This is a genomic window from Pseudomonas sp. PHC1 (genome assembly GCF_046487845.1).
Lineage (GTDB): Bacteria > Pseudomonadota > Gammaproteobacteria > Pseudomonadales > Pseudomonadaceae > Aquipseudomonas > Aquipseudomonas sputi.
This window is the reverse complement of record NZ_JBJXHJ010000001.1, coordinates 1-230,686: the sequence shown is the minus strand read 5'-3', so window position 1 is coordinate 230,686 and position 230,686 is coordinate 1. Positions and strand designations below refer to the sequence as shown.

The 230,686-nt window shown below is 60.0% G+C and carries 207 protein-coding genes, 1 tRNA gene, 1 other RNA gene and 1 pseudogene (1 of these 210 cut by a window edge); 88 read left to right on the top strand and 122 right to left on the bottom strand.

Translation table 11 applies throughout. From position 1 onward, the window contains the following. The 4 genes from ACKJSM_RS01050 to ACKJSM_RS01035 all read left to right on the top strand — a co-directional run. Positions 1-346, top strand: the 3' end of a protein-coding gene (locus ACKJSM_RS01050) for an imelysin family protein (protein WP_236182415.1). Its footprint begins 719 nt before the window's first position; 346 of the gene's 1,065 nt are visible here — the last part of the coding sequence; its start codon lies off the left edge, out of view; its stop codon occupies positions 344-346. A 14-nt stretch (positions 347-360) separates the two neighbouring features. After that, the gene (locus ACKJSM_RS01045) at positions 361-1,461 is read left to right on the top strand and encodes a DUF1513 domain-containing protein (RefSeq protein ID WP_410236432.1); all 1,101 of its coding nucleotides are present in this window, start codon (positions 361-363) and stop codon (positions 1,459-1,461) included. Positions 1,462-1,608: 147 nt separating this feature from the next. Then, positions 1,609-2,757 carry an efflux RND transporter periplasmic adaptor subunit gene (locus ACKJSM_RS01040; protein WP_410236431.1) on the top strand — a complete coding sequence of 383 codons (1,149 nt, stop codon included), beginning with the start codon at positions 1,609-1,611 and terminating at the stop codon, positions 2,755-2,757. Between the two features lie 13 nt (positions 2,758-2,770). Continuing rightward, positions 2,771-5,800, top strand: coding sequence for a multidrug efflux RND transporter permease subunit (locus tag ACKJSM_RS01035; RefSeq protein WP_236182412.1), 3,030 nt, complete (start codon positions 2,771-2,773; stop codon positions 5,798-5,800). A 64-nt stretch (positions 5,801-5,864) separates the two neighbouring features. Here the strand turns inward: ACKJSM_RS01035 and ACKJSM_RS01030 are convergent, their stop codons facing one another. The 5 genes from ACKJSM_RS01030 to colR form a co-directional block, all read right to left on the bottom strand. Further along, positions 5,865-6,092, bottom strand: coding sequence for a hypothetical protein (locus tag ACKJSM_RS01030; RefSeq protein ID WP_410236430.1), 228 nt, complete (start codon positions 6,090-6,092; stop codon positions 5,865-5,867). A gap of 2 nt (positions 6,093-6,094) precedes the next feature. Further along, positions 6,095-6,808 carry a lipopolysaccharide kinase InaA family protein gene (locus ACKJSM_RS01025; RefSeq protein ID WP_236181308.1) on the bottom strand — a complete coding sequence of 238 codons (714 nt, stop codon included), beginning with the start codon at positions 6,806-6,808 and terminating at the stop codon, positions 6,095-6,097. Positions 6,809-6,812: 4 nt separating this feature from the next. Then, entirely contained in the window at positions 6,813-7,481 is a 669-nt protein-coding gene (locus tag ACKJSM_RS01020; RefSeq protein WP_410236429.1) for a class I SAM-dependent methyltransferase, read from the bottom strand. Positions 7,482-7,642: 161 nt separating this feature from the next. After that, a complete protein-coding gene (locus ACKJSM_RS01015) occupies positions 7,643-8,917 on the bottom strand; it encodes a sensor histidine kinase (RefSeq protein WP_410236428.1) in 1,275 nt (424 codons plus the stop codon). Then, on the bottom strand, positions 8,907-9,590 hold the full coding sequence (gene colR, locus ACKJSM_RS01010; RefSeq protein WP_007953224.1) for a two-component system response regulator ColR: 684 nt from the start codon (positions 9,588-9,590) through the stop codon (positions 8,907-8,909). Before colR ends, ACKJSM_RS01015 begins: the two co-directional genes overlap by 11 nt. A 218-nt stretch (positions 9,591-9,808) precedes the next feature. Here colR and ACKJSM_RS01005 point away from each other — a divergent pair, with 218 nt between their 5' ends. Beyond that, positions 9,809-10,552 (top strand): phosphatase PAP2 family protein, encoded by a 744-nt coding sequence (locus tag ACKJSM_RS01005; protein ID WP_236181306.1) that lies wholly within the window; start codon positions 9,809-9,811, stop codon positions 10,550-10,552. Positions 10,553-10,628: 76 nt separating this feature from the next. Here ACKJSM_RS01005 and groL read toward each other — a convergent pair whose 3' ends face one another. The 4 genes from groL to ACKJSM_RS00985 form a co-directional block, all read right to left on the bottom strand. Further along, positions 10,629-12,272 (bottom strand): chaperonin GroEL, encoded by a 1,644-nt coding sequence (groL, locus tag ACKJSM_RS01000; RefSeq protein WP_236181305.1) that lies wholly within the window; start codon positions 12,270-12,272, stop codon positions 10,629-10,631. 49 nt (positions 12,273-12,321) lie between these two features. Beyond that, the gene (locus ACKJSM_RS00995) at positions 12,322-12,615 is read right to left on the bottom strand and encodes a co-chaperone GroES (RefSeq protein ID WP_236181304.1); all 294 of its coding nucleotides are present in this window, start codon (positions 12,613-12,615) and stop codon (positions 12,322-12,324) included. A 257-nt stretch (positions 12,616-12,872) separates the two neighbouring features. Beyond that, a complete protein-coding gene (locus ACKJSM_RS00990) occupies positions 12,873-13,349 on the bottom strand; it encodes an FxsA family protein (RefSeq protein WP_064599125.1) in 477 nt (158 codons plus the stop codon). A 65-nt stretch (positions 13,350-13,414) separates the two neighbouring features. Continuing rightward, the gene (locus tag ACKJSM_RS00985; protein WP_236181303.1) at positions 13,415-14,146 is read right to left on the bottom strand and encodes a HugZ family protein; all 732 of its coding nucleotides are present in this window, start codon (positions 14,144-14,146) and stop codon (positions 13,415-13,417) included. Between the two features lie 160 nt (positions 14,147-14,306). Here ACKJSM_RS00985 and ACKJSM_RS00980 point away from each other — a divergent pair, with 160 nt between their 5' ends. After that, on the top strand, positions 14,307-15,065 hold the full coding sequence (locus ACKJSM_RS00980; RefSeq protein WP_085654774.1) for an SDR family oxidoreductase: 759 nt from the start codon (positions 14,307-14,309) through the stop codon (positions 15,063-15,065). A 68-nt stretch (positions 15,066-15,133) separates the two neighbouring features. On the opposite strand, the gene apbC is transcribed toward ACKJSM_RS00980, so the two are convergent. Continuing rightward, entirely contained in the window at positions 15,134-16,228 is a 1,095-nt protein-coding gene (gene apbC, locus ACKJSM_RS00975) for an iron-sulfur cluster carrier protein ApbC (protein ID WP_236181301.1), read from the bottom strand. A gap of 155 nt (positions 16,229-16,383) precedes the next feature. Between apbC and metG the strand changes: the two genes are divergently transcribed. The 8 genes from metG to ACKJSM_RS00935 all read left to right on the top strand — a co-directional run bounded on the left by metG (position 16,384) and on the right by ACKJSM_RS00935 (position 23,418). Continuing rightward, a complete protein-coding gene (metG, locus tag ACKJSM_RS00970; RefSeq protein WP_085709538.1) occupies positions 16,384-18,435 on the top strand; it encodes a methionine--tRNA ligase in 2,052 nt (683 codons plus the stop codon). A 130-nt stretch (positions 18,436-18,565) separates the two neighbouring features. Then, complete coding sequence (locus tag ACKJSM_RS00965) at positions 18,566-19,135, top strand: electron transport complex protein RnfA (protein ID WP_410236427.1); 570 nt, start codon at positions 18,566-18,568, stop codon at positions 19,133-19,135. Further along, entirely contained in the window at positions 19,132-20,346 is a 1,215-nt protein-coding gene (gene rsxB, locus ACKJSM_RS00960) for an electron transport complex subunit RsxB (RefSeq protein WP_410236426.1), read from the top strand. The genes ACKJSM_RS00965 and rsxB overlap by 4 nt, the downstream gene beginning before the upstream one ends. Next, entirely contained in the window at positions 20,333-21,316 is a 984-nt protein-coding gene (locus tag ACKJSM_RS00955; RefSeq protein WP_410236425.1) for an RnfABCDGE type electron transport complex subunit D, read from the top strand. Before rsxB ends, ACKJSM_RS00955 begins: the two co-directional genes overlap by 14 nt. Beyond that, a complete protein-coding gene (locus tag ACKJSM_RS00950) occupies positions 21,313-21,918 on the top strand; it encodes an RnfABCDGE type electron transport complex subunit G (RefSeq protein ID WP_410236424.1) in 606 nt (201 codons plus the stop codon). The genes ACKJSM_RS00955 and ACKJSM_RS00950 overlap by 4 nt, the downstream gene beginning before the upstream one ends. Further along, positions 21,915-22,496 (top strand): Rnf-Nqr domain containing protein, encoded by a 582-nt coding sequence (locus ACKJSM_RS00945; protein ID WP_410236423.1) that lies wholly within the window; start codon positions 21,915-21,917, stop codon positions 22,494-22,496. The genes ACKJSM_RS00950 and ACKJSM_RS00945 overlap by 4 nt, the downstream gene beginning before the upstream one ends. Continuing rightward, the gene (gene nth, locus ACKJSM_RS00940) at positions 22,493-23,131 is read left to right on the top strand and encodes an endonuclease III (RefSeq protein WP_410236422.1); all 639 of its coding nucleotides are present in this window, start codon (positions 22,493-22,495) and stop codon (positions 23,129-23,131) included. The genes ACKJSM_RS00945 and nth overlap by 4 nt, the downstream gene beginning before the upstream one ends. Before the next feature lie 107 nt (positions 23,132-23,238). Beyond that, entirely contained in the window at positions 23,239-23,418 is a 180-nt protein-coding gene (locus ACKJSM_RS00935) for a PA3496 family putative envelope integrity protein (RefSeq protein WP_236181293.1), read from the top strand. Positions 23,419-23,495: 77 nt separating this feature from the next. On the opposite strand, the gene ACKJSM_RS00930 is transcribed toward ACKJSM_RS00935, so the two are convergent. Continuing rightward, positions 23,496-24,122, bottom strand: coding sequence for a response regulator transcription factor (locus ACKJSM_RS00930; RefSeq protein ID WP_007953203.1), 627 nt, complete (start codon positions 24,120-24,122; stop codon positions 23,496-23,498). 402 nt (positions 24,123-24,524) lie between these two features. Between ACKJSM_RS00930 and ACKJSM_RS00925 the strand changes: the two genes are divergently transcribed. Next, positions 24,525-25,106: a hypothetical protein gene (locus ACKJSM_RS00925; RefSeq protein WP_236181291.1), complete on the top strand. Its 582-nt coding sequence runs from the start codon at positions 24,525-24,527 to the stop codon at positions 25,104-25,106. Between the two features lie 133 nt (positions 25,107-25,239). Here the strand turns inward: ACKJSM_RS00925 and ACKJSM_RS00920 are convergent, their stop codons facing one another. Together ACKJSM_RS00920 and ACKJSM_RS00915 are read right to left on the bottom strand one after the other, a co-directional pair. Next, on the bottom strand, positions 25,240-26,457 hold the full coding sequence (locus ACKJSM_RS00920) for an argininosuccinate synthase (protein WP_011335737.1): 1,218 nt from the start codon (positions 26,455-26,457) through the stop codon (positions 25,240-25,242). 129 nt (positions 26,458-26,586) lie between these two features. After that, complete coding sequence (locus ACKJSM_RS00915) at positions 26,587-27,495, bottom strand: flagellar protein MotY (protein ID WP_236181290.1); 909 nt, start codon at positions 27,493-27,495, stop codon at positions 26,587-26,589. A gap of 160 nt (positions 27,496-27,655) precedes the next feature. On the opposite strand from ACKJSM_RS00915, the gene pyrC reads away from it, so the two are divergent. Beyond that, the gene (pyrC, locus tag ACKJSM_RS00910) at positions 27,656-28,702 is read left to right on the top strand and encodes a dihydroorotase (RefSeq protein WP_410236421.1); all 1,047 of its coding nucleotides are present in this window, start codon (positions 27,656-27,658) and stop codon (positions 28,700-28,702) included. Then, entirely contained in the window at positions 28,699-29,373 is a 675-nt protein-coding gene (gene rnt, locus ACKJSM_RS00905; RefSeq protein WP_007953196.1) for a ribonuclease T, read from the top strand. Before pyrC ends, rnt begins: the two co-directional genes overlap by 4 nt. A 74-nt stretch (positions 29,374-29,447) precedes the next feature. Here the strand turns inward: rnt and ACKJSM_RS00900 are convergent, their stop codons facing one another. Further along, on the bottom strand, positions 29,448-30,050 hold the full coding sequence (locus tag ACKJSM_RS00900) for a peroxiredoxin (protein ID WP_007953195.1): 603 nt from the start codon (positions 30,048-30,050) through the stop codon (positions 29,448-29,450). Between the two features lie 291 nt (positions 30,051-30,341). On the opposite strand from ACKJSM_RS00900, the gene ACKJSM_RS00895 reads away from it, so the two are divergent. Then, a complete protein-coding gene (locus tag ACKJSM_RS00895) occupies positions 30,342-30,560 on the top strand; it encodes a bacterioferritin-associated ferredoxin (protein ID WP_007953193.1) in 219 nt (72 codons plus the stop codon). Between the two features lie 200 nt (positions 30,561-30,760). Further along, positions 30,761-31,237, top strand: a complete 477-nt coding sequence (gene bfr, locus ACKJSM_RS00890; RefSeq protein WP_410236420.1) for a bacterioferritin — start codon at positions 30,761-30,763, stop codon at positions 31,235-31,237. A 106-nt stretch (positions 31,238-31,343) separates the two neighbouring features. Here bfr and grxD read toward each other — a convergent pair whose 3' ends face one another. The 3 genes from grxD to ACKJSM_RS00875 all read right to left on the bottom strand — a co-directional run bounded on the left by grxD (position 31,344) and on the right by ACKJSM_RS00875 (position 34,310). After that, positions 31,344-31,685, bottom strand: a complete 342-nt coding sequence (grxD, locus tag ACKJSM_RS00885; RefSeq protein ID WP_039765841.1) for a Grx4 family monothiol glutaredoxin — start codon at positions 31,683-31,685, stop codon at positions 31,344-31,346. Between the two features lie 97 nt (positions 31,686-31,782). Further along, positions 31,783-33,888 (bottom strand): molybdopterin oxidoreductase family protein, encoded by a 2,106-nt coding sequence (locus ACKJSM_RS00880; protein ID WP_410236419.1) that lies wholly within the window; start codon positions 33,886-33,888, stop codon positions 31,783-31,785. A gap of 131 nt (positions 33,889-34,019) precedes the next feature. After that, positions 34,020-34,310 carry a hypothetical protein gene (locus ACKJSM_RS00875; protein ID WP_236181287.1) on the bottom strand — a complete coding sequence of 97 codons (291 nt, stop codon included), beginning with the start codon at positions 34,308-34,310 and terminating at the stop codon, positions 34,020-34,022. Between the two features lie 406 nt (positions 34,311-34,716). Between ACKJSM_RS00875 and argF the strand changes: the two genes are divergently transcribed. Together argF and ACKJSM_RS00865 are read left to right on the top strand one after the other, a co-directional pair. Continuing rightward, entirely contained in the window at positions 34,717-35,637 is a 921-nt protein-coding gene (gene argF / locus ACKJSM_RS00870; protein ID WP_039765834.1) for an ornithine carbamoyltransferase, read from the top strand. Then, on the top strand, positions 35,634-36,743 hold the full coding sequence (locus ACKJSM_RS00865) for an ABC transporter ATP-binding protein (protein ID WP_236181286.1): 1,110 nt from the start codon (positions 35,634-35,636) through the stop codon (positions 36,741-36,743). Before argF ends, ACKJSM_RS00865 begins: the two co-directional genes overlap by 4 nt. 49 nt (positions 36,744-36,792) lie before the next feature. Here ACKJSM_RS00865 and ACKJSM_RS00860 read toward each other — a convergent pair whose 3' ends face one another. Both ACKJSM_RS00860 and ybaK read right to left on the bottom strand, forming a co-directional pair. Next, complete coding sequence (locus tag ACKJSM_RS00860) at positions 36,793-37,575, bottom strand: PhzF family phenazine biosynthesis protein (RefSeq protein ID WP_236181285.1); 783 nt, start codon at positions 37,573-37,575, stop codon at positions 36,793-36,795. Positions 37,576-37,664: 89 nt separating this feature from the next. Continuing rightward, on the bottom strand, positions 37,665-38,135 hold the full coding sequence (gene ybaK / locus ACKJSM_RS00855) for a Cys-tRNA(Pro) deacylase (protein ID WP_410236418.1): 471 nt from the start codon (positions 38,133-38,135) through the stop codon (positions 37,665-37,667). Positions 38,136-38,495: 360 nt separating this feature from the next. On the opposite strand from ybaK, the gene ACKJSM_RS00850 reads away from it, so the two are divergent. From ACKJSM_RS00850 to ACKJSM_RS00800, 11 genes are all read left to right on the top strand, one after another. After that, complete coding sequence (locus ACKJSM_RS00850; RefSeq protein ID WP_007953183.1) at positions 38,496-39,347, top strand: MIP/aquaporin family protein; 852 nt, start codon at positions 38,496-38,498, stop codon at positions 39,345-39,347. 77 nt (positions 39,348-39,424) lie between these two features. After that, positions 39,425-40,927: a glycerol kinase GlpK gene (gene glpK, locus ACKJSM_RS00845; protein ID WP_236181284.1), complete on the top strand. Its 1,503-nt coding sequence runs from the start codon at positions 39,425-39,427 to the stop codon at positions 40,925-40,927. A 95-nt stretch (positions 40,928-41,022) separates the two neighbouring features. After that, positions 41,023-41,778 carry a DeoR/GlpR family transcriptional regulator gene (locus ACKJSM_RS00840; RefSeq protein ID WP_007953179.1) on the top strand — a complete coding sequence of 252 codons (756 nt, stop codon included), beginning with the start codon at positions 41,023-41,025 and terminating at the stop codon, positions 41,776-41,778. Positions 41,779-42,106: 328 nt separating this feature from the next. After that, positions 42,107-43,645 carry a glycerol-3-phosphate dehydrogenase gene (gene glpD, locus ACKJSM_RS00835; protein WP_410236417.1) on the top strand — a complete coding sequence of 513 codons (1,539 nt, stop codon included), beginning with the start codon at positions 42,107-42,109 and terminating at the stop codon, positions 43,643-43,645. Positions 43,646-43,983: 338 nt separating this feature from the next. After that, the gene (locus ACKJSM_RS00830; RefSeq protein WP_236181282.1) at positions 43,984-44,898 is read left to right on the top strand and encodes a glutamate/aspartate ABC transporter substrate-binding protein; all 915 of its coding nucleotides are present in this window, start codon (positions 43,984-43,986) and stop codon (positions 44,896-44,898) included. 192 nt (positions 44,899-45,090) lie between these two features. Then, complete coding sequence (locus tag ACKJSM_RS00825; protein ID WP_007953174.1) at positions 45,091-45,837, top strand: amino acid ABC transporter permease; 747 nt, start codon at positions 45,091-45,093, stop codon at positions 45,835-45,837. Then, a complete protein-coding gene (locus tag ACKJSM_RS00820; RefSeq protein ID WP_236181281.1) occupies positions 45,837-46,508 on the top strand; it encodes an amino acid ABC transporter permease in 672 nt (223 codons plus the stop codon). Before ACKJSM_RS00825 ends, ACKJSM_RS00820 begins: the two co-directional genes overlap by 1 nt. After that, a complete protein-coding gene (locus tag ACKJSM_RS00815; RefSeq protein WP_236181280.1) occupies positions 46,505-47,239 on the top strand; it encodes an amino acid ABC transporter ATP-binding protein in 735 nt (244 codons plus the stop codon). The genes ACKJSM_RS00820 and ACKJSM_RS00815 overlap by 4 nt, the downstream gene beginning before the upstream one ends. Before the next feature lie 64 nt (positions 47,240-47,303). Further along, positions 47,304-49,217: an ATP-binding protein gene (locus ACKJSM_RS00810; protein WP_410236416.1), complete on the top strand. Its 1,914-nt coding sequence runs from the start codon at positions 47,304-47,306 to the stop codon at positions 49,215-49,217. Beyond that, positions 49,214-50,542 (top strand): sigma-54-dependent transcriptional regulator, encoded by a 1,329-nt coding sequence (locus ACKJSM_RS00805; protein ID WP_410236415.1) that lies wholly within the window; start codon positions 49,214-49,216, stop codon positions 50,540-50,542. The genes ACKJSM_RS00810 and ACKJSM_RS00805 overlap by 4 nt, the downstream gene beginning before the upstream one ends. A 20-nt stretch (positions 50,543-50,562) precedes the next feature. Then, positions 50,563-50,892 (top strand): GlpM family protein, encoded by a 330-nt coding sequence (locus ACKJSM_RS00800; protein WP_236181313.1) that lies wholly within the window; start codon positions 50,563-50,565, stop codon positions 50,890-50,892. 1 nt (position 50,893) lies between these two features. On the opposite strand, the gene ACKJSM_RS00795 is transcribed toward ACKJSM_RS00800, so the two are convergent. After that, a complete protein-coding gene (locus ACKJSM_RS00795) occupies positions 50,894-51,928 on the bottom strand; it encodes an alpha/beta fold hydrolase (protein ID WP_410236414.1) in 1,035 nt (344 codons plus the stop codon). A 246-nt stretch (positions 51,929-52,174) separates the two neighbouring features. Between ACKJSM_RS00795 and ACKJSM_RS00790 the strand changes: the two genes are divergently transcribed. Further along, complete coding sequence (locus ACKJSM_RS00790; RefSeq protein WP_236181277.1) at positions 52,175-52,675, top strand: hypothetical protein; 501 nt, start codon at positions 52,175-52,177, stop codon at positions 52,673-52,675. 63 nt (positions 52,676-52,738) lie between these two features. Here ACKJSM_RS00790 and metE read toward each other — a convergent pair whose 3' ends face one another. Continuing rightward, a complete protein-coding gene (metE, locus tag ACKJSM_RS00785; protein WP_410236413.1) occupies positions 52,739-55,051 on the bottom strand; it encodes a 5-methyltetrahydropteroyltriglutamate--homocysteine S-methyltransferase in 2,313 nt (770 codons plus the stop codon). A gap of 111 nt (positions 55,052-55,162) precedes the next feature. Here metE and metR point away from each other — a divergent pair, with 111 nt between their 5' ends. After that, the gene (gene metR / locus ACKJSM_RS00780) at positions 55,163-56,080 is read left to right on the top strand and encodes a transcriptional regulator MetR (protein ID WP_410236412.1); all 918 of its coding nucleotides are present in this window, start codon (positions 55,163-55,165) and stop codon (positions 56,078-56,080) included. Here metR and ACKJSM_RS00775 read toward each other — a convergent pair. The 4 genes from ACKJSM_RS00775 to ACKJSM_RS00760 are packed head-to-tail and all read right to left on the bottom strand — an operon-like array spanning position 56,064 to position 59,108. Then, positions 56,064-56,594: an N-acetyltransferase family protein gene (locus ACKJSM_RS00775; RefSeq protein WP_410236411.1), complete on the bottom strand. Its 531-nt coding sequence runs from the start codon at positions 56,592-56,594 to the stop codon at positions 56,064-56,066. The two genes, metR and ACKJSM_RS00775, sit on opposite strands and share 17 nt — an antisense overlap. A 1-nt stretch (position 56,595) precedes the next feature. Continuing rightward, the gene (locus ACKJSM_RS00770; protein ID WP_410236410.1) at positions 56,596-57,234 is read right to left on the bottom strand and encodes a LysE family translocator; all 639 of its coding nucleotides are present in this window, start codon (positions 57,232-57,234) and stop codon (positions 56,596-56,598) included. Positions 57,235-57,257: 23 nt separating this feature from the next. After that, positions 57,258-57,692, bottom strand: a complete 435-nt coding sequence (locus ACKJSM_RS00765) for an NUDIX hydrolase (protein WP_236181272.1) — start codon at positions 57,690-57,692, stop codon at positions 57,258-57,260. 60 nt (positions 57,693-57,752) lie between these two features. Continuing rightward, a complete protein-coding gene (locus ACKJSM_RS00760; protein ID WP_410236409.1) occupies positions 57,753-59,108 on the bottom strand; it encodes an HD domain-containing phosphohydrolase in 1,356 nt (451 codons plus the stop codon). A gap of 252 nt (positions 59,109-59,360) precedes the next feature. Here ACKJSM_RS00760 and ACKJSM_RS00755 point away from each other — a divergent pair, with 252 nt between their 5' ends. Genes ACKJSM_RS00755 through ACKJSM_RS00735 form a run of 5 tightly spaced genes read left to right on the top strand, consistent with a single transcriptional unit; the run spans position 59,361 to position 67,237 of the window. Further along, complete coding sequence (locus ACKJSM_RS00755) at positions 59,361-61,214, top strand: EAL domain-containing protein (protein ID WP_410236408.1); 1,854 nt, start codon at positions 59,361-59,363, stop codon at positions 61,212-61,214. Further along, positions 61,211-63,085, top strand: coding sequence for a putative bifunctional diguanylate cyclase/phosphodiesterase (locus ACKJSM_RS00750; protein ID WP_410236407.1), 1,875 nt, complete (start codon positions 61,211-61,213; stop codon positions 63,083-63,085). Before ACKJSM_RS00755 ends, ACKJSM_RS00750 begins: the two co-directional genes overlap by 4 nt. Next, a complete protein-coding gene (locus tag ACKJSM_RS00745; RefSeq protein WP_236181268.1) occupies positions 63,082-64,026 on the top strand; it encodes a cytochrome-c peroxidase in 945 nt (314 codons plus the stop codon). Before ACKJSM_RS00750 ends, ACKJSM_RS00745 begins: the two co-directional genes overlap by 4 nt. Next, positions 64,023-65,837, top strand: a complete 1,815-nt coding sequence (locus tag ACKJSM_RS00740) for a DAHL domain-containing protein (RefSeq protein WP_410236406.1) — start codon at positions 64,023-64,025, stop codon at positions 65,835-65,837. Before ACKJSM_RS00745 ends, ACKJSM_RS00740 begins: the two co-directional genes overlap by 4 nt. After that, positions 65,834-67,237 carry an ATP-binding protein gene (locus tag ACKJSM_RS00735; RefSeq protein ID WP_410236405.1) on the top strand — a complete coding sequence of 468 codons (1,404 nt, stop codon included), beginning with the start codon at positions 65,834-65,836 and terminating at the stop codon, positions 67,235-67,237. Before ACKJSM_RS00740 ends, ACKJSM_RS00735 begins: the two co-directional genes overlap by 4 nt. A 7-nt stretch (positions 67,238-67,244) precedes the next feature. Here ACKJSM_RS00735 and ACKJSM_RS00730 read toward each other — a convergent pair whose 3' ends face one another. Together ACKJSM_RS00730 and ACKJSM_RS00725 are read right to left on the bottom strand one after the other, a co-directional pair. Then, positions 67,245-68,570, bottom strand: a complete 1,326-nt coding sequence (locus tag ACKJSM_RS00730) for an APC family permease (protein ID WP_410236404.1) — start codon at positions 68,568-68,570, stop codon at positions 67,245-67,247. Between the two features lie 113 nt (positions 68,571-68,683). Then, on the bottom strand, positions 68,684-69,499 hold the full coding sequence (locus ACKJSM_RS00725; RefSeq protein WP_236181265.1) for a carbon-nitrogen hydrolase family protein: 816 nt from the start codon (positions 69,497-69,499) through the stop codon (positions 68,684-68,686). Positions 69,500-69,624: 125 nt separating this feature from the next. Between ACKJSM_RS00725 and ACKJSM_RS00720 the strand changes: the two genes are divergently transcribed. Both ACKJSM_RS00720 and ACKJSM_RS00715 read left to right on the top strand, forming a co-directional pair. After that, positions 69,625-70,425, top strand: coding sequence for a helix-turn-helix transcriptional regulator (locus tag ACKJSM_RS00720; RefSeq protein WP_339489678.1), 801 nt, complete (start codon positions 69,625-69,627; stop codon positions 70,423-70,425). 35 nt (positions 70,426-70,460) lie between these two features. Beyond that, on the top strand, positions 70,461-72,080 hold the full coding sequence (locus ACKJSM_RS00715) for an FMN-binding glutamate synthase family protein (RefSeq protein ID WP_236181263.1): 1,620 nt from the start codon (positions 70,461-70,463) through the stop codon (positions 72,078-72,080). Positions 72,081-72,124: 44 nt separating this feature from the next. Here the strand turns inward: ACKJSM_RS00715 and ACKJSM_RS00710 are convergent, their stop codons facing one another. The 9 genes from ACKJSM_RS00710 to ACKJSM_RS00670 form a co-directional block, all read right to left on the bottom strand. Further along, positions 72,125-73,537, bottom strand: coding sequence for a glycosyltransferase family 39 protein (locus tag ACKJSM_RS00710; protein ID WP_410236403.1), 1,413 nt, complete (start codon positions 73,535-73,537; stop codon positions 72,125-72,127). Between the two features lie 11 nt (positions 73,538-73,548). Continuing rightward, a complete protein-coding gene (locus tag ACKJSM_RS00705; protein ID WP_410236402.1) occupies positions 73,549-74,484 on the bottom strand; it encodes a YbhN family protein in 936 nt (311 codons plus the stop codon). Continuing rightward, positions 74,481-75,221: an SDR family oxidoreductase gene (locus ACKJSM_RS00700; RefSeq protein WP_410236401.1), complete on the bottom strand. Its 741-nt coding sequence runs from the start codon at positions 75,219-75,221 to the stop codon at positions 74,481-74,483. Before ACKJSM_RS00700 ends, ACKJSM_RS00705 begins: the two co-directional genes overlap by 4 nt. Next, positions 75,218-76,528 (bottom strand): FAD-dependent oxidoreductase, encoded by a 1,311-nt coding sequence (locus ACKJSM_RS00695; RefSeq protein ID WP_410236400.1) that lies wholly within the window; start codon positions 76,526-76,528, stop codon positions 75,218-75,220. The genes ACKJSM_RS00700 and ACKJSM_RS00695 overlap by 4 nt, the downstream gene beginning before the upstream one ends. 47 nt (positions 76,529-76,575) lie before the next feature. Then, entirely contained in the window at positions 76,576-78,084 is a 1,509-nt protein-coding gene (locus ACKJSM_RS00690) for a hypothetical protein (protein WP_410236399.1), read from the bottom strand. 66 nt (positions 78,085-78,150) lie between these two features. Next, on the bottom strand, positions 78,151-79,620 hold the full coding sequence (locus ACKJSM_RS00685) for a UbiA family prenyltransferase (protein ID WP_410236398.1): 1,470 nt from the start codon (positions 79,618-79,620) through the stop codon (positions 78,151-78,153). Continuing rightward, a complete protein-coding gene (locus ACKJSM_RS00680; protein WP_410236397.1) occupies positions 79,617-79,991 on the bottom strand; it encodes a GtrA family protein in 375 nt (124 codons plus the stop codon). Before ACKJSM_RS00680 ends, ACKJSM_RS00685 begins: the two co-directional genes overlap by 4 nt. 108 nt (positions 79,992-80,099) lie before the next feature. After that, positions 80,100-81,605 (bottom strand): glucosyltransferase domain-containing protein, encoded by a 1,506-nt coding sequence (locus ACKJSM_RS00675; protein WP_410236396.1) that lies wholly within the window; start codon positions 81,603-81,605, stop codon positions 80,100-80,102. 170 nt (positions 81,606-81,775) lie between these two features. Beyond that, positions 81,776-83,197 (bottom strand): amino acid permease, encoded by a 1,422-nt coding sequence (locus tag ACKJSM_RS00670; protein WP_410236395.1) that lies wholly within the window; start codon positions 83,195-83,197, stop codon positions 81,776-81,778. A 433-nt stretch (positions 83,198-83,630) separates the two neighbouring features. Between ACKJSM_RS00670 and ACKJSM_RS00665 the strand changes: the two genes are divergently transcribed. Together ACKJSM_RS00665 and ACKJSM_RS00660 are read left to right on the top strand one after the other, a co-directional pair. Continuing rightward, positions 83,631-86,774, top strand: coding sequence for a transglycosylase domain-containing protein (locus tag ACKJSM_RS00665; RefSeq protein ID WP_410236394.1), 3,144 nt, complete (start codon positions 83,631-83,633; stop codon positions 86,772-86,774). A 225-nt stretch (positions 86,775-86,999) separates the two neighbouring features. Further along, positions 87,000-91,973: an NEL-type E3 ubiquitin ligase domain-containing protein gene (locus ACKJSM_RS00660; RefSeq protein ID WP_410236393.1), complete on the top strand. Its 4,974-nt coding sequence runs from the start codon at positions 87,000-87,002 to the stop codon at positions 91,971-91,973. A gap of 48 nt (positions 91,974-92,021) precedes the next feature. Here the strand turns inward: ACKJSM_RS00660 and ACKJSM_RS00655 are convergent, their stop codons facing one another. From ACKJSM_RS00655 to ACKJSM_RS00630, 6 genes are all read right to left on the bottom strand, one after another. Further along, complete coding sequence (locus tag ACKJSM_RS00655; protein WP_410236392.1) at positions 92,022-93,215, bottom strand: hypothetical protein; 1,194 nt, start codon at positions 93,213-93,215, stop codon at positions 92,022-92,024. Between the two features lie 65 nt (positions 93,216-93,280). Then, the gene (locus ACKJSM_RS00650; RefSeq protein ID WP_236181311.1) at positions 93,281-93,781 is read right to left on the bottom strand and encodes a CS1 type fimbrial major subunit; all 501 of its coding nucleotides are present in this window, start codon (positions 93,779-93,781) and stop codon (positions 93,281-93,283) included. 35 nt (positions 93,782-93,816) lie between these two features. After that, positions 93,817-94,560 carry a molecular chaperone gene (locus ACKJSM_RS00645; protein ID WP_236181257.1) on the bottom strand — a complete coding sequence of 248 codons (744 nt, stop codon included), beginning with the start codon at positions 94,558-94,560 and terminating at the stop codon, positions 93,817-93,819. A gap of 45 nt (positions 94,561-94,605) precedes the next feature. Next, complete coding sequence (locus ACKJSM_RS00640; protein WP_410236391.1) at positions 94,606-95,787, bottom strand: hypothetical protein; 1,182 nt, start codon at positions 95,785-95,787, stop codon at positions 94,606-94,608. A gap of 37 nt (positions 95,788-95,824) precedes the next feature. Continuing rightward, positions 95,825-98,347: a CS1-pili formation C-terminal domain-containing protein gene (locus ACKJSM_RS00635; protein ID WP_236181255.1), complete on the bottom strand. Its 2,523-nt coding sequence runs from the start codon at positions 98,345-98,347 to the stop codon at positions 95,825-95,827. A gap of 81 nt (positions 98,348-98,428) precedes the next feature. Beyond that, positions 98,429-98,929, bottom strand: a complete 501-nt coding sequence (locus tag ACKJSM_RS00630) for a CS1 type fimbrial major subunit (RefSeq protein ID WP_236181254.1) — start codon at positions 98,927-98,929, stop codon at positions 98,429-98,431. Between the two features lie 502 nt (positions 98,930-99,431). Here ACKJSM_RS00630 and ACKJSM_RS00625 point away from each other — a divergent pair. Both ACKJSM_RS00625 and ACKJSM_RS00620 read left to right on the top strand, forming a co-directional pair. Next, on the top strand, positions 99,432-100,007 hold the full coding sequence (locus tag ACKJSM_RS00625) for a PadR family transcriptional regulator (RefSeq protein WP_339489692.1): 576 nt from the start codon (positions 99,432-99,434) through the stop codon (positions 100,005-100,007). Continuing rightward, positions 100,004-100,789, top strand: coding sequence for a siderophore-interacting protein (locus tag ACKJSM_RS00620; RefSeq protein WP_236181253.1), 786 nt, complete (start codon positions 100,004-100,006; stop codon positions 100,787-100,789). The genes ACKJSM_RS00625 and ACKJSM_RS00620 overlap by 4 nt, the downstream gene beginning before the upstream one ends. A gap of 14 nt (positions 100,790-100,803) precedes the next feature. On the opposite strand, the gene ACKJSM_RS00615 is transcribed toward ACKJSM_RS00620, so the two are convergent. Together ACKJSM_RS00615 and ACKJSM_RS00610 are read right to left on the bottom strand one after the other, a co-directional pair. Further along, positions 100,804-101,442 carry a Pr6Pr family membrane protein gene (locus tag ACKJSM_RS00615; RefSeq protein ID WP_236181252.1) on the bottom strand — a complete coding sequence of 213 codons (639 nt, stop codon included), beginning with the start codon at positions 101,440-101,442 and terminating at the stop codon, positions 100,804-100,806. Position 101,443: 1 nt separating this feature from the next. After that, positions 101,444-101,674 (bottom strand): VF530 family DNA-binding protein, encoded by a 231-nt coding sequence (locus ACKJSM_RS00610; protein ID WP_007956650.1) that lies wholly within the window; start codon positions 101,672-101,674, stop codon positions 101,444-101,446. A gap of 301 nt (positions 101,675-101,975) precedes the next feature. Between ACKJSM_RS00610 and ACKJSM_RS00605 the strand changes: the two genes are divergently transcribed. The 9 genes from ACKJSM_RS00605 to cmoB all read left to right on the top strand — a co-directional run bounded on the left by ACKJSM_RS00605 (position 101,976) and on the right by cmoB (position 113,866). Beyond that, complete coding sequence (locus ACKJSM_RS00605) at positions 101,976-103,337, top strand: carbohydrate porin (RefSeq protein WP_410236390.1); 1,362 nt, start codon at positions 101,976-101,978, stop codon at positions 103,335-103,337. A 124-nt stretch (positions 103,338-103,461) separates the two neighbouring features. Continuing rightward, a complete protein-coding gene (locus tag ACKJSM_RS00600) occupies positions 103,462-105,873 on the top strand; it encodes a glucose/quinate/shikimate family membrane-bound PQQ-dependent dehydrogenase (RefSeq protein ID WP_410236389.1) in 2,412 nt (803 codons plus the stop codon). Between the two features lie 957 nt (positions 105,874-106,830). Next, positions 106,831-109,254, top strand: coding sequence for an endopeptidase La (gene lon / locus ACKJSM_RS00595; RefSeq protein ID WP_410236388.1), 2,424 nt, complete (start codon positions 106,831-106,833; stop codon positions 109,252-109,254). A 302-nt stretch (positions 109,255-109,556) separates the two neighbouring features. Continuing rightward, positions 109,557-109,934, top strand: a complete 378-nt coding sequence (locus tag ACKJSM_RS00590) for a hypothetical protein (RefSeq protein WP_410236387.1) — start codon at positions 109,557-109,559, stop codon at positions 109,932-109,934. A gap of 378 nt (positions 109,935-110,312) precedes the next feature. Continuing rightward, positions 110,313-110,705 carry a protease inhibitor I42 family protein gene (locus ACKJSM_RS00585; RefSeq protein ID WP_410236386.1) on the top strand — a complete coding sequence of 131 codons (393 nt, stop codon included), beginning with the start codon at positions 110,313-110,315 and terminating at the stop codon, positions 110,703-110,705. Positions 110,706-110,707: 2 nt separating this feature from the next. Next, entirely contained in the window at positions 110,708-111,358 is a 651-nt protein-coding gene (locus ACKJSM_RS00580) for a lysoplasmalogenase (RefSeq protein ID WP_410236385.1), read from the top strand. A 130-nt stretch (positions 111,359-111,488) separates the two neighbouring features. Then, the gene (locus tag ACKJSM_RS00575; protein ID WP_410236384.1) at positions 111,489-111,974 is read left to right on the top strand and encodes a hypothetical protein; all 486 of its coding nucleotides are present in this window, start codon (positions 111,489-111,491) and stop codon (positions 111,972-111,974) included. Between the two features lie 231 nt (positions 111,975-112,205). Continuing rightward, positions 112,206-112,913 carry a carboxy-S-adenosyl-L-methionine synthase CmoA gene (gene cmoA, locus ACKJSM_RS00570; protein ID WP_219736936.1) on the top strand — a complete coding sequence of 236 codons (708 nt, stop codon included), beginning with the start codon at positions 112,206-112,208 and terminating at the stop codon, positions 112,911-112,913. Further along, entirely contained in the window at positions 112,910-113,866 is a 957-nt protein-coding gene (cmoB, locus tag ACKJSM_RS00565; RefSeq protein ID WP_236181245.1) for a tRNA 5-methoxyuridine(34)/uridine 5-oxyacetic acid(34) synthase CmoB, read from the top strand. Before cmoA ends, cmoB begins: the two co-directional genes overlap by 4 nt. 123 nt (positions 113,867-113,989) lie before the next feature. Here the strand turns inward: cmoB and tadA are convergent, their stop codons facing one another. Both tadA and ACKJSM_RS00555 read right to left on the bottom strand, forming a co-directional pair. Next, complete coding sequence (gene tadA, locus ACKJSM_RS00560; protein WP_103386706.1) at positions 113,990-114,487, bottom strand: tRNA adenosine(34) deaminase TadA; 498 nt, start codon at positions 114,485-114,487, stop codon at positions 113,990-113,992. Then, positions 114,487-115,863 (bottom strand): multicopper oxidase family protein, encoded by a 1,377-nt coding sequence (locus tag ACKJSM_RS00555; RefSeq protein ID WP_410236383.1) that lies wholly within the window; start codon positions 115,861-115,863, stop codon positions 114,487-114,489. Before ACKJSM_RS00555 ends, tadA begins: the two co-directional genes overlap by 1 nt. A gap of 195 nt (positions 115,864-116,058) precedes the next feature. Here ACKJSM_RS00555 and ACKJSM_RS00550 point away from each other — a divergent pair, with 195 nt between their 5' ends. The 3 genes from ACKJSM_RS00550 to ACKJSM_RS00540 all read left to right on the top strand — a co-directional run bounded on the left by ACKJSM_RS00550 (position 116,059) and on the right by ACKJSM_RS00540 (position 126,133). Continuing rightward, a complete protein-coding gene (locus tag ACKJSM_RS00550) occupies positions 116,059-119,169 on the top strand; it encodes a dermonecrotic toxin domain-containing protein (RefSeq protein ID WP_410236382.1) in 3,111 nt (1,036 codons plus the stop codon). A gap of 206 nt (positions 119,170-119,375) precedes the next feature. After that, positions 119,376-123,749, top strand: coding sequence for a membrane-targeted effector domain-containing toxin (locus tag ACKJSM_RS00545; protein ID WP_410236381.1), 4,374 nt, complete (start codon positions 119,376-119,378; stop codon positions 123,747-123,749). Between the two features lie 311 nt (positions 123,750-124,060). Further along, positions 124,061-126,133, top strand: a complete 2,073-nt coding sequence (locus tag ACKJSM_RS00540; RefSeq protein ID WP_410236380.1) for a TerD family protein — start codon at positions 124,061-124,063, stop codon at positions 126,131-126,133. 131 nt (positions 126,134-126,264) lie between these two features. On the opposite strand, the gene guaA is transcribed toward ACKJSM_RS00540, so the two are convergent. The 4 genes from guaA to ACKJSM_RS00520 form a co-directional block, all read right to left on the bottom strand. Then, complete coding sequence (guaA, locus tag ACKJSM_RS00535) at positions 126,265-127,842, bottom strand: glutamine-hydrolyzing GMP synthase (protein ID WP_011335797.1); 1,578 nt, start codon at positions 127,840-127,842, stop codon at positions 126,265-126,267. 99 nt (positions 127,843-127,941) lie between these two features. Continuing rightward, positions 127,942-129,411: an IMP dehydrogenase gene (gene guaB / locus ACKJSM_RS00530; RefSeq protein ID WP_011335798.1), complete on the bottom strand. Its 1,470-nt coding sequence runs from the start codon at positions 129,409-129,411 to the stop codon at positions 127,942-127,944. 115 nt (positions 129,412-129,526) lie between these two features. Then, positions 129,527-130,075: a sugar ABC transporter ATPase gene (locus ACKJSM_RS00525; protein ID WP_236181239.1), complete on the bottom strand. Its 549-nt coding sequence runs from the start codon at positions 130,073-130,075 to the stop codon at positions 129,527-129,529. A 73-nt stretch (positions 130,076-130,148) separates the two neighbouring features. Then, positions 130,149-130,916, bottom strand: a complete 768-nt coding sequence (locus tag ACKJSM_RS00520) for a sulfite exporter TauE/SafE family protein (RefSeq protein WP_410236379.1) — start codon at positions 130,914-130,916, stop codon at positions 130,149-130,151. A 100-nt stretch (positions 130,917-131,016) separates the two neighbouring features. Here ACKJSM_RS00520 and ACKJSM_RS00515 point away from each other — a divergent pair, with 100 nt between their 5' ends. The 4 genes from ACKJSM_RS00515 (at position 131,017) to leuA (ending at position 136,142) form a co-directional block, all read left to right on the top strand. Continuing rightward, on the top strand, positions 131,017-131,904 hold the full coding sequence (locus ACKJSM_RS00515; protein WP_410236378.1) for a LysR family transcriptional regulator: 888 nt from the start codon (positions 131,017-131,019) through the stop codon (positions 131,902-131,904). Between the two features lie 10 nt (positions 131,905-131,914). Beyond that, the gene (gene xseA, locus ACKJSM_RS00510; RefSeq protein WP_410236377.1) at positions 131,915-133,294 is read left to right on the top strand and encodes an exodeoxyribonuclease VII large subunit; all 1,380 of its coding nucleotides are present in this window, start codon (positions 131,915-131,917) and stop codon (positions 133,292-133,294) included. Positions 133,295-133,297: 3 nt separating this feature from the next. Further along, complete coding sequence (locus ACKJSM_RS00505; RefSeq protein WP_236181236.1) at positions 133,298-134,119, top strand: peptidoglycan DD-metalloendopeptidase family protein; 822 nt, start codon at positions 133,298-133,300, stop codon at positions 134,117-134,119. Between the two features lie 343 nt (positions 134,120-134,462). Further along, positions 134,463-136,142: a 2-isopropylmalate synthase gene (gene leuA, locus ACKJSM_RS00500; RefSeq protein WP_227233463.1), complete on the top strand. Its 1,680-nt coding sequence runs from the start codon at positions 134,463-134,465 to the stop codon at positions 136,140-136,142. A gap of 167 nt (positions 136,143-136,309) precedes the next feature. Here leuA and ACKJSM_RS00495 read toward each other — a convergent pair whose 3' ends face one another. The 21 genes from ACKJSM_RS00495 to trmJ form a co-directional block, all read right to left on the bottom strand. Further along, positions 136,310-137,101, bottom strand: a complete 792-nt coding sequence (locus tag ACKJSM_RS00495; protein ID WP_410236376.1) for an amidohydrolase — start codon at positions 137,099-137,101, stop codon at positions 136,310-136,312. Further along, the gene (locus ACKJSM_RS00490; protein WP_410236375.1) at positions 137,089-138,237 is read right to left on the bottom strand and encodes a pyridoxal phosphate-dependent aminotransferase; all 1,149 of its coding nucleotides are present in this window, start codon (positions 138,235-138,237) and stop codon (positions 137,089-137,091) included. Before ACKJSM_RS00490 ends, ACKJSM_RS00495 begins: the two co-directional genes overlap by 13 nt. Positions 138,238-138,390: 153 nt before the next feature. Beyond that, positions 138,391-139,863: a ribosome biogenesis GTPase Der gene (gene der / locus ACKJSM_RS00485; RefSeq protein WP_410236374.1), complete on the bottom strand. Its 1,473-nt coding sequence runs from the start codon at positions 139,861-139,863 to the stop codon at positions 138,391-138,393. Positions 139,864-139,999: 136 nt separating this feature from the next. Next, on the bottom strand, positions 140,000-141,151 hold the full coding sequence (gene bamB / locus ACKJSM_RS00480) for an outer membrane protein assembly factor BamB (RefSeq protein ID WP_410236373.1): 1,152 nt from the start codon (positions 141,149-141,151) through the stop codon (positions 140,000-140,002). Beyond that, positions 141,144-141,785, bottom strand: a complete 642-nt coding sequence (locus tag ACKJSM_RS00475; RefSeq protein ID WP_011335807.1) for a tetratricopeptide repeat protein — start codon at positions 141,783-141,785, stop codon at positions 141,144-141,146. Before ACKJSM_RS00475 ends, bamB begins: the two co-directional genes overlap by 8 nt. Positions 141,786-141,826: 41 nt before the next feature. Next, complete coding sequence (gene hisS, locus ACKJSM_RS00470) at positions 141,827-143,116, bottom strand: histidine--tRNA ligase (protein ID WP_236181231.1); 1,290 nt, start codon at positions 143,114-143,116, stop codon at positions 141,827-141,829. Positions 143,117-143,138: 22 nt separating this feature from the next. Further along, positions 143,139-144,248 (bottom strand): flavodoxin-dependent (E)-4-hydroxy-3-methylbut-2-enyl-diphosphate synthase, encoded by a 1,110-nt coding sequence (gene ispG / locus ACKJSM_RS00465; protein WP_007956680.1) that lies wholly within the window; start codon positions 144,246-144,248, stop codon positions 143,139-143,141. 3 nt (positions 144,249-144,251) lie between these two features. Beyond that, positions 144,252-145,325 carry a RodZ domain-containing protein gene (locus ACKJSM_RS00460; protein ID WP_410236372.1) on the bottom strand — a complete coding sequence of 358 codons (1,074 nt, stop codon included), beginning with the start codon at positions 145,323-145,325 and terminating at the stop codon, positions 144,252-144,254. After that, positions 145,325-146,083, bottom strand: coding sequence for a type IV pilus biogenesis/stability protein PilW (pilW, locus tag ACKJSM_RS00455; protein ID WP_236181229.1), 759 nt, complete (start codon positions 146,081-146,083; stop codon positions 145,325-145,327). Before pilW ends, ACKJSM_RS00460 begins: the two co-directional genes overlap by 1 nt. A 12-nt stretch (positions 146,084-146,095) precedes the next feature. After that, positions 146,096-147,244, bottom strand: a complete 1,149-nt coding sequence (gene rlmN / locus ACKJSM_RS00450; protein WP_064383910.1) for a 23S rRNA (adenine(2503)-C(2))-methyltransferase RlmN — start codon at positions 147,242-147,244, stop codon at positions 146,096-146,098. A gap of 28 nt (positions 147,245-147,272) precedes the next feature. Next, entirely contained in the window at positions 147,273-147,698 is a 426-nt protein-coding gene (ndk, locus tag ACKJSM_RS00445) for a nucleoside-diphosphate kinase (protein ID WP_039765715.1), read from the bottom strand. Between the two features lie 88 nt (positions 147,699-147,786). Further along, positions 147,787-147,987, bottom strand: coding sequence for a Fe-S cluster assembly protein IscX (gene iscX, locus ACKJSM_RS00440; RefSeq protein ID WP_027619659.1), 201 nt, complete (start codon positions 147,985-147,987; stop codon positions 147,787-147,789). 14 nt (positions 147,988-148,001) lie between these two features. Further along, on the bottom strand, positions 148,002-148,343 hold the full coding sequence (gene fdx / locus ACKJSM_RS00435) for an ISC system 2Fe-2S type ferredoxin (protein ID WP_007956685.1): 342 nt from the start codon (positions 148,341-148,343) through the stop codon (positions 148,002-148,004). Further along, positions 148,343-150,208: a Fe-S protein assembly chaperone HscA gene (hscA, locus tag ACKJSM_RS00430; RefSeq protein ID WP_410236371.1), complete on the bottom strand. Its 1,866-nt coding sequence runs from the start codon at positions 150,206-150,208 to the stop codon at positions 148,343-148,345. The genes fdx and hscA overlap by 1 nt, the downstream gene beginning before the upstream one ends. Before the next feature lie 51 nt (positions 150,209-150,259). Continuing rightward, positions 150,260-150,781, bottom strand: coding sequence for a co-chaperone HscB (hscB, locus tag ACKJSM_RS00425; protein ID WP_236181228.1), 522 nt, complete (start codon positions 150,779-150,781; stop codon positions 150,260-150,262). A gap of 8 nt (positions 150,782-150,789) precedes the next feature. Continuing rightward, positions 150,790-151,113, bottom strand: coding sequence for an iron-sulfur cluster assembly protein IscA (iscA, locus tag ACKJSM_RS00420; protein WP_003227904.1), 324 nt, complete (start codon positions 151,111-151,113; stop codon positions 150,790-150,792). 34 nt (positions 151,114-151,147) lie between these two features. Beyond that, the gene (gene iscU, locus ACKJSM_RS00415; RefSeq protein ID WP_003227907.1) at positions 151,148-151,534 is read right to left on the bottom strand and encodes a Fe-S cluster assembly scaffold IscU; all 387 of its coding nucleotides are present in this window, start codon (positions 151,532-151,534) and stop codon (positions 151,148-151,150) included. A gap of 101 nt (positions 151,535-151,635) precedes the next feature. Continuing rightward, entirely contained in the window at positions 151,636-152,850 is a 1,215-nt protein-coding gene (locus ACKJSM_RS00410; protein ID WP_064599246.1) for an IscS subfamily cysteine desulfurase, read from the bottom strand. A 50-nt stretch (positions 152,851-152,900) separates the two neighbouring features. After that, on the bottom strand, positions 152,901-153,392 hold the full coding sequence (iscR, locus tag ACKJSM_RS00405) for a Fe-S cluster assembly transcriptional regulator IscR (protein ID WP_007956690.1): 492 nt from the start codon (positions 153,390-153,392) through the stop codon (positions 152,901-152,903). Between the two features lie 168 nt (positions 153,393-153,560). Further along, positions 153,561-154,337: a serine O-acetyltransferase gene (gene cysE, locus ACKJSM_RS00400; RefSeq protein WP_085699842.1), complete on the bottom strand. Its 777-nt coding sequence runs from the start codon at positions 154,335-154,337 to the stop codon at positions 153,561-153,563. 2 nt (positions 154,338-154,339) lie between these two features. Next, positions 154,340-155,110, bottom strand: a complete 771-nt coding sequence (gene trmJ, locus ACKJSM_RS00395) for a tRNA (cytosine(32)/uridine(32)-2'-O)-methyltransferase TrmJ (protein ID WP_410236370.1) — start codon at positions 155,108-155,110, stop codon at positions 154,340-154,342. Positions 155,111-155,255: 145 nt separating this feature from the next. Here trmJ and suhB point away from each other — a divergent pair, with 145 nt between their 5' ends. Next, positions 155,256-156,074, top strand: coding sequence for an inositol-phosphate phosphatase (gene suhB, locus ACKJSM_RS00390; RefSeq protein WP_007941397.1), 819 nt, complete (start codon positions 155,256-155,258; stop codon positions 156,072-156,074). A 96-nt stretch (positions 156,075-156,170) separates the two neighbouring features. Here the strand turns inward: suhB and ACKJSM_RS00385 are convergent, their stop codons facing one another. From ACKJSM_RS00385 to queA, 6 genes are all read right to left on the bottom strand, one after another. Continuing rightward, positions 156,171-156,719 carry a glycine zipper 2TM domain-containing protein gene (locus ACKJSM_RS00385; protein WP_039765699.1) on the bottom strand — a complete coding sequence of 183 codons (549 nt, stop codon included), beginning with the start codon at positions 156,717-156,719 and terminating at the stop codon, positions 156,171-156,173. A gap of 116 nt (positions 156,720-156,835) precedes the next feature. Beyond that, positions 156,836-157,750, bottom strand: a complete 915-nt coding sequence (secF, locus tag ACKJSM_RS00380; protein WP_236181226.1) for a protein translocase subunit SecF — start codon at positions 157,748-157,750, stop codon at positions 156,836-156,838. Between the two features lie 9 nt (positions 157,751-157,759). Further along, positions 157,760-159,631, bottom strand: a complete 1,872-nt coding sequence (secD, locus tag ACKJSM_RS00375) for a protein translocase subunit SecD (protein WP_410236369.1) — start codon at positions 159,629-159,631, stop codon at positions 157,760-157,762. A 64-nt stretch (positions 159,632-159,695) separates the two neighbouring features. Beyond that, a complete protein-coding gene (gene yajC, locus ACKJSM_RS00370; protein ID WP_007956696.1) occupies positions 159,696-160,031 on the bottom strand; it encodes a preprotein translocase subunit YajC in 336 nt (111 codons plus the stop codon). Between the two features lie 43 nt (positions 160,032-160,074). Then, positions 160,075-161,190, bottom strand: coding sequence for a tRNA guanosine(34) transglycosylase Tgt (tgt, locus tag ACKJSM_RS00365; protein ID WP_161794909.1), 1,116 nt, complete (start codon positions 161,188-161,190; stop codon positions 160,075-160,077). A gap of 14 nt (positions 161,191-161,204) precedes the next feature. Further along, on the bottom strand, positions 161,205-162,254 hold the full coding sequence (gene queA / locus ACKJSM_RS00360) for a tRNA preQ1(34) S-adenosylmethionine ribosyltransferase-isomerase QueA (RefSeq protein ID WP_134020471.1): 1,050 nt from the start codon (positions 162,252-162,254) through the stop codon (positions 161,205-161,207). Positions 162,255-162,362: 108 nt separating this feature from the next. Here queA and ACKJSM_RS00355 point away from each other — a divergent pair. The 4 genes from ACKJSM_RS00355 to ACKJSM_RS00340 all read left to right on the top strand — a co-directional run bounded on the left by ACKJSM_RS00355 (position 162,363) and on the right by ACKJSM_RS00340 (position 164,619). Next, positions 162,363-162,447 (top strand) — tRNA-Leu (locus tag ACKJSM_RS00355). 94 nt (positions 162,448-162,541) lie between these two features. Then, on the top strand, positions 162,542-162,871 hold the full coding sequence (locus ACKJSM_RS00350) for a hypothetical protein (RefSeq protein ID WP_039765674.1): 330 nt from the start codon (positions 162,542-162,544) through the stop codon (positions 162,869-162,871). A gap of 109 nt (positions 162,872-162,980) precedes the next feature. Continuing rightward, on the top strand, positions 162,981-163,346 hold the full coding sequence (locus tag ACKJSM_RS00345) for a hypothetical protein (RefSeq protein ID WP_410236368.1): 366 nt from the start codon (positions 162,981-162,983) through the stop codon (positions 163,344-163,346). A 91-nt stretch (positions 163,347-163,437) separates the two neighbouring features. Then, on the top strand, positions 163,438-164,619 hold the full coding sequence (locus tag ACKJSM_RS00340) for a hypothetical protein (RefSeq protein ID WP_410236367.1): 1,182 nt from the start codon (positions 163,438-163,440) through the stop codon (positions 164,617-164,619). A gap of 206 nt (positions 164,620-164,825) precedes the next feature. Here ACKJSM_RS00340 and ACKJSM_RS00335 read toward each other — a convergent pair whose 3' ends face one another. Then, the gene (locus ACKJSM_RS00335) at positions 164,826-165,575 is read right to left on the bottom strand and encodes a hypothetical protein (RefSeq protein WP_410236366.1); all 750 of its coding nucleotides are present in this window, start codon (positions 165,573-165,575) and stop codon (positions 164,826-164,828) included. 366 nt (positions 165,576-165,941) lie between these two features. On the opposite strand from ACKJSM_RS00335, the gene ACKJSM_RS00330 reads away from it, so the two are divergent. Both ACKJSM_RS00330 and ACKJSM_RS00325 read left to right on the top strand, forming a co-directional pair. Then, complete coding sequence (locus tag ACKJSM_RS00330) at positions 165,942-166,688, top strand: hypothetical protein (protein WP_410236365.1); 747 nt, start codon at positions 165,942-165,944, stop codon at positions 166,686-166,688. Positions 166,689-166,759: 71 nt separating this feature from the next. Next, positions 166,760-168,679 carry an alkaline phosphatase D family protein gene (locus ACKJSM_RS00325; protein WP_410236364.1) on the top strand — a complete coding sequence of 640 codons (1,920 nt, stop codon included), beginning with the start codon at positions 166,760-166,762 and terminating at the stop codon, positions 168,677-168,679. 53 nt (positions 168,680-168,732) lie between these two features. On the opposite strand, the gene ACKJSM_RS00320 is transcribed toward ACKJSM_RS00325, so the two are convergent. Then, entirely contained in the window at positions 168,733-169,905 is a 1,173-nt protein-coding gene (locus tag ACKJSM_RS00320) for an aspartate aminotransferase family protein (protein WP_410236363.1), read from the bottom strand. 102 nt (positions 169,906-170,007) lie between these two features. Here ACKJSM_RS00320 and ACKJSM_RS00315 point away from each other — a divergent pair, with 102 nt between their 5' ends. The 4 genes from ACKJSM_RS00315 (at position 170,008) to ACKJSM_RS00300 (ending at position 172,830) form a co-directional block, all read left to right on the top strand. Beyond that, a complete protein-coding gene (locus ACKJSM_RS00315) occupies positions 170,008-170,913 on the top strand; it encodes a LysR family transcriptional regulator (RefSeq protein WP_410236362.1) in 906 nt (301 codons plus the stop codon). A gap of 45 nt (positions 170,914-170,958) precedes the next feature. Continuing rightward, positions 170,959-171,363, top strand: coding sequence for a GNAT family N-acetyltransferase (locus ACKJSM_RS00310; protein WP_410236361.1), 405 nt, complete (start codon positions 170,959-170,961; stop codon positions 171,361-171,363). A gap of 64 nt (positions 171,364-171,427) precedes the next feature. Next, on the top strand, positions 171,428-171,952 hold the full coding sequence (locus ACKJSM_RS00305) for a hypothetical protein (protein WP_410236360.1): 525 nt from the start codon (positions 171,428-171,430) through the stop codon (positions 171,950-171,952). A gap of 173 nt (positions 171,953-172,125) precedes the next feature. Then, positions 172,126-172,830 carry a hypothetical protein gene (locus ACKJSM_RS00300; RefSeq protein WP_236181213.1) on the top strand — a complete coding sequence of 235 codons (705 nt, stop codon included), beginning with the start codon at positions 172,126-172,128 and terminating at the stop codon, positions 172,828-172,830. A 69-nt stretch (positions 172,831-172,899) separates the two neighbouring features. Here the strand turns inward: ACKJSM_RS00300 and ACKJSM_RS00295 are convergent, their stop codons facing one another. The 9 genes from ACKJSM_RS00295 to hmpA all read right to left on the bottom strand — a co-directional run bounded on the left by ACKJSM_RS00295 (position 172,900) and on the right by hmpA (position 181,790). Further along, positions 172,900-173,391: a RidA family protein gene (locus ACKJSM_RS00295; RefSeq protein WP_007956714.1), complete on the bottom strand. Its 492-nt coding sequence runs from the start codon at positions 173,389-173,391 to the stop codon at positions 172,900-172,902. 230 nt (positions 173,392-173,621) lie between these two features. Next, positions 173,622-174,509 carry a heme o synthase gene (gene cyoE / locus ACKJSM_RS00290; RefSeq protein ID WP_039765651.1) on the bottom strand — a complete coding sequence of 296 codons (888 nt, stop codon included), beginning with the start codon at positions 174,507-174,509 and terminating at the stop codon, positions 173,622-173,624. 10 nt (positions 174,510-174,519) lie between these two features. Beyond that, positions 174,520-174,855 (bottom strand): cytochrome o ubiquinol oxidase subunit IV, encoded by a 336-nt coding sequence (gene cyoD, locus ACKJSM_RS00285; RefSeq protein ID WP_011335842.1) that lies wholly within the window; start codon positions 174,853-174,855, stop codon positions 174,520-174,522. Next, positions 174,855-175,481 (bottom strand): cytochrome o ubiquinol oxidase subunit III, encoded by a 627-nt coding sequence (locus tag ACKJSM_RS00280; RefSeq protein WP_007956720.1) that lies wholly within the window; start codon positions 175,479-175,481, stop codon positions 174,855-174,857. Before ACKJSM_RS00280 ends, cyoD begins: the two co-directional genes overlap by 1 nt. A gap of 3 nt (positions 175,482-175,484) precedes the next feature. Beyond that, complete coding sequence (cyoB, locus tag ACKJSM_RS00275) at positions 175,485-177,515, bottom strand: cytochrome o ubiquinol oxidase subunit I (RefSeq protein WP_236191082.1); 2,031 nt, start codon at positions 177,513-177,515, stop codon at positions 175,485-175,487. Positions 177,516-177,518: 3 nt separating this feature from the next. Further along, positions 177,519-178,460, bottom strand: coding sequence for a ubiquinol oxidase subunit II (gene cyoA, locus ACKJSM_RS00270; protein ID WP_011335843.1), 942 nt, complete (start codon positions 178,458-178,460; stop codon positions 177,519-177,521). Positions 178,461-179,295: 835 nt separating this feature from the next. Further along, entirely contained in the window at positions 179,296-179,805 is a 510-nt protein-coding gene (locus ACKJSM_RS00265) for a disulfide bond formation protein B (protein WP_236181212.1), read from the bottom strand. 25 nt (positions 179,806-179,830) lie between these two features. Then, positions 179,831-180,391, bottom strand: a complete 561-nt coding sequence (locus ACKJSM_RS00260; RefSeq protein WP_410236359.1) for an ester cyclase — start codon at positions 180,389-180,391, stop codon at positions 179,831-179,833. 217 nt (positions 180,392-180,608) lie between these two features. After that, positions 180,609-181,790, bottom strand: coding sequence for an NO-inducible flavohemoprotein (gene hmpA / locus ACKJSM_RS00255; protein WP_410236358.1), 1,182 nt, complete (start codon positions 181,788-181,790; stop codon positions 180,609-180,611). 163 nt (positions 181,791-181,953) lie between these two features. Here hmpA and norR point away from each other — a divergent pair, with 163 nt between their 5' ends. The 5 genes from norR to ACKJSM_RS00230 all read left to right on the top strand — a co-directional run bounded on the left by norR (position 181,954) and on the right by ACKJSM_RS00230 (position 186,237). Next, positions 181,954-183,507: a nitric oxide reductase transcriptional regulator NorR gene (norR, locus tag ACKJSM_RS00250; RefSeq protein WP_410236357.1), complete on the top strand. Its 1,554-nt coding sequence runs from the start codon at positions 181,954-181,956 to the stop codon at positions 183,505-183,507. A gap of 124 nt (positions 183,508-183,631) precedes the next feature. Next, positions 183,632-184,534 carry a chemotaxis protein CheV gene (locus ACKJSM_RS00245; protein WP_236181208.1) on the top strand — a complete coding sequence of 301 codons (903 nt, stop codon included), beginning with the start codon at positions 183,632-183,634 and terminating at the stop codon, positions 184,532-184,534. A gap of 27 nt (positions 184,535-184,561) precedes the next feature. Next, positions 184,562-185,020 carry a GNAT family N-acetyltransferase gene (locus ACKJSM_RS00240; protein ID WP_410236548.1) on the top strand — a complete coding sequence of 153 codons (459 nt, stop codon included), beginning with the start codon at positions 184,562-184,564 and terminating at the stop codon, positions 185,018-185,020. A gap of 62 nt (positions 185,021-185,082) precedes the next feature. Next, positions 185,083-185,400 (top strand): hypothetical protein, encoded by a 318-nt coding sequence (locus tag ACKJSM_RS00235; protein WP_410236356.1) that lies wholly within the window; start codon positions 185,083-185,085, stop codon positions 185,398-185,400. Between the two features lie 87 nt (positions 185,401-185,487). Beyond that, positions 185,488-186,237 (top strand): YkgJ family cysteine cluster protein, encoded by a 750-nt coding sequence (locus tag ACKJSM_RS00230; protein ID WP_236181206.1) that lies wholly within the window; start codon positions 185,488-185,490, stop codon positions 186,235-186,237. Here ACKJSM_RS00230 and ACKJSM_RS00225 read toward each other — a convergent pair. The 3 genes and pseudogenes from ACKJSM_RS00225 to ACKJSM_RS00215 all read right to left on the bottom strand — a co-directional run bounded on the left by ACKJSM_RS00225 (position 186,234) and on the right by ACKJSM_RS00215 (position 188,198). Beyond that, positions 186,234-187,298: a methyl-accepting chemotaxis protein gene (locus tag ACKJSM_RS00225; RefSeq protein ID WP_410236547.1), complete on the bottom strand. Its 1,065-nt coding sequence runs from the start codon at positions 187,296-187,298 to the stop codon at positions 186,234-186,236. The genes ACKJSM_RS00230 and ACKJSM_RS00225 overlap by 4 nt on opposite strands. 243 nt (positions 187,299-187,541) lie before the next feature. Beyond that, a pseudogene (locus ACKJSM_RS00220) lies at positions 187,542-187,823 on the bottom strand (PAS domain-containing protein); the annotation flags it as partial. A gap of 147 nt (positions 187,824-187,970) precedes the next feature. Continuing rightward, complete coding sequence (locus tag ACKJSM_RS00215; RefSeq protein WP_115079144.1) at positions 187,971-188,198, bottom strand: hypothetical protein; 228 nt, start codon at positions 188,196-188,198, stop codon at positions 187,971-187,973. Between the two features lie 409 nt (positions 188,199-188,607). Here ACKJSM_RS00215 and ACKJSM_RS00210 point away from each other — a divergent pair, with 409 nt between their 5' ends. The 3 genes from ACKJSM_RS00210 to ACKJSM_RS00200 all read left to right on the top strand — a co-directional run bounded on the left by ACKJSM_RS00210 (position 188,608) and on the right by ACKJSM_RS00200 (position 191,957). Beyond that, a complete protein-coding gene (locus ACKJSM_RS00210; RefSeq protein WP_236182772.1) occupies positions 188,608-188,832 on the top strand; it encodes a hypothetical protein in 225 nt (74 codons plus the stop codon). Between the two features lie 194 nt (positions 188,833-189,026). After that, positions 189,027-190,343: an OprD family porin gene (locus ACKJSM_RS00205; RefSeq protein ID WP_410236355.1), complete on the top strand. Its 1,317-nt coding sequence runs from the start codon at positions 189,027-189,029 to the stop codon at positions 190,341-190,343. 108 nt (positions 190,344-190,451) lie between these two features. Next, positions 190,452-191,957, top strand: coding sequence for a sensor domain-containing diguanylate cyclase (locus tag ACKJSM_RS00200; RefSeq protein ID WP_410236354.1), 1,506 nt, complete (start codon positions 190,452-190,454; stop codon positions 191,955-191,957). A 61-nt stretch (positions 191,958-192,018) separates the two neighbouring features. Here the strand turns inward: ACKJSM_RS00200 and lpxC are convergent, their stop codons facing one another. The 18 genes from lpxC to rsmI all read right to left on the bottom strand — a co-directional run bounded on the left by lpxC (position 192,019) and on the right by rsmI (position 211,572). Beyond that, positions 192,019-192,930 (bottom strand): UDP-3-O-acyl-N-acetylglucosamine deacetylase, encoded by a 912-nt coding sequence (lpxC, locus tag ACKJSM_RS00195; protein WP_007956752.1) that lies wholly within the window; start codon positions 192,928-192,930, stop codon positions 192,019-192,021. A 112-nt stretch (positions 192,931-193,042) separates the two neighbouring features. Further along, on the bottom strand, positions 193,043-194,239 hold the full coding sequence (gene ftsZ / locus ACKJSM_RS00190) for a cell division protein FtsZ (protein WP_410236353.1): 1,197 nt from the start codon (positions 194,237-194,239) through the stop codon (positions 193,043-193,045). Positions 194,240-194,306: 67 nt separating this feature from the next. Next, positions 194,307-195,566 (bottom strand): cell division protein FtsA, encoded by a 1,260-nt coding sequence (gene ftsA, locus ACKJSM_RS00185; protein WP_169431853.1) that lies wholly within the window; start codon positions 195,564-195,566, stop codon positions 194,307-194,309. Positions 195,567-195,581: 15 nt separating this feature from the next. After that, on the bottom strand, positions 195,582-196,448 hold the full coding sequence (locus ACKJSM_RS00180; RefSeq protein ID WP_236182776.1) for a cell division protein FtsQ/DivIB: 867 nt from the start codon (positions 196,446-196,448) through the stop codon (positions 195,582-195,584). Positions 196,449-196,452: 4 nt separating this feature from the next. Beyond that, complete coding sequence (locus ACKJSM_RS00175; RefSeq protein WP_007956758.1) at positions 196,453-197,427, bottom strand: D-alanine--D-alanine ligase; 975 nt, start codon at positions 197,425-197,427, stop codon at positions 196,453-196,455. Next, positions 197,424-198,884 (bottom strand): UDP-N-acetylmuramate--L-alanine ligase, encoded by a 1,461-nt coding sequence (gene murC, locus ACKJSM_RS00170; protein ID WP_192562353.1) that lies wholly within the window; start codon positions 198,882-198,884, stop codon positions 197,424-197,426. Before murC ends, ACKJSM_RS00175 begins: the two co-directional genes overlap by 4 nt. Continuing rightward, a complete protein-coding gene (gene murG / locus ACKJSM_RS00165; protein ID WP_410236352.1) occupies positions 198,877-199,947 on the bottom strand; it encodes an undecaprenyldiphospho-muramoylpentapeptide beta-N-acetylglucosaminyltransferase in 1,071 nt (356 codons plus the stop codon). The genes murC and murG overlap by 8 nt, the downstream gene beginning before the upstream one ends. Next, a complete protein-coding gene (gene ftsW, locus ACKJSM_RS00160; protein WP_373874356.1) occupies positions 199,937-201,154 on the bottom strand; it encodes a putative lipid II flippase FtsW in 1,218 nt (405 codons plus the stop codon). Before ftsW ends, murG begins: the two co-directional genes overlap by 11 nt. Next, a complete protein-coding gene (murD, locus tag ACKJSM_RS00155; RefSeq protein ID WP_410236351.1) occupies positions 201,151-202,497 on the bottom strand; it encodes a UDP-N-acetylmuramoyl-L-alanine--D-glutamate ligase in 1,347 nt (448 codons plus the stop codon). Before murD ends, ftsW begins: the two co-directional genes overlap by 4 nt. Before the next feature lie 5 nt (positions 202,498-202,502). Beyond that, on the bottom strand, positions 202,503-203,585 hold the full coding sequence (gene mraY / locus ACKJSM_RS00150; RefSeq protein WP_007972599.1) for a phospho-N-acetylmuramoyl-pentapeptide-transferase: 1,083 nt from the start codon (positions 203,583-203,585) through the stop codon (positions 202,503-202,505). Then, positions 203,585-204,952 carry a UDP-N-acetylmuramoyl-tripeptide--D-alanyl-D-alanine ligase gene (gene murF / locus ACKJSM_RS00145; RefSeq protein WP_410236350.1) on the bottom strand — a complete coding sequence of 456 codons (1,368 nt, stop codon included), beginning with the start codon at positions 204,950-204,952 and terminating at the stop codon, positions 203,585-203,587. The genes mraY and murF overlap by 1 nt, the downstream gene beginning before the upstream one ends. Further along, entirely contained in the window at positions 204,945-206,408 is a 1,464-nt protein-coding gene (locus ACKJSM_RS00140; protein ID WP_410236349.1) for a UDP-N-acetylmuramoyl-L-alanyl-D-glutamate--2,6-diaminopimelate ligase, read from the bottom strand. The genes murF and ACKJSM_RS00140 overlap by 8 nt, the downstream gene beginning before the upstream one ends. Beyond that, a complete protein-coding gene (locus ACKJSM_RS00135; protein ID WP_236182788.1) occupies positions 206,408-208,147 on the bottom strand; it encodes a peptidoglycan D,D-transpeptidase FtsI family protein in 1,740 nt (579 codons plus the stop codon). The genes ACKJSM_RS00140 and ACKJSM_RS00135 overlap by 1 nt, the downstream gene beginning before the upstream one ends. Continuing rightward, the gene (gene ftsL / locus ACKJSM_RS00130; RefSeq protein ID WP_236182780.1) at positions 208,147-208,440 is read right to left on the bottom strand and encodes a cell division protein FtsL; all 294 of its coding nucleotides are present in this window, start codon (positions 208,438-208,440) and stop codon (positions 208,147-208,149) included. Before ftsL ends, ACKJSM_RS00135 begins: the two co-directional genes overlap by 1 nt. Further along, complete coding sequence (rsmH, locus tag ACKJSM_RS00125; RefSeq protein WP_410236348.1) at positions 208,437-209,384, bottom strand: 16S rRNA (cytosine(1402)-N(4))-methyltransferase RsmH; 948 nt, start codon at positions 209,382-209,384, stop codon at positions 208,437-208,439. Before rsmH ends, ftsL begins: the two co-directional genes overlap by 4 nt. Next, on the bottom strand, positions 209,381-209,836 hold the full coding sequence (mraZ, locus tag ACKJSM_RS00120; RefSeq protein ID WP_007917012.1) for a division/cell wall cluster transcriptional repressor MraZ: 456 nt from the start codon (positions 209,834-209,836) through the stop codon (positions 209,381-209,383). The genes rsmH and mraZ overlap by 4 nt, the downstream gene beginning before the upstream one ends. Before the next feature lie 403 nt (positions 209,837-210,239). After that, positions 210,240-210,593, bottom strand: an RNA gene (gene rnpB, locus ACKJSM_RS00115) — RNase P RNA component class A. A 73-nt stretch (positions 210,594-210,666) separates the two neighbouring features. Further along, on the bottom strand, positions 210,667-211,572 hold the full coding sequence (gene rsmI, locus ACKJSM_RS00110; protein WP_410236347.1) for a 16S rRNA (cytidine(1402)-2'-O)-methyltransferase: 906 nt from the start codon (positions 211,570-211,572) through the stop codon (positions 210,667-210,669). Positions 211,573-211,749: 177 nt separating this feature from the next. On the opposite strand from rsmI, the gene ACKJSM_RS00105 reads away from it, so the two are divergent. The 4 genes from ACKJSM_RS00105 (at position 211,750) to ACKJSM_RS00090 (ending at position 215,194) form a co-directional block, all read left to right on the top strand. Beyond that, positions 211,750-213,561: a penicillin-binding protein activator gene (locus ACKJSM_RS00105; RefSeq protein WP_236182782.1), complete on the top strand. Its 1,812-nt coding sequence runs from the start codon at positions 211,750-211,752 to the stop codon at positions 213,559-213,561. Further along, positions 213,561-213,923: a YraN family protein gene (locus ACKJSM_RS00100; RefSeq protein ID WP_236182783.1), complete on the top strand. Its 363-nt coding sequence runs from the start codon at positions 213,561-213,563 to the stop codon at positions 213,921-213,923. Before ACKJSM_RS00105 ends, ACKJSM_RS00100 begins: the two co-directional genes overlap by 1 nt. Positions 213,924-214,025: 102 nt before the next feature. Beyond that, positions 214,026-214,619, top strand: a complete 594-nt coding sequence (locus ACKJSM_RS00095) for a phosphoheptose isomerase (RefSeq protein ID WP_007928463.1) — start codon at positions 214,026-214,028, stop codon at positions 214,617-214,619. Next, on the top strand, positions 214,616-215,194 hold the full coding sequence (locus tag ACKJSM_RS00090) for a BON domain-containing protein (protein ID WP_236182784.1): 579 nt from the start codon (positions 214,616-214,618) through the stop codon (positions 215,192-215,194). The genes ACKJSM_RS00095 and ACKJSM_RS00090 overlap by 4 nt, the downstream gene beginning before the upstream one ends. Positions 215,195-215,244: 50 nt before the next feature. Here ACKJSM_RS00090 and ACKJSM_RS00085 read toward each other — a convergent pair whose 3' ends face one another. From ACKJSM_RS00085 to rplM, 7 genes are all read right to left on the bottom strand, one after another. Next, the gene (locus tag ACKJSM_RS00085) at positions 215,245-215,658 is read right to left on the bottom strand and encodes a ClpXP protease specificity-enhancing factor (RefSeq protein WP_007956787.1); all 414 of its coding nucleotides are present in this window, start codon (positions 215,656-215,658) and stop codon (positions 215,245-215,247) included. Between the two features lie 16 nt (positions 215,659-215,674). Continuing rightward, complete coding sequence (locus ACKJSM_RS00080) at positions 215,675-216,292, bottom strand: glutathione S-transferase N-terminal domain-containing protein (RefSeq protein ID WP_011335872.1); 618 nt, start codon at positions 216,290-216,292, stop codon at positions 215,675-215,677. 147 nt (positions 216,293-216,439) lie between these two features. After that, complete coding sequence (locus ACKJSM_RS00075) at positions 216,440-217,222, bottom strand: cytochrome c1 (RefSeq protein ID WP_236182785.1); 783 nt, start codon at positions 217,220-217,222, stop codon at positions 216,440-216,442. Further along, positions 217,222-218,433 carry a cytochrome b gene (locus ACKJSM_RS00070; protein ID WP_085684715.1) on the bottom strand — a complete coding sequence of 404 codons (1,212 nt, stop codon included), beginning with the start codon at positions 218,431-218,433 and terminating at the stop codon, positions 217,222-217,224. Before ACKJSM_RS00070 ends, ACKJSM_RS00075 begins: the two co-directional genes overlap by 1 nt. Beyond that, positions 218,433-219,026, bottom strand: a complete 594-nt coding sequence (gene petA / locus ACKJSM_RS00065) for a ubiquinol-cytochrome c reductase iron-sulfur subunit (RefSeq protein WP_236182786.1) — start codon at positions 219,024-219,026, stop codon at positions 218,433-218,435. The genes ACKJSM_RS00070 and petA overlap by 1 nt, the downstream gene beginning before the upstream one ends. Positions 219,027-219,294: 268 nt before the next feature. Next, the gene (gene rpsI, locus ACKJSM_RS00060; RefSeq protein WP_007956794.1) at positions 219,295-219,687 is read right to left on the bottom strand and encodes a 30S ribosomal protein S9; all 393 of its coding nucleotides are present in this window, start codon (positions 219,685-219,687) and stop codon (positions 219,295-219,297) included. Between the two features lie 14 nt (positions 219,688-219,701). Further along, entirely contained in the window at positions 219,702-220,130 is a 429-nt protein-coding gene (gene rplM, locus ACKJSM_RS00055) for a 50S ribosomal protein L13 (protein WP_003228062.1), read from the bottom strand. 244 nt (positions 220,131-220,374) lie between these two features. Between rplM and ACKJSM_RS00050 the strand changes: the two genes are divergently transcribed. Next, complete coding sequence (locus ACKJSM_RS00050) at positions 220,375-221,415, top strand: NADP(H)-dependent aldo-keto reductase (RefSeq protein ID WP_410236346.1); 1,041 nt, start codon at positions 220,375-220,377, stop codon at positions 221,413-221,415. A 47-nt stretch (positions 221,416-221,462) separates the two neighbouring features. Here ACKJSM_RS00050 and ACKJSM_RS00045 read toward each other — a convergent pair whose 3' ends face one another. Continuing rightward, entirely contained in the window at positions 221,463-222,599 is a 1,137-nt protein-coding gene (locus ACKJSM_RS00045) for an acyl-CoA dehydrogenase family protein (protein WP_221398075.1), read from the bottom strand. A gap of 246 nt (positions 222,600-222,845) precedes the next feature. Here ACKJSM_RS00045 and ACKJSM_RS00040 point away from each other — a divergent pair, with 246 nt between their 5' ends. Next, entirely contained in the window at positions 222,846-223,742 is an 897-nt protein-coding gene (locus ACKJSM_RS00040; RefSeq protein ID WP_170844884.1) for a GlxA family transcriptional regulator, read from the top strand. A 62-nt stretch (positions 223,743-223,804) separates the two neighbouring features. On the opposite strand, the gene zapE is transcribed toward ACKJSM_RS00040, so the two are convergent. The 3 genes from zapE to ACKJSM_RS00025 form a co-directional block, all read right to left on the bottom strand. Continuing rightward, entirely contained in the window at positions 223,805-224,899 is a 1,095-nt protein-coding gene (zapE, locus tag ACKJSM_RS00035; protein ID WP_011335877.1) for a cell division protein ZapE, read from the bottom strand. A 90-nt stretch (positions 224,900-224,989) separates the two neighbouring features. Next, positions 224,990-226,345 (bottom strand): tryptophan--tRNA ligase, encoded by a 1,356-nt coding sequence (locus ACKJSM_RS00030; RefSeq protein WP_236182983.1) that lies wholly within the window; start codon positions 226,343-226,345, stop codon positions 224,990-224,992. Between the two features lie 24 nt (positions 226,346-226,369). Next, a complete protein-coding gene (locus tag ACKJSM_RS00025) occupies positions 226,370-226,999 on the bottom strand; it encodes an alpha/beta hydrolase (RefSeq protein ID WP_410236546.1) in 630 nt (209 codons plus the stop codon). Between the two features lie 144 nt (positions 227,000-227,143). On the opposite strand from ACKJSM_RS00025, the gene ACKJSM_RS00020 reads away from it, so the two are divergent. Further along, positions 227,144-227,578, top strand: coding sequence for a YhcB family protein (locus tag ACKJSM_RS00020; protein WP_039766275.1), 435 nt, complete (start codon positions 227,144-227,146; stop codon positions 227,576-227,578). 67 nt (positions 227,579-227,645) lie between these two features. Here ACKJSM_RS00020 and ACKJSM_RS00015 read toward each other — a convergent pair whose 3' ends face one another. Continuing rightward, the gene (locus ACKJSM_RS00015) at positions 227,646-228,377 is read right to left on the bottom strand and encodes an OmpA family lipoprotein (protein ID WP_007956806.1); all 732 of its coding nucleotides are present in this window, start codon (positions 228,375-228,377) and stop codon (positions 227,646-227,648) included. A gap of 114 nt (positions 228,378-228,491) precedes the next feature. Further along, on the bottom strand, positions 228,492-229,136 hold the full coding sequence (locus ACKJSM_RS00010) for an MBL fold metallo-hydrolase (protein ID WP_410236345.1): 645 nt from the start codon (positions 229,134-229,136) through the stop codon (positions 228,492-228,494). A gap of 200 nt (positions 229,137-229,336) precedes the next feature. Here ACKJSM_RS00010 and ACKJSM_RS00005 point away from each other — a divergent pair. Beyond that, positions 229,337-230,686 (top strand): M10 family metallopeptidase C-terminal domain-containing protein (locus ACKJSM_RS00005; RefSeq protein ID WP_410236344.1); only part of this gene is annotated, 1,350 nt, incomplete at its 3' end.

Sequence of the window (230,686 nt, the reverse complement as noted above, 5' to 3'; positions counted from 1 at the left end):
GTTCCAGGCTGACGCATGGCGCAGCCAGTCGTCCATGGAAGCGCTCGAAGCCAGCCTGGCGGCTGCCAAAACCGTCTGGGAAGGCGTCGACAACAAAGGCCTGCGCGGCCTGCTGCCGGCTGAGCAAAAGCCGCTGGCGGACAAGATCGACGCCGCGTACGCAGCCTCGCTCAAACTGTTCGACAGCACCCAGCGCTCGTTGACCGAAATGCTCAACGATGACGCCGGTCGTCAGCAGCTCAACGACATCTACGACAGCCTCAACGTCGTCCACCGCCTGCACGAAGGCGAATTGGCCAAGGCGCTGGGCATCCAACTGGGCTTCAACGCCAACGACGGTGACTGATGAGGGCACGTGCCATGCTGCGACGCCAGGCTCTGACTTTAGGTAGTTTGCTGCTGGGAGCAGTGACACTGGGCGGCTGGACGCTGTTCAAACGCAAGGACCAAAGCCCGCTGCTGCTGTCGGCGCGGGACGACACCGACGGCAAGCACTACGCCGTCGGTTATCGGCTGGACGGCACGAAGGTGTTTGCCACCGAAGTCGGCCAGCGCTGCCACGACATCATCAATCACCCGACGCTGCCGATCGCGCTGTTCGTCGCCCGCCGACCGGGCACCGAGAGCTACCTGATCGACTTGCGCAACGGCGCATTGCTGCAAACCGTGACGTCGCAGCCGAACCGGCATTTCTACGGCCACGCGGTAATCCACCACAGCGGCGACTACCTGTACGCCACCGAAAACGACACCACCGATCCGGGCCGTGGCCTGCTCGGCGTGTACAAATTCGAAGGCGAACGACTGGTGCACAGCGGCGAGATTTCCACCCACGGCCTCGGCCCGCATCAGGTGTCATGGATGCCCGACGGTGAAACCCTGGTGGTGGCCAACGGCGGGATCCGCACCGAGGCCGAAAGCCGGGTCGACATGAACCTCGACGCCATGGAACCGAGTCTGGTGCTGATGCAACGCGACGGCACCCTGCTGAGCAAGGAAACCCTCGCCCAACAGATGAACAGCGTGCGCCACCTGGGGATCGCCAGCGACGGCACCATCGTCGCCGGCCAGCAATTCATGGGGCCTTCCCACGAACGCTCGGAACTGCTGGCGATCAAACGTCCCGGCCAGCCATTCGTGGCGTTCCCGGTGCCGGAGCATCAGTTGCAGTCGATGGGGCATTACACCGCCAGCGTCGCCGTGCACAGCGACCTGCGTCTGGTGGCGCTGACCGCACCGCGCGGCAATCGCTTCTTCATCTGGGACCTGGACAGCGGCGAAGTGCGCCTCGACGCCCCGTTGCCCGACTGCGCCGGCGTCGGTGCGGTGAAGGACGGGTTTGTCGTGACCTCCGGTCAGGGACGCTGCCGCTACTACGATTGCCGCCAGGACGATCTGTTGGCTAAACCACTGGATTTGCCCGCAGGGCTCTGGGACAACCATCTTCATCTGATGGCCTGAAATTCGCCGCCGACCGTTCGGTCGGCGGCCCCGCTTTTCTTCACCTTCCTCCCTCGCACCCGATAAAAACTGGCAGTTGGAATCCCTGCCGGACTCGGGGTAATGTGCCCGCCTGTCTCGCCTGATTTTCTCCAAGGAACTGGAAATATGCTGCGTCGCCGCATGCTGATCATGTTGGGTGTTGTACTGCTGATCGTTTTGCTTCTCGCCGGTTACAAGGCCTTCTCGATCTATACGATGATCCAGGGCTTTTCAAAACCGAAGCCGCCGATCAGTGTCGCCGTGGCCACGGCCGTCGAGCGCCCGTGGCAGATGCGCCTGCCCACCGTCGGTACACTGAAGGCGCTGCAAGGCGTCGACCTGAGCCTGGAGAACGCCGGCACCGTCACCGAGCTGAAGTTCGAATCGGGGCAGAAGGTCAAGGCCGGCCAGCCGTTACTGCAACTGGACAGCGCCGTCGAAGCCGCCCTCCTCGAAACCGCCAAGGCCGATCTCGGTCTCGCGCAGCTCGATTACGGTCGCGGCAGCCAGCTCGTCGGCAGCAGCGCCATCTCCAAAGGCGAATTCGACCGGCTCTCGGCGCAGTTGCAAAAAAACAAGGCGACGGTCAATCAACTCAATGCGGCGCTGGCCAAAAAACGCATCGTCGCGCCCTTCAGCGGCATCATCGGCATCCGCCTCGTCGACATCGGCGACTACCTCGCCAGCGGCACCAAGATCGCCACCCTGCAGGATCTGAGCAGCCTCTACGCCGACTTCTACGTGCCCGAGCAGTCGGTGCCGAAACTGGCCATCGGTCAGCCGGTACAAATCACGGTCGCGGCGTATCCCGGCGAGAACTTCACCGGCGCCATCAGCGCCATCAACCCCATCGTCGAAAGCACCACCCGCAACATTCTGGTGCGCGCCACCCTCGCCAACCCGGACGGCAAGTTGCTGCCGGGCATGTTCACCAGTGTCGAGGTGCTGCTGCCGGATCCGCAGAAACACGTCGTGGTCCCGGAAAGCGCGATCACCTACACCCTGTACGGCAACTCGATATACGTGGTCACCCAGAAAAAAGCCGAAGACGGTACCGTCGAAAAAGACGACAAGGGCCAACCGGTGCTGATCGCCGAGCGTCGGTTCGTCGAGACCGGCGAACGCCGCGATGGCCAGGTGATGATCAACAAGGGCGTGCAGAACGGCGAACAGGTGGTGACGGCCGGCCAGATCAAACTGGATAACGGCGCCCACATTGCCATCAGCGATGACAAGACCCTCGGCGAGCAGAACAGTCCGCCCCGCGCCGACTGATCAAGGAAACCCCATGGCTTTTACCGATCCGTTCATCCGCCGCCCGGTGCTCGCCACCGTGGTCAGCCTGCTGATTGTGCTGCTGGGCTTCCAGGCCTGGAGCAAGCTGCCGCTGCGCCAGTATCCGCAAATGGAAAACGCCCTGATCACGGTGACCACCGCGTATCCCGGGGCCAACGCCGAAACCATCCAGGGCTATATCACCCAGCCGATGCAACAGAGCCTGGCCAGTGCCGAGGGTATCGACTACATGACCTCGGTCAGTCGCCAGAACTTCTCGGTGATTTCGATCTACGCGCGCATCGGCTCCAACAGCGACCGCTTGTTCACCGAACTGCTGGCCAAGGCCAACGAGGTAAAGAACAAACTGCCCCAGGACGCCGAAGATCCGGTGCTGAGCAAGGAAGCCGCCGACGCTTCGGCGCTGATGTACATCAGCTTCTTCAGCAAGGAGCTGAACAACCCGCAGATCACCGACTACCTGTCGCGGGTAATCCAGCCGAAACTGGCGACCCTGCCGGGCATGGCCGAGGCGGAGATTCTCGGCAACCAGGTGTTCGCCATGCGCCTGTGGATCGACCCGGTGAAACTCGCCGGTTTCGGCCTCAGCGCCAGCGACGTGACCAACGCGGTGCGCCAGTACAACTTCCTCTCCGCCGCCGGCGAAGTGAAAGGCGAGTACGTGGTCACCAGCATCAACGCCAACACCGAACTGAAGTCCGCCGAAGCCTTCGGCAAGATCCCGCTCAAGGTCAGCGGCGACAGCCGGGTGCTGCTCAGCGATGTGGCACGGGTCGAGATGGGCGCGGAGAACTACAACTCGATCAGTTCGTTCGGCGGTACGCCTTCGGTGTACATCGGGATCAAGGCCACGCCCGGGGCCAACCCGCTGGACGTGATCAAGGAAGTGCGCAAGATCATGCCGGAGCTGGAAGCCCAGCTGCCGCCCAACCTCAAGAGCGAGATTGCCTACGACGCCACGCTGTTCATCCAGGCCTCCATCGACGAAGTGGTGAAAACCCTGTTCGAGGCGGTGCTGATCGTGATCGTGGTGGTTTTCCTGTTCCTCGGTGCGCTGCGTTCAGTGGTGATTCCGGTGGTGACCATTCCGCTGTCGATGATCGGCGTAATGTTCTTCATGCAGATGATGGGCTACTCGATCAACCTGCTGACACTGCTGGCGATGGTGCTGGCCATCGGGCTGGTGGTGGACGACGCGATTGTGGTGGTGGAAAACATCCACCGGCACATCGAGGAAGGCAAGACACCGCTGGAGGCCGCGCTCGAAGGTGCCCGGGAAATCGCCATGCCGGTGGTGTCGATGACCATTACCCTGGCAGCGGTGTATGCACCGATCGGGTTCCTCACCGGGCTGACCGGGGCGCTGTTCAAAGAGTTTGCGTTGACCCTGGCCGGCGCGGTGGTGATCTCCGGCGTCGTTGCCCTGACCCTGTCGCCGATGATGTGCGCCATGCTGCTGCGCCATGACGAAAATCCCACGGGCCTGGCCCATCGCCTGGACCGGATTTTCGACAGCCTCAAGCGTCGCTATCAGAGCATGCTGCACGGTACGCTCAACACCCGGCCGGTGGTGCTGGTATTTGCGGTGATCGTGCTGTGCCTGATTCCGGTACTGCTCAAGTTCACCAAGTCGGAACTGGCACCGGACGAGGATCAGGGCATCATTTTCATGATGGCCAACGCCCCGCAACCGACCAACCTCGATTACCTGAACACCTACACCGACGAATTCATCAAGATCTTCAAAGAGTTTCCGGAGTACTACTCCTCGTTCCAGATCAACGGCTATAACGGGGTGCAGAGCGGCATCGGCGGTTTCCTGCTCAAGCCGTGGAACGAGCGCAGCCGCACGCAAATGGAGATCCTCCCCGAAGTGCAGGGCAAACTCGAGGGCATTGCGGGTCTGCAGGTCTTCGGTTTCAACCTGCCATCCCTGCCCGGTACCGGTGAAGGCCTGCCGTTCGAGTTCGTGATCAACACCGCCAACGATTACGAGCTGTTGCTGCAAGTGGCCGACCGGATCAAGAAGCGCGCCATGGAGTCGGGCAAGTTCGCCTTCGTCGACCTCGACCTGGCTTTCGACAAGCCCGAAGTGGTGGTCGACATCGACCGCGCCAAGGCGGCGCAGATGGGCGTGTCGATGCAGGATCTGGGCGGTACGCTGGCGACTTTGCTGGGCGAGGCGGAAATCAACCGGTTCACCATCGAAGGCCGCAGCTACAAGGTCATCGCCCAGGTCGAACGGGCCTACCGCGACAACCCGGACTGGCTGAACAACTACTACGTGAAAAACACCCAGGGCGAACTGCTGCCGCTGTCGACCCTGATCACCGTGACCGACCGCGCACGACCGCGACAGCTCAACCAGTTCCAGCAACTCAACGCGGCCAAGCTGTCCGGGTTCCCGCTGGTGAGCATGGGTGAAGCCATCGACGCCGTGTTGCAGATCGCCCGGGAAGAGGCCCCGGCCGGTTTTGCCTTCGATTACGGCGGCGCCTCCCGGCAGTTCGTCCAGGAAGGCAGCGCGCTGTGGGTGACCTTCGCGTTGGCGCTGGCGATCATTTTCCTGGTGCTTGCGGCGCAGTTCGAAAGCTTCCGCGACCCGCTGGTGATTCTGGTGACCGTGCCGTTGTCGATCTGCGGGGCGCTGATTCCGCTGTTCCTGGGCTGGTCGAGCATGAACATCTACACCCAGGTCGGGCTGGTGACGCTGATCGGGCTGATCAGCAAGCACGGGATCCTGATCGTCGAGTTCGCCAACCAGTTGCGCAAGGACAAGGGGCTCACACCTCGGGAGGCGGTGGAAGAAGCGGCGGCGATTCGTCTGCGTCCGGTGTTGATGACCACCGCGGCGATGGTGTTCGGCATGGTGCCGCTGATCCTGGCCACCGGTGCCGGTGCGGTCAGTCGCTTCGACATCGGGACGGTGATTGCCACGGGGATGTCGATCGGGACGCTATTTACGCTGTTTGTCCTGCCTTGCGTTTATACCGTGCTGGCGAAACCCGATCCCAAGCCATGACGCAATAAAAAAGGCCTCGCATTGGCGAGGCCTTTGGTTCTTGTAGAAAGAGATTTCAATCGATTCAACTCTGCGGCCTCATCCCTTGAGAAAGTCCGAACATGAACAGCAACAGATCATGATCGGGTTGTGTGGCCACGGCGGCTTTCGCCACCCGTGGTATCGGGCAATGCGGATCGCTCGCCGAGGCGCCTATCACCTGCATGCGTGGCTGTTCCCAGGCCGCCACCGCCAATGATGCAACTGCCAAGGCTCCTACCAGAAACAAACCTCGTGCAATTTCTAGTTTCATCGCTATAAACCTTTGATAGCGCTGCCAAACGCCGTCTCGTAAAAGTAGACGAGTTTTTTCCAGTCGGTAGCGCTGAACGACGAGTGGCGGCGCAATTGCTTCATGTCATGGGCAGCCGCGCGATAAGCGGTCAGACGTTGACGGCATTTTTCCAGATCGATCAGGGCGACTTCGACCTTGGCCGATTCGCCTTCACCGGTCACGCTGACAAAGACGTGCTTGATGTAGATGCAGCTGTGCTGCCAACGGCCCTTGTGCATGCGGGCCAGGTTTTCGGCGAGGTCCTTGAGCACACGCTCATACACCGCTTCACCGTGACGCGCACGACCACCTCCCGCTTCCCACTGTTCAAGTTCCTGAAAACCGTCCAGCGACTTGGTCACCAGCAGCGCCCGCCACTTGTGCCGAGGATCAGGCTGAGCACCGCAAAAGACGATTTCCGGCACCCGGACGCCAAGTCTGGATACACCGGTCAGCGCATCCAGTTCGCGCAGCACGGTGGGTCGCCCGAACGGGTGCAGCCAACTGCGATAAATATGTCCTGTCTGGCGTTTGGCATACAGCAGTTGACCATCGCGCCCCACCACCCGCTGTACACCACTTTCACCACCACGACGCACGTTGGGTTCTTCCACCCACTCACCGCGCTGGTTCCAGTAGTAGTCGAAGCGATCCTCGGGAGCGACTTCCGCTTCTGCTGCAAATTGCACTGCCATCCTCTTACCTCTTGCGTAATACGTAGACTCGCCACATGGCATAGAGCGGAATAAAGTCCAGTTGTTCCTGGATCCGGAATCCTGCTTCTTCGAGTTCCTTTTCAACCGTTGCGGCCGGTAACACAAAGCGGTTCTGGTAACCTTCCTGCCCACGTTTGCGCTCGGCGCGCTTGCGTTTCCAGGCCTTGAAATTGCCATCCACCCACAGCGAAATAATCACGCTGTCCCGGGTCACGCGCTCGAACTCGCGCAAAATCGCCCGGCGGTGCTCGGCTTCACCGATGTGATGCAGCAGTCGCATGCAGAAAATGCTGTCGACGGCGTTATCAGGCAAGGCAATGTCGAACGCAGAGGTGTGCAAGGGTTGTACCCGTTTCACCACATCCGCCGGTTGCGCCTGCATTGCGGTCTTGATCATCGATTCGGAGTTGTCCGCCCCGATGATCACCCGGTTGGGCTTTTCCGCCAGCAATGGCCAGAAGCGCCCTGCACCGCAGGGCAGATCCAGCACCAGTCCCGGCTCACCAACGAGGGTCAACGCCTTGCGGGCCAACTGCTGATCCCGCCAGTTGGACAACCGGCGTCCCAAACCGTCCTGATGCTTGCGCAAATATTTCTGCGCATGGTTGTCGTCGTACTTTTCGGAAAAATCGAGCTTGATCGGGCCGGCCATCACCAGGACTCCTGAATTACTGATGACATCACCTTAAGCAGCGGCGTGTCAGCATCAGGTCATCCCTTTGTGAAAAAAACGTCATGTAAATCGGCAAACTATTTCAAGGTTATACAGGGTTTAGACAGATTGTCGGCAGCATTGCGTTGTAAAAAAGCCGGTTAGCGTTTACCCAGATCCACCTCGAAACGGCAGCCATTGGGTTCCATCGTGCTCAATGTGACGCTCCAGCCCTGGTTCTCGCAAATGCGTTGAACCAGTGAGAGCCCCAAACCAAGGCCCTCGCCGCGCTTTTCATTGCCGCGCACGAAAGGCTGGAACATGGCTTCACGTTTTTCCTCGGGAATGCCCACCCCCGAATCCTCGACCACGAATCCGTTGTCGTTCAGCGTCAGCCGGATGAACCCCTGTTCGGTGTAGTGCAAGGCGTTACGCAGCAAGTTACCCATGACGGCATTGAGCAGCGTTGCGTTGTAGCGGGTGTCGGGCGGATTGCCTGGTTCGAATATCAGTTGCAGCCCCTTGGATTCGATCGGCTCGCGCCAAAGACACAGCAAGCTGTCGGCCACTTGCGAGAGGTTTTGCTGGGGCGCTGCGCCTGCGTCTTCACGCTGGGCCCGGGCCAGCATCAGGAAGGTCTGCACCAGTTCACGCATTTCTTCGCTGGCCCGCGCAATGCGCTGGACCTGGGCTCGCCCTCGCTGATCGATCCCCGGATTCTCCAACAGCAGCTCACAGGAGCTGGCCAGCACCATCAACGGGGTCCGCAATTCGTGACTGACATCGCTGGTAAACAAACGCTCCCGCGTCAGTGCCTGACGCAAGCGCCCAAGGGTCGCGTCGAACGCCACCGCCAGCTCGCCCACCTCGTCTGCCGCGTAGTCCGGTGCCAGCGGAGGCGCCAGCCCGAGTAACTGGTCGCGATGACGCACCTGCCGGGCCAGCCGCACCACCGGGGCCATCACCTTGCGCGCCAGCACCCAGCCAAGGAACACCGCCAGCGCCAGACTGAGCACGAAGCCCACCAGCACCACGGCGAACAGCACTCGCTCACGCTCCTCGAAATCGCTTTGATCCTGCAGCAGCACATAACGACGACCATCGACGATCTCGACCATCGCGTGATACGACAGCTGCTCGCGAAAGACTTCATGGAAACCCGAATCCAGGTGTCGCAAATCCTTGGGCAGCTCGAAATCGCCCGGCCCGCCGCTGAAATAAAACAACTGATCCGGTTCCGGCCGATGGCTCCAGTCCGAGACGTTATCCATCAGCAGCAGGCGTTGCAGGTCACCGCCCAGCCCGGCGGAAATCAGTTTTTCCTCGACCAGGTGCACGGTCGCGACGATGCCCATGGCAAACGCCCCGGCCACCAGCGCGCTCATCAGCGCAAAAGCGATGATAATCCGCTGGGCAAGGCTTTGCTTAAACTCCATCGCGGCCCTCGGCCAGGCGATAGCCCACGCCGTGCACGGTGTGCAGCAGCGGTTTGGCGAACGGTTTGTCGATTACCTGACGCAATTGGTGGACGTGGCTGCGCAGGCTGTCGCTGTCCGGGCAGTCATCGCCCCACAGCGCCTCCTCGAGAATTTCCCGACGCAGGACATGCGGGCTCTTTTGCATCAGCACCGCCAGCAATTTGAGGCCGACCGGGTTGAGCTTGAGTAATTTGCCTTCGCGGGTCACTTCGAGGGTATCGAGGTCGTAGCTCAGATCACCGACCTGCAGGGCCCGACGACCGCCGCCCTGAGTGCGGCGCATCACCGCTTCGACCCGGGCCGCCAGCTCCGACAGCGCGAACGGCTTGACCAGATAATCGTCGGCTCCGGACTTGAAGCCCTGCAAACGGTCATCGAGCTGATCCCGGGCGGTGAGCATGATCACCGGCGTATCGCGACGGGCGTCTTCGCGCAGGCGCTTGCACAGGGTGTAGCCGTCGATGCCCGGCAGCATGATGTCGAGCACGATCAGGTCGTAATGCTCGGTGGCCGCCAGATGCAGGCCCGACAGACCGTCCTGGGCGCAGTCGACGGTATAGCCTTTGAGCCCCAGGTAATCGGCCAGATTGGCCAGGATATCGCGGTTGTCTTCGACCAATAGAATTCGCATGGGCACCTCCTCCGTACACGGTAGCGGCCGTCTTGGCCCGCGCAGCTTACGGCCAAGTGTGGCTCACGGCTAGGCGCGGGGCAGGTTGATTTGACTTAATTGCACGGATCGCCGGACTTGACGAGTTTTTCACGAGCGGCCGACAAATCGCCGACAGAACCGGGCGCAGACTCACGCGGTTGTGCTTCTTTGAAGACCTTACCGATGAAGGAATTGCCATGGTTTCAATCTCTGCCCGCCCTGCTTCAAGGCCTTTGAATGTATGGCTTTGCCTGGGCATTCCCGCCGCTGCGGCAGTCATTCTGGTGTTGCTGGAATTGACCGACCTGGACATGGATCTGGCCCGGCTGTTTTACGACCCGGTCGCGGGCGACTTCATCGGCCGCCACAGTTATTTTCTCGAAGACATTCTCCATGACCGCGCCAAACAAGTGGTGATCGCCTTTTCGGTGTTTTCCATCCTCGGGTTCATCGGCGCGTTTTTCATCGAGCGGCTCAAACCGTTCAAACGCGAGCTGGGCTGCCTGGTGTTGTCGCTGGGTCTGGCTACCTCATTTGTCACGCCGGTGAAAGCCGTGACAGCGGTGCAATGCCCCTGGAGTCTCGAGCAGTTCGGCGGCCACGAAACCTACAGCAAGCTGCTGGAGCATCGCCCGCCGACCGACAAACCCGGTCGTTGCTGGCCGGGTGGTCATGCGGCTACCGGGTTCACCTTGTTTGCGCTGTTCTTCGTGCTGCGTGACCGTCGCCCTCGGCTGGCCCGTCAGGCGTTCATCTTTGCCTTCGCGCTGGGTTCGGTGTTTTCGATCAGCCGGATGATGCAGGGCGCGCACTTCTTCTCCCACAACGTGTGGACGGCGATCTTCTGCTGGCTGATCTGTCTGGGGTCGTATTACTGGGTTCTGTATCGCCCGGCAGCCAGAACCCAGGCCACGACGCTGGTACAACCGGCCAACGCCTGACCCCTGCAACGCGGGCAATAAAAAACCCCGTCTGCTCTCGCAGACGGGGTTTTTCGTTACAGGGGGTAAGGCTGGCTTACATCATGCCGCCCATGCCACCCATGCCGCCCATGTCTGGCATACCGCCCATGGCTGGCTTGTCTTCGGCAATGTCAGCAACCATCGCTTCAGTGGTAATCATCAGGCTGGCAATCGACGAAGCCGCTTGCAGAGCCGAACGAGTCACTTTAGCCGGGTCCAGAATACCCATTTCAATCATGTCGCCGTATTCGCCGGTAGCAGCGTTGTAACCGAAGTTACCCGAACCCTGCTTGACCTTGTCGACAACCACGCTTGGCTCGTCACCGGAGTTGGCAACGATCTGGCGCAGAGGCGCTTCAACAGCGCGACGCAGCAACTGAATACCAACGTTCTGGTCTTCGTTGTCGCCTTTCAGATCAGCAATGGCTTGCAGCGAGCGAACCAGCGCAACACCACCGCCAGGTACCACGCCTTCTTCAACGGCTGCGCGGGTTGCGTGCAGGGCGTCTTCAACGCGGGCTTTCTTCTCTTTCATTTCAACTTCGGAACCGGCGCCAACCTTGATCACCGCAACGCCGCCGGACAGCTTGGCCAGACGCTCTTGCAGTTTTTCACGATCGTAGTCCGAAGAGGTTTCTTCGACTTGAGCGCGGATCTGTGTAACGCGAGCCTGAATGTCGCCTTCGCTGCCAGCACCGTCAACAATAACGGTGTTTTCCTTGGACAGGGTCACGCGCTTGGCGTTGCCCAGGTGTTCCAGGGTGGTGCTTTCCAGGCTCAGGCCGATCTCTTCGGAGATCACGGTACCGCCGGTCAGAACGGCGATGTCCTGCAGCATGGCCTTGCGACGGTCGCCGAAGCCTGGAGCCTTGACGGCTGCGACTTTAACGATGCCGCGCATGTTGTTCACGACCAGGGTCGCCAGGGCTTCGCCTTCAACGTCTTCGGCCACGATCAGCAGTGGACGGCCGGCTTTGGCCACGGCTTCCAGCACTGGCAGCATTTCGCGGATGTTCGAGATCTTCTTGTCGACCAGCAGGATCAGCGGGCCGTCAAGCTCGGCAACCATGGTGTCCGGCTTGTTGACGAAGTACGGGGACAGGTAGCCGCGGTCGAACTGCATGCCTTCTACAACCGACAGTTCGTTTTCCAGGCCCGAGCCTTCTTCAACGGTGATCACGCCTTCTTTACCGACTTTTTCCATGGCTTCGGCAATGATGTCACCGATGGAGCTGTCGGAGTTGGCGGAGATGGTGCCGACCTGGGCGATTGCCTTGGTGTCTGCACATGGCTTGGACTGAGCTTTCAGCTCTTTGACGATGGCGATGGTCGCCTTGTCGATGCCGCGCTTCAGGTCCATCGGGTTCATGCCGGCAGCGACGGCTTTCAGGCCTTCGTTGACGATGGCCTGGGCCAGTACAGTAGCGGTGGTGGTGCCGTCGCCCGCGTCATCGTTGGCGCGCGAAGCAACGTCTTTGACCAACTGAGCGCCCATGTTTTCAAAGGAGTCTTTCAGTTCGATTTCCTTGGCAACGGAAACGCCGTCCTTGGTGATGGTCGGAGCGCCGAAGCTTTTTGCCAGGATCACGTTACGGCCTTTCGGGCCCAGGGTCGCTTTTACCGCGTCAGCCAGGACGTTTACGCCAACCAGCATTTTTTTGCGGGCGGAATCGCCGAATTTAACTTCTTTAGCAGCCATGATCGATATTCCTTAAATACTTTGTAGTAGCGGGAAAATGAGCGGGTAATCAGCCTTCGATAACAGCGAGGATTTCGTTCTCGCTCATTACCAGCAGGTCTTCGCCGTCGACTTTCACAGTGTTGCTGCCGGAGTAAGGACCGAACACAACCTTGTCGCCTTCCTTCACGGACAGTGGGCGCACTTCGCCGTTGTCCAGAACTTTGCCCGGGCCTACAGCGAGAATCACACCGTGGTTGGCTTTTTCAGCAGCCGAACCTGGCAGGACGATACCGCCAGCGGTTTTCTTTTCTTCTTCGCTGCGACGGATAACGACGCGGTCATGCAGAGGACGAAGCTTCATTGTCGATCTCTCCTAATTGTGGTTTTCATCGGCCGGTGTAGTCCCGGCGGGTTTAACGAATCCGGCCTGCGCCGGTTGCGGCTCGCCGAGCGAACCGCGGAAGTCTGTCCGACTCATATGTCGGAACCTTGCGGTGACCGATACATAAGGGCGCATAAGCTTATTACAAGGGCTGGGGACAAAAATTTTTCATGCGGCGGCATGAATTCGTCCCCTAAACGAACACGGCACCCGAAGGTGCCGTGTCGATGCGAAAGCTACTTGCTGTCGCGATGCTCGAACTCGCCTTCGATCACATCGCCTTCGCGGCCCAGAGGCTGGCGCGGTGCAGGACCGCCGCGAGGTTGCAGATCATCGGCGAACGCTCGCTGGCGCATGGCCTGTTCTTCGGCGCGCTGGCGCATCTTGTTGGCGACCAGCCGACGACTGAACGGCAGCAGCAGCACCAGACCGACCACATCGCTGATGAAACCCGGCAGGATCAACAGGCCACCGGCCAGGGCCAGCATCAGCCCTTCAAGCATGGTTTGCGCTGGCAGTTCGCCGCGGTTCAGGCTTTCACGGGCACGCAGTGCGGTGGCCAGCCCGGCGACGCGCAGCACGAACACGCCGAACATCGAGCCGAGAATGATCAGCAGCAGGGCCGGGAAGAACCCGATAGCCCCTGCCACTTTGACGAATACGAACAGCTCCAACACCGGGAACAGCAGAAAGAGCAACAAAAAAGGGCGCATCAAAGTTTCCTCAACGCAAGAAATGCCTTGCAGTAAGCCTTAGATGACGTCGCCCTTTCGTGAATTCAAGCGTCGGCCAGCGCATTTTTTGGCCAGACCTCGGCGCGAGCCAGAGAAACCAAGGCCTCGCGCACTTGTATCGGCGTATGACAAGGTGCTTGAAACGGCAGCCAGTACAGCGCCTGGCCGATGCGCAGGTGCATGCCTTCGGTATCGATCCCGGCCAGCTGCGCCGGTACGGTTTTCGGCAGTCCTGCGAGGTCGACGTAATGAGCGATGGCCTTGGCATGGTCGCTGTTCATGTGCTCGACCATGCTGATTTCCGCCTTGCCGGCGAACGGGTTGGCCAGGGTCAGGTGATCGACCCAGTGGATCGCGCCGAAACCGCCGATGTAGCGATGACGCACCGGTTTGAGCACCCAGAAGTCGAAATCGTGGGCCTTGTGGTAATTCTGCGAATCGGGGAAATAGCGGTAGTAACGCTCGGCGGCGGCTTCGATGGACGCAGCGTCTTCGAGCTTTTCCGCCTCGGCCAGATAGGTCAGGCGACCAACGGCTTGCACATCGTCAGCCTCACGCTCGCCCACCAGCAGCGAGCATTTTGGGTCTTTCTGCAGGTTGTGGGTGTGCTGGGCGATGCGGCTGATCAGGATCAGCGGCCGGCCCTGGTCGTCCAGGCAGTAGGGAACCACAGAGCCGAATGGAAAACCGGGCATCGATTTGGAGTGGGTCGACAGCACGCCACGGTATTCCTTGAGAAGCAATTCTCGGGCATTCTTAGCCGCTTCAACGCTCAATTTATGACTCCTTAAATAGAATCCGTCGACAAAACGGACAGGCGCATGGGTTTTGTCCCACTCGCCATCGGGCAGTTCTCATGTGCAACAGGCTGCTGGCCGGTGCAGATCGAGAGGCTACCTGTAAGGACCACTCTGACCTGCTCTCGGGGACATGCGAATGCAACTCAACGACAAAGTAATCATTATCACTGGCGGTTGCCAAGGCTTGGGCCGCTCGATGGCCGAGTATTTCGCGGGCAAGGGCGCTAAGCTGGCGCTGGTCGACCTGAACCAGGAAAAACTCGACGACGCGGTCGCGGCCTGCAAGGCCAAGGGTGTCGAGGCGCGCAGCTATCTGTGCAACGTCGCCAACGAAGAGCAGGTGACGCACATGGTCGCCCAGGTCGCCGAAGACTTCGGCGCGATCCATGGCCTGATCAACAACGCCGGGATCCTGCGCGACGGCCTGCTGCTCAAGGTCAAGGACGGCGAGATGACCAGGATGAGCCTGGCCCAGTGGCAGGCGGTGATCGACGTCAACCTGACCGGCGTGTTCCTCTGCACCCGTGAAGTGGCGGCAAAAATGGTCGAGCTGAAGAACAGCGGCGCGATCATCAACATCTCGTCGATCTCCCGCGCGGGCAACGTCGGCCAGACCAACTACTCCGCCGCCAAGGCCGGCGTCGCTGCGGCGACCGTGACCTGGGCCAAGGAACTGGCGCGCTACGGCATTCGCGTGGCGGGCATTGCGCCGGGCTTCATCGAAACCGAGATGACCCTGGGCATGAAGCCAGAAGCGCTGGAGAAAATGACCTCCGGCATTCCGCTCAAGCGCATGGGCAAGCCGGAAGAGATTGCCCACTCGGCGGCGTACATCTTCGAGAACGACTACTACACCGGTCGGATTCTGGAGATGGACGGCGGGCTGCGCATCTGACCTCTGTCGCGGAATGAAAAACGCCCCGGTGCACTGGCACCGGGGCGTTTTTGTTTAAACGACAGGTATCAATCGTCGCTGATGGTGATGTTCGGCATCGCCGGCGAGGCCGCTTCCTGCAACACGATCCGCGCGCCGACGTGGCGGGCCAGTTCCTGATAGACCATGGCGATCTGGCTGTCCGGCTCGGAAATCACCGTCGGCTTACCGCCATCGGCCTGTTCGCGAATCAGCATCGACAATGGCAACGAGGCCAGCAGCTCGACGCCGAACTGGGTCGCCAGCTTCTCGCCACCGCCCTCGCCGAACAGATGCTCGGCATGACCACAGTTCGAGCAGATGTGCACGGCCATGTTTTCCACCACGCCCAGCACCGGAATGTTGACCTTGCGGAACATCTCCACGCCTTTACGCGCGTCCAGCAGCGCCAGATCCTGCGGTGTGGTGACGATCACCGCACCGGCCACCGGGACTTTCTGCGCCAGGGTCAGCTGGATGTCGCCGGTGCCTGGCGGCATATCGATGACCAGATAATCCAGATCACCCCAGGCGGTTTGCGTGACCAGTTGCAGCAGCGCGCCGGAGACCATCGGCCCGCGCCAGACCATCGGCGTGTTGTCGTCGGTCAGGAAGGCCATCGACATCACTTCCACGCCGTGGGCCTGCAGGGGTACGAACCATTTCTGATCCTTGACCTGCGGACGGGTGCCCTCGGGAATGCCGAACATGATGCCCTGGCTCGGGCCGTAGATATCGGCGTCGAGAATCCCGACCTTCGCGCCCTCACGGGCCAGCGCCAGCGCCAGGTTGGCGGCGGTGGTGGATTTGCCCACACCGCCCTTGCCCGATGCCACGGCGACCACGTTCTTGACGTTGGCCAGCCCCGGAACCTGTGCCTGGGCCTTGTGCGCAGCGATCACGCTGTTGACTTCGACCTTCGCAGTCACCACGCCGTCGAGGTTTTCGATGGCCAGTTGCAGCAACTGCGCCCAGCCGCTCTTGAACAGACCGGCGGCATAGCCGATTTCCAGCTGCACGCTGACGCGATCGCCAGCGATTTCGATGTTGCGCACGCAACCGGCGCTGACCGGATCCTGATTCAGGTAAGGGTCGGTGTATTGGCTGAGGACGGCTTCCACCGCTGCGCGAGTGACGGCACTCATGGGCAACTCCGATAACAAGACTGGGAAAAGATGGCAGGTATCCTACCCCTTCTGTCCCCCGGACGGCATGTCCGGCAACGATTTGCAGAGGTGAAATATCTTTCCCGGCGCTTTATAGTGGCCGACCTCCGTTTCATCAAGTAGCGAAGCCCCACATGTCCGAACCACGCAAGATTCTCGTCACCAGCGCCCTGCCCTACGCCAACGGTTCGATCCACCTTGGCCATATGCTGGAATACATCCAGACCGATATGTGGGTGCGCTTCCAGAAGCATCGCGGCAATCAGTGCATTTATGTCTGCGCCGACGACGCCCACGGTTCGGCAATCATGCTGCGCGCGGAAAAGGAAGGCATCACTCCGGAACAACTGATCGCCAACGTCCAGGCCGAACACAGCGCCGACTTTGCCGAGTTCCTGGTGGACTTCGACAACTTCCACTCCACTCACGCCGAAGAAAACCGTGAGCTGTCGAGCCAGATCTACCTGAAGCTGCGTGACGCCGGGCACATCGCCCAACGTTCGATCACCCAGTATTTCGACCCGGAAAAGAAAATGTTCCTGGCCGACCGCTTCATCAAGGGCACCTGCCCGAAATGCGGCACCGAAGACCAGTACGGCGACAACTGCGAAAAATGCGGTGCGACCTACGCACCGACCGACCTGAAGGATCCGAAATCGGCGATCTCCGGTGCCACTCCGGTGCTCAAGGATTCCCAGCACTTCTTCTTCAAGCTGCCGGACTTTCAGGAAATGCTCCAGGCCTGGACCCGCAGCGGCACCCTGCAGGACGCCGTGGCCAACAAGATCGCCGAATGGCTGGACGCCGGCCTGCAACAGTGGGACATCTCCCGCGATGCGCCGTACTTCGGCTTCGAGATCCCGGGCGAACCTGGCAAATACTTCTACGTGTGGCTGGACGCGCCGATCGGCTACATGGCCAGCTTCAAGAACCTGTGCAACCGCACGCCGGAGCTGGACTTCGACGCGTTCTGGGGCAAGGACTCCACCGCCGAGCTGTACCACTTCATCGGCAAGGACATCGTCAACTTCCACGCCCTGTTCTGGCCGGCGATGCTCGAAGGCGCGGGTTTCCGCAAGCCGACCGGGATCAACGTGCACGGCTACCTGACCGTCAACGGCCAGAAGATGTCCAAGTCCCGCGGCACTTTCATCAAGGCCCGTACCTACCTGGATCACCTGTCGCCGGAATACCTGCGCTATTACTACGCGGCCAAACTGGGCCGTGGCGTGGACGACCTCGACCTGAACCTCGAAGACTTCGTGCAGAAGGTCAACTCCGATCTGGTCGGCAAAGTCGTCAACATCGCCAGCCGTTGCGCCGGTTTCATCCAGAAGGGCAACGCCGGCCTGTTGGTGGACAACAACGCCGCGCCGGAACTGACCGAAGCGTTCCTGGCCGCCGCGCCGAGCATCGCCGACGCCTATGAAGCCCGCGACTTCGCCCGTGCCATGCGTGAAACCATGGCCCTGGCCGACCGCGCCAACGCCTGGATCGCCGACAAGGCGCCGTGGTCGCTGAACAAGCAGGAAGGCAAGCAGGATGAAGTCCAGGCGGTCTGTGCCACGGCGATCAATCTGTTCCGCCAACTGGTGATCTTCCTCAAACCGGTGCTGCCAGTGCTGGCCGCCGATGCCGAGGCGTTCCTCAACGTCGCCCCGCTGACCTGGAACGACCACACCACCCTGCTGGCCAACCACCAGTTGAACGAATTCAAACCGTTGATGACCCGCATCGACCCGGTAAAAGTGCAAGCCATGACCGACGCCTCGAAAGAAGACCTGACCGCCAGCCAGACTGACACCGGTGCCGCCGCACCTGCCGGCAATGGCGAACTGGCCAAGGATCCGCTGTCGCCGGAAATCGACTTCGACACGTTCGCCGCCGTCGACTTGCGCGTCGCGCTGATCGTCAAGGCCGAACACGTGGAAGGCGCGGACAAGCTGCTGCGCCTGACCCTCGACATCGGTGACGAGCAACGCAACGTGTTCTCCGGGATCAAAAGCGCTTACCCGGATCCGTCGAAGCTCGACGGTCGCCTGACCATGATGATCGCCAACCTCAAGCCACGGAAAATGAAGTTCGGCATCTCCGAAGGCATGGTGATGGCGGCCGGCCCTGGCGGTGAAGAAATCTACCTGCTGAGCCCGGACAGCGGCGCCAAGCCGGGTCAGCGCATCAAGTAAGGTTCTGCCCTGACAGATCCCACAGGCGTGCTCCGTGCGTCTGTGGGATTTTTCATATCCGGCCCGCCCTCCACGGCTGCCGGATAATGCCTAACCTTAAGGACACACGCCCGTTTCTGCCGGCAGAACCATGACCGAATTCGTGTTTACGCTCTTCAGTGCTGCGCTGATCAACAACTTCGTGTTGCACTGGCCGCTGGGCGTCGATCCGCTGTTGGCCGGCAAGCGCCGTCAGGTGCATGCGCTGGGGCTGGCAACGTTGTGCCTGATGCTGATTGTGGGTGTAGCGGGTTATGCGGTCTGGCATTGGCTGCTGGTGCCGTTGCAACTGGAATTCCTGCGGCTGTTTGTGTTTCTGCCGTTGAGCGTCCTGCTGATCGCGCCGTTGCTGAAGCTGTTGGCGCATTGGCGACCCGCGCTGCCATTCGATGGTTTGTGGCCGCTGCTGCTGGGCAATGCCGGGGTGCTGGGGCTGACGCTGATCAACGCGCAAGCGGATAAGGGCCTGTTGCATGCGACAGCGCTGAGCCTTGGCGCCGGTCTGGGTTTCTGGCTGGTGTTGAGCCTGTTCAACGATTTGCGCGAGCGCACGGCCGACAACGATATTCCCCTGCCCTTTCGTGGCCTGCCGATCCTGTTGATCGGCGCCGGACTGATGGCCGTGGCTTTTCTCGGATTCAGTGGATTGATCAAAACATGAGTCTGATTCAACGCATCGATGCCCTGCTACCGCAGACCCAATGCGGCAAGTGCGGCCATCCCGGATGCAAACCCTACGCTGAAGGCATCGCCAACGGCGAGCTGATCAACAAGTGTCCGCCGGGTGGCGACGAAACCATCGCGGCGCTGGCGGAGCTGCTGAAAATCCCGGTGCTTGAGCTGGACGTCAGCCGTGGCGCGGCGCCGCCGCAAGTGGCCTACATCCGCGAGGCCGAATGCATCGGCTGCACCAAATGCATCCAGGCCTGCCCGATCGACGCCATCGTCGGCGCGGCGAAGCTGATGCACACCGTCCTCATCGACGAATGCACCGGATGCGACCTGTGTGTGGCGCCCTGCCCGGTCGATTGCATCGAGATGCACCCGCTGCCGCCGGGCACGCTGCCGGTGGTCGGTGGTCTGGCGGCCAGCCTTGAAGAACAGCAGGCCCGCGCGGCCAAACGCGATCACGCACGGCAACGTTTCGAACGGCGCAATGCTCGCCTGCAACGCGAAGAACAGCAGAAGCAGGCCGAACGCGAAGCTCGGGCGCAACGCGCGGCGCAGGTCGAAGTCGCCGCCACCACGCTTGATCCGGTGCAGGCGGCGCTGGAACGGGTCCGCGCACAAAAAGCCGCGACCGCCGATGCCGCACTCAAAAAAGCCAAGATCGACGTGGCCATGAGCCGGGCGCAATTGAACAAGTCGCTCAAGGCCTTCGGTCATCCGCCGACCTTCGATCAGCAATCGCAACTGATCGTCCTGCAGCAGCAATTCGAAGCTGCCGAACAGGCACTGGCGAAGCTGGAAAGCAGCGCTTCACCTGCACCGGTCGTGGCCGCACCGGCAAAGGACGCCGATCTGAAAAAGGCGAAAATCCAGTTGGCGATGCGCCGCGCCGAACTGAAAAAGGCACAAACCGCAGAGGCCCCGCCAGCCGAAATCGCCGCGCTGGAGCAAGCCCTGCGTGATGCCGAACAGGCGCTGCACAGCGCCGAAGATGCCAGCGATCAACCGGCGCCGGAGCTTGTGCGCGTCGAAAAACGCCCGATCGACGACCAGCTTCGCCACTTGAAAACCGAACTGGCCTACGCTCGCGCCGATCTGAACAAACTGCAACGGCGCGACGGCACGCCCGCCGACATCCTCGAAAAGGCTCGCGCCCGCCTGCAAGAAGCAGAGCGGCAGGTACAAGCCCATGTCATCCATTGAAACCAGAGACGAACGCCTGCAACAGGCAATGAAGCTGGTGTTGCTGGCGACATTGCCAGGATGGCTGGCGTTGTTCTGGTTTTACGGCTGGGGCGTGTTGATCAACCTGATCCTGTCCGTCGTCACGGCACTGGGCGTCGAAGCCGCTGTGACATATCTGCGCCGCCAGTCGCTGCAATCGACCTTGACCGATGGCAGCGCGGTGGTCAGCGCCACGCTGCTGGCTATCGCCCTGCCGCCTTATTGCCCGTGGTGGCTGACGGTCACGGCGATCGCCTCGGGTCTGCTGCTGGGCAAACATCTGTACGGTGGCGTGGGCCAGAACCCGTTCAATCCGGCCATGCTCGGCTTTGCCCTGGTCATGGTGATGTTCCCGCAACCGATGACCCACTGGCCGGCCCATGGCATGGATCTGGCGGCGGCATTTGGCCAGGTGTTCAAGCCGGGCACCGCGCCGGATGCCTGGGTTCAGGCCACTGTTCTGGACAGTCTGCGCATCAATAAAAGCCTGACCATGGACGAACTGTTTGCCGGCGATCCGGCCTTCGGCCGCTTTGGCGGGTACGGCGTTGAATGGGTGAATCTGGCGTTTCTCGCCGGCGGCTTGTTCCTGTTGCAACGCAAGGTATTTGGCTGGCATGCGCCGATCGGCATGCTCGCCAGCCTGTTCGTGATCAGCCTGTTGTGCTGGAACGGTTCGGGCTCTGACTCCCACGGCTCGCCGTTGTTTCACCTGCTGAGCGGCGCGACCATGCTGGGGGCGTTTTTCATCATCACTGAACCGGTGTCGGGAGCGAAAAGCCCGCTCGCCCGTCTGCTGTTCGGCGTCGGCGTGGGGTTGTTGACGTATGTGATTCGCACCTGGGGTGGCTACCCCGATGGCTTGGCGTTTGCGGTGCTGTTGATGAACCTGTGCGTGCCGGCGCTGGAACGCTTCGCCGTGGCCCGTCAGGCGCAGGTGGCACCATGAACCGCACGAACGGCCTGGTCATACTGGCGTTGATGACCGCGCTGGGCATCGGTGTGACGTGGCTGGTGCAACGCAGCAACGCGCCGCACATCGCCGCCGAACAGCGTCTGCTTGAGAGTCGTAAATGGCTGGACGTGCTGCCGGTCGATGCTTACGACAATCTGCCGCTTGAACAACCTCTGGCGCTGACCGACATCCACCTGAGCCACAGTCTGTTGCTGGGCGGTTACCGGGCGACGAAAAGCGGCCAACCTGTGGCCGTGCTGTTGCGCAGCCAGACCCAAGGCTACGCCGGCAATATCGAGTTGCTGATCGCCATCGATGCCGACGGTCGTTTGCTCGGCGTCAAAACCCTCGAGCAAAACGAAACGCCTTCGCTGGGTGGACATATCGGCGACTGGCCAAATCGCTGGCTTCAGCGCTTTAGCGGACAATCGAGTAGCCAGCCGACGGAAGCCGGATGGGCCTTGAAGAAGGATCAGGGACAATTCGACCAGATCGCGGGCGCAACCATTACCTCTCGTGCGGCCATCAACGCCATCCACGATGCCCTGCGTTACTTCGATGAACACCGCATGAGCCTGCTCGGGAGCGCACCATGAAGACGTCAGCGACACTGTCGAACGCAATGATGCTGGTCCTGTTGATCGGTGCCACCGACTCCGTGGCAGCTGCGCTGGCGACTCTGTTGATGTTCGCCGTTGTCGTGGGCATTTACGGTTTGTGCATGGCACCGCTGCGTTCGCGCCTGAGCAGCGAGAGCCTGTTGCCGGTCAGTCTGGTGCTGGCCGCGACCCTGGCCGGCTGCGCCGATATTTTTCTGCAACGCGGTGCGCTGCAATGGCATCAACTGATCAGTCTTTATGTTGGGCTGACTGGCTTGCAATGCGTCGTGCTGGAGCACAATGGGTTCTTTCGCCAGCCTGTCCGCGCACGGCTGAAACTGTGCGGCCTGTTTGCCGCGCTGATGACCGTGCTGGCGGTGTTGCGTGAGCTGATCGGTCAGGGCAGCATCGGCCATCATTTGTCAGAACACTGGCAAGGTTTGATTCTGTTCGGCGATGGCCTGCATTTTGCGACGCTGGCTCCCGGCGCCTTCATATTGCTGGGACTGTTACTGGCCGCCCGTCAGGCCTGGGCTCGCCCTGCCGACCTACCCGAGGAAACGCATCACCCATGAATGCCGCAAAACGTCTGGAGATCTTCCGTCGGTTTCACGAGGACAATCCCGAACCCAAGACCGAACTGGCCTATTCCTCGCCTTTCGAACTGTTGATCGCAGTGATTCTGTCCGCGCAATCGACGGATGTCGGGGTGAACAAGGCGACGGCCAAGCTGTTCCCGGTGGCAAACACACCGGCGGCCATTCACGCGTTAGGCGTTGAAGGGCTGTCCGAATACATCAAGACCATCGGCCTCTATAACAGCAAGGCCAAAAACGTGATCGAGACCTGCCGCCTGCTGGTCGAGCTGCACAATGGCGAAGTCCCGCAGACCCGCGAAGAGCTGGAAGCCTTGCCCGGCGTAGGCCGCAAGACGGCCAACGTCGTGCTCAACACCGCGTTCCGCCAGTTGACCATGGCGGTGGACACCCACATCTTCCGGGTCAGCAACCGCACCGGTATCGCTCCTGGTAAAAACGTGGTCGAGGTGGAAAAGAAGCTGATGAAGTTTGTGCCAAAAGAATACCTGCTCGACTCGCACCACTGGCTCATTCTTCACGGACGCTATGTGTGCCTGGCACGCAAGCCCCGCTGCGGCAGCTGTCGGATTGAAGACTTGTGCGACTACAAGTACAAAACTTCTGACGATTGAGTGGCTATTGGTTTTATTGATTTATCGATTGAAAAAATCTTTTTTACCATCTGCTGGAATATCGATATAAGAAGCGCCAAAGGCAGTCTTAGCCTGGAGTTAACCTTATGAGCACCAGCAAAGAGCAATTGGAAGCGGATGACGACTTTATCGCCACGGAGGCCGATGATGCCGAACCTTTGGTTGAAGTCGCCAAGACCAACTTGAGCAAACGCCGAACCATCGACAACCTGCTTGAGGAGCGCCGACTGCAGAAGCAATTGGCCGATTACGATTTTGATCTCTGACATTTGAAAGCCTCCCGCAACGGAGGCTTTTCTCTTTCTGCCACACGCTGACTCCGATCCGCCCATGACCTGACCCTTCAGACCAGGCCGTTGCGCTGCGCCAGTTCGATCAGATCCACCAGCGAGCGCGCATTGAGTTTCAAAAGCAGTCGGGTCTTGTAGGTACTCACGGTCTTGTTACTGAGGAACATCCCGTCGGCAATTTCCTTGTTGGTCTTGCCCCGCGCCAGTTGTTGCAAAACCATCATTTCCCGCCCCGACAGGCGATCGACCATATCAGCTTCGCTGGCATTTCCCAGACTGGTACGCACGGTATGCAACGCCTGATTCGGAAAGTAGCTGTATCCGGACAGAACCGCCTTGATGGCGCTCAACAACTCAGTCAGATCCTGCTGTTTGCAAACATAACCCGCCGCCCCCGATTGCATGCAGCGCATGGAAAAGTGCCCGGGTGACTGAGATGTCAGCACAAGTACTTTCAACGGCATCGCACTTGTCGTAAGGCGTGCAATGACTTCCAGTCCATCCAGTTTCGGTATGCCGATATCCAGTATCACGATATCCGGCATCTGATCACGAGCAAGTTGTAACGCATCCACTCCATTGTCGGTTTCTGCAATGACTTCGTAGCCATGACGTTCCATCAGCATACGTACCGCAAGACGAATGACGGGGTGATCATCCACGATCAGCACTTTATTCATGGGCAAGTCCAGTTTCGCTGTTCGAATTTTTAGAACCGGCACAATAACGCAGTCATTTCACTCATGGCATGGAGAAGTTCATTCACACCGGCATCAAGAGACACCTCCTACAGCCAATAAAGATTATTCCTACAGAAAAGGATCACCAGAAAAATTACTGCCTGGTGAGAGCGTAAAGCCCGCCACTCAACCGATTACAATGCGACAGCACCTGAACAAGGCATCAACAAGAAAAAGCAAACTCACCAAAATAATAAAAACCTGAAACAACATACCTGTATTAATTCACCCTTAATTCCGATAAACACCAGCTAACTAACGCTAGACCATCAACCTGACATCCAGCTATACAAATCACTAGAAAACCCCATGACGAGAACAGCAAATTCATGAGCAAAGCACATGTTAAAAAACAACAGAAAGATCACCAACCCTATAAGCATCATTGCCGTATTTGCATTGATAACCGAGACCTCAGCAGCGGTGTCCCTGCCCTTTCTCGATAACGAAGACCGGAAGATCTACATTTGGCTTCTGATCAGTTTTCCTTTTTTCCTGGCGTTCCTGTTCTTCATAACTCTTAACTTCAACTACCGATCCCTTTATGCACCTTCAGACTTTGAAAACGACAAGAGTTTTTTAAAGGCATTTGAGGAAAGTGCACCTCATCTGCAGGAGACGGTCACACAACCCAATATTGAGTTGCACACAGTAAAACTGCAAAAATCGCTCACGACGCTATATATCGTTGATATCAGAGGAGGAAGTGCCGAATTTGACACAGGCGAACTATTGGAAAAAATCCCGCCCCCTTCCAAACACTCACTCAGAATATTCCTGTTCCTGACCCACTCGATACCGGACGCTTCATTAACAGAAAACGTCTTCAAATCGTTTAAACAAAGGAAGAAAGCCGCCGGAACTACCTACTGCATCTCTTACGACGTGGATTCAATGAGCATGATTCAGGTGGAAAAGGTTTGAAAACGCCGCAGACGGCTGGCAAAGCAAGAGCAGCGAACATGCTGATCCCGATCAGTTTGAAGAAAGGAGCACCCAAAAGCACAAAGGCCCTGTCTTGCGACAAGGCCTTTGTTTCACATCCGAACCGAATGACTCAGAACAGCTTGCGGCCCTTGTTGGCAGCAATGCGCATGCGCAGTGCGTTGAGCTTGATGAAGCCCGCCGCATCGGCCTGGTTGTAGGCGCCGCCGTCTTCTTCGAAGGTCGCGATGTTGGCGTCGAACAGCGAATCGTCAGACTTGCGGCCGGTCACGATCACGTTGCCCTTGTACAGTTTCAGGCGTACGACGCCGTTCACGTTGACCTGGGAAGCGTCGATCATCTGTTGCAGCATCAGACGCTCAGGGCTCCACCAGTAGCCGGTGTAGATCAGACTGGCGTATTTCGGCATCAGCTCGTCTTTGAGGTGAGCGACTTCGCGGTCCAGGGTGATCGATTCGATGGCGCGGTGAGCGCGCAGCATGATGGTGCCGCCCGGGGTTTCGTAGCAGCCACGGGATTTCATGCCGACATAACGGTTCTCGACGATGTCCAGACGGCCGATGCCATGCTCGCCACCAATCCTGTTCAGCGTCGCCAGCACGGTGGCCGGAGTCATTTCGACGCCGTCCAGCGCAACGATGTCGCCGTTGCGGTAGGTCAGCTCCAGGTATTGCGGGGTGTCGGGAGCCTTCTCCGGAGAGACGGTCCAGCGCCACATGTCTTCTTCGTGCTCGGTCCAGGTGTCTTCCAGCACACCGCCTTCATAGGAGATGTGCAGCAGGTTGGCGTCCATCGAGTACGGGGATTTCTTCTTGCCGTGACGCTCGATCGGGATCGCGTGCTTCTCGGCGTAATCCATCAGCTTCTCGCGGGACAGCAGGTCCCACTCGCGCCAAGGGGCGATCACTTTCACGCCTGGCTTGAGTGCGTAGGCACCCAGTTCGAAACGTACCTGGTCGTTGCCCTTGCCGGTCGCGCCGTGAGAAATGGCGTCGGCGCCGGTTTCGTTGGCGATTTCGATCAGACGCTTGGCGATCAGCGGACGCGCGATGGAAGTACCCAGCAGGTACTCGCCTTCGTAAACGGTGTTGGCGCGGAACATCGGGAACACGAAGTCACGCACGAATTCCTCGCGCAGGTCGTCGATGTAGATTTCTTTGACGCCCATAGCCTGCGCCTTGGCGCGAGCCGGCTCGACTTCTTCGCCCTGACCCAGGTCAGCGGTGAAGGTCACGACTTCACAGTTATAAGTATCCTGCAGCCACTTGAGGATCACCGAAGTGTCCAGGCCGCCGGAATACGCCAGAACGACCTTGTTTACGTCCGCCATGCCATCACTCCACGGGGTTCTACGGAAAGCCGAGGAGTCTACCGCTCAAACGCGATAATTTACAGAGGCGCGACAGCTTAAGACGACAAAGCGACAGAATCTGTCGAGAGGGCGACGATGACCGCTGAGTCAGGAAGTCGCCGCTGCGTTGGCCGGGGTGCTGGCCTGAGGTGCCGGAGCGGTGGTCGGCGCCACTCGCGCAAGGTGCACGTTGACCCGGCGGTTCTTGGCCCGATTGGCGGCGTTGGTGTTTGGCACCAATGGGTAGCGCTCACCATGGAAACGCACGGTGATCTGCGACTCCTGGATGCCGTTGGCCTTGAAGAAATCGACCACGGCCAGCGCACGACGGCGCGACAGTTCGCGATTGGTCAGGCGATTGCCGCTGTTGTCGGAGTGGCCGTCGAGTTCGATGTGATTGACCGTCGGATCGGCCTTCATGTACTCGAGCATGACTTGCAGCTTGGCCTTGGCGGCGGCGTCCAGTTCGGTGCCTTCGCCGGGGAAGCCGATCTGCGACTGTTTGACCTGATCGAAATTCTGCGGGAGCAGTTTCGCCACGCAGGTCTGATAGTCGTTGAACGCCTTGCTGAACTTGACCGGCAACAGGCGCACTTCCGACACCCGACCATCGCCCGATGCCCTGCGTACTACCGGACTGCGACCGTCCATAAGTCCGCTGATCAGTTGCCCGGCCTGGGATTGAGAACTGTTGAAGAGCACGTTGCCGCTGCCCAGCCGAACCGTGCCCAGATTGATGTCGCCACGTCCCGGCTGCCACGGCGCAGCCGCCGCCAGCAAGGTCGCCGAACCACCGCCGAGCATGGCGTTGTAGGCGTTCAGGCGAAAGGTCGCCTGCTCGCCGGCCTTGCGCACGAACTGCCCCGAGCCGAAATCGGTGATCGGTTGCGTCAGACGGCACTCGAACTTGTCGCCCTCGACCGTCCACTCAATGTTCTCCAGACGGGTCTGGTAGGTCAGTGCCATCGCGGGAAGGCTGGCAAACACACTGAGCAAGGCTAAATATCGCTGGCGCACGGGAGGCTCCATTGGCTTCTACAACAAAAAAGACCGAGACATACATCTTTACGGCATACCTATGGGATATCGGACGCTCGTCACAAAACTTGATAGCGAGTGCCTGCAAGAGTCTTTTCCGGTAGCATTCGCCTCAGTTTGACCCGCCTGGAATCCCCTCATGTCCGACCGCCTGACCCTGCTGCGTCCCGACGACTGGCACATTCATCTTCGCGATGGTGCCGTGTTGACCAATACCGTTGCGGATGTCGCGCGCACCTTTGGTCGCGCCATCATCATGCCCAACCTGGTACCTCCGGTGCGCAACGCCGCTGAAGCCGACGGCTATCGCCAGCGGATTCTCGCTGCCCGCCCGGCCGGCAGTCGTTTCGAGCCGCTGATGGTGCTGTACCTCACCGATCGCACCCAGCCTGAAGAAATCCGTCAGGCCAAGGCCAGCGGTTTCGTGCACGCCGCCAAGCTGTACCCGGCCGGCGCCACCACCAACTCCGATTCCGGAGTCACCAGCATCGACAAGATTTTCCCGGCGCTGGAAGCGATGGCCGAAGTCGGCATGCCGCTGTTGATCCACGGTGAGGTCACCCGTGGCGACGTCGACGTGTTTGACCGCGAAAAAATCTTCATCGACGAGCACATGCGTCGCGTGGTCGAGCGTTTCCCGACACTGAAAGTGGTGTTCGAACACATCACCACCGGCGATGCCGTGCAGTTCGTCAACGAGGCTCCGGCCAACGTCGGCGCGACCATCACTGCGCATCACCTGCTCTACAACCGTAACCATATGCTGGTGGGTGGGATCCGGCCGCACTTCTATTGCCTGCCGATCCTCAAGCGCAACACGCACCAGGAAGCCCTGCTCGACGCCGCCACCCGCGGCAGCGCCAAGTTCTTCCTCGGTACCGACTCGGCGCCGCACGCCCAGCACGCCAAGGAAGCCGCCTGCGGCTGTGCCGGCTGCTACACCGCATACGCCGCCATCGAGCTGTATGCCGAAGCCTTCGAACAGCGCAATGCGCTGGACAAGCTCGAAGCGTTCGCCAGCCTGAACGGCCCACGTTTTTACGGCCTGCCGGCAAACACCGATCGCATCACCCTGGTTCGTGAAGAATGGACCGCCCCGACCAGCCTGCCTTTCGGCGAGCTGACCGTTATCCCGCTGCGCGCCGGTGAAAAACTGCGCTGGCGCCTGCTGGAGGAACACGCGTGAGTGAAGACCATTTCGACGACGAACTGGACGGTCAAGGTGGCGGCGGTTCGCGCCATCCAATGGCAGCACGCTTTCGCGGCTACCTGCCGGTTGTCGTCGACGTAGAAACCGGTGGCTTCAACTCGGCCACCGATGCGTTGCTGGAGATTGCCGCGACCACCATCGCCATGGATGAAAAGGGTTTCGTCTACCCGGATCACACCTACTTCTTCCGCGTTGAGCCGTTCGAAGGCGCCAACGTTGAAGCGGCGGCGCTGGAGTTCACCGGGATCAAGCTCGACCACCCGTTGCGCATGGCCGTCAGCGAAGAAACGGCGCTGACCGACATCTTCCGTGGCGTGCGCAAGGCCTTGAAGGCCAACGGCTGCAAGCGGGCGATCCTGGTCGGCCACAACAGCAGCTTCGACCTGGGCTTCCTCAACGCCGCCGTCGCGCGGCTGGACATGAAGCGCAATCCGTTCCATCCGTTCTCCAGCTTCGACACCGCGACCCTCGCCGGTCTGGCTTACGGTCAAACCGTATTGGCCAAGGCCTGTCAGGCCGCCGACATCGACTTCGATGGTCGTGAAGCGCATTCGGCACGTTACGACACCGAGAAGACGGCCGAACTGTTCTGCGGTATCGTCAACCGCTGGAAACAGATGGGTGGCTGGGAAGACTTCGACGACTGATCCTCGTCGGATTTCCTCTGAGCATGAAAAAACCGGCCACGTAGGCCGGTTTTTTTGTACCTCGACGTTACGCCTTACAGGGCAGCAGCGTTCTCGGTCAGGTAAGCCGCCACGCCTTCTGGCGAAGCGTTCATGCCTTTGTCGCCTTTTTTCCAGTTGGCAGGGCAGACTTCGCCGTGCTCTTCGTGGAATTGCAGCGCGTCGACCAGACGGATCAGCTCTTCCATGTTACGGCCCAGCGGCAGGTCGTTGACGATCTGCGAGCGGACAACGCCCTTGTCGTCGATCAGGAACGCGCCACGGAAAGCCACGCCGCCTTCGGACTCAACGTCGTAGGCCTTGGCGATGTCGTGCTTCATGTCGGCAGCCATGGTGTATTTCACCTGGCCGATGCCGCCATTGTTGACCGGGGTGTTGCGCCAGGCGTTGTGGGTGAAGTGCGAGTCGATCGACACAGCGATCACTTCAACGTTGCGCGCCTTGAAGTCGGCCATGCGGTTATCCAGAGCGATCAGCTCGGACGGGCAGACGAAGGTGAAGTCCAGCGGGTAAAAGAACACCAGGCCGTATTTGCCTTTGATGGCCGAGGACAGGGTGAAGCTGTCAACGATCTCGCCATTGCCGAGTACGGCCGGGACGGTGAAGTCAGGGGCTTGTTTGCCTACGAGTACGCTCATTGATATCTCCTGGTGTAGAAACTTGAAGTTCAGGGCTCGCGCCAGCCTGCCACCCTCAGGCGACAGCCCTGTGACACGAACCCCCTTCGCAAGGGCCGACCATCATACACTGCGTTTTTCGACTGTCCTTAAAGGTTTTTCGCGAAATCCCGGCTGGCATTCAGCCATGTACCACCGTTCGTCAGTCACAGCCATTGGCGACGAAAACCCTTGGGAAAGCACTTTGACAATCATTCTCGTTAACATTAAGATCCATCGCAATTGAGTCACAACCAGCGACGGTTCTCACTTATGTATGTTTGCCTCTGCACTGGCGTCACCGACGGACAGATCCGCGAAGCGATCTATGAAGGTTGCTGCAGCTATAAAGAAGTCCGTCAGGCCACCGGCGTCGCCAGTCAATGCGGCAAATGTGCATGCCTGGCAAAGGAAGTGGTTCGCGAAACCCTGACCAAGCTGCAAACCGCCCAGGCTGCGATCCCCTACCCGGCAGAATTTACCGCCGCGTAATTATCCCGAATTCGAAAAACCGGACTTATGTCCGGTTTTTTTTATGCCTGAAAATCAACTGCTTAGCGTCTAGACGCGGAACACAAACATTCTTATTCCGATTAATTTTCATTTATTATTCAATAACTTAGGTTTGACACTTATAAACACCAAGCTCAAACTCTGCCTTATATACCGCTACTTAGGGCAGGACTCCCATCATGAAAGGCGACGTAACAGTCATCCAGCATCTCAACAAGATCCTTGCCAATGAGCTGGTCGCGATCAATCAGTACTTCCTGCACGCACGCATGTATGAAGATTGGGGCCTGAACAAGCTCGGCAAACACGAGTACCACGAATCCATCGACGAGATGAAGCACGCGGACAAGCTGATCAAGCGCATCCTGTTCCTCGAAGGCCTGCCGAACGTGCAGGATCTGGGCAAGCTGCACATCGGCGAGCACACCCAGGAAATGCTGGAGTGCGACCTGCGCATCGAGAAGACCGGTCACGCTGACCTGAAAGCCGCCATCGCGCATTGCGAATCGGTGGGTGACTTCGGCAGCCGTGAACTGCTCGAAGACATTCTCGAGTCCGAAGAAGAACACATCGACTGGCTGGAAACCCAACTGGGCCTGATCGACAAAGTCGGTTTCGAGAACTATCTGCAATCGCAGATGGGCGAAGACGAGTAATTAGCCAGCGCTGAACTCGAGACACTAAAAAGCCCCGCCCTCTTTGGAGAGGCGGGGCTTTTTATTGCCTGGACTTCGGGATTGCCGAAGTCCGGACAGAAACCAATCAGGCTTCGGACTTGGCCGCAGCCGCCTTGGCGGATGCTTCCTTGACCAGGGTCTGCAGCTCACCGTTGGCGAACATTTCAGCCATGATGTCGCTGCCGCCGACCAGTTCACCGGCTACCCACAGCTGCGGGAAAGTTGGCCAGTTGGCGTACTTCGGCAGGTTGGCACGGATTTCCGGGTTCTGCAGGATGTCGACGTAGGCGAACTTCTCGCCACAGCCCATCACAGCCTGCGCAGCTTTCGCGGAGAAGCCACACTGCGGGGCATTCGGCGAGCCTTTCATGTAAAGCAGAATGGTGTTGTTGGCAATCTGCTCTTTAATCGTTTCGATGATATCCATGGAGCACCTCGGCTGAACTTTCCGACTCATGGGTCGGCACGGTGGCGCATTGTAACGGAATCCCGAGCGCCCTGCTCGGTCTCCCCGACAGACATGCTCACGCCGCCGCCACGGTCACCGGCACACCATTGAGCGCCGCGTTGCCTGACAGCTCGTCGAGCTGGCATTCGTCGGTCAGGTCATTGGCGCTGGAGCCGGGTTGCCCACTGGCAATCGCCATCTGCACACCCGGCCGGGCGTGGCCCCATCCGTGCGGCAGGCTGACCACGCCTTTCATCATGTCCGCACTGCCCAGCACCTCGACCTCGATCTGCCCGACCCGTGAACTCACGCGCACAAGCTGGCCATCACTGAGCCCGCGACTGGCGAGATCGTCCGGATTCATCAGCAACTGATGACGCGGCTTGCCCTTCACCAAACGATGGTAATTGTGCATCCACGAATTGTTACTGCGTACATGACGGCGGCCGATCATCAACAGCTCATCGGTGGCTGGCGCCCGCAACGCGGCGAAGCGCGCCAGGTCGGCCAGGATTTCCGGCGGCGCCGCCTGGACTCGTTGATTGGCGGTCTTCAATCGTGGTGTCAGGTTGGGTTTCAGCGCTCCCAGATCAACGCCGTGCGGATGATCGAACAGCGTCGCCAGCGACAATTTATGCTCGGACGCATCGCCATAGGCGCCCATGCGTAATCCCATGTCGATCATCTTCGCCGGCGGCATCGTCGGTTTCAGCTCCTTGCCGGTCTTCGCGGCAAAGGCCTTGGCCAGGCCAACAAAAATCTCCCAGTCATGCAGCGCACCTTCGGGTTTGGCAAGGATCGCCCGGTTGAAACGAGTGACGTTGCGCACCGCAAACAGGTTGAAGGTGGTGTCGTAGTGATCGTTCTCCAGCGCCGAAGTCGACGGCAGGATCAGGTCGGCATAGCGCGTGGTTTCGTTGATGTACAGATCGACACTGACCATGAACTCCAGCCCGTCCAGCGCCTGCTCCAGTTGCCGGCCATTGGGCGTGGACAGGACAGGATTGCCGGCCACGGTGATCAGCGCGCGGATCTGACCTTCGCCTTCGGTGAGCATTTCTTCGGCCAGCGCCGAGACCGGCAACTCGCCGCCGTATTCAGGGCGCCCGGACACGCGGCTCTGCCATTTGTTGAAATGCCCGCCCGAAGTGGACGCCACCAGATCCACCGCAGGCTCGGTGCACAAGGCACCGCCAACGCGGTCGAGATTGCCGGTCACCAGATTGATCAACTGCACGAGCCAATGGCACAGCGTGCCGAAAGCCTGAGTGGAAACCCCCATCCGGCCGTAGCAAACGGCGCTTGGCGCCGCGGCGAAGTCCCGGGCCAATTGACGGATCTGTTCGGCGGGAACCGCGCACAACGGGCTCATGGTTTCAGCGGTGAAACCCGCCACCGCCGCGCGCACTTCGTCCAGACCGTCCACCGGCAGATGGCTGTCCGAGGTCAGCCCCTCGGCGAAAAGAGTATTGAGCACGCCAAACAGCAACGCCGCATCGCCCCCCGGACGCACGAACAGATGCTGATCGGCCAGCGCCGCCGTCTCGCTGCGCCGAGGATCGACCACCACCACTTTGCCGCCCCGGGCCTGAATCGCCTTCAGTCGCTTCTCGACATCCGGCACGGTCATGATGCTGCCGTTGGACGCCAGTGGATTGCCGCCCAGGATCAGCATGAAGTCGGTGTGATCGATATCCGGAATGGGCAGCAGCAAGCCGTGGCCGTACATCAGATAGCTGGTCAAGTGATGGGGCAGTTGATCGACCGATGTCGCTGAATAGCGGTTGCGGGTTTTCAACAGGCCGAGGAAGTAATTGCTGTGGGTCATCAGCCCGTAGTTATGCACGCTGGGGTTGCCCTGATACACCGCAACCGCGTTCTGCCCATGACGCTCCTGAATCGCCGAGAGTTTTTCGGCGACCAGTTCGAACGCTTCGTCCCACTCGATGGGCAGCCATTCGCTGCCGACCCGGCGCATCGGCTGGCGCAGGCGATCCGGGTCGTTCTGGATATCTTGCAGCGCCACGGCCTTGGGGCAGATGTGCCCACGACTGAACGTGTCCAGGGCATCACCCTTGATCGAGGTGATCTGCACCTGGTTGTCGGTTTCGGTGGTTTCGATGGTCAAGCCGCAGATGGCTTCACACAGGTGGCAGGCACGGTGATGGAGAGTCTTGGTCATGGCCAGTCTCTGTCTTGTTCGGGGCAGGCAATCACGCCTGCGGGAACAAAACTATGGCCCGCGACCCGATGCAGCGCCAGCGACGTTCGTCTTGTGAATCGGCGGCCATCAGGCCGGCCGATAGACCCGCGTCAGTTCGCCGGAAGCTGGGGTGGTGCGGCCAGCTGGATTTCCTGGATAGTCTCGATCTGCTCTTGGGCGATGTGGACGCCGGTGAGTTCGCCGATCAGTCGCCAATGCTCGTCGAGCCCGGCGCTGATGGTCGCCATGCGGTCGATCATCTGCCGGCTGGCGGCCTTGACCACGTCGTCTTCACTGCGCATCAGTTCGAAGGACATCGAGGTCATCGAGGCGGTAAGGTGGGTCAATGAGCGTGCCGTGTGGCCCAGCAGTTCCATTAACAGTTGTTCTTTCGATTCCATGCGGAGGCTTCCTGCGTCGCTCATGATTTATTTATAACCCAGCACTTTGCTTTAGCAAATGTTTCAACCCGTGCATCCGACCAAGCGAACCGGTGGCTCACCGGTCGCAAACCGACCAGGGCGATGCCATCCCCGCCGCGCCGGATTGCCAAGCCCGGTGGGGCCAGTGTACAAAGGCCTCGCGGCCCCCTCGAAAACTGACCGGAAATCACAGCGTTCGCGCTGCTGACAACCCGGCGCATTTCTGCAGAAACCGTAGCCTATTGGAAAAACGCGACATTTAGTGTCAATATCGCGCCTTCCCCTATTTCGTCGCCCCCGTGCGGCTTACGCCGCAGGTCTCGCCCGTTGTTCCGATAAACAAGGCTTTGAGCATCTGCGGTCTGTAGCAAAAAGGTAGTCAATGATGAGCGCAAGGCACTTTCTCTCCCTGATGGATTGCACGCCCGAAGAGCTGGTCAGCGTGATCCGTCGAGGCGTTGAGCTCAAGGACCTGCGTAACCGCGGCGTACTGTTCGAGCCTCTGAAAAACCGCGTCCTGGGGATGATCTTCGAGAAGTCCTCGACCCGCACACGCATCTCCTTCGAAGCCGGCATGATCCAGCTCGGCGGTCAGGCGATCTTCCTGTCGCCGCGCGACACCCAGCTGGGCCGTGGCGAGCCGATCGGCGACTGCGCCATCGTCATGTCGAGCATGCTCGATGCGGTGATGATCCGTACCTTTGCCCACAGCACCCTGACCGAATTCGCCGCCAACTCCCGCGTGCCAGTGATCAACGGCCTGTCCGACGACCTGCACCCGTGCCAGTTGCTGGCCGACATGCAGACCTTCCTCGAGCACCGTGGCTCGATCCAGGGCAAGACCGTGGCCTGGATCGGCGACGGCAACAACATGTGCAACAGCTATATAGAAGCGGCGATCCAGTTCGACTTCCAGTTGCGCGTGGCCTGCCCGGAAGGCTATGAGCCAAACCCCGAATTCGTGGCCAAGGCCGGTGACCGCGTGACCATCGTCCGCGACCCGAAAGACGCCGTGCGCGGCGCGCATCTGGTCAGCACCGACGTCTGGACCTCCATGGGCCAGGAAGAGGAAACCGCCAAGCGTCTGAAGTTGTTTGCGCCGTTTCAGGTCAACCGTGCCCTGCTCGACCTGGCCGCCGATGACGTGCTATTCATGCACTGCCTGCCCGCTCACCGCGGTGAGGAAATCAGCCTCGACCTGCTCGATGACCCGCGCTCCGTCGCCTGGGATCAGGCAGAAAACCGTCTCCACGCACAGAAGGCCCTGCTCGAGTTCCTTGTCGAACCGGCATATCACCACGCATGAGTCATGAATTACTGCTGAACCTGCGCAACCTCGCTTGCGGCTATCAAGATCAACGTGTGGTGCAGAACCTCAACCTGCACCTCAACGCCGGCGACATCGGCTGCCTGCTCGGCTCGTCCGGTTGCGGCAAGACCACCACCCTGCGCGCGATTGCCGGTTTCGAACCGGTGCACGAAGGGGAAATCTCTCTCGGCGGTGAGGTGATCTCCAGCGCCGGTTTCACCCTCGCCCCGGAAAAACGCCGGATCGGCATGGTCTTCCAGGACTACGCGCTGTTCCCGCACCTGAGTGTCGCGGACAACATCGCCTTCGGTATCCGCAAGCACCCGAACAAGGAGCGCGTGACCGAAGAGCTGCTGGAACTGGTCAACCTCAAGAACCTCGGCAAACGCTTCCCCCATGAGCTGTCCGGCGGCCAGCAACAACGGGTCGCCCTCGCCCGCGCCCTGGCGCCGGAGCCGCAGCTGTTACTGCTCGACGAGCCGTTCTCCAACCTCGATGGCGAGTTGCGACGCAAGCTCAGCCATGAAGTGCGCGACATCCTCAAGGCCCGTGGCACCAGCGCGATTCTGGTGACTCACGATCAGGAAGAAGCCTTTGCCGTCAGCGATCACGTCGGCGTGTTCAAGGAAGGCCGGCTGGAGCAGTGGGACACGCCCTACAACCTCTACCACGAACCGGCGACACCCTTCGTCGCCAGCTTCATCGGTCAGGGTTACTTCATTCGCGGCCAGCTCGGCAGCCCGGAATCGGTGCAAACCGAACTCGGCGAACTGCGCGGCAACCGCGCCTACACCTGGCCGATCGGTGGCGCGGTGGATGTGCTGCTGCGTCCGGATGACATCGTTTATGCACCGGACAGTGGGTTGAAAGCGCGGATCGTCGGCAAGACATTCCTCGGTGCCTCGACTCTGTATCGCCTGCAACTGCCGACCGGCGCACAGCTGGAATCGATCTTCCCGAGCCACGCCGATCATCAGGTGGGTGCGGATGTCGGGATTCGGGTGGCGGCCGAACACCTGGTGCTGTTCCAGGCCTCCGGCAGCACTGCCGCGCAGATTCCAGCGCTGGAAAGCGGCGTTCGCCGCTATGGCACTGCGCACTGATCGATACAAAAACAATGAGGGAGCCTGATGGCTCCCTTGTTTTTTGCTCTCAACCCAGCATCAACGTACCGCTGGCCACCAGCGTCGCATTCCCGCCGATCTTCACCCGCTCGCCTTCCAGCCGACAGAACAGCTCACCGCCCCGCGCCGAACGCTGGCAGGCGCTCAGGCTCGATTTGCCCAGACGTTTCGACCAGTACGGAATCAGGCTGCAATGGGTCGAACCGGTCACCGGGTCTTCATTGATGCCGATAGCCGGAGCGAAATAGCGCGAGACAAAATCATGCTGATTGCCCGGGGCGGTGACGATCGCGCCCAACCACGGCAATTTGGCGAGGGCGACCATGTCCGGCTGGCAATCGAGCACCGCCTGCTCGGACTCCAGCACCACGAACAGCTCGTTGGAACTCAGAACATCCACTGCCTGAACATTCAATGCCCGCTCGATCTCCACGGTCACGCCTTTTTCCACCGTTTCGATGGCCGGGAAATCCAGCCACAACCTGCCACCTTCGCGGCTGACGCTCAACGGCCCGGACTTGCAGGTGAAGTCCAGACGCTCGGCGCTTTCCTTATAGATCTCGAACAGCACATAGGCGCTGGCCAGCGTTGCATGACCACACAGCGGCACCTCGGTGGTCGGCGTGAACCAGCGGATGTGCCACGCCTGTCCTTCGCGCACCAGAAACGCGGTTTCCGCCAGATTGTGCTCGGCGGCGATCTTCTGCATCAGTTCGTCCGCGAGCCACGCGTCGAGCCGATAAACCATTGCCGGATTGCCACTGAACGGCCGATCACTGAACGCGTCGACCTGATGAAACTCGAGCTGCATAACCTTCTCCCTGTGCAAGTTGAACGAGCATGCAGCGCGGGCCGGATCAGCGCCAGTGACAGTGCCGGCCAATTTTCTTCATACAGACGTCAAGGGCGACCGATGTCGGCAAATTTCGCCTGTGTGTGTTCTGCCAGGGCCGCCGGTGCCAGTTCCACTTCCAGCCCGCGCCGACCGGCGCTGACATAAATCGTCGCAAAAGGCTGGGCCGAGTTATCGATGAAGGTCCGCAGGCGCTTTTTCTGCCCCAGCGGGCTGATGCCACCCAGCAGGTAACCGGTGGAACGTTGCGCGGCGGCCGGGTCGGCCATCTCGACTTTTTTCACGCCGGCGGCGTGGGCAAGCCCCTTGAGGTCGAGACTTCCGACGACCGGCACCACCGCCACCAGCAACTCCCCCTTCTCACTGGCCGCCAGCAGCGTCTTGAACACCTGCGCCGGATCGAGTCCCAGTTTTTCCGCGGCCTCCAGACCATACGACGCGGCCTTCGGGTCATGTTCGTAACTGTGCACGCGATGTTCGGCACGAACTTTTTTCAACAAGTCCAACGCAGGGGTCATGGCAGCTCCGGGCTCGGCAGTGGCAAAAAAACCTGCGGCGGATTTTAGGCCATCGCTGTGCAAAAGGCTCTACCACGGGCCACGTTTCCCGGGGTTTACAGGCCGATAACCACCGCGCAGGCCGGGCGCCCCACAGGATCATTCACATGACTGATAGTTTATTTGTGACTGATGGTTCACTTTCGACCTTTGACAGGTTTGTTTCTTGTCTATATTTTTTCGAATCTGAATAATGTAAGAATTATCGTCATCGCAGCATCCAGCAGTAAACCGGGAACAGGATGGGGATCCTGCCTCGGCGAAAATCGCGCCTTGCCCTGTCGGCAATGCGCCAGACAACAACAAAAACCGAGGTTTTCAATGACAACTGCGTTACAGCAACCTTCGCTCTCGAGCCAGTGCCTGGCCGAGTTTCTGGGTACTGCCCTCCTGATCTTTTTCGGTACGGGTTGTGTCGCCGCGCTCAAGGTCGCGGGCGCCAGCTTCGGTCTGTGGGAAATCAGCATCATCTGGGGCGTCGGCGTGAGCATGGCGATCTACCTCACCGCCGGCGTTTCCGGCGCGCACCTGAACCCTGCCGTCAGTATCGCCCTGAGCATTTTCGCCGACTTCGAAAAGCGCAAACTGCCGTTCTACATCCTGGCCCAGGTCGCCGGCGCCTTCTGCGGCGCGCTGTTGGTTTACACGCTGTACAGCAACCTGTTCTTCGATTTCGAACAGACTCACCATATGGTTCGTGGCACTGAAGCCAGCCTGGAACTGGCGTCGGTGTTCTCCACTTTCCCGAACCCTGCGCTATCGACTGCCCAGGCGTTCCTGGTCGAGGTGATCATCACCGCGATCCTGATGGGCGTGATCATGTCCCTGACCGACGACAACAACGGCCTGCCGAAAGGCCCGCTGGCGCCGCTGCTGATCGGTCTGCTGATTGCCGTGATCGGCAGCTCGATGGGCCCGCTGACCGGTTTCGCGATGAACCCGGCCCGGGACTTCGGTCCGAAACTGATGACTTTCTTCGCCGGCTGGGGTGAAATTTCCTTCACCGGCGCACGTGAAATCCCGTACTTCCTGATTCCGATTTTTGCACCGATTGTCGGTGCCTGCCTCGGCGCTGCCGGGTATCGCGGGCTGATAGCCCGTCACCTGACCGGCGCCACACCTGCTACAAAGGATGCAGAACCGGCCATTGACGGCAAACCAAGAACTTCTTGAAACAGTCGGCGCGGGCTCCTGCCCTTTAGAGCCCGCGCCACGGCCCACTCTCCCTTATTTCGTCCAAGGCAATCGACATGACCGACATTCAGAATAAGAACTACATCATTGCCCTCGATCAGGGTACGACCAGCTCCCGCGCGATCATTTTCGACCGCGACGCGAACGTGGTCTGCACCGCACAACGCGAATTCGCCCAGCATTACCCGCAAGCCGGTTGGGTCGAACATGACCCGATGGAAATCTTCGCCACCCAGAGCGCGGTGATGGTCGAGGCCCTGGCCCAGGCCGGCCTACACCATGACCAGGTCGCCGCCATCGGTATCACCAATCAGCGTGAAACCACCGTGGTCTGGGACAAGACCACCGGCCGCCCGGTGTACAACGCGATCGTCTGGCAGTGCCGCCGCAGCACCGAGATCTGCCAGCAGCTCAAGCGCGACGGTCATGAAGACTACATCCGTGACACCACGGGCCTGGTCACCGACCCGTACTTCTCCGGCACCAAACTGAAGTGGATCCTCGACAACGTCGAAGGCAGCCGTGAACGGGCGCGCAACGGCGAACTGCTGTTCGGCACCGTCGACAGCTGGCTGATCTGGAAATTCACCGGCGGCAAGGTTCACGTCACCGACTACACCAACGCCTCGCGCACCATGCTCTTCAACATCCACACGCTTGAGTGGGACGCGAAGATGCTGGAGATCCTCGACATCCCGCGCGAAATGTTGCCGGAAGTCAAAGCCTCCTCGGAAATCTACGGTCGTACCAAAAGCGGCATCGCCATCGGCGGTATCGCCGGCGACCAGCAGGCTGCGCTGTTCGGTCAGATGTGCGTCGAGCCGGGCCAGGCGAAAAACACTTACGGCACTGGTTGCTTCCTGCTGATGAACACTGGCGACAAAGCAGTGAAATCCCAGCACGGCATGCTCACCACCATCGCCTGCGGCCCGCGCGGCGAAGTGGCTTACGCCCTGGAAGGCGCGGTATTCAACGGCGGCTCCACCGTGCAGTGGCTGCGTGATGAGTTGAAGATCGTCAACGACGCCCACGACACCGAATACTTCGCCAATAAAGTGAAGGACAGCAACGGCGTGTACCTGGTGCCGGCCTTCACCGGTCTCGGCGCACCTTACTGGGACCCGTATGCCCGTGGCGCCCTGTTCGGCCTGACTCGCGGCGTGCGTGTGGATCACATCATCCGCGCTGCGCTGGAGTCGATCGCCTACCAGACCCGCGACGTCCTCGACGCCATGCAGCAGGACTCCGGCGAACGCCTCAAAGCCCTGCGCGTGGACGGCGGTGCGGTGGCGAACAACTTCCTCATGCAGTTCCAGGCCGACATCCTCGGCACCCAGGTCGAGCGTCCGAAAATGCGCGAAACCACGGCGCTCGGCGCAGCTTATCTGGCCGGCCTGGCGTGCGGTTTCTGGGGCAGCCTGGAAGAACTGCGCGGCAAAGCCGTGATCGAGCGCGAGTTCGAACCGAGCCTGGACGAAGTCGAGAAAGAGAAACTGTACAAAGGCTGGAAAAAAGCCGTCAGCCGTACCCGCGATTGGGCGCGTGAGGACGCTGAATAAGCCAACCTGAGTACTCGTATCTGTATGTAACTGGTCGGGAGGAGATTCCTGCGGCATCATGGGCAAATTTTGCACGGCAGCCCAAAGGAAGCCCCATGAATCTGCCTCCCCGTCAGCAGCAAATCCTCGAGCTGGTCCGCGAACGCGGCTATGTGAGCATCGAGGAAATGGCCACGCTGTTCGTTGTTACCCCGCAAACCATCCGCCGCGATATCAATCAGCTGGCGGAAGCCAATCTGCTGCGTCGCTACCACGGCGGCGCCGCCTATGATTCCAGCGTCGAAAACACCGCCTACGCGATGCGCGCCGATCAGATGCGCGATGAAAAGCAACGCATCGGCGAAGCCATTGCCGCGCAGATTCCCGATCACGCCTCATTGTTCATCAACATCGGCACAACGACCGAATCGATCGCCCGCGCCCTGCTCAACCACAGTCATCTGAAGATCATCACCAACAACCTGCACGTCGCTTCGATGCTCAGTGCCAAGGATGATTTCGATGTACTGCTGACCGGCGGCAACGTGCGCCGCGACGGCGGCGTGGTGGGTCAGGCGAGCGTGGACTTCATCAACCAGTTCAAGGTCGACTTTGCGTTGGTGGGTATCAGCGGCATCGACGAAGACGGCAGCCTGCTCGACTTCGATTACCAGGAAGTGCGGGTGTCCCAGGCGATCATCGCCAATGCCCGGCAGGTGATCCTGGCGGCGGACTCCAGCAAGTTCGGACGAAACGCGATGATCCGCCTCGGCCCGATCAGCCTGATCGATTGCCTGGTGACCGACCAACAACCGGTGCCGGCCCTGGCGCAACTGCTGAGCCAGCACAAGATTCGTCTGGAAGTCGTTTAACCCTCTCCCGCCTAACGCCCTCCCGGCGAATTCTCGTTCCCACGCTCTGCGTGGGAATGCCGCCCGGGACGCTCTGCGTCCCATTCAGACGCCGACGCAGAGCGTCAATGTATGCATTCCCACGCAGACGGTTCGACGCCTCGACGTGGGAACGATCAGTGCTCTAACGCGCATTTCATGTTCGAATATTTTCCTTTTTCGGCCCTTCGATGAGTTTTTTCAATCGAAGTCGACTGGCTGCGCGCGTCTTTATGGGCTACCATTTTCGCAAATGAACATTCATGTTCGATTTCCAAGACAGACAATCAAAAGAGCCCGAGGCCTGCCGATGTCCACCTCTACCTTGCGTACGCCCCCTATCTCCGAGATCTACGACATCGCCGTCATTGGCGGCGGGATCAATGGCGTGGGGATCGCAGCGGATGCCGCCGGTCGCGGTCTTTCGGTGTTCCTTTGCGAAAAGGACGATCTGGCCAGCCACACCTCGTCGGCCAGCAGCAAGCTGATCCACGGTGGCCTGCGCTATCTCGAACATTATGAGTTCCGTCTGGTACGTGAAGCCCTGGCCGAACGCGAAGTGCTGTTGGCCAAGGCCCCGCACATCGTCAAGCCGATGCGTTTCGTGCTGCCGCACCGTCCGCACCTGCGCCCGGCGTGGATGATCCGCGCGGGCCTGTTCCTCTATGACCACCTCGGCAAGCGCGAAAAACTGGCTGGTTCGAAAAGCCTGAAGTTCGGCGCCGACAGCGCACTCAAGAGCGAAATCAGCAAAGGCTTCGAATATTCCGACTGCTGGGTCGACGACGCCCGCCTCGTGGTTCTGAATGCCATGGCCGCCCGTGAAAAAGGCGCACACATTCACACCCAGACCCGTTGCGTCAGTGCCCGCCGCGCCAAGGGCCTGTGGCATCTGAATCTGGAACGCGCCGATGGCAGCCTGTTTTCGATCACCGCCAAAGCGCTGGTGAATGCGGCTGGCCCTTGGGTCGCCAAGTTCATCCGCGACGACCTGAAGATGGAGTCGCCGTACGGCATCCGTCTGATCCAGGGCAGCCACATCATCGTGCCGAAACTGTACGAAGGCGATCACGCGCACATCCTGCAAAACGAAGATCAGCGCATCGTTTTCACCATTCCGTACCTGAACAACCTGACCCTGATCGGCACCACCGACCGCGAGTACACCGGCGACCCGGCCAAAGTGGCGATCACCGACGGCGAGACCGATTACCTGCTCAAAGTGGTCAACGCCCACTTCAAGAAGCAGATCAGCCGTGACGACATCCTGCACACCTACTCGGGCGTGCGCCCGCTGTGCAACGACGAGTCCGACAATCCTTCGGCCGTGACTCGCGACTACACCCTGGCGCTGTCCGGCAGCACCGAAGAAGCGCCGCTGCTGTCCGTGTTCGGCGGCAAGCTGACCACCTACCGCAAGCTCGCCGAGTCGGCGATGGCGCAGCTGATGCCGTACTTCACCCAGATGCGCCCGAGCTGGACGGCCACCGCCACCCTGCCCGGCGGCGAGGACATGACCACGCCACAGACCTTGAGCGCGCTGATCCGCGACAAGTTCGACTGGGTACCGACCGAAATCGCCCGCCGCTGGGCCACCACCTACGGCAGCCGCACCTGGCGCATGCTCGAAGGCGTCGACACCCTGGCCGACATGGGCGAACACATCGGCGGCGGGCTCTACACCCGTGAAGTCGATTACCTGTGCAGCGAGGAGTGGGCCACCACCGCACATGACATTCTGTGGCGCCGCAGCAAACTGGGCCTGTTCACCACGGCGGCCGAACAGGAACGACTGGCCACGTACCTGAACAAGGTCGAGCAGAACCGCAGCAAGATCGAAGCGGCCTGATCCGTTCGTCATTGAACAAAAAGCCCCTGAATCGAAAGATTCAGGGGCTTTTTGCAGTCAGGCTGAAACAAGGCGCGCCGAGACGTTCGGTTTTCCGAACGCGACTTGACGGTCAATTCGGTTAACCGGATCAGATCCACGAAAAACCGCCATCACAAAACTTTAATATCCATATAAATCAATTGATTAGCCTGTAGCGACTGGTCTGGCACGACTCATGCTCTACACTCCTTCGACGAATGCCCGTTGCGCCAACACAACAGGAGCCGTCAGGCATTCGAAGTACAAAGGGCCCGCTCAACCGGCTCCATAAAAAAAACAATGTCGAGGAAAATTTGATGCGCATCGTTCCCCATATCCTGGGCGCAGCCATTGCTGCCGCTCTGATCAGCACACCAGTTTTCGCTGCCGAACTCACCGGCACCCTTAAGAAGATCAAAGAGTCCGGCGTCATCACCCTGGGCCACCGTGACGCCTCCATTCCTTTCTCCTACATCGCTGATGCTACCGGCAAGCCGGTCGGCTACTCCCACGATATCCAGCTGGCCATCGTCGAAGCGATCAAGAAAGACCTGGACCTGCCAAACCTGCAGGTCAAATACAACCTCGTGACCTCGCAAACCCGTATCCCGCTGGTGCAGAACGGCACCGTGGACGTCGAGTGCGGCTCCACCACCAACAACGTCGAGCGTCAGCAACAGGTCGACTTCTCCGTCGGCATCTTCGAAATCGGTACCCGTCTGCTGTCCAAGGCTGACTCCAAGTACAAGGATTTCGACGATCTGAAAGGCAAGAACGTCGTGACCACCGCCGGCACCACGTCCGAGCGCATCCTCAAGGCGATGAACGCCGACAAGCAGATGGGCATGAACGTGATCTCCGCCAAGGACCACGGTGAATCCTTCCAGATGCTGGAATCGGGTCGTGCCGTGGCGTTCATGATGGACGACGCTCTGCTGGCCGGCGAACGAGCCAAAGCGAAGAAAGCCGATGACTGGGCCGTAACCGGCACTCCACAGTCGTACGAAATCTACGGCTGCATGATGCGCAAGGGCGACGAGCCGTTCAAAAAGGCTGTGGATGACGCCATCGTTGCCGTCTACAAGTCGGGCGAGATCAACAAGATCTACGACAAGTGGTTCATGCAGCCGATTCCGCCAAAAGGCCTGAACCTGAACTTCCCGATGAGCGACGAGCTCAAGGCCCTGATCGCCAATCCGACCGACAAAGCGGCTGACGACAAGAAATCCTGATTTCTGACTAACCTTATCCCCTGAAAAGGCGCCTGCCTTTTCAGGGGATGGTCACTCCCTGCTGGCATTTTCTGGAAACACTCGAACCGGTGGCTGTCGAGCCGATCGCGTGTGCCCGGTTTTCGAATCGGGCGGGAATGGAACTTCCCCAGGCGGGCACTTGTACATCGATCGAATCAAGGGGAGACCCTAATGAATTACAACTGGGACTGGGGCGTGTTCTTCAAGTCCACCGGCGTGGGCAGCGAGACCTATCTCGACTGGTTCATTTCCGGTCTGGGCTGGACCATCGCCATCGCCATCGTGGCCTGGATCATCGCCCTGCTGCTCGGCTCGCTGCTGGGCATCATGCGCACCGTGCCGAACCGCATCGTGTCGGGCATCGCGACCTGCTACGTCGAACTGTTCCGTAACGTGCCGCTGCTGGTTCAACTGTTCATCTGGTACTTCCTGGTACCCGACCTGCTGCCGCCGGATCTGCAGGAGTGGTACAAGCAGGACCTGAACCCGACCACCTCGGCCTACCTGAGCGTTGTCGTGTGCCTGGGCCTGTTCACTGCCGCCCGGGTCTGCGAACAGGTTCGCACCGGTATCCAGGCGCTGCCTCGGGGCCAGGAATCCGCCGCCCGCGCCATGGGTTTCAAGCTGCCGCAGATCTACTGGAACGTGCTGCTGCCCCAGGCCTACCGGATCATCATTCCGCCGCTCACCTCGGAATTCCTGAACGTGTTCAAGAACTCCTCCGTGGCGTCCTTGATCGGTCTGATGGAGCTGCTGGCGCAAACCAAACAGACCGCCGAATTCTCGGCCAACCTGTTTGAAGCCTTCACCCTGGCGACCCTGATCTACTTCACCCTCAACATGAGCCTGATGCTGCTGATGCGCATGGTCGAGAAGAAAGTCGCCGTGCCCGGCCTGATCTCCGTGGGGGGTAAATAATGGAATTCGATTTCAGTGGCATCGTTCCGGCCATTCCCGGCCTGTGGAACGGCATGCTGATGACCCTCAAGCTGATGGCGCTGGGCGTGGTCGGCGGGATCATCCTCGGCACCATCCTCGCGCTGATGCGTCTGTCCCACAGCAAACTGCTGTCGAACATCGCCGGCGCGTACGTCAACTATTTCCGTTCGATCCCGCTGCTGCTGGTGATCACCTGGTTCTACCTGGCAGTGCCGTTCGTGCTGCGCTGGATCACCGGCGAAGACACCCCGATCGGCGCGTTCACCTCGTGCATCGTGGCCTTCATGATGTTCGAAGCGGCCTACTTCTGCGAAATCGTCCGCGCTGGCGTGCAGTCGATTCCCAAAGGCCAGATGGGCGCCGCGCAGGCACTGGGCATGACCTACGGCCAGATGATGCGCCTGATCATCCTGCCCCAGGCGTTTCGCAAGATGACCCCGCTGCTGCTGCAGCAGAGCATCATCCTGTTCCAGGACACCTCGCTGGTCTACACCGTGGGCCTGGTGGACTTCCTCAACGCCTCGCGCGCCAGTGGCGACATCATTGGCCGCTCGAATGAGTTCCTGATCTTCGCAGGTCTCGTGTACTTCACCATCAGCTTTGCCGCCTCGGTGCTGGTCAAGCGTCTGCAAAAAAGGTTCGCCGTATGATCTCTATCAAGAACATCAACAAGTGGTATGGGGACTTCCAGGTGCTGACCGATTGCAGCACCGAGGTCAAAAAGGGTGAAGTGATCGTGGTCTGCGGTCCGTCCGGTTCGGGCAAGTCGACCCTGATCAAGTGCGTCAACGCACTGGAACCGTTCCAGAAGGGCGACATCGTGGTCGACGGCACGTCGATTGCCGATCCGAAGACCAACCTGCCGAAACTGCGTTCGCGCGTCGGCATGGTGTTCCAGCATTTCGAACTGTTCCCGCACCTGACCATCACCGAAAACCTGACCATCGCGCAGATCAAGGTGCTGGGCCGCAGCAAGGAAGAGGCGACCCAAAAGGGCCTGCAACTGCTCGAGCGCGTCGGCCTGTCGGCTCACGCCCACAAGCATCCGGGTCAACTGTCCGGCGGTCAGCAACAGCGTGTGGCGATCGCCCGTGCGCTGGCGATGGACCCGATCGTCATGCTGTTCGACGAACCGACCTCGGCGCTGGATCCGGAAATGGTCAACGAAGTGCTCGACGTGATGGTGCAACTGGCCCAAGAAGGCATGACCATGATGTGCGTGACCCACGAAATGGGCTTCGCCCGCAAAGTGGCCGACCGGGTGATCTTCATGGACGCCGGCAAGATCATCGAAGACTGCAAGAAGGAAGAGTTTTTCGGCGCCATCAGCCAACGCTCCGAACGCGCGCAGCATTTCCTCGAGAAAATCCTGCAGCACTAAAAACGGCTGCATTCCCCGACACCTGCTGTCGGGGAATGCAGGTGGTTGACCCAAGGCATCTGTGATGAAATGCGACCCCACTCTCTATCGCGCCACGCCGCCATCACTTGCCGTGAAACCCCGTCTGATCCGCCACCTGTTCCTGCCGCCGCTGGTCATCGCCCTGATGATCGGACTGGGTTACATCGGCTTCTGGACCAGTGAACATTTCGGCATCCGCAGCCTCGGCGAAAACGGCCAGCGCCAGCTGGAACTGCACGCTCGCGCGGTCGAAAGCGAAATCAGCAAATACACCTACCTGCCCAGCCTGCTGGAACTCGAATCGAGCGTTTCGCAGTTGCTGGACGACCCGACCCCGGAATACCGGCAAACGGTCAACGAATACCTGGAAGGCCTGAACCGGCGCAGCCGCAGTCGGGCCATCTATGTCATGGATACCACCGGCCGGGTCATGGCCACCAGCAACTGGCGGGACGTCGACAGCTACCTCGGTGAAGACCTGTCGTTCCGCGCCTACTTCCAGAACGCCATCCGCGGTCAGCCCGGACGCTTCTACGGGATCGGCAGCACCAACGGCGAGCCCGGTTATTACCTGGCCCACGGTCTCGAAGAACACGGCAAGATCATCGGAGTGGCGGTGGTCAAGGTACGCCTGGAAGCCATGGAAGAACGCTGGCAGCGGGCGCGCCTCGAAGCGTTCGTCAGTGATGAAAACGGCATCATTATTCTGTCCAGCGATCCGGCCAGACGTCTTAAATCGGTCGTACCGCTGAGCGACGAGACCAAGGAAAAACTCGCCCGCGGCCTGCAGTACTACTGGTTCCCGCTGAACGAGCTGCAACCGCTGGCCCGGGAAACCCTGTCCGAAGGCGTGGAAAAACTCACCTTTCCGGCCAACAGCGAAGTGCCGAGCCAACAGGGTGGCGATGAGGAAAACATCAGCTACCTGGCGCAAACCCGGCCGTTGAGCGATACCCCCTGGAATTTCACCCTGCTCACGCCGCTGCAGGATCTGCGGCGCGAGGCGATCAATCAGGGAATTTTGGTGGCCGTGGCGTTTGCCTTGGTGGCGTTTCTCCTGATCGCCTGGAACGAGCGGCGCAAGGTCATCGCCACCCGCCTCGCCGCCCGCGAAGCCTTGCAGGAAGCCAACAATCAGCTGGAGCGTCGGATTACCGAACGCACCGCCGACCTGCGCGCCAGCAATGACCGGCTCAAGAGCCAGATCCGCGAACGGCGTCAGGCCGAAGAAACCTTGCGCCGTGCCCAGGACGAACTGGTGCAGGCCGGCAAACTCGCGGCGATCGGCCAGATGTCGACCAGCATCGCCCACGAACTGAACCAGCCGCTGGCGGCGATGCGCACGCTGTCGGGCAACACCATCCGTTTCCTTGAGCGTGGCCAGCTCGATGTCGCCAGCACCAACCTCAAGACCATCAACGACCTGATCGATCGCATGGGCCGGATCACCGCCAGCCTGCGCTCCTTTGCCCGGCGCGGCGACGACAAGGGCCGCGCCAGCCTCGGTAAAGCAGTGGACGCCGCCCTGCAAGTGCTTGGCGCCCGTGTGGAAAATGCCGCCCTGAAAGTGCATCGCCAGTTCAACGATGAGCAGGTGCAGATCGACCAGACGCGCCTGGAACAGATTCTGGTCAACCTGATCGGCAACGCGCTCGACGCCATGCAGGCGCAACCGCTGCCGGAACTGTGGCTGGAAGGCGAAGAATTCAACGGCAAATATCGCCTGCGGGTGCGCGACAACGGTCACGGCATCGATGCCGAAGCGCGCAAGCACCTGTTCGAACCATTCTTCACCACCAAACCCGGCGAACAGGGACTGGGCCTCGGTCTGACCCTGTCGGCCAGCCTGGCCGCCGCCACCGGTGGGCATCTGGGTGTCGAACACCCGGCCAGCGGTGGTACCACGTTTGTCCTCAGTTTACCGTTGGTAAGCCCTACTCCTGCCGAGCCAATATGAACAACGACCTCAGTGTATTGATCGTCGAAGACGACCCCCATGTCCTGCTCGGCTGCCAGCAGGCGCTGACCCTCGAAGACATCCCCTGCATCGGCGTCGGCAGTGCCGAGGAGGCGCTGGAGCAGGTCGGTGACAACTTCGCCGGGATCGTCATCAGCGACATTCGCCTGCCGGGCATCGACGGCCTGGAACTGCTGACCCGGCTCAAGGCCCGGGATCGCAGCCTGCCGGTGGTGCTGATCACCGGCCACGGCGATATCTCCATGGCGGTCGGCGCGATGCAGAAAGGCGCCTACGACTTCATGGAAAAACCGTTCTCCCCCGAGCGCCTGGTCGATGTGGCCAGGCGCGCGCTGGAGCAACGCAGCCTCAATCGCGAAGTCTCCTCCCTGCGCCGGCAACTGGCCGAACGTGATTCACTGGAAGGACGGATCATCGGGCGTTCGCCGGCCATGCAGAACCTGCGTGAGCTGATCGCCAACGTCGCCGACACCTCGGCCAACGTGTTGATCGAAGGCGAAACCGGTACCGGCAAGGAACTGGTCGCCCGTTGCCTGCACGATTTCAGCCGCCGTCACACCAAACAGTTCGTTGCGCTGAACTGTGGCGGGCTGCCGGAAAACCTGTTCGAAAGCGAAATCTTCGGCCACGAAGCCAACGCCTTCACCGGCGCCGGCAAACGGCGGATCGGCAAGATCGAACACGCCGACGGCGGCACGCTGTTCCTCGACGAAGTGGAAAGCATGCCGCTGCCGTTGCAGATCAAACTGCTGCGGGTGTTGCAGGAGCGCACCCTCGAACGCCTCGGCTCGAACCAGAGCGTGGCGGTGGATTGCCGGGTGATTGCGGCCACCAAGTCCGACCTCGACGAGTCGAGCAAGGCCGGGGAATTTCGCAGCGACTTGTACTACCGCCTCAACGTGGTGACGCTGGAACTGCCGCCGTTGCGCGAGCGCCGCGAAGACATTCTGCAACTGTTCGAACACTTCACCCAGCAATCGGCCCTGCGCTTCGACCGGGCGCTGCCGGAACTGGACAATCAGACCCTGTCGAGCCTGATGAGCCACGACTGGCCAGGCAACGTGCGCGAACTGCGTAACGTCGCCGAGCGCTTTGCCCTCGGCCTGCCAGCGTTCAAGAAAACCGGCGCGGGTAGCGCAGGTCAAGGCCTGGCGTTCGCCGAAGCGGTGGAAGCGTTCGAACGCAACCTACTCAGCGACGCCCTGCAGCGCAGCGGCGGCAACCTGACCCAGGCAAGCCTGGAATTGGGGATGGCCAAGACCACACTGTTCGACAAAGTGAAAAAATACGGCCTGAGCCATTAAGCGAGAACGAAGTGGATCTGATCTTCAAGGCAATGCTCGGTGCGGCAGTAGTGGTGGTCCTCGCCATGCTGGCCAAGACCAAAAACTACTACATCGCAGGCCTGGTGCCGCTGTTCCCGACCTTCGCCCTGATCGCTCACTACATCGTCGGCAAGGGCCGCTCGATCGACGACCTGAAGACCACCATCGTCTTCGGTATGTGGTCGATCATTCCGTACTTCGTCTACCTGGCGACGCTGTACGTGATGGTCGACCGCATGCGCCTCGAAGCTTCGCTGGCGATCGCGGCGGTGGCATGGCTGATCGCGGCGACGGTGCTGGTGTCGGTGTGGGTGCGGCTGCACGCCTGAGTCAGAGCAGGTTGCGTTCTGCCACCGGTTCGATCTGCGCCCAGTGCGACGTGTCTTCGCGATGCTCGCGCAGATACGGCAACACCGCCGCCAGCAACGGTTCCTTGAACGCTTCCTGAAAGCGGTGCGCCAGCCCCGGAATCAACCGCAGCTGACTGCCACGAATGTGCGCCGCCAGGTGCACGCCGTGCATCACCGGCAGCAACGGATCGGCGGTGCCATGCACCACCAGCGTCGGCACCCGCAACTGGTTGAGCAACGCCACCCGGCTCGGCTCGGCGAGGATCGCCATGATCTGGCGCTTCACGCCTTCGGGATTGAACGCCCGGTCGTAGGACAGCGCCGCCTGATGCAGCAAGGCCTGCCGATCATCAGTGACTGACGGGCTGCCCAGCGCCGCCAGCAGATCGGCCTGTTGCTCCAGCGCAGTCTCGCGATTGGGAGCGCCACGCCGTGACAACAACTGCACCAGCGCCGCGCTCGGCGCCGGCAACCCTTCGGCGCCGGAGCTGGTCATGATCAGCGTCAGGCTTTCGACCCGTTGCGGCGCCATGGCCGCCATGTGCTGGGCGATCATCCCGCCCATGCTCGCGCCGAGCACGTGGAATTGTTCGATGTGCAAGGCGTCCATCAGGCCCAGCGCATCGTCGGCCATGTCGGTCAGGCTGTAAGGCGCCGCCACCGGCAGGCCGAGTTTGTAGCGCAGCACTTCAAAGGTCAGGTTGGCGTCAGCCGGCGTCTGGCGCCAGGTCGACAGACCGACATCGCGGTTGTCATAACGGATCACCCGAAAGCCCTGCCGACACAGCGCGACCACCACTTCATCCGGCCAGTGGATCAACTGCCCGCCCAACCCCATCACCAGCAACAGCGCCGGATCCGACGCACGGCCGATGCTCTGGTACGCCAGGCTCACCTGCTCCAGATCGACCCGTTCGGTCGGTACATTGACGTCGCAACGCGACGCCGCGTAGGACGCCGGAACGAAAAAAACCGCGGTCAACAACGCCGCGATTGCAAAGAATCCCTTGAACATGAAAAACACCGAAACGCAGAACCCCAGTAGAGCGCGAGTCTGATGAAGTTTGTTCAAGCGCGCTGCCACAGTTCGATGACAGTTTGATGAAGAGTGCCGAGCGGTCGAATCGGCGAGAGTCCAGCAAGTGCCTGTGCCACCTGCCGCTTGTCGGGACTGTCAGATCTGACAGTCGTTAAAAAACTGCCTTTGACACAGCATGAATTCTCGGCCGACAGGCGGCCATCAATGCATCAGGGAGGCAATATGAGCGCGAATCTCATTACCAACGGGGATTTCGAGTCGGGCAGTTTTACCCCATGGATCGCACAGGCTCTTCAGGGCAAAGCCGACGTGGTCAATCACAACCGCAGCTTCCAGGCGCAACTGCAGCCTGGAGTGGATAACGGCATCTTGCTCTATACCCAGTTCGAAGCCCCCTCCGGGCCTTTTACCCTGAGTTTCAGTGCATCCGCCCCCACTGCCCAGTACTACCTGCCTCCATTTGATTACGTTACTCACCCGTTCCTGGTTTATTTCATTTCGGGCTTCGACGCAGGCGGTCAATTGATTCAGACGGACTTTGGCCTGGCGCCGCTGCAACCCACGGATACAGTCTTTAAATACAGCGGCAATATGCCGGCTGACGTAAAGAGGGTCGAAGTTCGATTCTCGGGCCCCTCCGATCCTGACAAGAACAAGGGTCCGCTTTACATCGATACTGTGAATTACACATCGGGGCAGGCTCTTTCCAAACGCTGGAGCTGAACGCAAAAAAACCGCTGAATACATAACCTCAGCGGTTTTTCGGCGTTTGTCGGTTTCGGCGTATTACGCCAACTGACTGCGCAACTGGCGCGCCGCCGCGACCATGTTCACCAGTGCCGCTTCGGTCTCGGGCCAGGCGCGGGTTTTCAGGCCGCAATCGGGGTTGACCCACAGACGCTGCGCCGGAATGCGCTTCACGGCTTTGCTCATCAGTTTGACCATCTCGGCGGTGTCCGGCACACGCGGCGAGTGGATGTCATAGACGCCCGGGCCGATGTCGTTCGGGTAGTCGAACGCTTCGAAGGCCTCCAGCAATTCCATGTCCGAACGCGAGGTTTCGATGGTGATCACGTCAGCATCCATGTCGGCGATCGCCTTGATCACATCGTTGAATTCGCTGTAGCACATGTGGGTGTGGATCTGGGTTTCATCCTTCACGCCCGAGGCTGTCAGGCGAAACGCTTCCACCGCCCAGTCGAGGTATTCCTGCCACTGTGCACGGCGCAGCGGCAGGCCCTCGCGGAACGCGGCTTCGTCGATTTGGACGATTTTGATCCCGGCGTTTTCCAGGTCCACTACTTCGTCCCGCAGGGCCAGCGCCAGTTGTTGCGCCTGGACTTTGCGCGACACGTCTTCGCGCGGGAACGACCACATCAGCATGGTCACGGGACCTGTCAGCATGCCTTTCACGACCTTGTCGGTGAGGCTCTGGGCGTAAGTGATCCAGTCCACGGTCATGGCATCCGGACGACTCAGGTCACCGTAGATCACCGCCGGTTTGACACAACGGGAACCGTAGCTCTGGACCCAGCCGAAGCGGGTGAACAGGTAACCGTCGAGCTGTTCGGCGAAGTATTCGACCATGTCATTGCGCTCGGCTTCACCGTGCACCAGTACATCGAGGCCCAGGCGCTCCTGCACCTGCACCGCGTGGCGGATTTCACTGCGCATGGCATCGTGATAATCGTTGGCCGACAGCTTGCCCTGCTTGAATGCCTGACGGGCCAGACGAATCGAACCGGTCTGTGGGAACGAACCGATGGTGGTGGTGGGGAACGCAGGCAATTTCAGACGCGCCTGCTGCGCGGCGATACGTTTGGCGAACGGCGAATGACGCTGGCTGTCGCTGGCGTTGATTGCCTCGATTCGCGCCTGCACTGCGGCGTTGTGAATACGCGGCGAACGCACGCGGCTTTCTTGAATCGCGCGGCTTTCAGCCAGAGCGGTTTGCACGTTCGGCGCTTGCGGATCGTTCAGCGCATCACGCAACACCGAGATCTCGCTGCATTTCTGTACGGCGAATGCCAGCCAGCTTTTCAGTTCCGGATCGAGCTTGTCTTCGCGCTCGACATCCACCGGGCTGTGCAGCAACGAGCAGGAACTGCTGACCCACAGGTTGTCGCCAAAGCGCTCCTGCGCCGGCTGAAGTTGCGCCAGCGCCTGCTCCAGTTCGCAGCGCCAGACGTTGCGTCCGTTGACCAGGCCCACCGACAGAATCTTGTAGGTCGGCAGGCGATCGAGCACCTGGCCGAGTTGCTCCGGCGCACGCACCGCGTCAATGTGCAGACCTTGCACCGGCAAGCCGACAGCCAGGCCAAGGTTGTCCTGCAGACCGCTGAAATAGGTCGCCACCAGTTTCTTCAGCGGCGAATACTGAAGGATGTGATAGGCGCGTTCGAAGGCGCTTTTCCAATCCTGCGGCAGATCCAGCGTGAGGATCGGTTCGTCGATCTGCACCCATTCCACGCCCTGTGCGGCGAGGCGACCGAGGATTTCGTTGTACACCGGCAGCAGGCGCTCGAGCAGATCGAGCTTGTCGAAGCCGTTGCCTTTGGCCTTGCCCAGCCACAGGTAAGTCAGCGGGCCGATGATCACCGGTTTGACGCTGTGACCGAGGGCTTTGGCTTCTTCGACCTCATCGAACAACTGTTCCCAGCTCAGCTTGAACTGTTGGTCGGCGCTGAATTCCGGGACCAGGTAGTGGTAGTTGGTGTCGAACCACTTGGTCAGCTCTTGGGCGTATTGAGTCTTGCCGTGCTCACCGCCGCAGCAGGAAGACGTCGCGCCACGGGCCATGGCAAACAGCGTGTCGAGGGTCGGCAGGCCGCGCGCGTCACGCACAGCGTCGAAACGCTCGGGGATCACACCGAAGGTCAGCGAGTGGGTCAGCACCTGGTCGTACCAGGCGAAGTCGCCGACCGGCAGCAGGTCGATGCCGGCGTCCTTCTGCAATTGCCAGTGCCTGGCGCGCAGCTCGCGGCCGACCTGATTAAGGGCAGTCTGATCGAGATCGCCTTTCCAGTAGGCTTCGAGGGCTTTTTTCAGTTCGCGGTCGGCGCCGATGCGCGGGAAACCCAGGGTGTGTGCCACGGCCATGTCGAGTGTGCTCCATTGCGTAAAAGATGGCGCCATTGTCGACAGCCAGGTCAACATGAGACAAACTCAACCTTTTCGTGTTGATCACAAATTTTCCTCATGGAGCCTGCGGTGCTTGAGATCCGTCACCTGAAAACCCTGCATGCCCTGCGCGAAGCCGACAGCCTGGTCGATGCGGCCGACCGCCTGCACCTGACCCAGTCCGCACTGTCCCACCAGTTCAAGGAGCTTGAAGAGCGCATGGGCATGCCGTTGTTCGTGCGCAAGACCAAGCCGGTGCGTTTCACCAGCGCCGGTCTGCGCCTGCTGCAACTGGCCGACGCGACCCTGCCGCTGCTGCGCGCCGCTGAACGCGACATCGGGCGTCTGGCCGGTGGCACCGCCGGGCGTCTGCACATGGCGATCGAATGCCACAGCTGCTTCCAGTGGCTGATGCCGACCATCGACCAGTTCCGCGATGCGTGGCCGGAAGTCGAACTCGACCTCGCTTCGGGTTTCTCCTTCGCCCCGTTACCGGCCCTGGCAAGGGGTGATCTGGATCTGGTGGTGACGTCCGACCCGCTGGAAATCGCCGGTATCACCTACGTGCCATTGTTCACCTACGAAGCCATGCTCGCGGTCGCCAACCAGCATGTATTGGCGAGCAAACCGTACATCGTCCCCGAAGACCTGCTGACCGAAACCCTGATCACCTACCCGGTGGAACGTGACCGCCTCGATATTTTCACCCGCTTCCTCGAACCGGCCGACATCGAACCGGCGCAGGTGCGCACATCAGAGCTGACGGTGATGATGATGCAGTTGGTGGCCAGCGGCCGTGGTGTGTGCGGCATGCCGCACTGGGCGCTGCATGAATACAGCTCAAGGGGTTACGTGAAGGCCAAACGGCTGGGCGAGAAAGGTCTGTTCGCGACGCTGTACGCGGCGATCCGCGCCGACATGCTGGACGCGCCATACATGCGCGACTTCCTGCTGACAGCCAAGGACACTTCGTTCTCGACCCTGGATGGGGTCAGCGCGGTTCGTTGAGGCTGGCGGTTGGCACGAACGGCGCGCACCACATGTGGATCTTGTCGAAGTAGTCCTCGCCGACCCGCACCGCCATCGGCTCGAGGCCGAACTGGATGAAGCCGCAGCGCTGGTACAGATGAAACGCCGCGTCATTACCGGCGGTGACGGTCAATTGAATGACTTTCAGCGCCGGATGCTGCTGCGCTTCACCCAATACCGCCTCCATCAATTTCAGGCCCAACCCGCACTGACGAAACTCGGCCGACACATACAGGCCGAACACCGTCGCCTTGTGCCGGGCCTTCTCCCGAGGCTCGAACGCCAGACCAACGATGCCCGCCAGCCGGCCGTCCTCGAACGCGCCGAACACCGCGTCGAGCTTGCTGGTCAGGCGTGACTCCCACCAACTCAGTGGCATCACCGCGCGCTCGCGCACGCTGGAGGTGAACGCCTGCGGATGCCGGTCATAGGCTTCCAGCATCAATTCGCGATAGGCCAGCGCATGACTGGCGTCCAGCCGCTCGATCCACATGTCAGGCTGCCTTGCGTTGCTCAAGCATCAGCCGCACGGCCAGACCGCCCAGCACAAAACCCATGAAGTAACGCTGCGCCGCCAGCCAGGTCGGGTGGTTGACGAACCACGATGCGATGCCCGCCGCAAACAGCGCGATCAACAGGTTGACGCTGAAACTGACGCTGATCTGGGTCAGGCCGAGGAGGATGCTCTGGGTGAACACCGAGCCGTGTTCCGGGGTGATGAACTGCGGAAATACCGAGAGGTAGAACACCGCGATTTTCGGGTTCAAGGCACTGGTGAGAAAGCCCATGGTGACCAGTTTGCGCGAAGAATCCGCCGGCAATTGCTGCGCCTCGAACGGCGAGCGGGCGCCCGGCTTCAGCGCCTGCCAGGCCAGCCACAGCAGGTACAGCGCACCGGCCCACTTCAACACTTCATAGGCCATCGGCACCGCGAGAAACACCGCGGTCAAACCGGCGGCCGCCGCAAACAGGTGGACGAAGAACCCCATCACCACGCCGAGCAGCGAGGTCACCCCGGCCCGGCGACCCTGACAGATCGACCGCGAGATCAGGTAGATCATGTTCGGCCCCGGCGTCAGTACCATCAGCAGGGCGGCGGCGGCAAAAATCAGCAGGTCTTGAAGCGGGATCATGACGAAGTCCTTTGCACGAATGATCAGGCGATCGCGGTCAGCGAGGCTCGATAAAACGGCAGGATCAGGTCACGTGTCAATGGGGCGAGAACCACATCGCCGTCGGTGGCCGGGTCGATCCAGATCACCTCTTCGATCTCGGCGGCTGGAGACACCCTGGCGTCGATGGTCAGTTGAAAGATCTCGGCCTGCACGACGAATCCCGGCTCGTTGGCGGCGGGTGCCGAGAACTGACCGAGAAAGCTCGCCTGCGTCGGATCGATCACCAGCCCCAGCTCTTCTTCCAACTCACGGGCCAGCGCATGCACCGGCAGCTCGCGGGCTTCGATCTTGCCGCCCGGTTGCATGAACGCCGTGGTGTTGCGCTTGCGCACCAGCAGGGTCTGGCCGTCGGAGTTGAGCAGCAGCGCGGCAGCGATACGAATGATGCGAGGGGAAACTGCAGAAACGGAGGTCATGGGTCAGCCATCGGCCTTGGGAAAAACCGCAAGGATCCCACGCTGGCCGCGCCAGCGTCATCACCCTTGGGCCAGAAGCACACTCTCCCCCTCCTCCGGCACTTTCACGAACACCTTGTATTTAGCGCCCTCCATGGCTTCGAAACTGATCAATTTGTCCACCAGCAAAGCACTCAGCACCTTGCCGGCATTGAGCAGCAACATGCCGTTGTCGGCGTTGAGATTGCGCGCCAGGATCATCCCCGCTGCCAGCTCCCGGGTGCCCATGACCTTGACGTCCGGATCGGCCAGGGTGATGTCGCTGACCATTGCGCAGACCTTGATGAAATCCTCGATCAGCTCGGGATCGTAGAGTTTGCCCGCGTACTGGCGCAGGTACAGCAGCGCTTCATCGCTGTTCATTTGCCGCTCGAGAATCAGCCCGCGCTGCAACTCGACGAAATCCACCGCCAGTTTCAACAGCCGCGAACCCAAGGGAATGGCTTCGCCCTTGAGCCGGTCGGGAAAACCGCTGCCATCCCAGTGTTCCTGATGATGCAGGATCAGTCGCGCTGCATCCTTCATCGGGTCCAGAGTCATCAACAGCGATTCGCTCTGTTTCGGATACGCCCGGTAGCGATCGCGGTCAGTGCTGTGCAGCAAGTCCGAAGGCGTGATCATCATGCTGTCGGTCCAGCTCAGCTTGCCGATGTTATAGAGCGCGGCGGCCATGGTCAGATCGCGGCTGGTGGCTTCGTCAAACCGATGTTCGCGGCAATAGCAGCGCACCAGTTCGATGATCTGCCGGTTGGTCTGCTTGGTCGGCGGCAGGCGCAGGTTGGCCAGCAACGAGAACATTTCGGTGCCTGTCAGAAAACTGCGCTTGAGCTCCTCGTAGGCCAGATCGAGCATGTCGGCGGTCTGCTGCAGCTCGGCGGTGCGGGCGGCGACGCGCTTTTCCAGGGTGCCGTTGAGCACCTTCAACTGATCGTTTTGCACCCGGGTCAGTTGTTCCAGCCGCTCGCGCTCACGCACCAGATGCTGATGCGCCAGCGCTTGACGCAAGGTCAGGAGCATTTCCTCGTCGTTCCAGGGTTTGCTGATGTAGCGCTCGATCTGGCCCTCGTTGATGGCCTTGATGATCGCCGAAGGTTCGGCGTACCCGGTGAGCATGATCCGCGCCGTCGCAGGGTACAGCTCATGAACGCGAGCCAGCAGCGTGGCACCATCCATATTGGGCATGCGCGCATCGCTCATCACCAGATTCACCGGTTGCTGCTTGAGGATTTCCAGAGCCTGGGCACCGCTGGTGGCCAGCAACACATCATAAGGCTGGCCACGCAGCAGACGGCGCAGGCTGTTGAGGATCGGCTCCTCGTCATCGACCAGCAATACCTTGGGTCGCAACGATGAATTCGGGGCGGTTTGCTCTTCCATGGCGATGCCTCACGGTTAACGCTAGACGTGGCAGGCGCCCCGACAGACCTCCCCGCTTGCCTGCGCCTGAATCAAAGGCTAGATGATTTTCGCCGGGGCCGTGTAAATCCTCTGTTACACCGCGACAGGCGAAGTTGCGCCCGTGCAACTATGCTCAAGTGGCTGGACGACACCATCGGCCTGCGCGCAGGCATGGGATGAGGGGAAAGGGATGCTCCCGATGACGAATGTGCGTGTACCGGATATCGCGTCATGAATGCGCAACCCGGACACATCAACCGCCGCGTGCTGATCGTCGACGATACGGCATCGATCCATGAGGATTTCGCGAAAATCCTCATGCCGGCCACGGTTGCAGATGACAGCCTGGACGAGACCGAGAACCTGCTGTTCGGCGATCCGTCCTCTGCTCCCGTCGCACCGAAGAACCGCTTTGAGCTGGACTCGGCCTATCAGGGCCGCGAAGCGCTGGACAAGGTGAAAGCCGCCCTGGCCGCCGGGCGCCCCTACGCCATGGCCTTCATCGACATGCGCATGCCGCCGGGCTGGGACGGCCTGGAAACCATCGAGCGGCTGTGGCAGGTCGACCCCAGGCTGCAAGTGGCCCTGTGTACCGCTTATTCCGATTACTCCTGGGAGGACATTGACCAGCGACTGCCCCTGACCGATCGCCTGCTGATCCTGAAAAAACCCTTCGACGCGATTGAAATCCGGCAGATGGCCAGTGCCCTGACCGTCAAATGGCAAATGACCGAAGACGCCGCACTGAAGATGAACCTGCTGGCCCGCACGGACGGCCTGACCGGGCTGGTCAACCGGGCCACGCTGATCGAGCGTCTGCATCAGGCCTTCGCCGCCGCTCGCCGTGGGGGCACGCCCTTCGCGGTGTTTTATCTGGATCTGGATCACTTCAAGCGCATCAACGACACCCTGGGTCATCCGGTCGGCGACCTGCTGTTGCAGCAAGTGGCGCAGCGGATCAAATCCGGCGTGCGGGAAAACGACGTGGTGGCGAGGCTGGGCGGTGACGAGTTCGCGATCCTGCAGCTGGATGTCAGTGATCCGACCCAGTCCGCTACCGTTGCCGCCAAGATCCGCGATGCACTGGCGCAGCCTTACCACTTGACGGGCAATGCCGTGCACACCTCCGTCAGTCTCGGCATCTGCCTCTACCGGCCCACAAGTCTGGATGCCGACAGCCTGCTGGCCGGCGCCGACATGGCGCTGTACCGCGCCAAGGAAACCGGGCGCAATCAGTACCAGTTCTACTCCGAGCAAATCACCCGGGAAGTGGCCGAGCGCATGACCCTTGCCGAAGAGTTGACCACCGCGCTCATTCAGGGAGGGCTGAAGCTCGATTACACGCCGGAAGTGGACATGCACAACGGCAAGATTCTCGGCATGGCCGCGCAGGTCAAATGGCAACATCCCAGGCTGGGTCTGCTGCCGGCGTCGGCCTTCGTACCGGCAGCGGAAAAGACCGGTGCCATCATCCCGCTCGGTCGCTGGATACTGGATCACGCCTGCTGGCAGATGCGCCAATGGCAAAACGAGGGCGTGGCGCCTCCGGTGATGGCGATCAGAATTTCCCTGGCGCAACTCAAGAGCGGGCCCGAGCTCATCTATGACGTGCTGCGCACCACCGCCCGCTGGGAGCTTGCGCCGTGGGACCTGCGGTTCGATGTCACCGAAGCGACACTGGCCCAGACCAAATGGACCCATAACGATGTGCTACCACGCCTGAGCGAGTTAGGGGTAAAGATCGCCATCGACGATTTCGGCACCGAATACTCATCGTTCGATTACCTGAAAACCTACCGGGTCAATCACCTCAAACTCTCCCAATCCCTGATCGACAGTGCGGCCCAGGATGAAGGCAGCGCCAATACCCTGCGAGCGATCGTCAATTTCGCCCGGGATCTGGCGATCGACATCAGCGCCGAAGGCGTCCAGCCGGACGATCAGGGCACTACCCTCGCACCCTGCGCACCACTGAAAAACGTGCAAGGCCTTTGCCTGCGCGAAGCTGTCAGCCCTGAGCAGGCCGCCCGACTGCTGAAGGACGGGATTGTGGTCGTCCCGCTGCCCAGGGAGGATGAAGGATGAAAACACCGTTCCCTCAGACCAATCGGCGCATTCTGATCGTCGATGACACCCCGGCGATCCATGCCGACTTTCGCAAGATCCTCACCCCGGACACCCACGGTGAAACAGATCTGGACACGCTTGAGCAAACGCTGTTCGGCACCCGTCAATCGCCGCATCTGACGTTCCAGCTGGACTCCGCCTATCAGGGCCAGGAAGCACTGAAACTGGTGCAAAACGCCCTGGACGAAGGCCGGCCCTACGCCCTCGCCTTCACCGACATGCGCATGCCGCCCGGCTGGGATGGTCTGGAAACCATCGAAAAACTCTGGGCGGTCGACCCCAACCTGCAAATTGCGCTGTGCACCGCCTATTCCGACTACAGCTGGGAGGCCATGGCCGAACGCCTGGAGTTCGGCGATCAGTTGCTGATCCTGAAGAAGCCGTTCGACACCCTGGAAATCCGTCAGATGGCCAATGCCCTGACCTGGAAATGGCAACTGGCTCAGGACGCGGCGCTGAAAATGCTCAACCTTGAGCAGACCATCGAAGCCCGCGTGCATGAATTGCTCAAGGTCTCGCGCCTGTTGCAGTACGACAGCCTCACGGGTCTGCCCAACAGCACCTTGCTCGGTGACCGCTTGACTCAGTCGCTGGCCGCCTGCCGGCGCCATGACAAACAACTGGTGGTGATGTTTCTCGGGCTGGATCGCTTCAAGCGCATCAACAATGCCCTGGGTCATCCGGCGGGCGACGAGATGCTCAAACGGGTCGGCCAGCAATTGCTGGCCTGCGTGCGCGAATCGGACTCGGTCTTTCGCTATGGTTCCGACGAGTTCGTGGTGCTGCTCAGTGACATCAAGCACCCGCAGCAGTCGCGCAGCATCGCCGAGAAACTACTGAGCGCGATCCGTGTTCCACAGACAATCGTCGGGCATGACGTGAGCATCACGGCCAGTCTGGGCATCAGCTTCTATCCCGACGACGGGCGCGAGGCCATCGAGCTGATCAAGAAAGCTGAAACGGCCATGCGCAGCGCCAAGGAAAACGGGCCGAACGAGATCGGCTTCTTCATCGAAGCCATGAACCAGCGCGCGCGCGAACAGCAAGGCATCGAATCGGGTATTCGCCAGGCCCTGCAACGCAACGAATTCGTCCTGCATTACCAGCCGAAAATCGAGCTGGCCAGCGGCCGGGTGGTCGGCGCCGAGGCGTTGGTGCGCTGGCAGAAACCGGGGCATGGCTGGGTCTATCCCTCGGAGTTCATCCCGGTGGCCGAAGACAGCGGCCTGATCGTGCCGCTGAGCAAGTGGGTGCTGGCCGAGGCCTGTCGGCAGACCCGGGACTGGCAGCAGGCAGGGTTGCCGCCGATCCGCATGTCGGTCAACACCTCGGCCATCGACTTTCGCCAGCGTCACTTCGTCGAGGGCATCGAGCAGGTGCTGGCACAGACCGGACTGGATCCCCGTCTGCTGGAACTGGAGATCACCGAAGGCGTGCTGATGCAGAACGTCGACGCGACGATGAGCGCGCTGAACCGGCTGAAGGCGCTGGGCGTGCGGCTGGCCATCGACGACTTCGGCACCGGCTATTCCAGCCTGAGCTATCTGCGCCGGTTTCCCATCGATGTGCTGAAGATCGATCAGTCGTTCATTCGCGGTCTGAGCCACGACAGCAGCGATGCGGCGCTGGTCGGCGCGATCATCGGCCTGGGCAAGAGCCTGAACCTGAACGTCATCGCCGAAGGGGTGGAGACCGCGCAAGAGTTGGCGTTCCTCAAGGATCACCACTGTGAGGAAGGCCAGGGCTACTACTTCAGCAAAGCCTTGCCGGCGGACGCCTTTGCCCGATTGCTGGCGTCCGCTCAACCTGGTCCGTGGGGCGTTTCATGAATCGCCCGGCGTTGTTTCTACTGTTCGCTCTATGCGCAAACACCATCGCCGCGCCGCTGGACGAGCCGCTCAAACCCTTGCCGACCATCCCGCCACAAGACCCGAAACGGGTGGAACTGGGACGTCAGTTGTTCCATGACCCGCGGCTGTCGATCAACAACACGCTGTCCTGCGCCAGTTGCCATCTGCTGGACAAAAACGGCGCCGACTCCCGCGCCTTCTCCAACGGGTTCGATGGGCAGCCGGTGACCGTCAACACACCGACCGTGTTCAACGCCAGCCTCAATTTCCGCCAGTTCTGGGACGGTCGCGTCGAAACCCTGGAAGAACAGAGCAACGTCGTGATCACCAGCCCCCACGAAATGGGCAGCGACTGGAACACCGTGGTGCAACGGATCGCCGACGACACCGCCTATCGTCAAGGCTTCAGCGCTGCCTATCCCGACGCCGTGACCCGGGCCAATATCCAGAGCGCCCTGTCCGCCTTCGAGCGCACGTTGCTCACGCCCGGTTCGCGCTTCGACCAATACCTGCTCGGCAACACCGACATCCTGACCCTGGAAGAAAAGTACGGCTACCAGCGTTTCAAGGAGTACGGCTGCATCGCCTGCCACCAAGGGGTGAACATCGGCGGCAACATGTTCCAGAAATTCGGCGTGTTCGGTGACTACATCGCCGACCGCGGCAACCCGACGGTGGCCGACCAGGGGCGCTTCAACATTACCGGCGACGAAGCCGATCGCGCCGTGTTCAAAGTGCCGAGTCTGCGCAATGTCGCCCTGACGGCGCCGTACTTCCATGACGGCTCGGCGCCCACCCTCGAGCGGGCCGTTGACGTGATGTTCCAGTACCAGTTGGGGCGCATGCCCAGCGAAGAAGACAAGACCCTGATCGTGCTGTTTCTCAAGACCCTGACCGGCCAGTGGGAGGGCAAGCCATGATGAAGGTTTCACGCCGTGTCAGCCTGCTGTTGCTCGGTCTCGTCACCGTGCTGCTGGCCTCGATCCTGGTGTTTCTGTACCTGAAATCCGGTTCCGAGCAGACGACGGCCTATACCGAATCCCGGGATCTGATCCGCCAGATCAAGCAACAGGATTCACTCTGGGAAAACGAAATTCTCAAGGCGCGAGTGGCGCTTTCACACAATTACGATCCGTTGATTTCGCCGATGACCGAAATGAACCGTTTGTGGGAACGGTTCGACACCATGGAGTCCGGCCACGGGCGCAGCGACTCGAAACAATGGAACGAGGCCCACGACCGTTTTCTCAAGGCCATGCAGGAAAAGACCCGGCTGGTGGAGCAGTTCAAGTCGCACAACGCCTTGTTGCGCAATTCCCTGGCGTTTCTGCCCACCGCCGAAGATGACATTCAGGCGCAACTGGCTGACCTGTCCGACCTCGACAAGCTCCAGGTGCAGAACATCGCCACCGACACCTACGACCTGCTGCTCAGCGCCCTGGAGTTTTCCCAGGTCACCTCCGACGACAAGGCCGCCGATATCGTGCTGGGCTTGAACAAACTGGCGGTCAACGCACAACGCCTGCCCGAGGATTTTCAGGCCCCGATCAGGATTCTGAGCAATCACATCGCCCTGATCCTGCGCGAACAGCCGATCGTCAACGGCTTGCTCGACAGCATCGAAGCGGTCCCCGTGGCCGAGCGTCTCGATAACATCACCACCATGCTCAACCAGGATCAGCAACAGGCCGAAAAAGTCGACCGTAAATACCACTTCTATCAGTTGCTGTTCTCCGTGCTGCTGATGCTGTCGCTGCTCTGGCTCGCCATCCGCCTGATCCGCAGTTTCGCCGAGATCAACCGGGTCAACGCGGCCCTGCAAACCGCCAATGACGTGCTGGAGCAACGGGTCGAGGAACGCACCCGGGAGCTCAAGAACGCCCAGAGCGAACTGTTCGACGCCGCGCGCCAGGCCGGCATGGCCGAAATCGCAACCAACGTGCTGCACAACGTCGGCAACGTGCTCAACAGCGTGAATATCTCCTGCGACCTGATCTCGCGCAAACTGCGCAGCAGCAAGACTCTGGGGCTGGGCAAGGCCATGCAACTGATCAACGAACACCCGGACGACCTCGGCCATTTCCTCAGCGAAGACGCCAAGGGCAAATTGCTGCCCGGCTACCTCAATCAACTGGTCGGCGCCATCGCTCAGGAACAGCAGGAGATGGTCGACGAGCTGAACCAGATGAACAAAAGCGTCGATCACATCAAGGACATTGTCGCCACCCAGCAATCCTATGCCGGGGCCAACAGCCTGACCGAGCCGCTGTACATCAACGAGCTGCTCGAAGACGCGCTGCGCATGAACGCCGGCGCCCTCACCCGGCACCACGTCACGGTGGTCAAGGAATACGCCGAAGTCCCCCAGGTGATGGGCGACAAACACCGTTTGCTGCTGATCCTGATCAACCTGATCAGTAACGCCAAGTACGCGATGTCCGACCTGAGCAACCGCCCGCGCACCATGACCCTGGGGGTAAAGATCGTCGATGACCGTTTTCTGGAAATCAGCGTCAGGGACGACGGCGAAGGCATCGCTGCGGAAAACATGACACGGATCTTTGCCCACGGTTTCACCACCCGCAAGGAAGGCCACGGCTTCGGCCTGCACAGTTGCGCGCTGGCGGCCATCGAGATGAACGGCCACCTCACCGCCCACAGTGACGGGCCGGGACTGGGCGCCTTGTTCACCCTGCAGATTCCGCTGATCACCGTAACGGAGAACGCATGAGCGAGCTGTCGAACCGCCGCATCCTGCTGATCGATGACATGCCGTCGATCCACGAGGACTTTCGCAAGATCCTCGCCCCGGCGCCGGCGCACTCGGCAAAACTGGACGAGATGGAAGCCGCCCTGTTCGGCGTGCCCGCCAAACCCCGGCGAGCGCCCTTCGAGCTGGACTCGGCCTACGGCGGAGAAGAAGGCCTGGCCAAACTCAACCTGGCTCTGCAGGAGCAATGCCCGTATGCACTGGCCTTTGTCGACATGCGCATGCCGGACGGCTGGGACGGGGCGCGCACCATCGAAGAGCTCTGGAAGCAGGATCCGCAGTTGCAGGTGGTGGTCTGCACCGCCTATTCCGATTACTCCTGGGACGAACTGCTGGATCGTCTGCACGCCCATGACCGACTGCTGATCCTGAAAAAACCGTTCGACAACATCGAAGTCCAGCAGATGGCCAACACCCTGCTGACCAAGTGGCAGATGACCGAACGTGCGTCCTTGCAGATGCATCACCTGGAACATCTGGTGGATCAGCGCACCGCCCAGTTCCGGCAGGCCAGTGAAGCCTTGCAGCGGGAAATCGATGAGCGCAAACAACTGGAAGGCCAACTGGTGCAGTCGGAAAAACTCGCCTCGCTGGGTCAACTGGCCGCCGGGGTCGCCCATGAAATCAACAACCCGATCGGCTTCATTTCCTCCAACCTTGGCACGCTCGACGGCTACTTCCAGCAACTGCTGGCCATGCTCGACGCCTATCACACCGCCGTGCAGAACTTGCCTGCCGAAGCCGCCGCGCCGTTGCAGCAATTGCGCGAGCACCTGGAGCTGGACTATCTGCTGGAAGACATCCCGACGCTGATTCGCGAATCCAAGGAAGGCATTGGCCGCGTCGGACAGATCGTCCGGGATCTCAAGGATTTCTCCCGGGTCGACAGCCATCAGCAATGGCAGTGGGCCAATCTGCAACAGGGCATCGAATCGACCCTGAACATCGTCGCCGGCGAGCTCAAGTACAAGGCCGATGTGATCAAGGAATATCAGGATCTGCCGGACATCGAATGCCTGCCTTCGCAGATCAATCAGGTCATCATGAATCTGGTGGTCAACGCGGCGCAGGCCATGGGCCCGGAGCGCGGCACCATCACCCTGCGCACCGGTGTGCAGGGCGAAACGGCAATCATCGAAGTGGCCGACACCGGTTCAGGCATCGCCCCCGAGACCCTGCAGAAAATCTTCGACCCGTTCTTCACCACCAAACCGGTGGGCCAGGGGACAGGCCTGGGCCTGTCCCTGTCGTATGGCATCGTGAAGAAACACGGCGGCGATATTTCCGTGCGCAGCACGTTGGGCGCCGGCACGACGTTCCGCGTGCAGTTGCCGTTGCGCCAGACCCGCCCGGCGGCCTGATGCCGGGTCAGGCGGTTTCCTGGAAATCCATTTCCGGCGGCTGCCGGCGAAAGCCACCCGTGAGCACCGCCAGGTACACCACGCCAATCGCCAGCCAGCTCAGGCCCAGATACACCGCCAGGTGATCGAGGCTGACCATCAGCCACAGATCCGCCGCCAGGCCGATGAACGGGAAGATCAGGAACAGGATCCACTCGCGCAGGCCTTTTTTCTCGCCGCCGATCCAGTAGTGAAAAATCACCGACAGATTGACCAGGCTGAACGCCAGGAACGCGCCGAAGTTGATGAACGAGGTCGAGGTGGTCACGTCGAGTTTCAGGGCCAGCAAAGCCACCACCGCGCAGAGCAGGATGCTGTTGACCGGCGTACCAAAGCGCTCGTGCAAGGTGCCGAAAAATGACTTGGGCAACACGCCGTCGCGGCCCATCGCAAACAACAGCCGCGAACCGCTGGCCTGCGCCGACAGGCCCGAGGCGAACTGGCCGACGATCAAACCAATGAGGAAGATCGACACGAACAGATCGCCGCCGATGTTGCGCGCAATCTCGTAGGCCGCCGAGTCGACGCTGTCGAACTGGAACGACGGATGGGCGATCTGCACGAAGTACGAAACACCGACGAAAATCAGCCCGCCGATCAGGGTGATCAACATGATTGCCCGAGGGATGGTGCGGCGCGGATCACGGGTTTCTTCGGTCAAGGTGCTGACCGCATCAAAACCGAGGAACGAGTAACAGGCAATGGCCGCGCCGCTCATGATCAGCGGCATCTGCATGTCGCCATTGAAGAACGGTTTGATCGACCACAGCGGCTGGCTGGCATCGCCGCCGACGTAATGCACGCACAGCGCGACGAAGGCGATCAGCACCAGGAACTGCACCAGCATCAGCAAGGCGTTGATGCCGTTGGCCAGCTTCAGGCCGATGATGTTGATCGCGCTGGTGATGCCGATGAACGCCAACACCCAGATCCATTGCGGGATCGACGGGAACGCCGACGCGAGGTACGCGGCGCCGATCAGCCAGATCGCCATCGGCAGAAACAGATAATCGAGCAGCACCGCCCAACCGGCGATGAAGCCGAGTTTCGGGCTGATGGCCTTGCGCACGTAGCTGTAGGCCGAGCCGGCCACCGGGAACGCGGCAGCCATGCGCCCGTAACTCATGGCGGTGAAGAACATCGCCACCAGCGCCGCCAGATAGGCGGCGGGCACCCTGCCGGCGGTGGATTGGGCGAGGATGCCGAACGTGCCGAGGACAATGATCGGCGTCATGTAGGCGATGCCGAACAGCACCACCGACCCCAGCGAAAGGGTGCGTTGCAAACGAGCCATGGGCGACTTACTCCGGATTTTATTGGATTTATGGCAGAGGCCGAGTTCGGCGAATGTTTCGGGTGTTGCTGATCGTTCCCACGCTCTGCGTGGGAACGATCAGGTACAACGGGTCAAGGGATCAGCAGCTCACGTACTCCCGAAGCGTGCTCAACCACCTCCCCCGGCAACCTCAACCGCTGATCATCCAGATAGCGATAATCCTTGCGCGCCAGCTCCAGCTGAGCGAAATCCAGCTCGACACTGAACCGCCCTTCCTCACGCCCGGCCTCGAACAGCAGCGTGCCCAGCGGATCCACCAGCGCACTGCCGCCGGCAAACAGCAACCCGTCATCCCCGGCTTCCACACGGTTGACCATCAGCGCAAACGCTTGGTTCTCCTGGGCGCGGGCCATGATCGCGGTGCGGTGGGTCGGGCCGTACGGGTCCATGTTGCCGTTGGTCACGATCAACAATTGCGCGCCCAGTTGTGCCAGGGCACGGGCCGACTCGGGGAACTCGATGTCGTAGCAGATCAGCAGACCGACGCGCACGCCGTTCCACAGGCAGGTGGCGTAACGATCGCCGGCCTCGAACACACCACGATCGGAAGCCCAGAGATGGGTCTTGCGATATTTCAGGGCGATGCCTTCAGGGGTAATCAGCAGCGTGGTGTTGTAGAAGCGGCCGTTGTCGTTCTCGGCCATGCCGATCACCACGGCGAGATTGCGTTCGCGGGCGGCAGCCTGCACCGCGCTCACAGTGGGGCCGTCTAGCGGCTCGGCAATCTGCGCCACGGTGGCGGCGGTCGGGAAGCCCATCAGGTGGGTCTCGGGGAACACGATCAGTTGCGTGTCGGCCGGGCACCCGGCAATCGCCGCCAGGGCGCGTTCGAGGTTGTACGCCGTGTCTTTGTCACGGCCCGCCAGTTGAGCGAGTTCGACTTTCATGGGGAGTCCTTGTTATGAGCGCCGGGTGCCGAAAGATTGCCCGGCGGCTGTCTGTGGGCCAGTATGCTTCGCATTCGACCGGCCCGGGAATTACGCGGCCGGGGTAACCCGATAGGGGTAGAGGCATGACTGTTTCGTTTGACGACATCACCTGGCACCGCGCCGTCGGGCAGTTGATCGACGCCCTCGACAAGCCGAATTTCTGGGCGCAACTGGTGCGCCTGCTCGACCAGTACGTCCCGTTCGATAGCTGGGTGGCGCTGCTGTTCAGCGCCGACCGCCACCCGCAGGTGTTCGCCGAATGCCCCGGCGCGGACGGCAGCCCCGACCAGTTGTTTCAGGATTACCTGCGCGGTCTGTACCTGCTCGACCCGTTCTACATTGCCTGCCGCGAGCAATCGCGCACCGGGTTGTATCGCCTGTCGGAGGTGGCGCCGGAGCACTTCGAACTGACCGAGTATTACCAGCGATACTTTCGTCTGAATGTGGTGGCCGACGAAATCCAGTTCAATTGCCAGCTCGAAGGCGACCGCACGCTGTGCCTGTCGCTGGGCAGCCAGCAACGCTTCACCGGCGAGCAGATTGCCCTGTTGTCACTGATCCAGCCTTGGGTGCTAGGCCTGTTGCGCCAGCGTTTGCCCTATGAAATCAACGAAACCGTGGCCTTGGCCCCGGCGCCTGCGCAACCGGACTGGCGGGTGCAGCTCGAAGCGTCGGTGCAGCAGCTCAAGGGCGCGCAACTGACCGCCCGGGAACTGGACGTCGGGCGCCTGATGCTCAGCGGTTGCTCCAGTAAAGAAATCGCCCGTAAGCTGGAAATCTCTGTTGAAACCGTGAAAGTCCATAAGAAACACATGTACAGCAAGCTGGGGATCAAATCCCAGTCGGAGCTGTTTTCGATCTTTCTGCAGGCGCAGAACGCCTGACTGCCGCAAAAAACCGTCCGAACCAAGGAAACCGTATGAGCCTGTCACTCCTGAGCCGCTACGCCTTCTTTGCCGTCTGCGTGATGTTCACCCTCGCCAGCCTGCCCTTTCTCGAACACGACTGGCTGTGGCCGATCACTGCCGTCACCGGCGTATTGAGCCTGATCGGTCTGTTCGACCTGCTGCAGAGCCCCCACGCGGTGCGCCGCAATTATCCGATCCTGGGCAACATCCGTTATCTGGTCGAAGGCATCCGCCCGGAAATCCGCCAGTACCTGCTGGAATCCGACAGCGACGCCCTGCCCTTCTCCCGCGCCCAGCGTTCGCTGGTGTACTCGCGGGCCAAGAATGAAACCGCCGACAAGCCGTTCGGCACCCTGATCGACGTCTATCAATCCGGTTTCGAATTCATCGGCCACTCGATGCGCCCGGCGCCGCTGAGCGATCCGAGCAGTTTTCGCGTCACCGTCGGTGGCCCGCAGTGCACCCAGCCGTACTCGGCATCGGTATTCAACATCTCGGCCATGAGCTTTGGCTCACTCAGTGCCAACGCGATCCGCGCGCTGAACCAGGGTGCGAAACTCGGCAACTTCGCCCACGACACCGGCGAAGGCAGCATCAGCCCCTATCACCGCGAACACGGTGGCGACCTGACCTGGGAACTGGGCAGCGGCTACTTCGGTTGCCGCACCAGCGACGGCCGTTTCGACCCGGAACGCTTCGCCGCCCAGGCGCAGACCCCGCAAGTGCGGATGATCGAAATCAAGATGAGCCAGGGCGCCAAACCCGGCCACGGCGGGATTCTGCCCAAGCACAAGGTGACCCAGGAAATCGCCGACACCCGTGGCATCCTGATGGGCGAAGACTGCATCTCGCCGTCCCGCCACAGCGCGTTCTCCACGCCGATCGAGATGATGCAGTTCATCCAGCAACTGCGTGAGCTGTCCGGCGGCAAACCCGTGGGCTTCAAGTTTTGCCTCGGTCACCCGTGGGAGTTCATGGGCATCGCCAAGGCCATGCTGGAAACCGGCATCCTGCCGGACTTCATCGTGGTCGACGGCAAGGAAGGCGGGACCGGCGCCGCACCGGTGGAGTTCACCGACCACATCGGCGTGCCGATGCGCGAAGGTCTGTTGTTCGTGCACAACACGCTGGTCGGTCTGAACCTGCGCGACAAGATCAAGCTCGGCGCCAGCGGCAAGATCGTCAGTGCCTTCGACATCGCCAGCGTGCTGGCCATCGGCGCCGACTGGGCCAACTCGGCGCGCGGCTTCATGTTCGCCATCGGCTGCATCCAGTCGCAAAGCTGCCACACCAACAAATGCCCGACCGGCGTCGCCACCCAGGACACCCTGCGCCAACGGGCACTGGTGGTGCCGGACAAGGCCCAGCGGGTCTACAACTTCCATCGCAATACCTTGAAGGCGCTGGCGGAAATGCTCGCCGCCGCCGGCCTCGATCACCCGTCGCAACTGTCGGCCAAACATTTGGTGCGGCGCATGTCGGCCACCGAAATCAAACTGTTCTCGCAGCTGCATGTGTTCCTGAAACCGGGGGAATTGCTCACCGGGGAAGTGAACGGCGAGTTCTACTCGCGGATGTGGCAGATGGCACGGGCGGACAGTTTCGAGCCACAGGAAATTGCGGCGGCCTGATGATGTCCCGCAACGCTGACGGGTTCACGTTGCGGGAACTTCAATTATCTAGGATTTGAGCGATATTCACTGATCGAAGAGTCACCGATCATATGGTTATTCACTAAATAAAAACCATGACTCTTCATGTAGTCCGTATCAGGCTCTCCAATACCGCGGGTCGAAAGAATAAAAAAATCCAACGGCCGTCTGGAGTTTTCGATATCGGCCACCATGACCTCAAGGCTCTGAACCTGTAATGGCAAACCGAGAATCTTCGCATACCCTTGAAACTCAATAAAAAACAATGAATAGATCGAACAACCAGAGCATTTTTCAGCCATAACCCGCACAGCATCACGCATCTGGCTATTTGGGCGAAATTGGTTCTCGAAGGTATAAACGGGTTTAGTATCGGTAAACAATGGCGTCATCGAAAAGCAAAAAACAACGACAACAACCCCATAAAACGTCACACGCTCCTTTATTAGACTGAGCCCATACCCCAACAGCAGTAAAATAGCAGGCAACACAACAATAAGATTGCGCATCGTCAAAACAGGCTGAAAATAAAGAGAGCGGACATAGGGCACCAAAACGCAAAACCCGGACCACACAACAAGCACCCATAGACTTTCTCTTTTACCGTCGTCCTTAATCAACGCCCCCAGCCCATGGATCATTAATACTGCAACCACCACACAAAGTGACAAGTTGCCAAAATACAAATTAAACAACTCAACAAAAAAATTGTCATTCGGAACCGGCAACCAGAAATCTCTTCTGTTCAAATTAGTCACAACATAGAGAGCGCCGGGAATCAACGTCAGAAAAACAAACAAACCTGCTGTCAGAAACTTCGCAATCATGTCTTTCTTGAAGGCGTCACGACCACAGATTAAAAAATACAGTCCCACCTGGGATCCAACTGGCAGAAACCCGAAGTAGTGCGTATTAACCAACATCGCCACGACCAAAGCATACACAGCCACATTCAATACCGAAGGCTTGCGTAAGGCGGCAATAAAAGACACAAAAGAAAGTACAACCAACAATACAAGCAAAGAATACGATCGTGTTTCCGTGGAGTAAGCCACCAGATAGAAATTCACTGCCGCCAGCCAGGCACAAACCAAACCGACTCGAGTATTAAAAAGCTGCCGTCCCAAAAAAAACACAGCGGGCATCAACAAAACACCAAAAACCAGCGACAGATACCTGCCCACCACTTCCGCATAACCAAAAACCTTGAACCACAACCATAATAAGATCTGATAAAACGGAGGATGAACATCTTCCACCGTCCGCTGATAAACATCAACAAAGCCATTATCGGGATCACTAGTGGTCACACTGAATACTTCATCCAGCCAAAGCCCGTAAAGTTCAATGTTATGCAATCTCAAATAGCAACCGAAGAGAACGGCCGCCCCAAGTACGAAGCAAGTCCGCCAATCGTTGCTCTCTACGCGGCTCATGCCTGCCCCTCCTAGTCTTTGATCAAAAAAGCTGCCCCCACCCCCACCGCCAGCCATAGCGTCGCCAACCGCAACAAAACCGTCGCCGCAATTGCATCCGGCAGCCCGGTGCCATTCGATACCAGCAGCCCCACCATCACCGCTTCGGCACTGCCCAACCCACCGGGCATGAAACTCAGCGCACCGGCCAACATGGAAACGGCATAAATAAACATCGCGGATGTCAGGGTTACGTCTGCCGTCATCGCCAGCAAAATCAAGTAAAACGCCAGCCCTTCCAATCCCCAGGCCAGGACACTCAACAGCGTCGCGCCAAGCTGACGGCCTGGGGTGTGGCAACTGCGAGACTGATGCAACACATGAACGCAATGGCGCAGTAACCGGGAAAACCAGCCGTGCCTGTGCTCGATGCGCCGATCAATCGCGTTGACAAGACTCCGCCGGGACACCAGCAACATGCAGCAGGCGAGCAGTACCAGACAGGCGACAATCATCGACAGCCATTCGGGATGAGCGCTCAAACCAAAAAGAGCCAGCGCAACCATCGCCAGCAAGTCGGAAAGTCGTTCACTGAACAAGGCAGCAAAACTGTGCACGTAAGGCACATCCCAACGCTTGAGCAGCACGCCGCGCAACGCCTCGCCAGCCTTGCCAGGGGTGGTGGTCAGGGCAAACCCCGCGAGGTAGATTTTCAGGCTTGGCCACCATGGCATCGGATGGCGCAAGGCATTGAGGTAAACCTGCCATCGCAAAAAACGCAGACCGTAGCCAAGCAGAACCAGCCCGATGATTTTCCCTGCCTCCCACCCTCCCACTCGACTGACCGCCGCGCTCACGGCCGCCCCTCCGCCCCACAGGGATAGGGCCAGATAAACGAGAGCGGAGCAGACCACCGAGCCGATCAGAACTCGATAGCGCCATCCGGAGAACTTAACAGACTGATTCATAGATTCAGTCTCTTGAAAATCGGCTGGGGAATAGCCCGTATCAGACACATGATCCAAGCCCAGAATCCGGGTACGTAAAGCACCGCCTTCCTGGATTCGATGCCCGCGACAATCCGTCGGGCGACGGTCTGCGGTTGCGCCACCAGCAACGCCGGTATCTTCAGCCCCTGCGTCATCGGCGTGTCGACAAATCCGGGTTTGATCGTGATCACATGCACGCCCGACTTGAACAAACGAGGGCGCAAGCCTTCACAAAAAGTGGAAACCGCTGCCTTGGCTGAACCGTAGACATAGTTGCCGGGCCGCCCGCGATCACCGGCAACCGAAGAAATGACCGCCAGCGTGCCGCTGCGCTGGACAGCCATCCGGTCAGCCAGCAGCGTCAGCAGCGCAATCACCGAAGTGCCATTGGTGACGAATGCCTGCACAGTCAGCTCGATGCTTTTTTCGCACGCTGTCTGATCCGGCAAGGAGCCGTAGGCAATCAGGCAAATATCCACCGTCAGCAATGTCGCCAGGCAGTTCTCCAACATCATCGAGTGCCCGGCGATTTCGTTGACATCCATCACGTATGGCGTAACCGCATTCGCACCGCGTATTTTCAGGTCGGCGCAGGTCTGTCGCAGTTTTGGCTCGTCCCTGGCGACAAGAAAGAACTGGTTGCCTTCAGCCGCCCAATGACGCGCGCAAGCGCTGGCGATCGCCGATGTGGCGCCCACAATGAGTATTTTTTTCATTGAATGACTCGCTGCCAGAAACGGGAAATCAGGGCCGGGTCACGCATGGCTTCCACTTGCTCCCAGGCTGGATAGGCTCGACGGAAATCACTGCCGCTCATGTGGGCGTCCTTTGCCGGATACAAACGACCACCCGCTTCCCGGACGATGGCATCGAGGCTCGGCAGGAGTTCTCTGCTCAAGGTTCTGTTCTGTGGAAAGTCCAGCGCCAGCGAGGTACCTGGCATTGGAAATGACAGCAGCCCGGGCGATGCGATATCGCCGCAGCGCTTGAGTACTGCGAGAAAGGAGCCGCTGCCCGCGCGGGCAATGGATTTGAGCAGTTCGGCCAATGCCGCTGGGGCCACCGCGCTTGGCAAGACACACTGAAATTGCTGGAAGCCCTTGCGACCGTAAAGACGGTTCCAGTGTTCAATGCGATCCAGCGGATAGAAAAATGGACCGTAGGCGAGCGTCCGACATTGCCGGGTTGCCGGTTGCCTACTCCAATAAAAATGATTGAACAGTTTCAATGTGACTGGATTGACCAACGACCTGGGCAGCCGAATCGGGAAACGTAGCGACTGTGGAGGTGCAGCCTCAAGCGGACCCGTTTCGCAGTGATTGCCGGCCGTATAAACACCCCGCCCTTGCGCACTTCCCCTGGCCAGACAATCGATCCACGCAACGCTGTATTCGTGGCGGGCATCCACTTCAGTCGACAGGTCAAAGAACTCCTGCAAGTTATCAAAGCGCACCCGCAAGGTATCGATGAGACTGGACTGGATTCTGCGCAGGCGAAGACTCACCCAAGTGATGACCCCCGTCAGACCCAATCCTCCCATAGAGGCAGCAAACCATTGCGGGTTCTGCGATACGGAACACACCATCGGCGGTTGCATGGATCGGTGCAAACCGAAGCTCATCACTGAATGGGCGAACGTGCCGCAGCGATGATGATTTTTGCCGTGCACATCATTGGCCACTGCGCCGCCCAGCGTCACATGTTGTGTCCCGGGCGTGACGTGCAAGAACCAGCCGCGCGGTATGGCCAGTTGCAGAATCTCGCCCAGGGTAACTCCGGCTTCGGCACAGATCGTGCCGTTATCCCAGTCGGCATCTATCAAGCGATTCAGAGTACGTATTTGCAACACATGATCACTGACGGCCAGGCAACTGTCGCCATAGCTGCGGCCATTGCCGAAGGGCAACGAAGAGCCGTAAATTTCAACCACCCGTTGCCACTGCGGTCCCAGGTCGGTTTGCCAGTGGCATGGATGGCCGGTTTGTGGAGCGGAGGGGTAATTGCCCCATGACGAGAGCGACAATTGAGTATTCTCCCTGCGGTAACTGAGCCCGTTGACAGTTTCGCGAGTCACTCGGAAAAATTGATTTCAAACTTGTTGCTGTGTTCTTCCTCACGAAACGCTTTCAGTACACCTCTCAGTTTGACAGCGGATACTGAGTCCACTGCATAGAGAGACACCGAGTCCTCTGCCGAGGTTATATTTGGAACGACCAATTTCAAACTGGCAACTTTTATAAAATACGCCGGCCGCTTGCTGACCCACTCGTCATAAATAAAAGCGTACTTAACATCGTGACGCCTCATCAAATCACCGATCCACAACGAGTTACTTTCCGAGCGCCCCAACTTCAACACTTCATAATTCGCCAGACCGATGAGGTCTAGTACATATTGATCGGTCACCAATGAAACCGGCCCCAAATCGTTGACGGCTAACGGCTCATTCAACCGAGAGGCAATCAGTGCCATCATGTACTGTTGATTGTAGATGTTGGCAGATGCCCATGGCGTACTCAATGTCACATACACAAAGCTGGTAAAGGCCACAGGCAAACAACTGAATACCACCAGCATCCAGCGCCCGCTCAGATACCGGCTGCAGGCCACCAGAAAAAAAAGCGAAACAAATGCAAGCCAATACACTTCATATCGGCCGTACCACCCCGACTTGCCAAATACCATATGCAGCGCCGTGACGTTTAACAACAGCAACACCAGTGCCATTCGCCTGGAGTAAATACAGCAAAGCATCAACACACCGAAAACCACCCAACCCCATAGCTTGAATTGCGCCAGCGCATGTGCAGCAAGGGATTGAAGATCGGAAATATCTGATTTGGAAAGTACCGACGATGGCAACACACCGAGTCCGACGCTTTGCAGGAACAGGCTGAAGGCTGCAAGGGCCATCAGTATGGCAACACCGCAACAAACTACTCTCCAGCGCTCACCGCTCATAAACAGATAGCCCAAGGCGGGAAAGGAAATTGCCAAACCTTCGTAAGGTACCAGCGGCAGCAAGAAAATCGTCAAATACAGAACGTTCGATACTTTTTGTTCTCCGAAAAACTCATTACGAATAACACCCGCGGCAATCAAGACCGTCAGATAAACTTGCAAGCTGTGTTCCATCCCGTTGAAGACAAGTCCATATAGATTCAACGAAAAAAACAACCCTATCGCGATCAGCACTGAAAACTGACGATTCAAGCGCTTTAACAAATCAAACATCAACAAAAAAGTCAGAAGCGAAAAGATGATATTCAGCACCAGTGGCGCATAGAAAAACGCATCCCCCAACATTGAGAAAGGCGCAAGCAAAACAGGCCAGATAATGCTTGACGAAGGAGCGGAATACTCTCCAGCGTTAACTCCGTAGTGCCCCGCCCATATATTCCTGTCCATCTTCATATGAATATATGGATCATCCAGCGTATAGATCATCACACCATGATTCATCATCATGATCGATAGAAACAAAACACCTGCCGGAACAAAAAAAATGAATACGGCTGTCCATACTTCCGAAGCGCTTATGCGCTGACTTGCGGACACGCTGGTTATGACTTCACCCATTTTTGATCAAACCCTCGATCAGCCTTATGAATAGCCACAGGCACGGTGTGCTCTGGCTTATTCGTTTCATGCCGCCACCCAGAAAACCAGACAAAACACTGCGCCCATGGCCAGGCTCAGGCGATCACGCACGGCAAAGACCACCGGGTCGTCATTCATCCGGCCGCGATGGGTCAGCAGCCAGATTCGGGTAATCCATAACAGCAGCACGGGGCACGCCAGCCAAATCCACCGAGGGTGCGCATAAAGCACAGTGGTCGCGCCGTCATGGATGTAAAGCGCCAACACCATGACGGCCAGATAACCGGATGCCGCGCCCAACGAGGAGAGCATTGCCAGATCCGCTGGAAAGTAGTCGCGCCCGCCGGTTCTCCCGGTGATGCCGCTGTTGAGCGCCAATAACAGTTCGGCGTAGCGCTTGATCAGCGCCAGGCTCAAAAACATGAACATGGAAAAGGCCAGCATCCAGACCGTCAGTTCCAGTTCGAAAGCAGCTCCGCCCGCAATGATGCGCAGGGTATATAGAAGGGCCAGCGCAATGACATCGAGCGCCATCAGCCGCTTCAGCACCAGCGAATAAATCAGCGTCAGCACGTAGTAACAGGCGAGGACCATCACGAATTGACGCGGCAGCCAGATCCAGGCCCCCGTGAAGGCCACCAGCAACAGCAGAGGAAAAACCATCAACCCGGACTTGATCGACAACGCCCCACTGGCAAAGGGCCGATCGCGTTTGGTTGGATGCTTGCGATCATCGGTAAGGTCAAGCAGGTCGTTCAGAACATAGACACCCGATGCGCATAATCCGAAAAACAGGAAGGCCAGCACGCCGTGCCACAACGACATCGGATTGACCAGTTGATGCGCGGCGAGCAAGGGAATAAAAATCAGGGTGTTCTTCACCCATTGATGAACGCGAAAGGCTTTGTACCAACTCCTGAAGTTCGAAGTGTCCGCACGAACCACCTGAACGACGTTGCCCAACTGCCTGGTGGCAAGCCCGACACCCGGTAAAGGATTGACGACATAGCCTTGCCTGGCCGAACGCCATACCGGGAGATCGTCGAATGAGTTGCCGACGTAGTCGAATCCCCCGTCACCGTACAGCGCCACCAACAAATCACGCTTATTCATCCCCGACAGGTTGCACTCAAGCGTGGTTGCCAAAACCTCATCGAACACCTTCAGGTGCTCGGCTATGCGTAACGCCAACGAATGATGGCTGGCCGTGGCCAGCACTATTTTCCGGCCGCTGTTGCGTTGCGCCTCGATCATCCAGAGAACATTCGGATCGTAGGGCAATGTCGTGACGTCGACGGTCGTTGCCTGCGCTAACCGTTCTTTCAGATATGATCGACCGCGACCGAGCCAGACCAAGGGTTTGCAACATTGCAGCGGGGCCTGTCGCACAAAGGCCATTGCACATTCGAACAACAGATCAGTCTTCAGAAGCGTTCCGTCCAGATCAACGACGAATGGCGTCGTCGACAGGCAAGGGGCGTTTACCGACGGTGCATCAGGCAGAGATACGTTCATGGCTGGCGCTCCCGACACAACACAAACCGAAAAAAGCAGTACCCCAGCAGCAGATTCATCAGGGAAAACCCAGACACCGTCACCAGCCCCGGCAAATTGCGTGAATCGGCAAATACGCCCACGCCATAACTCAACACACCCATCACGCTCATGAACATCAGATACGCCACCACCGACGTTCGGGTCTCGAACGTGTAGAGCGCGTTCATGTAAAACGAGAAGGATGCGGCGATGCAAAACGCAGCGAAGTTACTGGCAGACTGGTCCAACTGAACCGCGCTGCTCAGTACAAAGAAAATCTGCCAGTGGATCAGCGTGCTCGCCAGGCCGATTGCCGTTTGTGCGGGAAATCCTTTCCACAAGATCCTCATCGTGCATCCTTGCTGTCACTGCAACGGGCAGGGCTTTCACGCTAGGGCAAGGCGTGGATGGGGTCTACTGTCAGAAATTACAGGTCGGCGCTGGTTTCTGACCAACGGTCACCATTGCAGTAACCGGCCGTGGGGCGGCTCCTTCATCACGATGAAGCCGTAGTCGCCAATCAGGTAGAGGCGGTAATAGAGGCTGTCCACCAAGGGTGGATAGCCCATCAGACCGACATGGGTCGCGTTGCGCCGCTCGCGCTCCGCGACCACGTTGGTGATGCCGGCCGAAGGCAGGTTTTCGGCGAGCATGAAGTAATCGATGTTCAGCAGATAGTGCAGCACCGGCAACTGTTTGAACGTACCCATCGCTCCCGCCAGCCAGCGGTCGGAGTACGTCACCGAGATATAAATTCGTTTGGCTTCGCGCAGTTCGCGACGGGATGAAATGTCGTGGCTCAGGCTGTAGAGCGCATTGCTGGCGAACGTTTTCTCCATCGTCAGCACCCGGCCATAAGCGAAGGACAACGACAGCGTGGCCAGAAGCGGAATCGCCAACACCAGAGGCAACCGTTGATGCAGCGGCATCAATCCCCCCCATGCCAGATAGAACAGCAACATCAACAGCACGCCGAACCCCATCAGGGTGCGCGCACCTTCGTTGAAGTCGCGAAACAGCAGCGTCATGCCCGGCACCAGCAGCACTATCAACGGCAACGCCAGCAGACAGCTGAAGCTCAAGAGCAAGCCCTTGGCGCGGGACATGTTGCGCTCGCGAATCCGCCGTCCCAATTGCACGGCGCCGAACACGGCACACAGCACCAGCGCAATAAAAACCATCGTGTAGCCGCCGTGAAACAGCAGCTCAACTTTCTCCATCACCCGACCGATATTGATGCCGATCTGCAGCAACGGATCAGCGCTCACCTTCAGCAATTGTGTGCGTCCGTGGTCAGTGAACGGATAGGCCGTGACGCTGTACATCAACACCGCCAGCAGCAGTTGCGCCAACCGCCAGCCCGACCGACGCCAGAGTTCATCCCACGGCACTCGCTGGTGAACATTGCGCAGCAGCTCCAGGCAGCACAGCCCGAGAAATACATTGAGGCTGATCTGATACAGCCCGATCGCCAGCGCCAGCAAAACAGACGGCACCAGCCATCGCTGAATGTGTGAAGCAGCGCAAAACGTGATCGCGTAAATCACCGCGACCAGGCTAAGGGCCGTGCCGGCCCCGTCGTATTGATAGGAGAGGTTCTGCAGCAGGAACGGGTTGTACCAGAGCGGCAACGGCACCAGACAACAGGCCAGGGTCGGTTCGGGGAAATAGTCGAAGGTCAGCCGCGTGAGGGCCAATGACATGCCGACAGAGGCGAATAAAAGAGGCAGAGGAAAAATATTCGGCGCAGCGCCGGTGAAGGTCAGCGCCTGATACAGCCAGTCCATGAACAGCCGCCCCTGCCCCGCCCAGGCGTTGCCCGCAGCCAGGGTGCGCCAGTTGTCGTCGATGTAGGGAAAGTCGGCAAGGATCAGCGGGAGGATATACAGCAGCGTGGCGAGCAGGAAGAACAGCACGACCTGACGGCGGCCGAGTTCTCGTACGAGAAAATCGCTGATCCTCATTTCAGTGCCTCCGTCACTGTGATGCTGAAGCCGACAGTGATAGAGCTTGGAACATGACTCTGAATCAGAAGTCGTTTTTTGCAGCGTTTTCAGACCAGCGGCGTCAACCTCACCGTCATGAAAAAGCCCCGGACGTTCGACCGGGGCTTTCGAGTTTCAGCGCTGAAAAATTACGAAGCCGAACGCACCGCGCCCTGGGACGCATCGTTCGGTTGCAGCTTGAGCACGTAGAACAAGACCGTCAGCAGCACCAGGAACGCCGGGCCGACATACAGCGCCACACGAGTGTCCGGGAAGTACGCCATCAGGCCCACCACCAGCACCAGGAACGCCAGCGCCAGGTACGAGCTGACCGGGAACAGCCACATCTTGTACTTCAGCCCGGCCCGTTCGCTGGCGCTCAGGCCTTTGCGGAATTTGAGCTGGGCCAGCAGGATCATCACCCAGGTCCAGATCGCGCCGAAGGTGGCGATCGACGTCACCCAGACGAAGACTTTTTCCGGTACCAGATAGTTGAGCAGCACGCCCAGCAGCAGGGCGAAAATCGACAGCAGCAACGCCCGACGCGGCACGCCATTGCTCGAGGTGCGAGCGAAGCCGGCCGGCGCCTGGCCGTTCTGCGCCAGGCTGTAGAGCATGCGCCCGGTGCTGAAGATGCCGCCGTTGCACGACGACAGCGCTGCGGTAATCACCACAAAGTTGATGATGCCGGCGGCGGTCTTGATGCCCAGGCGTTCGAAGGTCATCACGAACGGGCTGCCCTGGGTGCCGATTTCGTTCCACGGGTAGATCGACAGGATCACGAACAGCGCGCCGACGTAGAACAGCAGGATCCGCCAGAACACCGAGCCGATCGCATTCGGAATGGTCTTCTGCGGGTTCTTCGCTTCACCGGCGGTCAGGCCGATCATCTCCACGCCCAGATAGGCGAACATCACCATCTGCAGGGACATCAGTACGCCCGTCACACCATTGGGCATGAAGCCGCCGTGGGCCCACAGGTTGGAAATGCCCAGCGCCACACCGTCGTTGCCGAAACCGAACGCGATGATGCCGACACCGCCAATGACCATCGCGATGATGGTGACGATCTTGATCAGAGCGAACCAGAACTCGAATTCACCGAAGGCCTTGACCGCGATCAGGTTGATCGAGCCCATGCTGAGCAGCGCCGCCAGCGCCCAGATCCAGCGCGGAACATCGGGGAACCAGATGCCCATGTACACCGCCACTGCGGTGATTTCGGCAACACAGGTTACCAGCCACAGGAACCAGTAGTTCCAGCCAGTGAGAAAACCCGCCAACGGGCCGAGATAATCCTGTGCGTAACGGCTGAATGAGCCGGCAACCGGGTTGTGCACGGCCATTTCGCCGAGGGCGCGCATGATCACCAGGATCGCCAGACCGCCGATGATGTAAGACAGCATGATCGCCGGGCCGGCCATTTCGATGGCCTTGGCCGAACCGAGAAACAGACCGACACCGATACAGGCACCGAGCGCCATCAGGCGAATATGCCGTTCACCGAGTTCGCGTTTGAGCGGGCCGCCTTGTGCGGTGTCGCCATGGGGCGGGTGATTGCCGACTGGCATGGGGGACTTCCTCGTCTTGTTATTGGATTGACCACCGAGTGTTCAAACGTTGGCCGATAGGCCTGCGTCTGGGTAAAACCGGCCCTGCTTCGTGGGCAGGACCGTCCCGCAAAAGCAACCTGCGGGATCAGCGGGGCGTGCAGTATAAAAAGCTTGCGACAGGTTTTTTCACTCTATAAGGCATCTGATTCAGACGTAAAACTCGTCAAATACACGGTTTACGAGACAAACCATCCTGCATTTCGAGGATTATTCACCGCACAAATGGGCGCCGAGTATTGCACAGCAATGGTGCAACGTCATGCAGTGGCCGGCCATGAAGATTTGTTCAGGCGCCGCTTGATCCCTGTCCTTCACAATTTTTTCACCGACGCCAAGCACCGACTAAGCTTCAGACAAGTCCGATCAATCTGCGTGAATGGATCAATCGACTATGGGCGCTTTGTGGCAAACCGATTCGAGTGAAAAAGTGGTTCCGACTGAACGTATGGATGAAGCGCCTGTACCTGAAAAACCCCGTCGTAACCGGCATGGGTGGAAGGCTTTCTGGCTCCTGTTGGTGATCATCGCGATTGTCGTGGGCCTGGCCGCAATGAAAGAAATGCGCACCTCGCGTTTTCAGTCCCGCGAGGTCAGCCAGTACGCCGCCAAACTCAAATACGAATTGCAACCGGGGCCCAGCGAAGCGATCCGCTATCCGGGCAACGGGCCGTTTGACCTGCGTCTGGGTTACAGTTCGCTGGACGAGTTCCTGCCACGGCTGATCAAGCGCAACTACGTGATCACCGAGCAGACGCGCTTCTCCCCGGCCCTGCTCAACTACACCGACAAGGGCCTGTTCGTGCCCTTTCCCGAGAAGATCCAGGCCGGGCTGTCGATCACCGATTGCCGCGCGGCGCCGCTGTATCAGTACAACTACCCGCAGCAGTTGTATCCCAGTTTCGAGTCGATCCCCCCGGTGGTGGTCAACAGCCTGTTGTTCATCGAAAACCGTTTCCTGCTCGACCCCAGGCAACCGCTGGCGAACCCGGCGGTGGACTGGCCGCGCTTCGGCATGGCGGCCTGGTCGCAGGTTGCCAAGCTGCTGCATTTGCCTGGCCAGTCGGCCGGCGGCAGCACCCTGGCCACCCAACTTGAGAAATACCGTCATTCGCCCGATGGCCTGACGGTGTCCGGCGCCGAGAAAATCCGCCAGATGATTTCCGCCAGCGTGCGCGCCTATCAGGGCGGTCCGGACACCTTGCAGGCGCGGCAGAACATCATTCGCGACTACCTCAACAGCGTGCCGCTGTCGGCGGTGCCGGGGCATGGCGAAGTGCACGGCATGGCCGAGGGCCTGCGGGTCTGGTACGGCGCCGACTTCAACGAAGCCAACCGCAAACTCTCCAGCTCGGCGACCGATCCGCAATCCATGGCGGAGAAAGGTCTGGCCCTGCGCGAAATGCTCTCGCTGATGATCGCCCAGCGCCGTCCTTCGCATTACCTGACCAAGGGCCGCGAAGAACTGGTCGAACTGACCGACAGCCACTTGCGCCTGCTCAAACAGAACGGGGTGATCGACGCCGCCCTGGCCGATGCGGCACTGGCCAGCACCATCAGCTATCGCGACTGGCAGACTCAGCCGACGATTCAACCGATCGAAACCAACAAGGGCATCACTGTCGCTCGCAGCCGGCTGGCGTCGATGCTCAACCGTCCGCTGTACGACCTTGACCGCCTCGACCTGTCTGCCACCAGCACCCTGCAAGGCGAGCTGCAAACCCAGGCCACCGCCTACCTGAAACGACTGGCCGACCCGGCCTACGCGACCGAAGTCGGCCTGATGGGCGAACGCCTGCTCACGCCCACCAGCACCGCCCAGGTGCGCTACAGCTTCACCCTGTTCGAGCTGACGCCCGACGGCTCCCGCGTGAGGGTGCAGACCGACAGCACCGACCAACCGTTCGACATCAATGAGGGCAGCAAACTGGAGCTGGGCTCCACTGCCAAGATGCGGGTGTTGACCACCTACCTGCAAATCATCGCAGAGCTGCACGACAAATACGCCGCGATGAGCCTGCCGGAACTGAAGAAGGTCGAGGTCCCTGATCAGGATCGCCTGAGCCGGTGGGTGATCGATTACCTGATCCAGAACAAGGATCACGACCTGTCGAAAATGCTCGGCGCCGCCCTCGACCGCAAATACTCGGCCAGTCCCGGTGAAGCTTTTTTCACCGGTGGCGGGCTGCACACGTTTCATAATTTTCGCAAGGAAGACAACGGCCGCCTGCCGACCCTTCGCGATGCCCTGCGCGAGTCGATCAACCTGCCGTTCATTCGCCTGATGCGCGACCTGGTGCGCTACAGCACCTACTCCGGCCCGAACAACAGCGCCGAACTGCTCAAGGACGACCGCGACCCGCGACGTCAGGAATACCTCGCCTCGTTCGCCGACCGTGAAGGCACCGCGTTCCTGCTCAAGTTCTGGAAAAAATACCGGAACAAGAACACCCAGGCCCGGCTCGATACCTTTCTCGACAGCATGCGCCCGACCCCGATCCGCATGGCCGCCGTGCACCGTTATCTGCTGCCCAATGCCAGTCAGGAAGACTTCAACACCTTTGTGCGCTCGCACCTCAAGGGCGTCAAAATCACCAAAAAACTCACCGACGAACGCCTCGAACGACTCTACCTGGCCTACGGCCCCGGCACCTACGACCTGCCGGATCAGGGCTTCATCGCCAAGGTCCACCCGCTGGACCTGTGGATGATCGGCTACCTGCTCAACCACCCCGATGCGACCTTCAAGGACATCGTCAAGGCCAGTCAGTTCGAGCGTCAGGAGGTCTATAGCTGGCTGTTCAAGAGCAAGCACAAGGGCGCCCGCGACAGCCGGATCCGCACCATGCTGGAGATCGAGGCGTTCCTCGACATCCATCAGCGCTGGCGGAAAGTCGGCTATCCGTTCGATCACCTGGTGCCGTCGCTGGCCACCGCCATCGGCAGCTCCGGCGACCGCCCTGCTGCACTGGCCGAGCTGATCGGCACCATCCTCAACGACGGTGTGCGCATGCCGACCCTGCGCATCGACAGCCTGCACTTTGCCGCCGGCACGCCCTACGAAACCAGACTGGTCAATGACCCTCACGTCGGCAAACGGGTGATGCCATCGGAAGTCGCTACCGCGATGCGCGAAGCGCTGTCGCAAGTGGTGGACTCGGGAACGGCCAAACGTGTTTCCGGCAGTTTCAAACTGGCCGATGGAACACCGCTGACCATGGGCGGAAAAACCGGCACTGGCGACAACCGGATCGAAGCAATCGGCTCCGGCGGACGGATTCTCAGTTCGAAGTCGATCAACCGCACTGCCACTTTCGTGTTCTACATCGGCGACCACCATTTCGGCACGCTCACGGCGTACGTTCCGGGGCGCTCTGCGGAGAACTTCAAATTCACCTCGGCCCTGCCGGTGCAGGTACTCAAGGGCATGGCACCGATCCTGATGCCATACCTGCAACCGGGCAGCGACTCGCAATGTCTGACACCCGAGGCTCCGGCGGTGGCGTCCTTGAACGCCCGGGCACCTGGCCCGGAGTGAATTACGCGGGGTGTTAACTATTTGTTTTATATATTCCAATATTCAATCAACCGACGCTGAAAACAGCAGTCCGGCAGCAAGCTTTTAAACTAATCATTCCCGGCCCTGAACGTTAGCCTTGAAACTCCTGACTGATTCAAGGCTTTAGCAATGACTGCAATAACTGAATACAAAGGGCAACATTACGACTTGATTAAGTCACACATCGATTCCGCTTTTCTGGATATGCAACTGCATCGAAGTCATGCACTCAGGCGAGCGCCCCGACGCAGTGCAGCGTGGATAAGCGAGGCGGATCCCAGACACATCGAGCGTATCAACAGCGCCAACAAGACGGCCTGGAGTGCGCAGAACAAGATCGACAGGCTGCTGGCGAAACTGCAGGACATTGGTGCATTCGCCGAACCGTTGCTGAAGGCGAAACTGCTTGAAAGATTCAACGTCAATGTCGACGTTAAAAATACGTTCCTGCGTTTATATATTCCCAAGGAAAGCAACTGGTGGGTCATTCAGATTGCACCGGGTTATACCGCAAGAACAGTTTCCCTGCTGGATGCGGCACTGCACAACTTTGCCTATGACGAAACATTCGAGAAAGACTCCGCGTTCATTGAAAAGACCGATGCAGCGCGTGAGCTTTTCGATATTTCACCGATCGACAAAATCATCAGTGTGAGCCAGTTCCAGGCACTGTGCAGGGAGCTGGACATCGGCGCGCAATACAAGGCCCACCTTGAAGACTATCTGCTCAACAAGGAACCGGTCGCCCAGGCCTGGCTGAAATTGCATGTACAGCGCAGCCAGCAAGCGGCGCTCAAGGCGGCAGCGCACATTGCGCTGGCGAAAAAAGACATTGGCCGGCAGGCCCATCTGCTCATCCACGACCTGCTCGAAGGGCGGCCGCACCTTAAGCTGGGTGAGCAAGCCATGACGGTCTGTGAGCTGGGCATGATGGATCTGAACCTCACCGGAATCCTGATCATCCGACCGGATCCCGACCAGAAGCAGCACGCGCAGACCATGATCGCCTACGTGCCCCATGATCCCGAGCACCCGCTCAAGGAGTACGCCTCGACAATCGAATTCATGAACGAGCTGAGCCGACAGTTGAGAGACAACCAGACCGCACAGTCCAGCGGCTTCACGTATCGCCAGTTCTTCAGTCAGTTCGTCGATCACGAGCAGCGCGGCCATTTCTTTGCCGGACTTGAACAACGGCTCACCGTCGTCAAATGGTACCCAAAGGATCGAGGCGACCCGCGCCCGTCCTGGCGTAAAACGCCTGTGGACAAACCACAGCTGCAATTCAGCGCGCCCCCGATCACTGAACCGCTGTGGACGTATCTCTATCAGCAACAACTCAACAAGATCCTCAACGATGCGCGAGTCATCGCAGTGTCCACTGCGGACGCAGACAGCCGCGCACGCTGGGCCTGGTGGGAAAACTTCAAGAAAATCGCTTCGGACATTTTCAACGTGGCGCTGCTGGTGCTGACCCCCTTCGTACCATTGCTGGGCGAAGCCATGCTGGCCTACACCGTGTATCAGATCGTCAACGAAGCGGTCGAGGGCGTCTGGGACCTGATCGAAGGGCACTACGTCGAACTGGGCGAGCATGTCATGGGCGTGACCATCGATGTCCTGCAACTGGCAGCCTTTGCTGGCGGTGTAACGATCGGCAATGCATTCAAGCTCAAACTGTCGTCCCTCGTCGAAGGCATGAAACCGGTGCGGTCGAACGACGGCAAGATGCGTCTGTGGCTCCCGGATCTCAGGCCTTACGAGCAACCGGAGCCGGCGTTGCCACAGACATCAAAACCCGACGCCCTTGGCCTGCACCATCATTCGGGCAAGACCCTGCTGCCTATCGAAGGCAAATGCTACGAAGTGCAGCTCGATCCGAAAGGCAAGACACATCGCGTCGTTCACCCGACACGCGCCCAGGCCTACCGGCCCGAAGCGCGTCATAACGGCCAGGGTGCCTGGGTCCTGGAAGGCGAGACACCGCAAGACTGGGAAGGAACGAGACTGATGCAGCGGCTGGGCCACTTCGCCGAGGGCTATAGCCACGCCGAACTGGAAAAGCTGCGCAGCATCAGCGACACCCCCGACAACTCGCTGCGCCGCCTGCATGTCGACAATGCCGCACCGCCTCCGTTGCTGGCAGACACCCTTGCCCGCTTCAGGACCTGGGACCGCGTCCGTGACATGAGTCACCGGGTGCGCACGGGGCAACCGCTGCCCGCCGATTCGTTCTGGTTCGAGACCATCGCCCCGGGCTTGCCGGGATGGCCCGCCAACAAGGGTTTGAGAGTCTATGAAAACGCGGATATGAGCGGGGGGTTTCGCCAGTACGGTCATCCGGACGCTACCGCTGAAAACACGCTGCACATCAGCCTGGCTGACATGATGAGCGGCCAGTTGCCCGAACGGCTGACGGCGTTTCTGGGTGAACCGGACATGGCCGCGCTGCTGGGCAGGCCCTATCCCCGCGACCGGCAGATACAGGCTTTGCGCGACACACTGGCGCGAGTCGTGGAAACCCGGACACCCGAGATTTTCGAATACGAGTACCGACTCCAGGACCGATCCGACGATCCACAGGTGCGCCTGCTGCAAAGCGAATTCCCACAACTGCCATCCTCGGTGGCTCGTCCGTTACTGGAACAGGCAACGGACGGCGAACGACGGATCATGGCCGAACAACACCGGATCCCGCTGCGCGTGAAGAACATGGTTCGCGAAAGCGCTTTCGAAACCCGGGCGACGCGCGCCGCCGAGGGTCTGCATGAACCGGCGCTGCTGAAAACCGATACCGAACGGCTCATCCTCAATACCCTGAAGATTCACACCGACACCTTCGAAGATCTGCGTATCGATGTGCGAGACGGAACCCCTGACGGTCCTCTGCGCACCAGCGCCGGCCCCGAGAGCGCCGGTACGCTGCGTACACTGATCAGGGACGAGCGTGGCCGCTACGAAGTGTTCGACGACGCTCACCGAAAACGGCATGACGCCCATGACTTCTATCGCGCGACCCTGCTCGCGCTGCCCGAGGACAAACGTGCTGCGCTGGGTTATCGCACTGATCAGGGGGAAATGTTCAGACAGTGGATCGTGGCCAAGACCGCACCGCCGAGCGAACGTCGAACCCTGCTCGCCCGCCCGCCCCTGCGCGCCGTTGCGCCGCGACAGACCGAGCTGCTGGTACGAGGGCCTGGATTGTCAAAGGTCCTCTGGCCGTTCGCGGAAAAAACCGTCGAAACCAAAGTGAAGGAGATGTTTGCGCACTTCGATGAAAGCGAGGTGGCCGCATTCACTCGCTCATTGCACGCCAATGGCGACCCTCACCAGCAAATCGAGCGGCTCAAACAGGAGCGCCAGGGCCTGAAACAAAAACTGGAGGATTGGCGCCAGCGTTATCTGCAGGACTATGACCCGGATGACGGCGGACGCCTGCCGGACACCTATTGGGATTACGAACGCAAGGGCGGCAGGTTCATCGCCGAGCGTCTGATGGCGTGCTTCGAAAGAAAGTCCGAAGCATTCGGTGAGCGCAGTAGCAGCCTGGAAGGCGGTTATACCCTGGACCTGTCCACGGAGGTCCTGCCGCGCGACCTTGAACGCTGGTGGAAACAGATGCCGGATCTCAAACCCTGGCTGGAGCAGATCACCACGGTCAATCTGGACGGGCAGCCGTTCTCTCCCGGTCCCCGCGGCCTGCTCAAGGACTTGCCCAACCTGCAACAGATCAGCGCCAGACACTGTGGTCTGAAAACCCTGCCCGACAGCATCGGCCAGCAGCCTCGGCTCAAAACCTTGCGCCTGAGCGACAATATGATCGAGCTGACACCGCGCGCCATCGAGCAACTGCAAAACCTGAAACACCTCGAAGTCCTCAGGCTGGACAACAACCCGCTGGGTGACCCGCCGCTCATCCACCGCATGCCGAAGCTCAAGGTATTGAACCTGGCCAATACGGATGTGAACGACTGGCCACTGGGGCTGTTCAGCCTTGCGCGGCCCAAGGGCTTTTTTCTCGATCTGCGAAGAAACTGGATCCGCTCGATGCCCGACGTTGCTCCCGGCTCGGACAAGGCCTTCCTGATCGCCCGCACCCGGATCGATGTTGAAAAACTGTCTCCGGCGTTGCGCCAGTCATACGAGCTGTACCGCGAATCCGTGGGCATCAGTCCGACAGTCGCCTATCAGCCGCCCGCAGAAGACCTGATGAAACGCTGGTCACCAGCCGATGATGCGTCCCTGTACAGTGAATCTCCCGGTACCGGTGTCCATCGGCCGGAAGCCTGGCATGACCTGGTGAACGAACCGCAATCCGACGGTTTCTTCAGAGTGCTGGAAAGACTGACCCAATCGGCCGATTACCGGCAGGGAGGGCGCGCGAAAGCGCAACTCACCGATCGTGTGTGGCGCATGGTCAATGCCATCGATATCGACACCGCGTTACGCGAGGAACTGTTCCTCATGTCCACCGACCCCGAAGGTTGTGCAGATGCCGGTGCGCAACTCTTCAACAACATGGGGGTGAAGGTACTGGCTTCGGAAGCCCGACACTTTTCAATCAGCGCCGGCGAGGTAGAAGGCAAACTGGTGGCGCTGGCCAAAGGTTCTGCGCGCCTTGAGCAGGTCGCCGGGATTGCACGGGCCGACATCAGGAAACGAGCGGGCGATCCCGACCAGGTCGAAGTTCACCTGGCTTATGAAACCGGGCTCGCCAAGCGCCTGGAACTGCCATGGCAATCGGAAGCCATGAGATTCCGCCCGACTGCCGGCGTCACGGATTCGACCATCAACAGGGCGTACACCACGATCATCGAGGCGGAAGCCGGCGACGGTCTGGTGAACCAGATGATCGAACAGCCGTTCTGGGAGCAATACTTGCGCAAGCAGTACCCGAGTGATTTCGCCCGAAACACCGACCATTATCAGGGCAGACTGGAGCTGTTGTCCTTGACCAAAGAATGGCAGGAAGCACAAAGCCAGGGCCAGGAATCGGCCGAGCTGCTCAAGCGGCTGGTCAAGCTCGCCGAAAAACTCTCCATCCCTCTGGATGAAGTGCTGGCCGGCGAGGAGATGAGCCAGGCGGTATTCGAGAGCCGGCAACGGGACATCGGCTATCAGGAGCGCGAACTGAGCAGGCGTCTGACCCGCGAGGCCATGGCTCGGGCCGGCATCTGACGCCCCCCCCCTGAAGGCAACTACGGCCTTCAGGGGCGCTTTCCATTTCTAGGCTTCCGAATCCCAGATCACCGTGATGTTGCCCTTGAGCGTGTCATTGATGCCGGGACGAAACAGGTAATCCATGGCCTCCCGGGGCATTTCGAACCGCAGGTTGCCCGACTTGCGGTCGACATACTGGCCGGGCCGGAAGGGTCCCACCCATGCGTAGTTCATCAACGGCACATCCTTGACCGGCGCGCCATCAGGCCCTGTGATACCACCGGGCAAACTGAGTGTGGTGTGTACCCACGCAGTGTTCGATTGCCCGTTCAGCCGGCAATCGGGCCCGGAAGGCTGGAACGAATCACACTGCATCATGACCTTGAAAGCAGCGGAGGCGGAAATATTGAAAACCTGGTCACGGTAGATCCGCGCAGGACGGGTACCGCTGGCGATCCACCGTTGCCAGCCACCTTCGGGTTCCAGAGCCACCTTGCTCCCACCGGGTGGCAGGTCGACTTTAAGGGTGTGCTGCACATCCAGAACCAGATCCAGGGTCAGGTGGCTGTCCAATGGTCTCATCAGCGCGCCGAAATCAATGTGCCCACCCGAGCCGAGCATATAAGGCATCGAACCGGTGTATTGTCCGCTCGACATCGTCAGAGGATTGGGCGTGCGCAATTCGTAGGCGAAGTCGAGGGTGGAAAACGCCATCGACGGAATCCGGTAAGCGGCGAATTTGGTACACGCCACCTCGACCGGAGCCTTCCAGAAAAACCGAAACGTGTTGGAGCCGGCCAGACCGATGCCGGCGTACTGACAGGGCGTCGGGGCGTACATCCAGCCACTGCCCCACAGCAAACTGTGGGCCTCGACAGGATCGGTCACGCCCACCAGACTGGCGGCGGACTGATTCAGATGGTATTCGGAGCCGACGCCCGTCATGCGCACTTCAACGATCGCCGTCTCTTGCGTATTCCTGTTGGTCACCACCACCTGGCGCCAGTGGGAAGGCATGCGTATCGAAACGCCGTCACCGGGCGACAGCGAGCGCACTGCCTGGAAAATCAGCGGAGCCCGGATACTGAACATTTTGTTGTCCGCGCACTGCCCGGGATAATCCGCGCAATAACCGCTGTTCGGGGTCGTGTTGATAAACATGTTGTTGCCGGGTTTGGAAGGATCGGGCTGGAACACTGCCCGGATTTCCTGATTCACGGCCTGCGCCGTCGACAGACTCAGGGCCGCCAGCACGCCCATCCAGGTTGTAACGCTTTTCATCATTGCCAATCGCCTGCTGATCCATAAAGAGGGGCCGCTATCGTTCATGCACCCGGCGCCCTGGCGTTGAACAGCAGCATCACATTGCCGCTGTATTCTCCCGGTCGATATCCACCGGTGGGCTTCACCGGTTCAATTTCCAGCAGGACCCGTTTGCCGACGGCCGCGTCTTCCTTCGACACCACTTCCCGTGGCGGCACCTCGGGCCCCAGTACAACGCCATTGAAACTGACCTTCAGCCAGATCTCCTCACCCGACCGGCCGTTCGACAGGTAGGCGGGACTGTCCAGACGCGCCTCGATTGCACTGGTGTCGTGCCGCACGTCGAAATTCTTGCGCAGGCTGCTCAGGGTCGAGGTGGCGTAGTCCCAGAACAGTTGCTGCGTGCGATGGACCCAGTCCGGTTCGGAGGGGATGACGTAGAACGGCCGGCTCGGAATCGTCAGCGACACTTCGAAGACGTGTTCTTCCCTGGCCGCCCCGGCCAGAGAGCTCATCAGACTGGCTGCCACCATCAGTGCCAGGCGCGTGCATTGCTTGTTCATGTCCTTGTTACCTGCTGCGTCCATGGAGAGCGGGATCATCGACTCACGACCTTGAGGGGTTTGCGGCTGCCACCCTCGATCAGAAAAAAGCGGTATTCACGTCCCTTTTCCTTGTCGAAACCAAAGGACTTGCCAGCCAGTACATGGTGCTTGGTAACCGCCCCGCAGTCGGTGTCGTCGCGCAACGAACAGCTTTTGAACTCATCGACGATGACCACCGAGTTGCCGTTGTTGCGCAGTTCATAACGGCGGTCGTTTTCCTCGACCGTCGTCTGGAAGCGCGTGTCCTTGGGACGGACAAACAAGATGGTGCCGAAACCGGTCATCAGGTTGACCCCCGCCGCCAGGCTTTTGGCGTAGTCCTCGCGTTCCTCGTCCCCCACCACGAACGCATCTTCCTTTTCCGGCACCACCGGTATGAAACGCACACGGAAATAGCGCTCGCGTGTCCGTTCGCCCATGTACAGCAGTCGCGTTCCCTGCATGCCCTGGGCCGGAACAATCAGGCGCGCCGGGCTCGCCATCACGCCATCGCGAGAGGCACCGCCGGCGGCATTCTCCAACGGAATTTCCTGCGGTTTCCCTTCGTCGTCGTACACGATTTCCAGCACGTTGACCTTGACGAAGGCCGTGCTGTCACCACTGTTGAATACACGTTTGAGGTAGGTGCTCTTGTCGCCGTCCAGGTAGTCATAGACCGTGCCGACATTGATCTGGGGCCCGGCCAGTACAGGCCCGCCAAGCAGACCGAGCAGTAAAAGCGGAAACAGGCGTGTCATCGTCTTCAACCTTTTTTAACAATGAAAAGAGAGCGATCCGGCTCGTCAGATTTCCGAGTCCCAGATAATCGTGATATAGCCCGTGAGCGTGTCGCTGACGCCGGGTTGCAGAAAACTGTAGAAATATCGTTCAGGAATCTCGAAACGCAGACTGCCCGCCTTGCGATCGACGTACTGAACAGGCTGGAACGGGCCAATCCAGGTGTTGTGATGCAATTTGCCGCTCCAGCCCTCGCCACCACCGGGGCCGACGATCCCCGGCGGTACCGTCATCGTCGTTTCCACCTGGGCGCTTCGTCCTGTCGGGCTGCCCATGTGGCACGCCGTCCCGCCCAGCGAGTTGCACTGCATCATCACTTTGAAGCGTGAAGAGGCCGACAGGTAATACGGCTGGTCGCGGTAGATCCGGGTCGGTCTGCGACCGTTTTCCAGCCAGCTCTGCCAGCCGCCGGCAGGTTCGAGGGTCACCTTGTTGCCACCGGGTGGCAGATCGACCTTCAGGGTGTGCTGCACGTCCAGGACAAAGTCGAGACTCAGGCTTCTGTCGTCTGGCTCCATAAGGGGGCCGAAATCGAAGTCGCCACCCGGGCCGAGCGTGTAGGTCAACGATCCGGTGTAAAGACCCGAAGACATCCCGAGCGGATTGGGAGTACGCAGTTCGTAGGCAAAATCGACGCTTTCAAACGACATGGCCGGGATCGTGTAGGCGGCCACCTTGGTGCAACTGGCTTCGACAGGCGCCTTCCAGAAAAAACGATAGCGATCCGGCCAGTAATACCCGACACCGCTGTACTGGCAGGGAGGAGGCACATAGACCCAACTGCTGGAGGTCCAAAGCTTTTGATGGCCCTCGAGAACGTCCGAAACCCCGACCAGATTGGCCGCAGTGTCACTGAGGGCGTACCACGACCCGATCCCGATGATGCGCATTTCAACCGTTTCCGCTTCCTGGGTTGCGCTGTTGGTCACCGTCAGCTGCCGCCAGTTGGCCGGCACCTTCAACGGGATACTGTCACCCGGTTTGATACTGCGGTTGGAATTGACACGGATCGGTAACTGAATGCTGAACATCTTGTGCTCAGCACACTGCTCCGGAGCATCTGCGCAATACCCGGTACTGGGCGTTTTATTGACGAAGACGTTCTTGTTCGGATGCGCAGGATCAGGCTGGAACAAAGCCCTTATCTCCTGACTGGCCGCCTCTACCGGCGACGAGCCCAGCGCCATTGACAGTCCCAGCCACCCTGTAAACCTTTTCATGGATTCAGCCTGCCTTCTGATCGGTTGCATTGACGTCGGCCAACGTGTCGGGCGTGCAACGCAGATCACCGATCATCAACACGTTGTTCTCGCTGCGGTGGCGATCGGCGTCGAGACGGAACTGACACAGCAGTTGTTGTCCCTGACGCACCTCGAGCGTGGGTGAGCCGGCGTTCATTTCCATCGAGAAGAAACCGTCGACCTCCGTCACCCCGCGACTGGCGTGGTTGATCACATGGTGGCCCTTGAGAGGTCGCCCCTGTGCGTCGACCAGCCGCCCGAGCACGGTCATGGTTTTCATCACGCGCACCTTGCGGTACTCCACGCCGCCCTTGTTCATGTGATAGCGGGTGCGTGCCGGCTCGATCGTGGCGGCCGGAACGGTATTGCCCTCGAAGTCGAAGCTCACCGAGCTGTTCTGATAGGCCGTGATCGGGATGAAGTTGCGGCCCGGGCGCAGCGGTGCGCTGCCACCGCTGAAGTCATCGGCACGCAATGCGATGTCATCGATATCGGACTCGACATCGACAATCATGCCGGCGCCGCGCATGTCATGCTGGCTGGTCAGTACCATCTGCTCGCCGCCCATCACCAGTGTGCTGTCCAGGTTCAGGCCGCCGGTGAAGTTGCCGTTGTACGAAGAGCGCTGCAAAAAACCGTCGCCATTGAGCGAGTCGGTGCGAAAGCTCGCCAGGCTGGACAGGCCGACGCCATAAGTGTCGGTCAGCGCGGTCACCGAGACGTTTTGCAGGACGTGGTCCTGCAGATTCATGCGCCAGCCGAGGGAGGCATTGTTGTCGCGCCCGCCCTCTCGTGCCGTGCGCGAGCCAATGCTGCCGGTGATCTGCTGACCCGGCCCGCCAAGCGCCAGATTGACGCTCAGATCGACCCCGCGATTGCGCGCATCGCCACTGCTGAAGCTGCCTGGTCGATCAAACAGCGAAAGCCGCCAGTTGGCATCGCTGCCGAACAACACGGTGCGCTGGTTCCAGCCCAGATCGACACCGATCCCTTCGGTGTTGCCTTCACTGTGGGAGATGCGGGCATTGATCGAGCTCTTGCGGCTGACCCGGTGATTGAGCGCCAGCGACGAATTGCTGGTCTGCCCGACGAACACGTTGCGCTGACGCACCCGGGTGCCATCCGGCAGCGTGTCGTAGATGTCCGTGGTGTCCAGCCAGCTGCGGTTGTGACTGATCACCAGACTGCCGGAGCCGTAATTGTAAAGCCCCTGCACGTCCAGCCCGGTGCCGTGATCTTCGGTCTGGTAAACGTTGGCGTACAGACTGACGCTGTTGGCCAGCGTCCAGTCGATGGAGCTGCCGTATTGCAGTTTTTCGCGGAGCTGCCGTGCCGAGAGTCCGAGAATCACCCGTGGGTGCCACAGGTAATTGATCGATGCCCCAGCCGTGGGGTCGCCGCTGGCCTGGCGGTCCCAGTTGCTGAACAACTTGGCTTCCTGCCCCGCGAACAGGTTGTAGCGCCAGCGCTCGTCGAGGTTGCGCCAGTTGTTCGGCTTGTAGACCAGCTCCTGGGTGGTCGAGGTGGTCTGGCCATCCTCGATCAGGCGCACTTCGACTTCATAGATTCCACCGGGCAAGGGCCGGGTATCGAGGGTCTGCAACCCGGCCGGCACCGATTGCGTGTTGATCAACAAACCGTCGCGGTAGACCTCCACCGATGCCTGCCGGTTGGCCGTGACATAGATGGGGTAGATGCTCGGCTTGGGTGAATTGATCGCCAGACTGTCGGAACTGCCGTACATCACCCCAACGGTGGTATCCGGACTGGTACCAAAGGTGCGGGGCTGGCGGGTCAGGCCCTCGGATGCCGGCGTGAAGTAGCCCAGCCGCACGAAACTGCCCTGCAATTCACGTTGCGTATGCAGTTCATGCACGGCGTGATACAGCTGGTCATCCGGCCCGCCAAGACGGGCCAGCTGCATGTTGAATGTCTGGCTCCAGTTACCCAGGCTGGCGCTGGCCTCCAGGCCGAAACGACCGCCCAGATCCTGTTCCTGGCCCCCATTGAGGTTGAGCTGGTTGCGCACGATCAGACCGCTGCTGCCGCCGTCGGGCTGGTCATAGAAGCGCTTGGCCTCGGTGTCGCGTTCGGCGTTTTCGGTGACGATCGATACCAGCGAGCTTTCCAGGTTGTAGTGCACCGCCAGCATTTGTTCGGGGCATTGCCCGGTGCACGCACCGAGGGCAACGCCCGGTTTGAGATAGCTTGCCCAGACGTCGCGTTCGACGGCGCTGAAGCGACTGTCCTGAGTATCGGTGAATTCCAGCAGTGTAAGCCGATCATCGCGGGACAGGACCACCATGGCCTCGCCCAGCGGTTGTTGATCGAGCTCCACCCGCACGGCCAATGGAACATCGAAAAAGTGCTCTTCAAAATCCGTCGGCAAACCTTTGGCCTGAGCCAACAGGCTTCGCGGTGTCGTACCGGAAGCCGCAGGTGCCGCCACGGCTGCGGCACAAAACAGCAACGCAAGCGCAGCCGCGATGGGCGTCATCGGGAACATGAACAGTTACTCTGATTACAAACAGACAAGAAGTCCGACTGACAGACAACTCTGTCAGCCGGCTTTCGTTACTTTCAGATGTCAGAGCTTGACGCTGGCCACTGGAGTAACCGCGTCAAACATCATGGTCACCGAACCGGTGTAGTCACCCGGGGTGAAGTTAGTGCCTTTGGCGGTAATACTTAGCGGCGCACGATAGTTCACATCGGACTCGGCTTCACCGACCACCATTTGCGGAGTTTGGGTGAGCACCACATTATTGAACTTGACTTCCAGATCGATAATGCTCGAACCACCGACCAGTTTCGGTACACCTTCCAGAGAACCGTGTACCGAACCATTGTTGTTACGCACATCGAAGAAGCCGTTGACCGGTTTCATGGTGCCGGTAATCGGGCTGAAGCTCATGTCCTGATCCTTGCTGACCAGGTCAGGGTCGACCGGAACCACGTAGAAACCGTTGGTCGGCACGTGGGCCACCAGGCTGATGGAGTGACGCGCTTCGCCTGCGGCAAACACCATGGAGGAACCGAGTGCCAGTGCAGCCAGTGGAGCAGCCATTGCGATTTTCTTGAACATCATTCATACCCTGTCTTTTTAAAGGATGGAGCGTTGAAAGTTCAAAACAGCGCTTGCCCGGACGGTTTGTGCCGGTTTGAACTTTCAACGCCGGGGCATGATCGAGGGTTATCAATGGAAAGTAAGCAGGCAACTTCCCACGAGCGTGTAGTTAAACATGCTCACAACCATAAAGAAAAAACGTCTGATTTTAAATATCCATGACAACGCCTGTAAGTTAGACCCTACATACACTTCAAGATAAAAAACCATACAGCATTTACAACTAACAAACTCGGCAACAACGGCTCTTTTTAGAGTATATGCTCAACCACTCCTAGAGCTATGACTTTAACTTCACAGTCATCACGCCAGAAGAAACTTACTCGCTCCAAAGGGAGGCGCGAGACTGGCCCTCAGCGTCCCGACCACTCGTCAGGGCAGCTTCACGCTCAGTAAAAAAACGCTTGTCGAATCTTTAAGATATATCTTACGTTGTATCTAAATACGACGAGAGAAGACAGAGATGAGAGACCATCATTCCCCCCACCGCGACCACGGCGACAGCCGGGACGGCTTCGAGAAACGCCATGGTCGCGAACGCGGCGGTCGGGGCCCGCGGGTATTCGCCCCGGGCGATTTGAAATTGCTGCTGCTGGCACTGATCGCCGAACAGCCGTGCCACGGCTACGACCTGATCCGCCAGATCGAAACCATGTTCGATGGCGCCTACAGCCCCAGCCCCGGTGTGATCTACCCGACCCTGACGTTTCTTGAAGAAAGCGAAATGATCACCGGCGATGCCGAGGGCGGCAAAAAACGCTATGCCGTGACCGATACCGGCCGCCAATCCCTCAGCGAACAGGCGGTGGCGCTGGATGGCGTGCGCATGCGCATCGACGTCAGCAAGCGCTCGTTGCGCGGCCACGACCGGCCGCCGGAAATCCATGAGGCGGTGCACAACCTGCGTCACGCCTTGCAGATGCACCACGGGCGCTGGAGCCCGGAAGAAATCCTGCGCGTACGCGACCTGCTCAACGACACCGCCAAAGCCATCGTCGACGGCCCCGCCGTTCAATCTGCCCCGGAGAAAGCCGAATGACCTCAGTCGATACCCAAACCATTCACCGCGTCATGCATGAAATCAAACGTCGTCGCCTGGAAGTGCTACGCGTGGTCGACCTGACCCCGCGCATGCGCCGCATCACCCTCGGCGGACCGGAACTGGCCGGCTTCATCAGCCTCGGTACCGACGATCACGTCAAACTGCTGTTCCCGCAGAACGCCGAACAGGCCGCGGCGCTGGAAACCCTGGTGCTCGGCGCTGGCAAGAGCGACGTGCCGATGCCCGAAATGCGCGACTACACCCCGCGCCGCTACGACCTCGACAAGCTTGAACTGGACATCGACTTCGTCCTGCACGGTGACGGCCCTGCCTCGACCTGGGCCGAACAGGCCAAGCCCGGGCAATTCCTGCACATCGGCGGCCCCCGTGGCTCGATGATCGTGCCGGACATCTTCGACAGCTACCTGCTGATCGGCGACGAAACCGCCCTGCCTGCGATCGCCCGCCGCCTCGAAGGGCTGGCGGCCAATCGCAAGGCGCTGGTGGTGATCGAAGTGGAAAACGGCAAGGAGCAGCAAACACTGGAAAGTGCGGCGCAGGTCAACGTGATCTGGGTGCTGCGTGAGGGCGGCAAAGACAATCTGCTTGCCACCATCAAACAATTGCAGGTGCCAAAGGGCAATCTGTATGCGTGGGTGGCGACAGAAACGAAAGTCTCGCGGCAGATCCGCCGGGTATTGCTCGATGAGCATGGTCTGGACGAGAAGTTCGTCAAAGCGGTCGGTTACTGGCGCGCCGAAGGCTCCGAGGAAGAGTGAAACGAGCGGCGGCGCTAAGCGCGCCGCCCCTGCCAGCGATCGATGCCGATCACCAGTAACGCCATCAGCACAAACCCCAGCAGAATCCCACCGGCATTGACGAACACCTGTGGATAACCCAGCAGTGCCACGTCAATGAACGGATACGCGTAAGCCCCCAGCAAATGCCCGCGCAGCAGCGCATAAGCGAAGTACACCAGCGGATAAATCAGCCACAGCGGCAGATGCTTCAGACGCAGGGTGCCCTTCGGCACGCACAGCCACCAATAAGCCAGAAACAGCAGCGGCATTACATCGTGGAGCAATTCGTCAGCGATAAACTGCCAGCCCTGCGGGTGCCACAGATGCCGCAGCAAAATGCTGTAGGCCAGGCCCACCACGACAATGCTCACGGCAATCCCGCTGCTGACCCAAGGCTGCAAAAACCAGCGGCGTGCCGCGGATTCACGATCGGTCACCGCGCAGGTCAACACCGCCGCCACCAGGGTGTTGGTGATCACGGTGAAGTAACTGAAAAAACTCACCAGACCGCCCAGCAGACTGGCGCCGACGCTAAGTCGCGCGAAGAAAATCAGGTACAGCTGAATCCCCAGCCCGGCCCAGCCCAGCACCGCAGCCGAAGTGATCAGGCGTCGCCGCCACACGGCGTTCATCTCAGAGCGGACGCTTGGTGCGCATCAGTTTCACGTACAGCCGCTCGACCTTTTCCCGTGCCCATGGCGTCTTGCGCAAAAAGGTCAGGCTCGACTTGATGGTCGGATCGCTCTTGAAGCAACGAATGTCGATGCGCTCGGCCAGGCCTGACCATTCGTAGTGGGTCACCAGCGCATTGAGGATCTGTTCGAGGGTCACGCCGTGCAGCGGATCGGGATTGTGGTCGTTCATGCCGGGCCTTTGGGCGAAGTGGAAATGCAGAAGCCGCGCACCTTAGCCGAGGGGCAGAGCCGGTGGAAGGCCTTCCTTCAAATGTAGGTGAACCGCACAAGATCGCAGGCTCCGTCGACACCGGCAATGTGATCGAATGACGCACTGTTACCGAATCCGAAAGGGTTCATGTCAGCAAAAGCCCTTTGTGTTTTTGTAACGGGACATTATCCTGCCGCCCTTCTGCTGAACCGCTTCACTGCCTGCGTCAAATCGTAGCGGCCAGCTTATCCCCCAAAAAAGATCAAGAAAGACCCTATTCATGCCCGATTTTCCGTTCTCCCGAGACAGCGCTATCTCAACATTGCGACTGATCGGCGGCTGCACCGCCCTTGGCCTCGCCACCTGCACCCAGGCCGCCCCGGCCTTCGACAGTGAATCACCGTGGATGCTCGGTGACTGGAACGGCACACGCAGCGAACTCTCGGCGGAAGGCATCGACTTCAAGCTCGACTACACCGGCGAAATGGGCAGCAACCTGCACGGTGGCTACGACCATGACCGCACCGCGCGCTACAGCGACCAATGGGGCCTCGGCACCCACCTGGACCTGCAAAAACTGCTGGGCTGGAACGACGCTGAATTTCAGTTGACCGTGACCAAGCGCAGCGGCAACAACATCAGCAACGACCGCATCAACGACCCGCGTGTCGGTGGCTTCACCTCGGCCCAGGAAGTCTGGGGCCGTGGCCAGACCACCCGCCTGACGCAGATGTGGTACCAGCAGAAATTCTTCGATCAGAAGCTCGACATCAAGGTCGGCCGCTTTGGTGAAGGCGAAGACTTCAACAGCTTCCCGTGCGACTTCCAGAACCTGGCGTTCTGCGGCTCGCAGGTGGGCAACTGGGTCGGCGGCATCTGGTACAACTGGCCGGTCAGCCAGTGGGCGCTGCGCGTCAAATACCACCTGACACCCGAGCTGTACGCGCAAGTCGGCGCCTATGAGCAGAACCCGTCGAACCTTGATCGCGGCAACGGCTTCAAACTCAGCGGCAGCGGCACCCAGGGCGCGATCCTGCCGATCGAACTGGTGTGGAAGCCGAAACTCAATGGCCTGCCGGGCGAATACCGCGCCGGTTACTACTACAGCAATGCCAAGGCCACCGACGCCTATAAAGACCGCAACGGCCAGCCGGCGGCCCTGAGCGGCGAGGCCTATCGCAGTGCTTCGAGCAAACACGGCGTGTGGCTCGGCGTGCAGCAGCAGATCACCAGCGTGGCCAGCGACAACTCCCGCGGCCTGAGCGTGTTTGCCAACGGCACGATGCACGACAAGAAGACCAACGCCATCGACAACTACGTCCAGGCCGGTGTGGTCTACAAAGGCCTGTTCGACGCCCGCGCCAAAGATGACATCGGTTTCGCCCTGGCCCGCGTTCACGTCAACCCGGCCTACCGCAAGAACGCCGAGGCGACCAACCAGGCCCGCGCCGTCTACGACTACGACGATCCGTCCTTCCTGCCACCGCAGGACACCGAATACAGCGCCGAACTCTACTACGGCGTGCACGTTGCGAACTGGCTGACCGTGCGCCCGAACCTGCAATACATCCGCCATCCAGGGGGTGTGGACAAGGTCGATGACGCGCTGATCGGCGGGATCAAGATCCAGTCGTCGTTCTGACCGACATCGCCCCCACAAGAAATTTAGCTAGCTACACAAGTTTTACTTGAACCATGCCCACGCCAAATCGTCATCTACAGTGACTACAGCGCGGGACTACATAAACGTCACGGAGAATCACACTATGAGCACTGAAGGTGCTTCGAGTCGAAGCCGTCTTCTGCCGAACCTGCTCGGCATTCTGCTTCTGCTGATGGGCCTGGCCATGCTGGCCGGGGGAATCAAGCTGAGTACGCTCGGCGGCTCGCTGTATTACCTGCTGGCCGGTATCGGCATCACGCTGACCGGCATACTGATGCTGATGCGTCGTCGCGCAGCATTGGGCCTGTACGCCATCGTGCTGTTCGCCAGCACCGTCTGGGCCCTGTGGGAAGTCGGTCTGGACTGGTGGCAACTGGTGCCGCGCCTGGCGCTGTGGTTTGTCCTCGGTTTCGTGATGCTGCTGCCATGGTTCCGTCGTCCGCTGCTGCTCGCAGGCCCGGCGCCGATGGGCACCGGCGGTTTGACCGTGGCTGTGATTCTGGCCGGCGTCACCGCCCTGGCCAGCCTGTTCACCCACCCGGGCGAAATCTTTGGCGAACTGGGTCGTGAGACCGCTGACACCACCAGCACCGCGCCAGCCATGCCTGATGGCGACTGGCAGGCCTATGGCCGCACCGAGTTCGGTGACCGCTATTCGCCACTCAAGCAGATCACCCCGGCCAACGTCGGCAAGCTGCAGGAAGCCTGGCGCATCCAGACCGGCGACCTGCCGACCGCCGATGACCCGGTCGAGCTGACCAACGAAAACACCCCGCTCAAAGCCAACGGCATGCTCTACGCCTGCACCGCGCACAGCAAAGTGCTGGCGCTGGACCCGGACACCGGCAAGGAACTGTGGCGCTTCGACCCGCAGATCAAGAGCCCGGTCGGCTTCAAGGGTTTCGCCCACATGACCTGCCGTGGCGTGTCGTACTACGACGAAGCCGCTTACGCCAAGTCTGAAAACGCGGCCTCCGCCGTCATCTCCGAGGCCGGCAAAGCCGTCGCTCAGGCCTGCCCGCGTCGCCTGTACCTGCCAACCGCCGATGCCCGTCTGATCGCACTGAACGCCGACACCGGCAAGATCTGCGAAGGCTTCGGCACCAACGGCGTGGTTGACCTGACCCAGGGGATCGGCCCGTTCACCGCCGGTGGCTACTATTCCACCTCGCCTGCCGCCATCACCCGTGATCTGGTGATCATGGGCGGCCACGTGACCGACAACGAATCGACCAACGAGCCATCGGGCGTGATCCGCGCTTTCGACGTGCGTGACGGTCACCTCGTCTGGAACTGGGACAGCGACAAGCCAGACGCCACCGAGCCTTTGGCGCCGGGCGAAACCTACAGCCGTAACTCGGCCAACATGTGGTCGCTGGCCAGCGTCGATGAAAAACTCGGCATGGTCTACCTGCCACTGGGCAACCAGACCCCGGACCAGTGGGGCGCCGACCGCACCCCGGGCGCCGAGAAATTCAGCGCCGGCATCGTGGCTCTGGACCTGGCCACCGGTAAAGTGCGCTGGAACTACCAGTTCACCCACCACGACCTGTGGGACATGGACGTCGGCAGCCAGCCAACCCTGCTGGACATGAAAACCGTCGACGGCATCAAGCCTGCGCTGATCGCCCCGACCAAACAGGGCAGCCTGTACGTCCTCGACCGTCGCGACGGCACGCCGATCATCCCGATCCGCGAAATCCCGGTTCCGCAAGGCGCCGTGAAAGGCGACCACACCGCCCCGACCCAGGCCCGTTCGGACCTGAACCTGCTGGCCCCGGAACTGACCGAAAAAGCCATGTGGGGCGCCAGCCCGTTCGATCAGATGCTGTGCCGCATCCAGTTCAAGGAACTGCGTTACGAAGGCCAATACACGCCTCCGTCGGAACAGGGCAGCCTGATCTACCCGGGTAACGTCGGCGTGTTCAACTGGGGCGGCGTCTCGGTCGACCCGGTTCGCCAGATGCTGTTCACCAGCCCGAACTACATGGCCTTCGTCTCGAAAATGGTGCCACGCGAGAAAGTCGCGGCCGGCAGCAAACGCGAGAGCGAAACCGCTGGCGTGCAGCCGAACACCGGCGCGCCATACGCGGTGATCATGCACCCGTTCATGTCGCCACTGGGCGTACCGTGCCAGGCTCCGGCCTGGGGCTACGTCGCCGGTATCGACCTGACCACCGGCAAAGTCGTCTGGAAACGCAAGAACGGCACCAGCCGCGACAGCTCGCCAATCCCGATCGGCTTCACCCTGGGTGTGCCAAGCATGGGCGGCTCGATCGTCACCGCCGGCGGCGTCGGCTTCCTCAGCGGCACCCTCGACCAGTACCTGCGCGCCTACGACGTGAACACCGGTAAAGAACTGTGGAAATCGCGTCTGCCAGCCGGCGGCCAGGCAACCCCGATGACCTACACCGGCAAGGACGGCAAGCAATACGTCCTGCTCGTGGTGGGTGGTCACGGCTCGCTGGGCACCAAGATGGGTGACTATGTGATTGCGTACAAACTGCCGGAATAAGTTGTAACGGCGGTAAAAGGAAAGGCGATGCCCTGTGAGGGGTGTCGCCTTTTTTGTGGGCTGCGTTTTTTACACAGGGTGTGTATGTCCTACAGACAGGGTGTTTGCAGGGGATGTTTCTGACATGCCGCGTCGGTTGTCGCTCGGAAATGGGGTGGATAGGCTTTGGGGGGTGTTGAAACATTCAGCGAACGGGCGTCGCAGTCCGTGCAGTTCACTTGGTGCATAATCGCCACCCCAATCCGAATTGCCTCGGTACTTTTCGTTTGTTAATGGTGGCTGTGCGCGGGATACCTTCGGGTGTGCCGGAGTTTTCCGAGTGATCCGGTCTGCGAACCCGCGCACAGCTGCCACCCTCACGAAATCGACTGCCAGCCACAAACCGTATTCGCTGGCAGATCGATTGGGACGCAGAGCGTCCCGGGCTGCATTCCCACGCTGAGCGTGGGAACGATCAAGCAGCACGCCCTCCGCCCTCCGCCCTTCGCCTTTCACCACTCCCCACGATGAGCGTTAGCTCGAGTACCGCTCTTGACGTGCCGGCCCCATCGGAAGGCTGAGTGGAGGGATTTATCCGGGGGTGGGAGCGCAGCGACCGTGCGGCGAAGCCGCATGCATCGAGAGGAGGTGCAGCGAAGCAAACCGTAGGCGATGCCCCCGGATGAATCCCGGAACGAAGGAACGCCGAGCCCCAGCGAGGGGCCGAACGCAGGGGCCAAGCCTTTTGCTTACTTTTTGGCGTTTGAAAAAGTGAGCCGCTGTAAGAGCGGAACCGCCATTCGCAACCCCCGAAGAAACGGATATTCACCCAAAACCCCAAGAGCATGGTCGGCCCAAAGGCCGCCAAGTCCAAAACCCTGTCAAAACCCTGAACACACAAGCAGAAACACCCACCCCCATTGAAACCACCCAACCCCTGCCCCATCTAACAGCCATACCCAATTGCGCAGGTGCCCCATGAGCGACCAGCAAGAATTCCCTGAAAACCCAGACGACTACACCGAAGCCCAAGAAGACCACATCGAACACCACGTCCCCGGCAAAGGCCTGGCCCTGCCCGGCCAGAACCTGCCGGACAAGGTCTACATCATCCCGATCCACAACCGCCCGTTCTTCCCGGCCCAGGTCCTGCCGGTCATCGTCAACGAAGAGCCCTGGGCCGAAACCCTCGAACTGGTCAGCAAATCCGAACACCACTCCCTGGCCCTGTTCTTCATGGACACGCCCCAGGAAGACCCGCGCCACTTCGACACCAAGGCGTTGCCGCAATACGGCACCCTGGTCAAGGTGCACCACGCCAGCCGCGAAAACGGCAAACTGCAATTCGTCGCCCAGGGCCTGAGCCGCGTACGCATCAAGACCTGGCTCAAGCACCACCGCCCGCCGTATCTCGTGGAAGTCGAATACCCGCACCAGCCCACCGAGCCGACCGACGAGGTCAAGGCCTACGGCATGGCGCTGATCAACGCGATCAAGGAACTGCTGCCGCTCAACCCGCTGTACAGCGAGGAGCTGAAGAACTACCTCAACCGCTTCAGCCCCAACGATCCGTCGCCGCTGACCGACTTCGCCGCCGCCCTCACATCGGCCACCGGCAATGAGCTGCAAGAAGTCCTCGACTGCGTACCGATGCTCAAGCGCATGGAAAAAGTCCTGCCGATGCTGCGCAAGGAAGTCGAAGTCGCGCGCCTGCAAAAAGAAATCTCCGCCGAAGTGAACCGCAAGATCGGCGAGCATCAGCGCGAGTTCTTCCTCAAGGAACAGCTCAAGGTCATCCAGCAGGAACTCGGCCTGACCAAGGACGACCGCAGCGCCGACCTCGAACAGTTCGAGCAGCGCCTGGAAGGCAAGGTCCTGCCGACGCAGGTGCAAAAACGCCTCGAAGAAGAGATGAACAAGCTGTCGATCCTCGAAACCGGATCGCCGGAGTACGCGGTCACCCGCAATTACCTCGACTGGGCGACCTCGGTGCCTTGGGGCGTGTACGGCGAGGACAAGCTTGACCTCAAGCACGCGCGCAAGGTGCTGGACAAACACCACGCAGGGCTTGAGGACATCAAGGACCGCATCCTCGAATTCCTCGCGGTCGGTGCCTATAAAGGCGAAATCAGCGGTTCCATCGTGTTGCTGGTCGGCCCGCCGGGCGTGGGTAAAACCAGCGTCGGCAAGTCCATCGCCGAATCCCTCGGCCGGCCGTTCTACCGCTTCAGCCTCGGCGGCATGCGTGACGAAGCCGAGATCAAGGGCCACCGCCGCACCTACATCGGCGCGCAGCCGGGCAAACTCGTGCAGGCGCTGAAAGACGTCGAAGTGATGAACCCGGTGATCATGCTCGACGAGATCGACAAGATGGGCCAGAGCTACCAGGGCGACCCGGCCTCGGCGCTGCTGGAAACGCTTGATCCGGAACAGAACGTCGAATTCCTCGACCATTATCTGGACCTGCGGATGGACCTGTCGAAAGTCCTGTTTGTCTGCACCGCCAACACCCTGGACTCGATTCCCGGCCCGTTGCTGGACCGGATGGAAGTGATTCGCCTGTCGGGCTACATCACCGAAGAAAAAGTCGCCATCGCCAAGCGTCACCTGTGGCCGAAACTGCTGGAAAAGGCCGGCGTGTCCAAGGGCAGCCTGAGCATCAGCGATACTGCCCTCAAGGCTTTGATCGACGGCTACGCCCGTGAAGCCGGCGTGCGCCAGCTGGAAAAACAGATGGGCAAACTGGTGCGCAAAGCGGTGATGAAGCTGATCGACGACCCGAAAGCGGTGATCAAGATCGGCCCGAAAGACCTTGAAGCGTCACTCGGCCATCCGGTGTTTCGCAACGAGCAGGTGCTGTCCGGTACCGGCGTGATTACCGGCCTGGCCTGGACCAGCATGGGCGGCGCGACCTTGCCGATCGAGGCCACGCGGATTCACACGCTCAATCGCGGTTTCAAACTCACCGGGCAACTGGGCGATGTGATGAAGGAGTCGGCGGAGATCGCCTACAGCTACGTCAGTTCGCACCTCAAATCCTTCGGTGGCGATCCGAAGTTCTTCGACGAGGCTTTCGTCCACCTGCACGTGCCGGAAGGCGCGACACCGAAAGACGGCCCGAGCGCCGGCGTGACCATGGCCAGTGCCCTGCTCTCCCTCGCCCGTAACCAGCCGCCGAAAAAAGGTGTGGCGATGACCGGCGAGCTGACGCTGACCGGGCATGTGCTGCCGATTGGCGGGGTGCGCGAAAAGGTGATTGCGGCGCGGCGGCAGAAGATTTTCGAGTTGATTCTGCCGGAGGCGAATCGGGGTAATTTCGAGGAGTTGCCGGATTATTTGAAAGAAGGCATCACCGTACACTTCGCCAAGAAGTTTGCGGATGTGGCGAAAGTTCTATTCTGATCAGGAAGTAAATCAATAAAGGTTATGTGACCCTATTTATTACTGGTCACATAACCTACTGTCCCCTCCGAATCCCCACCCAAGGGGCAAATGCCATATCAAATTTCAAAAACAGGCTGCCTTAAACGCCCATTGGTTGAGCGTTCTTTTACACCAGCCTTAACTTCCGCACTAAAAAACCATCCACCATCGCAAAAAATTATAAAAAACTGTCAACATTGACAGGTGCCTGCTTGAATCTATCCAAGCAAAACTGTGGCTCCCACCAATGATCGCTACGCATAGTGAATGAGGATCAAAAAATGCCACAAAAACAAAAATCCGTTTCAGGCTGCCAGATAAACTTCCCCAATGGCAAATATGAATCCAAATTCACATCGGTATATCACTACCCGGACAAAATCCAGATCTCCTCAACGGAAGACCATGGAACAGTTACTTATTCAGCTGTATTGCTGCTCAAATCAGAAACAACGAGTGGTACGTACACTATTCCATCCAACGACATCCTTGAGCTGAGTTATATCGAATCAAATATAACGAAAACCACGGCCTTGAGTGGAACAGTAACTCTGGAGATTGACCGTAGCAAAAATATCTACATCGCAGATTTCAAGGTTACGGTATCTCCTGAAGCGAGCCCCTATGAGATTGAGGGACGCATCGCAGTTGTCAATTAAACGGCACAACAAGGCACTGCTGATCGTGTACCCCATGGATGCACGATCAGCGCTGCTGCGGTTGCCCTCGCTGTGGACCAACGTCAGCACGAAGTCCCTGCTTTTTCTCGCCCGCAACCAGTCACCGAAAACAGGGCATGCCCCTGAATGACGACTCGAAATCGATCGTGGATGCTCGGCCGATTGGCGGGGCGCATCACCGTGCATTTCGCGAAGCGGTTTGCGGATGTGGCGAGGGGGCTTTTCTGATAGATCAGTAGCGCCTGGACCACCGCTTTCGCGAGCAGCGTCGTCACAGGCGCCCCCCTCGACCGTCACACTTTGTCTCATCTTCAGTTATGCTCGCCGTTCGTCGCCAACGCCGGAGCCACTGAATCCATGTCCCCCCTTCGCCTGTTTGTCCCCCTGTCCCTCGCCCTGCTGGCCGCCTGCGCCACGCAACCGAAAACCAACGTGACCGTGGAAAAACAGAGCCAATGCCCGGTGCGCCTGACCAACGGGCAAAACCTGATCGTCATGCTCCCGAGCAACCCCACCACCGGTTACCGCTGGGCCATCCAGGATTCCGCCGGCGGCGTATTGCGCGCCCTCAGCCCCGAGGTCTACAGCAACCCGGAAGATGCCGGCGTGGTCGGCGCGGCTGGTCTGTCGACCTGGCGCTTCCAGGCCTTCGCCACCGGTACCGGTCGTCTGCGCCTGACTTCGCAACAACCGTGGGCGCCGGAAGTGTTGCCGGTGGAAACCTTTGACTGCGCCATTTCGGTGAACTGATCGTGGGCTGGCTGATCCTCGCGCTGATGGGCGCCGTGACCTTTCTCTACGGCGTCAGCACCCATGCGGCGTTGCTTTGTCTGCTGGTCAAACCGCTGCCGGTGCTGGCGTTGCTGGGCTGGCTGCACGATGCGCCGCCGAGTGACTATCGGCGCTGGATCAGCCTCGGTCTGATTTTTTCGTTGGTCGGCGATGTGTTGCTGGCGTGGCCGGGGGATTTGTTCGTCTTCGGTCTCGGCGCGTTTCTGGTCGCGCATCTGGCGTATCTCAAGGCTTACCTCAGCGATTGCCGACGCCTGGCCCTGCTGCCGCTGATCCTGGCGCTCAGCGTTGGAGCCGTGTTGTTGGGAATACTGATTTCCAGCGGACTCGGGCCATTGACCGTGCCAGTGATCGTCTACGGCACCGCCATCAGCGCCATGCTCTGGCGTGCCCTGGCCCGACTCGGCAGCGGCGTGCCGCAACGTTCGGCGCTGCTGGCAGCGGGCGGCGCGGTGGCGTTCGTGTTCTCCGACAGTGTGATAGGCATCAACCGGTTCGTGTCACCGTTCAATGCAGCGCCCTACATCATCATCCTCAGTTACTGGCTGGGGCAGTGGGGGATTGTTGCTTCTGCGTTCAATAAGGAACAATCGATCAATCAGACACCCTAACCACAAAGTCCACGACTCAATATCGAAACGTTATAAAAACCTGTCAGATCTGACAGTAGCTCGACGTCCGCTCGCTGATTACGATCCCTGTTGTGTCAATAACCCCAAACGTAATCAAAGGAAGAAAACCATGAGCGTATTCAAAAACAAAAATTCAATAAGTGCAGCGGATCCCTTTATCTCCGTGAACGGCGATGTTAAAGCCTCGATTTCAAACCGTGTTGACCTCCACACTCAAAATATTCAATTCTTTAAAGACGACAACAGCTCTGAAATCGCATTCATTGCCCGGTCGTACGAGACTGGTTTCAAAGATTCCAAAAAAGGGATGTTTCTGATTTTCTCCAGCGACATCCAATCGGGAACTTACAACCCAGCAGATCCAGCCTTTCCGTTTCAAAGTCTTTATTACTATGAAAATGGAGCAAACGATAATTTTACAACCTCTTATGTATACGAAGCAGAAGTCGGCATTGTTAAAGTCGAAGTCATTTCAAAAAACCAAGAAGCATTGCGCTACCTCATCGACTTTGACTTCAAGGGCAAAGACAACAGGACAGAGGAACTGCACATAAAAGGCATTGCACATCTGAATGTCTTCACCCGCAGTTCATGATCTTGCTCTAAACAGTGAATGGCCAGTGCTCTCTCTTCGTTCTGGTCATTCAACAGGCTTTTCCAGTCTCACCCGTTGCCAAGCCCCCATTCGCTCGTCCTTTGCAGGCCCCCCACGCTTTATCAGACAACCCAAGCATCCCGACGCCAGTTTGGCTAAAATGCCGGCCTTTTCATCGACACCGCCGGAACCGCCGTGAGTAAAGAACCCGATCGCATTTTCGCCCAGCCGATGGCCCAGGTGCCTGACTTCGCTTTCAACGAAGACGTGGTGCGGGTGTTCCCGGACATGATCAAGCGCTCGGTGCCGGGTTATCCGACCATCGTCGAAAACCTCGGTGTGCTCGCAGCGCAGTTCGCCCAACCGAACAGCGTGCTCTACGACCTTGGCTCATCGCTTGGGGCCGTCACTCAAGCCTTGCGTCGTCATGTGCGCACCGACGGTTGCCGGGTGATCGCAGTGGATAACTCGGCGGCGATGGTCGAGCGCTGCCGCGAATACCTCAATGGTCAGGATTCGATGTTCCAGGAGTTGCTGCCGGTCGAGGTGATCGAAGGCGACATCCTCGCCCTCGATTTCAAACCGGCCTCGGTGGTGGCACTGAACTTCACCCTGCAATTCATCGCCCCGGATCAGCGCACGGCGCTGCTGTCGCGTATTCGCCAATCGTTGCTGCCGGGCGGCGCGCTGATTCTGTCGGAGAAGCTGCGCTTCAATGACGCCGAAGAACACGCGCTGCTGACCGACCTGCACGTCGCGTTCAAACGCGCCAACGGCTACAGCGAACTGGAAATCGCCCAGAAGCGCAGCGCCATCGAAAACGTCATGAAGCCCGACAGCCTCGAAGAACACCGCGAACGCCTGCTGGCCGCCGGGTTCTCGAAAGTCGTGCCGTGGTTCCAGTGTCTTAACTTTGCCTCGTTGATTGCCTTGCCATGATTGATCTGTCCCCCCTCGCCCGCCGTCTGGCCGGCACGCCGCTGGCCGAATGGGCCAGCACCCTGCAAGTGCAGCTCGACAAGAAAATGGAGAAAGGTCACGGCGATCTGGAGCGCTGGCAAAGTGCGCTGGACGCCCTGCCGAAGATCCAGCCGACCGAAGTCGACCTGCTCGACGGCCTGAAACTGGACACCGATTGCGACGACGAAACCCGCGCACAAATGCGTACGGCGCTGATGGGCCTGTCGCCGTGGCGCAAGGGGCCGTTCGACCTGTTCGGCGTGCACGTCGACACCGAATGGCGCTCGGACTGGAAGTGGTCGCGGGTCTCTCCGCATCTGGATCTGAAGGGCAAGCGCATCCTCGATGTCGGTTGCGGCAACGGCTACTACATGTGGCGCATGCTCGGCGCCGGCGCCGACAGCGTGATCGGCGTCGATCCGAACTGGCTGTTCTTCTGCCAGTTCCAGGCGGTGCAGCGTTATCTGTCCGAACCGAATGCCTGGCACTTGCCGTTCCCGTTCGAAGACCTGCCGCCGAATCTGGAAGGCTTTGACACGGTGTTTTCCATGGGCGTGTTCTATCACCGCCGCTCGCCGATCGAGCATTTGCTGGCGCTGAAGGATTGCCTGGTAAAGGGTGGCGAACTGGTGCTGGAGACGCTGGTGGTCGAAGGCGACAAGCATCAGGTGCTGGTGCCGGAAGACCGTTATGCGCAGATGCGCAACGTGTGGTTCCTGCCATCGGTGCCGGCGCTGGAATTGTGGTTGCGTCGTGCCGGTTTCACCGATGTGAAATGCGTCGACGTGAGCACCACCACCGTTGAAGAACAGCGCGGGACGGAGTGGATGAAGTATCAGTCGCTGAGCGATTTCCTTGATCCGCTGGATCACAGCAAGACGATCGAAGGGCTGCCGGCGCCGATGCGGGCGGTGATTGTCGCGAAGAAGTAAATCCTCCGAACACCACAAAACCTGTGGGAGCGGGCTTGCTCGCGAAGGCGGTGTGTCAGGTACATCAATGTCGCCTGGAACTCCCTATTCGCGAGCAAGCCCGCTCCCACATTGGATGTGTGTTCAGTCTGCCGGTTTCGCGCGCCGCGCCCTGAAAAACTCGGTCAACACCGCCCCACACTCCTGCGCCAGCACCCCACCTTCATACAGCACTCGATGGTTGAGAAAGCCCTGAGTGAAGAACTGTCCCTGGCTCTGCACAATCCCGGCCTTGGGCTCCAGCGCGCCGTACACCACGCGGGCAATCCGCGAATGCACGATCAGCCCGGCGCACATGCTGCACGGCTCGAGCGTCACGTAGAGCGTGCTGCCCGGCAGGCGATAGTTGCTGACGGCCTGAGCGGCGGCGCGGATGGCGACCATTTCCGCGTGGGCACTCGGGTCGCTGGCACTGATCGGGCAGTTGAAGCCACGACCGATGATCTCGCCATCCTGCACCAGCACCGCGCCCACCGGCACTTCGCCGAGGGCTGCGCCCTGTGCCGCCAGTTCCAGCGCCTCACGCATGAAGTCGCGGTCACGGCTGCGGTCGATAATCGCCGCGGGGCGAATCTGGCGCATCACTTCACCTCGATGGCGGCCATCAGGCCGGTTTCCATATGGTCGATCACGTGGCAGTGGAACATCCACACCCCCGGGTTATCCGCCACCAGCGCCACTTGCGCGCGTTCGTTCTTGCCCAGCAGATAAGTGTCGGTGAAGTACGGCACGATCTTGTGCCGGTTCGACGCAATCACCTTGAAGCTCATGCCGTGCAGGTGGATCGGGTGCTGATACTGGGTCATGTTCTTCAGTTCGAAAATATAGCTCCGACCCAGTTTCAGGCTGGCGATCGGCCGGTCGGCGCAGGTCTTGTCGGTGATGTCCCAGGCCTTGCCGTTGATCTGCCACAGGCTCGGTGGCTTGCCGTTGTCGACATTCACCGACACCGAACCGACCCATTCGAAATTGAAGTTGAGTTTCTCGGCCTTGGCCAGGTCCGGCTCGGCCACCGGGTTGGCCGGCAGTGCTTTCGGCCAGTCGGTCGGCGCGTCGTTGTTGGCCACCGAACGCAGGGTGCCCAATCGAACCGGACCGTTGCGCAGCGACAGTTCCTCACCGGCCGGCGGTGCCTTGATCGCCAGGCAGATGCGCATGCCGGGGCCGAGCCAGTATTCCTTGCCCAACGGGCGCGGCTCGACCGGGTTGCCATCCAGCGCATAGATCTGCGCTTCAACGCCGGGAATGTTGATGCGATAGGTCAGGGTGTTGTCGAGATTGAGCAGGCGTACACGGGTGATCTGTCCGGCCGGCAGTTCGATCACCGGAGTCGGCACGCCGTTGATGGTCGACAGCCGCCCCGCCGTACCGCCACGGGCCGCTTCGCGCGGGATGCTGAACTCGACGAAGTTGCCCTCGTCGTCGATGTGCCAGTTTTTCAGGCTCAGGGTCTTTTCGTATTTGAACCCGGTCGGCTCGCGTTCCTCGACGATCAACGGCCCGACCAGACCGCGCCCCAGTTCTTCGCTGCTGCTGACGTGCGGGTGATACCAGTAGCTGCCAGCGTCCGGCACCCGGAATTTGTAATCGAAGTATTCGCCCGGCAGCACCGGTAATTGCGACACGTACGGCACGCCGTCCATCTCCAGCGGCAGACGAATCCCGTGCCAGTGAATGGTGGTGGCCACCGGCAGATGGTTGATGAACCGCACCCGCAGCCACTCGCCCTGACGCACGCGCAACTCAGTGCCCGGCGCCGACGGGCCGAAAGCCCAGGCCTGGGTCTTGTGCCCCGGCACCAGCTCGACGTCCAGTGGGGCGGCGATCAACTCGTAGTCATGTCCCGCATTGGCATCGGCCACCTTGCCCAGCCAGTAACGCGTCGCACCACCGGCTCCCGCGCCAACCACTGCAAGACCGGCCAGGCCACCGAGGATTTGTCGACGGGAAAAGGACATGGACACAACTACCTCACATATCAACCGCAGGCCAGGGCGCCCGCAAAAGGCGAATACGATACACCTGCGCTTGCGAAACAGTAAGGGTGACGCGGCGGATGGCCGCAGTTTGATCGGGCGGGTGGTACATGGATACCGCAGGGTCCCTGTGTGAATGAGTGACTCTGTCGACCTCTCTCTCAAGGAATAGAGCGAATGACCCCAGCAGATCCCCGTCCCCTGCCAAACGCCGCCGACAAGGCCGCCCTCAGGAACATGGCCACGCAAGTCGTCGCAGCTTGTCCGAGCCTGAATGACACGGCCCGTCAGGTTGCCACCGAGCTGCTCGCAAGACACGGCATGACCGGCGTCGACCCCGATCATGTCTATTTCCACCGATTCAGAACCGCCCAGAGCCTGTCCGTATCATTCACCGGTTGGCAGCACTACGGCGAAAAGCCCTATGAAAGCCTGACCCTGACGCAATTGGTCATTCACCGGTTTCGCGCCACGGATCAGGACAACGCAGACCTGCTGGATCTCTATGGCGGTTTTTACACCGCGGGCCCGGAAACCGAAAACTTCGATGCAACCAACGAAGTGCGCCTGCACGGCAACGAGGTCTTGAACGACTTCTGGAACATCAACTTCAGCGAGCGCTACCGCAACGCACTGCAAACCTTCTGGAGCCGTCACGCCAGCGAGTTCCGCACCCTGGCCAAATGCAGCTTCCTCCATAAAGCCATCGAAGCGCGAGATCTCGGCCACCTGAGTGACCAAGACTTTCAGGCAGTGATCAATGCGCTGTGCGGCCCGCTGACCTGGCCCGTCAACCTGCACACCCTGCAACGCGAAGCCGAGCCCGGTCATGGTCTACGGGTCTGCAGGCTGGAAATCGACGGTCATGTGGCCACCAACATGCTGCGCATCATCGACTCGCAGGGGAGGCAAATTGTTTATGTACCCGGAAGCAGCGACGCGTTCCACGTGCTGGACACGCCCGCCGCTCTTCACTGGTGGGCCCTGCAACAATTGAAAGACAACGTGCCCCGTGAACGTCTTCTCGATCATTTCCAACTGGCCGACCGACACTCGATCAGCGAGAACATCAATGATCTGACAGATCGATTGGTCAACACCTGGAGCCACAGTGACCATCATTTGGTCAATTCAAGGGAACGGGCAATAACAGGGGATGCATTCACCTGGCTTCGCGATTCCACTCGCGATGCGATGTTTGCCGAAGCCGACCTGTCTTTGACGTCGAATGGCGATCTGCGCAAGAAATTGTGGATCGGCTACCTCAGTGCCGGCCTGAAAGTGTTCGCACCGATGGCCATGGTGGGCTGGCCTGTCGCATTGCCGGTGATTGGCGCCAGCCTTGCGAACATGGGCCTGAACATTGACAAGGCGGTAATCGGCAAAACCGCCGGGGAGCGCAAGGAAGGTGTTCTCGCAGCGGTCCTCAGTGGTATCGATGCGCTGCTCAATATCCCGTTCCTGAAGGGAACCGGGGCACTGGCGGAGCTTGATGAGTCTTTGCAAGCGATCGAATCAAGCGAAGTGACTGACGCCGGTGCAGCATCGGAACTGGAGTCGGAGCATCCGAACGAAATTGTTCCTGCCATGGAAGAGCTGTCGCCCGGCCCGTCCGAGACCCTGCCGCGATCCAGGGTCCCGCAGAAGTATCAGTCCAACGAAGTGCTGGACGGACTGACACCGGTATCGGAGCCCGGCAAATACCAGGGGATCTACAGGCTGAACACCGAGCCTTCCTGTGCAATCGTGATGAACGATGCAGCTTATTACGTGCGGTACTTCAACGACTCACAAGGTCGCGGATTCTGGGCGATCGTCGACCCGGGCAAACCCAATCAGCTGATTAATGCATTACCGGTGCGATTGAACAGTGAAGGTGTGTGGGAACGGATGACTCCACTGGGGCTCAAGGGCGGCGGTCAGTGTCTTGGCAAACAATGCACCCTGGAGGTCACCATGGAACTCGACACGCTCGAGACGGCCGCCGAAGAAACAGAACAACCCCCGCCGCAATCGGCCCCACAAACGCCAGTGACCGCCGAACCTCAGCCTTCGACTTCAGCTTCGCCTGTAACAAACGACATCCGCCTGGTCAGAACGCCGTACGACGTCGACCCCGCGCGTCAGCAGGAACTGAAACGATGGGCCATGCAATTGCGCGAAACGCATGTTCAGCTGCAGGTCGGCCCTGATGGCGGGTTGATCGCATCGGATCGATACACCCCGAATTTCACCGAGAAGGCCAGAGCCCTGCTGTTTTCCGCGAGACGTTTCTACCACGATCTTTCATGGACGAACCTGCCGCCCCGCCCGCCGATTCCTGCTGTCACTCCTTCAACGACCTTCGCGGATTTCATTGCCCAGGCACTCGAGGCCGCGCCGGGCCTGGTTATCGGCGAAACCCCGGGGCGCATCACCAGCATGCGACTGATCATTCAAAACATGCCCGCTCTGGCGCGCCAAGGGGTCAAAACCCTCTACGTACGCCGGTTGCTCAGCGACTTCGCCCAGGCTGACCTGAACAACTATTTCAAGTCCGGGGTCATGTCCGACGACCTGCAAAAGTATCTGGCCCGGCTCGGCACCGACCCGGCGGCACAGTTCGACGAACTGGCACTGGTGAAAAGTGCCAGGCAGAACGGCATTCGGGTCCAGGCTACCGACTGTACGGCGATGTATAGAAAACCCGTTTCGCTGACCCGACCACAAGAACAGATCGCGACCAATCACCTTACAGCCGACATCATGTTCATGGACAAATCGCTGAATGACGTCGGCAAATGGGTGGTGCTGACGGGGGTGGAAAACACCAACACATTCAGGGGCGCTGCCGGCATCAGCGAGCTGGAGGGGGGGATCGGGATCCGCATTGAAGAGGTAGATCCGGGGCAAGGCGAACAGTTGACGACAGACCCGGGCATCGACTTCGAACGAGGCCCGCACCCGCAGACAGCAACGATGCGCGGAAACTCCGATCCGCTGTACGCCGACATGCTGCTAAAAATGGAAGCGCCACCGGTGAGCCGAAGCGAGTTGCAGTTACACCGACTGCTTTATCACTCGGGCATGTATGTGTTTGAACGCTTTCAAGGCACCTACCGATTGTTTCACCGCAGCGTAAATGGAGAGATGGTGCAAACCCCGATCCAGACCTTCGCTGATGGACGCTATTACATCGATCGGCCATCCTGGGCTTCGATTCATCGTATTCCTTACGAAAACCTTGAACAGTTATCCAGCGCACTGAAACAAATGGGCCTGCAATTGCAAAGCCGCCTGCCGAACTGATCCAACGACGAGGCGATATTCTTTTCCGACACCGGGCACGCTTCCTTCGGCTTGCCCGGGTCGGGGGCATGCCTTCGCTGCGGAGTTTTCCTATCCACCTTTTGATCTGATACGACAACAGACAGTCCTCGCGTCTGACAGACGACTCTCGTCTGAACTTGAAATGATCGCGGTGTTTTTTCAACCACCACGCTCAAGGAAAGACTGTGGACACAACAAACGACATCACGTTGCCCAACTCCGATGACAGAAAGGCGCTCAGGGCCTTGGTGCCGGCACTGGTCGAGGCCTGCCCCGACATGTACGAAATGGCTTGCGCGATTGCCAGGGACATTCTTGATCGTCATGGCATCAAGGATCTGGAACCGGAGCAGGTTTACTGGCATCGATTTCGGGCGGCCCAGAGCAGCCCCCGAACCTTTACAGGCTGGGAGCACCTGTTCGAAACCCCGCGCGAATCGATGACACTGCCACAACTGGTGATCCAGCGATTCAGCGTGCACGACCAGGACAACGCCGACCTCCTGGATTCCGATGCCGGTTTCTACACCGCCGGTCCGCAGGCCAGCACCTACAACGAAACCAACGAAGTGCGGCTGCACAGCAGCGATGTGCTGAAGACATTCTGGGCGATCAACTTTGCCGACCGCTACCGGCAAAAAGTGGATTCTTTCTGGAACAAACACGGCACGACATTCCGCACGCTGGCCAAATGCACCTTTCTGGCCAAGGCCATGGAAGATCGCGAAAGCGGTCGGCTGTCGGATGACAATTTCAAGGTGGCTGTCAAAGCCATCGCCGGCAATGTGAGCTGGCCGGTCACACGCAAGATGCTTGAGGATGAGGCATTGCCGCCCGATGGCCTGCGCGTGGGTCTGCTGAAAATCGGCGGCTTCGTTGCGACCGACATCCTGTGCATCACCGATGGCAAGGGCGGCGCAATCCTGTACGTACCGGGAGAAATCTGGGGTGTACACGCCTTGCAGAACGCTCGCGACCTGCATTGGTGGGTACTGTCGCAGATCAGAACGCCTTCGGATCGAAAGCGCTTCATGGCGCATTTCCAGGTCGCCGATCACGACATCATGGAGGACACGTCCTGGCGAGCCGTCGCAAAACGGCGCTGGCTCGGGCTCCTGGAGCCCATGATTGGAATCGTTTCGGAGCTTTGGCGCGCGCCGCATATCGAGAATGTCGGGCTCAACCATGTACTGGACCTGCTGGTCAGTACCTGGGACAGCGATGATCACACGCTCGTCGCCCACACCGGCGAAGCGCTGGACAAGGACATCTTTTCTTTCCTGTCGACAGCCACCCAGGCCCGCATGATCAGCGATGCGGAGTTCATGATGCATACCAATGGCGATCTGCGAAAAAAGCTGTGGATCGGTTACCTCAACGCCTTTAATCGAATGTTTGGTCCCATGGCAGCGGTTGGCTGGCCGGTGGCGCTGGCGGTTGTCGGTGCCGGTATCGCCAACGTCGGTCTGCAAATCGATCAAGCGGTCAATGGCAAGACCCCTCAGGCGCGCAAGGCTGCCGTGACCGGCGCCATATTTACCGCCATCGATACGCTGTTCAACGCTACGTTTATCAAAGGCAGTGGTCGACTGCCGGAGATCGCCGAGACCGATACCGTCATTGCTTCGCAGGAAGCCATTGCTCAAACCGGACTGTCCATTGCAGCAGAGGAAAAACTTGCCGCAGCGGCCGCAGCTCGTTCGCCACTGCCTGACCTGGCGCAAATCGCACCGAAGCAAGTGCTACCTGCACAACCCGAAGATTTTCTCGCGTCATTCAAGACGGTTCCCGGCGAGGGGACGCGGATCGAAGCCGGTAATCTCAAATTTCAGGACATCATTCAGACGGCGTCCGGCAAGCAGTACATCTACATGCGCCGTGCCTCCGGCGACGGCTTTTATCAGGTTCGCTACGTCGAACAGATGCGTGGCTGGGTCATCATCGATCCGGCCAATCCCCATTCGTTTTATCGCAACGTGCCGGTGCGCCTGAATGAGGCGCGCCAATGGGAGACTGTCGCACGCCCCGGACTCAGGGGCGGTATGAAAATTTTCGGCGAGTGGCCCTGGGGGCACACGGCCGATCCGCTGCCCGATGTCTCGACAGAACCGATGCCCTATGATGTCCCCGGCTCATCCAGAACGACGATGCAGCCCTTGGCAGAAGCCCGCGTCGATGACTTTCCGCTGGACAGCGTCAAAGGCAGTGACCGCCTCTATCAGGCGTTCAAAACCACTCGCCGCAGTCTGTATGACGACGCCATCAACTTCTATGCCGCCCCGAATCAGCCACCGCGTCCAACGGTGCCTGCACTCAAGACCGGCACTTCCTTTTCCGACATGAGCAAGCGCGTGCTCAAGGAAGCGCCCGGCCTGGTCATCGGTCAGGACAACGCCACCTCGGGCGCCCGGCAAGTGCTGATCGACAACCTGAAGGTCATGAGCAAACAGAAGGTCAAGACCTTGTACCTGGATCATCTGCTGACCGATTTTCATCAGTTGGATCTCGATACCTTCCACAAGACCGGCAAGATGTCCCCCGCGCTGGAAGACTATCTGAAATTTCTGGATTCCCGCTTCGGCACTGATCCGGCCTCACCCCACGCGTACACTGAACTGGTCAGGACCGCACAGAAGAATCATATCCGCGTGCAGGCCCTCGACTGCATGGCCAGCCGGCGCTTTCCGCTCATGGAGCAAACATCCGAGATCAGTAGCCGGAAGATGATGAATTACTTTTCCGACACCGTGATCCGTGCGGACCAGGCAGCCAGAGGCGCACATCGCTGGGTCGCACTGGTCGATCAGGAGCGCGCCAGCACCATGGGCAACGTCTCCGGGCTCAGTGAACTGGAAGGCGCCGTCTCGCTGCGTGTCGAGGAGGTTGATCCGGGCCTGGCGCGCGGAATCACGACCGACCCTGGCAAGAAAATATTCGATCTGCTGAAACGGCCCGTGGACCAGATCAAGAGTGACTTGAGACTGCAACTGGAAGCGCCTGCCCCCCTCACCACGGCACGCACGCTCGACGAGGCACTGCCACGCGCAGGCATGTTCATGCTTAAGGTCGAAAACGGCCAGTCGATGCTGGTCCATCGCAGTGGTAACGGCCAACTGGTGAACACGCCTGTCCAGCAAGAGGGAGGCGGTATCTTCGTGACACGACCACGCTGGACTTCTATCAGTGGTCGCCACTTCGAGAGTGTCCAGGCACTATGCCAGGCGCTGGAGGATGAAGGCCTGAGTCTGACGCGGGTCCGCATCGATCCCAAGGCGCCGCCCGGCAGATCACCTGTCGTCGGCGAACCGCAGCCCACGCCTTCAGCCTCGGCCGGCAGCGCGACGGGGATGTCTTCCCCCGCTTCGACGGTGACGGATACGCCGCAGGTCGCTTCGCCTTATGACATCCCGCCTCAGCACCGCCAGGCATTGACGGAAGCGGTCAACGGCCATGAACCACTCCTGCTGTCAGACGCTTTTGCGGTCAACGAATCCGCCGAGGCCTATGCCGACTTCAAGTCCCTGAGAGCACAACTGCAACAGGATGCAGTCCGCTTTTACGCGGATCCACCCCTTCCCCCGCGCCCGGCCATACCGCCACTGGACCCTGCCTCGTCAGGCCCCACCATCATCGCCCGGCTATTCGAAGAGTTTTCAGGTCTGGTTGTCGGCGAGAGCCATTCAGAGATCGGTGCCAAACAGTTTCTTATCGACAATATGCAAACCCTGGCCAGGAACGGTGTAAAAACAATCTATCTGGAACATCTGCTGACAGACTTCCACCAGGCGGCACTGGACAACTTTGCCAGGACATCGGTAATGCCCAGGAGTCTTGAGTGGTATCTGATCAGTCAGGACCTGGGACATCTGACCGATCCGACCGGGCGCTATACCTTTCTCAACCTGGTAATCGAGTCAAACAAGCATGGCATCCGGGTTCAGGCTATAGACTGCATGGCAAGTTACCAGCTGGGCGGGATGAACACACGCGAACTGGCGATCCGGCAAAAAATGATGAATTTCCATGCCCGGACCGTGATCAGCGCAGATCAGGCAGCACGCGGTGCACACCGCTGGGTGGCGCTGATGGGGAACTCCCACTCCAACACCTTTGAAGGTGTCGCGGGGGTCAGTGAGCTGGAAGGCGCTGCTGGTTTGCGCGTCGAGGATGTGGCCCAAGGGCACTCGAACGGTATCGAACCCGATCCGGGCAAAACGTTTTTCGACGACAATGGCGCCTCGGCAGGCGTGGCCAGAGGCGACTTGCGTCTGCAGGTAGAAACGCCCTGGTATGCGCAAACAAAAGCGGAACTGGAAAAACTGCTGACCCGACCGGGGATGTACACCTTGAAGCGAGAACCTCGGCAAACCCTCCTGTGCCACCGATCCCGCGAGAACCAGATGGTGCAGACTCCGATCGAGTTCGAATCCGGCCGTTTTTTCATCGAACGACCATCATGGCCCACACTCCATGAAAAACGCTTCGACAGCATCGATGCGCTGCTCAAGGCACTTGATCAACGCGGCATGACGCTGGCCGGCTGGTCGAAACCCTTGTAACTGAACACAAAAAAGCCGTGTGAATCACTGATCCACACGGCTTTTTGAATCGCCTGCGTTTATGCCTTCAGGGCGTGGTCAGCCCCTCTAGTGAAGCAGTCAGTTACCGTTGAGATTCGCACCAGCCTGACAAACAGGGACTACCTTCCGTAGAATGCCCGCGTGGCTATGGAACACCTTCCTTCTAAACCCCTGATGACCTAGGGGTTCCGCTCTCCACACCGCGCCTGCTGCTTGCAGGCGTTTTTACATCAGCTGTAGATACGATGCTGCAGCTCGTCCACGACGGCGCCTCAAGGAGAAAATCAAGCATGAATCAGGAGCTGTTCCTGCGTCGCCGTAGCAAAGTTCACGTCCCGATGGGCACTGGCGGTGCCACGCGCGCTCAGGTCGCGTCGGCTATCCGGGAAATCGCGGCGTTCCGATGCGTACTGTCAGAGCCTCTGATTGAACAAATCGGCCTGTTGTCGGCGACAGAACTCAAGTACTGGTTGCGTGACATTGTCAGAGTTCTTCGGCGCAGAAGTGGCGCTCATGTGCACCACCGGCCGTTTTATCCTGACTTTCCAGAGCAGGTTCTGTCGGCCTCAGAAGCCGAGTTGTACCTTAACGCCGTCATGCATTACCTCTCGCTTCGACGTTTACCAGCGACTGAAGAATCTCGACCTCCACTGCTTGAAGGCAACTTCATACCCTGGGTTATCGAACCGGGAAGCATCCCTGAATTCGAGTCACTGCTCGAGTCGCTGGCTGCATCACGCACTTCGCTCTCCGAAGAGGAAGCGGCCGATGTCGCGTGGTTTATCCGCGAGTACAAAAATGATGTGTTCCGTCTGCTGCCTGAGGTCATCCCGTTCCGGGAGATCCGGGCACAGATTGGCGGCGCACTGATCCTGCATGTCGCTGGCGATGCTCGGGTGGACGCATTCCTGGAGCAAAACGTCGAAACGGCGACTGACGTGCTTCGACTTGCAATCGCACTGAATGACGGAGACGTGTCACTGGCCACCGCCACGACACGTTTCAAAGCGATGAAGCGCTCGATGCGCCGTCTGCTGTTGAGTCTGCTCGATCGATTACCCAACGCTAGAGAAGACGTTATGCGGCAAGCCGAGCGATGGAAACGCCTGGCTGAAGTGCTTCATCCGGGTGACTACGCCGATAAGTACCCACGAGCGCTGGCCGCCATCACCGCAGCGCGTCGCAACGAATCGCCAGCCTCGTTTGGTTCACGTGTCGAAACACTGTTCGCCCAGCGCGAGATTGCCGAACTTGTGCCCGTGCTACAAAACCGTCCCGGTGAGTTCGCACGACGGCTGGACGCGACACTGCGGCGCGCGACGGAACCGGAGCCGGTTCTCGATGCGTTCGAGGCTGTTGCACCACAAGTGTCCTCGCCTGTCCTGCTGCAGTTGCTGGCCCAGTCACGTGCGCCGCGCCCCCTGCCTCTTCGAGCCTTCACACCGAAAGGTTCATTCGCCAAAATCTTTGGCATCCAGGATCGCCGCGAACCTCTCACATCTGAAGTGTTGGCGCGCGCAGCGCGAATCTGTGAAGACGCTCTGGTAAAGCGCTTCGCGTCACTGCCGCCATTGGGCCGCTGTTTCATCGATCCAGCGTTACGCGATTACCGGGTACCGTTGGCGCAGCGTGCTTCATCGAAGTCACTGCGCACGCTGGTGCGAGGCAGTCGCTTGCCGATGCCCGACACACGTTTCATTCGCCTGTTCCTGTGGTGGAAGAATGGTGGTGCGCGCACCGACATCGACTTGTCCGCTGCATTTTTTGACACCAACTTCGTATTCAAACAAACGGTCGCGTATTACAACCTGAGGGATTTCGGCGGTTACCACAGCGGCGACATCGTCGACGCGCCCAACGGGGCCTCCGAGTTCATCGACCTCGATCTTGACGTCCTCGTCGAGAAAGGCATCCGTTACGTCGTCACGTCTATCAACTCGTTCACCGAACAGCCGTACTGCGACCTTCCCGAATGCTTCGCTGGCTGGATGGCCCGCGCCGATACGGCATCGGGTGAAATATTCGAGCCGCGAACCGTGTTTGATCGAATCGATATCGCGTCCGACACACAGATCTGTCTGCCATTTGTGATGGACTTGCAAGAGCGGCGCGTGATCTGGGCCGACCTGGGACTGACTTCAGCTCCCCGGTGGAACAATGTCGGGAACAACCTCAGCGGAATATCGTTGATGCTGCGAGCTCTGGTACATACACCACGGCCTGATCTGGAGACATTGTTCGATTTGCATGTGCGAGCACGAGGCGAACGAGTGGCTTCGCCGCAGCAGGCACAAGCGGTGTTTGCACCTGATCAAGGGATAACACCGTTCGATACGGATTTGATTCGGTCACAGTTCCTCTAATACCCGCGCCCGCCTCCACACTTTCCGCCCAAAAACAAAAATGCCAGTCAGATTAACTGACTGGCATTTTCTTTAACCCCTTTTGCGCCTCTGCGAATCCAACCTTGAATTCTAGAGGGCGCGACGCGGGATCATTCCCACTCAATCGTCGCCGGCGGCTTGCTCGACACGTCGTAAGTAACGCGCGAGATACCCTCGATTTCATTGATGATGCGGCCGGAAACGGTTTCCAGCAGTTCGTAAGGCAGGTGTGCCCAACGTGCGGTCATGAAGTCGATGGTTTCCACGGCGCGCAGGGCCACGACCCAGGCGTAACGACGGCCATCGCCGACCACGCCTACCGATTTCACCGGCTGGAACACGACGAAGGCCTGGCTGACCTTGTGGTACCAGTCGGCCTTGCGCAGTTCTTCGATGAAAATGTGGTCGGCGCGACGCAGCAGGTCGGCGTATTCCTTCTTCACTTCACCGAGGATCCGCACGCCCAGGCCCGGGCCCGGGAACGGGTGACGGTAGACCATGTCGTACGGCAGGCCCAGTTCCAGGCCCAGACGACGGACTTCGTCCTTGAACAGTTCGCGCAGTGGCTCGACCAGTTTCAGGTTCATCTCTTCCGGCAGGCCGCCCACGTTGTGGTGCGACTTGATCACGTGGGCCTTGCCGCTTTTCGCGCCAGCCGACTCGATCACGTCCGGGTAGATAGTGCCCTGAGCCAGGTACTTGATGTTGTCGAGCTTGCAGGATTCGGCATCGAACACGTCGATGAAGGTGCGGCCGATGATCTTGCGCTTCTTCTCTGGATCGGCTTCGCCGGCCAGGTTGTTCAGGAACTGGTCTTCGGCGTTGGCACGGATCACCTTGACGCCCATGTTCTCGGCAAACATGGCCATCACTTGCTCGCCTTCGTGCAGACGCAGCAGCCCGTTGTCGACGAAGACGCAGGTCAGCTGATCACCGATGGCCTTGTGCAGCAGCGCCGCAACCACCGAGGAATCCACACCGCCGGACAGGCCCAGCAGCACGTTGTCGGTACCGACCTGCGCGCGGATGTTGGCGATGGCGTCTTCGGCGATCTTGGACGGAGTCCACAAGGCTTCGCAGCCGCAAATGTCGAGCACGAAACGCGACAGGATGCGACCGCCCTGCTTGGTGTGGGTCACTTCCGGGTGGAACTGCACGCCGTAGTAAGCGCGCTCGTCGTTGAACATGCCGGCGATCGGGCAGCTCGGGGTGCTGGCCAGGATGTGGAAATCGCTCGGCATTTTGGTGACCTTGTCACCGTGGCTCATCCACACGTCGAGGCCGAACAGGCCGTCGGCGTCGATGTGGTCTTCGATGCCGTCGAGCAGACGGCTCTTGCCGACCACGTCAACGCGGGCATAACCGAACTCACGCAGCTCGGAGCCTTCAACCTTGCCGCCCAGTTGCTCGGCCATGGTCTGCATGCCGTAGCAGATACCGAAGACCGGTACGCCCAGATCGAACACCGCTTGCGGGCAGCGCGGGCTGTTGGCTTCGTGCACGGACTCGGGACCGCCGGCGAGGATCACGCCTTTTGGCGCGAACTCGCGGATCGCATCCTCGTCCATGTCGAACGGGTGCAGTTCGCAGTACACACCGATTTCGCGCACGCGGCGAGCGATCAGTTGGGTGTATTGCGAACCGAAGTCGAGGATCAGGATGCGGTGAGCGTGAATGTCGAGGGCCATGATTCAGTCTCGTCTAAGTAATTCAGAAACAGTCTTGATTCAGAAACAACTCGGGGCTGAATAAAACAGCCCCGGTCATTTAACGTTTTGCTTGAAGCCTCAACCTACGCGGTAGTTTGGCGCTTCCTTGGTGATCTGCACGTCGTGGACGTGGGATTCGGCCATGCCGGCACCGGTGATCCGCACGAACTCTGGCTTGGTGCGCATTTCTTCGATGTTGGCGCTGCCGGTGTAACCCATCGAAGAACGCAGACCGCCCATCAACTGGTGAATGATCGCGCTCAGGGTGCCCTTGTAAGGAACACGGCCTTCGATGCCTTCCGGAACCAGCTTCTCGGCGCCTGCCGAGGAGTCCTGGAAGTAACGGTCGGAGGAACCTTGAGCCTGGGACATGGCGCCCAGCGAACCCATGCCGCGATAAGCCTTGTACGAACGGCCCTGGAACAGTTCGATCTCGCCCGGCGCTTCTTCAGTACCGGCGAACATCGAGCCCATCATCACGCAGGACGCACCGGCCACAATGGCCTTGGACAGGTCACCGGAGAAACGGATGCCGCCGTCGGCGATCAACGGAACGCCAGTGCCTTCAAGGGCTGCGGCGACGTTGGCGATGGCACTGATTTGCGGAACGCCGACACCGGCGACGATACGGGTGGTGCAGATCGAGCCAGGGCCGATACCGACCTTGACGGCGTCGGCGCCAGCTTCGGCCAGAGCCTTGGCAGCGGCGCCGGTGGCGATGTTGCCGCCGATCACCTGCACTTCAGGGAAATTCTCTTTGACCCAGCGAACGCGGTCGATCACGCCTTTGGAGTGACCGTGTGCGGTGTCGACCACCACCACGTCCACACCGGCATTGACCAGTGCGGCAACGCGATCACCGGTGTCTTTACCGGTACCGACCGCCGCGCCGACGCGCAGACGACCCTGGTCGTCCTTGCTGGCCAGCGGGTAGGCCTTGGCTTTTTCGATGTCTTTGACGGTCATCATGCCTTTGAGGGCAAACTTGTCGTCGACGATCAGGACTTTTTCCAGACGGTGCTTGTGCAGCAGCTCGCGGACTTCGTTCTTGTCGGCGCCTTCGCGAACAGTGACCAGACGCTCTTTGGGCGTCATCACTTCACGAACGGTGGCATCCAGACGGGTTTCGAAGCGTACGTCACGGGAGGTGACAATGCCGACCAGGTCGCCATCGTGCAGCACCGGAACGCCGGAAATGTTGTGCATGCGGGTCAGTTCGAACAGATCACGAACCGTGGCGTCAGCCTCGATGGTGATTGGGTCCTTGACCACACCGGCTTCGAACTTCTTGACCTTGCGAACTTCGGCAGCTTGCTGCTCGATGGTCATGTTCTTGTGGATAATGCCGATGCCACCTTCCTGAGCCATGGCGATTGCCAGACGGGCTTCGGTGACGGTGTCCATGGCGGCAGAAACCAGAGGAATGTTCAGCTCGATGCCACGGGTAAGGCGGGTCTTCAGACTGACTTCGTTAGGAAGCACCTCGGAATAACCGGGCACTAGGAGAATGTCGTCGAAGGTCAGAGCTTCTTGGCTGATACGCAGCATCGCGGGGGCTCCCGAGCGGGAAAATGGAAGCGCGCCATTATACTCAGACACCCTACCGGGCTCAATGTAAAACTTGTCTTATATCAATGTTGCTGATGTACGGGAAAAACGCCCCCTACAACTCGACCTTGACCCAACTCACCGGTTGATCCAGCCAGTCGGCGAATTCGTCGATAAAACTCTGCTTGAAGCCCGCCTCCAGCCAGTTGTTGAAGATGAAACCGAGGTTGGAAAAACCACATTCCTGCAAAAACAGGAAACCGTTGATGTCGTCCTCATGCCCGCATTCAGGACAGGTGAAGTTGTCGGTGCGCCCCGGCATCCAGTCTTCCAGGCTTTCGAACAGCGCTTCGCCGATTTCCTGACGGCACTCGGCGCAACCGGCCTCTTCGAGAAAACCCTTGGCCGGGGTGTAGATGCAACGCTTGGTGATGACCTCCAGCCCATTGATCGGCTCACCGAACGGCAGCGCCTCGGGGTGCAGCACCACCGCGCGGGCGCCATCGGCGATGGCGTAGGCCATGCGATTGCCGGTACGCCCGCAGGTGCTCAGTTCTTCCTTGACGATGTTCTTGCGCACCAGCCAGCGCAAAATCGCCCGGGCCCGGGGTTCATGCACCGGCAGATTGGAGATTTTCGGGACGATGATGCTTTGGGAATTCATGGTGCAAGCCTGCTGCGTCAAAGGATGTTCTGCGACGAACGCGGCCGGCAGCTTAATCCCTGACAAAATCCGGTCAAGTGCTTAAATAGCGGCCGATCAGCGCAATCCCGCTCGCCAGCACCAGCCAGGTCACCAGCCGCACGAAGGCCTCGCGGGACAAGCGCATGGTCAAGCGCCGCCCGACCCACAAGCCCAGCGCCATGGCCGGCATCAGGCACAGCGCAAGCATCAACAAGGGTAGCTCGGCATACACCCCGGCGATGGCAAACAGGCTCAAACGCACCACCGTGCTGCAACTGATCAGCGCACTTTGCGTGGCCCGCGCCGCGTCCTTGGGCAGTCGACTGTTGAGGTAGATCGCATAAAGAAAGCCGCCACTGCCAAACAATGCGCCGAACAGCCCGCCCACCGTCCCCATCGGCAACGCCCACCCGGCAGACAACTGCGCCGGTCGCGCCCTGATCCACAAGCTGTAGATCGCATAAGCACTGATGAACAATCCCATCAACAGCAACAGTAGATCGGACTTGAGGTTAAGCAGAAAAATCACCCCCAGCGTGCACCCCACCGCCATCCACGGCAGAAGCCGCAGCAGTTCCGGTTTCGCCACATCCCGCCGCGACGGCAGCAGGTTGCCGAACGCCGCGACAAAATCCAGCAGCACCAGCAATGGCACGATCTTCGACAGCGGCATGAACAGAATCAGAATCGGCCCCGCCACCAGCGCCGTACCGAATCCGGCAATCCCAAACACGATGTAGGCCAGCGCGATGGCCAGTCCGATCACCACCCAGCCCTGCGCGCCCCACGACCATTCGCTCAACAACCCCGCCCCACTCATTCGCTCGCTTCCTTAATAAGCCTGCGATGACTTTAGCCAGCGCCGAGGGTTGCGACTAATATCATCGAAACTGCCAAGCCATCTCGAAAAGGCATGCCTCGTGCTTTCAACCCGTCAATTACGCTACTTCGTGGAAATCGCCGAGAGCGGCAGCTTCAGTGCCGCAGCCGAACGGCTGTTCATTGCTCAGTCGGCGCTGAGCCGGCAGATCAAGGACATGGAAACCCGCCTGCACACGCCGCTGTTCGAACGCACCGCGCGCCAGCCCCGGCTCACCGCCGCTGGCGAAGCGTTCCTGCCCCGGGCGAGAAACCTGCTCAATGAATTGAACAAGGCGAGCACTTTGGCCACGCAAATCGGCCAGGGCCAGCGCGGCACCTTGCGTGTCTGTCACTCCAGTACCGTACCGATCGGTGGCCGATTGTTGCGCGACATGAGCGCTTACCTGGAGCAGCAGCCCGGGGTTTCGCTGGATATCGGCACGCTGTCATCGGAAGCACAACTTGAAGAACTGACCGAGGGCTGCCTCGATATCGGCCTTCTGCGCCTGCCGGTGTTGCGTCAGCGTGAAGGTGTTCAAATTGTGCCGCTCTACACCGAACGCTTGCTGCTTGCCGTGTCGGCGAATCATCGACTGGCATTGGCGGACGCCGTCGACCTGGCGCAATTGAAGAACGAAGCGTTCATCTCTATCCCGCACCCGCAGCGCGGCGGGCTGAGCTATTTGTGCGCCGAGCTGTGCATGCGTCACGGCTTCTTCCCACAGGCTGCGCGGGTGATGTCGCGCAAGACCACACAGCTGCAATTGATCCAGGCCGGATTCGGCATCGCTCTGCTGCCGGAATCGATGCAGGACATTGCGCCTGCCGGTGTGAGATTCCTGCCACTGACCGGCGATTGCCAAAGCACCGTCGCCCTCGCGTCTCGGCAAAATCCCACGCCTCTGGTGCAACACTTCCTCCAGACATTCACCGGCGAATGCCTTTAAACTGCGCCCCATGATTAAAGATCCCTTTGCAAGACTCGGCCTGGACCGCGAAGTCCTGACCGTCAGCCAGCTCAACGGCCGCGCGCGGGTGTTGCTCGAAGACGTGTTCAGCAACATCTGGGTCGAAGGCGAAATCTCCAACCTCGCCCGCCCGGCGTCCGGCCACGTGTATTTCACGCTCAAGGACAGCGGCGCGCAGGTGCGTTGCGCGCTGTTCCGCCAGAATGCCGCGCGCGTGCGGCAGGCACTGAAGGATGGCCTGGCAGTCAAGGTGCGCGGCAAGGTCTCGCTGTTCGAAGGGCGTGGCGACTATCAGTTGATCCTCGACACTGTGGAGCCGGCCGGTGACGGTGCCCTGCGTCTGGCCTTCGATGCCTTGAAGGAAAAGCTCAGCGCCGAAGGCCTGTTCAGTGCCGAGCGCAAAGTACCGCTGCCGGCTCACCCGCAGCGCATCGGCATCATCAGTTCGCCGACCGGTGCGGTGATCCGCGACATCATCAGCGTATTCCGCCGCCGCGCACCGCAGGTACAGCTGACGCTGATCCCGACCGCCGTTCAGGGCCGCGAAGCCACCGCGCAAATCGTCCGCGCCCTCAAACTCGCGGATGCCCGTGGTTTCGACGCGCTGATCCTGGCCCGTGGCGGCGGCTCGCTGGAAGACCTCTGGTGTTTCAACGAAGAGGCCGTGGCCCGCGCGGTGGACGCCTGCGTCACGCCGATCGTCAGTGCAGTCGGCCATGAAACCGATGTGTCGATCAGCGACTTCGTGGCGGACGTGCGCGCACCGACGCCGTCCGCTGCGGCTGAACTGCTTGCCCCGGACTCCAGCCACCTGATCCGGCAGGTCGAAAGCCTGCATCGCCGGCTGGTGATGCGCATGCGTGACCGCCTGATGCGCGATCGCCTGCGCCTTGAAGGCATGACCCGCCGCTTGCGCCATCCTGGCGAACGTCTGCGCCAGCAGGCACAGCGTCTGGATGATCTGGACATGCGCATGCGCCGCGCCTTCGAGCGCCAGCTCAATACCCGCCGCGAACGCCTGATCCGCCTGGAAACCCGCCTCGCCGGGCAACACCCGGGACGCCAACTGACCCTGTTGCGCCAGCGTCTCGACAGTCTCGCCGAACGCCTGCCACGTGCGATGAACGAAGGTCTGAAACGCCGCCGTTTACAGTTGCAAAGCCAGATGCAGACCCTGCACGTGGTCAGCCCGCTGGCGACCCTGGGTCGCGGCTATAGCATTCTGCTGGATGAACGCGGCAACGCGATCCGCAACGCCGCGCAGACCCACACTGGCCAACGCCTCAAGGCCAGGCTGGGCGAAGGCGAACTGCAAGTGCGCGTCGAGGACAATCACCTGACGCCCGTCACCCTCTCTTTACTGGACTGATCCATGCCGCGCTTTCTCGCTCCGCTGCTGTTGCTGTGCCTGACCTTCAACGCCCACGCCGACAGTTACATCACCCGCCTGCTGAACAAACCGGTGCCGGGCGGCGTGGCTGTCATTGATCTGGGCAGCGCCGCGCAAGCGCCGAAAGCCACGTATCAGGGCAAACCGGTGCTGGTGGTCAGGGAACAGAACAACTGGCTGGCGATTGTCGGCATTGCGCTGACCGTCAAACCCGGCGTTCAGCAGATCAGCAGTGGCAACCGCAACCTCAACTTCAGCGTCGGCAACAAGAAGTACCCGGAACAGCACATCACCCTGAAGAACACCCAGCAGGTCAATCCGAACCCGGCCAACCTCAAGCGCATCGAGGGCGAACTGGCCGAGCAGATCAAGGCCTACCGCAGCTTCAGCCCGAACACACCGAGCAACCTGTTGCTGGACAAGCCGGTCAACGGGCCGCTGTCGAGCAAGTTCGGCGTGCGCCGCTTCTTCAACGGTGAAGAGCGCAATCCGCACGCAGGTCTGGACTTCGCGGTACCGGCGGGCACGCCGATCAAGACCCCGGCGGCAGGCAAGGTGATCCTGATCGGCAATTACTTTTTCAATGGCAACACGGTGTTCGTCGATCACGGCCAGGGTTTCATCAGCATGTTCTGCCATATGTCGAAGATTGATGTGCAGAACGGCCAGCAACTGGCGCGGGGCGCGGTGGTGGGCAAGGTGGGGGCCACAGGTCGGGCGACCGGGCCGCACATGCACTGGAACATCAGTCTGAACGATGCGCGGGTCGATCCAGCGATTTTCATTGGTGCATTCCAGCCTTGATTTCAGGCTGAAGACTCTCCGGCAGGGATTGCGCACGACGAATGCTCCGCGCAATCCCCGCCAACAATTACCGCCATATCAAGAATAAAATCTCGGAAAAAACCGCTTTCCGGGTATTCCTCTCAATTTTTTTCGACTGCTTGCCATCCTCATCCCCCGCGGTTAGGGTTGAAGGCATGAAAACCTCTCACACCCTCATTCAGCTTCGCCAGCACCGCAGCCTGTGCCTCGTCAGCGCACGACTGCCGGGCTGAATCGCTGCGCCTCGTCCCACGCTTTTCCAAGAACGTTCGTTCCACCGGCAGGCCGCCTCTTTTCGGCCCAGACAATAAGGAATTTCCCGATGAGCATGCTCAAAGACCCGTCTTCGAAATACCGCGCGTTTCCTGTGATCAACCTGCCGGATCGTACCTGGCCGTCGAAAACCATCGATGCCGCGCCGATCTGGTGCAGCTCCGACCTGCGTGATGGCAACCAGTCGCTGATCGAGCCGATGGATGCGGTGAAAAAGCTGCGTTTCTGGAAAACCCTGGTGCAGGTGGGCGTGAAGGAAATCGAGGCGTCGTTCCCGGCCGCTTCGCAAACCGACTTCGACTTCGTGCGCACCTTGATCGAAGACGGCCACATTCCGGACGACACCACCATCCAGGTGCTGACTCAGGGCCGTGAAGACCTGATCGAGCGCACCTTCGAATCCCTGCGCGGGGCGAAGAAAGCCATCGTTCACCTGTATAACGCCACCTCCCCTTCTTTCCGTCGCATCGTGTTCAACCAGGACAAGGACGGGATCAAGGCCATCGCCGTGAACGCCGCCAAGCTGTTCGTCAAATACGCCGCCATGCAGCCGGACACCGAGTGGACCTTCGAATACTCGCCGGAAACCTTCAGCGCCACCGAGCTGGAATTTGCCAAGGAAGTCTGTGACGCGGTGATCGAGGTCTGGAACCCGACGCCTGAGCACAAGATCATCCTCAACCTGCCAGCCACCGTTGAATGCGCGACCCCGAACGTCTACGCCGACCAGATCGAGTGGTTCCACCGCAACATCAACCGCCGTGACAGCGTGATCATCAGCCTGCACACCCACAACGACCGTGGCACCGGCGTGGCCGCCACCGAGTTGGGCCTGATGGCCGGCGCCGACCGCGTCGAAGGCTGCCTGTTCGGCAACGGCGAGCGTACCGGCAACGTCGACCTCGTCACCGTGGCACTGAACATGTACACCCAGGGCCTGGACCCGCAACTGGACTTCTCCGACATCGACGGCGTGCGCAAGGTCGTCGAAGAGTGCAACCAGATCCAGGTTCACCCACGTCACCCGTATGTCGGCGACCTGGTGCACACCGCCTTCTCCGGCTCCCACCAGGACGCGATCCGCAAGGGCTTCGCCCAGCAGAAACCCGATGCCCTGTGGGAAGTGCCGTACCTGCCGATCGACCCGGCCGACATCGGCCGCAGCTACGAGGCGGTGATCCGCGTCAACAGCCAGTCGGGCAAGGGCGGCATCGCCTACCTGCTGGAACAGGAATACGGCATCAGCCTGCCACGTCGCATGCAGATCGAATTCAGCCAGGTCGTGCAGCGTGAAACCGATCGCCTGGGTCTGGAGATGACTGCCCAGCAAATCCACGCGCTGTTGCACAGCGAATACCTGCAAGCCAACACCCCGTACGCGCTGGTCAGCCATCGCCTGCAGGAAGAAAACGGCAACAGCGCCGTCGAAGTGGAAGTGGCGAGCAAGGGTCAGGGCGAAACCAACCTGCACTGGCGCGGCAAGGGCAACGGCGCGCTGGAAGCGCTGGTGGCCGGTCTGCCGATTCCGGTGGAGATCATGGACTACAACGAACACGCCATCGGCGCGGGCACCAACGCCAAGGCGGCGGCCTACATCGAACTGCGTGTGAATGGCGAACGTGCAGTACACGGCGTGGGCATCGATGAAAACATCACCACCGCCAGCTTCAAGGCCCTGTTCAGCGCGCTGAACCGCTCGCTGAGCCAGCCGGAAGCGAAAGCGGCGTAACTACCGCTGCAACGCAAAAGGCCCCGGGGTTTGCACCCCCGGGGCCTTTTTCGTTCTGATCGCGATGATCGTTCCCACGCTCTGCGCGGGAATGCCTCAAGGGACGCAGAGCGTCACGAACTGCATTCCCACGCGGAGCGTGGGAACGATCCAGGTGACTTGGGCTATCAGGTGAACTCGAAGGTATCGGCATCCAGATTCGCCGGAAAGCGCTCGCGGTAAGCGGCAAGCGAAGCCGCTTCCAGAACCACCTTGAACACCCCGTCAGCCTCCCCCGCCGCCAGCAACGTCTCGCCCTGGAAATCCAGCACCTGACTGTCTCCGGTATACGCGAAACCCTTGCCATCGGTGCCAACCCGGTTGACCGCCGCCACATAGCACAGGTTTTCAATGGCCCGGGCCGGCAGCAACCGGTTCCAGTGCTGACGCCGTGCACCCGGCCAGTTGGCGGTGTACAGCAGCAGGTCGGTGTCCTGAGCGTCGCGGCTCCACACCGGGAAGCGCAAGTCGTAGCAAATCAGCGGCCGCACCCGCCAGCCCTTGAGTTCGAACTGCACCTGGCGCTCGCCGGGCGTGTAGTGATTGTGCTCGCCGGCCATGCGGAACAGGTGGCGCTTGTCGTAATGCAGCACTTCGCCGTCCGGTCGTGCCCACAGCAGGCGGTTGCGATGGCTGCCGTCGGCGGCCTGGATAATCACGCTGCCCGTAACGACGGCGTTCAGCTTCGCCGCCTGGGTCCTGAGCCATTTGCTGGTCGGGCCGTTTTCGGCTTCGGCCAGGGTTTCGGACTCCATGGAGAACCCGGTGGTGAACATTTCCGGCAGGATAATCAGATCGGCACCGCGCGCCTGCTCCAGCAACGCGTCGAAATGCTCGAGATTGGCCCGACGGTCATGCCAGGTCAGGCTGGTCTGGATCAGCGCCAGGTTGAGATCAGGCAACGCACTCAGATCACGCATAGTTTGGTCGCCGCTTCCCGCAGCGTCTCCTCACGTTTGGCAAAGCACAGGCGCACCAGACGCTGGCCTTCAGGTGGATCCTGGTAGAACACCGACACCGGAATACTCGCCACGCCATGCTCGCGAGTCATCCACATCGCCATCTCGACATCGTTCAGATCTGGGCGTATCTGCGAGTAATCGACCAGTTGGAAATAGGTGCCGGTGACCCGGGTGAAGCCGAATCGCGACGGCGCCAGCAGATCACAGAAAAGATCGCGCTTGGCCTGATAGAAACCCGGCAGCTCTTCGATGTGTTCCGGGTGCTCGGCCATGTAATCGGCCAGGGCGTACTGCAACGGTGTCACGCCACAGAAACTGACGTACTGATGCACCTTACGCAGCTCCGCCGTCAGGGCCGGCGGTGCCACGACGTAGCCGGTTTTCCAGCCGGTGACGTGATAGGTCTTGCCGAACGAGCTGACCACGAAGGCGCGCTGATACAGCTCTTCATGGGCCAGTACGCTGACATGCGGCACGCCGTCGAACACAAGGTGTTCGTAGACTTCGTCGCTGATCACGTAGATGTCGCGGTCGCGGATCAACGCCGCCAGTTGATCCAGCTCGGCACGACTGATCAGCGCACCGCTCGGGTTGTGCGGGGTGTTGAGGATAATCATCCGCGTGCGTGGGCTCAGGGCTGCGCTGAGCTTTTCGAAGTCGATGGAGAAATCCTTCAGCCCAAGCTGCACATGCACGCAGCGCCCACCGGCCAGTTCCACCGATGGCTCGTAGCTGTCGTAGGCCGGGTCGAACACGATGACTTCGTCGCCGCTGTGGATAACCGCCTGGATCGCACAGAAAATCGCTTGGGTCGCGCCAGGGGTCACGGTCACTTCATTGTCGGCATCGACGTTGACGCCATAACTGCGGGCGATCTTCGCCGCGATCTGCTGACGCAGCGTCGGCAGGCCGGTCATGGGCGAATACTGGTTGTGACCGCTGGCGATGTGTCGACCGACCGCGTCGCGCAGTGCCTGCGGGCCGTCGAAATCGGGAAAACCCTGGGAAAGGTTGATCGCTCCGGTCTGCGCCGCGAGCTGAGACATCTGCGTGAAAATAGTGATGCCGACATTCGGCAGCTTGCTGGTGATCATCGGGAGCCCCTTGCAGGTGAGCTGCAAGTTTCAAGCTGCAAGCGACAAGTTTCAAGCATCAATCCATCGCCCACAAAAAAGGGCTCTGAACAGAGCCCTCTTTGCTTCCGCGTTGACTTGAAGCTTGCAGCTGGAAACTCGCAGCGGCTCTTTTTACTTCTTGTCGCGGCGTTTTTTGTCGGCTTTCTTGTGGTGCGACATCAAGCGACGCTTCTTGTTGACCTGACGGTCGGTCAGCGTGTTCTTGTTGCCTTCGTACGGGTTCTCGCCGCCCTTGAACTCGATCCGGATCGGCGTACCGACCAGTTTGAGCACACGGCGGTAAGTGTTTTCCAGATAGCGCACGTACGACTTCGGCACTTTCTCGATCTGGTTGCCGTGGATCACGATGATCGGCGGGTTCGCCCCCCCCAGGTGAGCGTATCGCAGCTTGATCCGGCGGCTGTTGACCATCGGCGGCTGGTGCTCGCTGACCGCGTCTTCGAGAATCTGCGTCAGGCGGCTGGTCGGCCAGCGGGTGACCGCGGACTTGAACGAGTTCTGCACCGAGGCGTAGAGGTTGCCCACGCCCGTGCCGTGCAAAGCCGAGATGAAGTGAATATCGGCGTAATCGACGAAGAACAGACGACGTTGCAGCTCGACCTTCACGTAGTCGCGCTCGCTCGGGGTCATGCCGTCCCACTTGTTGATCGCGATCACCAGCGCACGCCCCGCCTCGATGGCAAAGCCCAGCAGGTTGAGGTCGTGATCGACCACGCCTTCGCGGGCGTCCATCACGAAGATCACCACGTTGGCGTCTTTGATCGCCTGCAGGGTTTTGACCACGGAGAATTTTTCGACTTCTTCGTGGATCTTGCCGCGCTTGCGCACACCGGCGGTGTCGATCAGCGTGTACTTCTCGTCGTTACGCTCGAACGGGATGTAGATACTGTCGCGGGTGGTGCCGGGCTGGTCGTAGACGATTACCCGATCTTCACCGAGCATGCGGTTGACCAGGGTCGACTTGCCGACGTTCGGACGGCCGATGATGGCAATCTTGATTCCGTCTTTTTCGCTCGGGCCAGGAATGCGCTTGGCTTCCTCGCCTTCGGCGACCACTTCTTCCTCTTCACCTTCCGCCGGCTCGTCATCATCACGCGGGAAGTCGCTCAGGGCAGCTTCCAGCAGTTGAGTGATGCCACGACCGTGGGCGCCGGCGATCGGGATCGCGTGGCCCATGCCCAGCGGGGAGAATTCGGCGCGGGCCATTTCCGGGTCGATGTTGTCGACCTTGTTGGCCACCACATGGGAACGCTTGTTACGTTTGCGCAAGTGTTCGGCGATCATCTGGTCGGCGGCAGTGAAACCGGCCTTGGCATCTACCAGGAACAGAACGACATCCGCTTCTTCGATGGCCAGCAGCGACTGCTCAGCCATTTTTTCGTCCATACCATGCTCGTCACCGGAGATACCGCCGGTGTCGATCAGAATGTAGGAACGCCCTTGCCACTTGGCCTCACCGTACTGGCGATCACGGGTCAGACCGGACAAGTCGCCGACAATGGCGTCGCGAGTCCTGGTCAGGCGGTTGAACAAGGTGGACTTGCCGACGTTCGGTCGGCCCACCAGGGCGATTACGGGAACCATGCGGCTCTCCACTTCGTTATTTCAGAAAATACAAAAGCCGCTGCGAGGCAGCGGCTGGTGCTCGGGGCAACACCCGTGGGTGCTGCAAACCCTGCAGAAGCAAGGCCGCCTGGGGAGTTAACCCCAAGCATAGTTGTTACTTGATGGTCAGGGCTTCCAGTTTGCCGCTGTTGCCATACACATAAATCGTGTCACCCACCACCAGCGGACGGGCACGCAGGCCGTCGCTGTCGATGCGCTCGCGGCCGACGAATCGACCGTCCACCTGACTCAGCAGGTGCAGGTAACCTTCCATGTCACCGACTGCAACGTAGCTGGAGAACACTTCCGGCGCCGACAGTTGACGACGGGCCAGCGAGTCGTTGCTCCACAGGGCCGTGGTAGAACGCTCGTCGACGCCTTCAACGGTGCCCGACGACAGGCTTACGTAGACGTTGCCGAAACCCTGGGCAACACCGGCGTAGCTCGACGCGTCGCGCTGCCAGAGTTGACGGCCGCTTTCCAGATCCAGTGCCGCAACGCGACCCTGATAGCTGGCAACGTACAGGGTACCGCCGGACAGCAGCAGACCGCCGTCGATGTCGACCACGCGCTCCAGCTCCGAACGACCTTGTGGAATCGCGATCCGCTGTTCCCAGACCGGCACGCCGTTGGAAATGTCCAGAGCGACCACTTTACCGGTCGACAGGCCAGCCACCGCGAGGCGGTTGGTGACGATCGGTGCGCTGGTGCCGCGCAGGGTCAGTACGGCCGGCGTGCTGTCATACACCCAACGCTGATTGCCGGTGGACGCGTCCAGACCGATCAGGCGATCGTCCTGGGTCTGAACCACCACCACGTCACCGTTGTTGGCCGGTGGCGCAAGAACTTCGCTGTTGACGCGCGAGCGCCACTTCTCTTCACCGTTGATGGCGTCGAGGGCAACGACTTCACCGCGCAGGGTACCGACCATGACCAGACCGTAACCCACGCCAACGGCGCCGGACACAGGCAGTTCGAGGTCTTTCTTCCATTTCACGTCGCCGTTGCCGCGATCCAGGCCCATCACGATACCGGTCACGTCGGCCGCGTAGATGGTGTCACCGTCGATCGCCGGCACCAGCATGTTGTAGGTTTCACCCTGACCGTCACCGATCGAGCGGCTCCACTGCTTGTGCAGGACCACTTCTTCCTTGAAGTCGGTCAGCTCGGCCGGTGGCAGTTCTTTTTTGCTGTTGCTGCTGCAACCCGCGGCCAGAATGGCCAGAGCCAGCAATGCTGCATGCTTCCAACGGATCACGTCACGCATCCCCTTTGGCCAGGTCGTCCAGCTTGATTTGAAGGCCACCGACCGCCGCTTCATCCGACAGTGCCGCCTTGGCTTTTTGATACGCCGCGTTCGCTTCGTCGGTACGGCCCAGTTGCACCAGCAGGTCGCCCTTGAGTTCTTCGCGAGTGGCCAGGAACGACTTGTCGGCATCGCCTTCGAGCAGTTTCAGGGCTTCATCGGCCTTGTTCTGTGCGCCCAATACCTGCGCCAGACGCTGACGGGCGATTTCGCCCAGCGCCGGGTTGGCCGGTTTGGCCACGATGGCCTTGAGTTCGGTCGCCGCGTCGTCCAGCTTGCCGCTGTCGACCGCGACCTTGGCCACGAACAGGCTGCCGTACTGCGCGTACGCAGAACCGCCGAATTCGCTGTTGAGCTTGCCGGCCAGATCCGCAACGCGCGCGGCGTCAGGCTTGCCGTCCGGGGTCAGCGTGGTTTCCAGCAATTGCTGATAGAGCACCGAGGCGCCTTGCGACTGGTTGCTCTGATACTTGTGATAAGCCTGCCAGCCGAACACGATGACCAGCGCCAACAGGCCGCCGGTGACCAGAGGTTTGCCGTTGCGTGTCCACCAGTCCTTCAAATCCGCCAACTGTTCGTCTTCGGTACTCGACACCCCAATACTCCTTAATCGCTAAATCGGCTGTTTGGACAGCTTCAACCCTGCACGACGCAGGTGGCCAGGTGTGCAGCGAGGGCATCCCAGGCAATGCTTTGTTGTTCGCCCTGGCCACGCAGGGGTTTGAAACCTACCACTTGCTGGGCCATTTCGTCGTCACCGAGGATCAGTGCGTACAACGCACCGCTCTTGTCGGCTTTCTTGAACTGGCTCTTGAAGCTGCCGGCGCCGGCATTGACTTGCAGGCGCAGGTTGGGCAGTTGGTCGCGTACCCGCTCGGCCAGGGCCAGACCGGCCAGCTCCGCTTCTTCACCGAAGGCGCAGAGATAGACGTCGACCTGACGGGAGATTTCTTCCGGGATCTGCTCCAGGGTTTCCAGCAGCAGCACCAGACGCTCGATGCCCATGGCGAAACCGACGCCCGGGGTCGGCTTGCCGCCCATCTGCTCGACCAGACCGTCATAGCGCCCACCCGCGCAGACGGTGCCCTGGGCGCCGAGCTTGTCGGTGACCCATTCGAATACGGTTTTGCTGTAGTAATCCAGACCACGCACCAGCTTCGGGTTGAGCACGTAAGGAATGCCGACGGCATCCAGACGGGCCTTCAGGCCTTCGAAGTGGGCACGGGATTCGTCATCCAGGTAGTCGGCCATTTTCGGCGCATCGACCAGCACGGCCTGGGTGTCGGCATTTTTGGTGTCGAGCACACGCAGCGGGTTGGTTTTCAGGCGACGCTGGCTGTCTTCGTCCAGTTTGTCGTGGTGCGCCGAGAGGTACTCGACCAGCGCCTCACGATAACGGGCGCGGGACTCGCTGGTGCCGAGGCTGTTGAGCTCAAGCTTGACCGCATCACGGATGCCCAGCTCGCCCCACAGGCGCCAGGTCAGCACGATCAGTTCGGCGTCGATGTCCGGACCGTCGAGGTTGAACACTTCCAGACCGATCTGGTGGAACTGACGATAACGGCCTTTCTGCGGACGCTCGTGACGGAACATCGGGCCGATGTACCAAAGCTTCTGCACCTGACCACCGCCGGTGATGCCGTGCTCGAGCACTGCACGCACGCACGCGGCCGTGCCCTCCGGACGCAGGGTCAGGGAGTCGCCGTTGCGGTCGTCGAAGGTGTACATCTCTTTTTCGACGATGTCGGTCACTTCACCGATCGAGCGTTTGAACAGCTCGGTGAACTCGACGATCGGCATGCGGATCTGCTTGTAACCGTAGTTGTCCAGCAGACGCGAAACGGTGCCTTCGAAATAGCGCCATACCGGCGTCTGTTCCGGCAGGATGTCGTTCATGCCACGAATGGCTTGCAGAGACTTGCTCACAGAAATTCCTTAATTCGTTCGATCAGCCGCGCGCGATAACCGCTGCGTCAGCTTCGACCTTCTCGGCCGCTTTCTCGCGGATCAGCTTTTCCAGCTCGTCCACCAGATTGTCATTCGTCAGCTTCTGCGACGGCTTGCCGTCGATGTAAATCAGGTTCGGCGTACCGCCGGTCAAGCCGATATGGGCTTCCTTGGCTTCGCCGGGGCCGTTGACCACACAACCGATCACCGCGACATCCAGCGGTACCAGCAGGTCTTCAAGGCGCCCTTCCAGCTCGTTCATGGTCTTGACCACATCGAAGTTCTGCCGCGAGCAGCTCGGGCAGGCGATGAAGTTGATGCCACGGGAACGCAGATGCAAAGACTTGAGAATGTCGTAACCGACCTTCACTTCCTCGACCGGGTCGGCCGCCAGCGAGATGCGGATAGTATCGCCAATCCCCTCGGCGAGCAGCATACCTAGGCCCACGGCGGATTTCACTGTACCGGAGCGCAATCCACCGGCTTCGGTGATGCCCAGGTGCAGCGGCTGAACGATTTCCTTGGCCAGCAGACGGTAGGCTTCGACGGCCATGAACACGTCAGAAGCCTTCACGCTGACCTTGAAGTCCTGGAAATTCAGGCGTTCGAGGTGCTCGACGTGGCGCAGGGCGGACTCGACCAGCGCGGCCGGGGTCGGCTCGCCGTATTTCTTCTGCAGGTCCTTTTCCAGGGAACCGGCGTTGACGCCGATGCGGATCGGGATCCCGCGGTCACGGGCGGCATCGACCACCGCACGCACGCGGTCTTCGCGACCGATGTTGCCCGGGTTGATGCGCAGGCAGTCCACACCCAGTTCGGCCACTCGCAAAGCGATCTTGTAGTCGAAGTGGATGTCGGCAACCAATGGCACCTTGACCAGTTGCTTGATCTTGCCGAACGCCTCGGCGGCGTCCATGTCCGGCACCGAAACGCGGACGATGTCGACGCCGGCGGCTTCCAGACGGTTGATCTGCGCGACGGTGGCAGCGACGTCATTGGTGTCGCTGTTGGTCATGCTTTGCACGGCGATAGGGGCATCGCCGCCCACGGGCACGTTACCGACCCAGATCTTGCGCGATTCGCGACGTTTGATTGGAGATTCGCCGTGCATGACTTATTGACCCAACTTCAGGCGAGCAGTCTCGCCATTGGTGAACGGAGCGACATCGACCGGCTGGCCGTTGTAGCTGACCTGCGCGCCACGGGCAACGCCCAGACGCACGGCAAACGGTGGTTTGCCGACGACAGACAGGCTGTCGCCCTTGCGCTTGAGGCCGCTGTAAAGAACCTTGCCGCTGCCATCGGTCACCTGCGTCCAGCAATCGGCGATGAACTGCACCTGAACCTGGCCTTGACCTGCAGCCGGAGCAACTGGCGCTGTCGGCGCGGGCGCAGCGACGGCCGGGGTTGCCGGGGTTGCCGGGGCAGTGACGGTCAGTGCAGGCGCAGCCGGAGCGGCAGGCGCCGGATTCGCAGGAGCAGCAACCACAGGCGCTGGCGTATGAACCGGTGCAGCCGGAGTAGCGGCTGGCGCAGCAGGCGCCGGAGCAACCGGTGCGGTCGCTGGAGCTGCGGCTGCGGCCTCGGTCTCGGCACCGGTCGATTCAGCCGTGGTTTCCGATTGAGGCAGCGCCAGAGCCGTCGAGCCCTCGGCTTCGCCTTCCGCGACGGCCTGATCTTCAGGCTCGTCCAGCGGATGAATCTGGGTCGTGCCGTCGGCGCCTTCGACTTCGACGTGCTCCGGCGCCAGGCCGATCAGGTCCCTGGTACGCTGCGAGGTCTGATCCTGCCACCAGACGAAACCACCGCCAATCACCGCAATCAGCAGCAACAGGCTGACGATACGCAAAATGGTGTGGGAAACCCGTACCGGCTCTTCGATACGACCCAGGGCGTGGACATTGCTGCCTTGGGAATCGGTGCCCGTGGACTGGTCGAATTGCTGGACCAGAACGGTCTGGTCCATACCGAGCAGTTTGGCGTAGGCGCGAATGTAGCCGCGAGCAAAGGTATGCCCGGGCAACTTGTCGAACGCGCCGGCTTCAAGGTTGCTCAGGGAGGCCACAGTGAGGTTGAGCTTGAGGGCCACTTCGGCCAGCGACCAGCCATTGCTTTCGCGGGCCTGGCGCAGGGTCTCACCGGGGTTAACGCGATTCGCTGCTACAACTTCGGGATGCGCCGCTTTCATCATTGCTCCGACAGGTATTGCTGATATTCCGGCGTACCGGGATAGAGTCGTTTTAATTGCAGGCCGGCACTGGCGGCCTTGTCGCGATCTTCAAATACTTTTGCCAACCGAACGGCGAGCAACAGACTACGTGCATTTTGCTCGGAGAGCTGGCTGAAACGATCGTAATAGTCACGCGCGGGCACATAATGCCTGTCTTCGAATGACAACTCAGCCATTTCCAGCAATGCCCGCGGTTGCTGACGGTTCAAACGCAACGCTTTTTCCAGCTGCTGTTGCGCCAGATCACGCTGCCCGAGCTTGGCCGCCGTCATGCCGAGGTTCTCGAACACCCGCGAACGCTCAGGATACAGGGTATCGGCGGCCGCCTGTTCAAAACGCTCGTAGGCTTCCTTGTAACGCTGTTCTTCGTAGAGAAAACTGCCGTAATTGTTGAGGATGCGCGCATCGGCGGGACGGGAGGACAAAGCCTTGCGGAAGTGTTCGTCAGCCAGTTCTGGTTCCATTTCGGCCTGAAAAACCAGCCCCAGCGCGGCATTGGCGTCGGGATCCGAGCCGTCCAGCTCCAGGGCTTTCTTCAGTGGAACCTTGGCCCGCTCGCTCATACCCTGCTGCAAGTATCCCAGCCCCAGCTGCACGTAGGCAGCCCGCGCTTCGTCACGGCCCTTGCTGGTCTTCATCGGGTTGTAGTCACCCGACAGGACACAACCAGCACACAGGCTGGCCAACAGCAACAGCAGCGCAAAGCGCAGGGACATAGAGATCCTCTCTTAGTTAGTGTTCGCGGCGTTCTGTGCCAGATCGCTGTCGGCGCTCAATTCGCGCACGGCGATGTAACGTTCGCTGCGACGGGTGCGATCCAGCACCTGCCCTACCAATTGACCACAAGCCGCATCAATGTCTTCACCGCGAGTGGTGCGCACGGTGACGTTGAAACCGGCCTGGTGAAGCTGATCCTGGAACCGGCGGATGGCGTTGTTGCTCGGCCGCTCGTACCCGGAATGCGGGAACGGGTTGAACGGAATCAGGTTGATCTTGCACGGAATATCTTTGAGCAGCTCGATCATTTCCACGGCGTGCTCAAGCTTGTCATTGACGTCCTTGAGCAACGTGTACTCGATGGTCAGCACACGTTTTTCGCCAAGGGCGGACATGTAGCGCTGGCACGACTCGAGCAGCATCTTAAGCGGATATTTCTTGTTGATCGGCACCAATTGGTTACGCAATGCGTCATTCGGTGCGTGCAGGGACAACGCCAGGGACACGTCGATGTGCTTGGCCAGCTCATCGATCATCGGCACCACACCCGACGTGGACAGGGTCACGCGGCGCTTGGAGATCCCGTAGCCCAGGTCATCCATCATCAGATGCATGGCGGCCACGACGTTGTCGAAGTTCAGCAGCGGTTCGCCCATGCCCATCATCACCACGTTGGTGATGGCGCGGTCGATGGTAGCCGGAACACTGCCGAAGGATTTGTTGGCAATCCACACCTGGCCGATGACTTCGGCGGCGGTGAGGTTGCTGTTGAAGCCTTGCTTGCCGGTGGAGCAGAAACTGCAGTCCAGGGCACAGCCTGCCTGGGACGAAACGCACAGAGTGCCGCGTTTGCCCTGGGGAATGTAAACGGTCTCGACACAGCTGCCGGACGCCACGCGCACCACCCACTTGCGGGTGCCGTCGCTGGAAATGTCCTCGCTGACCACTTCGGGACCACGGACCTCAGCAACAGCCTTGAGCTTTTCGCGCAAGGCCTTGCTGACGTTCGTCATGGCGTCGAAATCATCGACGCCAAAGTGGTGAATCCATTTCATTACCTGACCGGCACGGAAACGCTTCTCCCCGATTGAGTCGAAGAATTTTTCCATTTCCGGCTGGGTCAGACCCAGCAGGTTGGTTTTAACAGTCGATATCGTCATGGATTCACCTTCACTCTTAAGCCAATGCTTAGCGAGTGGTTACTTCAGTAGCTGCGAAGAAGTAAGCGATTTCGCGGGCAGCAGCGGCTTCGGAGTCCGAACCGTGAACAGCGTTGGCGTCGATCGATTCAGCGAAGTCGGCACGGATGGTGCCTGGAGCCGCTTCTTTAGGGTTGGTAGCGCCCATCAGCTCACGGTTGCGTGCGATGGCGTTTTCGCCTTCCAGAACCTGAACAACAACAGGACCGGAAGTCATGAAGGCAACCAGGTCGCCGAAGAAACCACGAGCACTGTGCTCAGCGTAGAAGCCTTCGGCTTCGGCTTTGGACAGTTGCTTCAGTTTCGAAGCTACAACGCGCAGGCCAGCGTCTTCGAAGCGAGTGGTGATCTTGCCGATCACGTTTTTAGCAACGGCGTCAGGCTTGATGATGGAGAAAGTACGTTGAACAGCCATGGTGTAACTCCAGAAACGGTAATTTGCGAAAAATTAAACCCGCGAATTATACGCGGGTTCTTGGGTATTGCCTAACCTGCGAGGACGATCAGTCTACTTCTTCGATCCAGAGGGCCTGAACCGCTTCCAACACTTTCTCGCCAACCCGGCCAGAGGTGTTGTCAAAGTCGGGAAGTTCCATGATCCATCGCTGCAAGTCGACGAAATTGACAGAAAGCGGATCGACATCCGGCTTGGCTTCGGCCAGCTCTTCTGCAATACGTTGAACATCATTCCAACCGTAGCTCATGACAGTCTTACCAGTCAGTGCGGCGCTTCGGCCGCATGGTTAAGCGAATATTTCGGAATTTCGACGGTGATGTCTTCTTCACCGACGATTGCCTGACACGCCAGGCGCGACTGGGCTTCCAGACCCCAGGCACGATCAAGGAAATCTTCCTCCAACTCGTCGGCTTCTTCCAGCGAGTCGAAACCCTCGCGAATGATGCAGTGACAAGTGGTGCAGGCGCAGACACCACCGCAAGCGCTTTCCATCTCGATGTGGTGTTCGTGAGCCAGTTCGAGGATCGACGTGCCGGGTGCTGCGTCGACAACCATGCCTTCAGGGCAGAACTTCTCGTGGGGCAGAAAAATGACCTGCGGCATCAGATATCCTCGATTTCATTCAGATTGCGCCCGGACAGAGCGGCTTTCACCGTCTGATCCATACGACGGGCGGCAAAAGCATCGGTCACTTGCGACAGACGCTTGGTCTGCTGCTCGATGGCATAACCATCGGTGCCCTTCATCAGTTCGGTCAGTTCCTGCACTTGCAACTCGATGACCATGCGCTCTTCGGCGTCGAGCAAACGCTCGCCATCGGCCTCAAGAGCGCCCTGCACCGCTTCGATCAGGCGCTGGGCATCGACCTGCTGCTCGCGCAAAACGCGGGCGACCTTGTCGTCATTGGCGTGCTGGAACGAATCTTTCAGCATGTTGGCGATTTCGCCGTCGGTCAGGCCATAGGACGGCTTGACTTGAATGCTGGCCTCAACGCCCGAACCCAATTCACGGGCAGAGACGCTGAGCAGACCGTCGGCGTCGACCTGGAAGGTCACGCGAATTTTCGCCGCACCGGCCACCATTGCCGGAATGCCGCGCAATTCGAAGCGAGCCAGGGAGCGGCAATCGCTGATCAGCTCACGCTCGCCCTGCAACACATGGATCGCCATGGCCGACTGGCCGTCTTTATAAGTTGTGAAATCCTGAGCGCGGGCGACCGGGATGGTGGTGTTGCGCGGAATCACCTTCTCCATCAGACCGCCCATGGTTTCCAGCCCCAGGGATAGCGGAATCACGTCGAGCAGCAGCAACTCGCCGCCATCGCGCTTGTTGCCAGCCAGGGTATCGGCCTGGATCGCAGCACCGATGGCCACCACTTGATCCGGGTCGATTTCGGTCAGCGGCTGACGGCCGAAGGCTTCGGCGACGGCTTCGCGAACACGCGGAACGCGGGTCGAACCACCGACCATGACCACGGCATGCACGTCTTCCAGCTCGACGCCTGAATCGCGGACGGCGCGGCGGCAGGCTTTCAGGCTGCGGGCAACCATTGGCTCGATCAGTGCATCGAAGGCTTCGCGGGTCAGCTGCGCTTTCCACTCACCGTAGGCAACTTCGACGCTATCAGCATCCGTCAGCGCTTCTTTGGCGGCGCAAGCGGTTTGCAAAAGGCTGCGCTGCGCGCCCGGATCGAGGTCGGCGGACAAACCGGCGCTCTCGATGATCCAGCCGGCAATCGCGTGATCGAAGTCATCGCCGCCCAGCGCACTGTCACCGCCGGTAGCCAGGACTTCAAAGACACCGCCGGTCAGGCGCAGAATCGAAATATCGAACGTGCCGCCGCCCAGGTCGTAAATGGCGACCAAACCTTCGGCATGCCGATCCAGACCGTATGCCACCGCCGCCGCAGTCGGCTCGTTGAGCAGACGCAATACGTTCAGGCCAGCGAGTTTCGCCGCATCCTTGGTGGCCTGGCGCTGAGCATCGTCGAAATACGCCGGAACGGTGATCACCGCGCCCACCAGCTCACCGCCAAGGGTGGCTTCAGCGCGCTGACGCAACACTTTCAGAATATCGGCGGAAACTTCGACCGGGCTTTTCGGGCCCTGCACGGTGTCGATGAACGGCATGTGCGATTCGCCGCCGACAAAGCGGTACGGCAGCTGATCGCCCAATTGCTTGACGTCGGACAGACCACGCCCCATCAGGCGCTTGACCGACAGCACGGTATTCAGGGGATCGGAGGATGCGGCCAGCTTGGCCGATTCGCCGACTTCGACGCGATCGGCGTGATAGCGCACGGCGGAAGGCAGGATGACCCGCCCTTCGGCATCGGCCAGCGGCTCGGAAAGACCACTGCGCAACGCAGCGACCAGCGAATTGGTAGTGCCCAAGTCGATTCCCACAGCCAGACGACGCTGGTGCGGTTGAGGACTTTGGCCGGGTTCGGCGATCTGCAGTAGGGCCATCGTGATCAGGACTTATCTGTATATCAGGCGTGCGACCGAAGCGGCACTGGGTTAATCGTCGAGGCGCTCTTCTAACTGGCGCACTTCGTAGGTGAGCTTGTCGAGGAACTGCATGCGCCGCATCAGGCGTTCGGCCTGTTCGCGTTGCGCTGCATCATCCCAACAGGCTGCGAAGCTTTCGTTGAGCTCTTCCTGCGCGGTTTTCAGGCGACGCTTGAAAGCCGCGACACCGCCCAAGTCGGCACTGTCCTGCAGGTCTTCGAGTTCTTCGCGCCATTGCATCTGCTGCAGAAGAAACTCGGGATCGTGGACGGTGACTTCCATCGGCACTTCATGCCCGCTGATGGTCAGCAGGTAGCGCGCACGCTGGGCCGGACTCTTGAGTGTCTGGTAGGCATCGTTGAGCCGCGCAGACTGTTCGAGCGCCGACCGCTGCTCGCGCTCGGAAGCATCGGCAAAGCGGTCAGGGTGAACGCCGCGCGCCAGCTCGCGATAACGCGTGGCCAACTGCTCGAGATCCAGACGAAAGCCCGGTTGCAGCTCGAATAAAGCGAAATGACAAGGAGTACCCACGACAAGCCTCAGATGTTGAAGCTTTCGCCGCAGCCACATTCACCGCGTACGTTGGGGTTGTTGAACTTGAAGCCTTCGTTCAACCCTTCCTTGACGAAATCGAGCTCGGTGCCGTCGAGGTAGGCCAGGCTTTTCGGGTCGATGATCACTTTCTCGCCGTGACTTTCGAACACCTGATCTTCTGCAACCACCTCGTCGACAAACTCCAGCACGTAGGCAAGGCCGGAACAGCCTGTGGTGCGAACACCCAGACGAATCCCTTCACCCTTGCCGCGCCCGTCGAGGGAGCGCCGCACGTGTCGAGCAGCCGCTTCTGTCATGCTGATAGCCATCGTTGACTCCTTACTCGTCGCCAAATCTTGAAAGTCAGATCAAGCCTTTCTTCTGCTTGTAATCGCGAACAGCCGCCTTGATGGCGTCTTCAGCGAGAACCGAGCAGTGGATTTTCACTGGCGGCAGGGCCAGTTCTTCGGCCAGCTGAGTGTTCTTGATGGTTTCAGCTTCGTCCAGGGTCTTGCCCTTCATCCACTCGGTAGCGAGGGAACTGGAGGCGATCGCCGAACCGCAGCCGTAGGTCTTGAACTTGGCGTCTTCGATAACGCCCTGATCGTTGACCTTGATCTGCAGACGCATCACGTCACCGCACGCCGGGGCGCCGACCATGCCGGTGCCGACGTCCGGGTCTTCGGCATTCATCTTGCCGACGTTACGCGGATTTTCGTAGTGGTCGATGACCTTTTCGCTGTAAGCCATGATTCTCAATCCTCACTCATCAGGGCCGCTCTTGAGACCCTGCAACTGCGCTGCGTAAACCGCCGCGTCGCTACAGGATCTGTATCCGGCGGCTTCTATATTTAGTGTGCCGCCCACTCGATCTTCGAGATATCGACGCCGTCTTTGTACATGTCCCACAGCGGCGACAGAGCGCGCAGCTTGGTAACGGCCTCGCAGACTTTCTGCGCGGCGTAATCGATTTCTTCTTCGGTGGTGAAGCGACCGAAGGTGAAACGGATCGAACTGTGTGCCAGTTCGTCGTTGCGACCCAAGGCGCGCAGTACGTACGAAGGCTCAAGCGACGCCGAGGTGCAGGCCGAACCGGACGAAACCGCCAGATCCTTGAGCGCCATGATCAGCGACTCGCCTTCAACGTAGTTGAAGCTCAGGTTCAGGTTGTGCGGAACGCGGGCGGTCAGGCTGCCGTTGACGTACAGCTCTTCCAGGTGCTCGACCTGCTTGTAGAAACGGTCGCTCAACGCCTTGATGCGCACGTTTTCGGCAGCCATGTCTTCCTTGGCCACACGGAACGCTTCGCCCATGCCGACGATCTGGTGAGTCGCCAGGGTGCCGGAACGCATGCCGCGCTCGTGACCGCCGCCGTGCATGGTCGCTTCGATGCGCACACGCGGCTTGCGGCTGACGTACAGCGCGCCGATGCCTTTAGGGCCATAGGTCTTGTGAGCGGAGAACGACATCATGTCGACTTTCAGTTTCTGCAGGTCGATTTCGACCTTGCCGGTGGACTGAGCGGCGTCGACGTGGAACAGGATGCCTTTGGAACGGGTCAGCTCGCCGATGGCGGCGATGTCGTTGACGGTGCCGATCTCGTTGTTCACGTGCATCACCGACACCAGGATGGTGTCTTCGCGCAGCGCGGCTTCAATCATGGCCGGGGTGATCAGGCCATCTTCGGTCGGATCGAGGTAGGTGACTTCGAAACCTTCGCGCTCCAGCTGACGCATGGTGTCGAGGACAGCCTTGTGTTCAATCTTGGAGGTGATCAGGTGCTTGCCCTTGGAGGCGTAGAAATGTGCCGCACCCTTGATTGCCAGGTTATCGGACTCGGTGGCACCGGAGGTCCAGACGATTTCACGCGGGTCGGCGTTGACCAGATCGGCCACCTGACGACGGGCGTTTTCGACGGACTCTTCGGCTTTCCAGCCGAACACGTGGGAACGGGACGCCGGGTTACCGAAGTTTCCGTCGACCAGCAGGCATTCACTCATTTTTTGCGCAACGCGCGGATCGACCGGGGTGGTCGCAGAGTAATCAAGGTAAATCGGCAATTTCATGGACTATCTCCTAAATCAGGCTGGCTGGCGTGCCGCTAGCTCTCTGGCTGTCATTCGACGGCGGACGCTTCAATCTTGTCCAGGCGCGGCGCCTTGCCATTGCAACGACGCTGATCCTGACGCTGGGCCACTTCCTGCACCTCACGGCGAGTTACGAGGTCGGCCAAGCTGATACCGCTGAGAAATTCGTGAATCTGCAGGCTCAGGTCGCACCACAGGTGATGGGTCAGGCAGGTGTCACCGGAGTGGCAGTCGCCCTGGCCCTGGCATTTTGTTGCATCGACCGATTCGTTCACCGCATCGATCACCTGAGCCACCTGGATGCCCTGCATGTCGCGGGACAACTGGTAGCCACCGCCCGGACCGCGAACACTGGAAACCAGGTTACTGCGGCGCAGCTTGGCGAAAAGCTGTTCGAGATAGGACAGGGAGATGCCTTGGCGCTCGGAGATATCGGCCAGGGACACCGGCCCGTGTTGCGCGTGCAACGCCAGGTCAAGCATGGCGGTCACGGCGTATCGGCCTTTTGTAGTCAGTCGCATGGACAATTACCACGGAGTTCGGAATGGGCGGGAGTATGCAATTCCCGAGCATTTAAGTCAACTATAAGACCTAGTGCTTTAGTCGGGTTTACCCGCAAAAGAGCGCGCGAATGATAGCAGGGTCTGCGGCCTAATGGCACACCGGTCGGCAGCAGCCCTGCAAGTGCGTCAGTGAAGCTTGGATTCGTCCTTGCCCTTGACGCAGGCGAAGTCTTCTTCACGCAGCTCGGGCAGATCTTTCGCACAGTAATTGCTGCCCAGATCCTTCAGTGCGCCACACATTCCTTCCAGCCGCCCGTCCACCGCCTGCAGATGGTCGAGCAACTGGCCGATGGCACGTGCCACCGGGTCGGGCATGTCTTCACTGACGCCATAGGCATCGAAACCGATCTTCTCAGCCATCGCCTTGCGCTTGGCGTCGACCTCGTCATCGGACTTGACGATGATCCGCCCCGGAATCCCCACCACAGTGGCGCCCGGAGGCACTTCCTTGGTGACCACGGCGTTGGAACCGACCTTTGCGCCGGCGCCAACAGTGAACGGTCCGAGCACTTTCGCACCCGCCCCCACCACAACGCCATCGCCCAGCGTCGGGTGACGCTTGCCCTTGTTCCAACTGGTGCCGCCAAGAGTCACGCCCTGATAGATCGTCACGTCATCGCCGATTTCAGCGGTTTCGCCGATCACGATGCCCATGCCGTGGTCGATGAAGAAGCGCCGACCGACCTTGGCGCCCGGATGGATCTCGATCCCGGTCAGCCAGCGACCGAAGTTCGACACCAGCCGCGCCAGCCATTTCAGATCGTTGCGCCAGAGCATGCCGGCCAGTCGATGAATCCAGATTGCATGCATGCCGGGGTAGCAGGTCAGGACTTCAAAAGCGTTACGCGCCGCCGGGTCTCGGTGGAATACGCTCTGGATATCTTCACGCAAACGCTCGAACATCATTAATCCTTCCGCTTAAGGAGCTCGCCACGGGCCGCTTTCTGGGTTTCCGTGAGGATGCCACGCAAAATATTCATTTCCGCCCGGCTGACCGAGCTGCGTCCGTACAACCGGCGCAGGCGCGCCATCAAGTGCCGCGGCTTTTCCGGATCGAGGAATTCGATGGCTACCAGGGTCTGTTCCAGGTGTTCATAGAACCGCTCCAGTTCATCCATGGTCGCCAGTTCGGCGCTTTTCACCGAGGCCACTTCTTCTTTCTCGATCTTGCTCGGCTGGCCTTGCGCAGCCAGCCAGGCCATGCGCACTTCATAACTCAACACCTGCACCGCCGCCCCAAGGTTCAGCGAGCTGAACTCAGGATCGGAGGGGATGTGCACGTGATAGTGACATCGCTGCAACTCGTCATTGGTCAGGCCGGAGTCTTCACGACCGAACACCAGTGCGATTTCCGCGCCCTTCGCTGCCTCCTCGACCACTTTGGTTCCGCATTCGCGCGGATCCAGCAATGGCCAGGGAATCCGCCGGTCACGGGCACTGGTGCCGAGCACAAGGTTGCAACCGACCAGGGCGTCTTCCAAGGTGGCGACGACTTGCGCGTTTTCAAGGATGTCACCGGCACCCGAAGCGCGGGCATCGGCTTCGTGATGCGGAAAGACGCGTGGATCAACCAGCACCAGACGCGACAGGCCCATGTTTTTCATGGCGCGCGCGGTCCCGCCGATGTTTCCCGGATGGCTGGTATTGACCAGGACGACACGAATATTTTGCAGCACGGCGGGCGCTCTCGGACTCGGCAAAGGGGTGCAAATCTTACAGAACAGCCTACCGTTAAGCTATGAAAGCGAACAGCGACCTTCACCTGAAGAAAAGTTCTGATAGAATGCGCGGCTTTCTTTAACAACCTTAGGTGACACATCCATGCAGCCCATGCTGAATATCGCGCTGCGCGCCGCCCGCAGCGCCAGTGAACTGATCTTCCGCTCCATCGAGCGCCTGGATACCATCAAGGTCGACGAAAAAGACGCCAAGGATTACGTATCCGAGGTCGATCGCGCCGCCGAACAGAAAATCATCGACGCCCTGCGCAAGGCTTATCCGAATCACTCGATCATGGGTGAAGAGACCGGCCTGCACGCCGGCACCGGCATCGAAGGCGAAGAATACCTGTGGATCATCGATCCACTGGACGGCACCACCAACTTCCTGCGCGGCATTCCTCACTTCGCCGTCAGCATTGCCTGCAAATACCGTGGTCGCCTGGAACACGCCGTTGTTCTGGATCCGGTTCGCCAGGAAGAATTCACCGCCAGCCGTGGTCGCGGCGCTCAACTGAACGGTCGCCGCCTGCGTGTCAGCGGTCGCACCAGCCTGGACGGCGCCCTGCTGGGTACCGGCTTCCCGTTCCGCGATGACCAGATGGACAACCTCGACAACTACCTGGGCATGTTCCGCGCCCTGGTGGGCCAGACGGCCGGCATCCGCCGCGCCGGCTCGGCGAGCCTGGACCTGGCTTACGTGGCCGCCGGCCGTTTCGACGCATTCTGGGAGTCGGGTCTGTCCGAGTGGGACATGGCCGCTGGCGCCCTGCTGATTCAGGAAGCGGGCGGCCTGGTGAGCGACTTCACCGGCGGCCACGACTTCCTTGAAAAAGGCCACGTCGTTGCCGGCAACACCAAATGCTTCAAGGCAGTCCTGACGGCGATCCAGCCGCACCTGCCAGCCTCGCTGAAGCGCTAAGCGTTTCGCGAAACCAAAAAAAACACCCTTCGGGGTGTTTTTTTATGGGCATGAAAAAGCACCCCGAAGGGTGCTTCTCTTATAGCCATCAACTATTCACTGACCCGGCTCGTTCTGCGACAGGATCAGCTTGCCTTCCTTGTCGACCGGGATCTGATTGCCTGGATCACGATCCATCCGCACCTTGCCCTCCTTGCCATCCAGTGAATACCGGACGTCATAGCCCACGACCTTGTCGCTGATGTCATTCACCGTGTTACAGCGAGTCTGAGTCGTGGTGTAGGTATCACGCTCCTGCATACCCTCCTGAACCTTGTTACCGGCATAACCCCCACCGACCGCACCGGCCACCGTGGCAATCTTCTTGCCGGTGCCGCCGCCGATCTGGTTACCCAGCAAACCACCCGCCAATGCACCGACCACCGTACCGGCAATCTGGTGTTGATCTTTCACCGGCGCCTGCCGGGTCACAGTCACATCCTTGCATACTTCACGTGGAGTCTTGATCTGTGTCTTGACCGGCTCGACGGCTAGTACCTGCGCATACTCAGGGCCGCTTTTTACCAGGCTGTAGGTGGCAACAGCACCCCCGGCAGTCACACCGACAGCACCCAATACCGCACCAACCAGCATTGACTTGTTCACATGAACCTCCTGACCGTCACATGCGGGACGCGCCCGCGCTTCTCCCAGCCTTGGAGCAAAAAAAAAGACGCGAGTTCAACTCGCGTCTTTTTTGTCTGACCGCTGGAAAAGCGCCGTTATGGACGGTCGTCGACTTCCTTCTCGGTGTTGGCCGGCGGAATCAGATCTTCAGTAGTCAGATTCAGCCAGATCAGCACCACGTTCGCGATGTAGATCGACGAGTAGGTACCCGCCAGAACACCGATAAACAGGGCGATGGAGAAGCCGAACAGGTTATCGCCACCGAAGAACAGCAGCGCCGCGATCGCCAGCAGGGTGGAGACCGACGTCGCCATGGTCCGCAGCAAAGTCTGAGTCGTCGAGATGTTGATGTTCTCGATCAGCGAAGCCTTGCGCAGGACACGGAAGTTCTCACGCACCCGGTCAAATACGACGATCGTGTCGTTGAGCGAGTAACCGATGATCGCCAGCACCGCTGCCAACACCGTCAGGTCGAAAGTGACCTGGAAAAACGACAGGATACCGATGGTCACGATCACGTCGTGGATCAGCGACACGATGGCACCGACCGCAAACTTCCACTGAAAACGGAAAGCCAGGTAGATCAGAATGCCGCCGAGCGCCAGCAACATGCCGAGGCCGCCCTGGTCACGCAGCTCCTCACCGACCTGCGGACCGACGAACTCGACACGCTTGACGGTAGCGGGGTTATCGCCGCCGACCTTTTGCAGCGCTTCTGCAACCTGATGGCCCAATTGCGGGTCTTCACCCGGCATACGCACCAGCAGATCGGTGGTCGCGCCGAAGCTCTGAACGACGGCTTCGTGATAACCGGAAGAAACCAGTTGCTCACGTACCTTGGTGACATCGGCCGGACGCTCGTAGGTCAGCTCGATGAGCGTACCGCCGGTAAAGTCCAGACCCCAGTTCATGCCCTTGTGGAACACGCTGAAGATTGCCAGCAAGGTCAGGAATACGGTGACGCCGAACGCAAAGTTGCGAACGCCCATGAAGTTGATTGTACGTAACATGGCAGCCCCTTAAATCCACAACTTCTTGAAGTCACGTCCGCCAAAGATCAGGTTGACCATTGCGCGGGTCACCATGATGGCCGTGAACATCGAGGTAAAGATCCCGAGGGACATGGTCACTGCAAAGCCCTTCACCGGGCCGGTGCCCATGGCGAAGAGGATGCCGCCGACCAGCAAGGTGGTCAGGTTGGCGTCGAGAATCGCGGTGAATGCCCGGCCGAAGCCTTCGTTGATTGCACGTTGCACGGTCATGCCGGCGGCGATCTCTTCACGAATCCGCGAGAAAATCAGTACGTTGGCGTCGACCGCCATACCCATGGTCAACACAATACCGGCGATACCCGGCAGCGTCAGCGTGGCACCCAGCAGCGACATCAGCGCCAGCAGCAGCACCATGTTCACTGCCAGAGCCACGGTGGCGATCAGGCCGAAGAAACGGTAGATGGCGATGATGAACAGCGAGACGAACAGCATGCCCCACAGCGATGCATCGATACCCTTGGTGATGTTGTCCGCACCCAGGCTCGGGCCGATGGTGCGTTCTTCAGCGAAGTACATCGGCGCAGCCAGACCACCGGCACGCAGCAGCAGCGCCAGTTCGGAGGACTCGCCCTGGCCGTTCAGGCCGGTGATACGGAACTGCGCACCCAGCGGCGACTGAATGGTCGCCAGACTGATGATTTTCTTCTCTTCCTTGAACGTCTGCACCGGAACGTCTTTCTCGACGCCGTCGACCACTTGCTTGACGTAAGTAGTGACCGGGCGCTGTTCGATGAAGATCACCGCCATGCTGCGACCGACGTTACTGCGGGTCGCGCGGTTCATCAGATCGCCACCGTGACCATCCAGTCGGATGTTCACTTCAGGTGTACCGTGCTGCGAATCAAAACCGGCCTTGGCGTCAGTCACCTGGTCACCGGTGATGATCAAGCCACGCTCGATCTGCGCCGGAGGACGGTTGCCTTCACGGAACTCGAAAGTTTCGGAAGTGGCTTTCGAAGCACCCGGCTCGGCGGCCAGACGGAACTCCAGGTTAGCCGTCTTGCCGAGGATACGCTTGGCTTCGGCAGTGTCCTGCACGCCCGGCAGCTCAACCACGATACGGTTGGCACCCTGACGCTGGACGATCGGTTCGGCAACACCCAGCTCGTTGACGCGGTTACGTACCGTGGTCAGGTTCTGCTTGATGGAGTATTCACGGATTTCCGCCAGCTTGGCCGGGGTCATCGCCAGACGCAGCACCGGTTGACCGTTGAGGTCGGCCGGAACAATGTCGAAATCGTTGAAATTCTTGCGGATCAGCGCACGGGCCTGTTCGCGGGAGTCAGCATCGCTGAAACCCAGTTGAATGGCGCCATTGAGTTGCGGCAGGCTGCGATAGCGCAGTTTCTCTTTGCGCAGCAGGCTCTTGACGTCGCCTTCGTAGACTTTCAGGCGGGCGTCGAGGGCTTTGTCCATATCCACTTCCAGCAGGAAGTGCACACCACCGGACAAGTCGAGACCCAGCTTCATCGGGTGCGCAGCGAGGTTGCGCAACCATTGCGGGGTGGTTTGTGCCAGGTTCAGCGCGACGACGTAGTCATCACCCAATGCCTTGCGGACAACATCCTTGGCCGGCAGCTGGTCTTCAGCCCTGGTCAGACGGATCAGACCGCCCTTGCCGTTCGCAGCCAGGCTCGAGGCCTTGACGTTGATCCCGGATTCCTTGAGCGCGGTGCTTACACGATCCAGATCGGCCTGATTGACCTGCAGGGCCGTGCTGGCGCCACTGATCTGAATGGCCGGGTCATCGGGGTATAGATTCGGAGCGGAATAAATCAGACCGATCGCCAGCACCGCCAGGATCAGAATGTATTTCCACAGAGGATATTTGTTCAGCATCACGCCGCCCGTTATGAACGCGGGGCGCCTTGCGCGCCCCGTCGATTGAGTAGAAGTTGGAACCTTAGATCGCTTTCAGCGTGCCTTTTGGCAGCGTGGCGGCGATGGCGCCCTTCTGGAATTTCATTTCCACGGTGTCGGAAACTTCCAGAACCACGAAGTCATCGGCCACTTTGGTGATCTTGCCGGCGATGCCGCCGGTGGTGACCACTTCGTCGCCCTTCTGCAGGCTGCTCAGCAGGTTCTTCTGCTCTTTGGCACGCTTGGCCTGTGGACGCCAGATCATCAGATAGAAGATGACCAGGAAGCCGACCAGGAAAATCCACTCGAAGCCGCCGCCCATAGGTGCTGCAGCCGGTGCAGCCGCGTCAGCCATGGCGTTAGAGATAAAAAAGCTCATTTAGCACTCCAGTTGCAAATGTTGAATCTTGGGGTCAGAAAACTCAGTCCAAAGGCGGAACGGGAAGCCCGCGTTTGGCGTAGAAGGCATCGACAAAGGCGGCCAATGTACCCTGTTGAATAGCCTCGCGCAAACCAGCCATCAGCACCTGATAATGGCGCAAATTGTGGATGGTATTGAGCATGCTGCCGAGCATTTCGCCGCACTTGTCCAGATGATGCAGATAAGCGCGGGAGAAGTTCTGGCAGGTATAGCAATCGCAGGTCGGATCCAGCGGCGAATCATCATGGCGATGGAACGCGTTACGGATCTTCAGCACGCCTGTATCAATGAACAGATGCCCGTTGCGGGCATTACGGGTTGGCATCACGCAATCGAACATGTCCACACCGCGGCGCACACCCTCAACCAGATCTTCCGGTTTGCCAACGCCCATAAGGTAACGAGGTTTGTCAGCCGGCATCATGCCCGGCAGGTAGTCCAGCACCTTGATCATTTCGTGCTTGGGCTCGCCCACCGACAGACCGCCGATGGCCAGGCCGTCGAAACCGATCTTGTCCAGGCCTTCCAGCGAACGCATGCGCAGGTCCTGGTGCATGCCGCCCTGAACGATGCCGAACAATGCCGCGGTGTTGTCGCCATGGGCATTCTTCGAACGCTGGGCCCAGCGCAGCGACAGCTCCATGGACACACGGGCAACGTCTTCGTCAGCCGGGTACGGCGTGCATTCATCGAAGATCATCACGATGTCCGAACCCAAGTCGCGCTGGACCTGCATCGATTCTTCCGGGCCCATGAACACTTTCGAACCGTCGACCGGGGAGGCGAAGGTCACGCCCTCCTCCTTGATCTTGCGCATGGCGCCGAGGCTGAACACCTGGAAACCGCCGGAGTCGGTCAGGATCGGGCCTTTCCACTGCATGAAATCGTGCAGGTCGCCGTGCTCCTTGATCACTTCGGTGCCCGGGCGCAGCCACAGATGGAAGGTGTTGCCCAGAATGATCTCCGCGCCGGTGGCGACGATGTCACGCGGCAACATGCCCTTGACCGTGCCGTAGGTGCCCACCGGCATGAAGGCCGGAGTCTCGACGGTGCCACGAGGAAAGGTCAGACGACCACGACGAGCCTTGCCATCGGTGGCAAGCAACTCGAAAGACATACGACAGGTGCGACTCATACTGTTTCCTCTGGGCCGCGCGGCGCGGGATTACGGGTGATGAACATCGCATCACCGTAGCTGAAAAAGCGGTATCCGTTATCGACCGCGGCTTTGTAGGCGGCCATGGTTTCCGGATAACCGGCGAACGCCGAGACCAGCATCAACAGCGTGGACTCGGGCAAATGGAAATTGGTGACCAGGGCGTCGACCACGTGGAACGGCCGGCCCGGGTAGATAAAGATGTCGGTGTCGCCGCTGAACGGCTTGAGCACGCCATCGCGGGCGGCGCTTTCCAGCGAACGCACGCTGGTGGTGCCGACCGCGATGACTCGACCACCACGCTCACGGCAAGCGGCGACGGCATCGACCACGTCCTGACCGACTTCCAGCCATTCAGTGTGCATGTGGTGATCTTCGATCTTCTCCACGCGCACTGGCTGGAACGTGCCGGCGCCGACGTGCAGCGTGACGAAGGCCGTCTCGACGCCCTTGGCGGCGATCGCTTCCATCAGCGTCTGATCGAAATGCAGCCCGGCGGTCGGCGCCGCCACCGCGCCGAGTTTCTCGGCATACACGGTCTGATAGCGCTCGCGATCCGAACCTTCGTCCGGGCGATCTATATAAGGAGGCAACGGCATATGCCCGACACGATCGAGCAGCGGCAGCACTTCTTCGGCAAACCCCAGTTCGAACAGCGCATCGTGACGCGCCAGCATCTCGGCTTCACCGCCGCCGTCGATCAGGATCTTCGAACCCGGTTTCGGCGACTTGCTGGAACGCACATGGGCCAGCACGCGGTGGGTATCGAGCACGCGTTCGATGAGGATTTCCAGCTTGCCGCCGGACTCCTTCTGCCCGAACAGGCGCGCCGGAATCACCCGGGTATTGTTGAACACCATCAGATCGCCAGGGCGCAAATGCTCAAGCAAATCAGTGAATTGACGGTGTGCCAGGGCGCCGCTGACCCCATCCAGGGTCAACAGGCGACTACCGCGACGCTCGGCCAAGGGATGGCGGGCAATCAGCGAATCAGGAAGCTCGAAGGTAAAGTCAGCAACGCGCATGATGGGGTTCGTCTAGCAGGGCCGGAAAGTCTAGCGGAAATATCGAAAATTGACCATGAAACGTGATTGACCAACGGTAGGCACCTCTCTATACTTCGCCGCCATTGAGCCCTGATGGCGGAATTGGTAGACGCGGCGGATTCAAAATCCGTTTTCGAAAGGAGTGGGAGTTCGAGTCTCCCTCGGGGCACCAAAATTAAGAAAGGTCTTGCTGAGCAAGGCCTTTTTTTTCGTCTGTCGGAAAGTGCCGCTGGCCGTCCCGGCGAGACCTTACACAGGTTCACCGCATGGAAACGTCACTGGAAACCGTCGCCCTGTTCTCTCTCAAACTTGCGTACGAGGAAGAAGGCCTGAGCCCGATCCTGCGCGATGACATGGTCATGGGCGACTATCAGAAAGACGTGTTCGAATTGCTGGTGCGCCGGGGTGATGTCGAGACGATCCAGTTCAAGATGAACGAGTGCCTGGCGCTGGCGATGGATGCCTTGGGTGGCGTCGAGAAACCGTTGGGGCGGGAACTGCACAAGTTGTCGACCGACTTCCGCCAGGCGCAATCGTTGGAGCAACTGGATCAGCCGCTCCTCGCGCTCAAGGGTTATTTGAAGGACATTCTTTAAGCTACGCAGATGAACAAAGTGGCGCAAAGCTTCTATTTTGATATCTTGCCGCCCACTCGCCAGAGGCTTGTCAACCGCCTCTGTATCGCGCACTCGGGAATAAACCAAAATGGATGCTGTGTTGTGCTTGCTGGTGATGGCTGGGACCTGGCTATGGGTGGTGAGGCAACGGGGTGAGTGGAACCTGTTGCTGGCCAACCTTGCCGGCGCCGGAAGTGGCGTGGTTACCGGCATTGTGTTCACGCTGATTTACGACGCCGTCATTGGTACGTCGATGGCGACACCCAACCTGAATCGCAGCCTGGTGGTGTTCATCACCAGCGCGGGCGTTCTGGCGGGGGTATGGCTGTGGATTGCCAATCGCCGTCAACCCGAACATACGGTTGCACGTCAGTTGCTCGGCGCGGTGTGTGGCTTGGCCGCCGGCATGGCGACCCTGATGTTTCTTGCTGTGAATTACTTCCCCCACACGTGATTGGACGCGTGACTGTTTTGCTATCTTGCCGCCCGCAACCGGCGGATCGACTTGAAGTGCTGGCACGAAATAACGAAAGGAAATGGATGGGATGGAGACATCGTTGATCGTGATGTTTTTGGCGGTCTGGGCAGGCATGTGGGCCTGGGTCGTCAAGAATCGCGGTACCTGGCCGGTACCTTTCGGCCACTTCGCCGGCGTGATTGCCGGGTTTATCGTGGCGGCCGTCGTGTACGTTACCGTCAGCGGACTACTGCCCGAGAAACCCACCCCCGCGACATCCAGCGGCGCTCAGCCGCAAATCGCGAACGAAAGCCAGCTAAGGACCTTTGTCCCACGCAAGCCGGTCAGTCGTGCATCCGCTGCGACGTCGCCGTTGCTGCCGACCGACAGCCCACGCTATCCACGACTGTCTACACCGCTGCTTTCCGCCAATCTCGATCCACAGTGGAAAAGCCAATACGCGCAATGGCGAGCCAACGCAGATATGGTCAACGGGATCAATGGAGGTCTAGCGGGGCTGATCTGTCGGTCAGCGGCAAAATCCACGCTACGCGTTCCGGATTCCGCCGCGTTCGACGAGACTGAGGAATTTCGATCCGACGCCTACAAATCCCAGACCTACCTCCTCATCAGCAGGATCAGTGGCGAAAACATGGAAGGCACGATGGTCAGTCTTGGCTACGACTGCGCTGTGCAGTTCGTCTCGGGCAACGGGATCAAGGATGACCAATGGCGACTGCTGGAATTGACCATGCAAGGCAAATCAGGCCCTGCGGTTTCTGCCAATACTTCGACCGGGGAGGCATTGCCCGAGTATGTCGCCGGTGCGCCTGGTATTACGCCAGAACCACTCAAGTCCGGTCTGGTGGAAGACTATCTCAATGAAATACCGACAACCCGCTCCGAGCTGGCGACGGTTCAAGGGATGACTGCGCAACAGACTCTGGCTCATGCGCAGTTGCGAAAAGGGCTCATTGACGGGCCGGACGCCAACAAAAGACTGATCGCGTTCCAGATGTGCGAGCCGTTTATACGCAGCGCGCTGCGTCAGCCGGAACTGGCCTTGTTTGCCGACGATAAAGCACTCTTGACTCTGCGTTTCAAACATCAGATCTATACCAGCACAAGTCTGATGAAGATTCAGGACGCTGCGGGAAACTATCTGACCTATCGCTTCGAATGCACGCTGCAGGCTATGCCATCCATGAACGTAGGTTTTGACGACTGGAAGTTGCTGGATCTGCGCTTCGAACTGATCGGAAGCTTATAGGCTCGATGAGCAAGAGGCGCTACGCTGCTATTTTGCCGTCCACTGCCGCCGAGGCTGGTGTCCGGTCCTGAAAAAGGCTTACACCTGTTCAACCCAACGCCCGATGCAATGCATCGGGCGTTTTGTATTTCAAAAACAGACACGCTCGATGGAGCAGCTGGATGCGCAGCTCCTCTATCCGTCGGACGAAGAAAAATATTGGCTGATCAGTCGATTTCCTTGACGACTCGAATGTCGACGGGAAACCCATCCGCTCCCTCCAGTTCCTTCCACCCGACGTACTGAAAGATCCCGTCCCGGTCAATGTTGTCGCCCCTGTCCACCCTCTTACCGTTCAGTACCGCGACGTTTCTATGGTGGACACATGTGCCATCCGGCGCACCGACGGTGTAGATCACATAAGGTTTATTGTATTGCGCGGCGCGAAAATGCCGGCCGCATCCAAAATCGACTGTGATCATCAACGTCTTCAGATTCTCTTCGCCATCCAGCTCTGCGTGCTCGTCGAGCTGACCTATCTCGCCTACGTCGGTGAAACCCAGAGCACGAGCGCGTTTGTATTCCGGGGAGTTCCGGTGTTCGGTCTGCGCGTGTTGCAGATGCTGAGCGATCTCGTCGTCGTATACAGCGCGCTCCTTGGCAACGATATCTTTCCCTTGGTTGATGAGGTTTTCGCAGCGAGCGTAATCGGGGGAACCGAGTTTTGAGGGATCTAGGTGTTTACGATGTACCGAAAGGGTTCGCAGAGGGCTCTCGATATAGAGCATGGAATCTCTTGCAGTCTGACTACCGTTCTGCAGATTGGTAATTGCCCGCTGCATGTACTGGCAATCGGAGAGGTAGCCCTTCCAGGCCTCCTCCGGAGTTTCTTCCCAGTCGTCGGCATACGCCGGGGTCATCACGACAGCGAGGGTGGTCGCGTAGAGCAGGCGAAAGACCAAGGTAGAAATGGGCATATGTAATCCGTTACGGTGATGAGGAATGGCGCGACGCTACTATTTTGCTATCACGCCGTCCACTCAGGATTGAGTAACTGGACGGTCGCTCCGCACTGAAGTCGGTTAAGGAAAGTGCTCGATGAAAACCCTGTCGCCCTTTCTGCCTTTGCCGCTGTCTGGATATGGATCGCCCGCCGCCCGCAACCGGAGCACTCGGTCGCACGTCAACTGCTGGGCGCCATCTGTGGCTTCGCCTGCGGCGTGACGACTCTGGTTTTCATCTCTCTCAACTTTTAACTGTTTTTGCTATCTTGCTGGCCATTATTGCAGCGGGCTCGACGCATGCTGCCTTGAGCGTTCTGGCAGGTTAAAGGAAAGGATCGAATGGAGTTTCTGCGTTTTCTGGCATTTGTCGCGGCCTGGGGTTTCATGTGGCGCTGGGTGGTGAAAAACCGCGGTAGCTGGAATCTGTTTTACGCCAACCTGGTCGGTGTAGCAGGCGGTTTCATTGTTTCGATGGTGGTGTTGGCGATCACCTTTTCACTGTTCCCGTCGGCGCATCGCTACGAAGCCGCGCAGACTGAAAACGTTGTGGCACAGCAGCAAGCCGAGCCGACCTCGTTGCTGCCGGAAGCCGAGGCGCTTGCCAGCCCCGCCGTGCTAAAAGACGCGCCGGCGTTTGCCGCGATCGAGCCGGACAACAAGCCCTCTCCAGCGGATTCCGCATTGCTGCCGAACTACGCCAGTCGCGCACCGAAGACGCTGTCGGTGCAAACCGTGATCGATCAGAGTGACGATCAGGGGCGCAAGGCCCTGACGGCGCTGAGCAAAAAACTGCGCGCCGACGCCCAAGGCGACAAATCGATGCTCGCGTATGTCATGTGCAGCCCGTTCGTGACCAGCACCTTGCGCTTCCCCGCATCTGCCCGGTTTGCCGACAGTAAAAGCCTCACGCCGCAGCGCTTCAAGGATCAGGTTTACTCCTTCAGCAACACCGTCACCGCGCGAAACATGAATGGCGACGATGTGACGTACCGCTTCGACTGCTCCGTACAGGAACAGCCACGTGTCGACGCGACGCCGGCCGAATGGCGCCTGCTCGCGCTGAAGCTGGAAAAAACCGGCACTTAAGCCTGGTTTAAGGGTTCGAGGCGCTGGCTGCGCTATCATCGCCGGCCTGTGCGCCTTGAGCTTTTCCCCCGATGCCTCCGACACCTGATGACCTGAGCCCGTTGCCTGCCGTTCTGGCCGGGCCACTGCTGCGCCGACTGGAACCGACGCGCGTAGTGTTTTGGCTGGTCGGCAGCCGCGAGCTGTCGTTGACCTTGCGCCTGCAAGGCGTAGGAAACATTCCTCTCGATAGCGGGAAATGCACGGTCATTCCGGTAGGTACCCGGGCGTTTGTTCACCTGATCGATGTCCCCCTCGAAACCGCCCTGCCCTGTGACACTCGCATCGACTACGACCTGTTGATCGATGGCCAGCAGCCCATCGCCGACTGGGCGCCACACCTGCTCTACGACGACGCCACCTGCCCGAACTTCGTCCTGCGTTCGCGCATCGACCAGTTGCTCCACGGCTCCTGCCGCAAGCCCCATCACCCGGCCGCCGACGGCCTGCTCTGCGTTGACCGGTTGCTGGCTGCCGAAAGCGATCCTCAACAACGACCCGCCTTGCTGATGATGAGCGGTGATCAGGTTTACGCCGACGATGTGGCCGGTCCGATGTTGCGGGCGATTCATGCCTTGATCGAGTGCCTCGGTCTGTTGGGTGAGCACCTCGAAGGTGCGGTGGTCAGCGACAGCGCGAAACTCTACGAGCACCCGGCCAGCTACTATCACCGTGCCGATCTGCTGCCGGCGCTTGAGAGCAACGAGACATTGCGCGACCGTTTCTTCGGTGGTGCGCGCAAGCCAATTTTCACCAGCAGCAGCGCTGACAATCACCTCGTGACGTTCGCCGAAGTCATGGCCATGTATTTGCTGGTGTGGTCGCCAACACCCTGGGCACTGGTCAATCCGCAGCCGCCAGCGCTGACGCCAGAACGCCTCAAGCGCTACGCCCTCGAACAGACCCGCATCGACGGGTTCAAGGCCGGCCTCGGCCAGGTGGCCCGGGCATTGGCGCACCTGCCGAGCCTGATGATTTTCGATGACCACGACATCACCGATGACTGGAACCTGTCCGCGCAATGGGAGGAAACGGCCTACGGCCACCCGTTCTCCAAACGCATCATCGGCAACGCACTGATCGCCTACATGTTGTGTCAGGGCTGGGGCAACAATCCGGATGCATTCAGCGCGGTGCTGGAGAAAACCCGCGGCCTGAGCGCCAGCGGTGACGACCACTATCTCGACGCGCCCGTGCAGGACGGATTGATTGAGGAACTGCTGCACTTTCAGCAGTGGCATTTCGTATTGCCGACTCGCCCGGCGCTGGTGGTGCTCGACACCCGCACCCGACGCTGGCGCAGCGAAATGGCGCTCAAGCAACCGTCGGGTTTGCTGGACTGGGAAGCCCTGAGCGAACTGCAACAGGAACTGCTCGACCATCCTTCGGCAATCATCGTCTCGCCGGCACCGATCTTCGGCGTGAAGCTGATCGAAACCGTGCAGCGAGTATTCAGTTGGTGCGGTTATCCACTGCTGGTGGACGCCGAAAACTGGATGGCCCATCGCGGCGCCGCCCAGGTGATCCTGAACATTTTCCGACACTCGCGTACACCGGGCAGTTACGTGGTGCTGTCAGGCGACGTGCATTATTCCTTCGTCTACGAAGTCCTGATCCGACACCGCAAGGCCGGCCCGCGCATCTGGCAGATCACCAGCAGCGGCATCAAAAATGAATTCCCGCCGACCCTGCTGGAGTGGTTCGACCGCCTCAACCGCTGGCTCTACTCACCGCGCTCGCCGCTCAACTGGCTGACCAAACGCCGCCGCATGCGCATCGTCCCGTACGTACCGGAACACGCCGAAGCGGGCGAACGGTTGTGGAATTCGGCGGGAATCGGCCAGGTTTTTTTCAATCAACAGGGGCAGCCAAACGACATCATCCAGCACAACTCGAATGGCGCACCGAAGACCCGGATGCTGGCGCCGGATTTGTCGGATTATCCTGATTAAGCAAAAAATGGCTGCCGAAAAAACGGCAGCCATTTCAGGCGCAAGCGGGAAAATCAGCTCTCGCCCAGCGCTCGCGCCACCCCTCTGACAATCATCTCCACCTCCCGCTCATCAATCGTCAGCGGCGGCAGCAGCCGGATCGTCTTGCCGCGCGTGACGTTGATCAGCAATCCATGATCCCGCGCGGCAATCAATGTCAGGTCGCGGATCGGCTGTTTGAGTTCGATGCCGATCATCAGCCCTTGCCCACGAATCGCCAACACATTCGGATTGTCCGCCAGCTCTGCGCGCAAGCGGCTCAGCAAGCGCTCGCCCTGGACCCTGGCATTTTCCAGCAGGCCTTGTTCCTCAATGATCTCGAGCACGGTGCACCCCACCCGACACGCCAGTGGATTGCCGCCGAAGGTGCTGCCGTGGCTACCGGGTGTGAACAGATCCGCCGCCCGGCCCCGTGCCAGGCAGGCGCCGATCGGCACGCCGTTGCCCAGGCCCTTGGCGAGGGTCATGACGTCGGGAACGATGCCTTCGTGCTGGAATGCAAACCAGCGACCGGTGCGGCCGATACCGGTCTGGATTTCGTCGAGCATCAGCAGCCAGGCGTGACGATTGCACAATTCGCGCAGGGCTTTGAGGTAGCCGGGCGGTGCCAGTTGCACGCCGCTTTCGCCTTGGATCGGTTCGACCAGCATCGCCACAATCCGCTGGCCATGTTTGCGCTGCACTTGCGCCAGCGCCTCAAGATCGCCGAACGGAACCTTGACGAAATCCCCGGGCAACTCATTGAAACCCAGGCGCACCGCCGGGCCATCGCTGGCGGACAAGGTGCCCAGAGTACGGCCATGAAACGCGTTGGCCATCACCACCACCAGCGGCTGTTCGATGCCTTTGCGCCAGCCGTACAGACGCGCCAGTTTCAACGCGGTTTCGTTGGCCTCGGCACCGGAGTTGTTGAAGAACGCCCGCTCCATCCCCGCCAGCCGCGTCAGCTTCTGCGCCAGCGACTGTTGCCAGTCGATGCTGTAGAGGTTGGAGGTGTGCAGCAGCAAGCCCGCCTGCTCGCTGATTGCCGACACGATGCGCGGGTGCGAGTGGCCGACATTGGTCACCGCCACGCCCGCCACCGCATCCAGGTATTCGCGGCCCGCCTGATCCCAAAGTCGGGTGCCCAGGCCTTTGATGAAACTCAAGTCCAGCGGTTGATAGGTGTTCATCAGGGCGGCGGTCATGTCGGCAAACTCCAGCGAGGTGAGAGAGGCTGGCAGTATGGTTATCCACCTGAACTGGATAAACTCGGCAAAACTTCAATCATTTAAAAGCCGGGCTTGATAATGGATCTGTTCCAGTCGATGAGCGTGTACGTCAAGGTTGTGGAGTCCGGCAGCATGACGGCGGCCGCGCTGCAGTGCGAAATGTCCACGACCATGGTGGGCAATCACCTGCGGGCGCTGGAGCAACGGCTCGGTGTGCAATTGCTGCAACGCACCACCCGTCGCCAGCGACTGACCGAGTTCGGCAGCGTTTACTACCAGCGCTGCCTGGAAGTGCTTGGTCTGGTTGCCGACTCCGAACGCCTCGCCGAGCAGACGCTGGATGAACCGCGCGGCATCCTGCGGGTGACCGCGCCGCTGACCTTTGGCGTCGAACGCCTGGCCCCGGCGCTCAGTGAGTTTTCCCTGCAATGTCCGCAGGTCAAACTCGACGTGATCCTGACCAACCGCCGCCCGGATCTGCTGGAAAGCGGTCTCGACGTGGCCTTCCGGCTGGGCCACTTCGACCAGTCCAACCTGATCGCGCGTCCCCTGATCGACTACACCCTGACCGTCTGCGCCTCCCCGGAATACGTAGCCCGACGCGGCATGCCGCTCACGCCTGAAGACCTGCGCCAGCACGACTGCCTGTCCTTCGCCTACCCCGCCGGCGATGATTGGCAATCGGTGGAAAAGCAGTGGCGCCTCAGCGGCCCGGACGGCGAAATCATGGTCGATGTCAAAGGCCCAATGTTGATCAACAGCTCCGCCGGCCTGCATCAGGCCGCGCGCACCGGCATGGGCATCGTGATGCTGCCGGACGCGCTGGTGGAACAGGACCTGCACGTCGGCCGACTGGTCGTCGTGATGCCGGACTACCAGCCACCGAACCGCCCGATGCATCTGCTCTACGCGCCTGATCGCTATCGGCTGCCGAAACTGCGCCGCTTCGTCGAGTTCGCCATGCAGATGTGGGGCAGACCGTAAGCAACGCAACTACTGTTGGACATACACCAGGGACGGAATCAACGAATGAACAAAGACATCTCAATACGCGACCTCCTGCCCACGGAAGTGGAGGCGGCAAGGCAGTTTCTGGAGGCGCACGGCTGGGGCCATCGCACCGGCACCGCCGAACATTTCGCCCAGCTCATCCAGAACGCCCAACGCACCGCCATTGCATTGAACGGCCAGCAGATTGTCGGTTTCGCCCGTGGCATCACCGATGGGATCTCCAACGGTTACCTGTCGATGGTCGTGGTCGACGGGCAACATCGGCGCACGGGCATTGGGCGGGCGCTGGTTGAACATGTGATGGGCGATAACCGCGACATTACCTGGGTCCTGCGTGCCGGGCGCGAAGGTGCGGAAGCGTTTTTCGCCAGCCTGGGGTTTGAAACGTCGATGATTGCGATGGAGCGTTTGCGGCTGAAATAGCCGACGGTTACGGTGACCCCGGCTATGCTCCACCCTCCTCCTTTTCCAGCATGGATGCTGCGCAATGCTCACGATTCTGCAAAACACTCCGATACGGGTTTACCTGATTTTTCTGCTGCTGGTTTATTTCGGCATCAAGGCGTTCTCTCCCCGCCGTGAGAGCCGTGCCTCGATGCTGATAACCCCCCCGGCGTTTTTGGCGTGGTCGCTGTACTCCCTGAACCTGTCGATCAACCCGGCCTTGTTTTTCAGCATCTGGCTCGGCGCGCTGTTGCTGGGCGGTTTCTCGGCATGGCTGGTGTTCTCCCGGCGGGGCGTGGTGCTTGACGACTCTGCGACAGGACTGATCATGCCGGGCACAGTAAAAATCCTGATCATGTACCTGATGTTCTTTTCTGCGAACTACTACTTCAATTATCAGCATGACGTGCATCCGGAGCGTTCCGCGTCCCCGGACCTGCTGTTGCTCAAGTCGATTATTTCGGGGTTCCTGGGCGGCCTGATCAGCACCCGCTCGTTGAAGCTCTACTGGACACTGCGTGCTCTGGCGTCCCGGCGACTACCGGAGAACGCTATCGCCAATGAATAAGGCAGAGCGCTCGCGGTGCCGGGTTGCTCGACACAAATCATCCGGATAAATAATCGGCACCGCCGGCCCCTTGCTCCGTGACAACGCCGCCGCGCTCCCCTAAATTAGTCGGCCTGAAAAAGCCCCCAGCGCTTTCTCGTCTCATCTCAAGTTAAAAAAGTAGTGAAATTTCAATGTCCGATTTCAACACCGCTGAATCCGTAGTCACTCTGTCGTCCAAAGCGGAATACGAAAACTCCATCAATCTTTCACAACACCTCCCACAGGCGAAGATCATCAGCGAGATGGTGCTGGACGCATTCCAGTCAAGCCGCGAGAGCGATCAGATCCGCGAACTGCGCGCCGCGATCCGTCAGGCCCACGACCGCTTCGATGATGACCAGGCCTACGAGCTGATGGGTGAACTCAAGCGTTTGAAGGACGCCGAAGCCGCCGACATTGCCGCCCTCGAAGACCTCAGCAGCAAATTCCCGATCAGCCGCATCCTGTCCAGCTTCAAGGACGATCCGGCGTTCCAGGAAATCGTTTACGGCCTGGCCCTCAAGGTGCTGAACCAGACCCATCAGGCGATCAGCAACCCGAGCGGCGGCAAGAGCAAGGCCGCACGCGCCAAGAAAGACGTCGAAGTGTTCAGCATCAGCAAGGACGGCATCAGCGTGACCCTGCCCATGCGCACACCGCGTTCGCGCCTGAGCGTGGATCGCGAGGCGCTGGAATTCCTCGGCTTCACCTTCGTCGGCGAAGGCGATGAGGCGGAAATCGAAGGCGAAACCTTCCTCGACAACGCCGGCACCGAGCACGCGATCAACCGCAAGAACATCATCACCGCGCTGCAACAGCAGACCGCGTTCGACGGTTACAGCATCGCCGCCCAGTAATACCGGCGCTGACGAAAAAGCCCCGCACTGACATTCAGGCGGGGCTTTTTGCTGGACGCAAATCGGCGGTTATGCCGAGGGATGCACGGCGGCAATCATGTCGACTTCGATGGCCGCGTTTTTCGGCAACTGATAGACGCCGACAGTGGTGCGGGTGTGACGCCCGACATCGCCCAATACATAACTGAATACATCCGACGCGCCGTTGGCGACTTCGCTGAGGTCAACGAAATCCGGCGTGGACTTTACGTACACCGTGACCCGCAACAACGACCTGACCTTGTCCAGCGAGCCGACTGCATCGACGATAAAGGCCAGACAGCGCATCGCGCTGATACTCGCCGCGGCCTGCGCATCCTTGAGCGTCAGCTCCTGCCCCACCCGCCCCGGATACTGAATCTTGCCTTCGGTGCGCGGCACCATGCCGCTGATGTAGATCTCATCGTGATGACGGATCAACGGCGCGTAATTGCCACCCACCGTGTTCTCGCCATTGATGTCGTAGTTCAGCTCTTTTGCCAGGGCAATGAAGCGCTCGTCGCAGGTCATCCTCTCAGTCATTTCGCCCAGCCTCTAGATCGATGCATGTAGTTGGATCCGAATCTAGGGCTTTTGCCAATCGACCGCAACCTGTCGATTTCTAGCTAGTCGTTTCGGGGGAATGGCTGAATACCGTACCCTTTTGGGAAAGCGTCTGTTCGCGACAAAGGACGTCGTTTCTCCATCATACGAGCAACAAAAAACCCCGCTCATCTCTCGATGAACGGGGTTTTTCGTACAACGTTCGAACCTTACGGCGCGTACGTCAGCAGCAACTCGGTCGGCACCTTGAAGTCCAGGGACATCATGACGCTCAGCGCGGTGATGGTGAAGATCGAGAACACGAACAGCTTGCGTGCCCAGACTGTGTCATCCACCGCCTTGTAGCCGGTCCAGGCCATGTACAGCCAGTACATGCCCATGGCCGCGGCGACGGCGAGGTAGCTCATGCCGGCGTAACCGCTGAAGGTCAGCATCAAGGTCGCCACGAGGAAGGCCAGGATGTAGAACAGGATGTGCTTCTTGGCCACCTGGATTCCGCGCTTCACTGGCAGCACCGGAATCGATGCGGCCAGGTAATCGTTGAAGCGGAAGATCGCGATGGCGTAGGAATGCGGCATCTGCCACAGGCTGAACATCACCAGCAGGGTCAGCGCGGCCATGTCGAAGCTGTTGGTCACGGCCACGTAACCGATCACCGGCGGCATGGCGCCCGACAGACTGCCCACCAGCGTGCCGTGAACCGACTTGCGCTTGAGGTACAGGCTGTAGAAGCCGACGTAGATGATAAAGCCGATCACGGCGAACAATGCAGCCAACGGGTTGGCCACCTTGTACAGCAATGCAACGCCGGCGACACCCAGGACGGTCGCATAGACCAGGGCCAGTTTCAGGGAGATCAAGCCCTGGACCAGCACCCGGTTCTTGGTGCGTTCCATCTTCAGGTCGATGTCGCGGTCGATGCAGTTGTTGAACACGCAACCGGAGGCCACGACCAGGGAAGTGCCGATCATGGCTGCCAGAAACACGGCCAGATCGACATGCCCTTTCGAGGCCAGGAAGAACCCGCCTGCCACAGAAAGCACGTTACCGAAAATGATCCCCGGTTTGGTGATTTGGATAAAGTGCTTGAGCGACATCGGGTTTACCTCACTTCGCCATCATGTAGGTGTGGATGCTGAACATGATCCACAGCGACAGACCGACCAGCAGCACGATCACGATGGCCGTAAAGACGAACGCAATCACGTTGTTACGTTGAGCGATGGAACGGTCCAGGTGCAGGAAGTAATACAGGTGAACGATCACCTGGATCACGGCGAACAGCAGGACGATTGCCAGCGTCGTCGACTTCGGCAGGGTCGGGTACATCACCAGGCCGAACGGGATGACGGTCAGGATTACCGACAGGATGAAGCCGATGGCGTACGACTTAACGCTGCCGTGGCCAGCATCATGGCTGTCATGGGAGTGTGCATTAGCCATTACAGGGTCCCCATCAGGTAAACAACGGTGAATACGCAGATCCACACCACGTCCAGGAAGTGCCAGAACAGGCTCAGGCAGCTCAGACGGGTCTTGTTGGTCGCCGTCAGGCCGTGCTTGTTGACCTGGTACATCATGATGCCCATCCAGATCAGACCGGCGGACACGTGCAGGCCGTGGGTACCGACCAGCGTGAAGAACGCCGACAGGAAGCCCGAACGGCTAGGACCGAAGCCCTCGGAGATCAGCAGGTGGAACTCGTTGATCTCCATGGCGATGAAGCCTGCGCCGAGCAGGAAGGTCATGAACAACCAGCCCAGAACCTGCTGCTTCTTACCTTTGTACAGCGCCAGCATGGCGAAGCCGTAGGTGATCGAACTGAACAGCAGCAGAGCGGTTTCGCCCAGCACGTATGGCAGTTCGAAGATGTCGTGGCCCGACGGGCCACCGGCGACGTTGTTTACCAGTACCGCGTACACCGCGAAGATCGACGCAAACAGAATGCAGTCGGTCATCAGGTAGAGCCAGAAACCGTATACGGTCATCTCGCCCGAGTCGTGGTGATGGTCATCGTGCCCATGGTCATGACCATGGGCGTGTCCAGCATTGGTCACTAAGTTCGACATTGTTTAAGCCTGTTCCAACTTGGTTTCAACACGGGTTGCGGAAGCAGGGATCTTCCCGGCCGCTACCAGACGCTTGTGCTGCTCGGCTTCGATGCGCTCGATTGTTTCAACCGGCACCATGTAGCCCTGATCGTCACGTGCTGCGTGGATCACGAAGTAGATGACAGTGCCGGCCAGGCTGGCGATCGCCAACCACCAGATGTGCCAGATCATCGCGAAACCGAACACGGTCAGCAGCGCGCCCATCACCACGCCAGTGGCGGTGTTGTTCGGCATGTGGATCGGTTCGTACTTGGCCGGAGCCTTGTACGCGGTACCGTTTTCCTTGGCCTCGGTGAACGGATCGATGCAGTCTGCCTTTGGCAGTACAGCGAAGTTGTAGAACGGAGGTGGCGACGAGGTCGACCATTCCAGGGTATGGGCATTCCACGGGTCACCGTGTTCGCACATGTTTTCCGGTTTCTTGCGGTCACGCACCGACACGTACAGCTGGATCAGCTGGCAGGCGATACCCACAGCGATCATCACCGCACCGAACATGGCGACGTACAGGTACGGTACCCACTCAGGGTTGGTGGTGGCGTTCAGACGACGGGTCATGCCCATGAAGCCCAGAGCGTAGAGCGGCATGAACGCGACGAAGAAGCCCGAGATCCAGAACCAGAACGCTGCTTTACCCCAGCCTTCGTGCAGCTTGAAGCCGAACGCTTTCGGGAAGTAGAAGCCGAAGCCTGCGATGTAGCCGAATACCGCGCCGCCGATGATCACGTTGTGGAAGTGCGCGATCACGAACAGGCTGTTGTGCAGCACGAAGTCAGCACCCGGGATGGCCAGCAGTACGCCGGTCATGCCGCCGATGGCGAAGGTCACCATGAAGCCCAGGGTCCACAGAACCTGGCTGGTGAAGCGCAGACGGCCCTGGTAGATGGTGAACAGCCAGTTGAACAGTTTCACACCCGTCGGGATGGAAATCAGCATCGTCGCCAGACCGAAGAAGGCGTTGACGCTGGCACCCGAACCCATGGTGAAGAAGTGGTGCAGCCAAACCATGAAGCCCAGGACCGAGATCGCGCCCGAGGCGTAGATCATCGAGTGGTGGCCGAACAGTTTCTTGCCGGTGAAGGCCGAGATGACTTCCGAGAAAATGCCGAACGCCGGCAGGATCAGGATGTAAACCTCAGGGTGGCCCCATGCCCAGAACAGGTTGACGTACATCATTGGATTGCCACCAAGTTCATTGGTGAAAATGTGGAAATCCATGTAACGGTCAAGGGTCAGCAGTGCCAGGGTAGCGGTCAGGATCGGGAACGAAGCCACGATCAGAACGTTTGCCCAGGTGCAGGTCCAGGTGAAGATCGGCATGTCCATCAGTTTCATGCCAGGGGTACGCATTTTCAGCACGGTCGCGAGGAAGTTAACCCCGGTTAACGTTGTACCCAGACCCGATAGCTGTAGCGCCCAGATGTAGTAGTCCATCCCCACGCCAGGGCTGTATTGCAGACCCGACAGCGGTGGATAGGCAACCCAGCCGGTCTTGGCGAATTCGCCGACGCCCAGGGACAGGTTGATCAGCACGACGCCGGATACCAGCAGCCAGAAGCTCAGGGAGTTCAGGAACGGGAACGCAACGTCACGCGCGCCGATCTGCAGCGGCACTGCAAGGTTCATCAGGCCGGTGAAGAATGGCATCGCCATGAAGATGATCATGATCACACCGTGAGCGGTGAAGATCTGGTCATAGTGTTCAGGTGGCAGGTAGCCAGGCGAACCTTCGGTGGCCATGGCCAACTGGGTCCGCATCATGATGGCGTCGGCAAAACCGCGCAGCAGCATGACCATGGCGACGATGATGTACATCACGCCGATTTTCTTGTGGTCGACCGACGTCAGCCACTCGGTCCACAGGTAAGTCCACTTCTTGAAGTAGGTGATTGCAGCGAACAACGCCAGACCACCAAGCGCGATCATCGAGATGGTGACCATCACGATCGGCTCGTGGAAAGGGATCGCTTCCCAACTTAATTTACCAAACATCGTTTACTCCTCTGCCCCGGCAGCTGAATGCGAATTCGAGTCCATATCCGTTGCCGCCACTTCTTTCTCTTTCTTCTCGTGCTTCAGCGGCTTGCCCGGTTTCATGCCTTCGTACTTGTCGACGATGGTCTGGAACAGGTTCGGCGTGACCGAGGAGTAGAGCTCGACTGGATTGTTCTGGCTTGGCTTGGCAAGGGCTGCGTATTCAGCGGCTTCAAGCTGTTTAGGTGCCTTTTTGACTTCACTTACCCAGGCGTCGAAATCTTCCTGAGAAGTTGCGATCGCTTTGAATTTCATACCGGTGAAACCAGCGCCGCTGTAGTTGGCGGAGATACCGTCCATTTCAGCGTTGCGGTCAGCAATCAGGTGCAGCTTGGTGGTCATGCCCGCCATCGCATAGATCTGGCCGCCCAGGCCCGGGATGAAGAACGAGTTCATCACCGCATCCGAAGTGATCCGGAAGTTAACTGGCGTGTGCGCCGGGAACACGATCTTGTTGACCGTGGCAATGCCTTGTTCCGGGTAGATGAACAGCCACTTCCAGTCCAGCGCGACCACTTCGATGGTCACCGGCTTGACGTCGGATTCGATCGGACGATACGGATCCAGCGAGTGGGTCGACTTGTAGGTGATGTAACCCAGGGCAATGATGATCAGGACCGGGATGGTCCAGACTGCCACTTCGATCTTGGTCGAGTGCGACCATTTCGGGGTGTAGACGGCGTTCTTGTTGGAGGCGCGGTACTTCCAGGCGAACAGGAAGGTCATGACGATGACCGGCACAACGACCAACAGCATCAGCAGCGTGGCGGTGATGATCAGGTTGCGCTGTTCCAGGCCGACCTGGCCCGTTGGATTGAGCAAGGTCATGTTGCAGCCTCCCAGCAACAACGTGCCGAGCAGCGGCACTAGGCCTAGTAATCTGGGGTACCTGTTTTTACTCATCTCACGACCTCTAAAGCAGCTTGCGCAATGCAGTTGGGTTTTGATCGCCAACACTTCACCCTGCCAAGGGTTGGCATTTTCTTTGGATTGAATAAGGGCCGCCCGTCGCGCGTCAGACGCTCGACAAAACCTGGGACAGCGTTCAGTTCTTATTCGAATTCGTGGTCAAAGGCCTTGTTACAGACCAATTCCATTTGGTGCGGAAAGTTGGAAGGCACCGACACCTGGGTGTCTCGCAAGCCTCTCGGCCGCTCGACACCCGACTTCCTGCTCGCCTCCTTAATAAAGGCTGAACAGTGCCGGGAATTCAGTGCGGGCGATTGTAGATAGGTAGCGCCCTATACACCATGTCTTATCCCGAAATAATTTTTATCGCTCAGAGCAACAATCCATCACTGTTTTTGCAAAAGTGACCCATGTTATCGAAATCGATTCTCAACAAAAACACCAAAAAATGTAAGTCTATCGGCCTCAGTTCAGACAGCTCCGAGAGCTTTTTCCCACGGCGCGATCCGCGCAAAGCCCGATATGCCAAGGCTTTTGGCCATCTACCAGAGTCTGTTAAAACTGCCTGATCCGGCACACCCGTGCAAAAACCAAAAAACGCTGAAACAGACCAATCCTTTTTTGTAACCGCACTCCAATCCGGGCCTGTGAAACGCGCTGCGACAGTGCGTGTGTGACAACATGTCGCACACCTGTCGCACACCTGTCGCACCCTTCGTTGCTGTTCGTCACGGTGTTTTCACACAGACCCTGAAATGCAAAACGCCTCGATTTGCATCACCGCAAATCGAGGCGTTTGTTTTATCGGCGCAGGCGCCGAAAAGTTGATTCAGCGCAACGCTTTTCGGTTACGCGAGGTCAGCAGCGGCACCAGAATCACCACCAGCACGAAGGCCACCAGCGCCCATTGCGCCAGCGACAGGCCGAGGATCGGCGGGTACGGCGTCGAGCAGAAACCATCGACCTGAAAGCCCAGCGGGAAGATCTTCGCCAGCGGCAGGTCATCGACGATCGGCTGCAACACATCGATGCCGCAACTCACCGCCGGATAGAACTGGGTGTACACATGATGCCCGGCGACACCGGCCCCGGCGATCGCACAAAGCACCACCAGCACCTCGAACACCGTGATGCTGCGCCGGGTGCGCATGGCCGCGCCGATGAACGCGAACAACGCGATCAGCAGCAACGCATAACGCTGCAGGATGCACAGCGGGCACGGCGCCTCGCCCAGCACGATCTGCATGTACAGCGCGCCGCCGATCAGCGCCAGGCAGATGATGCCCAGCAACACCAGATAGCGCCGCTCACGCCCCAATCGAATCGTTTCCTCGCTCATCGCGTTTCCCTTTCATGTCCATGGTTCAGCTGGCCGGCGGCTGCGCTTGCAGTTGCGCCATCAGGCTGATGTTGTCTTCGATATGCCAATTGGCCGCGATGCGACCGTTGTCGATCTGATAGATATCGGTTGCCCGGAAGTCTACACGCTGGCCCTGCCCTTTGAGAGCCTTGAAAGTGCCGGTGAAATGCCCGCGAAAGTGCAGATGCACCACCACGCGATCCCCGGCGACGATCATTTGTTCGATCTCGCAACTCAAGTCCGGCACCGCCGTGCGAAAGAACTTCGACGCCAGCAACGGCCCGGTCGGCCCCTGCACCCGGCCTTCCGGCGGAGTCTTGTCGACGAACTGCGGCGCCAGGGCGGCGGTGGCCAGCGCCTCTTCACCAGAATTCCAGAAACTGCCGTAACGCCGCGCCGCCAGCTCCATCGCTTCACGTTGGGCCTTGGGCAGGCTCTGATCGACGATCAGGGTCTGCGGCTGGATCAACGCGGATTCGGCGAAAGCGTACGGACTGGACAGCAAGGCAAGCGACAGGCCCAACGTGGCCAGGCTGAAACGACGGGAAGAGGCGAAGTGCGACATGGGGACGATCCTGATCATGTAAACGAACGAGCGCCTATCATCAGCATCGGGGAATAAACGATAAACCGGTTAAGAAACGATTAACCTTTAAACACTTTTTAAGAATCGGGACCGCGTAACGGCCAATCGCTGGCAAGCCAGCTCCCACAAGGACCGCATCGAACTCAAATCCTGTGGGAGCGGGCTTGCTCGCGAATGAGGGCGACCCGGTTCCGAATTATTCCAAAGCAGCAGCCGGCCCGAAGAACTCATACCGGCTCTGCTTCTCAGGCACACCCAGCGCCTTCAGATGACGCTTGATCGCCCCCATGAAACCTTTCGGCCCCAGGAAGTAAGCGTCCACATCACGCTCCGCCGGCAGCCACTCGCCCAGTTGCTCCTCGCTCAACAACCCGACCTTGTCCGCCGCCGGGCTCACACCGTCATCTTCGGCGTAGCAATAGAAACGCTTGAGCCGCGGATGACGTGCGGCCAGTCCATCAATCCAGTCACGGAACGCGTGCACGCTGCCGTTGCGCGCACTGTGGATAAAGTACACCGGACGCTCGGTTTCCAGCGCCGCTTCCAGCATCGCCAAAGTCGGGGTGATGCCGACGCCGCCGCTGATCAGCACCAGCGGTTTGTCGCTGGCAGTCAGAGTGAATTCACCCGATGGCGGGAACAGCTGAATGCTCGCGCCGACGTGCAGTTGATCGTGCAGGAAATTGGAGGCGCGGCCGCCCGGTTCGCGTTTGACGCTGATGCGGTACTGACCTTTGTTGGCCAGCGCTGACAGCGAATAGTTGCGACGGATTTCTTCGCCGTCGAGGATCAGCTTCATACCGATGTACTGACCCGGCTCGGCGGCGAGGATCGGGCCCTTGTCCGCCGGCTCGAAGTAGAACGAGGTGATTTCCGCGCTCTCCTCGACCTTGGCCGCCACGATGAACTCCCGCGCCCCGCGCCAGCCGCCGACGGCTTGCTCTTTCTGGTCATAAATGGCGGTTTCGGCACCGATCAGAATCTCGGCCAACTGACCGTAGGCCGCGCCCCAGGCACTCATCACTTGCGGGGTGGCGATTTCATCGCCGAGCACTTCGGAGATGGCGCGCAGCAGACAGGTGCCGACGATCGGGTAGTGTTCCGGCAGGATCTGCAGCGCCACGTGCTTGTTGATGATCTTGGCCACCAGATCGCCCAACTGGTCGAGTTGATCGATGTGGCGGGCGTACATCAACACGCCGTTGGCCAAGGCGCGGGGCTGATCACCGCTGGCCTGGTGAGCCTGATTGAACAGCGGGCGGACTTCCGGATACTCGGAGAGCATCATCCGGTAGAAATGAGTGATCAGCGCTTCACCACCGCTTTCCAGCAGAGGCACGGTGGACTTGATGATGGCACGATCCTGGACGCTAAGCATAAGGGTGACTCCTGAGCTTTCTCTAAAAGTGCCTTGTCCACTCCAGTAATCGTGCCAACTATTTTTTCTATATAAATCAATAGCTTGAAATTTAAGTAGTCAGATTGACACAAGCCACTCTATAGTCGCTTCGACTACAACATGTCTCTTTGACTACATGCCTATGTCTGCCAAATCATTGCTCACCGCCCTGCTCCCACTGGTTTCCGACCTGTCCCGCGAACTGCCCGAAGGCGAGCGCTACCGGCGCCTGCTCGAAGCCATGCGCGCCCTGCTGCCCTGCGATGCCGCCGCACTGTTGCGCCTCGACGGTGAATGGCTGGTGCCGCTGGCCGTGGACGGTTTGAGCACCGACACCCTGGGCCGCCGCTTCAAGGTCAGCGAACACCCTCGCTTTGAAGTGCTGCTGGCCGGCGAAGGGCCGACCCGTTTCGCCGCCGACAGCGATTTGCCCGACCCTTATGACGGACTGGTCGACGGCCTCGACGATCACCTCGAAGTGCACGATTGCCTCGGCTGCCCATTGTTCGTCGATGAAAAGCTTTGGGGTCTGATTACGCTCGACGCCCTCGATCCCGAGCGCTTCGAACCGATCGAACTCGACGCCCTGCAAGCCTTCGCCAGCCTCGCCTCGGCCACGGTCAATGCGGCCGAGCGCATCGAACGTCTGGCGATTCGCGCCGAAGACGAACATCAGCGCGCCGAGGTCTATCGCCAGGCCAGCGGCCAGCAGAACCGCGAAATGATCGGCCAGAGCAAGGCCCATAAACGGCTGGTGGAAGAAATCAATCTGGTCGGCGGCAGCGACCTGACCGTGCTGATCACCGGCGAGACCGGAGTCGGCAAGGAGCTGGTGGCCCAGGCGATCCACGCCGCCTCCAAGCGCGCCGACAAACCGATCATCAGCCTCAACTGCGCAGCCCTGCCGGATACCTTGGTGGAAAGCGAACTGTTCGGCCACGTGCGCGGCGCCTTCACCGGCGCTACCAGTGATCGACGCGGCAAGTTCGAACTGGCCAATGGCGGCACGCTGTTTCTCGATGAAGTCGGCGAGTTGTCGCTGACCGTCCAGGCCAAGCTGTTGCGGGTGTTGCAGAGCGGCCAGTTGCAGCGCCTGGGTTCGGACAAGGAGCATCAGGTCGACGTGCGCCTGATCGCCGCGACCAACCGCGACCTGGCCGAAGAGGTGCGCAGCGGCCGCTACCGCGCCGACTTCTACCATCGCCTCAGCGTCTACCCGTTGCGGGTGCCGGCGCTGCGTGACCGGGGTCGCGATGTGTTGTTGCTCAGCGGCTATTTTCTGGAACAGAACCGCTCGCGCATGGGCCTCAACAGCCTGCGCCTGAACAACGACGCCCAGCAAGCGCTGCTCGCTTACACCTGGCCGGGCAACGTGCGGGAGCTGGAACACTTGATCGGACGCAGCGCACTGAAGGCGTTGGGCAACTGCAAGGTGCGGCCGAAGATACTCAGCCTGAGCGCGATGGATCTCGACCTGCCGCGCGAGGTTGTGGATAACTCGCCGACGCCGTCCGAAGCAGCCGCCACTCAGCCATTGATCAGCGGCGACCTGCGCACCGCCACCGAGCAGTATCAGCGGCAATTGATCAGCGCAGCACTTGAGCGCAATCAGGACAACTGGGCCAGCGCCGCCCGCGAATTGGGGCTGGACCGGGCGAATCTGGGGCGGATGGCGAAGCGGTTGGGGATGAAATAAAAGTCCCGCCGTCGGATTGGCGCCGGAATCCCTAAAGCCTGCCGGTTACAAGTCGATAACCCGGCATCGATACCTGCTGGCGATCCGTGCGATCGCCGCTCACCTTTTTCCACAGAAGGTTTTTATGTCTTCCAACAAAGCCCGCGCAGATTCACTTTCGCTTCTGCTGTTTACCTTGCGCAGCGGCAAGCTGATGGCGATCAACCTGCTGAAGGTCAGTGAAATCATCCCCTGCCCGCCACTGACCAAGCTGCCGGAGTCGCACCCGCACGTCAAAGGCATCGCCACTCTGCGCGGTGCTTCGCTGTCGGTGATCGACCTGAGCCGCGCCATCGGCGAGCGGCCGTTGGAAGACCCGAACGGCGGCTGCCTGATCGTCACCGACGTCAGCCGTTCGAAACAGGGCCTGCATGTGCAGGCGGTGAGCAAGATCGTGCATTGCCTGACCACCGACATCAAACCGCCGCCATTCGGTTCCGGCGGTTCGCGCGCCTACATCACCGGCGTGACCTCGGTGGACGGCACGCTGGTGCAGGTGCTGGACATCGAAAAAGTCATCCACAGCATCGCCCCGGCGCAAATCGAAATGGCCCCGACCGACCTGACCATGGAAGACGCCGAAGTGCTCGGCAATGCGCGCATTCTGGTGGTCGATGACAGCCAGGTGGCATTGCAACAATCGGTGCACACCCTGCGCAACCTCGGCCTGCAATGCCACACCGCGCGCAGTGCCAAGGAAGCCATCGACTGCCTGCTGGACCTGCAAGGCACGGCGCAGCAGATCAACCTGATCGTCTCCGACATCGAAATGTCCGAGATGGACGGTTACGCCTTCACCCGCACCCTGCGCGAAACCCCGGACTTCGCCCACCTCTACGTGCTGCTGCACACCTCGCTGGACAGCGCGATGAACAGCGAAAAGGCCCGCCTTGCCGGGGCCAACGGCGTGCTGACCAAGTTCTCCTCGCCGGAGCTGACCCACTGCCTGATCGAAGCGGCCAAACACGTCGCCGCTCAGGGCCACTGAGTCTTGAGCGAGACGTTCTGTTTGCTGATGCGGCGCGACCTGAGCCAGGACGTGCCGGCCATCGAATGGCCGAACGGCATCGAACTCACCACCTACAGCGCCGAACGCGCATCCGCCGTGCATGAATTGATGCAAACCGGTTACCGCGAAGGCGGCGGCCGGGTGCCGGCGCTGGACGTGTGGCAAAAGCAGTTTGAAAACGACCCGGAATACGATCCGGCACTGTGTTTCATCGCCAGCGATGCCAAAAACGTCATTGGCGTGGCGCAATGCTGGACCAGTGCCTACATCAAGAATCTGGTGGTGCATCCTCGCGCTCAAGGTCGTGGATTGGGTCGGGCGTTGCTGCTTCATGCGTTCAAGGCGTTTCAGGATCGACGTGAAGGGTTTGTCGACCTGAAGGTGCTGGAAGACAACCGGCGAGCGCAGCACCTGTACGAAAGGTCTGGAATGTATGTGGTTCGCCGGGAATGGGTGCCGGACTGACAAACTAAAATCCTGCGGCATACTCCAACCTTGGCGATCAACCCTCCAAGGATGCCCGAACCATGAAACGCCTCGCCCTCTCCGTACTTTGCCTCATCGCCCCGTTGGCCCATGCCTCCAGCCCCGACGCCTGGGCGGCCTACGACAAAACCGTGCTCGCCAGTTGCACCAAGGCCAGCGGCCTGAAAAATGTCAAACCGGTCGGCAACGCCGCGCAATTCGATGACCGCGTCGGCTACACCGCGCTGTTGCTGCAAGGCCAGTACCCACAAAAACACATGAAGGGCCAGCAAGGCACCGAGCTGTGCCTGTTCAACAAAAAGTCGAAAACCGCGTTCGTCACCGAATGGGACTCGATCCGCCCCACTGCCAAACCCTGAGCGAATGGCGCACAACTTGCTTCACTCCGGGCCTGTACGGCGGCTTTATGTCGCCGATTCACACCCTGATTGAAGATTGCCCGCTCAATGAATACGACCTTTTCCTGTGTAGGCTGCGGCAAATGCTGCACCGATCACCATGTGCCCCTGACGTTGGCCGAAGCCCGCATGTGGGCGGCTGACGGCGGTCAGGTGATCGTGCTGGTGGAGGCGTTTCTCGCCAACGGCCTGGGCCTGCCAGAACAGCAGCGCGAGCATGCACAACGCCGTTCGGCGGCGGTGCGCAGCGGAATGTCCGAGGCTCATGTCGCGATCACGTTCGCCGCCTACAACGTCGGTCCCTGCCGGAATCTTGACGACGACAAGCTGTGCCGCATCTACGAGCGCCGACCGCTGGTGTGTCGCATCTATCCCGCCGAAATCAATCCGCACATTGCGCTGAACCCCGCCGCCAAGGACTGTCCGCCAGAGTCCTGGGAGCAAGGGCCGCAGTTGATCGTCGGCGGTGAGCTGGTGGATCAGGAACTGGTGACGCTGATTCAGCGCTCCCGTCAGGCCGATCGGGATGACATCCAGACCAAGGACGCGATTTGCGGCTTGCTCGGCATCCGCACCACCGCGCTCAAGGGCGACGGTTTTACCGCGTACCTGCCGGACATGAGCGCGTTCGCCTCGGTGATCGATCAGGTCACGGCGCAACCCTTGAGCGAAGTTTCCAGTGAATGGCTGTTCCATGTCTCCGGCGAAGACATTGCCGGGCAAGTGCGGGCAGCCGGGGCACAGGTGGTGTCCGAGCCGCCGCAGACCTACGCGTTCATTTCACTGCGGGCAGCCTAGACGCCCTGCCGCCGCCCCCAGAACTCCCGCGCCAGCAAACGCAAATCCCCCGCCAGCCCCGCCACATCCTGTGAGTTGAGCTGGCTCTGGCGCCCTTCATCCACCGTGAGCTCACACGCCGTGCGGATACTGACGATGTTGCGGTTGATGTCCTCGCTCACCGCGCTTTGCTCTTCGACCGCTGCCGCAATCTGCAGGCTCATCTCGGTGATCTGCTCGACCCGCCCGCTGATTCCGTCCAGGGCCCGGGCCGCACGCTGGGCCTGTTCGACGCTGTTATCTACATGCTCGCTGCTCTGCTGCATCACCAGCACCGCATCCCGCGCACCGTTCTGCAGGGTGCTGATCATCCGTTGAATCTCGTTGGTCGACTGCTGAGTGCGTTGGGCCAGACCCCGCACCTCATCGGCCACCACTGCAAACCCGCGCCCGGCGTCCCCGGCCCGGGCCGCTTCGATCGCGGCGTTGAGCGCCAACAGATTGGTCTGCTCGGCGATACTGCGAATCACCTCCAGCACCCCGGAAATCTCGCTGCTGTGGCCTTCGAGCTGATGAATCACCTCGGTGGCCCGGCCCAACTCCTCTGCCAGTCGCAACACCGCACTGCGACTCTCACCTACCAGCAGATGACCTTCACGGGTTTCCGTCCCCGCCATATCCGCCGCCACCGACGCCTGCTGCGCATGGCTGGCGACCTCGGCCACACTGGCCGCCATCTGATGAATCGCCGCCGCCACCTGATCGGTTTCCGCCTGCTGAGCGAGCGTGCTGGTGTGACTGCTGTGCAGATGATCAACCAGTTGCGCCGCATGCCCGGCCAACCGTTGTGACGCATCGCCGATCCGCCCGACCACCGCACCGACCTGGGCTTCGAGCATCTGCAAGGCAAACTCGATCTGCCCGAACTGATCCCGTCGTCCGGTATAAATACCCTGACTCAACGGGTTGTCGGCGATCACCCGCGCCCGTTCGGTCAGACGCTTCAGCGGCCGCAATAACCAATCCACGCCCAAGGCACACACCCCGATACCGGCTACCAGCGCAGCGGCTTCGATGCCCATGGACTCCGGCCGCAGCCAGGCTTCAATCCCCAGCACCAGCGCCAGCACCGAACTGGTCAATGCCATGATCTTCGCCCGTAAACTCAGCACCGGCAGCCGCTGCCATCGCGACACCCGCCCCTCACGCAACTGCGCATACACCCGCTCCGCCGCCGCAATCTGCCGCGCATCTGGCCGCGTGCGCACCGACTGATACTCCACCGCCGCACCGTTCTGCGTGACCGGCGTGACATAGGCGCTGACCCAGTAATGATCACCGTTCTTGCAACGATTCTTCACCAGCCCCATCCACGACCGACCGCCCTTGAGCGTCTGCCACATATGGGCAAAGGCCTGCGCGGGCATGTCCGGATGACGCAGCAAATTGTGCGGCGCGCCCAGCAGCTCGTCGCGACTGTAACCGCTGATCTTGATGAAGTCGTCGTTGGCGTAGGTGATGGCGCTGGTCAGATCGGTGGTCGAGAGAATGTTCGCATCCGGCGCAACATCGACATTGCGCCCGGTCACCGGGAGATTGATCTTCATGGAAAGCGCGCTCGTTTTATTGGAAAGAGTCGGCAGGGCTGCTGACTCTAAGCGCACTTACTGGTTAAACGTTGATCTGGCTCAGGAACTGAGCAATTAGCCATCACTGTGACCGAAAATCACAGCGACGGCCGAGGCGGGAATGAATCAGCGCTTGCCCATCGAACGGCGCGTGCCCGACGGCGCCACACCCGGAATCTTGGCGTGACGATCCCCGTCCTTGCCCTTGAACTGCGGCTGCTTCGCCGCTTTGGCAGCCGCCAGCTCACCTGGCTTGAACGGAAACTTGAACGCAGGAATGGTCGGCTTGGTTTCGCCGGCCTCGGCCAGCTCTGCCGGGACATCGCTCACAGCGTTGTCGATTGGGGAAGTCATGAAAGCTCCGCGAAGCAAAAAGTCCGGCCCGGTGGACGAGCCGCGAAAGCGCGCAGTATACCTGCGCGCGTGGACTTTAAAGAGTCCCAAAAAGGGTACGACCGGTGCCTTTTCGGGCCTGCTCGACTAACGGATCACGTCTGCGGATCAACCCGATCCAGCGCCCGGTTCACCGCCAGCTCGGCCAGCATGGTGAGCCGACCTGAAAAACCCAGTCGAACTCAGATTCTGAAAAGCCCCCAATCGACCCCCTTTCACCCTCGCCCCCTTGAGGAAGAGGCTGGGGTGAGGGGGTGACTTTTGCTTCTGCTGTAACAGTCATTTATGAAAATCACGCTGTTTCCCAACGCCCGGCAACCTTATCTTTGCCCGCACCAAACAGCACTTGCCAAGCAAGAAGGTTTTCAAGATGTCCAACAGTATGGGTATTGCCAGCGCTTTCGTTTTGTCCTCATTGATCCTGTCGCCAATGGCGATGGCTGAAGAATCCCAGACGTTCGTGGCGCAAAACGCAGCCCGGGCTCAGGCGTATGAACAGCATCAGGCAGAAGTGATGGCCAAGGCCAAAGACGCCACGCAAGCCCCGCAGGCCGGCCTTTCCCAAGCGCAGTCCGAATCAGGGGCCGACAGCTGAGGCACGCACCGCTCCGTTTCCCTCGACGCGGTTGTTTGGCTCTTCCCGTTCAACCGTCGTCCTTGCAGGCCGCTGATTTTCAGCGGCCTTTTTTCGTTGTGGTCTGAAAGCTGTCTGGTACGTCTTTAACAACTGGAAACATCCCGCACCTCAAGACATTGAAGTGTCAGTTGACCCAAGGAGCTTTACCGCACGTGCGTTACCCAGTTCGCTTCACCCCGCTGTTCATTGCAATTGCCGCAACGATTGCCCCCGCCGCCCACGCCGCCGAATCCGAGCAGCAAGGTTTCGTCGACGGCGCGAGCCTCAACCTCAACGCCCGCAACTACTACATGAACCGCAACCGTCTGCAGCAGACGGATGACAACATCGAGTGGGGCCAGGGGTTGCTCGGCAAATTCGAGTCGGGCTACACCGAAGGTACGGTCGGCTTCGGCATCGATGCCCACGCCATGCTCGGTTTGAAACTCGACGGCGGTGGCGGCACGGACAACTCCAGTATCCTGCCGGTCAGTGACGGCAGCGGCAAAGCGCCGGGCTCGTTCTCCACGGCGGGCGGCACCCTGAAAATGCGTGCGTTCGATACCGAGTTGAAGGCCGGTGACCTGTTTCTCGCCAACCCGGTGATCGCCGGTGGCGAGACGCGCATGCTGCCGCAGACCTTTCGCGGTCTCAGCCTGAGCAACCACAGCTTCGACGGCTGGATGATCGAAGGCGGCCAGGCCAGTTTCACCAAGCCCTATAACCAGAGCGGCCACAAACGCATCGGCACCTCTTACGGCAGCCTTGCCGAGGGCGACAAGAGCCAGCACCTGAACTGGGCCGGCGTGGCCTGGAGCGGCGTCGAAGGCCTGACCAGCAGCCTGTACGCTTCCGAGCTGAAGGACATCTGGAACCAGTACTACTACGACCTCGACTACACCTGGGCGCTGAATAACCTGGTGACCCTCAACCCGGGCCTGCACTTCTATCACACGCAGGACACCGGCGACGCGCTGCTGGGCAACATCGACAACAACACCTACAGCCTGCATTTCACCGTCGGCGTCGGCAGTCACAGCGTCACCGCCGCGTACCAGCGGGTCAACGGCAACACGCCGTTCGACTACATCAGCCAGGGCGACAGCGTCTACCTCGATAACTCCCAGCAGTACTCGGACTTCAACGGCCCGAACGAGCGTTCGTGGAAACTCAAGTACGCGTACGACTTCGCCGGGCTGGGCCTGCCGGGCCTGACCTCGGCGGTGTCCTACTCGCGCGGTACGCTGGACCTGACCAAGGTCGATCCGCACAGCAAGGGTTACGCCTCGTGGTACAGCGCCGAGGGTCGCAACGCCAAGCACTGGGAACGCGACATCGACCTCAATTACAGGGTGCAAAGCGGTCCGGCCAAAGACCTCGCGGTACGCCTGCAATGGGCGACCAACCGCGGCGGCAACGGTTACGGCGCGCTGGATACGGACACCGATGAATACCGTGTGATCATCGACTACCCGATCAACGTCTTCTAAGATCGCCGCTACAGTAGAAAGGCCAGCCGATGTGCTGGCCTTTTTCTTGCCTGTGGCAGCGAGCGGGTACAACTACGCTTAAAAGAACCTCCAACCGAAAACCGAACCATGATCGCGAGCCGCCCCCCCACCGTTCCCGGCACGACCGGACGCTCCGAGCTGCTGCTGATCTCAGGCAGCCTGTTGAGCGTGATCGCGATTGTGTGCATCGTCACGTTCCTGCTGATCCGTGAACGCGCCAACGCCCAGGAATCGGCGACCCGTAGCGCCACCACCATCGCCCAGTTGATCGATGCCGATGTACTGCGCACCGTCGAACTGTATGACCTGACGCTGCAAGGGCTGATCGCCGCCGCCCAGCGTGACGACCTGAAAAACGTGTCGCCGCAGATCCGCCATCTGGCGTTGTTCGACCGCTCCACCACAGCGCGCTTCAAGGGCGACATCCTGTTGCTCGACAAGCATGGCGACGTGATCGCCGACTCTTCGCGAATCGAGTCGCTGCCGGGCAATTTCGCCGACCGCGACTACTTCCTCGCCCACGCCTTCAACCGCGATACCGGCATGTTTATCAGCCGTCCGTTCAAACCCCGTTGCGACTGCGATGACGCGAACCAGTGGATAATCAGTTTCAGTCGGCGCATCTCTTCGGACACCGGTGAATTCCTGGGGGTGGCCGTGGCATCGATGAAACTCGATTACTTCGATCAGTTGTTCAACAGCCTCGACATCGGCATCGACAGCACCCTCAACATCATCAACAACGACGGCATCCTGCTGGCGCAGAAGCCTTATCTGCAACGCGATTCGATCGGCAAGAGCTTTGCCGCCCGGCCCAATGTGGTGCAGATCCTGCGCGACAGCAACGGCAGCGGCAGTTTCAACAGCATCTCGAGCATGGATTATCAGCAACGGCTGTACACCTATTCGCGGGTCGGCAATCTGCCGCTGACGGTGATCGTTGCCCTGTCCAGTGAGGAAGTGTTCGGCGCGTGGCGACGCACGGCGATCCTGATCAGCGGCGCCACCGGCGTGTTGTGTGCCGGGCTGCTGTGGCTGACCTGGCTGCTGGCCCGGGAGCTGCGCCTGCGGCAACGGGCCGAACGCGAACTGGCGCAGCTCGCGGCGACCGATGCCCTGACCGGGGTCGCCAACCGGCGGATGCTCGATCAGTCGTTGCGTCACGAATGGTTTCGCGCACAACGCTCGGGCCAACCCCTGTCATTGCTGATGATCGACGCCGACCACTTCAAGGCCTTCAACGATCGCCACGGGCATCAGGCCGGGGATCAGGCGTTGCGTGAACTGGCGAGGGTAATCACCGCCAATGTGCGGCGTCCGGCGGATCTGGTGGCCCGTTATGGTGGGGAGGAGTTTTCGGTGATCCTTGCAGAAACCGACAGTGTCGGGGCGCAGCAGATCGCCGAGCACATTCGTGCAGCGGTGGAGCAACTGCCGACCTTGAATGAAGACCCGTCACCGATGACGGTGAGCGTCGGCATCGGCACCTGGACGCCAGCGAGCGAAATCAGCCTGGAACAGCTGTTGTTTGCGGCGGACAGGGCGTTGTATCAGGCCAAGGAAGGTGGGCGAAACCGGGTCGTCGTGGCCTGAGAACAGGCATAAAAAAAGGCCACCCAAAGGTGGCCTTCAAAAAACTAGAGAGGTTTTTTACTTACACCGCCGCAACCGGGCGCATGTAAGAGATCGGTGCAGTGCTGGCGTCTTCGAACGTCACGACTTCCCAGGCATCTTTCTGCTCAATCAACTTGCGCAGCAGCTGGTTGTTCAGTGCGTGGCCGGACTTGAAGCCCTTGAACTCACCAATCAGACTGTTGCCCAGCAGGTACAGGTCGCCAATCGCATCGAGGATCTTGTGCTTCACGAATTCGTCTTCATAACGAAGGCCGTCTTCGTTCAGTACGCCATCGGCATCGACCACGATCGCGTTTTCCACGCTGCCGCCGAGTGCGAGGTTGTGCTTTCGCAGGTACTCGATGTCACTCATGAAACCGAAAGTACGGGCGCGGCTGACTTCTTTAACAAACGAAGTGCTGGAAAAATCCACGCTTGCACTTTGGGTGCGGTCACGGAAAACCGGGTGATCGAAATCGATCTCGAAGCTCACCTTGAACCCTTCGAAAGGGACGAAAGTGGCGCGCTTGTCGCCGTCTTCCACTGTCACTTCACGCAGGATGCGGATGAATTTCTTGGCGGCGTCCTGTTCTTCCAGGCCAGCCGATTGAATCAGGAATACGAAAGGTCCTGCGCTGCCATCCATGATCGGGACTTCAGACGCGGAGAGCTCGACGTAGGCGTTATCGATGCCCAGGCCAGCCATGGCCGAGAGCAGGTGCTCCACCGTGTCTACCTTCACGTCACCGTTGACCAGCGTCGTCGACATGGTTGTCTCGCCGACGTTGGCCGCGCGAGCCGGTATCTCGACAACCGGATCGAGATCGGCACGACGAAAGACGATCCCGGTGTCGACAGGTGCAGGCTTGAGGGTCAGGTAAACCTTCTCCCCGGAGTGCAGACCTACACCGGTGGCACGGATAATATTTTTCAGTGTGCGTTGTTTAATCATGGCATGGGCCGCTTCAGCGCAAATTGCGAACTGGTATCAACAAAGGCTGGCGATGATAGCAGACCGAGCCTTTGCTGAACACCAATCACCTGAATACCCCTGATACATTTCATCAATCGGCCTGACGACGCAGGAAAGCCGGGATGTCCAGGTAGTCCAGGTCATCTTGCGGATTCATCTTCGCGGCAGTCGCAGCACCGGCCTGAGCCTGGTTGCGCATGACGGTCGGACGGTCCAGGTCACGGTAGTTCACCGCAGGCTGTTCCTGACGAGCGGGTGCCGGTTGCTGCACTTGAGCAGGCGCCATCGAGGTGTGAACAGTGTTGTCGATGACCTTCACAGGCTTCTCGATTTTCGCGCCCAGACCGGTGGCAACCACAGTCACATGCAGTTCGTCGCGCATGTCCGGATCGATAACGGTACCGACCTTGACCATCGCGTGCTCGGAAGCAAAGGCTTCGATGATCGAACCCACGTCGGAGTACTCACCCAGGGACAGGTCAGGACCGGCAGTGATGTTCACCAGGATGCCGCGTGCGCCTTGCAGGTTCACGTCTTCCAGCAGCGGGTTGCGGATGGCCGCTTCGGTCGCTTCACGCGCACGGTTCGGACCGCTGGCGCAGCCAGTGCCCATCATCGCCATGCCCATTTCGCTCATCACGGTGCGTACGTCGGCGAAGTCGACGTTGATCATGCCCGGACGCTTGATGATGTCGGAGATACCGCGAACGGCACCGGCCAGTACATCGTCAGCCTTGGCGAAAGCCGACAGCAGGCTGGCGTCCTTGCCGAGGATGGTCAGCAGTTTTTCGTTCGGAATGGTGATCAGCGAGTCGACGCTTTCCGAGAGCATGCGGATGCCTTCGTCGGCGATCTGCATACGCTTGCGGCCTTCGAACGGGAACGGACGGGTCACGACCGCAACGGTCAGGATGCCCATTTCCTTGGCCACTTCGGCGATGATCGGCGCAGCACCGGTACCGGTACCGCCGCCCATGCCGGTGGTGATGAACACCATGTTGGTGCCGGCCAGCACTTCAGCGATGCGCTCGCGATCTTCCAGCGCAGCCTGACGGCCGACTTCCGGGTTGGCGCCGGCGCCCAGGCCTTTGGTCACGCCGGTGCCGAGTTGCAGAATGGTGCGCGCGCCGATGTTTTTCAGCGCTTGAGCATCGGTGTTGGCGCAGATGAATTCCACGCCTTCGATGTTGCTCTTGACCATGTGATTGACAGCGTTGCCGCCGCCACCGCCAACACCGATAACTTTGATTACCGGGCTTGCGGGGATGTTGTCTACGAGTTCGAACATTTTCCCTCTCCTTACATTCTCTAGTTTTTTCGCCTACTGCTGTTTGTTGCGGTACTGCGGTAAAGCTTTAGAAGTTGCCTTGAACCCACTTCTTCAAACGGTCCAGCAACGGCGCCTGCGGCTCTTCGTTGCTGTAGCTGTCGCGGCTGCCGATGCCCGAGAACGAGATCCCGTCGGACTGCTTTTGCAGGCCGTACATCAACAGGCCGACGCCAGTGGAATAAATCGGGTTGCGTACCACGTCATCCAGACCTTTCACGCCGTGCGGCACGCCCAGGCGGACCGGCATGTGGAAGATTTCCTCGGCCAGTTCCGTGGCGCCTTCCATCTTCGAGGTACCACCGGTCAGCACGATGCCGGCCGGGATCAGGTCTTCGTAGCCGCTGCGACGCAGCTCGGCCTGGATCAGGGTGAACAGTTCGTCGTAACGCGGCTCGACCACTTCAGCCAGGGCCTGACGGGACAGTTCGCGCGGCGGACGGTCGCCGACGCTCGGCACCTTGATGGTCTCGCCGGCACCGGCCAGTTTGGCCAGGGCGCAGGCATAGCGGATCTTGATCTCTTCGGCGTACTGGGTCGGGGTGCGCAACGCCATGGCGATGTCGTTGGTCACCTGGTCACCCGCGATCGGGATCACCGCCGTGTGGCGAATCGCACCTTCGGTGAAGATCGCGATGTCGGTGGTGCCGCCACCGATGTCGACCAGGCACACGCCCAGCTCTTTTTCGTCGTCGGTCAGTACCGAGTACGCCGAGGCCAGTTGCTCGAGAATGATGTCGTCGATTTCCAGACCGCAGCGACGCACGCATTTTTCAATGTTCTGTGCGGCGTTGACCGCGCAGGTGACCACGTGAACCTTGGCTTCCAGACGCACGCCGGACATGCCCAGCGGCTCGCGCACACCTTCCTGGTTATCGATCACGTAATCCTGCGGCAGGGTGTGCAGCACACGCTGGTCGGCCGGGATCGCCACAGCCTGGGCGGCGTCGAGTACGCGCTCCAGGTCAGCCGAGCTGACTTCGCGATCACGAATCGCCACGATGCCGTGGGAGTTCAGACTGCGAATGTGATTGCCCGCCACGCCGACGAACGCCGAGTGAATGCGGCAGCCCGCCATCAGTTGGGCTTCTTCGATCGCGCGCTGGATCGATTGCACGGTGGACTCGATGTTGACCACCACGCCTTTCTTCAGGCCGCGGGACGGATGAGTGCCGATCCCGACGATTTCCAGCGAGCCGTCGTCCGCAACCTCGCCGACCAGCGCCACCACCTTGGAGGTGCCGATATCGAGACCGACGATCATTTTGCCGCTTTGCACGTTTGCCATGGGTCCTGCCTCTTCTTAATTCTTTGCGACAGCGGGTTGGGCTGTCGTCGGCGCTACGGGTTCCCGCCAGCCAACGGCGAGGCCGTTGGCATAGCGCAGATCGATGCGCGCAATGTTCGTAATCTGTTCTTTGAGCGTCTTGTCATAGATGGCAATGAAGCGGCGCATCTTTTCCACCAGGTTGCCGCGTCCCAGCAGCAGCTCGATCCCGGGGCCGGAACTGCCGGCACCCGTGGTCAGGAACCAACTGCCACGTTCACGCAGTTCGAGCCGCGCAATCGAGAAGCCCAATGGCCGGAGCATCTGGCTCAGCACCTGGTATTGCTGCATCACTTGCTGCTGGGCCCGCTGCGGGCCGAACAGCTGCGGCAGGTGTTCGTAGTTCGCCAGTTCCTTGGGCGTGAACGCCTGGCCCTGGTTGTTGAGCAACGACTCATCGCCCCAACGGGCCACCGGCAGTTGTTCTTCGAGGCGGATCACCACCTGGTCCGGCCACACCCGACGTACTTCGGCGTGAGCGATCCACGGCATCTGCTCAAGCTCGGTGCGCATGCTCGCCAGGTCGATGGTGAAGAAGCTCGATGCCACAAACGGGGCGATCCGCTGCTGCACCGCCTGCTGGCTGATGTAACTCAGGTCGCCCTGCACGGCGATCTTGGTGATCGGCCGGTCGGCGTACGGCAGCAGACGCTGCGCGCCTTCATAAGTGCCAAACCCCAGGGCCACCAGCAGCACCGGCCAGAACAGACTTTTCAGAAAACCGAAGTTGGCTTTCGGCAGGCGCGCGGACATCGGCTCTTTGGCCACCATTCGGCTGGCACCCCGCGGCACCGGCTTGCGGCCGGGTGCGGGTGACTGATGTCTGAGATGAGCGCCTTGCATGGTCTTAACCTCGCGCCTCTTTCTTGCCATCGGCATCGACACTGGCGGCCAGAATGGCCAGGACCAGTTGCTGGAAATCCAGCCCGGCCGCTTTCGCCGCCATCGGTACCAGGCTGTGATCGGTCATGCCGGGGGCGGTGTTGACTTCCAGGAACCAGAATTTGCCGTCGGCGTCCTGCATCACGTCCGCCCGCCCCCAACCGGCAATACCCAGCGCCTCGCAGGCTTGCGCCGTGAGGTCCATGAGTTCTTTTTCCTTGGCGGCATCGAGCCCGCACGGAATCCGATACTGGGTATCGTTGGCGATGTACTTGGCGTCGTAGTCGTAGAACGTGTGTGGCGTACCCAGGGCGATAGGAGGCAACACCTGGTCACGCAGGGTGGCGATGGTGAACTCGGGACCGTGGATCCATTGCTCGACCAACACTTGCGAATCGTAGGTACTGGCCGCTTTCCATGCGTCGATCAACTCGGACGCAGAACTCACTTTGGCCATCCCGATACTTGAACCTTCATGCGCCGGTTTGACGATCAAAGGGAAGCCCAGTTCCGTCGCTGCCGAAATACAATCAGCCTCGCTGCGCAGCACGGCGTGACGCGGTGTCGGAATCCCTAACGTGTGCCAGACCTGCTTGGTGCGCAACTTGTCCATCGCCAGTGCCGAAGCCAGGATGCCACTGCCGGTGTACGGAATGCCGGCCACTTCGAGCAGGCCTTGCATGCTGCCGTCTTCACCGCCGCGACCGTGGAGGATGATGAACGCACGGTCGATCTTTTCGCTCAGCAGGCGCTGCAGGATATCGGCGCCGACGTCGATGCCGAACGCGTCCACGCCCGCGCTTTGCAGCGCAGTCAGCACCGCGTTGCCGGACTTCAGCGAGACTTCACGCTCGGCACTCAGGCCACCGAACAGCACGGCCACACGACCGAAATCCTTCGGGGCGATGGTGGAGAACAGATTGGCGTAGGCAGCAGTCATTTCAACTTCCCCTCGACCGATGCCGCCACGGCACCGGCGAACAACTCGCTTTTCAACAGTTTCGGTGCGAGACCGCCGATATCACCGGCGCCCTGGCACAGCAGAATGTCGCCGGCACGCAGCAGCGGCTTGACCAGTGGCGCCAGATCAACGCCGCGCTCGATGTAGATCGGGTCGAGCTGACCGCGCTGGCGGATGCTGTTGCACAGCTTGCGACTGTCGGCGCCCGGGATCGGCTCTTCGCCCGCCGGATAGACTTCCATCAGCAGCAGTACGTTGGCATCGGCCAGTACATTGACGAAATCGTCGTACAGGTCGCGGGTGCGGCTGTAGCGGTGCGGCTGGTAGACCATCACCAGACGGCGCTCCGGCCAGCCACCGCGCACGGCTTTGATCACGGCTGCGACTTCGGTCGGGTGGTGACCGTAGTCGTCGACCAGCATCACGTTGCCGCCGTCCACCGGCAGTTCGCCGTAGACCTGGAAGCGTCGGCCCACACCCTGGAACCCGGACAGGCCCTGGACGATGGCTTCGTCGCTGACGCCTTCGTCGGTAGCGATGCAGATGGTCGCCAGGGAATTGAGCACGTTGTGGTTGCCCGGCATGTTCACGGACACATCCAGCGGCTCGCGATCAGGCCGCAGCACGGTGAAGAAGGTCTGCATGCCTTGCTGGCGAACATTGATCGCGCGCACGTCGGCTTCTTCGCTGAAACCGTAGGTGACGACCGGGCGTTTGACCTGCGGCAGGATTTCACGCACCACCGGATCGTCCAGGCACATCACCGCCAGACCGTAGAACGGCAGGTTGTGCAGGAATTCGACGAAGGTTTTCTTCAGTTTGTTGAAGTCGCCGTCGTAGGTCGCCATGTGGTCGGCGTCGATGTTGGTGACCACAGCCACCAGCGGTTGCAGGTGCAGGAAGCTGGCGTCGCTTTCATCGGCTTCGGCGATCAGGTAACGGCTGGTGCCGAGTTGGGCATTGGTGCCCGCAGCATTCAGACGGCCACCGATGACGAAGGTCGGATCCAGGCCACCGGCCGCGAACACCGAAGCGATCAGGCTGGTGGTGGTGGTTTTGCCATGGGTACCGGCGACGGCGATGCCGTGGCGGTAGCGCATCAGTTCGGCGAGCATTTCGGCACGCGGCACCACCGGGATGCGGCGTTCCAGCGCGGTCGCGACTTCCGGGTTGGAGGTGTTGACGGCGCTCGACACCACCAGCACGTCGGCAGCCGCGGCGTTCTCGGCACGGTGGCCGATGAAGATCTGCGCTCCGAAGGATTCCAGGCGCTCGGTCACCGGCGAAGCTTTCAGGTCCGAACCGGACACTTCATAGCCCAGGTTCAGCAGCACTTCGGCAATACCGCACATGCCCACGCCGCCGATCCCGACGAAGTGGATGCGACGGATACGGCGCATTTCCGGTTGCGGCATGGCTTTCTGATTCTCAACCATGGGCCACCTCCAGACAGGTATCGACCACGCTACGGGTGGCTTCGGGTTTCGCCAGACGGCGGGCCGCTTGGGCCATTTGTTCAAGTCGTTGCGGTTGCATCAAGACCTCTGTCAGGCGCGCGGCAAGGTCCGCGGCGCCAGTCGTTCTTTGCGGCATCAGGAAGGCAGCGCCTTCGCGGGCCAAATAATCGGCGTTGCGGGTCTGGTGATCGTCGATCGCGTGGGGCAAGGGCACCAGCATCGAGGGCAGACCGGCGGCGGCCAGTTCGCTGATGGTCAATGCGCCGGCACGGCACACCACCAGGTCAGCCCAGCCATAGGCCTGGGCCATGTCTTTGATGAACGGCTGCACCTGCGCATCCACGCCGGCGGCGCGGTAGCGCTCTGCAGTCACTTCATCGTGGTTTCTGCCCGCCTGATGAAACACTTCCGGACGCAAGTCGACAGCGACTTGTGCCAGGGCTTCAGGCAGCAACTTGTTCAACGGCTCTGCGCCCAGGCTTCCGCCCAGGATCAGCAAACGCGCCTTGCGTCCGGCCAGGGCCGGGCGCGGTGTTTCGAGGAACAGCTCGCTGCGCACCGGGTTACCGGTGGTACGGCGGCTGTCCGACAGGGTAAAGGTGTCGGGGAAGGCTTCACACACCCGGGCGGCGAACGGCACCAGCAACCGATTGGCGGTGCCGGCCACGGCGTTCTGCTCATGAACGATCACCGGCACGCCGGCCAGTTTGGCGGCGAGACCACCGGGGCCGGTCACATAGCCACCGAAGCCGACCACGCACACCGGACGCAACCGGCGAATGATCGCCCGCGCCTGCCACACCGATTTCAGCAGCATGAACGGCGCCTTGAGCAGCGACAGTTTTCCCTTGCCGCGCAAGCCCGTGGCATTGATGCGGTGCAGTTCAATACCTGCCGCCGGCACCAGATCGTTCTCAATCCCGCGCGGCGTGCCGAGCCAGTGCACGGTGTAGCCGCGCGCCTGGAATTCGCGTGCACAGGCCAGCGCCGGGAACACGTGGCCACCGGTACCGCCGGCCATGATCAATACGTTAGCGCCCATGGTTCGGCTCCTCGGCGAAGTCGCTCTCATGGAATTCCATCTCTTCACTGCCCAGGTGGGTCCGGCTCTCCCACTCGATCCTCAGCAACAGGCCAAGGCAGGCGCAGCAGATCACCAGGGAGCTGCCGCCATAACTGAGGAACGGCAAGGTCAGGCCCTTGGTCGGCAACAGGCCGACGTTCACGCCGATGTTGATCAGGAACTGGCCGATCCACAGGAACGACAGGCCGTAGGCAACATAAGCGGCAAAAAACTGTTTGGCCTTCTCGGCCCACAGACCGATGTACATGCCGCGAATACACACGAACACGAACAACGCCACGGTGCACAGCGAGCCGACGGCGCCGAGCTCTTCGGCCAGCACCGAGAACACGAAGTCGGTGTGCGCTTCCGGCAGGTAGAACTGCTTCTGCACGCTGTTGCCCAGGCCAACGCCCAGCCATTCGCCGCGACCGAACGCGATCAAGGCCTGGGACAATTGATAACCGGCGCCGAACTGATCGGCCCACGGGTCGGCGAAGTTGGTCAGACGCGCCATCCGGTAAGGCTGCATCTGAATCAGCAACACCACCGCACCGACGGCCAGCACCACCATCAGCGAGAAGCGGAACAGCCCGACCCCGCCGAGAAACAGCATCGCCGCCGCCGCGCCCATCATCACGACGGTGGCGCCGAAGTCCGGCTCCATCAGCAACAGGCCGGCCATCGGCAACAGGACGATGAACGGTTTGAAGAAGCCCATCCAGCTCTCGCGCACTTCTTTCTGGCGGCGCACCAGGTAACCGGCGAGGTAGATCACCACGAACACCTTGGCGATCTCGGACGGCTGAACGTTGAAGAAGCTGAAACCGATCCAGCGCATCGAACCGTTCACCTCACGGCCGATCCCCGGGATGATCACCATCACCAGCAGGCCGAACGCACCGATCAGCATCATCCAGCCAAGGCGCTGCCAGGTGGCGATCGGGATCATCATCGTGACGATGCAGGCGCCCAGGCCCAACACCACGTAGATCAGGTGACGAATCATGTAATACAGCGGGCTGCCCGACTGCACGGCCGCCACTTCGGTGGAGGCCGAGGCGATCATGATCAGGCCCAGACCGAGCAACGCCAGGCAACCGGCGAGCATCGGGAAGTCGAGGTCGATCCCGCGTCCGGTGATGAGCGGCGACGGGTATGGTTTGATGATGTTTCTCAAGTTCATGCCAGATCCCCCACGGTGCGGACGAACTGGTGACCACGGTCTTCGTAGTTCTTGAACATGTCGAAACTGGCGCAGGCCGGCGACAGCAGCACCACGTCGCCCGGTTGGGCGGCGGCGCGGCATTGGGCGACCGCGTCGACCAGCGTGGTCGCGCGAATAAGCGGAACGGCATCGCCGATCGCGTCGCCGATCCTGTCGGAGTCGCGGCCCATCAGAATCACGGCGCGGCAATGGGCCGCCACCGGATCGCGCAGGTCCTTGAAGTCGGCACCCTTGCCGTCGCCACCAGCGATCAGCACGACCTTGCCATCGATGTCCGCACCCAGGCCTTCGATGGCGGCCAGTGCGGCGCCAACGTTGGTGGCCTTGGAATCGTTGTAATACCCGACGCCGTCCAGATCACGTACCCACTGGCAACGGTGTTCCAGACCGGCGAAGGTGCGCAGGGCCGCCAGCATGGCGTCGAACGGCAGCCCGACCGCGTGGCCGAGCGCCAGCGCTGCCAGGGCGTTGGACTGGTTGTGGGCACCGCGAATCTTCAATTCGCGCACCGGCATCAGGTTCTGGAATTCGAAGGCCAGGTATTTCTCGCCATTCTCTTCGCGCAGACCGAAGGCCTTGAAATCGGGTTGGGTCAGACCGAAGGTCCAGCACGGCTGGCCCTCGCCCATCAGTGGCCGGGTCAAGGCGTCCTGGCGGTTGACCACGAACTGCTTCGCCCCCCGGAAGATCCGGTGCTTGGCCAGGTGGTAGGCCGGCAGACCGCTGTAGCGATCCATGTGGTCTTCGCTGATGTTGAGCACGGTCGCCACTTCGGCGTTGAGCTGGTCGGTGGTTTCCAGCTGGAAGCTTGACAGCTCCATCACGTACAGCTCGACGTCATCGCGGAGCAGATCCAGCGCCGGCGTACCGAGGTTGCCGCCTACTGCCACGCGCTTGCCGGCCGCAGCCGCCATCTCGCCGACCAGCGTGGTGACGGTGCTTTTTGCGTTGGAACCGCTGATAGCCACGATCGGCGCCTTCGCGTTACGCGCGAACAGCTCGATGTCGCCGGACAGCTTCACGCCACGGGCCGCGGCGGCTTGCAGGGCCGGGGTCGCCAGCGCCAGGCCGGGGCTCACGTAGAGCTCGTCGGCACGGCACAGGAATTCGACGTCCAGCTCGCCACAACGCACTTCCACGTGCGGATAGTCACGCTGGAGCGTGGCCAGTTCCGGTGGATTTTCCCGCGTGTCGGCCACAGCAAACGCCACGCCCCGGTTCGCCAGGAAGCGAACCAGGGACATGCCGCTCTTGCCGAGGCCGACAACGATGCGGAAGTGGTCAGAAGCGATCAGAGACACTCGTTCTACCTCAGCTTCAGGGTGGCAAGGCCGATCAGCACGAGAATCACGGTGATGATCCAGAAACGGACGATCACGCGTGGCTCGGGCCAGCCCTTGAGTTCAAAGTGGTGATGGATCGGCGCCATGCGGAACACACGGCGACCGGTCAGCTTAAAGGACGCAACCTGAATGACGACTGACAGGGTCTCCATCACGAACACGCCGCCCATGATGAACAGGACGATTTCCTGACGGACGATCACCGCGATGGTGCCCAGGGCGGCGCCCAGCGCCAGTGCGCCGACGTCGCCCATGAAGACTTGCGCCGGGTAGGTGTTGAACCACAGGAAGCCCAGGCCGGCACCGATCAGCGCGCCGCAGAACACGATCAGCTCGCCTGCGCCCGGTACGTACGGGATCAGCAGGTATTCCGCGAATTTCACGTTACCCGAGAGGTAGCAGAAAATGCCCAGGCCACCGCCGACCATCACTGTCGGCATGATCGCCAGACCGTCGAGGCCATCGGTCAGGTTGACCGCGTTGCTCGAACCGACGATCACGAAGTAAGTCAGGACGATGAAGCCGGCGCCCAGCGCAATGCTGTAGTCCTTGAGCATCGGCAGGATCAGGGTGGTTTCCACCGGCGTGCTGGCAGTCATATAAAGGAAGATCGCCGCACCGAGGCCGAACACCGACTGCCAGAAATATTTCCAGCGACTCGGCAGACCACGGGAGTTCTTCTCGATCACCTTGCGGTAGTCGTCGACCCAGCCGATGGCGCCGAACAGCAGGGTCACCAGCAACACGACCCACACGTAGCGGTTGCTCAGGTCAGCCCACAGCAGTGTGCTGACACCGATCGAAGACAGGATCAGCGCGCCGCCCATGGTCGGCGTACCGGATTTGGACAGGTGCGATTGCGGGCCGTCGTTACGAACGGACTGGCCGATCTGACGGTTCTGCAGGGTGCGGATCATCCACGGGCCGTAGCACAGCGACAAGACCAGCGCGGTCAGCACACCGAGAATCCCGCGCAGGGTCAGGTACTGGAAGACCGCGAAGCCTTTGTAGAACTGTTGCAGATACTCCGCTAGCAGCAGCAGCATTAATGTTTCTCCAGACTGGACCCGCACAGGGCCGCAACGATGTTTTCCATCGCTGCGCTGCGCGAACCCTTGATCAAAATGGTGGTGTTTGTGTCCTGCTCGGCACCGAGGGCCTGGATCAGTTCGGCTTGGGTGCCGAAGTGCTGCGCCTCGTTACCGAATGCGTTCACGGCGTAGACCATGTTCGGCCCGACGGCGTAAAGCGCGGATACCTTGCCCCGGGCGTATTCGCCCACGTCGCGGTGCCCCTGCTCCGCCCAGTCGCCCAACTCGCCGATATCCCCGAGCACCAGAACGGTGCGGCCGGAAAAGCCGGCGAGTATATCAACGGCCGCGCACATCGAGGTGGGGTTCGCGTTGTAAGTGTCATCGATCACGCGCATGCCGTTTTTCGCCAGTTGCGCGACGGTGCGACCCTTGACCGGTTGTACCGCGCCAAGCCCGGTGGCAATGCCGAACAGCGACACGCCCAAGGCGTGAGCGGCAGCGGCGGCGGCCATGGCGTTGGCGACGTTATGGGTGCCGAGCAGGTTCAGTTGAACCCGTTCCACACCTTCAGGACTGTGCAGGTTGAACGCCGGGCAGCCACGGGCATCGGTGGCCAGGTCGCTGGCGTAAAAATCCGACTGCGTGTTGCTCAGGGCAAAGGTCAGCACCTTGCGGGCGCCGGCGCGAATCTTCCAGATGCCGAAGGCCTTGTCATCAAGATTGAGCACGGCGACACCATCGGTCGCCAACCCGTCGATGATCTCGCCCTTGGCTTCGACGATTTTTTCCGGGCCGCCGAACTCACCGACGTGTGCTGTGCCGGCATTGTTCAGGATCGCCACATGCGGCCTGGTCAGCCCCACGGTGTAGGCGATTTCACCCAGACGCGAGGCGCCCAGCTCGATCACGGCCGCCGTATGTTCCGGGGCCAGTTCGAGCAGGGTCAGCGGTGCACCCAGATCGTTATTCAGGTTGCCACGGGTCGCCAGCACCGGACCGCGCGTACGCAAGATGCTCGCGAGCATTTCCTTGACCGTGGTTTTGCCGCTGGAACCGGTGACTGCTGCGACCGGTTTGGTGAACGCGGCCCGGTTCAACGCACCCAACTGGCCGAGGGCCTGGCGGGTGTCCTTGACCAGCAATTGCGGCAACGTGCTGTCGGCGACTTCGCGCTCGACCAGCGCCGCAACGGCGCCTTTGGCAGCAACTTCATTCAGATAGTCATGACCGTCGAAACGCGGGCCGGTCAGAGCGGTAAACAGCTGACCAGCCTTGATCGCGCGGCTGTCGATGCTCACGCCGTCAAAAGTGGCGTCGGCGCTGATCAGACGGGCATCGAGCGCGTTGGTCAATTCGCTGAGTTTCAGAGCCTTAAGCATGGGCCACCTCCCACGCGGTCAGGGCGTGATCAGCCTCGACCAGATCAGAGAATGCGTGACGCTCGCCGTTGATTTCCTGATAGTCCTCGTGACCTTTGCCAGCCAGAACAATCACGTCGTCGGCCGAAGCGCCGGCAATCAGTTGTGCGATGGCCTGGCCGCGACCGGCCACGAACGTCACCTTGTCCACCGCCGTGAAACCGGCGCGGATGTCATCGAAAATCACCGCCGGGTCTTCGGTGCGCGGATTGTCGTCGGTGACCAGCACGCGGTCGGCCAGACGCTCGACCACTTCGGCCATCAACGGACGCTTGCCGCGATCACGATCACCGCCGCAGCCGAACAGGCACAGCAGTTGACCTTTGACGTGCGGGCGCAACGCGGTCAGAACTTTTTCCAGCGCGTCCGGGGTGTGGGCGTAATCGACCACCACCAGCGGCTGAGTGCCGCCGCCGAGACGCTGCATGCGTCCGGCCGGGCCTTCGAGCTTCGGCAGCACCTTGAGGATTTCGTCGAGGGCGTAGTCCAGACCGAGCAAGGCGCCGACAGCGGCCAGTACGTTGCTCAGGTTGAAACGACCGAGCAGCGTGCTGCGCAGATGGTGCTCGCCCTGCGGAGTCACCAGCGTGGCGCGCACGCCTTCGTCGTCGAACTGCGCCTCACGCACATAGAGGTAGGCGCTGCTGTCGAGCAGGCTGTAAGTGATCAGCCGCGACTCACGCTTTTCAGCGGCCAGTTGCCGGCCGAAATTGTCGTCGAGATTAACGACACGGCACTTCAGGTCATTCCAGGCAAACAGCCTGGCCTTCGCTTCGGCGTAGGCCTCCATCGTGCCGTGGTAATCCAGGTGATCGCGGGACAGGTTGGTCATCACCGCTACATCGAATGCCAGCGCGGTCACCCGCCCCTGATCCAGACCGTGGGACGAAACCTCCATGGCCACGGCTTTGGCACCGGCCTTTTTCAGGTCGCCCAGGGTCGCTTGCATGGCAATCGGATTCGGCGTGGTGTGCAGGCCGCTTTGCAGCGCGCCATGGAAACCGGAGCCAAGGGTGCCGACGATGCCGCAATGCTGGCCGAGCAGATCCAGCGCCTGCGCCACCAATTGGGTCACGCTGGTCTTGCCGTTGGTGCCGGTCACGCCGATCAGGTTCAGGTGATGACTCGGCTCACCGTAAAAACGCCCGGCAATGTCCGACAGCTGCGCCGCCAGACCTTTCACCGGAATCAGCGGCACTTCGGTGATCGGCAGCACGGTGGCGCCTTCCACTTCATAGGCCACGGCAGCAGCACCGCGCTGCAGGGCATCAGCAATGTGCGCACGCCCGTCGAACTTGCCGCCCGGCACCGCGAGGAACAGGTCACCCGCGCGTACATTGCGACTGTCGAGTGCCAGTTCACGGATCAACAGATCGTGGCCGGCGTGGGGGAAAATCTTGTTCAGACTCAGAGACATCAGCCGCGCCCTCCATTGGCTTTCAGCGGAACGGCCGGGGTGGCGTTGGCCTGTTGTGTGGTCGGCAGGTTGTCCGGGGTGACGTTCATCAGGCGCAGAGTGCCCGACATCACACGGCTGAACACCGGCGCCGAGACCAGACCACCGAAGTAACCGGCCTTGGTCGGCTCATCGATCACCACGACGATTGCATAACGTGGATCGCTCATCGGGCCGAACCCGGCGAACAGCGAACGGTAAGAGTTTTCGGCGTAGCCCTTGGTGCCGACCGATGTTTTACGCGCGGTACCGGACTTGCCGCCCACGTGATACGCCGGCACCTGCGCACGGAACACGCCACGCGGGGCTTCGATCACTTGTTGCAGCATGCCTTGCATGGTTTTCGCGACGGCCTCCGGCAGCACCTGGGTGGTCTGCGGCGCCTTGTCGGTTTTGATCAGCGTCAGCGGCGCGAGGCGACCGTTGTTGGCCAGCGCCGAGAACGCATGCACCAGCTGGATCGCGGTCACCGAAATACCGTAGCCGTACGACAACGTGGCGGTCTCGGCCTTGCGCCACTCGCGGTAATTCGGCAGGTTGCCGACACGTTCGCCCGGGAAGCCGAGACCGGTGTCCTGGCCGAGGCCGACTTTCTGGGCGAGGCGGAAAATGGTTTCGCCGCCGATATCGAACGCGATTTTACTCATGCCGACGTTACTGGAATTGATCAGAATGCCGGTCAGGTCGAGTACCGGACCTTCGGTCCTGGAAACGTCCTTGATGGTGTACTTGCCGATCTGCAGGGAGCCTGGATACACCTCGACGGTGTCACTCGGTTTCCAGCGGCCGGTTTCGATCGCGGCGCTCATCGAGATCGCCTTCATGGTCGAACCGGGTTCGAACACGTCGATCATCGCCCGGTTACGCATCATCGCCGGCTGCAGGTTGCGACGGTTGTTCGGGTTGTAGGTCGGCTGATTGACCATGGCGAGGATCTCACCGGTCTTCACGTCCATGATCACCAGACTGCCGGCCTTGGCGCCGTTCTCGATGATCGCGTTGCGCAGTTCGCGGTTGGCCAGATATTGCAGACGCAGGTCAATCGACAACGCCAAGGGCTTGCCGGCCTTGGCGTTTTTGGTGACCTGGACATCCTTGATCAGCCGACCGCGCCGATCTTTGATGACTTGCCGCTTGCCGGGCACGCCGGCCAGCCATTCATCGTAGGCCAGTTCGACGCCTTCACGACCGTGGTCATCGATGTCGGTGAACCCGACCATGTGCGCGGTGACTTCACCGGCCGGGTAGAACCGGCGGAACTCTTCGATGCCGTAGACGCCCGGGACTTTCAGATCGAGCACGGCCTGGCCCTGCTCGGGGGTCAACCCGCGCACCAGATAAATGAATTCTTTGGTGGCCTGGGCTTCGAGACGTTCGGCCAGGGCTTTCGGATCCTGCCCCAGCGCGGCGGCCAGTGCTGGCCACTTTTCTTTGGCAGCCTGCATTTCCTTGGGGTTGGCCCACAGCGTGGTCACCGGCGTACTGACGGCCAGCGGTTCGCCGTTTCGGTCGGTGATCAGGCCACGGTGCGCCGGAATCGGAATGTGACGAACACTGCGCGCGTCGCCCTGACCTTTGAGGAAGTCGCGATCGACCACTTGCAAGTCGATGATGCGCCAGCAGATCGCGGCCACCATCATACCCAGCAGACCGACCACCAGACGGAAGCGCCACGGGAAGAGTGCCCCTTCGAGTTTCATCATGGCGCCACCATCTTCACGTCAGCCGCGCCGGGGATGTGCATCTTAAGTTGCTCGGTGGCCAGCACTTCGATCCGGCTGTGGGCGGTCCAGGTACTTTGCTCCAGGATCAGGCGCCCCCACTCGGCCTGCGCCTTGTCGCGCACGCTCAATTCGCTGTACAGGGTGTTGAGCAACTGCCGGTTCCAGTGGGCGCTGTAAGACACACCGATGGCCGATACGAGCACGCCGATGAACAGCAGCAGCATGAAAAAGCTGCCGCCGGGCAGTGGCTTGGCGAAAAGCTTGCTCACCGCAGCTTCTCCGCGACGCGCATGACGGCGCTCCGGGAACGCGGGTTGGCTTTGAGTTCGGCGTCGGAGGCCGTCTGCGCTTTGCCATGGATTTTGATTTTCGGTTCGAACGCAACGTGACGAACCGGCAGGTTGCGCGGCAGGTTGTCGGCTTCGCCTTTCACCAGCTTGCGCATGAACAGTTTGACGATACGGTCTTCCAGCGAGTGGAAGCTGATCACGACCAGACGGCCGCCCACTTCCAGGGATTCGAGCGCAGCTTCGAGGCCCGCTTCCAGATCGCCCAGCTCGTTGTTGACGTGAATGCGCAGGCCCTGGAATGCGCGGGTCGCCGGGTTCTTGCCCTTTTCCCACGCCGGGTTGGCGACTTTCAGGACTTCGGCCAGATCGGCGGTGCGCTCGAACGGCGTGATGTCACGACGCTCGGCCACGGCACGGGCCATGCGACCGGAGAAACGTTCTTCGCCGTATTCCTTGAAGACACGGGCGATTTCTTCCACCGGCGCGGTGTTGACGAACTCGGCGGCACTGATCCCACGGGACGGATCCATGCGCATGTCCAGCGGGCCGTCATTGAGGAAGCTGAAGCCGCGCTCGGCATCATCGAGCTGCGGCGAAGACACGCCCAGATCCAGCAGAATGCCGCTGACCTTGCCTGTCAGACCCTGTTCGGCAACCACCGAGCCGAGCTCGGCAAAGCTGCGCTGCACAACGACAAAGCGGCCGTCTTCGGCCGCTAGCGTTTGCCCGGTAGCAATCGCTTGAGGATCCTTGTCGAATCCGATGAGCCGACCGTCCGGCCCGAGCTTGCTCAGGATCAACCGACTGTGCCCGCCACGACCGAACGTGCCGTCCAGATAGCAGCCATCAGGACGTACGGCGAGAGCCTCGACGGCTTCGTCAAGCAGTACGGTGATGTGGTTAAAGCCGCTATCAATAGTCACAGGATCAGATCACGCAGTTCGTCAGGCATGGCGCCCGGTTGTTGTATGGCAGCCAGGTCAGCGGCAGAAACCGCGTTCCAGGCATCTTCGTCCCACAGTTGGAACTTGTTCAGTTGGCCCACCAGCATCGCGCGCTTATCGAGCTTTGCGTATTCGCGCAGGCGCGGCGGCACCAGGAAACGACCACTGCCGTCGAGCTCGAGGTCAACGGCATTACCAATCAATAAACGTTGCAGACGACGGTTCTCTTCGCGAAGCGAAGGAAGCGCGCGCAACTTGGTTTCAATAATTTCCCACTCATCGAGCGGGTAGACACACAAACACGGATCAACGGCGTCGATGGTCACGATCAACTGGCCGGAACTGCGCGAATCGAGCTCGTCACGGTACCGGCTCGGCATGGCGAGACGGCCCTTTGCGTCGAGACTGATAGCGTTAGCTCCGCGAAACACGTCTGCGTTTCTCCAATTTTTATCGTTTTGAGCTCAAAAAACCCACTTCATGCCACTTTCCGCCACTTGCGCACACTATAGGAATGCGCCCACCACACCGTCAAGGCGCGGATTAAAGGAAAACCCTTACAGAACGGAGATTTAGGAGCATAAAAGGAGGAGCAACGAGAATCTGGCGGATGCTTTTATCCAATAACTTGAGACAGCACTGAAAGCTGCGCTCGAAAGTTAAAGTAATTTGTTAAGAGTAAGATTTTTTCGGTATTACAAAAGCGCTTCTGCTGTTGATTGAAGCAAGGTGGGAAATGGCTATTACTGCGTTTGCCGCTGCCGGGTTTCCAGCGCAGGCCTGCTGATAATAAACAGCCCTGTCGCCTTAAATTCAAGCAGGGAAAAGAAAAAGGTGGAGAGTCGATCTGTAAGCCGGGTTCTGTCTTGAACAGTCATTCGTCTACGATGGCCATCACTGGACATCTTTAGCAACCTACCCGGTCCCAGCGCGGGCCACGCCTTGGGACCCTATTTGGTCTTGCTCCAAGTGGGGTTTACCTAGCCACGAACTGTTGCCAGACGTGCGGTGCGCTCTTACCGCACCTTTTCACCCTTACCGGCGCCGAAGCGCTTAGGCGGTTATTTTCTGTGGCACTTTCCGTAGGCTCACGCCTCCCAGGCATTACCTGGCACTTCGCCCTATGGAGCCCGGACTTTCCTCCCCCCCCTAATTTTCATAGAGGGCAGCGACTGTCCGATCGACTCTCCGCCGCGCAGGTTAACGGCAGAGCGGCCGAAGAACAAGCGCTAATAGCCCGCAAGCCGGTCTGCGCGACGGGTTACGCGTCTTTTTGCTGCTCCAGCGCCACCTGATACAGCACGTTTTTGCGCTCGCCGGTGATTTGCGCCGCCAGAGCCGCCGCGCGCTTGAGCGGCATCTCTTCCAGCAACAGATTGAGGATGCGGATCGCCTCGCTGCTGACGGCGTCTTCGGATTCCGGCGCGGTCCAGCCCGCCACCACCACAACGCATTCGCCACGCTGCTGATTGCTGTCGGCCTCGACGAATGCCCGCAACTCGCTCAGCGGCAATCCCTTGAGTGTTTCAAAGGTCTTGGTGATTTCACGAGCGAGCAATGCAGGACGATCAGCGCCGAACACCACCTCCATATCCTGCAGGCATTCCAGAATGCGATGCGGCGCCTCGTAGAAAATCAGCGTTCGCGGTTCTTCCTTGATCGCCTCCAGACGCGCCTTGCGCCCCACCGCCTTCGCAGGCAGAAAACCCTCGAAGATAAAGCGGTCGGACGGCAGACCGGCAGCCGACAACGCCGCGATCAACGCGCACGCACCTGGTACCGGCACCACATTGATCCCCGCAGCACGCGCCTGACGCACCAGGTGATAACCGGGATCGGAAATCAGCGGCGTACCGGCGTCGGAAATCAGCGCGACGTTGTCACCTGCCAGAAGACGGGTGATGAATCGACTGCCTTCGTCCCGCTCGTTGTGCTCATGACAGGCTGCCAGCGGCGTGGCAATGCCGAAATGCTGCATCAGGCGCTGGGAATGGCGCGTATCTTCGGCGGCGATCAGCGCCACCTCGCGCAGAATCTTCAACGCCCGGGCGCTGATGTCATCCAGGTTGCCAATGGGCGTCGCCACCACATAAAGCGAGCCCGCAGCGGAATTCAAAGGACCTGGAGCAGTCAAAGCGCACACCTCATGATCGGTAAAAGCCGCCATTGTAGCGCGTCGCGCGCCGGACGAAGCGTCCGGGCCTGACAAGGTTTGTCGCACCATTGTGAGGCTGCGCACTCTTTGTATCAGCTAAATTGACGGTTTCACGCCAGTAACATCGCGCCCCGGCCAGTGCTTGGGTACAATTCGACGCTAATTTGATCGAGTATCAGGAACACTTACATGATCGCTTGCCTGCGGCTGTTCACTGCCCTCTGCCTCGCTGCCTTGCTGGCGGCCTGCGCCAGCTCCCCTTCTTCCAGCCTTGGCGAACTTCCACGGACCCCGGATGCCACCATCGAGCAACTGCTCGAACAGGCCACTCAGGCCAAGTCGCCGGACAAGGCTGCGCTGCTGCGCCTGAGTGCGGCAGACATGGCTTACCGCCAGGGCAATGCCGGACAGTCCGCGCAAATCCTGCAACAGGTGCCGATGGAACAACTCCAGCCAGGCCAGCAGGCATTCGCCAGCACGCTGTCTGCTGAACTGGCCATGACCCGCAACCAGCCGAAAGCCGCGCTGACTGCCTTGAGCCATCCAAGCCTGCAACGACTGAGCGAAATGTCGGTACCGCTGCAAGTTCGCGCCGGCACCGTTCACGCCCGCGCCCTTGAAGCCGACGGCCAAACCCTGGCGGCCGCCCGCGAGCGCATCTTCATCGCGCCGATGCTGGAAGGCGAAGCCGCCAGCAAGAACCACGAAGCGATCTGGACCCTGATTGCGTCGCTGCCGGCCGATCAGCTGCAAGCGAACACCACCGATGACCTCGGCGGCTGGATGAGCCTGGCCCTGGCGGTAAAAACCGCCGGAACACTGGAACAGCAGCAAGCAGCCATCGACAACTGGCGCAACCAGCATTCGAAGCACCCGGCCGCGATCAATCTGCCGCTGCCTCTGACCAAACTCAAGGAACTGGCCAGCCAGCCCCTGAGCAAGATCGCCCTGCTGCTGCCGCAGGACGGCCAGTTGGCCTCGGTCGGCAGGGCCCTGCGTGACGGTTTCATGGCCGCGCACTATCAGGCTCAGCAAGCCGGCCAGAAACCACCGGCCATCGAGTTCTATGACAGCTCGAAACTGACCAACCTTGACGAGTTCTACCGCAAGGCCCAGGCCGAAGGCGTGCAACTGGTCGTCGGCCCGCTGGAAAAGCCGCTGGTCAAACAGTTGAGCACTCGTCCGCAACTGCCGATTACCACCCTCGCCCTGAACTACAGCGAAGGCGATCAAGGCCCGGCACAGCTGTTCCAGTTCGGTCTGGCCGCTGAAGACGAGGCCCGCGAAGTCTCCCGCCGCGCCCGCGCCGACGGCCTGCACCGCGCCGCCGTCATGGTGCCGAAAGGCGAATGGGGCGACCGTGTGCTGCGCGCCTTCAGCCAGGACTGGCAAGCCAACGGCGGCAGCATCGTCGCCACCGAGCGTGTCGATCAACCGGTGCAACTGGCCCAGCAGATCGCCGACATGTTCCAGCTGCGTCAGAGCGAAGCCCGCGCCAAGAGCCTGCAGAATGCCGTCGGCACCAACGTTGCGGCCCAGCCTTCGCGTCGCCAGGACATCGAATTCATCTTTCTCGCCGCCACACCGCAACAGGCACAGCAGATCAAGCCGACCCTGAACTTCCAGTACGCCGGTGACGTGCCGGTCTACGCGACCTCCCACGTATTCAGCGCCAGCGGTGACATCAACCAGTACAACGACATGAACGGTGTGCGCTTCTGTGAAACTCCGTGGCTGCTGGAAACCAGCGATCCACTGCGTCAGCAGGTCACCGCGCAATGGCCGCAAGCCGCCGGCAGCCTGGGTCGCCTGTATGCAATGGGCGTCGACGCCTATCGCCTGGCACCCCGCCTGGATCAATTGAAGGCACTGCCGGACAGCCGCATCGAAGGTCAATCGGGCAGCCTGAGCATGACCCAGTCCCAGCGCGTTGTGCGTCAGTTGCCATGGGCACAGTTCGTCAGCGGTCAGATCCAGCGCCTGCCGGACACTCCACGCTGATGCCCGACAGCTCACACCTGCAAAGCGGCAAGGATGCCGAGCGCCAGGCGCTCGAGCATCTGCAACACCAGGGTCTGCGCCTGCTGGCGCAGAACTGGTTATGCAAACGCGGTGAGCTTGATCTGGTCATGCTTGATGGCGATACAGTAGTATTCGTCGAAGTCCGTTACCGAAAGAACACTCAATGGGGTGGCGCACTCGACAGCATCGATGGGCGCAAACGGCAGAAACTGATTTTCGCCGCACAGTATTTTCTTCAGCGCGAGTCGCGTTGGGCCAATTCCCCCTGCCGCTTCGACGTGGTGGCCATCGACAGCCACCAAGGTCAGCTGAACTGGTTGCAGAATGCGTTCGACAGTTGACCGCCTGCTCCGCCCCGGACACTTTCACTCAATATTTTTGCTCTTTGCTTTGCGGGCTGCACATTCACGTGCCGGACAGCCGCGCTAATTAAGGTCACACAGATGGACATGCAATCCCGAATTCGCCAGCTTTTCCAGGCCAGCATCGACACCAAGCAACAGGCGATGGACGTACTTGCACCGCACATCGAGCAAGCCAGCCAGGTGATGGTCAACGCCCTGCTCAACGAGGGGAAAATGCTCTCGTGCGGCAACGGCGGCTCGGCTGGCGATGCCCAGCACTTCTCCTCGGAACTGCTCAACCGTTTCGAGCGCGAGCGCCCCAGCCTGCCGGCGATCGCGCTGACCACCGACAGTTCGACCATCACTTCGATCGCCAACGACTACAGCTACAACGAAGTGTTCTCCAAGCAGATCCGCGCACTCGGCCAGCCGGGGGACGTGTTGCTGGCGATTTCGACCAGCGGCAACTCGGCGAACATTATTCAGGCGATCCAGGCCGCACATGATCGCGAAATGATTGTCGTAGCATTGACCGGACGCGATGGCGGCGGCATGGCTTCGCTACTGCTGCCCGAAGACGTCGAGATTCGCGTACCGGCCAACGTCACCGCACGTATTCAGGAAGTCCACTTGCTGGCGATCCATTGCCTTTGCGATCTGATCGACAGCCAACTGTTCGGGAGTGAAGAATGACCCCTAATCGCCTTGGCCTTCTGGCCTTGACCCTGTGCCTCGGTATCAGCGGCTGCACCTCGGTGGTGAATGCCAGCCGTGAAGCGCCGATCGAAGACGACCGCGGCACCCGCACTTTCGGCAGCAAGATCGATGACTCGCTGATCGAAACCAAAGTTGGCGTTAACGTGGCCAAGGCCGATCCAGCCCTCGACAACGACTCGCACATCGTCGTCACCAGCTTCAACGGCGTCGTGCTACTGGCCGGCCAGACCCCGCGCGCAGACCTCAAGGAGAAAGCCGAACAGGCCGCCGCCAACGTTCAGCGCGTGAAGAAAGTCCACAACGAACTGCAAGTGCTGCAACCCTCCTCGCTACTGGCCCGCCAGAACGACGCCTGGCTGACCACCAAGATCAAGACCCAGATGCTCACCGACGCCAGCATTCCCGGCTCGCGCATCAAGGTCGTGACCGAGAACGGCATCGTTTACCTGCTGGGCCTGCTGACCAGACAGGAAGCCGCCCAGGCGACCAATCTGGTGCAGGGCGTTTCCGGCGTGCAGAAGATTGTGAAGCTGTTCGAATACATCGACTGACCGCAAAATGCAGGCATAAAAAAGGCGATCCAACCGGATCGCCTTTTTTATTACTTCACCACTTTAAGACTTGGCCGGCCGCTTGGGCGCGGCGGCTCGCTGTCCGGTGGCGGAACATCGTCATCCTGTTCGATCTCGTCTTCGTCATCCATCGGCGACTCCAGATCGAACACCATGCCCTGCCCGTTCTCCCGGGCATAGATCCCCAGAATTGCAGCAATCGGCACGTACAGGCTGTGCGGGACGCCGCCGAAGCGACCTTCGAAGGTCACCACGTCGTTGTCCATGTGCAAATGCCGCACGGCACTTGGCGAAATGTTCAGGACAATCTGCCCGTCACTGGCAAATCCCTGTGGCACCTGCACTGCCGGGTACTCGGAATTGACCAGCATGTGCGGGGTGCAATCGTTATCCACAATCCACTCGTAGAGCGCGCGGACCAGATAAGGTCGACTGGAGTTCATAGCGGCTCCTTAAGCCTTAGCGCATGTCGCGTTCGACACCAGACAGACTCGCCTGGAAAGCCTCACGCGCAAACTGACGCTCCATATAATCAAGCAGCGGCTTGGCCGGCCGCGGCAGTTCTATACCCAGAATCGGCAAACGCCAGAGTATTGGCAATAGGCAGCAATCCACCAGACTTTGTTCCTCGCTGAGGAAAAACGGCTTGTCGGCAAACAGCGGCGACACACCCGTCAGGCTTTCGCGTAATTCCTTGCGCGCCACGGCGCGAGCCGCTTCCTTGGTGCGCGAATCCAGAATCAGATCCACCAGACCACACCAGTCGCGCTGAATGCGATGAATCAGCAGACGGCTGTTGGCACGCGCCACCGGGTACACAGGCATCAATGGCGGATGCGGGTAACGCTCATCCAGATACTCCATCACCACGGTCGACTCCCACAATGCCAGGTCACGATCGACCAGCGTGGGCAGACTGCCGTAAGGGTTCACTTCAATCAGTTTAGGCGGCTGACGACCAGCCTCCACAAAAATGATTTCGGCGCTGACACCCTTCTCTGCAAGCACGATGCGCACTCGGTGGGAATAGTGGTCGGCGGGGTCGGAGTAACAGGCCAACCGATTGGTCACGCCCATGGCGATCCTCCTCGCTTGTTGAAATAGTCGGAGCCGGAAAAACGCGCGCGCCCAGAGGGCGCCTCCCGCAACGGCTGGCGAACCAGACGTTGCGCTTCAGAGGCGCCCTTGGGCGCGCGCGATTAACAGCAATTGCTTGAAGCGTTATCAGTGCACGTCTTTCCAGTATTCACGCTTGAGCAGGTAGGCGAACACAAAGAAGAACGCCAGGTACAGCAAGACATAAGTACCGATGCGCTGATGTTGCAGCTTAACCGGGTTAGCCGAGTAAGCCAGGAAGGTTACCAGATTCTTGACCTTCTCATCGAACTGCTCTTCGTTGAGGGTTCCGGTTTTCGGCACGATGGTCAACTGATCACACGCTTCATGAGTCAGAGGCGTGCCGGTCAGCGGGTCATATTGTTTCTTGCCGTCTTCGACGATCTGTACCTGCTTGCAACCCACGACCTGCCGGCCTTGCAGGCCGACCAGCACGTTAGGCATGCCGACGTTCGGGAAGACCTTGTTGTTCACGCCCCACGGACGCGCAGGATCTTCGTAGAACGACTTGAGGTAACCGTAGAGCCAGTCGGTGCCACGGACACGAGCCACCAGCGTCAGGTCCGGCGGCGCTGCACCGAACCAGGTCTTGGCGTCAGCCGGCTGCATGCCGATGTTCATGTGATCACCGATCTTGGCGCCGGTGAACACCAGTTTTTCCAGCATCAGTTCGTGCGGAATGCCGAGGTCATCGGCCACACGCTCGTAACGCTGGAACTTGGCACTGTGGCAACCCATGCAATAGTTGGCGAAGGTGCGGGCACCATCCTGCAGGGCAGCCTTGTCAGAAACGTCGATGTCGACCTTTTCCAGTTCCGGACCGCCGTGTTCGGCCGCGAAAGACAGCACTGGCAGAGCAGCAAAAATCAGAGCACAAAATAACTTTTTCATCAGCCAGTCACCCTTTCCGGAACCGGTTTGGTCTTCTCGAGCCTGGTGTAGAACGGCATCAGAATGAAGTAAGCGAAGTACAGGAAGGTGCAGACCTGCGACAGCAGCGTACGGCCTGGCGTCGGGGCCAGAACGCCCAGAATGCCGAGAATCACGAACGAAATGCAGAACACCACCAGCCAGATCTTGCTCATCCAGCCTTTGTAGCGCATCGACTTGACCGGGCTGCGGTCGAGCCACGGCAGGACGAACAGCACCGCAATCGCCGCCCCCATGGCGATAACGCCCATGAGCTTGTCAGGGACCGCACGCAGGATCGCGTAGAACGGTGTGAAGTACCAGACCGGCGCAATGTGCTCAGGAGTCTTGAACGGGTTGGCTTGCTCGAAGTTAGGCTTTTCGAGGAAGTATCCGCCCATTTCCGGGAAGAAGAACACAATGAAGCAGAAGATAAACAGGAACACCACCACACCGACGATATCTTTCACGGTGTAGTACGGGTGGAAAGCGATACCGTCCAGCGGCACACCGTTTTCGTCTTTGTGCTTCTTGATGTCCACGCCGTCCGGGTTGTTCGAGCCGACTTCGTGCAACGCCAGGATGTGCAGCACCACCAGACCGAGAATCACGATCGGCAGCGCGACCACGTGCAGGGCGAAGAAGCGGTTCAGGGTGATCCCGGAAATCAGGTAGTCACCACGAATCCATTGGGTCAGGTCGTTGCCGATGACCGGGATCGCACCGAACAGCGAGATGATCACCTGGGCGCCCCAGTAGGACATCTGCCCCCACGGCAGCAGGTACCCCATGAAGGCTTCGGCCATCAGCGCCAGATAGATCAGCATGCCGAAGACCCACACCAGCTCACGCGGTTTCTGGTACGAACCGTAGAGCAGGCCACGGAACATGTGCAGATAGACCACGATGAAGAACGCCGAAGCGCCGGTGGAGTGCAGCAGGCGCAAGATCGAACCGTACTCGACGTCGCGCATGATGTATTCGACGGAAGCGAAGGCCTCTTCCGCCGATGGGGTGTAGCTCATGGTCAGCCAGACACCGGTGACGATCTGGTTGACCAGAACGAGCAGCGCCAGCGAGCCGAAGAAGTAGAAGAAGTTGAAGTTTTTTGGAGCGTAATACTTGCTGAGATGGTCTTCCCACATCTTGGTGGCGGGGAAGCGCGCATCAACCCAATCCATGAACTTGCTCATCACGCTTTCTCCGTATCGACGCCAATGACAATCAGGTCATCGGTCTCATAGGAATGCGGGGGTACTGGCAGGTTCAAAGGCGCAGGTTGCGACTTGTAGACGCGGCCAGCCAGATCGTAGTGAGAACCGTGGCAAGGGCAGAAATAACCGCCTACCCAGTCTTTGCCCAGATCTGCGGGTGCCACTTCGGGACGGAAGGTCGGTGAGCAACCCAGGTGAGTGCAGATCCCGATCAGCAGCAGGATTTCCGGCTTGATCGAACGCACTTCAGGGTCGACATAAGGGGGTTGCGTGGAGTTTTTGGAGGTCGGATCGGAGAGCTGGCCTTCGATCTTTTTGAGATTCCCCAGGATTTCCTCGGTACGGCGGACAATGAACACCGGCTGGCCGCGCCATTCAGCAATCATCTGCTGTCCTGGCTCGATTTTGCTGACATTCACTTTCACCGGTGCCCCGGCGGCTTTCGCCTTGGCACTGGGAAACCATGACCCCACGAACGGGACCGCAGCCCCCACCGCTCCTGCAGCACCCACCACGGATGTGGCTGCTACCAAGAAGCGACGCCGGCCTGCATTCACGCCGTCATTGCTCATTCAGTCCTCTCCCATCAGCTTTGTGGCCTGTTAAATCAGGCGTCTACTAAATTGAAACTATGTACTTATAAAAATTTTGCCGAATGGTAATGAAAACCCCCAATTCTGACAAGGTAATTACCCGGAGGGCTGGCCCTCAAGCCTTGTAGTATAGGGGGTCTACGAATGTGGCAAGTTGTCACAGCGCAATTATTCAAGAAATCGCACGCATAAAAAAACGCCCGGTTCCGTGAGGAATCGGGCGTTCTTTTTGAACGTGGAAGCGAAATTAACGCTTCGAGTACTGCGGACGCTTACGCGCTTTACGCAGACCAACTTTCTTACGTTCAACTTCACGGGCGTCGCGGGTAACGAAGCCAGCTTTGCGCAGAGCGCTGCGCAGGGTTTCGTCGTAGTCCATCAGAGCGCGAGTGATGCCGTGGCGGATTGCGCCAGCCTGACCACTTACACCACCACCGATGACGGTGACGTAGATGTCGAATTTCTCGACAGTCTCAGTCAGTTCCAGCGGCTGACGAACTACCATGCGGGCAGTTTCGCGACCGAAGAACGTGTCCAGGGAGCGGTTGTTGATGGAGATGTTACCAGTACCCGGACGCAGGAAAACGCGTGCGGTTGCGGTCTTGCGACGGCCAGTGCCGTAATTTTGAGTCGCCGACATAATGAACTATTCCGTTAAATCTTCAGTTCTTGGGGCTGCTGAGCAGTATGAGGGTGTGCAGCGCCCGCATAGACTTTCAGCTTACGGTACATGTCGCGACCCAGTGGGTTTTTAGGCAGCATGCCTTTAACCGCGGTCTCGATCACGCGCTCAGGGGCCTTGGCGATCAGTTTTTCAAAGTTGATCGACTTGATACCGCCCGGGAAACCGGAGTGGGAGTAGTACATTTTGTCAGTGGTTTTAGCGCCGGTAACACGGATCTGCTCGGCGTTGATCACGACGATGTAGTCGCCGGTGTCAACGTGAGGAGTGTACTCAGGCTTGTGCTTGCCACGCAGACGGCTCGCGATTTCGGTGGCCAGACGACCCAGGGTCTGACCAGCAGCGTCGACGACAAACCAGTCGCGCTTTACTGTTTCCGGTTTAGCAGTAAAAGTTTTCATTCTTTATAGCCTCAGGGGCCGCCTGTAAATAAGACGGCGGATCTTACTGAATAGTGCGTACTTTGACAAGTCAAAGGCAGCCGGATACAGACGCTTTCGGGGGCTCGGGTCGGCGCGTCCGTTCAACGGCAAGATTCTTCGGCGGCGGGGCATCACTTCCACTGCAGAAAGAGGTCGGCAATTATGCAGATTGCGAAAAAAATTTCAACCTGCTTTTATGCTTGTTTTGCCCAAGGAGCACCCGATGGACTATCGCCAGCTAGGCCGTACCGACCTTAACGTGAGTGCAATCTGCCTCGGCACCATGACCTGGGGCGAGCAAAACACTGAAGCTGAAGCCTTCGCCCAGATCGAACGGGCAAAAGAGGCCGGGATCAATTTCCTCGACACCGCCGAGATGTACCCGGTGCCACCGAAAGCAGAAACCTACGCCACCACCGAGCGCTACATCGGCAATTACTTCAAGAGCCGCGGCGATCGCGCCGACTGGATCCTCGCCAGCAAGATCGCCGGCCCCGGCAACACCATCGACTACATCCGCGACAAGAACCTGCGCCACAACCGCCAACACATCACCGAGGCCGTGGACGCCAGCCTCCAGCGCCTGCAGACCGACTACATCGATCTCTACCAGTTGCACTGGCCGGAGCGCAGCACCAACTTTTTCGGACAGCTGGGCTACAAACACCAGACCGAAGCCAACCTGACGCCGCTTGAAGACACCCTCGAAGCACTCGATGAGCAAGTGAAGGCGGGCAAGATCCGTCACATCGGTCTGTCCAACGAGACCCCGTGGGGCACCATGCGTTTTCTCGCCCTGGCCGAAGCCCGTGGCTGGCCTCGCGCAGTGTCGATCCAGAACCCGTACAACCTGCTCAATCGCAGTTTCGAGATCGGTCTGGCGGAAATCGCCATCCGCGAACAATGCGGCCTGCTCGCCTATTCGCCGCTGGCGTTCGGTTTCCTGTCGGGCAAGTACGAAGGCGGGGCGCGTCCACCGAAAGGCCGCCTGAGCCTCTACAGCCGCTTCAGTCGCTACTTCAACCCGCAATCGGAAGCGGCGTGCAGCCGTTATGTGGCACTGGCCCGTAAACACGGCCTGGATCCGGCGCAAATGGCCCTGGCGTTTGTGAACCAGCAACCGTTCGTCACCAGCAACATCATCGGGGCGACGACGCTGGAGCAACTGGACAGCAACATTGCCAGTTACGAGCTGAAACTGTCGAAGGAAGTGCTGGAAGGAATCGAAGCGATTCACAAGGATCACCCGAATCCGGCGCCGTAATCCAGGACGATGATCGTTCCCACCTGCGTGGGAACGATCACGCTGCATTACAGCGACCGCGCAATGATCTCCTTCATGATTTCATTGGTGCCCGCATAGATCCGCTGCACCCGCGCATCCGCCCAGGCCCGGGCCACCGGGTATTCCCACATGAAACCGTAGCCACCATGCAGTTGCACGCACTCGTCGAGCACCTTGCATTGCAGATCGGTTCCCCAATACTTCGCCATCGCCGCTGTCGGCACGTCGAGCTTGCCTTGCAGGTGCAGCTCCAGGCAGCGATCGACGAACACCCGGCCGATCTGTATCTCGGTGGCCATTTCCGCCAGTTTGAAGCGGGTATTCTGGAAGTCGGCAATCGACTTGCCGAACGCCTTGCGCTCGCGGGTGTAATCCAGCGTCCACTGCAGCGCCGCCTCGGCTGAAGCCAGACCGCCAATCGCCACGGTCAAACGTTCCTGCGGCAGTTCCTGCATCAGATAGGCAAATCCCGCCCCGGCCTGACCCAAGAGGTTTTCCTTCGGTACGCGCACGTCCTGGAAGAACAATTCCGACGTGTCCTGCGCCTTCATTCCGACCTTCTCCAGGCGCTTGCCCTTGTCGAAACCCGGCGTGTTCGCCTCCACCAGAAACAGGCTGGTGCCTTTGGCGCCAGCTTTGGGATCGGTCTTGGCGACGACGATCACCAGATCCGCCAGGAAGCCGTTGGTGATAAAAGTTTTCGAACCGTTGATCACATAGTCGTCGCCATCCAGCACCGCCGTGGTCTTGACCCCTTGCAGGTCGGAACCGGCGCCCGGTTCGGTCATGGCGATCGCGGTGACCATCTCTCCGGAGACCAGTTTCGGCAGGTATTTCTGCTTCAGCGCCTCACTGCCGTAATGCAGGATGTACGGTGCAACGATGTCCGAATGCAGCGAGAAACCGATGCCGGTCAGACCCAACCGCCCCACTTCCTCGATGACCACCGCACTGTAGAGAAAGTCCGCCCCCAGCCCGCCATATTCCTCCGGTAAATGCGAGCAGAGCATCCCCGCCTCCCCCGCCTTGTTCCACAGTTTGCGGTCGATGTAGCCTTGCTTTTCCCATTGCCCGTGAAACGGCACGGCCTCTTTTTCGAGGAATGTTCGTACGCTGTCGCGGAACAATTCGTGCTCGGAGCTGAACAAGGTTCTGGGAATCATGCGTCACCTTTTCTTTATTGTTGGAGGGATCAGACCTTCAGAGACTAAGCCTCGCTTCCGATACAGGACACTGGACACATCCGACAAAAAATAAGACGATCCAGCCGTCTGGTGACCACTTTCCCTTATAAAAACAAAAGTTGAATTATGTCCAAGCAAGTCTCCACGCCCTTGCGGCGCGTCAGCATCCTGGCGATCGACCGGGTTTTCGCTTCCACCCTCATGCAAGCCAAGGATTTCTTCCATCTGGCCAGCCTGCGTTACGGCAAACAACTGGGCCACGGCCTGACTCCGGCGTTCGAAACCCGCCTGGTCAGCCCCGACGGCAAACCGGTGAACAGCTTCAGTGACGTGATCATGCCGGTGGACGGCGGCCTGGAAAACGCCGACGTCATCATCCTCCCGGCCTTCTGGGACGATTTCGATACGCTGTGCCAGCGTTATCCACAGATCCTGCCGTGGCTACGCGAACAGCATGCCCGGGGCGCCGTGCTCTGCGGCGAGGCCACCGGGGTGTTCTGGCTCGCCGAGGCCGGATTGCTCAACGGCAAGGAAGCGACCACCTACTGGCGCTTCTTCAATGCCTTCGCCGAGCGTTTTCCGCAGGTCTATCTCAATCAGGACAAGCACCTGACCGACGCCGACAACCTGTATTGCGCCGGCGGTACCACCTCCGCCTGCGATCTCTACATTTATCTGATCGAACGCTTCTGCGGCGCCAACGTGGCCCAGGCGGTGGCCCGCGACATTCTCTATGAAGTGCAGCGCAGCTACGCCCCGGGACGCATCGGCTTCGGCGGCCAGAAGCTGCACCAGGACGTGATCATCCTGCAGATTCAGCACTGGCTCGAAGAGCATTTCGCCGACAAGTTCCGCTTCGAAGACGTGGCCCGCGAGCACGGCATGAGCATCCGCAACTTCATGCGCCGCTTCCAGACGGCCACCGGCGACAAGCCGCTGCACTATCTGCAACGGCTGCGCATCGAGACTGCCAAGGGCTTGCTCTCCGGCAGTCGCAAGAGCATCAAGACCATCAGCTACGAAGTCGGCTACGACGATGCGAGCTTCTTCGCACGGCTGTTCCGCCAGCACACCGAACTGTCGCCGAACCAGTACCGGCAGCAGTTCCAGCAAGCTGCCTGACGATCCGACCAGACACAAAAAAGGGCCTGCATCTGCAGGCCCTTTTTGTTTGCCGAATCCGCTTAAGGCTTGTGTGCCCGGGACAGGAATTCGTGGGATTGCATCTCCAGCAGGCGGCTGAGGGTACGCTGGAACTCGAACGTCAGACGTCCGCCGGTGTACAGGTCTTTCAACTCGACTTCGGCAGAAATGATCAGTTTGACGTTACGGTCGTAGAACTCGTCGACCATGTTGATGAAGCGTCGGGCGATGTCGTCGGTGGTGACACTCATCTGCTCCACGCCACTGAGTAGCACGGCGTGGAAGATCTTGCCCAGTTCGATGTAATCGTTCTGGCTGCGCGGGCCGTCGCACAGTTCGCGGAAGTCGAACCAGGCCACGTCGTCGCAAGTGCGCAGAGCGCGGATTTCGCGGTTCTCGATGATCAGCACATCGTTTTCCACGGCGGCCGTGCATTCCGGCGTCAGCGCGCGGAAGCTCTTGCGCAGGCTTTCGTGAGCCGCTTCGTCCAGCGGATAGTGGAAAAGCTCCGCTTGTTCGAGGTGGCGCAGACGATAGTCGACGCCGCTGTCGACGTTGACGATTTCGGTATTCTGCTTGATCAGCGCGATCGCCGGCAGGAAGCGCGCGCGTTGCAGGCCATCCTTGTACAGGCCGTCCGGCACGATGTTCGACGTGGCGACCAGGGTCACGCCGTTCTTGAACAGCTCCTCCATCAGCGTGCCGAGGATCATGGCGTCGGTGATGTCGGAGACGAAGAATTCATCGAAGCAGATAACCCGCGATTCCGTCGCAAAACGCTTGGCGATGATGGTCAGCGGGTTTTTCTCGCCGCCGAGGGTTTTCATCTCTTCGTGCACGCGCTTCATGAAGCGGTGAAAGTGAGTACGAGTCTTTTCCTTGAATGGCAGGGCTTCGAAGAAGGTGTCCACCAGGTAAGTCTTGCCGCGACCCACACCGCCCCAAAAATACAGGCCCTTGACCGGCGTCTGATCCTTTTTGCCAAACAGCTTGCCCAGCAAACCCGGCTTGTTCTGCTCGGCCGCGATCAGATCGTCGTACAGGCGTTGCAGATGACGCACGGCAGTTTCCTGCGCCGCGTCATGGAAGAAGTCCGGGCGTTTCAGATCAGCTTGATATCGTTCTAGGGGCGTCATAATTCGTTAGCAAGGCAACAAAAACGGGCCGTCACTGTAGCGATGGCCCGTGGGAATGGCAATCGGCCCTTGGTCGGGCCGGCCCGTTGATTATTCCTGAACCGGTGTCAGAGCGATCCGCAAAGCCTCAACGGCCGCATCCCGCGCCGCTGCGTCGGCGAACGCCGGGCTGTCGCCGACGCGCTCGCCTTCCAGCCACACGCTGAAGCTCAGGTCTTCGCTGCGTACGTCCAGCGCCTGACCCGATTGCAGCTGCTTGGTCACCTGACCGGCGGTTTTACCGTCGGCGAAGTTGCGCGACAGCAGCAATTGCTCGCCGTCGGCCGCCAGCAGACGGAAACGGAAGCTGCCGTCGTCTTCACGGAAGCTGACGAAACGTGCAGCTTTCACGGCTTTCTTCTTGGTGGTCGCAACGACCTGAACCTGATTGACGAACGAACGCAGACCAACCGCTTCGCGCAACTCGTTGAGGAACGGCGTCGCCACCGCACGGGCTTTTTTGGCGCCGTGTTGCAGGATGTCTTCCAGATCTGCCGGACGTTCGATCAACTGGTGATAACGCTCGCGGGATTCGCCCAGCTCGTTGTCGAGCAACTGGAACAGACGGTTCTTCGCCTCGCCCCAACCCAGACCGCTCAGCAATTCGCTGCGGAATTCGTCAGCCTGCGCTGGCGTGGAGAACGCCTGGAACAGGGTGAACAGGTGCGAGTTGTCTGGATCCTTGGCTTCGCCTGGAGCTTTGGAGTCGGTGACGATGCGCGAGATCGCGTCCTTCATTTCCTTGGCGCTGGAGAACAGCGGGATAGTGTTGTCGTAGCTCTTGGACATCTTGCGACCGTCCAGGCCTGGCAACGTGGCCACGCTTTCCTCGATCAGCGCTTCGGGCATGGTGAAGAATTCCTTGCCCTGGCCAAACAGGTGGTTGAAACGCTGGCCGATGTCGCGGGCCATTTCCACGTGCTGGATCTGATCGCGACCGACCGGCACCTTGTGCGCGTTGAACATCAGAATGTCCGCCGCCATCAGTACCGGATAGCTGTACAACCCCATGGTGATGCCGGCGTCCGGGTCTTCGCCGGTCTCGACGTTCTTGTCCACCGAGGCCTTGTAGGCGTGGGCGCGGTTGAGCAGGCCCTTGGCAGCGACGCAGGTCAGCAGCCAGGTCAGCTCGGGGATTTCCGGGATATCGGACTGACGGTAGAACGTCACGCGATCCACATCCAGGCCACCGGCCAGCCAGGTCGCGGCGATTTCCAGACGCGAGCGCTGGATGCGCAGCGGGTCATCGCACTTGATCAGGGCGTGATAGTCGGCCAGGAAGTAGAACGAATCGGCATGGCTGTCGCGACTGGCGAGAATCGCCGGGCGGATGGCGCCGGCGTAGTTGCCCAGGTGCGGCGTGCCGGTGGTGGTGATGCCGGTGAGGATGCGGGTACGGTTCGTCATGGGTAATCGCTTGTCAGACTGCAATCAATTCGAGAGACGCGGCAGGATCAGATCCTTGAGATCGGTCAGCTTGCCATGAAAAAAGTGTCCGCATTCTGCCACTTTCAGCAGCTCATGGGGGCGCTGGAGTTTTTCAGACCAGTCGTAGACCAGTTGCGGATCGATCACTTCATCGGTTTCCGGCTGGATGACAGTCAGCTCACCCTGCTGCGGCAGTTGATCCTGATCGCCCAGACGCATCACCGCCGGCGCGACCATGAACAGATGCTTGAGCTGCACGCCTCGAGCTTCGAGACGGCCGCCGAGACTTGCTGCAACAAATCCACCGAAGGAGAAACCGAACAGGGTCAGCGGCAGATCCGGGTGTTTTTCCAGCAGCCATGCAGCAGCGGCCTGGGCGTCATCGACTTCACCGGTACCCATGTCATGGGAGCCTTCGCTGGTACCGACGCCGCGGTAGTTGAAGCGCAAGGTGATCAGGCCCGCATCGCGCGCGGTGCGCTGCAGGGTCGAGACAACCTTGTTGAGCATGGTGCCGCCCTGCACCGGGTTGGGGTGGCAGATCAACGCAACGCCGCGTGGCTGCTCGTTATCGAGGTACAGGCTCTCAAGTTGACCCACCGGGCCATCAATCACTACAGGGGTTTCACGCATCAGCAAGGAAGGAACTCCGTGACCTCGAATCGGGTCGACTCGTCTAGCAAATTGTCTGTGCCAGTCTATTGCGAGTGAATCGCGGTATACAGCGCAGGTTCGAGCCGTTAACGTAAAGCAAAGCCGTTTATAGAGGAAGGACTCGTGGAACACTCGCTCTTAGTTTGGTTGTTACCGACTCTTGCCCTGGTTGTGGGTGTCGCCATCGGTTTCCTGATCGCTCGCGTTGCGCCGAACGCCGCACCCAGCCGCACGCAGCGTCAACTGGATGATATTCAGGAACGTTTCGACAGTTATCAGAACGAAGTGGTGACCCACTTCAACAGCACCGCCAATCTGGTCAAGAAACTGACCCAGAGCTATCAGGAAGTGCAGGACCACCTCGCCGAGGGCGCCAACCGCCTGGCCCTGGACGAGCAGACGCGTCAACGCCTGCTGGCCTCGCTGCACTCCGAGGCAGCACAGGCCCCACGGGAACGCCTGACGCCACCACGGGATCAGGAACCGCCGCGTGACTACGCGCCGAAGACCCCGAACTCGCCGGGCATGCTTGACGAGCATTACGGCCTGAAGAAGTAATCAGCCTTCGCGCCAACAAAAAGCCCCCGGACAATCACTTGTCCGGGGGCTTTTTTGTACCTGACGGTTACGGGTACTGCTGAACCGTGCCCGGTTGTTGCTGACCACCGTACTGCTGGCCCGGGATCGCCTTGAGGTTGACCTCGACACGGCGGTTCTGCGCCCGGCCGTTGACGTCACCGTTGCTGGCGATCGGATTATCCGGGCCGGCACCGCGGGCGCTCAGGTTGGCACCGCTGACGCCTTGCGAAGTCAGGTAGGTCGCCACGCTCTGCGCACGGCGCTGGGACAGGTCCATGTTGTGCTGGCGGCTGCCGGTGCTGTCGGTGTAGCCGACGATTTCGATCTGATTCTGATTGAACTCCTTCAGGGAGTTGGCCAGGTTGTTCAGCGGTTGATAGAAGCTGGAAGCGATGTTCGCCGAATCGGTGGCGAAGGTGATGTTGCCCGGCATGATCAGCTTGATCTGGTCACCCTGACGCTGCACTTCAACCCCGGTGTTGGCCATGCTGGCGCGCAGTTTTTTCTCCTGCTGGTCGGCGTAGTAGCCGTAACCGGCGGCAGAAGCACCGACGACGGCTGCGCCGATCAGCGCACCCTTGCCGCGGTTGTTGTGGTCGATGGCGGCACCGGCCAGCGCGCCGGCCAGTGCACCGAGGCCACCGTACTTGGCGGTTTTGCTCATGCCCTGGGAGCCACCGTCGGCCTGCCCCTGATTGTCATACGGGTTGGGCGAGGCGCAGCCGGACAAGACGGCCACGGCAGTAGCGACAATAATCAAACGACGCGTGGTGAACATGGAGTGCTCCTACATTTTGCATTCTGTGGTGCAGCGGCCATTGGCAACTGGCCCGTGCGGGCGTTGGATCATGACAATGCACAAAAATTCCACTGGGCACCCGTGACAAAATGTTTAGGCACGCACAAACGGGTTCTCGCGCATTTCATCCCCCAGACGCGTATCCGGACCATGCCCGGCCACAACAGTCGCGTCTTCATCCAGGGTGTACAGCCGCTGCTTGATCGATCGCACGATGGTCGCCTGATCGCCGCCCCACAAATCCGTGCGCCCTACTCCGCGACGAAACAACGTGTCGCCGGCTATCAACAGCTTAGCCTCGGAAAACCAGAAGCTCATGGAACCTGGCGTATGCCCCGGTGTGTGCAGCGCCACGCCACAGCCGCAGGCCAGTTCTTCATCGTCGCTCAGCCAGTGATCCGGCGACGGCACCGGGGTGTAAGGCACACCGAACATCTGGCATTGCATCTCCAGGTTGTCCCACAGGAATTGATCGTCCTTGTGCAGGTGCAATGTGGCGCCGGTCTTCTCTTTCATCTGCCCGGAGGCCAGGAAGTGATCGAGGTGCGCGTGGGTGTGAATGATGCTGACCACTTTCAGGCCCAAGGCGTCGAGCCGGGCCATGATCAGGTCAGGATTGCCGCCCGGGTCGACGACGATGGCTTTTTTGGTGATCGGGTCGCCGATGATCGTGCAGTTGCACTGCAAGGGGCCGACGGGGAAGGTTTCGCGCAGAAGCGCAGGACTTGGGGCAGACATTTAAATCCTCGACAGACGGCAATACGCGTTCCCTAAGGATTCTACCCCACAGGCCGATATAGATCGCAGGGTCAGTAATTTGACGCCACCAATCGGAAAATGATGGCCCAATGATGTCAAATGTACAAAATCTGGTGCAAAATCGCTTTTTTTTGTAGCGGTCGCATTCAGGAAGGGCCGCAGCGCATTCAGGAAATCCCATGCCGACGCCCAAGACGTATTCCCCCACCTTCACCGCTACCCTGACTGGCAATGCCATTGTCGACAGTCTGATCTCCGGCACTTTCTGGCTGGGTTCCAACTGGACGCCTAAAGGGCCGACCAACCTCAGTTACAGCTTCATGGCTCCGGTGACCTCGTACTTCATCACCAACTACAGCCCTGACAATGAATACAACGCCCTGTATGAGTTGACGGCCGGTCAAAAGACCGCGGTGACCAGCGCGCTCAATGCATGGAGCGCCGTCGCCAACCTGAATTTCACGTTGACCACCGATACCCTGTTCAACGTCGGCGACCTGCGCTTTGGCGCGTACCGGTTGATGGATGACAAAACGGCAGCCTGGGCTTATTTCCCTGCCGACACGCCGACTGCGGGCGACGTCTGGATCGGGCCACAAACAAATGATCCGAATCCGGGCAAAGGTAGCTACGACTACCTGACGTTCGTTCATGAAATCGGTCATGCGCTGGGTCTCAAACATCCTTTCGATGCGAGCAACACCAACAAGCTATTGCTCGATCCGTCACTCGACGACGTCCACTTCACAGTGATGAGTTACAACAGTAACTACTCCTATCAGCCAACGACGCCGATGGTTCTGGACATCATCACGATGCAGAGCCTGTATGGCGCCAACATGCTGTGGCAAACCGGCGACAACGTTTACAAGTGGGATGCCAACCAGTCGATTTTCGAAACCATCTGGGATGCGGGCGGCAATGACACGATTGATGGTAGCAACCAGCTTGGTTCCGTCATCATCAACCTGAATGAAGGCAGCTACAGTCAGATTGGCAAGGCGTTCGTTGACCTCAACAACAATACCGCCATCAATGACGGGCTGGCGATTGCTTATGGGGCGAAGATCGAAAACGCCACAGGATCGCAATTCAACGACACGCTGCTCGGAAATGCGCTCAACAATACCCTCAACGGCGGTCTGGGCGCAGACACCATGATCGGCGGCGACGGTGTCGATACCTACTACGTCGACAACGTCGGCGACGTGGTGATCGAGACCGATGCCTCGCCGACCGCCTACGACCGGGTCTTCGCCTCCATCGACTACACCCTCACCGCCAACGTCGAGAACCTGTTCCTGACCGGCACTGCCGATCTCAACGGCACCGGCAACAGTTCGGGCAACCGCATCACCGGCAACGATGGCAACAACATCCTCGACGGTGGCCTCGGTGCCGACACCCTGATCGGCGGTCTGGGCAACGACACCTACATCGTCGACAACGCCGGTGACACCATCATCGAAACCAGCACCCTGGCCAGCGAAATCGACACCGTGCGTTCTTCGGTGAACTGGACCCTGGGC

Bases quoted from the DNA above. Each gene is read 5' to 3' on its own strand.
- ACKJSM_RS01045 (WP_410236432.1), top strand. From the start codon at position 361: ATGCTGCGACGCCAGGCTCTGACTTTAGGTAGTTTGCTGCTGGGAGCA.
- ACKJSM_RS01040 (WP_410236431.1), top strand. From the start codon at position 1,609: ATGCTGCGTCGCCGCATGCTGATCATGTTGGGTGTTGTACTGCTGATC.
- ACKJSM_RS01035 (WP_236182412.1), top strand. From the start codon at position 2,771: ATGGCTTTTACCGATCCGTTCATCCGCCGCCCGGTGCTCGCCACCGTG.
- ACKJSM_RS01030 (WP_410236430.1), bottom strand. From the start codon at position 6,092: ATGAAACTAGAAATTGCACGAGGTTTGTTTCTGGTAGGAGCCTTGGCA.
- ACKJSM_RS01025 (WP_236181308.1), bottom strand. From the start codon at position 6,808: ATGGCAGTGCAATTTGCAGCAGAAGCGGAAGTCGCTCCCGAGGATCGC.
- ACKJSM_RS01020 (WP_410236429.1), bottom strand. From the start codon at position 7,481: ATGGCCGGCCCGATCAAGCTCGATTTTTCCGAAAAGTACGACGACAAC.
- ACKJSM_RS01015 (WP_410236428.1), bottom strand. From the start codon at position 8,917: ATGGAGTTTAAGCAAAGCCTTGCCCAGCGGATTATCATCGCTTTTGCG.
- colR (WP_007953224.1), bottom strand. From the start codon at position 9,590: ATGCGAATTCTATTGGTCGAAGACAACCGCGATATCCTGGCCAATCTG.
- ACKJSM_RS01005 (WP_236181306.1), top strand. From the start codon at position 9,809: ATGGTTTCAATCTCTGCCCGCCCTGCTTCAAGGCCTTTGAATGTATGG.
- groL (WP_236181305.1), bottom strand. From the start codon at position 12,272: ATGGCTGCTAAAGAAGTTAAATTCGGCGATTCCGCCCGCAAAAAAATG.
- ACKJSM_RS00995 (WP_236181304.1), bottom strand. From the start codon at position 12,615: ATGAAGCTTCGTCCTCTGCATGACCGCGTCGTTATCCGTCGCAGCGAA.
- ACKJSM_RS00990 (WP_064599125.1), bottom strand. From the start codon at position 13,349: ATGCGCCCTTTTTTGTTGCTCTTTCTGCTGTTCCCGGTGTTGGAGCTG.
- ACKJSM_RS00980 (WP_085654774.1), top strand. From the start codon at position 14,307: ATGCAACTCAACGACAAAGTAATCATTATCACTGGCGGTTGCCAAGGC.
- apbC (WP_236181301.1), bottom strand. From the start codon at position 16,228: ATGAGTGCCGTCACTCGCGCAGCGGTGGAAGCCGTCCTCAGCCAATAC.
- metG (WP_085709538.1), top strand. From the start codon at position 16,384: ATGTCCGAACCACGCAAGATTCTCGTCACCAGCGCCCTGCCCTACGCC.
- ACKJSM_RS00965 (WP_410236427.1), top strand. From the start codon at position 18,566: ATGACCGAATTCGTGTTTACGCTCTTCAGTGCTGCGCTGATCAACAAC.
- rsxB (WP_410236426.1), top strand. From the start codon at position 19,132: ATGAGTCTGATTCAACGCATCGATGCCCTGCTACCGCAGACCCAATGC.
- ACKJSM_RS00955 (WP_410236425.1), top strand. From the start codon at position 20,333: ATGTCATCCATTGAAACCAGAGACGAACGCCTGCAACAGGCAATGAAG.
- ACKJSM_RS00950 (WP_410236424.1), top strand. From the start codon at position 21,313: ATGAACCGCACGAACGGCCTGGTCATACTGGCGTTGATGACCGCGCTG.
- ACKJSM_RS00945 (WP_410236423.1), top strand. From the start codon at position 21,915: ATGAAGACGTCAGCGACACTGTCGAACGCAATGATGCTGGTCCTGTTG.
- nth (WP_410236422.1), top strand. From the start codon at position 22,493: ATGAATGCCGCAAAACGTCTGGAGATCTTCCGTCGGTTTCACGAGGAC.
- ACKJSM_RS00935 (WP_236181293.1), top strand. From the start codon at position 23,239: ATGAGCACCAGCAAAGAGCAATTGGAAGCGGATGACGACTTTATCGCC.
- ACKJSM_RS00930 (WP_007953203.1), bottom strand. From the start codon at position 24,122: ATGAATAAAGTGCTGATCGTGGATGATCACCCCGTCATTCGTCTTGCG.
- ACKJSM_RS00925 (WP_236181291.1), top strand. From the start codon at position 24,525: ATGTTAAAAAACAACAGAAAGATCACCAACCCTATAAGCATCATTGCC.
- ACKJSM_RS00920 (WP_011335737.1), bottom strand. From the start codon at position 26,457: ATGGCGGACGTAAACAAGGTCGTTCTGGCGTATTCCGGCGGCCTGGAC.
- pyrC (WP_410236421.1), top strand. From the start codon at position 27,656: ATGTCCGACCGCCTGACCCTGCTGCGTCCCGACGACTGGCACATTCAT.
- ACKJSM_RS00900 (WP_007953195.1), bottom strand. From the start codon at position 30,050: ATGAGCGTACTCGTAGGCAAACAAGCCCCTGACTTCACCGTCCCGGCC.
- ACKJSM_RS00895 (WP_007953193.1), top strand. From the start codon at position 30,342: ATGTATGTTTGCCTCTGCACTGGCGTCACCGACGGACAGATCCGCGAA.
- bfr (WP_410236420.1), top strand. From the start codon at position 30,761: ATGAAAGGCGACGTAACAGTCATCCAGCATCTCAACAAGATCCTTGCC.
- grxD (WP_039765841.1), bottom strand. From the start codon at position 31,685: ATGGATATCATCGAAACGATTAAAGAGCAGATTGCCAACAACACCATT.
- ACKJSM_RS00880 (WP_410236419.1), bottom strand. From the start codon at position 33,888: ATGACCAAGACTCTCCATCACCGTGCCTGCCACCTGTGTGAAGCCATC.
- ACKJSM_RS00875 (WP_236181287.1), bottom strand. From the start codon at position 34,310: ATGGAATCGAAAGAACAACTGTTAATGGAACTGCTGGGCCACACGGCA.
- argF (WP_039765834.1), top strand. From the start codon at position 34,717: ATGAGCGCAAGGCACTTTCTCTCCCTGATGGATTGCACGCCCGAAGAG.
- ACKJSM_RS00865 (WP_236181286.1), top strand. From the start codon at position 35,634: ATGAGTCATGAATTACTGCTGAACCTGCGCAACCTCGCTTGCGGCTAT.
- ACKJSM_RS00860 (WP_236181285.1), bottom strand. From the start codon at position 37,575: ATGCAGCTCGAGTTTCATCAGGTCGACGCGTTCAGTGATCGGCCGTTC.
- ybaK (WP_410236418.1), bottom strand. From the start codon at position 38,135: ATGACCCCTGCGTTGGACTTGTTGAAAAAAGTTCGTGCCGAACATCGC.
- ACKJSM_RS00850 (WP_007953183.1), top strand. From the start codon at position 38,496: ATGACAACTGCGTTACAGCAACCTTCGCTCTCGAGCCAGTGCCTGGCC.
- glpK (WP_236181284.1), top strand. From the start codon at position 39,425: ATGACCGACATTCAGAATAAGAACTACATCATTGCCCTCGATCAGGGT.
- ACKJSM_RS00840 (WP_007953179.1), top strand. From the start codon at position 41,023: ATGAATCTGCCTCCCCGTCAGCAGCAAATCCTCGAGCTGGTCCGCGAA.
- glpD (WP_410236417.1), top strand. From the start codon at position 42,107: ATGTCCACCTCTACCTTGCGTACGCCCCCTATCTCCGAGATCTACGAC.
- ACKJSM_RS00830 (WP_236181282.1), top strand. From the start codon at position 43,984: ATGCGCATCGTTCCCCATATCCTGGGCGCAGCCATTGCTGCCGCTCTG.
- ACKJSM_RS00825 (WP_007953174.1), top strand. From the start codon at position 45,091: ATGAATTACAACTGGGACTGGGGCGTGTTCTTCAAGTCCACCGGCGTG.
- ACKJSM_RS00820 (WP_236181281.1), top strand. From the start codon at position 45,837: ATGGAATTCGATTTCAGTGGCATCGTTCCGGCCATTCCCGGCCTGTGG.
- ACKJSM_RS00815 (WP_236181280.1), top strand. From the start codon at position 46,505: ATGATCTCTATCAAGAACATCAACAAGTGGTATGGGGACTTCCAGGTG.
- ACKJSM_RS00810 (WP_410236416.1), top strand. From the start codon at position 47,304: ATGAAATGCGACCCCACTCTCTATCGCGCCACGCCGCCATCACTTGCC.
- ACKJSM_RS00805 (WP_410236415.1), top strand. From the start codon at position 49,214: ATGAACAACGACCTCAGTGTATTGATCGTCGAAGACGACCCCCATGTC.
- ACKJSM_RS00795 (WP_410236414.1), bottom strand. From the start codon at position 51,928: ATGTTCAAGGGATTCTTTGCAATCGCGGCGTTGTTGACCGCGGTTTTT.
- ACKJSM_RS00790 (WP_236181277.1), top strand. From the start codon at position 52,175: ATGAGCGCGAATCTCATTACCAACGGGGATTTCGAGTCGGGCAGTTTT.
- metE (WP_410236413.1), bottom strand. From the start codon at position 55,051: ATGGCCGTGGCACACACCCTGGGTTTCCCGCGCATCGGCGCCGACCGC.
- ACKJSM_RS00775 (WP_410236411.1), bottom strand. From the start codon at position 56,594: ATGTGGATCGAGCGGCTGGACGCCAGTCATGCGCTGGCCTATCGCGAA.
- ACKJSM_RS00770 (WP_410236410.1), bottom strand. From the start codon at position 57,234: ATGATCCCGCTTCAAGACCTGCTGATTTTTGCCGCCGCCGCCCTGCTG.
- ACKJSM_RS00765 (WP_236181272.1), bottom strand. From the start codon at position 57,692: ATGACCTCCGTTTCTGCAGTTTCCCCTCGCATCATTCGTATCGCTGCC.
- ACKJSM_RS00760 (WP_410236409.1), bottom strand. From the start codon at position 59,108: ATGGAAGAGCAAACCGCCCCGAATTCATCGTTGCGACCCAAGGTATTG.
- ACKJSM_RS00755 (WP_410236408.1), top strand. From the start codon at position 59,361: ATGAATGCGCAACCCGGACACATCAACCGCCGCGTGCTGATCGTCGAC.
- ACKJSM_RS00750 (WP_410236407.1), top strand. From the start codon at position 61,211: ATGAAAACACCGTTCCCTCAGACCAATCGGCGCATTCTGATCGTCGAT.
- ACKJSM_RS00745 (WP_236181268.1), top strand. From the start codon at position 63,082: ATGAATCGCCCGGCGTTGTTTCTACTGTTCGCTCTATGCGCAAACACC.
- ACKJSM_RS00740 (WP_410236406.1), top strand. From the start codon at position 64,023: ATGATGAAGGTTTCACGCCGTGTCAGCCTGCTGTTGCTCGGTCTCGTC.
- ACKJSM_RS00735 (WP_410236405.1), top strand. From the start codon at position 65,834: ATGAGCGAGCTGTCGAACCGCCGCATCCTGCTGATCGATGACATGCCG.
- ACKJSM_RS00730 (WP_410236404.1), bottom strand. From the start codon at position 68,570: ATGGCTCGTTTGCAACGCACCCTTTCGCTGGGGTCGGTGGTGCTGTTC.
- ACKJSM_RS00725 (WP_236181265.1), bottom strand. From the start codon at position 69,499: ATGAAAGTCGAACTCGCTCAACTGGCGGGCCGTGACAAAGACACGGCG.
- ACKJSM_RS00720 (WP_339489678.1), top strand. From the start codon at position 69,625: ATGACTGTTTCGTTTGACGACATCACCTGGCACCGCGCCGTCGGGCAG.
- ACKJSM_RS00715 (WP_236181263.1), top strand. From the start codon at position 70,461: ATGAGCCTGTCACTCCTGAGCCGCTACGCCTTCTTTGCCGTCTGCGTG.
- ACKJSM_RS00710 (WP_410236403.1), bottom strand. From the start codon at position 73,537: ATGAGCCGCGTAGAGAGCAACGATTGGCGGACTTGCTTCGTACTTGGG.
- ACKJSM_RS00705 (WP_410236402.1), bottom strand. From the start codon at position 74,484: ATGAATCAGTCTGTTAAGTTCTCCGGATGGCGCTATCGAGTTCTGATC.
- ACKJSM_RS00700 (WP_410236401.1), bottom strand. From the start codon at position 75,221: ATGAAAAAAATACTCATTGTGGGCGCCACATCGGCGATCGCCAGCGCT.
- ACKJSM_RS00690 (WP_410236399.1), bottom strand. From the start codon at position 78,084: ATGGGTGAAGTCATAACCAGCGTGTCCGCAAGTCAGCGCATAAGCGCT.
- ACKJSM_RS00685 (WP_410236398.1), bottom strand. From the start codon at position 79,620: ATGAACGTATCTCTGCCTGATGCACCGTCGGTAAACGCCCCTTGCCTG.
- ACKJSM_RS00680 (WP_410236397.1), bottom strand. From the start codon at position 79,991: ATGAGGATCTTGTGGAAAGGATTTCCCGCACAAACGGCAATCGGCCTG.
- ACKJSM_RS00675 (WP_410236396.1), bottom strand. From the start codon at position 81,605: ATGAGGATCAGCGATTTTCTCGTACGAGAACTCGGCCGCCGTCAGGTC.
- ACKJSM_RS00670 (WP_410236395.1), bottom strand. From the start codon at position 83,197: ATGCCAGTCGGCAATCACCCGCCCCATGGCGACACCGCACAAGGCGGC.
- ACKJSM_RS00665 (WP_410236394.1), top strand. From the start codon at position 83,631: ATGGGCGCTTTGTGGCAAACCGATTCGAGTGAAAAAGTGGTTCCGACT.
- ACKJSM_RS00660 (WP_410236393.1), top strand. From the start codon at position 87,000: ATGCAACTGCATCGAAGTCATGCACTCAGGCGAGCGCCCCGACGCAGT.
- ACKJSM_RS00655 (WP_410236392.1), bottom strand. From the start codon at position 93,215: ATGGGCGTGCTGGCGGCCCTGAGTCTGTCGACGGCGCAGGCCGTGAAT.
- ACKJSM_RS00650 (WP_236181311.1), bottom strand. From the start codon at position 93,781: ATGAACAAGCAATGCACGCGCCTGGCACTGATGGTGGCAGCCAGTCTG.
- ACKJSM_RS00645 (WP_236181257.1), bottom strand. From the start codon at position 94,560: ATGACACGCCTGTTTCCGCTTTTACTGCTCGGTCTGCTTGGCGGGCCT.
- ACKJSM_RS00640 (WP_410236391.1), bottom strand. From the start codon at position 95,787: ATGGCGCTGGGCTCGTCGCCGGTAGAGGCGGCCAGTCAGGAGATAAGG.
- ACKJSM_RS00635 (WP_236181255.1), bottom strand. From the start codon at position 98,347: ATGTTCCCGATGACGCCCATCGCGGCTGCGCTTGCGTTGCTGTTTTGT.
- ACKJSM_RS00630 (WP_236181254.1), bottom strand. From the start codon at position 98,929: ATGATGTTCAAGAAAATCGCAATGGCTGCTCCACTGGCTGCACTGGCA.
- ACKJSM_RS00625 (WP_339489692.1), top strand. From the start codon at position 99,432: ATGAGAGACCATCATTCCCCCCACCGCGACCACGGCGACAGCCGGGAC.
- ACKJSM_RS00620 (WP_236181253.1), top strand. From the start codon at position 100,004: ATGACCTCAGTCGATACCCAAACCATTCACCGCGTCATGCATGAAATC.
- ACKJSM_RS00615 (WP_236181252.1), bottom strand. From the start codon at position 101,442: ATGAACGCCGTGTGGCGGCGACGCCTGATCACTTCGGCTGCGGTGCTG.
- ACKJSM_RS00610 (WP_007956650.1), bottom strand. From the start codon at position 101,674: ATGAACGACCACAATCCCGATCCGCTGCACGGCGTGACCCTCGAACAG.
- ACKJSM_RS00605 (WP_410236390.1), top strand. From the start codon at position 101,976: ATGCCCGATTTTCCGTTCTCCCGAGACAGCGCTATCTCAACATTGCGA.
- ACKJSM_RS00600 (WP_410236389.1), top strand. From the start codon at position 103,462: ATGAGCACTGAAGGTGCTTCGAGTCGAAGCCGTCTTCTGCCGAACCTG.
- lon (WP_410236388.1), top strand. From the start codon at position 106,831: ATGAGCGACCAGCAAGAATTCCCTGAAAACCCAGACGACTACACCGAA.
- ACKJSM_RS00590 (WP_410236387.1), top strand. From the start codon at position 109,557: ATGCCACAAAAACAAAAATCCGTTTCAGGCTGCCAGATAAACTTCCCC.
- ACKJSM_RS00585 (WP_410236386.1), top strand. From the start codon at position 110,313: ATGTCCCCCCTTCGCCTGTTTGTCCCCCTGTCCCTCGCCCTGCTGGCC.
- ACKJSM_RS00575 (WP_410236384.1), top strand. From the start codon at position 111,489: ATGAGCGTATTCAAAAACAAAAATTCAATAAGTGCAGCGGATCCCTTT.
- cmoA (WP_219736936.1), top strand. From the start codon at position 112,206: ATGGCCCAGGTGCCTGACTTCGCTTTCAACGAAGACGTGGTGCGGGTG.
- cmoB (WP_236181245.1), top strand. From the start codon at position 112,910: ATGATTGATCTGTCCCCCCTCGCCCGCCGTCTGGCCGGCACGCCGCTG.
- tadA (WP_103386706.1), bottom strand. From the start codon at position 114,487: ATGCGCCAGATTCGCCCCGCGGCGATTATCGACCGCAGCCGTGACCGC.
- ACKJSM_RS00555 (WP_410236383.1), bottom strand. From the start codon at position 115,863: ATGTCCTTTTCCCGTCGACAAATCCTCGGTGGCCTGGCCGGTCTTGCA.
- ACKJSM_RS00550 (WP_410236382.1), top strand. From the start codon at position 116,059: ATGACCCCAGCAGATCCCCGTCCCCTGCCAAACGCCGCCGACAAGGCC.
- ACKJSM_RS00540 (WP_410236380.1), top strand. From the start codon at position 124,061: ATGAATCAGGAGCTGTTCCTGCGTCGCCGTAGCAAAGTTCACGTCCCG.
- guaA (WP_011335797.1), bottom strand. From the start codon at position 127,842: ATGGCCCTCGACATTCACGCTCACCGCATCCTGATCCTCGACTTCGGT.
- guaB (WP_011335798.1), bottom strand. From the start codon at position 129,411: ATGCTGCGTATCAGCCAAGAAGCTCTGACCTTCGACGACATTCTCCTA.
- ACKJSM_RS00525 (WP_236181239.1), bottom strand. From the start codon at position 130,075: ATGAATTCCCAAAGCATCATCGTCCCGAAAATCTCCAATCTGCCGGTG.
- ACKJSM_RS00520 (WP_410236379.1), bottom strand. From the start codon at position 130,916: ATGAGTGGGGCGGGGTTGTTGAGCGAATGGTCGTGGGGCGCGCAGGGC.
- xseA (WP_410236377.1), top strand. From the start codon at position 131,915: ATGATTAAAGATCCCTTTGCAAGACTCGGCCTGGACCGCGAAGTCCTG.
- ACKJSM_RS00505 (WP_236181236.1), top strand. From the start codon at position 133,298: ATGCCGCGCTTTCTCGCTCCGCTGCTGTTGCTGTGCCTGACCTTCAAC.
- leuA (WP_227233463.1), top strand. From the start codon at position 134,463: ATGAGCATGCTCAAAGACCCGTCTTCGAAATACCGCGCGTTTCCTGTG.
- ACKJSM_RS00495 (WP_410236376.1), bottom strand. From the start codon at position 137,101: ATGCGTGATCTGAGTGCGTTGCCTGATCTCAACCTGGCGCTGATCCAG.
- ACKJSM_RS00490 (WP_410236375.1), bottom strand. From the start codon at position 138,237: ATGATCACCAGCAAGCTGCCGAATGTCGGCATCACTATTTTCACGCAG.
- der (WP_410236374.1), bottom strand. From the start codon at position 139,863: ATGGTTCCCGTAATCGCCCTGGTGGGCCGACCGAACGTCGGCAAGTCC.
- bamB (WP_410236373.1), bottom strand. From the start codon at position 141,151: ATGCGTGACGTGATCCGTTGGAAGCATGCAGCATTGCTGGCTCTGGCC.
- ispG (WP_007956680.1), bottom strand. From the start codon at position 144,248: ATGCACGGCGAATCTCCAATCAAACGTCGCGAATCGCGCAAGATCTGG.
- ACKJSM_RS00460 (WP_410236372.1), bottom strand. From the start codon at position 145,325: ATGAAAGCGGCGCATCCCGAAGTTGTAGCAGCGAATCGCGTTAACCCC.
- pilW (WP_236181229.1), bottom strand. From the start codon at position 146,083: ATGTCCCTGCGCTTTGCGCTGCTGTTGCTGTTGGCCAGCCTGTGTGCT.
- rlmN (WP_064383910.1), bottom strand. From the start codon at position 147,244: ATGACGATATCGACTGTTAAAACCAACCTGCTGGGTCTGACCCAGCCG.
- ndk (WP_039765715.1), bottom strand. From the start codon at position 147,698: ATGGCTGTTCAACGTACTTTCTCCATCATCAAGCCTGACGCCGTTGCT.
- iscX (WP_027619659.1), bottom strand. From the start codon at position 147,987: ATGAGCTACGGTTGGAATGATGTTCAACGTATTGCAGAAGAGCTGGCC.
- fdx (WP_007956685.1), bottom strand. From the start codon at position 148,343: ATGCCGCAGGTCATTTTTCTGCCCCACGAGAAGTTCTGCCCTGAAGGC.
- hscA (WP_410236371.1), bottom strand. From the start codon at position 150,208: ATGGCCCTACTGCAGATCGCCGAACCCGGCCAAAGTCCTCAACCGCAC.
- iscA (WP_003227904.1), bottom strand. From the start codon at position 151,113: ATGGCTATCAGCATGACAGAAGCGGCTGCTCGACACGTGCGGCGCTCC.
- iscU (WP_003227907.1), bottom strand. From the start codon at position 151,534: ATGGCTTACAGCGAAAAGGTCATCGACCACTACGAAAATCCGCGTAAC.
- ACKJSM_RS00410 (WP_064599246.1), bottom strand. From the start codon at position 152,850: ATGAAATTGCCGATTTACCTTGATTACTCTGCGACCACCCCGGTCGAT.
- iscR (WP_007956690.1), bottom strand. From the start codon at position 153,392: ATGCGACTGACTACAAAAGGCCGATACGCCGTGACCGCCATGCTTGAC.
- cysE (WP_085699842.1), bottom strand. From the start codon at position 154,337: ATGTTCGAGCGTTTGCGTGAAGATATCCAGAGCGTATTCCACCGAGAC.
- suhB (WP_007941397.1), top strand. From the start codon at position 155,256: ATGCAGCCCATGCTGAATATCGCGCTGCGCGCCGCCCGCAGCGCCAGT.
- secF (WP_236181226.1), bottom strand. From the start codon at position 157,750: ATGTTACGTACAATCAACTTCATGGGCGTTCGCAACTTTGCGTTCGGC.
- secD (WP_410236369.1), bottom strand. From the start codon at position 159,631: ATGCTGAACAAATATCCTCTGTGGAAATACATTCTGATCCTGGCGGTG.
- yajC (WP_007956696.1), bottom strand. From the start codon at position 160,031: ATGAGCTTTTTTATCTCTAACGCCATGGCTGACGCGGCTGCACCGGCT.
- tgt (WP_161794909.1), bottom strand. From the start codon at position 161,190: ATGTCTTTCGAGTTGCTTGCCACCGATGGCAAGGCTCGTCGTGGTCGT.
- queA (WP_134020471.1), bottom strand. From the start codon at position 162,254: ATGCGCGTTGCTGACTTTACCTTCGAGCTTCCTGATTCGCTGATTGCC.
- ACKJSM_RS00350 (WP_039765674.1), top strand. From the start codon at position 162,542: ATGGAAACGTCACTGGAAACCGTCGCCCTGTTCTCTCTCAAACTTGCG.
- ACKJSM_RS00345 (WP_410236368.1), top strand. From the start codon at position 162,981: ATGGATGCTGTGTTGTGCTTGCTGGTGATGGCTGGGACCTGGCTATGG.
- ACKJSM_RS00340 (WP_410236367.1), top strand. From the start codon at position 163,438: ATGGAGACATCGTTGATCGTGATGTTTTTGGCGGTCTGGGCAGGCATG.
- ACKJSM_RS00335 (WP_410236366.1), bottom strand. From the start codon at position 165,575: ATGCCCATTTCTACCTTGGTCTTTCGCCTGCTCTACGCGACCACCCTC.
- ACKJSM_RS00330 (WP_410236365.1), top strand. From the start codon at position 165,942: ATGGAGTTTCTGCGTTTTCTGGCATTTGTCGCGGCCTGGGGTTTCATG.
- ACKJSM_RS00325 (WP_410236364.1), top strand. From the start codon at position 166,760: ATGCCTCCGACACCTGATGACCTGAGCCCGTTGCCTGCCGTTCTGGCC.
- ACKJSM_RS00320 (WP_410236363.1), bottom strand. From the start codon at position 169,905: ATGACCGCCGCCCTGATGAACACCTATCAACCGCTGGACTTGAGTTTC.
- ACKJSM_RS00315 (WP_410236362.1), top strand. From the start codon at position 170,008: ATGGATCTGTTCCAGTCGATGAGCGTGTACGTCAAGGTTGTGGAGTCC.
- ACKJSM_RS00310 (WP_410236361.1), top strand. From the start codon at position 170,959: ATGAACAAAGACATCTCAATACGCGACCTCCTGCCCACGGAAGTGGAG.
- ACKJSM_RS00305 (WP_410236360.1), top strand. From the start codon at position 171,428: ATGCTCACGATTCTGCAAAACACTCCGATACGGGTTTACCTGATTTTT.
- ACKJSM_RS00300 (WP_236181213.1), top strand. From the start codon at position 172,126: ATGTCCGATTTCAACACCGCTGAATCCGTAGTCACTCTGTCGTCCAAA.
- ACKJSM_RS00295 (WP_007956714.1), bottom strand. From the start codon at position 173,391: ATGACTGAGAGGATGACCTGCGACGAGCGCTTCATTGCCCTGGCAAAA.
- cyoE (WP_039765651.1), bottom strand. From the start codon at position 174,509: ATGTCGCTCAAGCACTTTATCCAAATCACCAAACCGGGGATCATTTTC.
- cyoD (WP_011335842.1), bottom strand. From the start codon at position 174,855: ATGGCTAATGCACACTCCCATGACAGCCATGATGCTGGCCACGGCAGC.
- ACKJSM_RS00280 (WP_007956720.1), bottom strand. From the start codon at position 175,481: ATGTCGAACTTAGTGACCAATGCTGGACACGCCCATGGTCATGACCAT.
- cyoB (WP_236191082.1), bottom strand. From the start codon at position 177,515: ATGTTTGGTAAATTAAGTTGGGAAGCGATCCCTTTCCACGAGCCGATC.
- cyoA (WP_011335843.1), bottom strand. From the start codon at position 178,460: ATGAGTAAAAACAGGTACCCCAGATTACTAGGCCTAGTGCCGCTGCTC.
- ACKJSM_RS00265 (WP_236181212.1), bottom strand. From the start codon at position 179,805: ATGAGCGAGGAAACGATTCGATTGGGGCGTGAGCGGCGCTATCTGGTG.
- ACKJSM_RS00260 (WP_410236359.1), bottom strand. From the start codon at position 180,391: ATGTCGCACTTCGCCTCTTCCCGTCGTTTCAGCCTGGCCACGTTGGGC.
- hmpA (WP_410236358.1), bottom strand. From the start codon at position 181,790: ATGCTTAGCGTCCAGGATCGTGCCATCATCAAGTCCACCGTGCCTCTG.
- norR (WP_410236357.1), top strand. From the start codon at position 181,954: ATGTCTGCCAAATCATTGCTCACCGCCCTGCTCCCACTGGTTTCCGAC.
- ACKJSM_RS00245 (WP_236181208.1), top strand. From the start codon at position 183,632: ATGTCTTCCAACAAAGCCCGCGCAGATTCACTTTCGCTTCTGCTGTTT.
- ACKJSM_RS00240 (WP_410236548.1), top strand. From the start codon at position 184,562: ATGCGGCGCGACCTGAGCCAGGACGTGCCGGCCATCGAATGGCCGAAC.
- ACKJSM_RS00235 (WP_410236356.1), top strand. From the start codon at position 185,083: ATGAAACGCCTCGCCCTCTCCGTACTTTGCCTCATCGCCCCGTTGGCC.
- ACKJSM_RS00230 (WP_236181206.1), top strand. From the start codon at position 185,488: ATGAATACGACCTTTTCCTGTGTAGGCTGCGGCAAATGCTGCACCGAT.
- ACKJSM_RS00225 (WP_410236547.1), bottom strand. From the start codon at position 187,298: ATGGGCATCGAAGCCGCTGCGCTGGTAGCCGGTATCGGGGTGTGTGCC.
- ACKJSM_RS00215 (WP_115079144.1), bottom strand. From the start codon at position 188,198: ATGACTTCCCCAATCGACAACGCTGTGAGCGATGTCCCGGCAGAGCTG.
- ACKJSM_RS00210 (WP_236182772.1), top strand. From the start codon at position 188,608: ATGTCCAACAGTATGGGTATTGCCAGCGCTTTCGTTTTGTCCTCATTG.
- ACKJSM_RS00200 (WP_410236354.1), top strand. From the start codon at position 190,452: ATGATCGCGAGCCGCCCCCCCACCGTTCCCGGCACGACCGGACGCTCC.
- lpxC (WP_007956752.1), bottom strand. From the start codon at position 192,930: ATGATTAAACAACGCACACTGAAAAATATTATCCGTGCCACCGGTGTA.
- ftsZ (WP_410236353.1), bottom strand. From the start codon at position 194,239: ATGTTCGAACTCGTAGACAACATCCCCGCAAGCCCGGTAATCAAAGTT.
- ftsA (WP_169431853.1), bottom strand. From the start codon at position 195,566: ATGGCAAACGTGCAAAGCGGCAAAATGATCGTCGGTCTCGATATCGGC.
- ACKJSM_RS00180 (WP_236182776.1), bottom strand. From the start codon at position 196,448: ATGCAAGGCGCTCATCTCAGACATCAGTCACCCGCACCCGGCCGCAAG.
- ACKJSM_RS00175 (WP_007956758.1), bottom strand. From the start codon at position 197,427: ATGACTGCTGCCTACGCCAATCTGTTCTCCACCATCGCCCCGAAGGAT.
- murC (WP_192562353.1), bottom strand. From the start codon at position 198,884: ATGGTTGAGAATCAGAAAGCCATGCCGCAACCGGAAATGCGCCGTATC.
- murG (WP_410236352.1), bottom strand. From the start codon at position 199,947: ATGGGCGCTAACGTATTGATCATGGCCGGCGGTACCGGTGGCCACGTG.
- ftsW (WP_373874356.1), bottom strand. From the start codon at position 201,154: ATGAACTTGAGAAACATCATCAAACCATACCCGTCGCCGCTCATCACC.
- mraY (WP_007972599.1), bottom strand. From the start codon at position 203,585: ATGCTGCTGCTGCTAGCGGAGTATCTGCAACAGTTCTACAAAGGCTTC.
- murF (WP_410236350.1), bottom strand. From the start codon at position 204,952: ATGCTTAAGGCTCTGAAACTCAGCGAATTGACCAACGCGCTCGATGCC.
- ACKJSM_RS00140 (WP_410236349.1), bottom strand. From the start codon at position 206,408: ATGTCTCTGAGTCTGAACAAGATTTTCCCCCACGCCGGCCACGATCTG.
- ACKJSM_RS00135 (WP_236182788.1), bottom strand. From the start codon at position 208,147: ATGAAACTCGAAGGGGCACTCTTCCCGTGGCGCTTCCGTCTGGTGGTC.
- rsmI (WP_410236347.1), bottom strand. From the start codon at position 211,572: ATGGCGGCTTTTACCGATCATGAGGTGTGCGCTTTGACTGCTCCAGGT.
- ACKJSM_RS00105 (WP_236182782.1), top strand. From the start codon at position 211,750: ATGATCGCTTGCCTGCGGCTGTTCACTGCCCTCTGCCTCGCTGCCTTG.
- ACKJSM_RS00100 (WP_236182783.1), top strand. From the start codon at position 213,561: ATGCCCGACAGCTCACACCTGCAAAGCGGCAAGGATGCCGAGCGCCAG.
- ACKJSM_RS00095 (WP_007928463.1), top strand. From the start codon at position 214,026: ATGGACATGCAATCCCGAATTCGCCAGCTTTTCCAGGCCAGCATCGAC.
- ACKJSM_RS00090 (WP_236182784.1), top strand. From the start codon at position 214,616: ATGACCCCTAATCGCCTTGGCCTTCTGGCCTTGACCCTGTGCCTCGGT.
- ACKJSM_RS00085 (WP_007956787.1), bottom strand. From the start codon at position 215,658: ATGAACTCCAGTCGACCTTATCTGGTCCGCGCGCTCTACGAGTGGATT.
- ACKJSM_RS00080 (WP_011335872.1), bottom strand. From the start codon at position 216,292: ATGGGCGTGACCAATCGGTTGGCCTGTTACTCCGACCCCGCCGACCAC.
- ACKJSM_RS00075 (WP_236182785.1), bottom strand. From the start codon at position 217,222: ATGAAAAAGTTATTTTGTGCTCTGATTTTTGCTGCTCTGCCAGTGCTG.
- ACKJSM_RS00070 (WP_085684715.1), bottom strand. From the start codon at position 218,433: ATGAGCAAGTTCATGGATTGGGTTGATGCGCGCTTCCCCGCCACCAAG.
- petA (WP_236182786.1), bottom strand. From the start codon at position 219,026: ATGAGCAATGACGGCGTGAATGCAGGCCGGCGTCGCTTCTTGGTAGCA.
- rpsI (WP_007956794.1), bottom strand. From the start codon at position 219,687: ATGTCGGCGACTCAAAATTACGGCACTGGCCGTCGCAAGACCGCAACC.
- rplM (WP_003228062.1), bottom strand. From the start codon at position 220,130: ATGAAAACTTTTACTGCTAAACCGGAAACAGTAAAGCGCGACTGGTTT.
- ACKJSM_RS00050 (WP_410236346.1), top strand. From the start codon at position 220,375: ATGGACTATCGCCAGCTAGGCCGTACCGACCTTAACGTGAGTGCAATC.
- ACKJSM_RS00045 (WP_221398075.1), bottom strand. From the start codon at position 222,599: ATGATTCCCAGAACCTTGTTCAGCTCCGAGCACGAATTGTTCCGCGAC.
- zapE (WP_011335877.1), bottom strand. From the start codon at position 224,899: ATGACGCCCCTAGAACGATATCAAGCTGATCTGAAACGCCCGGACTTC.
- ACKJSM_RS00030 (WP_236182983.1), bottom strand. From the start codon at position 226,345: ATGACGAACCGTACCCGCATCCTCACCGGCATCACCACCACCGGCACG.
- ACKJSM_RS00025 (WP_410236546.1), bottom strand. From the start codon at position 226,999: ATGCGTGAAACCCCTGTAGTGATTGATGGCCCGGTGGGTCAACTTGAG.
- ACKJSM_RS00015 (WP_007956806.1), bottom strand. From the start codon at position 228,377: ATGTTCACCACGCGTCGTTTGATTATTGTCGCTACTGCCGTGGCCGTC.
- ACKJSM_RS00010 (WP_410236345.1), bottom strand. From the start codon at position 229,136: ATGTCTGCCCCAAGTCCTGCGCTTCTGCGCGAAACCTTCCCCGTCGGC.